This is a genomic window from Streptomyces boninensis (assembly GCF_048572725.1).
Lineage (GTDB): Bacteria > Actinomycetota > Actinomycetes > Streptomycetales > Streptomycetaceae > Streptomyces > Streptomyces boninensis.
Genome location: NZ_CP183837.1, coordinates 8,165,247 through 8,389,814, shown reverse-complemented (window position 1 = coordinate 8,389,814; position 224,568 = coordinate 8,165,247). Strand labels below are relative to the sequence as shown.

The 224,568-nt window shown below is 71.4% G+C and carries 204 protein-coding genes (2 of these 204 running past the window's edge); 96 read left to right on the top strand and 108 right to left on the bottom strand.

What is annotated here, in order from left to right; translation table 11 throughout:
• Both ACNNMR_RS37840 and ACNNMR_RS37835 read right to left on the bottom strand, forming a co-directional pair.
• On the bottom strand, window positions 1-1,398 hold the 5' portion of the coding sequence (locus ACNNMR_RS37840) for a thiamine pyrophosphate-binding protein (protein ID WP_419999242.1). It extends 252 nt beyond the left edge of the window; the window shows 1,398 of its 1,650 coding nt (coding positions 1-1,398); its start codon is at window positions 1,396-1,398; its stop codon lies off the left edge, out of view.
• Window positions 1,395-2,168: a cyclase family protein gene (locus ACNNMR_RS37835; protein WP_419999241.1), complete on the bottom strand. Its 774-nt coding sequence runs from the start codon at window positions 2,166-2,168 to the stop codon at window positions 1,395-1,397. Before ACNNMR_RS37835 ends, ACNNMR_RS37840 begins: the two co-directional genes overlap by 4 nt.
• 81 nt (window positions 2,169-2,249) lie before the next feature.
• Here ACNNMR_RS37835 and ACNNMR_RS37830 point away from each other — a divergent pair, with 81 nt between their 5' ends.
• Window positions 2,250-2,759: an AAA family ATPase gene (locus ACNNMR_RS37830; RefSeq protein ID WP_419999240.1), complete on the top strand. Its 510-nt coding sequence runs from the start codon at window positions 2,250-2,252 to the stop codon at window positions 2,757-2,759.
• 6 nt (window positions 2,760-2,765) lie between these two features.
• Here the strand turns inward: ACNNMR_RS37830 and ACNNMR_RS37825 are convergent, their stop codons facing one another.
• Entirely contained in the window at window positions 2,766-3,410 is a 645-nt protein-coding gene (locus ACNNMR_RS37825) for a nucleotidyltransferase domain-containing protein (protein WP_419999239.1), read from the bottom strand.
• 59 nt (window positions 3,411-3,469) lie between these two features.
• Between ACNNMR_RS37825 and ACNNMR_RS37820 the strand changes: the two genes are divergently transcribed.
• On the top strand, window positions 3,470-5,155 hold the full coding sequence (locus tag ACNNMR_RS37820) for a ribonuclease J (RefSeq protein ID WP_419999238.1): 1,686 nt from the start codon (window positions 3,470-3,472) through the stop codon (window positions 5,153-5,155).
• Here ACNNMR_RS37820 and ACNNMR_RS37815 read toward each other — a convergent pair.
• Both ACNNMR_RS37815 and ACNNMR_RS37810 read right to left on the bottom strand, forming a co-directional pair.
• Complete coding sequence (locus tag ACNNMR_RS37815) at window positions 5,142-5,663, bottom strand: 2'-5' RNA ligase family protein (protein ID WP_419999237.1); 522 nt, start codon at window positions 5,661-5,663, stop codon at window positions 5,142-5,144. The two genes, ACNNMR_RS37820 and ACNNMR_RS37815, sit on opposite strands and share 14 nt — an antisense overlap.
• Window positions 5,664-5,666: 3 nt before the next feature.
• Window positions 5,667-7,223: a hypothetical protein gene (locus ACNNMR_RS37810; protein ID WP_419999236.1), complete on the bottom strand. Its 1,557-nt coding sequence runs from the start codon at window positions 7,221-7,223 to the stop codon at window positions 5,667-5,669.
• 86 nt (window positions 7,224-7,309) lie between these two features.
• Here ACNNMR_RS37810 and ACNNMR_RS37805 point away from each other — a divergent pair, with 86 nt between their 5' ends.
• Both ACNNMR_RS37805 and ACNNMR_RS37800 read left to right on the top strand, forming a co-directional pair.
• Window positions 7,310-7,912 carry a TetR/AcrR family transcriptional regulator gene (locus tag ACNNMR_RS37805; protein WP_419999235.1) on the top strand — a complete coding sequence of 201 codons (603 nt, stop codon included), beginning with the start codon at window positions 7,310-7,312 and terminating at the stop codon, window positions 7,910-7,912.
• Window positions 7,909-8,763, top strand: a complete 855-nt coding sequence (locus tag ACNNMR_RS37800; RefSeq protein WP_419999234.1) for a thioesterase family protein — start codon at window positions 7,909-7,911, stop codon at window positions 8,761-8,763. The genes ACNNMR_RS37805 and ACNNMR_RS37800 overlap by 4 nt, the downstream gene beginning before the upstream one ends.
• Window positions 8,764-8,835: 72 nt before the next feature.
• Here ACNNMR_RS37800 and ACNNMR_RS37795 read toward each other — a convergent pair whose 3' ends face one another.
• The gene (locus ACNNMR_RS37795; RefSeq protein ID WP_419999233.1) at window positions 8,836-12,624 is read right to left on the bottom strand and encodes a glycoside hydrolase domain-containing protein; all 3,789 of its coding nucleotides are present in this window, start codon (window positions 12,622-12,624) and stop codon (window positions 8,836-8,838) included.
• Window positions 12,625-12,752: 128 nt separating this feature from the next.
• Here ACNNMR_RS37795 and ACNNMR_RS37790 point away from each other — a divergent pair, with 128 nt between their 5' ends.
• The 3 genes from ACNNMR_RS37790 to ACNNMR_RS37780 all read left to right on the top strand — a co-directional run bounded on the left by ACNNMR_RS37790 (window position 12,753) and on the right by ACNNMR_RS37780 (window position 14,862).
• Window positions 12,753-14,171 (top strand): lipase maturation factor family protein, encoded by a 1,419-nt coding sequence (locus ACNNMR_RS37790; protein ID WP_419999232.1) that lies wholly within the window; start codon window positions 12,753-12,755, stop codon window positions 14,169-14,171.
• A gap of 80 nt (window positions 14,172-14,251) precedes the next feature.
• Window positions 14,252-14,491 carry a hypothetical protein gene (locus ACNNMR_RS37785; RefSeq protein ID WP_419999231.1) on the top strand — a complete coding sequence of 80 codons (240 nt, stop codon included), beginning with the start codon at window positions 14,252-14,254 and terminating at the stop codon, window positions 14,489-14,491.
• A 2-nt stretch (window positions 14,492-14,493) separates the two neighbouring features.
• Entirely contained in the window at window positions 14,494-14,862 is a 369-nt protein-coding gene (locus ACNNMR_RS37780) for a fic family toxin-antitoxin system, toxin component (RefSeq protein WP_420000617.1), read from the top strand.
• Window positions 14,863-14,886: 24 nt separating this feature from the next.
• Here the strand turns inward: ACNNMR_RS37780 and ACNNMR_RS37775 are convergent, their stop codons facing one another.
• Window positions 14,887-15,747, bottom strand: coding sequence for a helix-turn-helix transcriptional regulator (locus ACNNMR_RS37775; protein WP_419999230.1), 861 nt, complete (start codon window positions 15,745-15,747; stop codon window positions 14,887-14,889).
• Between the two features lie 129 nt (window positions 15,748-15,876).
• Here ACNNMR_RS37775 and ACNNMR_RS37770 point away from each other — a divergent pair, with 129 nt between their 5' ends.
• Window positions 15,877-16,749 carry an NAD-dependent epimerase/dehydratase family protein gene (locus ACNNMR_RS37770; protein ID WP_419999229.1) on the top strand — a complete coding sequence of 291 codons (873 nt, stop codon included), beginning with the start codon at window positions 15,877-15,879 and terminating at the stop codon, window positions 16,747-16,749.
• Between the two features lie 53 nt (window positions 16,750-16,802).
• On the opposite strand, the gene ACNNMR_RS37765 is transcribed toward ACNNMR_RS37770, so the two are convergent.
• Window positions 16,803-18,182: an amino acid permease gene (locus ACNNMR_RS37765; protein WP_419999228.1), complete on the bottom strand. Its 1,380-nt coding sequence runs from the start codon at window positions 18,180-18,182 to the stop codon at window positions 16,803-16,805.
• Between the two features lie 121 nt (window positions 18,183-18,303).
• Window positions 18,304-19,341 (bottom strand): bile acid:sodium symporter family protein, encoded by a 1,038-nt coding sequence (locus tag ACNNMR_RS37760; RefSeq protein WP_419999227.1) that lies wholly within the window; start codon window positions 19,339-19,341, stop codon window positions 18,304-18,306.
• A gap of 248 nt (window positions 19,342-19,589) precedes the next feature.
• Between ACNNMR_RS37760 and ACNNMR_RS37755 the strand changes: the two genes are divergently transcribed.
• From ACNNMR_RS37755 to ACNNMR_RS37725, 7 genes are all read left to right on the top strand, one after another.
• Window positions 19,590-21,413, top strand: a complete 1,824-nt coding sequence (locus ACNNMR_RS37755) for an AMP-dependent synthetase/ligase (RefSeq protein WP_419999226.1) — start codon at window positions 19,590-19,592, stop codon at window positions 21,411-21,413.
• A gap of 81 nt (window positions 21,414-21,494) precedes the next feature.
• Window positions 21,495-22,748, top strand: a complete 1,254-nt coding sequence (locus tag ACNNMR_RS37750) for an ABC transporter substrate-binding protein (RefSeq protein ID WP_419999225.1) — start codon at window positions 21,495-21,497, stop codon at window positions 22,746-22,748.
• 18 nt (window positions 22,749-22,766) lie between these two features.
• Window positions 22,767-25,730, top strand: coding sequence for an ABC transporter permease subunit (locus ACNNMR_RS37745; protein WP_419999224.1), 2,964 nt, complete (start codon window positions 22,767-22,769; stop codon window positions 25,728-25,730).
• Complete coding sequence (locus tag ACNNMR_RS37740; RefSeq protein ID WP_419999223.1) at window positions 25,727-26,596, top strand: ABC transporter ATP-binding protein; 870 nt, start codon at window positions 25,727-25,729, stop codon at window positions 26,594-26,596. Before ACNNMR_RS37745 ends, ACNNMR_RS37740 begins: the two co-directional genes overlap by 4 nt.
• Before the next feature lie 48 nt (window positions 26,597-26,644).
• The gene (locus ACNNMR_RS37735; protein WP_419999222.1) at window positions 26,645-27,484 is read left to right on the top strand and encodes an aldo/keto reductase; all 840 of its coding nucleotides are present in this window, start codon (window positions 26,645-26,647) and stop codon (window positions 27,482-27,484) included.
• Window positions 27,485-27,595: 111 nt separating this feature from the next.
• Window positions 27,596-28,825, top strand: a complete 1,230-nt coding sequence (fdhA, locus tag ACNNMR_RS37730; RefSeq protein WP_419999221.1) for a formaldehyde dehydrogenase, glutathione-independent — start codon at window positions 27,596-27,598, stop codon at window positions 28,823-28,825.
• Between the two features lie 120 nt (window positions 28,826-28,945).
• The gene (locus tag ACNNMR_RS37725) at window positions 28,946-30,178 is read left to right on the top strand and encodes a serpin family protein (RefSeq protein ID WP_419999220.1); all 1,233 of its coding nucleotides are present in this window, start codon (window positions 28,946-28,948) and stop codon (window positions 30,176-30,178) included.
• A gap of 41 nt (window positions 30,179-30,219) precedes the next feature.
• Here ACNNMR_RS37725 and ACNNMR_RS37720 read toward each other — a convergent pair whose 3' ends face one another.
• The 9 genes from ACNNMR_RS37720 to ACNNMR_RS37680 all read right to left on the bottom strand — a co-directional run bounded on the left by ACNNMR_RS37720 (window position 30,220) and on the right by ACNNMR_RS37680 (window position 41,450).
• Window positions 30,220-31,242: a LacI family DNA-binding transcriptional regulator gene (locus tag ACNNMR_RS37720; RefSeq protein ID WP_419999219.1), complete on the bottom strand. Its 1,023-nt coding sequence runs from the start codon at window positions 31,240-31,242 to the stop codon at window positions 30,220-30,222.
• A 40-nt stretch (window positions 31,243-31,282) separates the two neighbouring features.
• Window positions 31,283-32,275, bottom strand: a complete 993-nt coding sequence (locus ACNNMR_RS37715) for an ROK family protein (protein ID WP_419999218.1) — start codon at window positions 32,273-32,275, stop codon at window positions 31,283-31,285.
• A complete protein-coding gene (locus tag ACNNMR_RS37710; protein ID WP_419999217.1) occupies window positions 32,272-33,942 on the bottom strand; it encodes a class I mannose-6-phosphate isomerase in 1,671 nt (556 codons plus the stop codon). The genes ACNNMR_RS37715 and ACNNMR_RS37710 overlap by 4 nt, the downstream gene beginning before the upstream one ends.
• Window positions 33,943-33,987: 45 nt before the next feature.
• Entirely contained in the window at window positions 33,988-37,146 is a 3,159-nt protein-coding gene (locus ACNNMR_RS37705) for an alpha-mannosidase (RefSeq protein WP_419999216.1), read from the bottom strand.
• 82 nt (window positions 37,147-37,228) lie between these two features.
• Window positions 37,229-38,041, bottom strand: a complete 813-nt coding sequence (locus ACNNMR_RS37700; protein ID WP_419999215.1) for a carbohydrate ABC transporter permease — start codon at window positions 38,039-38,041, stop codon at window positions 37,229-37,231.
• A gap of 8 nt (window positions 38,042-38,049) precedes the next feature.
• Window positions 38,050-39,036: a carbohydrate ABC transporter permease gene (locus tag ACNNMR_RS37695; protein ID WP_419999214.1), complete on the bottom strand. Its 987-nt coding sequence runs from the start codon at window positions 39,034-39,036 to the stop codon at window positions 38,050-38,052.
• Complete coding sequence (locus ACNNMR_RS37690; RefSeq protein WP_419999213.1) at window positions 39,033-40,340, bottom strand: ABC transporter substrate-binding protein; 1,308 nt, start codon at window positions 40,338-40,340, stop codon at window positions 39,033-39,035. The genes ACNNMR_RS37695 and ACNNMR_RS37690 overlap by 4 nt, the downstream gene beginning before the upstream one ends.
• 112 nt (window positions 40,341-40,452) lie before the next feature.
• Window positions 40,453-41,325 carry a DeoR/GlpR family DNA-binding transcription regulator gene (locus tag ACNNMR_RS37685; protein ID WP_419999212.1) on the bottom strand — a complete coding sequence of 291 codons (873 nt, stop codon included), beginning with the start codon at window positions 41,323-41,325 and terminating at the stop codon, window positions 40,453-40,455.
• A complete protein-coding gene (locus ACNNMR_RS37680; protein WP_419999211.1) occupies window positions 41,322-41,450 on the bottom strand; it encodes a hypothetical protein in 129 nt (42 codons plus the stop codon). The genes ACNNMR_RS37685 and ACNNMR_RS37680 overlap by 4 nt, the downstream gene beginning before the upstream one ends.
• A 114-nt stretch (window positions 41,451-41,564) precedes the next feature.
• Between ACNNMR_RS37680 and ACNNMR_RS37675 the strand changes: the two genes are divergently transcribed.
• Both ACNNMR_RS37675 and ACNNMR_RS37670 read left to right on the top strand, forming a co-directional pair.
• Window positions 41,565-42,554: an aldo/keto reductase gene (locus ACNNMR_RS37675; protein WP_419999210.1), complete on the top strand. Its 990-nt coding sequence runs from the start codon at window positions 41,565-41,567 to the stop codon at window positions 42,552-42,554.
• Between the two features lie 25 nt (window positions 42,555-42,579).
• Window positions 42,580-43,209, top strand: coding sequence for a hypothetical protein (locus ACNNMR_RS37670; RefSeq protein WP_419999209.1), 630 nt, complete (start codon window positions 42,580-42,582; stop codon window positions 43,207-43,209).
• A gap of 25 nt (window positions 43,210-43,234) precedes the next feature.
• Here ACNNMR_RS37670 and ACNNMR_RS37665 read toward each other — a convergent pair whose 3' ends face one another.
• Window positions 43,235-43,543: a 4a-hydroxytetrahydrobiopterin dehydratase gene (locus ACNNMR_RS37665; protein WP_419999208.1), complete on the bottom strand. Its 309-nt coding sequence runs from the start codon at window positions 43,541-43,543 to the stop codon at window positions 43,235-43,237.
• A gap of 41 nt (window positions 43,544-43,584) precedes the next feature.
• Between ACNNMR_RS37665 and ACNNMR_RS37660 the strand changes: the two genes are divergently transcribed.
• From ACNNMR_RS37660 to ACNNMR_RS37650, 3 genes are all read left to right on the top strand, one after another.
• Window positions 43,585-44,394, top strand: a complete 810-nt coding sequence (locus ACNNMR_RS37660) for a helix-turn-helix domain-containing protein (RefSeq protein WP_419999207.1) — start codon at window positions 43,585-43,587, stop codon at window positions 44,392-44,394.
• A gap of 33 nt (window positions 44,395-44,427) precedes the next feature.
• Window positions 44,428-45,012, top strand: coding sequence for a TetR/AcrR family transcriptional regulator (locus ACNNMR_RS37655; protein WP_419999206.1), 585 nt, complete (start codon window positions 44,428-44,430; stop codon window positions 45,010-45,012).
• An 84-nt stretch (window positions 45,013-45,096) separates the two neighbouring features.
• Window positions 45,097-45,858 (top strand): SDR family NAD(P)-dependent oxidoreductase, encoded by a 762-nt coding sequence (locus ACNNMR_RS37650; RefSeq protein ID WP_419999205.1) that lies wholly within the window; start codon window positions 45,097-45,099, stop codon window positions 45,856-45,858.
• Window positions 45,859-46,019: 161 nt separating this feature from the next.
• Here the strand turns inward: ACNNMR_RS37650 and ACNNMR_RS37645 are convergent, their stop codons facing one another.
• The 4 genes from ACNNMR_RS37645 to ACNNMR_RS37630 all read right to left on the bottom strand — a co-directional run bounded on the left by ACNNMR_RS37645 (window position 46,020) and on the right by ACNNMR_RS37630 (window position 50,348).
• Window positions 46,020-47,042, bottom strand: a complete 1,023-nt coding sequence (locus ACNNMR_RS37645; protein ID WP_419999204.1) for a hypothetical protein — start codon at window positions 47,040-47,042, stop codon at window positions 46,020-46,022.
• A 200-nt stretch (window positions 47,043-47,242) separates the two neighbouring features.
• The gene (locus tag ACNNMR_RS37640; RefSeq protein WP_419999203.1) at window positions 47,243-48,295 is read right to left on the bottom strand and encodes an alcohol dehydrogenase catalytic domain-containing protein; all 1,053 of its coding nucleotides are present in this window, start codon (window positions 48,293-48,295) and stop codon (window positions 47,243-47,245) included.
• Window positions 48,292-48,765, bottom strand: a complete 474-nt coding sequence (locus tag ACNNMR_RS37635; RefSeq protein WP_419999202.1) for a DUF4334 domain-containing protein — start codon at window positions 48,763-48,765, stop codon at window positions 48,292-48,294. The genes ACNNMR_RS37640 and ACNNMR_RS37635 overlap by 4 nt, the downstream gene beginning before the upstream one ends.
• The gene (locus tag ACNNMR_RS37630) at window positions 48,762-50,348 is read right to left on the bottom strand and encodes a succinic semialdehyde dehydrogenase (RefSeq protein ID WP_419999201.1); all 1,587 of its coding nucleotides are present in this window, start codon (window positions 50,346-50,348) and stop codon (window positions 48,762-48,764) included. The genes ACNNMR_RS37635 and ACNNMR_RS37630 overlap by 4 nt, the downstream gene beginning before the upstream one ends.
• Window positions 50,349-50,515: 167 nt before the next feature.
• Here ACNNMR_RS37630 and ACNNMR_RS37625 point away from each other — a divergent pair, with 167 nt between their 5' ends.
• Window positions 50,516-51,727: an oxygenase MpaB family protein gene (locus tag ACNNMR_RS37625; RefSeq protein WP_419999200.1), complete on the top strand. Its 1,212-nt coding sequence runs from the start codon at window positions 50,516-50,518 to the stop codon at window positions 51,725-51,727.
• Between the two features lie 11 nt (window positions 51,728-51,738).
• Here the strand turns inward: ACNNMR_RS37625 and ACNNMR_RS37620 are convergent, their stop codons facing one another.
• A complete protein-coding gene (locus ACNNMR_RS37620) occupies window positions 51,739-52,890 on the bottom strand; it encodes a TetR/AcrR family transcriptional regulator (RefSeq protein ID WP_419999199.1) in 1,152 nt (383 codons plus the stop codon).
• Window positions 52,891-52,972: 82 nt separating this feature from the next.
• Between ACNNMR_RS37620 and ACNNMR_RS37615 the strand changes: the two genes are divergently transcribed.
• Window positions 52,973-54,508 carry a long-chain-fatty-acid--CoA ligase gene (locus ACNNMR_RS37615; RefSeq protein WP_419999198.1) on the top strand — a complete coding sequence of 512 codons (1,536 nt, stop codon included), beginning with the start codon at window positions 52,973-52,975 and terminating at the stop codon, window positions 54,506-54,508.
• A 5-nt stretch (window positions 54,509-54,513) separates the two neighbouring features.
• On the opposite strand, the gene ACNNMR_RS37610 is transcribed toward ACNNMR_RS37615, so the two are convergent.
• Both ACNNMR_RS37610 and ACNNMR_RS37605 read right to left on the bottom strand, forming a co-directional pair.
• Window positions 54,514-57,357 carry a helix-turn-helix transcriptional regulator gene (locus tag ACNNMR_RS37610; protein ID WP_419999197.1) on the bottom strand — a complete coding sequence of 948 codons (2,844 nt, stop codon included), beginning with the start codon at window positions 57,355-57,357 and terminating at the stop codon, window positions 54,514-54,516.
• Between the two features lie 59 nt (window positions 57,358-57,416).
• Window positions 57,417-59,567 carry a phage holin family protein gene (locus ACNNMR_RS37605; RefSeq protein ID WP_419999196.1) on the bottom strand — a complete coding sequence of 717 codons (2,151 nt, stop codon included), beginning with the start codon at window positions 59,565-59,567 and terminating at the stop codon, window positions 57,417-57,419.
• Window positions 59,568-59,849: 282 nt separating this feature from the next.
• Here ACNNMR_RS37605 and ACNNMR_RS37600 point away from each other — a divergent pair, with 282 nt between their 5' ends.
• Both ACNNMR_RS37600 and ACNNMR_RS37595 read left to right on the top strand, forming a co-directional pair.
• Window positions 59,850-60,635: an MBL fold metallo-hydrolase gene (locus ACNNMR_RS37600; RefSeq protein ID WP_420000616.1), complete on the top strand. Its 786-nt coding sequence runs from the start codon at window positions 59,850-59,852 to the stop codon at window positions 60,633-60,635.
• Window positions 60,632-61,315, top strand: a complete 684-nt coding sequence (locus ACNNMR_RS37595) for a DedA family protein (protein ID WP_419999195.1) — start codon at window positions 60,632-60,634, stop codon at window positions 61,313-61,315. Before ACNNMR_RS37600 ends, ACNNMR_RS37595 begins: the two co-directional genes overlap by 4 nt.
• A gap of 4 nt (window positions 61,316-61,319) precedes the next feature.
• Here ACNNMR_RS37595 and ACNNMR_RS37590 read toward each other — a convergent pair whose 3' ends face one another.
• The 3 genes from ACNNMR_RS37590 to ACNNMR_RS37580 all read right to left on the bottom strand — a co-directional run bounded on the left by ACNNMR_RS37590 (window position 61,320) and on the right by ACNNMR_RS37580 (window position 63,937).
• The gene (locus tag ACNNMR_RS37590; protein WP_419999194.1) at window positions 61,320-62,384 is read right to left on the bottom strand and encodes an MBL fold metallo-hydrolase; all 1,065 of its coding nucleotides are present in this window, start codon (window positions 62,382-62,384) and stop codon (window positions 61,320-61,322) included.
• The gene (locus ACNNMR_RS37585) at window positions 62,381-63,583 is read right to left on the bottom strand and encodes an aminotransferase class I/II-fold pyridoxal phosphate-dependent enzyme (protein WP_419999193.1); all 1,203 of its coding nucleotides are present in this window, start codon (window positions 63,581-63,583) and stop codon (window positions 62,381-62,383) included. The genes ACNNMR_RS37590 and ACNNMR_RS37585 overlap by 4 nt, the downstream gene beginning before the upstream one ends.
• A gap of 129 nt (window positions 63,584-63,712) precedes the next feature.
• On the bottom strand, window positions 63,713-63,937 hold the full coding sequence (locus ACNNMR_RS37580; protein WP_419999192.1) for a DUF6158 family protein: 225 nt from the start codon (window positions 63,935-63,937) through the stop codon (window positions 63,713-63,715).
• Window positions 63,938-64,037: 100 nt separating this feature from the next.
• Here ACNNMR_RS37580 and ACNNMR_RS37575 point away from each other — a divergent pair, with 100 nt between their 5' ends.
• Genes ACNNMR_RS37575 through ACNNMR_RS37565 form a run of 3 tightly spaced genes read left to right on the top strand, consistent with a single transcriptional unit; the run spans window position 64,038 to window position 66,204 of the window.
• Window positions 64,038-64,838 (top strand): class I SAM-dependent methyltransferase, encoded by an 801-nt coding sequence (locus tag ACNNMR_RS37575; protein ID WP_419999191.1) that lies wholly within the window; start codon window positions 64,038-64,040, stop codon window positions 64,836-64,838.
• A 28-nt stretch (window positions 64,839-64,866) separates the two neighbouring features.
• Entirely contained in the window at window positions 64,867-65,841 is a 975-nt protein-coding gene (locus ACNNMR_RS37570) for a ketopantoate reductase family protein (protein WP_419999190.1), read from the top strand.
• A gap of 9 nt (window positions 65,842-65,850) precedes the next feature.
• Window positions 65,851-66,204, top strand: a complete 354-nt coding sequence (locus ACNNMR_RS37565; protein ID WP_419999189.1) for a VOC family protein — start codon at window positions 65,851-65,853, stop codon at window positions 66,202-66,204.
• Window positions 66,205-66,281: 77 nt separating this feature from the next.
• Here ACNNMR_RS37565 and ACNNMR_RS37560 read toward each other — a convergent pair whose 3' ends face one another.
• Genes ACNNMR_RS37560 through ACNNMR_RS37540 form a run of 5 tightly spaced genes read right to left on the bottom strand, consistent with a single transcriptional unit; the run spans window position 66,282 to window position 71,528 of the window.
• On the bottom strand, window positions 66,282-68,318 hold the full coding sequence (locus tag ACNNMR_RS37560) for a DUF5107 domain-containing protein (protein ID WP_419999188.1): 2,037 nt from the start codon (window positions 68,316-68,318) through the stop codon (window positions 66,282-66,284).
• A gap of 4 nt (window positions 68,319-68,322) precedes the next feature.
• Window positions 68,323-68,880 (bottom strand): GNAT family N-acetyltransferase, encoded by a 558-nt coding sequence (locus ACNNMR_RS37555; RefSeq protein WP_419999187.1) that lies wholly within the window; start codon window positions 68,878-68,880, stop codon window positions 68,323-68,325.
• Between the two features lie 31 nt (window positions 68,881-68,911).
• Window positions 68,912-69,277: a glyoxalase superfamily protein gene (locus ACNNMR_RS37550; protein ID WP_419999186.1), complete on the bottom strand. Its 366-nt coding sequence runs from the start codon at window positions 69,275-69,277 to the stop codon at window positions 68,912-68,914.
• 7 nt (window positions 69,278-69,284) lie between these two features.
• The gene (locus tag ACNNMR_RS37545; protein WP_419999185.1) at window positions 69,285-70,808 is read right to left on the bottom strand and encodes a CoA transferase; all 1,524 of its coding nucleotides are present in this window, start codon (window positions 70,806-70,808) and stop codon (window positions 69,285-69,287) included.
• Between the two features lie 33 nt (window positions 70,809-70,841).
• Window positions 70,842-71,528, bottom strand: coding sequence for a DedA family protein (locus ACNNMR_RS37540; RefSeq protein WP_419999184.1), 687 nt, complete (start codon window positions 71,526-71,528; stop codon window positions 70,842-70,844).
• A 111-nt stretch (window positions 71,529-71,639) separates the two neighbouring features.
• Between ACNNMR_RS37540 and ACNNMR_RS37535 the strand changes: the two genes are divergently transcribed.
• Complete coding sequence (locus ACNNMR_RS37535) at window positions 71,640-72,836, top strand: sensor histidine kinase (protein WP_419999183.1); 1,197 nt, start codon at window positions 71,640-71,642, stop codon at window positions 72,834-72,836.
• A complete protein-coding gene (locus ACNNMR_RS37530) occupies window positions 72,836-73,471 on the top strand; it encodes a response regulator transcription factor (protein ID WP_420000615.1) in 636 nt (211 codons plus the stop codon). The genes ACNNMR_RS37535 and ACNNMR_RS37530 overlap by 1 nt, the downstream gene beginning before the upstream one ends.
• Before the next feature lie 321 nt (window positions 73,472-73,792).
• Here the strand turns inward: ACNNMR_RS37530 and ACNNMR_RS37525 are convergent, their stop codons facing one another.
• Window positions 73,793-74,188 carry an SseB family protein gene (locus tag ACNNMR_RS37525; protein ID WP_419999182.1) on the bottom strand — a complete coding sequence of 132 codons (396 nt, stop codon included), beginning with the start codon at window positions 74,186-74,188 and terminating at the stop codon, window positions 73,793-73,795.
• Between the two features lie 113 nt (window positions 74,189-74,301).
• Window positions 74,302-75,084 (bottom strand): putative protein N(5)-glutamine methyltransferase, encoded by a 783-nt coding sequence (locus tag ACNNMR_RS37520; RefSeq protein ID WP_419999181.1) that lies wholly within the window; start codon window positions 75,082-75,084, stop codon window positions 74,302-74,304.
• Window positions 75,085-75,212: 128 nt separating this feature from the next.
• Between ACNNMR_RS37520 and ACNNMR_RS37515 the strand changes: the two genes are divergently transcribed.
• From ACNNMR_RS37515 to ACNNMR_RS37485, 7 genes are all read left to right on the top strand, one after another.
• Window positions 75,213-76,358, top strand: coding sequence for an ROK family protein (locus tag ACNNMR_RS37515; protein ID WP_419999180.1), 1,146 nt, complete (start codon window positions 75,213-75,215; stop codon window positions 76,356-76,358).
• 78 nt (window positions 76,359-76,436) lie between these two features.
• Window positions 76,437-77,705 carry an ABC transporter substrate-binding protein gene (locus ACNNMR_RS37510; RefSeq protein ID WP_419999179.1) on the top strand — a complete coding sequence of 423 codons (1,269 nt, stop codon included), beginning with the start codon at window positions 76,437-76,439 and terminating at the stop codon, window positions 77,703-77,705.
• 4 nt (window positions 77,706-77,709) lie between these two features.
• Window positions 77,710-78,639 carry a carbohydrate ABC transporter permease gene (locus ACNNMR_RS37505; protein ID WP_419999178.1) on the top strand — a complete coding sequence of 310 codons (930 nt, stop codon included), beginning with the start codon at window positions 77,710-77,712 and terminating at the stop codon, window positions 78,637-78,639.
• Window positions 78,632-79,546 (top strand): carbohydrate ABC transporter permease, encoded by a 915-nt coding sequence (locus tag ACNNMR_RS37500; protein WP_419999177.1) that lies wholly within the window; start codon window positions 78,632-78,634, stop codon window positions 79,544-79,546. The genes ACNNMR_RS37505 and ACNNMR_RS37500 overlap by 8 nt, the downstream gene beginning before the upstream one ends.
• Before the next feature lie 33 nt (window positions 79,547-79,579).
• A complete protein-coding gene (locus tag ACNNMR_RS37495; protein WP_419999176.1) occupies window positions 79,580-80,599 on the top strand; it encodes a Gfo/Idh/MocA family protein in 1,020 nt (339 codons plus the stop codon).
• Window positions 80,596-81,615 carry a Gfo/Idh/MocA family protein gene (locus ACNNMR_RS37490; protein WP_419999175.1) on the top strand — a complete coding sequence of 340 codons (1,020 nt, stop codon included), beginning with the start codon at window positions 80,596-80,598 and terminating at the stop codon, window positions 81,613-81,615. The genes ACNNMR_RS37495 and ACNNMR_RS37490 overlap by 4 nt, the downstream gene beginning before the upstream one ends.
• Window positions 81,616-81,759: 144 nt before the next feature.
• Complete coding sequence (locus tag ACNNMR_RS37485; protein WP_419999174.1) at window positions 81,760-82,944, top strand: PLP-dependent aminotransferase family protein; 1,185 nt, start codon at window positions 81,760-81,762, stop codon at window positions 82,942-82,944.
• 20 nt (window positions 82,945-82,964) lie between these two features.
• On the opposite strand, the gene ACNNMR_RS37480 is transcribed toward ACNNMR_RS37485, so the two are convergent.
• From ACNNMR_RS37480 to ACNNMR_RS37440, 9 genes are all read right to left on the bottom strand, one after another.
• A complete protein-coding gene (locus tag ACNNMR_RS37480; RefSeq protein ID WP_419999173.1) occupies window positions 82,965-83,474 on the bottom strand; it encodes a DinB family protein in 510 nt (169 codons plus the stop codon).
• 26 nt (window positions 83,475-83,500) lie between these two features.
• A complete protein-coding gene (locus ACNNMR_RS37475; protein WP_419999172.1) occupies window positions 83,501-84,430 on the bottom strand; it encodes a S66 peptidase family protein in 930 nt (309 codons plus the stop codon).
• Window positions 84,427-86,421, bottom strand: coding sequence for an LpqB family beta-propeller domain-containing protein (locus ACNNMR_RS37470; RefSeq protein ID WP_420000614.1), 1,995 nt, complete (start codon window positions 86,419-86,421; stop codon window positions 84,427-84,429). Before ACNNMR_RS37470 ends, ACNNMR_RS37475 begins: the two co-directional genes overlap by 4 nt.
• 24 nt (window positions 86,422-86,445) lie before the next feature.
• On the bottom strand, window positions 86,446-87,795 hold the full coding sequence (locus tag ACNNMR_RS37465) for a M20/M25/M40 family metallo-hydrolase (protein ID WP_419999171.1): 1,350 nt from the start codon (window positions 87,793-87,795) through the stop codon (window positions 86,446-86,448).
• On the bottom strand, window positions 87,788-88,621 hold the full coding sequence (locus ACNNMR_RS37460; RefSeq protein ID WP_419999170.1) for a M55 family metallopeptidase: 834 nt from the start codon (window positions 88,619-88,621) through the stop codon (window positions 87,788-87,790). Before ACNNMR_RS37460 ends, ACNNMR_RS37465 begins: the two co-directional genes overlap by 8 nt.
• Before the next feature lie 78 nt (window positions 88,622-88,699).
• Window positions 88,700-89,413, bottom strand: a complete 714-nt coding sequence (locus ACNNMR_RS37455) for a methyltransferase domain-containing protein (RefSeq protein WP_419999169.1) — start codon at window positions 89,411-89,413, stop codon at window positions 88,700-88,702.
• Between the two features lie 130 nt (window positions 89,414-89,543).
• On the bottom strand, window positions 89,544-92,009 hold the full coding sequence (locus ACNNMR_RS37450) for a SpoIIE family protein phosphatase (RefSeq protein WP_419999168.1): 2,466 nt from the start codon (window positions 92,007-92,009) through the stop codon (window positions 89,544-89,546).
• Window positions 92,010-92,085: 76 nt separating this feature from the next.
• Window positions 92,086-94,566 (bottom strand): MFS transporter, encoded by a 2,481-nt coding sequence (locus ACNNMR_RS37445; protein ID WP_419999167.1) that lies wholly within the window; start codon window positions 94,564-94,566, stop codon window positions 92,086-92,088.
• A 221-nt stretch (window positions 94,567-94,787) separates the two neighbouring features.
• Entirely contained in the window at window positions 94,788-95,231 is a 444-nt protein-coding gene (locus ACNNMR_RS37440; protein WP_419999166.1) for an SRPBCC family protein, read from the bottom strand.
• 216 nt (window positions 95,232-95,447) lie between these two features.
• Between ACNNMR_RS37440 and ACNNMR_RS37435 the strand changes: the two genes are divergently transcribed.
• A complete protein-coding gene (locus ACNNMR_RS37435; protein ID WP_419999165.1) occupies window positions 95,448-96,206 on the top strand; it encodes a thioredoxin domain-containing protein in 759 nt (252 codons plus the stop codon).
• 16 nt (window positions 96,207-96,222) lie between these two features.
• A complete protein-coding gene (locus ACNNMR_RS37430) occupies window positions 96,223-97,464 on the top strand; it encodes a pyridoxal phosphate-dependent aminotransferase (protein ID WP_419999164.1) in 1,242 nt (413 codons plus the stop codon).
• Here the strand turns inward: ACNNMR_RS37430 and ACNNMR_RS37425 are convergent.
• Window positions 97,454-98,986, bottom strand: a complete 1,533-nt coding sequence (locus tag ACNNMR_RS37425; RefSeq protein ID WP_419999163.1) for a protein kinase domain-containing protein — start codon at window positions 98,984-98,986, stop codon at window positions 97,454-97,456. The two genes, ACNNMR_RS37430 and ACNNMR_RS37425, sit on opposite strands and share 11 nt — an antisense overlap.
• Window positions 98,987-99,152: 166 nt before the next feature.
• Between ACNNMR_RS37425 and ACNNMR_RS37420 the strand changes: the two genes are divergently transcribed.
• Window positions 99,153-100,193 (top strand): Rv2578c family radical SAM protein, encoded by a 1,041-nt coding sequence (locus ACNNMR_RS37420; RefSeq protein WP_419999162.1) that lies wholly within the window; start codon window positions 99,153-99,155, stop codon window positions 100,191-100,193.
• On the opposite strand, the gene ACNNMR_RS37415 is transcribed toward ACNNMR_RS37420, so the two are convergent.
• Window positions 100,194-100,583, bottom strand: coding sequence for a VOC family protein (locus ACNNMR_RS37415; RefSeq protein ID WP_419999161.1), 390 nt, complete (start codon window positions 100,581-100,583; stop codon window positions 100,194-100,196).
• 55 nt (window positions 100,584-100,638) lie between these two features.
• Entirely contained in the window at window positions 100,639-101,268 is a 630-nt protein-coding gene (locus ACNNMR_RS37410; RefSeq protein ID WP_419999160.1) for a HEAT repeat domain-containing protein, read from the bottom strand.
• Between the two features lie 399 nt (window positions 101,269-101,667).
• On the opposite strand from ACNNMR_RS37410, the gene ACNNMR_RS37405 reads away from it, so the two are divergent.
• Together ACNNMR_RS37405 and ACNNMR_RS37400 are read left to right on the top strand one after the other, a co-directional pair.
• On the top strand, window positions 101,668-103,455 hold the full coding sequence (locus tag ACNNMR_RS37405; RefSeq protein WP_419999159.1) for a 3-hydroxyacyl-CoA dehydrogenase family protein: 1,788 nt from the start codon (window positions 101,668-101,670) through the stop codon (window positions 103,453-103,455).
• Window positions 103,456-103,608: 153 nt separating this feature from the next.
• The gene (locus ACNNMR_RS37400; protein WP_419999158.1) at window positions 103,609-104,436 is read left to right on the top strand and encodes a TetR family transcriptional regulator; all 828 of its coding nucleotides are present in this window, start codon (window positions 103,609-103,611) and stop codon (window positions 104,434-104,436) included.
• Here ACNNMR_RS37400 and ACNNMR_RS37395 read toward each other — a convergent pair.
• A complete protein-coding gene (locus ACNNMR_RS37395) occupies window positions 104,393-104,626 on the bottom strand; it encodes a hypothetical protein (RefSeq protein WP_419999157.1) in 234 nt (77 codons plus the stop codon). The genes ACNNMR_RS37400 and ACNNMR_RS37395 overlap by 44 nt on opposite strands.
• A 130-nt stretch (window positions 104,627-104,756) precedes the next feature.
• Between ACNNMR_RS37395 and ACNNMR_RS37390 the strand changes: the two genes are divergently transcribed.
• The 9 genes from ACNNMR_RS37390 (at window position 104,757) to pssA (ending at window position 114,907) form a co-directional block, all read left to right on the top strand.
• Complete coding sequence (locus ACNNMR_RS37390) at window positions 104,757-105,461, top strand: MerR family transcriptional regulator (protein ID WP_419999156.1); 705 nt, start codon at window positions 104,757-104,759, stop codon at window positions 105,459-105,461.
• A gap of 805 nt (window positions 105,462-106,266) precedes the next feature.
• Window positions 106,267-106,902, top strand: a complete 636-nt coding sequence (locus ACNNMR_RS37385) for a dihydrofolate reductase family protein (RefSeq protein WP_419999155.1) — start codon at window positions 106,267-106,269, stop codon at window positions 106,900-106,902.
• 319 nt (window positions 106,903-107,221) lie between these two features.
• Entirely contained in the window at window positions 107,222-108,535 is a 1,314-nt protein-coding gene (ccrA, locus tag ACNNMR_RS37380) for a crotonyl-CoA carboxylase/reductase (protein ID WP_420000613.1), read from the top strand.
• Entirely contained in the window at window positions 108,535-110,544 is a 2,010-nt protein-coding gene (locus ACNNMR_RS37375) for a protein meaA (RefSeq protein WP_419999154.1), read from the top strand. The genes ccrA and ACNNMR_RS37375 overlap by 1 nt, the downstream gene beginning before the upstream one ends.
• Complete coding sequence (locus ACNNMR_RS37370) at window positions 110,541-111,512, top strand: HpcH/HpaI aldolase/citrate lyase family protein (RefSeq protein ID WP_419999153.1); 972 nt, start codon at window positions 110,541-110,543, stop codon at window positions 111,510-111,512. Before ACNNMR_RS37375 ends, ACNNMR_RS37370 begins: the two co-directional genes overlap by 4 nt.
• A gap of 5 nt (window positions 111,513-111,517) precedes the next feature.
• A complete protein-coding gene (locus tag ACNNMR_RS37365; protein ID WP_419999152.1) occupies window positions 111,518-112,024 on the top strand; it encodes a MaoC family dehydratase in 507 nt (168 codons plus the stop codon).
• Window positions 112,025-112,029: 5 nt separating this feature from the next.
• Window positions 112,030-113,235 carry an acyl-CoA dehydrogenase family protein gene (locus ACNNMR_RS37360; protein WP_419999151.1) on the top strand — a complete coding sequence of 402 codons (1,206 nt, stop codon included), beginning with the start codon at window positions 112,030-112,032 and terminating at the stop codon, window positions 113,233-113,235.
• A gap of 168 nt (window positions 113,236-113,403) precedes the next feature.
• Window positions 113,404-114,063: a phosphatidylserine decarboxylase gene (locus tag ACNNMR_RS37355; protein WP_419999150.1), complete on the top strand. Its 660-nt coding sequence runs from the start codon at window positions 113,404-113,406 to the stop codon at window positions 114,061-114,063.
• The gene (gene pssA / locus ACNNMR_RS37350) at window positions 114,050-114,907 is read left to right on the top strand and encodes a CDP-diacylglycerol--serine O-phosphatidyltransferase (protein WP_419999149.1); all 858 of its coding nucleotides are present in this window, start codon (window positions 114,050-114,052) and stop codon (window positions 114,905-114,907) included. The genes ACNNMR_RS37355 and pssA overlap by 14 nt, the downstream gene beginning before the upstream one ends.
• Before the next feature lie 91 nt (window positions 114,908-114,998).
• Here the strand turns inward: pssA and ACNNMR_RS37345 are convergent, their stop codons facing one another.
• The gene (locus ACNNMR_RS37345) at window positions 114,999-116,030 is read right to left on the bottom strand and encodes a saccharopine dehydrogenase NADP-binding domain-containing protein (protein WP_419999148.1); all 1,032 of its coding nucleotides are present in this window, start codon (window positions 116,028-116,030) and stop codon (window positions 114,999-115,001) included.
• A gap of 54 nt (window positions 116,031-116,084) precedes the next feature.
• Between ACNNMR_RS37345 and ACNNMR_RS37340 the strand changes: the two genes are divergently transcribed.
• Complete coding sequence (locus ACNNMR_RS37340; RefSeq protein ID WP_419999147.1) at window positions 116,085-116,669, top strand: TetR/AcrR family transcriptional regulator; 585 nt, start codon at window positions 116,085-116,087, stop codon at window positions 116,667-116,669.
• Complete coding sequence (locus ACNNMR_RS37335; RefSeq protein ID WP_419999146.1) at window positions 116,662-117,345, top strand: ribonuclease H family protein; 684 nt, start codon at window positions 116,662-116,664, stop codon at window positions 117,343-117,345. Before ACNNMR_RS37340 ends, ACNNMR_RS37335 begins: the two co-directional genes overlap by 8 nt.
• A gap of 119 nt (window positions 117,346-117,464) precedes the next feature.
• Here the strand turns inward: ACNNMR_RS37335 and ACNNMR_RS37330 are convergent, their stop codons facing one another.
• From ACNNMR_RS37330 to ACNNMR_RS37310, 5 genes are read right to left on the bottom strand one after another with little or no spacing between them, the layout of a single operon-like run.
• Window positions 117,465-118,736 carry an ABC transporter substrate-binding protein gene (locus tag ACNNMR_RS37330; protein WP_419999145.1) on the bottom strand — a complete coding sequence of 424 codons (1,272 nt, stop codon included), beginning with the start codon at window positions 118,734-118,736 and terminating at the stop codon, window positions 117,465-117,467.
• Window positions 118,717-119,769: a branched-chain amino acid ABC transporter permease gene (locus ACNNMR_RS37325; RefSeq protein ID WP_419999144.1), complete on the bottom strand. Its 1,053-nt coding sequence runs from the start codon at window positions 119,767-119,769 to the stop codon at window positions 118,717-118,719. Before ACNNMR_RS37325 ends, ACNNMR_RS37330 begins: the two co-directional genes overlap by 20 nt.
• Window positions 119,762-120,652: a branched-chain amino acid ABC transporter permease gene (locus ACNNMR_RS37320; RefSeq protein WP_419999143.1), complete on the bottom strand. Its 891-nt coding sequence runs from the start codon at window positions 120,650-120,652 to the stop codon at window positions 119,762-119,764. The genes ACNNMR_RS37325 and ACNNMR_RS37320 overlap by 8 nt, the downstream gene beginning before the upstream one ends.
• Window positions 120,649-121,446: an ABC transporter ATP-binding protein gene (locus tag ACNNMR_RS37315; RefSeq protein ID WP_419999142.1), complete on the bottom strand. Its 798-nt coding sequence runs from the start codon at window positions 121,444-121,446 to the stop codon at window positions 120,649-120,651. Before ACNNMR_RS37315 ends, ACNNMR_RS37320 begins: the two co-directional genes overlap by 4 nt.
• Window positions 121,443-122,243 (bottom strand): ABC transporter ATP-binding protein, encoded by an 801-nt coding sequence (locus ACNNMR_RS37310; protein ID WP_419999141.1) that lies wholly within the window; start codon window positions 122,241-122,243, stop codon window positions 121,443-121,445. Before ACNNMR_RS37310 ends, ACNNMR_RS37315 begins: the two co-directional genes overlap by 4 nt.
• Before the next feature lie 179 nt (window positions 122,244-122,422).
• Between ACNNMR_RS37310 and ACNNMR_RS37305 the strand changes: the two genes are divergently transcribed.
• Both ACNNMR_RS37305 and ACNNMR_RS37300 read left to right on the top strand, forming a co-directional pair.
• Entirely contained in the window at window positions 122,423-123,607 is a 1,185-nt protein-coding gene (locus ACNNMR_RS37305) for a PucR family transcriptional regulator (RefSeq protein ID WP_419999140.1), read from the top strand.
• A gap of 109 nt (window positions 123,608-123,716) precedes the next feature.
• Complete coding sequence (locus ACNNMR_RS37300; protein ID WP_419999139.1) at window positions 123,717-124,448, top strand: hypothetical protein; 732 nt, start codon at window positions 123,717-123,719, stop codon at window positions 124,446-124,448.
• Between the two features lie 52 nt (window positions 124,449-124,500).
• On the opposite strand, the gene ACNNMR_RS37295 is transcribed toward ACNNMR_RS37300, so the two are convergent.
• The gene (locus ACNNMR_RS37295; protein WP_419999138.1) at window positions 124,501-125,646 is read right to left on the bottom strand and encodes a glycerate kinase; all 1,146 of its coding nucleotides are present in this window, start codon (window positions 125,644-125,646) and stop codon (window positions 124,501-124,503) included.
• A 113-nt stretch (window positions 125,647-125,759) separates the two neighbouring features.
• Between ACNNMR_RS37295 and ACNNMR_RS37290 the strand changes: the two genes are divergently transcribed.
• Both ACNNMR_RS37290 and ACNNMR_RS37285 read left to right on the top strand, forming a co-directional pair.
• The gene (locus ACNNMR_RS37290; RefSeq protein ID WP_419999137.1) at window positions 125,760-127,478 is read left to right on the top strand and encodes a BCCT family transporter; all 1,719 of its coding nucleotides are present in this window, start codon (window positions 125,760-125,762) and stop codon (window positions 127,476-127,478) included.
• A 33-nt stretch (window positions 127,479-127,511) separates the two neighbouring features.
• Entirely contained in the window at window positions 127,512-128,993 is a 1,482-nt protein-coding gene (locus ACNNMR_RS37285) for a PQQ-binding-like beta-propeller repeat protein (protein WP_419999136.1), read from the top strand.
• Window positions 128,994-129,014: 21 nt separating this feature from the next.
• On the opposite strand, the gene ACNNMR_RS37280 is transcribed toward ACNNMR_RS37285, so the two are convergent.
• The 3 genes from ACNNMR_RS37280 to ACNNMR_RS37270 are packed head-to-tail and all read right to left on the bottom strand — an operon-like array spanning window position 129,015 to window position 132,233.
• Window positions 129,015-129,509 (bottom strand): methylated-DNA--[protein]-cysteine S-methyltransferase, encoded by a 495-nt coding sequence (locus ACNNMR_RS37280; protein ID WP_419999135.1) that lies wholly within the window; start codon window positions 129,507-129,509, stop codon window positions 129,015-129,017.
• A gap of 10 nt (window positions 129,510-129,519) precedes the next feature.
• Window positions 129,520-130,998 (bottom strand): DNA-3-methyladenine glycosylase 2 family protein, encoded by a 1,479-nt coding sequence (locus ACNNMR_RS37275; RefSeq protein ID WP_419999134.1) that lies wholly within the window; start codon window positions 130,996-130,998, stop codon window positions 129,520-129,522.
• Window positions 130,999-131,030: 32 nt separating this feature from the next.
• Window positions 131,031-132,233, bottom strand: coding sequence for an MFS transporter (locus tag ACNNMR_RS37270; protein ID WP_419999133.1), 1,203 nt, complete (start codon window positions 132,231-132,233; stop codon window positions 131,031-131,033).
• 70 nt (window positions 132,234-132,303) lie between these two features.
• Here ACNNMR_RS37270 and ACNNMR_RS37265 point away from each other — a divergent pair, with 70 nt between their 5' ends.
• Together ACNNMR_RS37265 and ACNNMR_RS37260 are read left to right on the top strand one after the other, a co-directional pair.
• Window positions 132,304-133,296 carry an ArsR/SmtB family transcription factor gene (locus ACNNMR_RS37265; RefSeq protein WP_419999132.1) on the top strand — a complete coding sequence of 331 codons (993 nt, stop codon included), beginning with the start codon at window positions 132,304-132,306 and terminating at the stop codon, window positions 133,294-133,296.
• 50 nt (window positions 133,297-133,346) lie between these two features.
• Complete coding sequence (locus tag ACNNMR_RS37260) at window positions 133,347-133,958, top strand: helix-turn-helix domain-containing protein (RefSeq protein WP_419999131.1); 612 nt, start codon at window positions 133,347-133,349, stop codon at window positions 133,956-133,958.
• Here ACNNMR_RS37260 and ACNNMR_RS37255 read toward each other — a convergent pair.
• The 8 genes from ACNNMR_RS37255 to ACNNMR_RS37220 are packed head-to-tail and all read right to left on the bottom strand — an operon-like array spanning window position 133,955 to window position 141,986.
• The gene (locus tag ACNNMR_RS37255; RefSeq protein ID WP_419999130.1) at window positions 133,955-135,364 is read right to left on the bottom strand and encodes a phytoene desaturase family protein; all 1,410 of its coding nucleotides are present in this window, start codon (window positions 135,362-135,364) and stop codon (window positions 133,955-133,957) included. The genes ACNNMR_RS37260 and ACNNMR_RS37255 overlap by 4 nt on opposite strands.
• A gap of 50 nt (window positions 135,365-135,414) precedes the next feature.
• Complete coding sequence (locus tag ACNNMR_RS37250; RefSeq protein WP_419999129.1) at window positions 135,415-136,269, bottom strand: inositol monophosphatase family protein; 855 nt, start codon at window positions 136,267-136,269, stop codon at window positions 135,415-135,417.
• Between the two features lie 35 nt (window positions 136,270-136,304).
• Window positions 136,305-137,570, bottom strand: coding sequence for a cytochrome P450 family protein (locus tag ACNNMR_RS37245; protein ID WP_419999128.1), 1,266 nt, complete (start codon window positions 137,568-137,570; stop codon window positions 136,305-136,307).
• Window positions 137,567-138,856 carry a cytochrome P450 gene (locus ACNNMR_RS37240; RefSeq protein WP_419999127.1) on the bottom strand — a complete coding sequence of 430 codons (1,290 nt, stop codon included), beginning with the start codon at window positions 138,854-138,856 and terminating at the stop codon, window positions 137,567-137,569. The genes ACNNMR_RS37245 and ACNNMR_RS37240 overlap by 4 nt, the downstream gene beginning before the upstream one ends.
• Window positions 138,853-139,464 (bottom strand): GTP-binding protein, encoded by a 612-nt coding sequence (locus ACNNMR_RS37235; RefSeq protein WP_419999126.1) that lies wholly within the window; start codon window positions 139,462-139,464, stop codon window positions 138,853-138,855. Before ACNNMR_RS37235 ends, ACNNMR_RS37240 begins: the two co-directional genes overlap by 4 nt.
• Window positions 139,442-139,804 carry a DUF742 domain-containing protein gene (locus ACNNMR_RS37230; RefSeq protein ID WP_419999125.1) on the bottom strand — a complete coding sequence of 121 codons (363 nt, stop codon included), beginning with the start codon at window positions 139,802-139,804 and terminating at the stop codon, window positions 139,442-139,444. The genes ACNNMR_RS37235 and ACNNMR_RS37230 overlap by 23 nt, the downstream gene beginning before the upstream one ends.
• Entirely contained in the window at window positions 139,801-140,244 is a 444-nt protein-coding gene (locus ACNNMR_RS37225; protein WP_419999124.1) for a roadblock/LC7 domain-containing protein, read from the bottom strand. Before ACNNMR_RS37225 ends, ACNNMR_RS37230 begins: the two co-directional genes overlap by 4 nt.
• Window positions 140,241-141,986, bottom strand: coding sequence for a sensor histidine kinase (locus ACNNMR_RS37220; protein ID WP_419999123.1), 1,746 nt, complete (start codon window positions 141,984-141,986; stop codon window positions 140,241-140,243). The genes ACNNMR_RS37225 and ACNNMR_RS37220 overlap by 4 nt, the downstream gene beginning before the upstream one ends.
• Before the next feature lie 124 nt (window positions 141,987-142,110).
• Here ACNNMR_RS37220 and ACNNMR_RS37215 point away from each other — a divergent pair, with 124 nt between their 5' ends.
• From ACNNMR_RS37215 to ACNNMR_RS37205, 3 genes are all read left to right on the top strand, one after another.
• Entirely contained in the window at window positions 142,111-143,172 is a 1,062-nt protein-coding gene (locus ACNNMR_RS37215; protein ID WP_419999122.1) for an ADP-ribosylglycohydrolase family protein, read from the top strand.
• Between the two features lie 164 nt (window positions 143,173-143,336).
• A complete protein-coding gene (locus tag ACNNMR_RS37210) occupies window positions 143,337-144,494 on the top strand; it encodes an alpha/beta hydrolase (protein ID WP_419999121.1) in 1,158 nt (385 codons plus the stop codon).
• A 25-nt stretch (window positions 144,495-144,519) separates the two neighbouring features.
• On the top strand, window positions 144,520-144,930 hold the full coding sequence (locus tag ACNNMR_RS37205) for a hypothetical protein (protein WP_419999120.1): 411 nt from the start codon (window positions 144,520-144,522) through the stop codon (window positions 144,928-144,930).
• 19 nt (window positions 144,931-144,949) lie between these two features.
• Here the strand turns inward: ACNNMR_RS37205 and ACNNMR_RS37200 are convergent, their stop codons facing one another.
• Both ACNNMR_RS37200 and ACNNMR_RS37195 read right to left on the bottom strand, forming a co-directional pair.
• Window positions 144,950-145,906: a cyclase family protein gene (locus ACNNMR_RS37200; protein WP_419999119.1), complete on the bottom strand. Its 957-nt coding sequence runs from the start codon at window positions 145,904-145,906 to the stop codon at window positions 144,950-144,952.
• 68 nt (window positions 145,907-145,974) lie between these two features.
• Window positions 145,975-146,628: a fibronectin type III domain-containing protein gene (locus ACNNMR_RS37195; protein ID WP_419999118.1), complete on the bottom strand. Its 654-nt coding sequence runs from the start codon at window positions 146,626-146,628 to the stop codon at window positions 145,975-145,977.
• A 165-nt stretch (window positions 146,629-146,793) separates the two neighbouring features.
• On the opposite strand from ACNNMR_RS37195, the gene ACNNMR_RS37190 reads away from it, so the two are divergent.
• The 5 genes from ACNNMR_RS37190 to ACNNMR_RS37170 all read left to right on the top strand — a co-directional run bounded on the left by ACNNMR_RS37190 (window position 146,794) and on the right by ACNNMR_RS37170 (window position 153,537).
• A complete protein-coding gene (locus ACNNMR_RS37190; RefSeq protein WP_419999117.1) occupies window positions 146,794-147,354 on the top strand; it encodes a dihydrofolate reductase family protein in 561 nt (186 codons plus the stop codon).
• A 32-nt stretch (window positions 147,355-147,386) separates the two neighbouring features.
• Window positions 147,387-148,109 carry an SIR2 family NAD-dependent protein deacylase gene (locus tag ACNNMR_RS37185; RefSeq protein ID WP_419999116.1) on the top strand — a complete coding sequence of 241 codons (723 nt, stop codon included), beginning with the start codon at window positions 147,387-147,389 and terminating at the stop codon, window positions 148,107-148,109.
• Window positions 148,110-148,118: 9 nt separating this feature from the next.
• Entirely contained in the window at window positions 148,119-149,156 is a 1,038-nt protein-coding gene (locus ACNNMR_RS37180; protein WP_419999115.1) for a zinc-binding dehydrogenase, read from the top strand.
• A gap of 41 nt (window positions 149,157-149,197) precedes the next feature.
• A complete protein-coding gene (locus ACNNMR_RS37175; RefSeq protein WP_419999114.1) occupies window positions 149,198-151,885 on the top strand; it encodes an NACHT domain-containing protein in 2,688 nt (895 codons plus the stop codon).
• 86 nt (window positions 151,886-151,971) lie between these two features.
• Window positions 151,972-153,537, top strand: coding sequence for an NCS1 family nucleobase:cation symporter-1 (locus ACNNMR_RS37170; protein WP_419999113.1), 1,566 nt, complete (start codon window positions 151,972-151,974; stop codon window positions 153,535-153,537).
• Here ACNNMR_RS37170 and ACNNMR_RS37165 read toward each other — a convergent pair.
• The 8 genes from ACNNMR_RS37165 to ACNNMR_RS37130 form a co-directional block, all read right to left on the bottom strand.
• Window positions 153,488-154,714 (bottom strand): PQQ-dependent sugar dehydrogenase, encoded by a 1,227-nt coding sequence (locus tag ACNNMR_RS37165; protein WP_419999112.1) that lies wholly within the window; start codon window positions 154,712-154,714, stop codon window positions 153,488-153,490. The genes ACNNMR_RS37170 and ACNNMR_RS37165 overlap by 50 nt on opposite strands.
• Window positions 154,715-154,858: 144 nt before the next feature.
• The gene (locus ACNNMR_RS37160; protein ID WP_419999111.1) at window positions 154,859-155,752 is read right to left on the bottom strand and encodes an Ig-like domain-containing protein; all 894 of its coding nucleotides are present in this window, start codon (window positions 155,750-155,752) and stop codon (window positions 154,859-154,861) included.
• A gap of 194 nt (window positions 155,753-155,946) precedes the next feature.
• Entirely contained in the window at window positions 155,947-156,948 is a 1,002-nt protein-coding gene (locus tag ACNNMR_RS37155) for a TIGR03842 family LLM class F420-dependent oxidoreductase (RefSeq protein WP_419999110.1), read from the bottom strand.
• A gap of 124 nt (window positions 156,949-157,072) precedes the next feature.
• Complete coding sequence (locus tag ACNNMR_RS37150) at window positions 157,073-158,092, bottom strand: ornithine cyclodeaminase family protein (protein WP_419999109.1); 1,020 nt, start codon at window positions 158,090-158,092, stop codon at window positions 157,073-157,075.
• An 80-nt stretch (window positions 158,093-158,172) separates the two neighbouring features.
• Window positions 158,173-159,099, bottom strand: coding sequence for an ABC transporter permease (locus ACNNMR_RS37145; RefSeq protein ID WP_419999108.1), 927 nt, complete (start codon window positions 159,097-159,099; stop codon window positions 158,173-158,175).
• A complete protein-coding gene (locus tag ACNNMR_RS37140) occupies window positions 159,096-160,217 on the bottom strand; it encodes an ABC transporter permease (RefSeq protein WP_419999107.1) in 1,122 nt (373 codons plus the stop codon). Before ACNNMR_RS37140 ends, ACNNMR_RS37145 begins: the two co-directional genes overlap by 4 nt.
• 129 nt (window positions 160,218-160,346) lie before the next feature.
• Entirely contained in the window at window positions 160,347-162,005 is a 1,659-nt protein-coding gene (locus ACNNMR_RS37135; RefSeq protein WP_419999106.1) for an ABC transporter ATP-binding protein, read from the bottom strand.
• Complete coding sequence (locus ACNNMR_RS37130; protein ID WP_419999105.1) at window positions 162,002-163,009, bottom strand: BMP family ABC transporter substrate-binding protein; 1,008 nt, start codon at window positions 163,007-163,009, stop codon at window positions 162,002-162,004. Before ACNNMR_RS37130 ends, ACNNMR_RS37135 begins: the two co-directional genes overlap by 4 nt.
• A 170-nt stretch (window positions 163,010-163,179) precedes the next feature.
• Between ACNNMR_RS37130 and ACNNMR_RS37125 the strand changes: the two genes are divergently transcribed.
• From ACNNMR_RS37125 to ACNNMR_RS37110, 4 genes are all read left to right on the top strand, one after another.
• Window positions 163,180-163,899, top strand: a complete 720-nt coding sequence (locus ACNNMR_RS37125; protein WP_419999104.1) for a GntR family transcriptional regulator — start codon at window positions 163,180-163,182, stop codon at window positions 163,897-163,899.
• 30 nt (window positions 163,900-163,929) lie between these two features.
• Window positions 163,930-164,394, top strand: coding sequence for an NUDIX domain-containing protein (locus ACNNMR_RS37120; protein ID WP_419999103.1), 465 nt, complete (start codon window positions 163,930-163,932; stop codon window positions 164,392-164,394).
• Between the two features lie 68 nt (window positions 164,395-164,462).
• Window positions 164,463-165,890 (top strand): BNR repeat-containing protein, encoded by a 1,428-nt coding sequence (locus ACNNMR_RS37115; protein ID WP_419999102.1) that lies wholly within the window; start codon window positions 164,463-164,465, stop codon window positions 165,888-165,890.
• Window positions 165,891-165,929: 39 nt separating this feature from the next.
• Entirely contained in the window at window positions 165,930-166,541 is a 612-nt protein-coding gene (locus ACNNMR_RS37110; protein ID WP_419999101.1) for a TetR/AcrR family transcriptional regulator, read from the top strand.
• On the opposite strand, the gene ACNNMR_RS37105 is transcribed toward ACNNMR_RS37110, so the two are convergent.
• Window positions 166,509-168,146 carry a hypothetical protein gene (locus ACNNMR_RS37105; protein WP_419999100.1) on the bottom strand — a complete coding sequence of 546 codons (1,638 nt, stop codon included), beginning with the start codon at window positions 168,144-168,146 and terminating at the stop codon, window positions 166,509-166,511. The genes ACNNMR_RS37110 and ACNNMR_RS37105 overlap by 33 nt on opposite strands.
• A 142-nt stretch (window positions 168,147-168,288) precedes the next feature.
• On the opposite strand from ACNNMR_RS37105, the gene ACNNMR_RS37100 reads away from it, so the two are divergent.
• The 5 genes from ACNNMR_RS37100 (at window position 168,289) to ACNNMR_RS37080 (ending at window position 173,624) form a co-directional block, all read left to right on the top strand.
• Window positions 168,289-168,927 carry a TetR/AcrR family transcriptional regulator gene (locus ACNNMR_RS37100; RefSeq protein WP_419999099.1) on the top strand — a complete coding sequence of 213 codons (639 nt, stop codon included), beginning with the start codon at window positions 168,289-168,291 and terminating at the stop codon, window positions 168,925-168,927.
• Window positions 168,905-170,047 carry an acyl-CoA dehydrogenase family protein gene (locus ACNNMR_RS37095; protein ID WP_419999098.1) on the top strand — a complete coding sequence of 381 codons (1,143 nt, stop codon included), beginning with the start codon at window positions 168,905-168,907 and terminating at the stop codon, window positions 170,045-170,047. The genes ACNNMR_RS37100 and ACNNMR_RS37095 overlap by 23 nt, the downstream gene beginning before the upstream one ends.
• A gap of 28 nt (window positions 170,048-170,075) precedes the next feature.
• Entirely contained in the window at window positions 170,076-170,717 is a 642-nt protein-coding gene (locus ACNNMR_RS37090; protein WP_419999097.1) for a TetR/AcrR family transcriptional regulator, read from the top strand.
• 75 nt (window positions 170,718-170,792) lie between these two features.
• Window positions 170,793-171,818, top strand: coding sequence for an LLM class F420-dependent oxidoreductase (locus ACNNMR_RS37085; RefSeq protein WP_419999096.1), 1,026 nt, complete (start codon window positions 170,793-170,795; stop codon window positions 171,816-171,818).
• 9 nt (window positions 171,819-171,827) lie between these two features.
• Entirely contained in the window at window positions 171,828-173,624 is a 1,797-nt protein-coding gene (locus ACNNMR_RS37080; RefSeq protein WP_419999095.1) for an AMP-dependent synthetase/ligase, read from the top strand.
• On the opposite strand, the gene ACNNMR_RS37075 is transcribed toward ACNNMR_RS37080, so the two are convergent.
• Both ACNNMR_RS37075 and ACNNMR_RS37070 read right to left on the bottom strand, forming a co-directional pair.
• Complete coding sequence (locus ACNNMR_RS37075; RefSeq protein WP_419999094.1) at window positions 173,602-174,900, bottom strand: MFS transporter; 1,299 nt, start codon at window positions 174,898-174,900, stop codon at window positions 173,602-173,604. The genes ACNNMR_RS37080 and ACNNMR_RS37075 overlap by 23 nt on opposite strands.
• Window positions 174,867-175,292, bottom strand: coding sequence for a tautomerase family protein (locus ACNNMR_RS37070; protein ID WP_419999093.1), 426 nt, complete (start codon window positions 175,290-175,292; stop codon window positions 174,867-174,869). The genes ACNNMR_RS37075 and ACNNMR_RS37070 overlap by 34 nt, the downstream gene beginning before the upstream one ends.
• A 95-nt stretch (window positions 175,293-175,387) precedes the next feature.
• Here ACNNMR_RS37070 and ACNNMR_RS37065 point away from each other — a divergent pair, with 95 nt between their 5' ends.
• Window positions 175,388-175,921 (top strand): winged helix-turn-helix transcriptional regulator, encoded by a 534-nt coding sequence (locus ACNNMR_RS37065; RefSeq protein WP_419999092.1) that lies wholly within the window; start codon window positions 175,388-175,390, stop codon window positions 175,919-175,921.
• A 20-nt stretch (window positions 175,922-175,941) separates the two neighbouring features.
• Here ACNNMR_RS37065 and ACNNMR_RS37060 read toward each other — a convergent pair whose 3' ends face one another.
• From ACNNMR_RS37060 to ACNNMR_RS37025, 8 genes are all read right to left on the bottom strand, one after another.
• Window positions 175,942-177,363: a collagen-binding domain-containing protein gene (locus tag ACNNMR_RS37060; protein ID WP_419999091.1), complete on the bottom strand. Its 1,422-nt coding sequence runs from the start codon at window positions 177,361-177,363 to the stop codon at window positions 175,942-175,944.
• Between the two features lie 53 nt (window positions 177,364-177,416).
• Entirely contained in the window at window positions 177,417-177,809 is a 393-nt protein-coding gene (locus ACNNMR_RS37055) for a gamma-glutamylcyclotransferase family protein (RefSeq protein ID WP_419999090.1), read from the bottom strand.
• Window positions 177,806-178,456: an HAD family hydrolase gene (locus tag ACNNMR_RS37050; protein WP_419999089.1), complete on the bottom strand. Its 651-nt coding sequence runs from the start codon at window positions 178,454-178,456 to the stop codon at window positions 177,806-177,808. Before ACNNMR_RS37050 ends, ACNNMR_RS37055 begins: the two co-directional genes overlap by 4 nt.
• A 36-nt stretch (window positions 178,457-178,492) precedes the next feature.
• Window positions 178,493-179,746, bottom strand: coding sequence for an MFS transporter (locus ACNNMR_RS37045; RefSeq protein WP_419999088.1), 1,254 nt, complete (start codon window positions 179,744-179,746; stop codon window positions 178,493-178,495).
• A gap of 24 nt (window positions 179,747-179,770) precedes the next feature.
• Window positions 179,771-180,364 carry a helix-turn-helix domain-containing protein gene (locus tag ACNNMR_RS37040; protein WP_419999087.1) on the bottom strand — a complete coding sequence of 198 codons (594 nt, stop codon included), beginning with the start codon at window positions 180,362-180,364 and terminating at the stop codon, window positions 179,771-179,773.
• A gap of 69 nt (window positions 180,365-180,433) precedes the next feature.
• Entirely contained in the window at window positions 180,434-181,726 is a 1,293-nt protein-coding gene (locus ACNNMR_RS37035) for a hypothetical protein (RefSeq protein ID WP_419999086.1), read from the bottom strand.
• A gap of 197 nt (window positions 181,727-181,923) precedes the next feature.
• Window positions 181,924-183,222: an SLC13 family permease gene (locus tag ACNNMR_RS37030; RefSeq protein ID WP_419999085.1), complete on the bottom strand. Its 1,299-nt coding sequence runs from the start codon at window positions 183,220-183,222 to the stop codon at window positions 181,924-181,926.
• Entirely contained in the window at window positions 183,219-183,677 is a 459-nt protein-coding gene (locus ACNNMR_RS37025) for a CBS domain-containing protein (RefSeq protein ID WP_419999084.1), read from the bottom strand. The genes ACNNMR_RS37030 and ACNNMR_RS37025 overlap by 4 nt, the downstream gene beginning before the upstream one ends.
• 95 nt (window positions 183,678-183,772) lie before the next feature.
• On the opposite strand from ACNNMR_RS37025, the gene ACNNMR_RS37020 reads away from it, so the two are divergent.
• Window positions 183,773-184,816, top strand: coding sequence for an NAD-dependent epimerase/dehydratase family protein (locus ACNNMR_RS37020; RefSeq protein ID WP_419999083.1), 1,044 nt, complete (start codon window positions 183,773-183,775; stop codon window positions 184,814-184,816).
• On the opposite strand, the gene ACNNMR_RS37015 is transcribed toward ACNNMR_RS37020, so the two are convergent.
• Window positions 184,797-185,909 carry a sensor histidine kinase gene (locus ACNNMR_RS37015; RefSeq protein ID WP_419999082.1) on the bottom strand — a complete coding sequence of 371 codons (1,113 nt, stop codon included), beginning with the start codon at window positions 185,907-185,909 and terminating at the stop codon, window positions 184,797-184,799. The genes ACNNMR_RS37020 and ACNNMR_RS37015 overlap by 20 nt on opposite strands.
• Complete coding sequence (locus ACNNMR_RS37010; RefSeq protein WP_419999081.1) at window positions 185,902-186,681, bottom strand: response regulator transcription factor; 780 nt, start codon at window positions 186,679-186,681, stop codon at window positions 185,902-185,904. The genes ACNNMR_RS37015 and ACNNMR_RS37010 overlap by 8 nt, the downstream gene beginning before the upstream one ends.
• Window positions 186,682-186,804: 123 nt before the next feature.
• Here ACNNMR_RS37010 and ACNNMR_RS37005 point away from each other — a divergent pair, with 123 nt between their 5' ends.
• Genes ACNNMR_RS37005 through ACNNMR_RS36995 form a run of 3 tightly spaced genes read left to right on the top strand, consistent with a single transcriptional unit; the run spans window position 186,805 to window position 188,989 of the window.
• Window positions 186,805-187,503, top strand: a complete 699-nt coding sequence (locus tag ACNNMR_RS37005; protein WP_419999080.1) for a glycosyltransferase family 2 protein — start codon at window positions 186,805-186,807, stop codon at window positions 187,501-187,503.
• Between the two features lie 8 nt (window positions 187,504-187,511).
• On the top strand, window positions 187,512-188,309 hold the full coding sequence (locus ACNNMR_RS37000) for a TIGR04282 family arsenosugar biosynthesis glycosyltransferase (protein ID WP_420000612.1): 798 nt from the start codon (window positions 187,512-187,514) through the stop codon (window positions 188,307-188,309).
• Window positions 188,306-188,989, top strand: coding sequence for a class I SAM-dependent methyltransferase (locus ACNNMR_RS36995; protein WP_419999079.1), 684 nt, complete (start codon window positions 188,306-188,308; stop codon window positions 188,987-188,989). Before ACNNMR_RS37000 ends, ACNNMR_RS36995 begins: the two co-directional genes overlap by 4 nt.
• A 19-nt stretch (window positions 188,990-189,008) precedes the next feature.
• Here the strand turns inward: ACNNMR_RS36995 and ACNNMR_RS36990 are convergent, their stop codons facing one another.
• The 3 genes from ACNNMR_RS36990 to ACNNMR_RS36980 are packed head-to-tail and all read right to left on the bottom strand — an operon-like array spanning window position 189,009 to window position 191,156.
• A complete protein-coding gene (locus tag ACNNMR_RS36990) occupies window positions 189,009-189,488 on the bottom strand; it encodes a DUF4279 domain-containing protein (protein ID WP_419999078.1) in 480 nt (159 codons plus the stop codon).
• Complete coding sequence (locus tag ACNNMR_RS36985) at window positions 189,400-189,867, bottom strand: hypothetical protein (RefSeq protein ID WP_419999077.1); 468 nt, start codon at window positions 189,865-189,867, stop codon at window positions 189,400-189,402. The genes ACNNMR_RS36990 and ACNNMR_RS36985 overlap by 89 nt, the downstream gene beginning before the upstream one ends.
• 38 nt (window positions 189,868-189,905) lie before the next feature.
• Window positions 189,906-191,156, bottom strand: a complete 1,251-nt coding sequence (locus ACNNMR_RS36980; RefSeq protein ID WP_419999076.1) for a molybdopterin-dependent oxidoreductase — start codon at window positions 191,154-191,156, stop codon at window positions 189,906-189,908.
• Between the two features lie 113 nt (window positions 191,157-191,269).
• On the opposite strand from ACNNMR_RS36980, the gene ACNNMR_RS36975 reads away from it, so the two are divergent.
• Window positions 191,270-192,610, top strand: coding sequence for a hypothetical protein (locus tag ACNNMR_RS36975; RefSeq protein WP_419999075.1), 1,341 nt, complete (start codon window positions 191,270-191,272; stop codon window positions 192,608-192,610).
• On the opposite strand, the gene ACNNMR_RS36970 is transcribed toward ACNNMR_RS36975, so the two are convergent.
• Window positions 192,597-193,301: a FadR/GntR family transcriptional regulator gene (locus tag ACNNMR_RS36970; protein WP_419999074.1), complete on the bottom strand. Its 705-nt coding sequence runs from the start codon at window positions 193,299-193,301 to the stop codon at window positions 192,597-192,599. The genes ACNNMR_RS36975 and ACNNMR_RS36970 overlap by 14 nt on opposite strands.
• Before the next feature lie 165 nt (window positions 193,302-193,466).
• Between ACNNMR_RS36970 and ACNNMR_RS36965 the strand changes: the two genes are divergently transcribed.
• The 4 genes from ACNNMR_RS36965 to ACNNMR_RS36950 are packed head-to-tail and all read left to right on the top strand — an operon-like array spanning window position 193,467 to window position 197,837.
• On the top strand, window positions 193,467-194,702 hold the full coding sequence (locus ACNNMR_RS36965) for an aminotransferase class V-fold PLP-dependent enzyme (RefSeq protein ID WP_419999073.1): 1,236 nt from the start codon (window positions 193,467-193,469) through the stop codon (window positions 194,700-194,702).
• A 14-nt stretch (window positions 194,703-194,716) separates the two neighbouring features.
• Complete coding sequence (locus ACNNMR_RS36960) at window positions 194,717-196,030, top strand: ABC transporter substrate-binding protein (RefSeq protein ID WP_419999072.1); 1,314 nt, start codon at window positions 194,717-194,719, stop codon at window positions 196,028-196,030.
• Window positions 196,027-197,004: a carbohydrate ABC transporter permease gene (locus ACNNMR_RS36955; RefSeq protein ID WP_419999071.1), complete on the top strand. Its 978-nt coding sequence runs from the start codon at window positions 196,027-196,029 to the stop codon at window positions 197,002-197,004. Before ACNNMR_RS36960 ends, ACNNMR_RS36955 begins: the two co-directional genes overlap by 4 nt.
• Window positions 197,001-197,837, top strand: coding sequence for a carbohydrate ABC transporter permease (locus ACNNMR_RS36950; protein ID WP_419999070.1), 837 nt, complete (start codon window positions 197,001-197,003; stop codon window positions 197,835-197,837). Before ACNNMR_RS36955 ends, ACNNMR_RS36950 begins: the two co-directional genes overlap by 4 nt.
• Window positions 197,838-197,905: 68 nt before the next feature.
• On the opposite strand, the gene ACNNMR_RS36945 is transcribed toward ACNNMR_RS36950, so the two are convergent.
• Genes ACNNMR_RS36945 through ACNNMR_RS36935 form a run of 3 tightly spaced genes read right to left on the bottom strand, consistent with a single transcriptional unit; the run spans window position 197,906 to window position 199,538 of the window.
• Window positions 197,906-198,349, bottom strand: coding sequence for an SRPBCC domain-containing protein (locus ACNNMR_RS36945; protein WP_419999069.1), 444 nt, complete (start codon window positions 198,347-198,349; stop codon window positions 197,906-197,908).
• On the bottom strand, window positions 198,346-198,699 hold the full coding sequence (locus ACNNMR_RS36940) for an ArsR/SmtB family transcription factor (protein ID WP_419999068.1): 354 nt from the start codon (window positions 198,697-198,699) through the stop codon (window positions 198,346-198,348). The genes ACNNMR_RS36945 and ACNNMR_RS36940 overlap by 4 nt, the downstream gene beginning before the upstream one ends.
• A 59-nt stretch (window positions 198,700-198,758) precedes the next feature.
• Window positions 198,759-199,538, bottom strand: a complete 780-nt coding sequence (locus tag ACNNMR_RS36935; protein WP_419999067.1) for an NAD(P)H-dependent oxidoreductase — start codon at window positions 199,536-199,538, stop codon at window positions 198,759-198,761.
• A gap of 157 nt (window positions 199,539-199,695) precedes the next feature.
• Here ACNNMR_RS36935 and ACNNMR_RS36930 point away from each other — a divergent pair, with 157 nt between their 5' ends.
• A complete protein-coding gene (locus ACNNMR_RS36930; RefSeq protein WP_419999066.1) occupies window positions 199,696-200,553 on the top strand; it encodes a helix-turn-helix transcriptional regulator in 858 nt (285 codons plus the stop codon).
• A 12-nt stretch (window positions 200,554-200,565) separates the two neighbouring features.
• On the opposite strand, the gene ACNNMR_RS36925 is transcribed toward ACNNMR_RS36930, so the two are convergent.
• From ACNNMR_RS36925 to ACNNMR_RS36895, 7 genes are read right to left on the bottom strand one after another with little or no spacing between them, the layout of a single operon-like run.
• Window positions 200,566-201,183 carry a hypothetical protein gene (locus ACNNMR_RS36925; RefSeq protein WP_419999065.1) on the bottom strand — a complete coding sequence of 206 codons (618 nt, stop codon included), beginning with the start codon at window positions 201,181-201,183 and terminating at the stop codon, window positions 200,566-200,568.
• Window positions 201,180-203,222 (bottom strand): DUF4962 domain-containing protein, encoded by a 2,043-nt coding sequence (locus ACNNMR_RS36920; RefSeq protein ID WP_419999064.1) that lies wholly within the window; start codon window positions 203,220-203,222, stop codon window positions 201,180-201,182. Before ACNNMR_RS36920 ends, ACNNMR_RS36925 begins: the two co-directional genes overlap by 4 nt.
• The gene (locus ACNNMR_RS36915) at window positions 203,215-205,029 is read right to left on the bottom strand and encodes a heparinase II/III domain-containing protein (protein ID WP_419999063.1); all 1,815 of its coding nucleotides are present in this window, start codon (window positions 205,027-205,029) and stop codon (window positions 203,215-203,217) included. The genes ACNNMR_RS36920 and ACNNMR_RS36915 overlap by 8 nt, the downstream gene beginning before the upstream one ends.
• Window positions 205,017-205,796 carry an SDR family NAD(P)-dependent oxidoreductase gene (locus ACNNMR_RS36910; RefSeq protein ID WP_419999062.1) on the bottom strand — a complete coding sequence of 260 codons (780 nt, stop codon included), beginning with the start codon at window positions 205,794-205,796 and terminating at the stop codon, window positions 205,017-205,019. The genes ACNNMR_RS36915 and ACNNMR_RS36910 overlap by 13 nt, the downstream gene beginning before the upstream one ends.
• 29 nt (window positions 205,797-205,825) lie before the next feature.
• Window positions 205,826-206,713, bottom strand: coding sequence for a carbohydrate ABC transporter permease (locus ACNNMR_RS36905; RefSeq protein ID WP_419999061.1), 888 nt, complete (start codon window positions 206,711-206,713; stop codon window positions 205,826-205,828).
• Window positions 206,703-207,665: a carbohydrate ABC transporter permease gene (locus ACNNMR_RS36900; protein WP_419999060.1), complete on the bottom strand. Its 963-nt coding sequence runs from the start codon at window positions 207,663-207,665 to the stop codon at window positions 206,703-206,705. The genes ACNNMR_RS36905 and ACNNMR_RS36900 overlap by 11 nt, the downstream gene beginning before the upstream one ends.
• A 5-nt stretch (window positions 207,666-207,670) precedes the next feature.
• Window positions 207,671-208,972, bottom strand: a complete 1,302-nt coding sequence (locus ACNNMR_RS36895) for an ABC transporter substrate-binding protein (protein WP_419999059.1) — start codon at window positions 208,970-208,972, stop codon at window positions 207,671-207,673.
• A 187-nt stretch (window positions 208,973-209,159) separates the two neighbouring features.
• Between ACNNMR_RS36895 and ACNNMR_RS36890 the strand changes: the two genes are divergently transcribed.
• Both ACNNMR_RS36890 and ACNNMR_RS36885 read left to right on the top strand, forming a co-directional pair.
• Entirely contained in the window at window positions 209,160-210,221 is a 1,062-nt protein-coding gene (locus tag ACNNMR_RS36890; RefSeq protein WP_419999058.1) for a LacI family DNA-binding transcriptional regulator, read from the top strand.
• Entirely contained in the window at window positions 210,218-211,225 is a 1,008-nt protein-coding gene (locus ACNNMR_RS36885; protein ID WP_419999057.1) for a hydroxyacid dehydrogenase, read from the top strand. The genes ACNNMR_RS36890 and ACNNMR_RS36885 overlap by 4 nt, the downstream gene beginning before the upstream one ends.
• Window positions 211,226-211,231: 6 nt before the next feature.
• On the opposite strand, the gene ACNNMR_RS36880 is transcribed toward ACNNMR_RS36885, so the two are convergent.
• The 3 genes from ACNNMR_RS36880 to ACNNMR_RS36870 form a co-directional block, all read right to left on the bottom strand.
• Complete coding sequence (locus ACNNMR_RS36880) at window positions 211,232-212,413, bottom strand: abortive phage infection protein (RefSeq protein WP_419999056.1); 1,182 nt, start codon at window positions 212,411-212,413, stop codon at window positions 211,232-211,234.
• 102 nt (window positions 212,414-212,515) lie between these two features.
• The gene (locus tag ACNNMR_RS36875) at window positions 212,516-212,998 is read right to left on the bottom strand and encodes a pyridoxamine 5'-phosphate oxidase family protein (RefSeq protein WP_419999055.1); all 483 of its coding nucleotides are present in this window, start codon (window positions 212,996-212,998) and stop codon (window positions 212,516-212,518) included.
• A 29-nt stretch (window positions 212,999-213,027) separates the two neighbouring features.
• Window positions 213,028-213,675, bottom strand: a complete 648-nt coding sequence (locus tag ACNNMR_RS36870; RefSeq protein ID WP_419999054.1) for a DUF3887 domain-containing protein — start codon at window positions 213,673-213,675, stop codon at window positions 213,028-213,030.
• A gap of 380 nt (window positions 213,676-214,055) precedes the next feature.
• Here ACNNMR_RS36870 and ACNNMR_RS36865 point away from each other — a divergent pair, with 380 nt between their 5' ends.
• The 5 genes from ACNNMR_RS36865 to ACNNMR_RS36845 all read left to right on the top strand — a co-directional run bounded on the left by ACNNMR_RS36865 (window position 214,056) and on the right by ACNNMR_RS36845 (window position 220,321).
• The gene (locus tag ACNNMR_RS36865) at window positions 214,056-215,039 is read left to right on the top strand and encodes an ABC transporter permease (RefSeq protein ID WP_419999053.1); all 984 of its coding nucleotides are present in this window, start codon (window positions 214,056-214,058) and stop codon (window positions 215,037-215,039) included.
• Between the two features lies 1 nt (window position 215,040).
• Window positions 215,041-216,000 carry an ABC transporter permease gene (locus tag ACNNMR_RS36860; RefSeq protein WP_419999052.1) on the top strand — a complete coding sequence of 320 codons (960 nt, stop codon included), beginning with the start codon at window positions 215,041-215,043 and terminating at the stop codon, window positions 215,998-216,000.
• Window positions 215,997-218,108, top strand: coding sequence for a dipeptide ABC transporter ATP-binding protein (locus ACNNMR_RS36855; RefSeq protein ID WP_419999051.1), 2,112 nt, complete (start codon window positions 215,997-215,999; stop codon window positions 218,106-218,108). Before ACNNMR_RS36860 ends, ACNNMR_RS36855 begins: the two co-directional genes overlap by 4 nt.
• Before the next feature lie 21 nt (window positions 218,109-218,129).
• A complete protein-coding gene (locus ACNNMR_RS36850; protein WP_419999050.1) occupies window positions 218,130-219,824 on the top strand; it encodes an ABC transporter family substrate-binding protein in 1,695 nt (564 codons plus the stop codon).
• A 74-nt stretch (window positions 219,825-219,898) separates the two neighbouring features.
• Entirely contained in the window at window positions 219,899-220,321 is a 423-nt protein-coding gene (locus ACNNMR_RS36845) for a VOC family protein (protein WP_419999049.1), read from the top strand.
• Between the two features lie 6 nt (window positions 220,322-220,327).
• Here ACNNMR_RS36845 and ACNNMR_RS36840 read toward each other — a convergent pair whose 3' ends face one another.
• On the bottom strand, window positions 220,328-221,440 hold the full coding sequence (locus tag ACNNMR_RS36840; RefSeq protein WP_419999048.1) for a LacI family DNA-binding transcriptional regulator: 1,113 nt from the start codon (window positions 221,438-221,440) through the stop codon (window positions 220,328-220,330).
• A gap of 181 nt (window positions 221,441-221,621) precedes the next feature.
• Here ACNNMR_RS36840 and ACNNMR_RS36835 point away from each other — a divergent pair, with 181 nt between their 5' ends.
• The 3 genes in view from ACNNMR_RS36835 to ACNNMR_RS36825 are tightly spaced (at most 11 nt apart) and all read left to right on the top strand, a layout consistent with a single transcriptional unit that may run on beyond the window.
• Window positions 221,622-222,866, top strand: coding sequence for an ABC transporter substrate-binding protein (locus ACNNMR_RS36835; protein ID WP_419999047.1), 1,245 nt, complete (start codon window positions 221,622-221,624; stop codon window positions 222,864-222,866).
• An 11-nt stretch (window positions 222,867-222,877) separates the two neighbouring features.
• On the top strand, window positions 222,878-223,873 hold the full coding sequence (locus ACNNMR_RS36830; RefSeq protein ID WP_419999046.1) for a carbohydrate ABC transporter permease: 996 nt from the start codon (window positions 222,878-222,880) through the stop codon (window positions 223,871-223,873).
• 1 nt (window position 223,874) lies between these two features.
• A protein-coding gene (locus ACNNMR_RS36825) for a carbohydrate ABC transporter permease (protein ID WP_419999045.1) crosses the window boundary here: on the top strand, window positions 223,875-224,568 show its 5' portion. 140 nt of this gene lie beyond the right edge of the window; only the first 694 of its 834 coding nucleotides appear in the window; it begins with the start codon at window positions 223,875-223,877; its stop codon lies beyond the right edge, outside the window.

Sequence of the window (224,568 nt, the reverse complement as noted above, 5' to 3'; positions counted from 1 at the left end):
CTCGTCGTCGTAGACCACGATCAGCATGCCGAGGCCCAGCCGCGCGACCGTCTCCAGCTCCGCGATGCCCATCAGCGCGCCGCCGTCGCCGAGCGCCGCAACCGTCAGCCGGTCGGGGCGGGCGAGCGCCGCGCCGGTCGCGGTGGCCAGGCCGAGGCCGATGGACTGGAAGGCCTGGGTGAAGACGAGGGCGCCGGCGTCCGGCACGCTGAGATACATCGCCGGGTAGCCCATGAAGTTGCCGGAGTCCACGGCCACTTGGCGCTCGGCGGGCAGCAGATCGTCGAGGCGTACGGACAGCGTCCGCGGATCGATCTGCCCGTCGGTCGAGAGATCCTTGTACGGGACGTCACGCCAGCGGCCCTCGCGGGTAAGCCTTTGAGCGATCTCCGGGGTGCGATAGCCGGTCACCGTGTGGCCGCGGCGGTCGAGTTCGGCCGCGACGACGTCCGCGGTGACGGCGGCGTCGCCGGTGACGGCGATGTCGACGGAGCGGTGGGCGCCCAGCGCCGCGGGATCGTCGTCCACCTGGGCCAGGACGGCGTCCGGGCCGACGAGGGTGCCGTGCCGCAGGGTCCACATGTTGAGGCCGCAGCCCCAGCCGATGATCAGGTCGGCGCCGCCGATCAGTTCGGCCACGAGCGGGGTGGCGAAGCCGCCACTGACGTCCAGGTCGTACGGGTCGCCGCGGAAGAGCCCACGGGAAACGGCCGAGGTGGCGAGCAGGGCACCCGTACTCTCCGCCAGCCAGCGGAGCGCGGCGCCCGCACCGCACAACATGGCGCCGCGCCCGGCGATGAAGACCGGCCGCCGGGCCATCGCCAGCTCATCCGCCAGCACCTTCACCGCATCCGCCGCTGGCGCCGGGCTGGACGTCACCGCCGGGGCGGGCAGCCGCAGCGGCCCCGCCACCTCGGCGGCCTGCACGTCGAGCGGCAGGTTGAGTACGACCGTCCGCCGCTGCTCCGCGGCCGTGTGCCAGGCGCGCGCCAGGTCGGCCGCGGCGCTGTCCGCGCTATGGATGCGCTCGGGGATGGCGCCGACCGCGGTGGCCAGGGCCGGCTGATCGATGCGGAAGTTGGACCGTACGGCCGCGGCCGCGGTCTCCGCCGCCAGGACCAGCAGCGGCGTGCGGCTCTTGGCCGCCTCCGTGATCCCGGTCAGCGCGTTGGTGAGGCCGGGCCCCTGGTGTACGGACACCACGCCCACCTGACCGGAGACCCGTGCGTACGCGTCTGCCATCACCGCCGCCCCGGCCTCATGGCGGGTGGCGGTGAACTCGGCGCCGCCCGCGACGAGGGCGTTGACGAGGCGGAAGTTGCCGCTGCCGACGACGCCGAAGACGCGTCGTACGCCCAGCGCGGCGAGGGCGGCGCCGGCCGCCTCGGCGACGTTCACCGCTCGATCAGGGCCAGGACCCGGGCGGGGCTGCCCGAGCCGCCGACGATCGGGAGCGGCGCGACCACGATGACCGCGCCCTGCGCGGGGAGCAGCGCAAGGTTCTGCAGCTGGGTGAGCCCGTACTTCCCGGCTCCCATCAGATGCGAATGGCAGGGGAACGGCGGGTCGAAGCCGTGCGCGGCGCCCGCGTCCGTGCCGACGGTCTCGACGCCGACCCCGGCGAGGTCGGTCTCCTCGGCGAGCCACCGGGCGCAGTCTCCCGCGATGCCCGGGGTGTGGGGGCCGGTGTCGTCGGCGTTGAGGAAGTCGTCCTCGCTGGCGGACCGGGTGTCCCAGCCGGTGCGGTAGAGCAGCCACCCGCCGGGCGGGAGGGGGCCGTGGGTCTTGGTCCACGCCTGTATGTGGTCGACCTGGAGCAGGAAGTCGGGGTCGGCGGCGGCCTCGGCGGAGGCGTCGAGCACGGCGGCCGGGCCGACGAGCCGCCGGGGCGGGATGGCGGCGACGTCTTCGCCGTCGCGACCGGTCGCCCAGTGGATGGGCGCGTCGACGTGGGTGCCGGTGTGCTCGCCGGTGGTGATGTCGTTCCAGTACCAGGCGGGCCCGCGCTCGTCGTAACGGCTCAGCTCATGCAGCGCGAAGTGCCGCGTATTGGCGAAGGGCGGCGGAAGCTGCAGCACGGGCGTCGTCTCCGACAGCGGCGCGGTGAGGTCGACCACCTCGACCGAACCGTCGGCCAACGCCGCGGTGAGCGTAGCGAGCACGGACATGACTGCCTCCCGTGAGCGGGCGGGGTCGGGGTGCCGTGCAGAACGTAACACCTGGTGTGGGAGACACCTAGGCTGGAAGCCATGCGGATCATCGTGGTGAGCGGCCCCTCGGGCTCAGGGAAGACGACCGTCGCACGCATCCTGGCCGAGAGCCGCCTGTCCCCCGGCGTGCATCTGCATACGGACGACTTTTACGCGGCGATCAAGCAGGGGGCGGTGGCCCCGTACCTGCCGGAGGCGCAGGCGCAGAACGAGACCGTGACCGGGGTGATCGCGCGGGCGGCCGCGGGATATGCGGCGGGTGGCTATCACACGGTGGTGGACGGGGTGATCGGGCCGTGGTTCATCGAGCCGTATGAGGAGGCGGCGAAGGCGGCGGGGGTGGGCCTGACGTATGTGGTGCTCCGGCCGGACCGGGAGACGGCGCTGGTGCGGGGGACGTCGCGCGCCGAGCATCCGCTCACGGATCGGGAGATCCTGGGGCAGGTCTATGACGGCTTCGAGGACCTCGGCGCGTACGAGGAGAACGCCCTGGACTCGACCGCGCTGACGGCGGAGGAGACGGCGGACGCGGTCCTCAGCCGCTGCTGAAGCCGCTCAGGTCCCCAGCTCCGCCAGCCACGGATGCCCGGGATGTACGAGCGCCAGCCACCCCCGCAGCGCCTCCCGCCGCGCCCGCCCCAGCAGGGGCAGCACCCCGTCGAAATCCGCCTGGTCCTTGGCCCGCGGCTGCTTCGCCTTGAAGAGCAGCACCAGCTCCGGTACGAGATAGGGCACCCCGTCCGCCGTCCGCTCGATGACCGCGTCGTACGGCAGCCGCAGCCGCTCATCGCGCCGGCAGACCCACATCCCGCCACCACCCGCCTGCGGCTCGCGGAAGACATCGAAGAGGAACTGTCCGCTGGCCGGATCCCGCACCCAGGTCTGATGCGTGGCCGCCAGCACCTCGGCGCTCGCCTCCGGCCAGACGCGCCCCGACCCGACCGCGTCCCACGCGTACTCGGGGAATCGCTCCCGGATCTCGCCGAACCGAGCCGCGGGCACCGCAATCTCAAGATCACCATGCGGCCGCGACTGCTCCCCGCGGAAGAGATCCAGCGCCCACCCCGCCGCGACGCACCAGGGCGCGCCGACCCCCGCCAGCCGCTCCGCGACCTGCTCGGGCCGCCAGGCGCCGGCCCAGCGCGCGTCGATTTCGGCGGCGTCGAGCTCGGTGCCGCCGGGCGGCAGGGGTGCGGTCATCGGGACAACGTACCGGCGGGGTGAGCAAGCCGTGGCGATCTCTCGGGTAGCGTCGAGGTATGAGTCATCCGCACCCTGAGCTGAAAGCCGCCCCGCCGCTGCGTGAAGGCGGGCTGCGCATCGTCGCACTGGGCGGGCTCGGTGAGATCGGCCGCAATATGACGGTCTTCGAGTACGCCGGCAAGCTGCTGATCGTCGACTGCGGCGTGCTCTTCCCCGAGGAGACCCAGCCTGGTGTGGATGTGATCCTGCCGGACTTCACCTCGATCCGGGACCGGCTGGACGACGTCGTGGCGGTGGTGCTCACCCACGGCCACGAGGACCACATCGGCGGCGTGCCGTATCTGCTGCGCGAGCGCGCCGACATTCCGGTGGTCGGCTCGCGGCTGACCCTCGCCTTCCTGGAGGCGAAGCTCAAGGAGCACGGGATCAAGCCGCGTACGGTGCGGGTGAGCGAGGACGACCGGCGCGACTTCGGCCCCTTCGACCTGGAATTCGTAGCGGTCAACCACTCCATCCCGGACAGCCTCGCGGTGGCGATCCGCACGGGTGCCGGTCTGGTGCTGCACACCGGCGACTTCAAGATGGACCAGTTCCCGCTGGACGAGCGGATCACCGACCTGCGGGCCTTCGGCCGGCTCGGCGAGGAGGGCGTCGACCTCTTCCTGACCGACTCCACCAATGCCGAGGTGCCCGGCTTCACCACCTCGGAGCAGGAGCTGACCCCGGCGATCGACACGGTGATGCGCACCGCCCCGCGCCGCGTCATCGTCTCCAGCTTCGCCAGCCACGTACACCGCATCCAGCAGGTCCTGGACGCCGCGCACGCATACGGCAGGAAGGTCGCCTTCGTCGGCCGGTCGATGGTCCGCAACATGGGCATCGCCCGCGAGCTGGGCTATCTGAAGGTCCCGCAGGGCCTGGTGGTGCCGATGAAGGAACTGGAGAAGCTGCCGGCGTCGAAGGTCACGCTGGTCTGCACCGGCTCGCAGGGCGAGCCGATGGCCGCGCTGTCCCGGATGGCGAACCGCGACCACATGATCCGCATCGGCAAGGGCGACACGGTGCTGCTGGCCAGCTCCCTGATCCCCGGCAACGAGAACGCCATCTACCGCGTGATCAACGGCCTGACCCGCTGGGGCGCCAACGTCGTCCACAAGGGCAACGCCAAGGTCCACGTCTCCGGCCACGCATCGGCCGGCGAGCTCGTCTACTGCTACAACATCGTCCGCCCCTCGAACGTCATGCCCGTCCACGGCGAGTGGCGCCACCTCCAGGCCAACGCCGACTTGGCCGTACGCACGGGCGTGGAGCGCGACCGGGTAGTGATCGCGGAGGACGGCGTGGTGGTCGACCTGGTCGACGGCCGCGCATCGATCACCGGCAAGGTCCCGGCGGGCAATGTCTACGTGGACGGGATGACGGTGGGCGGCGCCACGGAGGCGTCCCTGAAGGACCGCCTCACCTTGGCCGAGGAGGGCGTCGTCACGGTGGTCGCCCTGGTCGACGCCGACACAGGCGCCCTGGCGGAGCCGCCGGACTTCTTGGCACGCGGCTTCGTACATGACGAGAAGACCTTCGAGCCAGTAATCCCGGTAATCGAAAAGACCCTGGCGAGGGCTGCGGAGGAGGGCGTAGGCGACGCCCACCAGCTGGAGCAGCTCATCGCCCGCGCGGTGGCCAACTGGGCCTTCCGCACGCACCGCCGCAAGCCGCTGATCATCCCGGTGATCATCGACGCCTGAGCGGGTAGCCCCGCCGGTCCACCCACCGCTCCCCGTCCCAGACGATCATGAGCACCTCGCGGACGTGGGCGGTGAGGGGCAGCATCGGCGCAAGCTCCGCTTCAAGGGCGTCGTAGGCGGCATCGGCGGTCTCCGGCCCTTCGCTGTTGGCGACGGTGAGGTGCGGATTCAGCCCCTCGGGCCCGAATATCCCGCGATACGGCACGCACTCCGGCCAGCGGTGGGTGACGTCCTTGGTCAGCGCCCGCACGGGATCGGCGGGCCACGGGTCGAGGTAGAGCACACCGGGATAGCGGCGGAACTCGGCGAAGGTGAGGGCGAAGGCGTCGTGCCCACCGATCAGCACCCCGAGCTCGCGCTCCGTCGCCTCGCCCAGGCGGTCAGCATGCAGGAACGGGAAGAGCACGGTCACATGCGCGGGGACATCGCCCCGTACGAGATGATCAGCCTCCGGTACATGGATCGTCAGCGCCGTATCCCCCGGCACCATCCCCCAGCCACCGCTCACGCATCACTCCCGGTCACGCACCGCCACCAGCCCGTTGAAGACGCCGACGTACGCCGTTCCGTCCGGGCCAATGGTCACAGGCGCCCAGTTGTTGTCGTACAGCAGGCCTGTGCCGGTGAGGCGGCGCCAGTGGGTTTTGCCCGTACGGAAGTCGATTGCCGTGAGGTACCAGGCGTCGATGCCCAGGCGGCTGGGGCGCTTTGTGTAGAGGTATACGAGGCCGTTGCCGGTGGAGAGTTTGGCGACCGTTGATGGGGAGCGTTCCTGGCTCTTCCACACCACATTGCAGCCGCTTCCGTCTCTGCGGATGTCGATGCGGGTGGCGCCGCCGACCACCGAGCGGCCGCTCGTCAGCGAGGTGACGTTCTCGTAGCCGTAGTTGTTTTCCGCTATCAGGCTGTGGTTCCAGCCGATGAGGGAGTTGTCGGTGGTGGAGGCGCCGGCGCCGAAGACCGGGATCTTGCAGATCAGGTCGCCGGACTTGCGGCGGTAGACCAGGACGTTCATTCGGGTGTCCGCGTTGTCGGTGATGGCGACGTAGTCGCCGAGGAGGGTTGGGGTAGTGCCTGAGCCCTGGTTTACCGAGCCCGGCTTTGAGCCGGTGCCTCGGTCGTACGCGCGGCGCCACAGCACCCGCGGGGTGCCGTCCGCCTTCGTGTCGAAGCGGTATAGGGCGTGGTCGGAGACGATCGACATGCCGTCGGGGCCGGCGGAGAAGGAGTTCTGGATCTCCTCGCCCTGGAGGCGGATCGATTTCACCGACCCCTTCGCCGGGTCCACCGTCCCGATCCGGCCCTCCCTCGTCACCCACCAGATCCGTCCCTCCCAGTCCGGCATCACCGACGTCACCGGATCGCAGTCCCCGTCCGGGGACAGGTTCCCCCAGCTCTTGCAGTCGTGCGGTACGTAACGGCCCAGGTCCCAGTCGTCCTCCACCGTGAAGCGCCACTCACTCCCCGCATCCCGCGAGTGCGCGATCCGCAGCAGATGCTGCCGCGAGTCGGCCAAGACCAAGCGGTCCCGATTGTCCAGGTAGGCATACGCACCCCCCGACGTGTCCTTGAAAATCTTGGAAAGGTCCATCGATGTGATCGCGTCCACGCTCGACGGCCGCTGCGGCAGCTGGTGTTCGGCCAGGGTCTTCAGGGTGCGCGGGTGCAGGAGCTTCACCAGGAAGCCGGAGAAGGTGCCGCACACCGCCACGATCCGGCCGCCCCTGTCGAAGGTGAGAGTCGCGCACTCGCCGCCTACCACCGCCATCGATTCGCTGGTCACCGTGGGGTTGCGGCCTAGCGGGCCCGCGTACGGGTGCGTGTCGCTGCTCGCCCCGTCGGCGTGCATGCCGCTGCGGCCGTTGGCGGCCAGGTACGGGTGCTGGGGCTGCGAAGCCCCGGTCAGCGGGCGCGACGGCGCCGGCGTGCCCACGTAACCGGGCACCGCGAAGCGCCCCAGATCCTGCGGGATCGGGTCGGCGCGGCCCGGGATATCCCGGACGACCAGCATCGCCGCGAGCAGGGCCAGCATCGAGAAGGTGCAGGCGTAGCGCCGGGTGGGCAGCATGCGCGGAAGGTACGGAGGTGGGCTGCAAGAGTCCATGCACAGCCCGGGGTAGACAGTGTCCACCTGCCTGGTAGACACTGTCCACCATGGCCACCGATACGCGCACCCGGCTCCTCCAAGCCGCCCTCGAACTCCTCGAGAGCGAGGGCGTCGACGCCCTCACCCTGCGCGCCATCGCCCGCCGCACCGGCGTCTCACACGGCGCCCCGCTGAAGCACTTCCCGCACCGCGCCGCGCTCCTCTCCGCCGTGGCGCTACGCGGCTTCACCGAGCTCTCGGCGTGGGCCGAGCAGGCGCTCGACGCGCTGCCGCCCGATGCCTCGACCGCACGAAGGCTGCGGGCCGGGACCCGGGCCTACGTCGAATATGCCGTCGCCAGGCCGCAGATGTTCGCGCTGATGTTCCGGCGCGACCTGCTCGACGACGAGGACGCCGAGCTCGGCAAGGTGAGCCTCGGCGGCTTTGAGCGGCTGATGACCCTGGTGCAGGACCACCAGGCGGCCGGCTGGCGCGCGGCCGCCGACACCCGGCTGCTCACCGGCGCCATGTGGTCCGCCATGCACGGCCTCGCCCAGCTCTGGTCGTGGGGCGCGCTGCCCCTGGCCACGAAGGCCCCGACCGTCGAGGACGCCCTCGACGGGCTCTGCCAGGCCTTCGATCTCACCGGCACGGAAGGACCCACACGTTGACCACGGAAAGCACCCACGACTTCGACCGCGAGACCGCCGTCACCCCGCGAGTCGGTGAGCCCGGGGCGTACGACACCGACCTGCCCGGCAGCTTCCAGATCGGCATGGGGATCAACGGCGGGCTGCTGCTGTCCGTGGTCGCCCGCGCGCTGCAGGCCGAGCTCGGGCAGGGGGAGGACGCGCACCGCGACCCGTTCTCGATCAGCGCGTACTACCAGACGACGTCCGTCGCGGGGCCCGGCACCGTACGGACCGAGACGCTGCGCCGCGGTCGTACGGTCTCCACCGGCCAGGCCACGCTCACCCAGCCCGGCGAGGACGGCAAACCGGTCGAGCGGCTCCGCGCGCTCGCCACCTTCGGCGATCTCAACGGGCACGACAACGGCGACGTCCGCACCAGCGCCAAGCCGCCGCAACTGCCGCCGCCCGACCAGTGCGTGACGTCCGACCAGGCGCCGAAGGAGTTCACCCACGCCGCGCCGCTCCTCAAGCGCATTGACGTACGCCTCGACCCCGACACGGTCGGCTGGGCGGTCGGCTCGCCGTCGCACCGCGGCGAGATCCGTGGCTGGTTCCGGCTCCCGGAGGGGCGCGAGCCGGACCCGCTGCTGCTCCTGCTCGTCGCCGACGCCCTGCCGCCGGTCACCTTCGACCTGGGCATCATCGGCTGGGCGCCCACGCTGGAGCTGACCGCGCACGTGCGGGCGCACCCGGCGCCGGGCTGGCTGCGGGTCGTGCACTCGACCCGTAACTTCGCCGACGGCTACCTGGAGGAGGACGCCGAGATCTGGGACTCGAAGGACCGCCTCGTCGCGCAGTCGCGGCAGCTGGCGCGGGTGCGGACCGCCTGAGCGGCGCGCCCCGGCCGGCGGCGGGAGACCGGGATCACCCGCCGCCGGCCAGGACAGGACGTCACTCCGGCGTCACTCCGGCCGCACCTCCTCGCTGTACGCGCTCTCCGGCCCGCGACCCGCCATGTTCTCGGCCATGACCGTGAAGGTGTACGGCACTCCGGTGTCGAGGCCCTTCACCTCCGCCTCGTTCGCGTCCTCGCCCACGGCGACCGGGTCGAGCTTCTTCCCGTCCCGGTACGGCGTGACCAGGTACCCGGTGACGGGGACGCCGCCGTTGAACCCGGGCGCCTTCCACCGCACCTTCGCCCCGCCCTCCGCGGGACTGGCCGCGACCTCCTTCGGCGCGTCCGGCGGCGCGGGTACGGAGTGCACCTTGAACTCCAGCAGCCCGTTGTTGTACCCCGTGCCGCCCTTGACCTGGAAGCGCACCCAGTCGAAGGTCTTCATGCCGAAGTCCACGGTCATCGGGCCCTTGGCGGGGATGTCGTCGACCTCGACCTCGCTGCCGTCCGAGAAGGTCAGCACGCCGCCGTTGACGTCGTCCCGGGTGATGCGGTCGGACAGCGTGATCCGGTCGGCCTTGATCTTCTCCCCCCAGTTCAGCTGCACCCAGGGGTTGAGGTCGCCCTTCGAGGCCCAGTCGGCGTCGGGCGCGTCGGCGCCCTTGCAGCTGTCGAAGACGTTCTCCGGCGGATACTGCTCGCTGTACACGGAGGACGCCGTCGCCTTTGTGTCCGGCCGGCAGGCCGCGTTGCCGCGCAGCTTGCTCTTGTCGAGACCGATGTCCACCAGCTTGGACGCGGTCGCGTCGCCGCTGTCGGCGGACTTCGCCGTGACCCGGACCCGGCCGTCGCGATGGTTCACGGTGAGGGTGCCGTGGCTGTCGATCTCCGCCTTGTCCGTGGGCGAGCCGTCCGGCTCGGTCACGGACCACACCACCTCCTTGAAGGTCGCGTCGTCCGGCTGGACCGTGGCCTTGAAGCGGCTTTCGCCGTACGGCTCGTCGAGCTTCTCCGGGCCGCTGACAGCGATGTCCTTCACGTACGTCGACTGCCGTCCCTCGGACGCCGACTCGGAGGGCGGGAGCTGCTTCGTCCCCCACTTCTTGTTCGGCTCCGGGCCCAGCCACAGCTCCAGCGTGCCGCCGTCGGCGAGCTGGTCGTGCCGGAACCAGGCATTGTCCTGCGGCTTGCCGTCCAGCTTGGCGCGCTGGATGTACTGGTTCTTCGCCGAGTTGCCGTGGGTGACGATGCGGAATTGCTTGCCCTTGTTGTAGCGCGGGTCGAGTTTGATGGTGACCTCGTCGAAGACCGGCGAGGTGATGTCGTACACCGGCTTCTCCAGGCCGCCGCCGGTGACCTCAAAAAGGCCCATGGCCATCAGGGCGCTGATGGCGCCCATCTGTCCCTGGTCCTCGTCGTGGTGGCCGTAGCCGTCGTCGGTGGCGGTCGAGCCGAAGGTCTTCTCCTTCACCTGCCGCACCCAGTACTGGCTCAGCCACGGCTTTCCGACGTAGTTGAAGAGGTGCGCGACCTCCAGACCCGGCTGATTCCCGTACGAGACGTACCCCTCCCCGTACTGGCCGATGAAATTCTCCTTCTCCGCTGCCGTAAAGGCGTAGTTGAGCTTGTCGGCGTACGCCGTCTCGCCGCCCATCTCGTTCGCCAGGCCCATCACGTCGTGGTTGGTGAACCAGGTCGCCTGCCAGGCATTGGCCTCCGCGAAGTCATCCGGAGCCAGCGGGTCGAAGGGGGTGCGCCAGCTGCCATCGGCATTGCGGGGGCGGATGAAGCCGGTGTCCTTGTCGTAGAGCTTGCGCCAGTTGCGGGAGCGGTCCTCCAGGTAGCGGTGGGTGTCGGTGTCGTCCCAGGCCTCGAATTCGTTCAGGCCGACGTTGTCGCCCGTACCTCCGGTGGCGGTGAACTTGACCGAGGTGACCTTGCGCGCCGGGAATTCGACGGTCTTCGTGCCGGAGCCGTCGTCCGGGATGTCCTTCACCGCGACCGTCGAGCCGTCGCTGAATTCCAGCTTTCCGGAATTCGCATTGCTGCCCTTCGCCGCCCGGTCACTCAGTACGACCTTGTGCAGGTTGCGCGGCTTGTCCCAAGTCAGCTCGATCCAGGGGCTCTTCTCCCCCTTCGACGCCCACTCGACATCCGTCGGCGCGCGCAGCGGGCGGCCGTCGATCGCGCGCCCGGCGCCGTGCTCCTTGTCCAGCTCCGACGACGCCTTGGCCTTGGCGTACTGGGTGGCGTTGATGCCGCGCTTGCCCAGCCGGCCGGCGAACTGCGCCAGCGACCAGTCCTGGTTCGCGTACTCCAGCGTCATGCCCGCGCCCTGGTACGTCACGCCGTTGGGGATGTAGCCGAGGTCGAGGTACTCGCGGTTGCCGCCGGTCCCCCAGCCCTTGTAGTCGAACCACTCCTTGTCGAAGAGGCCGCCCATCGACTGCGCGTCCATCATCGCCTCGTACGCCAGGTCGGTGTCGAAGTCGCGGATGCCCTTGTTGTACGCGCCGGTGATGAAGGAGGTGACGGGTGAGCCGCTCATCACCATGGAGTAGTTCCCGGCGACCGGGCCTCTGGGCAGCAGCCCGCCGTCCTCGTACATCTGCAGCTGCGACTTCACCAGGCTGCTGTAGATCTCCGGATAGGCCAGGCCGAGGACGCTGTTGAGGTTCCACTGCGTCAGCCACAGCGCGTCGTAGTTGTACATCGCGAACTTCGGCTTCCCGTCGCGGCCCGCCGGGATCTGTCCGATACGGCCCCGGCCCCAGGTGTTGTCGAGGTAGGCGCCGTCCGCGTCGCTGACCATGCTGCGGCCGCACAGGACATGGAAGAGGTCGGTGTAGAACTTCTCCTGCTGCTTGGGCGTGCCGCCGCTGACGTCGATGCGGCCGAGCATGCGGTTCCACTGGCCCTGGGCGTCGGCCTTGACGGCGTCGAAGTCCCAGCCGGGCAGCTCGGTCTGGAGGTTGCCGCGGGCACCCTTGGCGCCGGTCAGGGAGAGGCCGACCTTCATCTGGACCTGTTCGCCGGCCTTGAGGTGGTCGTAGCGGACGTACGCGCCCGGCTTCTTGCCGGCGACCTCGTCGACGGGCTTGCCGTCGTCGGTGAGCTTGCCGTCGGCCCAGCCGCGCATCGAGTCGAAGGGCTTGTCGAAGCGGATGTCGAAGTAGAGCTTCACCTTGTGGTCGGCGTCGTCCTCGCCGTAGCCCTCGCCGCGCTGCAGGACATAGCCCTCGATCTCGCGGTCGCTGGTCTTCGTCACGTGGGCGCTGTCCATGATGGCTTCGCCGAGAGGGCCGCCGAGGTTGACCAGGATCTCGCTCGGGCCCGCCTTGTCGTACGTATAGCGGTGCATGCCCACGCGGTCGGTGGAGGTGAGCTCGGCGTCGATGCCGTACCGGTCGAGGTGCAGCTTGTGGTAGCCGGGCTCGGCGACCTCGCCGTTGTCGTGGTCGACGTGCGACTGCCAGCCCTTGTCGCCCTCCAGCTTCGGCACGCTCTCGCCGGTGGTGGGCATCACCTGGACGCCGGACAGGCGCCAGTCGTGCAGGTGGCTGAAGCCCTTGACCTGGTTTTCGTTGCGGCGGTAGCCGGTGCCCCAGGAGGTGTGGGTGCTGGTGTCCGGGCGCAGCTTGACCATGCCGAAGGGGCGGGAGGCGGACTGGAAGAAGAAGTAGCGGCCGATGTCGGCCTCGACCCAGGGGTTAACCAGGTCGACGTAGTCGCGGGCGGGACGGGCGGATTCGGCGGACGGCGCCGCCGCCGCACTCGGGCCCGTGGTGGCGGCGGTCAGGACGAGCGCCAAGGCGCTCAACATCACGATCAGTTGGCGGATGAGACGAGATCTCATTGCGCTCCCAACTCGGGGATGTTAGCGTTAACATGAGCCAGTCCAGGACTCTGCTCTGTTTACAGGTGCATGTCAACCCACGGCGCGCCGGGTATTACGTCCGCGCCCGCGGTGGTACCCATGCCCCCGTGGAGTGGTTCACCGACGACGGCTACTACTGGTCCCGGCTGGTCTTCCAGCGCGGGCTCGCGGCGCTGTACTGCGTCGCGTTCCTGGCGGCCGCCAACCAATTCCGCGCGCTGATCGGCGAGCGCGGCCTCACGCCGGTGCCACGCTTCACCGCCCAGGTGCCGTTCAAGCGCTCCCCCAGCCTCTTCCACCTCCGCTACTCGGACCGGCTGTTCGCGGCCGTCGCGTGGACGGGCGCGGCGCTCTCGGCGGCCATGGTCTTCGGGGCCGCCGACGCCGTGCCGCTGTGGGCGGCGATGGCGATGTGGCTGGTGCTCTGGCTGCTGTACCTGTCGATCGTCAACGTCGGCCAGGTCTGGTACGGCTTCGGCTGGGAGTCGCTGCTGCTGGAGGCGGGCTTTCTGGCGGTCTTCCTGGGCAATGCCGAGACCGCGCCGCCCGTCCTGATCCTCTTCCTCCTCCGCTGGCTGCTGTTCCGGGTGGAGTTCGGGGCCGGGCTGATCAAGATGCGCGGGGACCGCTGCTGGCGCGATCTGACCTGCCTGTACTACCACCACGAGACGCAGCCGATGCCCGGCCCGCTGAGCTGGTTCTTCCACCATCTGCCCAAGCCGCTGCACAAGGTCGAGACGGCCGCGAACCACGTCGCCCAACTCGGCCTGCCGGTCCTGCTCTTCCTCCCGCAGCCGATCGCGACCGCCGCCGCCCTCGCCATCGCCGCGACCCAGCTGTGGCTGGTGATCTCCGGCAACTTCTCCTGGCTGAACTGGATCACCATCCTGCTGGCGCTCTCCGCCGTCCAGCTCCCGCTCCCGGACCGCGACCTCCCCGGTGCACCAGGCTGGTTCACGGTCCTGGTCTGCGCCACCACCGCCCTCATGCTCGCCCTGAGCTACTGGCCGGCCCGCAACCTCCTCTCCCGCCGCCAGAAGATGAACGCCTCCTTCAACTCCCTGCACCTGGCGAACACGTACGGCGCCTTCGGCTCCATCACCCGCGTCCGCCAGGAGATCGTCATCGAGGGCACGGACGAGGCCCTGGTCACCCCGCAGACCCGCTGGCAGGAGTACGAGTTCAAGGGCAAGCCCGGCGACCCGCACCGCCTGCCGCGCCAGTACGCCCCGTACCACCTGCGCCTCGACTGGCTGATGTGGTTCGCGGCGATGTCACCGTCATACGCGGTCCGCTGGTTCCCGGCACTGATCGCGGGCCTCCTCGCCAACGACCGCCACCTCACCAAGATGCTGCGCCGCAACCCCTTCGCGACCGGCCCCGGCCCGACGCACATCCGCGCCCGCCTCTACCACTACAGCTACAGCGACTGGCAGGAGCTCCGCGCCACCGGCAACTGGTGGCATCGCGAGCTGGTCGGCGAGTATCTGCCGCCGGTCAAGCAGAGCGATCTGGTACGGAGCTGAGCGCACTTGAGCGGCGCACAACCATCCGGGCTGATTCACGCCCCTGGTGTAGCGTCCGCTACTGGCGCTATCGTCGAGGTATGCCGAAGCAGGTCAATATCCGCTTGGACGAGGAGCTTTCCAAGGCCCTCGAACAGCGGGCGCAGAGCGCCAACATGTCGCCGACGGACTATGTCCGGGCGCTCATCGCCGACGACGCCGACGAGCAACGCAATCGCTTCCTCGCTGCAGCCGACTTCCACATGAAACGACTGACGGATGCCTTCCAGGAGGTCTTCGGTTCGTATCCGGCCGGCGACCGGAAGGGCAAAGCCGCGTGATCATGCACGTGGACCGTGCCTGGTTGCTGGACGTCGCCGCAAAATATGTCCCCGGCGACCCCGATGTGACCGATTACGGAACATTTGCCGCTGCTGCAGCGCGGCACGCAGACACCGTGCTGGATGTGCCGGTCTACACGACGTCCCAGCACCGCGCCGCTGCACTGTTTCACCAGCTGATCAATGTACCCGGCCTCGACTGGGCTAACGAGCAGTACGCCGCTGCGGTAGCCCTGGCGTACCTGCAGATCAGCGGAGAACAGGTATCAGTCGAGCCATATCGGGTCGCGCAGTTCGCCCAGCGGGCGCAGGTCGAGCGGCTGCCGGTCCGTGAAGTTGCAGTCGAGATAAAGAACTGGTGCGGTAGCTGACACCGGATGTGCTCAACGGACCCCTCAGCGGGACTGCTCCGGTGCGTACGCGCCCATGTCCTGCAGCCCTATCACCCGCAGCAGCTCCAGGCGCTCGGCCGCCTCGCTGCCCGGCCGGGCGGTCTGCAGGACCAGGCGCTGATCGTGTGCCGGGCTCAGCATGATTTCGCAGTCCAGCTCCAGCAGCCCGACCACGGGGTGCCGGAAGCGCTTCGCCGCTGACAGGCGGACCGCGACCTCGTGCAGCTCCCACAGCTCCGCGAACTCCGCGCTCGCCGCCAGCAACCGCCGTACCAGAGCCGCCAGCCTGGGGTCGTCCGGGCGCTTGGCGAAGGTGGCGCGCAGGTCGGCGGCGTGCGCGCGGGCGATCTCCTGCCGGTCCTCGGACGGCAGCATCCGGATGGTCTCGGGGTGGGTGAAGAAGCGCCAGTACAGATTGCGCTCGCCCTCGGGGGTGGAGGCGTAGTCGCCGACCAGCGCCTTCGACATCGCGTTCTGCACCAGTACGTCCCCGCGGTCGCTGATCACCATGGCCGGGTTGTCGGTGAGCCGGTCCAGGATCAGCAGCAGCCCGGGGCGTACGTGATCGGTGGGCTCGTGCTGCGCGGGCGGCTCCTCCCCCGCCAGCCGGAAGAGGTGGTCCCGCTCGTCGTCAGTCAGCCGCAGCGAGCGCGCCACCGCGCCCAGCATCTGCCGCGAAGGACGCGGACCGCGGGCCTGCTCAAGACGCGTGTAGTAGTCGACGGACATCCCGGCCAGCTGCGCCACCTCCTCGCGGCGCAGCCCCGGCGTGCGGCGGCGCGGGCCCTCGGGCAGCCCCACGGCCGCCGGGGCCAGGCGGGTGCGGCAGCGGCGGAGGAAGTCGGCGAGCTCGGTGCGGTCCACCCCTCCAGCATCGCGCGAATCGTCCGGCGCATCCAGGGACTGCCGATCCCCGGATAAGCGGGTCTCTCCCGCCCCGTCGAGGCTGGCCGCAGCCTGGATCAGGTAACCGCACAGTTGAGGAGCAAGACCATGAAGATGCTGGTCACGGGCGTCACGGGCAAGGTCGGCAGCCGGTTCGTGCCGCGTCTGCTGCAGTGGGCGAACGGCCCGGAGGACGAGGTGCGGGTGCTGGTGCGCACCGCCGAGAAGGGCGCCCCGGCGGCGGCACTCGGCGCGGTCCCGGTGGTGGGCGACCTGCGGGACGAGGAGGCCCGCCGCAAGGCGCTCGCGGGGGTCGACACGGTGATCCACATCGCGGCGTCGTTCCGCGGCGTGCCGGACGAGGAGGCGTACGCGGTCAACCACGAAGCCACGATCGGCTTCGCGCGGGACGCGGTCGCCGAGGGCGTGGGCCGCTTCGTCTTCACCAGCACCGGCCTGGTCTACGGGCCGGGCCGCGGCCGCCCCGCCGTCGAGGAGGACGAGCCGCAGGCAGGCGGGGCGCTGGACGGCGCGTACCCGCAGTCGAAGCGGGACGCCGAGCGGGAACTGCTGGAGCTGCACCGGGAGACCGGCCTCGACCTGCGGATCGCGCGGCTGCCGTTCGTGTACGGCGAGGGCGACGACCATCTCGCGCAGCTGCCCGGCTTCGCGGCCGACTGGCCGGCCCACCGGCGGATGAGCTTCGGGCACCACGCGGACGTGGCGCAGGCGCTGCGGCTGGTGCTGCGCGCGGACGCCGCGACGGCCGCGGGTCGTACGTACAACGTCGCCGACGACGCGCCGGTGTCCGCGGCGGAGATCCTGGAGGTGACGGGCACCCCCGTACCGGAGGGGATGGCGGAGCGCCCGCTGTCCGACCCGTGGTCCGGGATCGTCTCGAACCGGCGGCTCCGGGACGAGCTGGGCTTCAGCCCGCTGTACCCGTCGATCTGGGCGGCCCGGGCCGCGGGCGCGCTCTGAGCTACGGCGGGTGGGTGGGCGCCGCGCGCTCGCCCACCCGCCGGGGCCGACGCTCAGGCGGCCTGGTGCCGCCGCTTGTCCACGATCACCGAGGCGACCGCCACCGCGAGGGTGACGATGCCGGCGCACATCAGGTTGTTCCGGTTCGCCGAGTCGGTGAGCATCAGCGCGGTCAGCGCCACCATGCCCGCCATCGCGATCCAGGTCAGGTACGGGAAGCCCCACATCTTGACCGCGAGCCTGGCCGGGTCGTCGCGCTCCAGCATCCGCCGCAGCCGCAGCTGTGAGACGGCGACCATGAACCAGACGACCAGCAGCAGCGCGCCGACCGCGTTGGCGAGGAACTTGAAGATGGTGTCCGGCCAGTACACATTCAGCAGCACTGCGACGTAGCAGAAGGCCACCGACGCGAGGACGGCAGTGCGCGGGACGCCGTCGCCCGAGACCTTCAGCAGCGCCTTCGGGGCCTGGCCGCGGTCGGCGAGCGAGTAGATCATGCGGGAGGCGCCGTAGATGTTGGCGTTCAGCGCGGAGAGCAGGGCCACGACCGCGATGACCTCGATGAGGCGGCCCGTACCCGGGATGCCGATCATGTCGAGGACGGTGGCGTACGGGCTGGCCGCTGGGTCCACCTTGTCCCACGGCAGTACCGCAGCGATGACGATCATGGAGCCGACGTAGAAGAGCAGGATCCGCAGCACCGCGCTGCGCACCGCCTTGGCGATCGAGCGCTGCGGGTCCTCGGCCTCACCGGCGGCGATCGTGGCCGCCTCCAGACCGCCGAAGGAGAAGATCACCATCAGCAGCCCCGCGGAGATGCCGTCCCAGCCCTTCGGGGCGAAGCCGCCGTTCTTGGTGAGGTTCGACAGGCCGCCGTCGACGTCGGAGAAGGCGCCGCAGATGGCGAGGACGCCGAGGATCAGGAAGCCGACCACGGCCGCGACCTTGATGGCGGCGAACCAGAACTCGGACTCGCCGAAGAACCGCACCCCGCGCAGGTTGACCGCGGTGAAGACGACGACGAAGAGCAGCACCAGCGCCCACTGCGGGGCGTCCGGGAACCACCCGCGGACGAGGCTGGCGGCGCCGGTCGCCTCGATGGCCAGCACGACGACCAGCAGAATCCAGTACAGCCACCCGACGGTGAACCCGGCCCAGCGCCCGAGCGCCCGCTCGGCGTGGGTGGAGAAGGAGCCGCTGGAGGGGTACGCGGCCGACATCTCGCCCATCATCCGCATGACCAGCAGCACGAGTGCCCCGGCCAGCAGGTAGGAGAGGATGATCGCCGGCCCGGCGGCCTGCAGCGCGGCGCCGGAGCCGAGAAAGAGCCCGGAGCCGAGGGCGCCGCCCAGGGCGAGCATGGTCAGGTGACGCTGCTTGAGCCGGTGGGGAAGCGCCGGCGCTTTGCTGTCGGGGGGAGCGGTGGTCTGCATGGGGGACGTTCCAGGTGGCGCGGTGGGGCAGGGAAAGATCGCCAGAGTAGCGGCGAGGGGCACTAGTCGAACAGTCATGCCCGAATACCGGACAGGTGGTTATCGGCGCAAGCTGCCGAAATCAAGCCCGTCCGGCGCTTGAGGACGAGCGCGAAGCGCGATCCGCTCCAGCGGTAACAGCCTCGCTCTCCTCGGGCGCCGTCCGCGCCCATCGCTTAGCGATGACCGCACACACGATCAGCTGCAGCTGATGGAACAGCATCAGCGGCAGGATCGTAATGCTCGCGGCGGAGCCGAACAGGACCGCCGCCATCGGCAACCCGTTCGCCAGGCTCTTCTTCGACCCTGCGAACACGATCGCCACCCGGTCCTCCCGGCTGAACCCCATCCGCCGCGACACCGTCGAGGTGAAGAGCAGCACCACCGCGAGCAGCACCCCCAGCACCGCCGCCAGCGCCAGCAGCCGCAGCGGCGTGACCTTGCTCCAGATCCCCTGGTTCATGCCTTCACTGAAGGCCGTATAGACAACGAGCAGGATCGACGACCGATCGACATACCCGAGCACCCGCCGGTGCCGCTTGATGAACCCCCCGATCCACCGCCGCAGCAGTTGCCCGGCGATGAACGGCGCCAGCAGCTGCGTGCCGATGCCCAGCAGCCCGTCCGCCGAGAAATCCGCCTCGGACCCGATGAACCACGCCACCAGCAGCGGCGTGAGCACCATGCCCAGCAGCGCCGAGTACGTGCCCGCGCAGATGGCCGCCGGCACGTTGCCGCGCGCGATCGAGGTGAACGCGATCGACGACTGGATCGTCGACGGCACCAGACACAGGAACAGGAAGCCCGTGTACAGCTGCTCGGTGAGCAGCCACGGCACCAGGCCCCGCGCCGCGAGCCCGAGCAGCGGGAAGAGCACAAAGGTCGAGGCGACCACGAACAGGTGCAGCTTCCAGTTGCGCAGCCCGTCCAGCGCCTCGCGGGTGGACAGCCGCGCCCCGTAGAGGAAGAACAGCAGCCCGATGGCGACCTTGGACGCGTCGGAGACCACCGTTTCCGCGACGCCGCTCGCGGGAAGCAGTGCGGCGAGGCCCACGACTGCCAGCAGGGTGAGTACGAAGGGGTCCAGCGGCAGCCAGGACGGTAGTGCGATACGGCGCATGACTTCCTTTACACGTCTTTCTTCCAGCGCTGCCTTCCAGGAGGGCTGCCTCACATTCTGCCCCCAGGGGTCTGGTGGCTCGCGGCGACCCGTGTTGCACTCTCCTTTTGGGGGCCCTACGGGGAGGAACCGCATGTGACTCCAGCGCGGAGATTCGGTGCAAGGTCTTCACATTTGCGCACGTCAAGCGGTGTCTGCTGTACCGTCTGCGCGGGCGTCTGACCCCCCAACCCTCGAGGAGAGCGGAATTGCGCGAGTACACCGTCCCGTCCCTTGCGACGGCGCCCCAGGTCGGTGGACTTGCGGACGCGGTATTCGAGCAGGCGGCCGCGGAACCGGATCGTCCGGCATTCGGCCGTAAGGTCGACGGGCACTGGCGGAATGTGACCATCGGCACGTTCCGGGACGAGGTCGTGGCGGTCGCGAAAGGCCTTCTCGCCCAGGGCGTCCGATTCGGCGACCGGGTGGGGCTGATGTCCCGTACGCGCTACGAATGGTCGCTTTTCGACTTCGCGCTGTGGACCATCGGCGCCCAGCCGGTGCCGGTCTACCCGACGTCCTCGTCGGACCAGGTGCTGCACATGCTCGACGATTCCGCGGCGGTCGCCTGCATCGTCGAGCACGAGGACCACGCGATGACGGTCGGCTCCGTCATCGACCAGCTGCCCAAGCTGAACCGGCTCTGGCAGCTGGACTCCGGCGCCGCCGAGGACCTGATGGCGGCAGGCGCGCACCTGGAGGACGACGTCGTGGAGCGGCACCGCCTCGCGGTGACCCCGGACTCCGTCGCCACGGTCATCTACACCTCGGGCACCACCGGCCGGCCGCGCGGCTGCTCCATCACCCACGCCAACTTCATGGCGCAGGCGGACAACATCATCGAGCGCTATCCGCCGCTCTTCGAGAACCGCCCCGGCAACCGCCCGGCGACGCTCCTCTTCCTCCCGCTCTCGCACGTCTTCGGCCGGATGATCGAGGTCACGGCCCTCCGCGGCAGGATCAAGCTCGGCCACACCCCGGACGTCCGCCCCGACTCGCTCCTCCCCGACCTGGCCGCCTTCCGCCCGAGCTTCATCCTGGCCGTACCGCACATCTTCGAGAAGGTCTTCGCCGCCGCCCGCCGCAAGGCCGAGGGGCAGGGCAAGGCCGACGCCTTCGACAAGGCCGCCGACGTCGCCGTCCGTTACGCCCAGGCGCAGGAGGCGCGCGCCTTCGGCACCGGGCCAGGGCCTTCGGCCGCGCTGCGGATGCAGCACCAGGTCTTCGACAAGCTCGTCTACGCCAAGATCCGCAACTCGCTCGGCGGCCGCTGCCGCTTCGCGATGTCCGGCGGCTCGGCGATGCAGCGCCGGCTCGGCCTCTTCTTCGCCGGCGCGGGCCTGTCGGTCATCGAGGGTTACGGCCTGACGGAGTCCACCGCCGCGGCCGCCGCCAACCCGTGGGAGCGCCCCCGCTACGGCACCGTCGGCCGGCCGATCCCCGGCATGACCGTGCACATCGCCCAGGACGGCGAGATCTGGCTGCGCGGCGGCCAGATCTTCTCCGGCTATACGGGCGAGCCGCAGGCCACCTACGCGGTGCTGCGCGATGGCTGGCTGGCGACCGGCGACGTCGGCGAGCTGGACGAGGACGGCTATCTGACGATCACCGGCCGGAAGAAGGAAATGCTGGTCACCTCCAACGGCAAGACCGTCTCGCCGGTCGGCCTGGAGGAGAGCGTCCGCGCCCATCCGCTGGTCGCGCAGTGCCTGGTGGTCGGCAACGACCGCCCGTACATCGCCGCCCTGATCACCCTGGAGCCGGAGGGCGTCTCGCACTGGCTGAAGATGCGCGACAAGCCCGAGCTGACCGGCGCGGAGCTGGTCCGCGACGAGGAGCTGGAGGCGGAGATCCGGCGCGCGGTGGTGGCGGCGAACACGCATGTCTCGCAGTCGGAGTCGATCAGGACCTTCCGCATCATGGCCACCCAGTTCACCGAGGACCAGGGGCTGCTGACGCCGTCGCTGAAGCTGAAGCGGCGGGCGATCGAGAAGGCGTACGGGAACGAGGTCGAAGCCCTCTACGGAAACTGAGGCTCCGTCAGTTATTGACGACCCGTCAGATCCGCCCGCAGAATGCAGCAACTTCGCATCGGTGGGAAGGATCGTCCTCGTATGCCTCGCCTGCTCCGCACCGCCATGCTCGCCCTCGTCCCGCTCGCCCTCGTCGCGGGCTGCAACTCCGCCTCCACCGCCGGAAAGAGCGGCGGCGAAGCCGCCTCCGTACGCGGCGTCACCGACGACTCGATCAAGGTGGGCGGCATCGTCTCCAAGACCACCACCAGCGGCTACAGCAAGGCCGACACCGACCTCGGCGCCAAGGCCCGCTTCGACCGCGCCAACGCCGAAGGCGGCGTCAACGGCCGTAAGATCGACTATCTGGGCGCCGAGGACGACGGCCAGGACCCGGCCAAGAACCTCGCCGCCGCCCGCACCCTCGTCCAGCGCGAGAAGGTCTTCGCCATCTCCCCGATGAGCTCGGTCACCTTCTCCGCCGCCGGCTTCCTGAAGGACCAGAAGGTGCCGGTCTTCGGCTGGGGCACGATCCCGTCCTTCTGCGACCAGGAGTACGCCTACGGGTACAACGGCTGCCTCGTCCCGCGCCCGGGCCACAACATCGGGCTCAGCTGGCAGGACGGCCTCAAGCACGTCATGGGCGGCGCCAAGGGCAAGTCGGTGGCGCTGGTCGCCAACGACAGCGACGCCGGGAAGTTCGGCATCCGCACCTACAAGCAGGGCTTCGCGGCGGCCGGCTTCAAGGTCACGTACGCCAAGTCCACGGTGCCCGCGGCCGCCGCGCCGAGCGACTGGTCCGGCTACATCGGCGAGATCATGAAGAGCGACGGCGGCAAGGCGCCGGACGCGGTCGTCTCCGTCATGCAGACGCCGCACAACATCGGCCTGTTCACGGCGCTGAAGCGGGCCGGCTACAAGGGCGTCCTGACCGACCCGACGGACTACGACCCCGGGCTGCTGGCGAAGAAGACGACCCGCAAGGCCCTCGACGGCGTCTACGTCTTCATCCAGAGCGAGCCCTTCCAGTCGGCCAAGCCCGCGATGAAGCAGTTCAAGGCCGACATCAAGAAGGCGGCGGGCAAGGACGTACCGCTCAATATGCACATGATGACCGGCTATCTCTCCGCCGACCTCTTCCTCGCCATCGCCGAGAAGGCGGGCAAGGAGCTGACGACGGAGAGCTTCCAGGCGGCGGCGGACGGCTTCAAGGACACCGGCACGATGGCCGGGGACCGGGAGTTCCCCAAGGGGCACGAGGAGTCGTTCAACTGCGGCTCGCTGGTGCGGCTGAAGGGCGGCGCGTACGAGGTGGCGTCCAAGTTCCGCTGCTCCGACACCGTTCCGTTCAAGTAGCGGCGGGGCGGGGGTCACGTGCTTGATCTCATCCTGAGCGGCCTGGTCTCGGGCGCGCTGTACGCGCTGCTGGCGACCGGCCTGGTGCTCTCGTACTCGGCGTCCGGACTCTTCAACTTCGCGCACGGCGCGACCGCGTTCCTCACCGCGCTCACCTTCTACGAGCTGCACTCCGGGCTCGGCTGGCCGGCGGTGCCGACGGCGCTGCTGCTGGTGCTCGTCGTGGCCCCCGCGCTGGGGTGGGGCCTGGACGTGCTGATGTTCAGAAAGCTGGCGAAGGTCGGCCAGTCCGCGCAGATCGTCGCCACCATCGGGCTGCTGGTCGCGCTGCCCGCGCTCGGCCTGTGGGTGGTGGAGCTGCTCACGGACGCGGGCGCGCCGCTGAAGCCGGCCGAGAACCAGTTCGGGCTGCCGGGCGTCGGCCCGGACCCGGCGGTGACCTGGCAGCTGCTGCCGGGCGTCGGCATCGACTCGAACCAGCTGATCACATGGGTGACGACGGCGGTGGTGGCGGTGGCGCTATGGGCGCTGCTCCGCCACACCGCACTGGGCCTACGGCTCCGCGCCGCCGTCGACAACCGCGAACTGACCGAGCTCCGCGGGATCAGCGCCGACCGGCTGTCGTCGGTGGCCTGGGCGCTGTCGTCGATGCTCGCCGGCCTCGCCGGGGTGCTGGCGACGCCGCTGCTGGGGCTGTCGGCGCACGACTACACGCTGTTCCTGTTCGTGTCGGCGACGGCGGCGGTGCTGGGCCGCTTCGCGTCGATCCCGCTGGCCTTCGCGGGCGGCCTCGGTCTTGGCGTGCTGCAGAACCTGGCGGCGGAGTACGCGAGCTTCGCGGAGGACATCACGGGGTTTCGTACGGCCGTGCCCTTCGTGCTGCTCTTCGCGGGGCTGCTGCTGCTGACGAGGCGGCAGCGAACGGCGGGCACGGCGGCGGTGGACGCGCCACCGCCGGACTATCTGGCGGGGCGCTCGTGGGCGCGGCGGTGGGGGCCGTGGGCGGCGGGAGGTCTGCTGCTGGGGGTGGCCTTCTATACGGTGACGACGCCCTTCTGGAGCGGCCTGCTCGCCCAGGGTCTGGCGATCTCCCTCGTCTTCCTCTCCTTCACGATCGTCACCGGCATCGGAGCGATGGTCTCGCTGGCGCAGGCGGCCTTCGTGACGGCGGCGGCGCTGACGGCCGGGCTGCTGATGAGCCACGGCGTGCCCTTTGCGGCGGCGGCGCTGGCGGGGACGGCGGTGGCGGCGCTGCTGGGGACGCTGACGGCGCTCCCGGCGCTACGGATCGGCGGCCGCAGCCTGGCCCTGGCGACGCTGGCGCTCGCCTTCCTGGCGGACCAGGTCCTCTTCCAGATGGGCTGGCTGCGCAACGGCGACACGGGCTGGGAGATCCCGCGCCCGGTCTTCGGCCCGATCGACCTGACCGACGACCGGGCCTTCGGCCTGGCGATGCTGCTGCTGGCGGCGCTGTGCGTGGCGGGGCTGACGTGGCTGCGCGGCTCCTCGCTGGGCCGCGCGATGCTCGCGGTGCGCTCGGCGCCGTCGGCGGCCACGTCGGTGGGTGTCTCGGTGGCCCGTACGAAGCTGCTGCTCTTCGCGCTGTCGGCGGGCCTGGCGGGCTTCGGCGGGGTGATGTACGCGTCGTACAACACCCACATCACGGCGACGGACTTCACCGCGATGACGGGCCTGATCTGGCTCGCGGTGGTGGTGGCTGCCGGGCTGCGCAGGCCGCAGTTCGCGGTGGTGGCGGGGCTGGTCTTCGCGCTGGTCCCGCATGTGATGTCGGAGTACGCGACCGAGTCGACGCATCTGCCGGTGATCCTCTTCGGGCTGGCCGGGCTGGCGCTGGCGAATGACCCGGACGGCTATTGCGCGGCGGTGCCGATGCGCCTGCATCGGCGCAGGGTGGCGAGCGCGGGGGCGCCTGGCGGCGCGGCCGGTCCGGGAGCGGGAGGTGGCGCCGGGGCGATCGCGCACCTCGACGGCCCCCGGGCGACTGCTGCCGCGGCCGGCGAGCGAGGGCCCGCGGGCGTCCCCGAAGCGCGTATGGGTGCGGGCGCACTTCCGGACGGCGCCGGCGTAGCGGGGCCCGCCGCCTCCGCCACCGCCTCAGGCCTGGCCCCCGCGGCTCCCGTCCTAAGCCTCCGCGGCATCAGTGCCGGATACGACGGGGCTGCCGTCCTGCACGGGGTCAGTCTCGATCTCCGTCCCGGCGAAGTCCTAGCGCTCCTCGGGGCCAACGGGGCGGGGAAGTCCACGCTCTGCAAAGTCGCAGCCGGGCTATTGCGCCCTACCGAGGGCGAAATCCTCGTCCGCGAGCGCGACGCCACCCGCGACGGCCCCGTCAAGCGCGCTCGCGACAGAGTCGTGCTCGTGCCCGAAGGGCGCGGGATCTTCCCCGCCCTCTCCATCGACGAGAATCTCGCGCTGCATCTGCCGGACCCGGCAGCCCGCACCGCCGTGCTCGACCGCTTCCCCTCCCTCGCCGCCCGCCGCCGCGTCCTCGCCGGATCGCTCTCCGGCGGCGAGCAGCAGATGCTCGCGCTAGCGGCGCTGCTCGAGCGGCCGCCCGCCGTGCTCATCGCCGACGAGCCGTCGCTCGGCCTGGCGCCCAAGGCCGCCAATGAGGCCTTCGCGCTGCTCGCCGCCCTCCGCGACGCGGGGTCCGCGCTGCTGCTCGTGGAGGAGAAAGCCGTCGAGGTGCTCGGCCTCGCCGACACCGTCGCCTACCTCGCCGCCGGCCAGCTCGCCTGGCACGGCCCGCGCGCCGAGGTGGACGCGGACCAGCTGACGACCGCCTATCTGGGGATCGCCGCCGACGGGCAACCGCCGGACCAGACCGGGCCGGATCACGATGAGAGTGGCGACGCCCGGTCGGGCGGGAGCCGGGAAGCCGCCGCGCCGGACGGCGCTCCGCCGCGCCAGGTCCGGAGCGACGCAAGCCGTACGGACGAGGAGGAGGCGATGCGGCCATGACCGCCGACCAGGACGGGCCGCAGGCCGCCGCGCCCGCCGCACACGAGCCGCCGCCCGCCACGCCCGCCGCCCCCGCCGAACAGGCCCAGGCGCCGGCCGCCCCCGCCCCTGTCCTCACCGCCACCGACATAGAAGTCCGCTTCGGCGGCGTAACCGCCCTCAACCGCGTCTCCGTCTCCGCCGCCCCCGGCGAGATCGTCGGCCTCATCGGCCCCAACGGCGCCGGCAAGACCACCCTCTTCGACGCCCTCTCCGGCCTCCGCCGCCCCGACGCCGGGCGCGTCCTCCTCGGCGGCGACGACGTCACCCGCCGCGCCCCCGTCTGGCGCGCCCGGCGCGGACTGCGGCGGACCTTTCAGCGGCAGCAGCTCTTCGGGCAGCTCACGGTCGCCGACAATCTCCTCGTCGCCCAGGAGTGGCACGGCGGCCACCTGGCCGCCACCCGCGCCCGGCGCGCCGCGCGAGCCGACGAGGTCCTCGCCCGCACCGGCCTCGAGCCGCTCCGCGACCGCTACGCCGGCACCCTCCCCGTCGGCCAGGCCCGCATGGTCGAACTCGCCCGCGCCCTCGCCGACCCACCCAGCGTGCTGCTGCTGGACGAGCCGGCCTCCGGCATGACGAAGCCCGAGCGGGCACGGCTCGCCGGCGTCGTCCGCGAGACCGCCGCCGGAGGCGACTGCGCCGTAGTGGTCGTCGAGCACGACGTCGGCTTCGTCATGGAGCTCTGCTCCCGCGTCGTGGTCCTCGACCTCGGCCGCGTCCTCGCAGAAGGGACTCCTCAGGAGATACGCGAAAATCCCGCGGTAAGAGCGGCATACCTGGGCACCTCAGTGGCGGGGAATGCGTCCCCGGTGGATGGTGGTTAGCAGCACGTACCACTTTGCAGTCGACGAGACCCAGGGAAACCATCGCTCGTGAGCAACGTTCCTTCCATCACCCTCAACAACGGCGTCTCCATGCCCCAGCTCGGCTTCGGCGTCTGGCAGGTGCCGGACGACGAGGCGACCGCCGCCGTCGGCCACGCCTTGGAGGCGGGCTACCGCAGCATCGACACCGCGGCGGTGTACGAGAACGAGAAGGGCACCGGCAAGGCCCTCGCCGCCTCCGGGCTCCCCCGCGAGGACCTCTTCGTCACGACGAAGCTGTGGAACACCCAGAAGATCCAGTGGACCCGCGACGAGGTCTTCCGCGCCTTCGACGACTCCCTCGACCGTCTCGGCCTCGATTACGTGGACCTGTACCTGATCCACTGGCCGCGCCCCGTACGCGACGACTACCTCACGATCCTGCGCGCCTTCGGCGAGCTGCACACGAGCGGCCGCGCCAAGGCCGTCGGCGTCTCGAACTTCAAGCCCCCGCACCTGCGCCGCGTCATCGACGAGACCGGCGTCGTCCCGGCCGTGAACCAGATCGAGCTGCACCCGAACCTGCAGCAGACCGAGACCCGCGCCTTCGACGCCGAGCACCAGATCGCCACCGAGGCCTGGTCCCCGCTCGGCCAGGGCAAGGGCCTCCTCTCCGACCCGGTGCTCGCCTCGATCGCGGCGAAGCACGGCGTGACGCCCGCCCAGGCGACCCTGCGCTGGCACCTCCAGCTGGGCAACGTGGTCATCCCGAAGTCGGTGACCCCGTCCCGTATCAAGGAGAACATCGACGTCTTCGGCTTCGAACTGGACGCCGATGACATGGCGGCGATCGGCGGCCTCGACAACGGGACGCGGCTCGGGTCGGACCCCGACACGATGGACGGCTAGTAGCCAACAGCCCTGTGCCGTCCCCCTGGCCGATTCTCACCTCCGGTAGCAGACTCCGCGACACGGACTCATCCGGAGCCCGAGAAATCGATCCGGAGGGACGGCACAACTATGAGCAGCACCAACAGGGCAGTCGCCTACCTCAAGCCCGGCGCCGTGGAAGTCCAGTCCATTGACTTCCCCACGCTCGAGCTCCAGGACGGACCCGGGGTCGCGCCGGCGAATGTCGGCCGCAAGGTCCCGCACGGGGTCATCCTCAAGGTCCTAGCCAGCAACATCTGCGGCAGCGACCAGCACATGGTCCGCGGCCGCACCACCGCCCCCGAGAATCTGGTCCTCGGCCACGAGATCACCGGCGAGGTGGTCGAAAAGGGCCCCGACGTCGAATTCATCAAGGTCGGAGACATCGCCTCCGTCCCGTTCAACATCGCCTGCGGCCGCTGCCGCAACTGCAAGGAGCGCAAGACCGGAATCTGCCTGAACGTCAACCCCGCCCGCCCAGGCGCCGCGTACGGCTACGTCGACATGGGCGGCTGGGTCGGCGGCCAGGCGGAGTACGTGATGGTCCCGTACGCCGACTTCAACCTGCTCCGCTTCCCCGACGCCGCCCAGGCGAAGGAGAAGCTGCTCGACCTGACCATGCTGTCGGACATCTTCCCGACGGGCTTCCATGGCGTGGTGAGCTCGGGCGCGCAGGTCGGTTCCACCGTCTACATCGCGGGCGCCGGCCCCGTCGGCCTCGCCGCCGCGGCGGGTGCGCAGCTGCTCGGCTGCGCGGTCGTGATCGTCGGCGACCTGAACGCCGACCGCCTCAACCAGGCGCGCAGCTTCGGCTGCGAGACCATCGACCTGACCCGCGGCTCCCCCGCCGAGCAGATCGAGCAGCTGCTGGGCGAGCCGGAGGTGGACTGCGCCGTGGACGCAGTCGGCTTCGAGGCAAGGGCCCACGGCAAGGACTCGGAAGAGGCCCCGGCCACCGTCCTCAACTCCCTGATGGAGCTGGCCCGCGCCGGTGGCGGGCTCGGCATCCCCGGGCTGTACGTCACCGAGGACCCCGGCGGCATCGACAGCGACGCCAAGACCGGCGCCCTGAAGCTCCGCCTCGGCCTCGGCTGGGCAAAGAGCCACTCCTTCATTACGGGCCAGTGCCCGGTCATGAAGTACAACTTCCACCTGATGCGCGCGATCCTCCACGACAAGGTCCAGATCGCCCGCGCCGTCAACGCCACCCCGATCAGCCTGGAGGAGGCCCCCCGCGGCTACGCCGAGTTCGACCAGGGCGCCAGCCGCAAGTACGTGCTGAACCCGCACGGCGCCTTGGACAACGTCAGCCCGATCTAGTCTCACGTCGAGCGAGCGCGGCGGGCCGACCCGCCGCGCTCCCGGAGCACCGAGGGAACTGCCCGGCCGGTTCGCACGTCCGATGGCACGTACGAACCCGGCACGGAGGGGGGCGGGCGCATGGTGCCCCGCAGGACTGTTCTTGGCGCGGCGCTGGCGCTGCTGGCGGTGGGGTGTGGATCGGAGGATGCCGTGCCCGGGGATGCCGGGCGCATCGACGCTGAGCTGGTCGCGCGGCTGTCCGCGGCGGATCGGCAGGAAGTGGCCGGGGCGTTGGGGGCGTTCGGGTTCGATCTGCTCGGTGAGCTGGATGCGGGGCGGCGTAACACCGTCATCTCGCCGCTCTCGGTGGCGGCGCTGCTGGCGCTGCTGCTGGCCGGGGCACGAGAGCGGACGGCGGGCGCGATGGCGGATGTGCTGCACCTGGACAGCACCCGGGATGTCCGGGTCGGCGCCCTGCTGCGGCTGCTGGCGGACACCAAGGATGTCGATCTGTCGGTGGCCAACGCGCTCTGGGCCGATAAGGGCTTCCCGGTACGCGGCGGATACCTCGACTATGTGGAGGGGACCCTCGGCGCCACCGTACGCGAGGCCGAGCTCGGGTCGCGGAAGGCCGCTGACGATATCGATGCCTGGGCTTCTGAGCAGACCGAGGGGCGTATCGAGGAGATGGCCGAAGACCTCGGCCTGCCCTCCCCCAACGCGTCGCTCGTCCTCCTCAACGCCGTGTATTTCCTGGGCACCTGGACCAAGCGCTTCGACCGGGATGCCACCCGGAAGGAGCCGTTCACGCTGGCGAGCGGGGAGCGGGTGCGGCTGCCGATGATGCACATGAGCAGCGAGACGTACTCGTACGCACGCCGGGACGGATACGAGATGCTGCGGCTGCCGTACGGCGACGAGGAGCGCTACGGCATGGAGGTCATGCTCCCGGGCAAGTCCGGCATCGACGGCCTCCTCAAGCGCCTCGACCTCCGCGAATGGCGCGCGGCGACCGGCGCCCTGGCGAAGGAGGAGGTGCAGGAGCTCGCGCTGCCCCGCTTCGAACTGCGCTGGGGCCAGAAACTCAACACGCCGCTGTCCAGGCTCGGCATGGCCACCGCCTTCGAGGACGGCGACTTCACCCGGATCTCGAAGGCGGCTCCGGCGCTGGACGTGGTGGTGCACAAGACGTACATCCGGGTCGACGAGAACGGCACCGAGGCGGCGGCGGTGACCGGCGGCGCCATGCTGTCATCGGCGCCTGTGGACCCGCTGGTGTTCCGCGTCGACCGCCCCTTCGCCTTCACCATCTCCGACCGCAAGACCGGGTCCATCCTCTTCCTCGGCACCGTGCTCGACCCCCGCGAGTAGCGGCGGCGAGTACGAGGGACCCGCTACGCACACCCGCCGCTCTAGCGGCCGTACTCGACCAGGCTGGTCGGGATCACGGTCCGGCGGGCGGGGGCGGGCCTTGTGTCGCGCTCGTTTATGCGGTCCAGCAGGAGGCGGCCTGCCTGGCGGCCGAGGTCGTCCACGTCGTAGTCGACGAGGGTGAGGGGGAGGCCGAGGGCGTCGGCGAGTTCGAAGTCGTCGAAGCCGGCCAGGGCGGTGCGGGTGCCTGCGGCGCTGATGGCGCGGAAGGCGCCGATGGTGTTGCGGTTGTTGGAGCAGAAGAGGGCGGTGGGGGGCTCCGGGAGGCGGAGGAGGTCGGCGGCGGCGCGGGCGGCTTCCGCCGTTTGCTGCTGGCCTTGGCGGACGTACGCGTCGTCGAGGGCGACCTCGGCGTCGGACAGTGCGGCGTGGAAGCCGCGGAGGCGCTCGGTGCCGGTGTAGACGGCCGGTGGGGAGCCGAGAAAGCCGATGCGCTGGTGGCCGCGGTCGAGGAGCTTGCGGGTGGCGGCCTGGGCGCCGCCGTAGTCGTCGACCAGGACGCAGTCGGCGTCGAAGCCCTCGGGCGGGCGGCTGGCGAGGACGACGGGGACGCCCTCCGCCGCCGCGGCGGCCAGGTGGCGCTGGTCGCGTCCCGCCGGGACGGCGATGATGCCGTCGACGCGGCGGGCGACCAGGTCTTCTACGAGGCTGCGCTCGCTGTCCAGGTCCTGGCCGGTGTTGCCGATGACGGTCTTCAGGCCGGCGCCCTGGGTCTGGAGGATCGAGTCCACGCCGAGGGCTAGGCGGGAGTAGAAGGGGTTGGCGAGGTTGGTGACGATGAGGCCTACGAGGCCGGTGCCCTTGCCGAGGCGGAGGCTGCGGGCGACTTCGTTGGGGCGGTAGCCGAGGTCGGCGGCGGCTTCCCGTACGCGGTCCCGCGTCGCGGGGAGGACGCGGGGGTCGTCGCGGAGGGCGCGGGAGACGGTCATGGCGCTGACGCCGATGCGCTCGGCTACGTCGCGCAATGTCGGCTGCGCCGACTTGGTCTCCCGTGGGTCTGGCATGGGGTGTCCCTTCGTGCGCACACGTGCTGCTCGGTGCCGGTCACGCCGGCGGCTGCGGTGCCGTCCGGGCCCACCCGTCCCGCCGTGCGGGACGCCTGCCCCCGGACGGCACTCGGCGGGTCGCCGCCAGCGCTGCGCCGAGCAGCGGGGCTGCTGCGTCCAGGGTGCTCCGTTGCACCGAGACAGGAGTATGCCCCAGGCCCGCGCGGAGCGGGGATGCGACCAGGTCCCAGGAGCGGGACATGGAGCCGCCGATGACGAGAGCCGTGGCGCCGAAGGCGTTCGCATGCGGGGCCAGGGTGGCGCCGAGGGTGTGGAAGGTCGTGTGCAGGATGCGGGTGGCAGACTCCTCGCCCGCCCTCGCCCGCACCGCGATCTCGAGTACGTCCACGACCGCGCCCGTGTCGGTATCCCCCGCCGCGTACCCGGCGACGATCGCGCGTCGCGAGACTGTGTCCTCCAGGGGACGGCCATTGATCCGCAGCAGGTCGACCCGCCCCTCCGGCGGAACCCCGGGGCCTTCGGCACGCAGCTCGCCGTCCGCGAGGAACGCGGAGCCCACCCCGGTGCCGAGGGTGATGCCGATCGCCCGCCGGTGGCCGGCCGCGGCGCCCGCGTGGGCTTCGCCGAGGAGGAAGGCGTGCGCGTCGTTGAGGAAGACCACGTCGCGCGGGCGCCCCGGGAGCCCGTGGAGCAGCACCTTGCGAACATCGACGCCATGCAGCGCGTCGAATTTCCCCACCCCCTCGAAGAGGGCGATCCCGCGCGCGTAATCGAAGGGCCCGGGCACCGCCACACCCCACACCGCACCCGGCGGCACCGACAGCTCGGCCCCGCACCGCAACACCGCCCCGAGCACGGTGTCGGCATCTGCCGCCGCATCCAGCGCCCGCCGCGCCTGGCACCGGACGGCGGGCGCCGCACCGAACCGCGCCGCATCACCCGACCCCGGCCCCACCCCCGCCCCCACCCCCTCCAAGTCCACCATCGCCGCCACCACATGCGTGCCGCCGACCTCCAGGACCGGTATCAACGGACCAGGGCCTTAACGACCTTGACCGGCCCGCCCCCAACCGCCCGCACCGTATACGCCCCCACCGCCGCCGGCACCGTCAGCGTCTCCGCGTACGACAGCGCATGCCGGTCCCCCGCCTCCGTCTCGATGATCACGCCGCCCCCCTCCACCACATTCAGCACATGGAAGCGCCCGTCCGTATCGTCCGCGGCCACCGCCCCCGTGTCGAGCGCGAAGCGCCGCACCTCGTAGAACATCTCCTCCAGCGCCCCCAGCACCTCCTCCCGCCACCCATCCCCCTCGCGCAGCACCCGCGGCTCCTGCACCAGCTCCTCCGCCACCCGCTCCCCCCGCCGCCCGGTCTCCAGGTTCGCGAGGCCGTGTTCATACGGGAGTTGGCGTGGATTGCCGTCCGCGTCCGGGCGGAGCCAGTCGTAGAAGCGGAGGCTGTAGAGGTACGGGGTGGCGCTGATCTCCAGTACCAGGTTGCCGGTGCCGCTCGCGTGCGGGGTGCCGGCCGGGATCATGAAGAGCCGGCCCTGCTCGGCGGGGAAGGTCATGACGTGGTCCGCCGGGTCCATCGGCACCCCGTCCGTCGCCGCCTCCTCGACCTCCTTGCGGAAGAGGTCGACGTCGGCGTCCTCGCGCAGGCCGAGGAAGACGGTCGTGTCCGGGCTCCCGATGGTCATGTAGTACGTCTCATGCTGGGTGTACGACCAGCCGAAACGCTCCCGCATGTACTGCTCTTTGGGGTGGCAGTGGATGGACAGATTGTCGCCGCCGACCGTGTCGAGGTAGTCGAAGCGGATCGGAAAGGACGTCCCGAAGCGGGCGTGGACATCAGCCCCGAGGACCGCCTCCGGATGCAGCACGCACATCAGCTGGAACGGGATCTCCGCCTGCGCCGACGGCCCGTCGCCGACCAGGATGCCCGCCTCCGGCGCGATCAGCTCGTACCCGAGCGCCGTATTACGCGCGTCCCGATTGAAGCCGAGCTCCCGCTGCCCCCAGTGCCCGCCCCACGGCGTGGAGTTGAAGAACGGGCGGGCGCGGACCGGCCGACGGGACAGCTCCGCAAGAGTCGCGCGCATGCCGTCGCCGTCGAGCAGCGCCGGGCGGTCCGGGTCCTGCAGGTCCAGCCATGCGTCGATACGGGACGCCAGCGCGTCGCGGTGCCGGTCGAGCATCGGCCAGTCGACGTAGAAGAGGCGGCGGTGGTCGGCCTTCTCGCCGGGGAGGCCGAGGTTCACCGCCCGGCCTGCCGCCACCCCGGCCTCGGCGTACCGCTTCGGCACGTCCGCGTACCAGAGCACGTCGTGATCGATGAGCGCCGCGCCCGGGCCATAGACCACGAGGAGGCCGGAGCCGCGGTCCGGGCGCGGCAGCCCATCGAAGAGATCGTCCAGGGGGTTTTCCGCCAGCCGGCAGTAGTACGGGTCGTCGGCGTCCTCGGCGCGTACCGTGCGGCGGCGGACCTCGGCCGCGGGCGCGTAATACGCTCGGACGTCGAGGAGGTCGGCGCCCGCGGCCGACAGCCGGGCGGCCAGGGTCGCCCAGTCCGCCGCCGGGGAGCCGTCCACGGCGAGGACGGCCGGGGCGGCCGGGAGGCGGGCGGCTGCCGCCTCCCAGCCGGTGGTGAGGACGGACTGCGGGGCGGGGGTGTATCGGGGGTCGAGCCGGTACACGCGTTCTCCTTTGTGCGGTGAAGCGGTGGTTCGGAGGGGGGCGGGTCAGGGGCGTTCGAAGAGCACCGCTGTCGTGCCGAGGGCGGGGGTGGTGACGGTCACCTCCCCGTCGGTGTGGGCGAGTTCCTGCTGCGGGCCGCCCAGGAGGTCGGCTTGGTGCGCGGCCGCGACCGGGAAGCCCGCTCGTACGGGACAGTCCACCGGCTCCTCGGCGAAGGACTGCAGCCGCAGCAGCACGCCGCCGGAGGCGGTCGTCGTCGCGCCCACCAGCCGGACCCGCGGGTCGCCGAGCGAGCAGAAGCCGTGCGTGGCGGGTGCGTCCGCCGCGGCGGCGGCCCGGGCGCGTACGGCATGCAGCGGGCGGCTGAAGCCCGCGGACGTGCGCGCGCCGAGACCGGCGGCGTCGGCGGCCGGGCCGCAGGCGACGCTGTAGCGGAAGGTGAACTCGAAGGCCTGCTGGCTGGGGAAGTTGGTGTCCCAGAGGTTGTTGTGGATCCAGGAGAAGACGGTGGCCGGCTCGTCGTGGCCCATCGTCTTCGGGAACGGGGCGTACGGGAGCGCGATGTTCCCGAACTGCACCAGCGGCGCGTCCTGCGTCGACCAGGCGACGGCGAAGTCGCCGGAAGCGGCCGTCACCCAGCGTCGCACCGCCCGCATGTGCAGCGCCGAGCCGGGCACCACGGGCAGTCCGGTGCCGGTGACGCCGCCGGAGGCCTCCATGCGTACGGTCGGCTCTTCGAGGGCGAAGGGGAAGGCGAAGTAGGCGCTCTCCTTGCCGAGCGTCGCGTCCTTGTCGAGCCGGTTCTCGATGTCGAGGCGGCCGACGCCGTGCGGGAGGGTGAGGGTGGTGCGGAGGCGGTTGGCGCCCGCGGGGCGGGTTTCGTACGTGAGGATCTCCGCCGTCGCCGTCGACCGGCGGGCGATGAGCGCGGCGGGCGGGGCTACGGCGCGGTTGCCGAGGTGTTCCAGGCGGTCGGAGGCCGTGGTGCGGCTGGAGTTGTGGTTGAAGGCGCCTGCCGTGGTGTAGCTGTCGTGGATGTAGGCGTTGAAGCCCGCGATGGCGTCGGCGCGGACCAGCTCGCGGCCGGTCGCCTTGTCGGTGATGGAGGCGATGCAGGCGCGGGCGAGGTCGACGCGGACGGTGAGGTGGTCGTTCTCGAGGACGGTCGGGTTGGGGTGCGCGTACGCCTCCGCCGCCGTCTCCGCCGGGTCCTCGGTCTCGGTGCCGCCGGTGGGGTTCCAGCCGGTGGCGGCCTTGACGACGGTGGTGTCCGCGTCGCCGCCGTCCGCGGCCTCGGTGGGCGTGATGTCGAGGCGTACGGACCCGGCCGCGGGCACGTCGTCGACCCGTACCACCAGGAAGCGTCCGGCGTCCCGGTGCTCGTCGTTGACCTGCGCCTCCTCCTCGTGCGCGAGCCGCTCGCCGGTGCGGGCGTCGGTCACCGCGACCGGCTGGTCCAGGTCCACGCTGCTCTCCGGCAGGAAGATCCGTACGACGTCCGTCCGGGCCCACGAGCAGGTGTTGACCACGTGATACGAGGCCGCCGCCCCGGCCGCGCGGGAGAGGCGCTGGCCCAGCCGCGCCGACGCCCGGTTCAGCAGCGCATTCCCGTCGTCGTGGGCGCGCAGCGCCTGCCCGTACTTCCAGTGCCACTGCTGCTCGCCGGAGTGGCCGCCGTGGTCGCCGTGCGTCCACGGGTCGCCCGCGCCCCAGGTGTGCTCGTCGAACAGCGACACGGCCTCGTACACGCCGAAGGAATCCCGGCTGTCGTCGGCCGCGCCTTCGGCGCCCAGCACCCCCGCGAAGGTCCCGAGGGTCTGCGCGTCGGCGACGACGGACTGGGCGGTGCGGGCGAGGGAGAGCGGGTGCGCGCCGGAGCCGACGCCGTCGACCCACCAGTCGGTCCAGTCGCCCTCGAAGGTCTGGATCTGCTCGCCGAGGCGGGCCTCGGCGTCGGTGAAGAAGTCCTCGTTACGGGAGAGGCGCAGCTGCGGGTAGGCCCAGGTCTCGTTCCAGCGGCGGACGGTGTCGGCGATGATCCGCCGGGGCGGTGCGTTGTCGCCGAACTTGCCCTGGACGCGCAGGTGCAGCACATCCCAGGGGTAGGGCTCGCGCTTGACCTCCTCCTGGTCCATCGCCCAGCCGAAGATGCCGCCGCGGTACGGGTACGGGTTGCTGGCGAGGGAGGTCAGGTACGCGGGGAGGAGGTCGTCGACGTCGGCATAGTTGGTGTCGAAGCCGAGCAGCGGGCCCTCCATGTACGCGAGGCCGTGCGGGGTGTCGGTAACCCAGACGAGCAGGCTCTTGCCGCTGGGTGCGCGCCAGCGGAAGAGCCGCGGGAGCTTTTCGCCGCCGACGAGATGCGGGACGGAGCGGCCGGCCCAGTTGTGCGCCACGGACAGGTATTTGACGCCCGCGTCGCTGAGCGCGTCGATCAGGCCGACGACGGAGCCGGGGACATCGGTCTGCATGGCGGCGGTGAAGTCGACGCCGTGCTCGTCCTTCACCTGGCGGGCGAGGCGCAGCAGCTCGTGCAGCTCGTCGGTGGAGCAGGTCTCGGTGTGCAGGTTGAACGGCATCGCGGTGAGCTCGATCCGCCCCTCCTTCACCCGCCGTACGAACTCGGCGACCTGCTCGGCGGGGCGGGCGTCGGCCCACTGCTGGAAGGACCAGAGGGATTCGACGCACCAGCGGAACCTGGACTCCGGCTCCCAGTCGTCGGTGGCTTGGGTGAGCTCCAGGCAGGAGTCGAGGAAGGAGAGGTGCTCGGCGAGGACCCGCCCCTGCGGGTCGGTGTAGCCGATGTCGAGGTGGGAGTGGTGGACGAGGTGGATGGTCCATTCGCGCTGGGGGGTGAGGGTGACGTCGATGCCATTGACCTTGATCCGCTGGGCCGTATCCACGGCAGGCAGCAGCAGCCGCACCGATCCGCCCGGCCCGGCGATCCGCTCCGCGGGTATCGCCGACCCGGACTCCGTCCGTACCACCAACTCCCCTGGCAGGGACGACCCGTTCACCGCCTCCACGCGCAGCGACTGCAGCAGCCCGTCGCCGTCCGCGGCTCGGCGCAGCAGTGGTTCGACGGTCAGCCGCAGCGCGGCGCCATTCACACTGCCCTCTGCGCTGACGACGGAGGAGCGGAGGCTATCGCGGATACGGTCGTTGTCCCAGTCGGTGGTACGGACGAGGGCCCGAGTGGTCATGCGGATCTCTCCAGTCGGTGCGGTGCCAGGGGTCTGGGGACGAAGTCCCCAGGTCATTTCTTTTTCGGTTGTCAGGCGCGCGCTAGCGCGCCGTCGCGGTGAGGCCTCGCAGGAACAGGCCGCGGAACACCAGGAAGAGCAGCAGCGTCGGCAGCGAGACGATGAGCGCGCCCGCGAGGATCACGGGCGGCCCGGTGGAGGCGTACGCGTTGTTGAGCGCGGTCAGCGTCGCCATCACCGGCTGGATCTCCGGGCTGCGGCTGAGCGTGATGCCGAAGAGCAGCTCGTTCCAGACGGCGGTGAACTGGAAGATGAACGCCGCCCCGAGCGAAGGTGCCAGCAGCGGCACATGGATGCGCCAGAAGATCCGCCGGAAGGAGGCCCCGTCCAGCATCGCCGCCTCGGTCACCTCCGGCGGCATGGTCGTCATCTGGTTGCGGATCAGGAAGAAGGCGAACGGGATCGCCCAGGCCACGTAGACGAGCATCAGCCCGAGCCGGGTGTCGTACAGGTTCCCGTCCGCGTACATCCCGAAGAGCGGCGCGAGGAACATCTGCAGCGGGAACAGCGTCCCCGAGAAGATCAGCCAGAACCAGAAGGCGGGCTTGGGGATCGGCAGCACCACGACGGCGAAGGACGCCATCGCCGCGACCAGCACCGCCGCCGCCCCGCACACCACCGCGTACAGCAGCGAACTGCCGAAGCCCTCCCCGATCTTGGCCTCGCCCCAGGCGGTGGAGAGGTTGTCCCAGAGGGCGAAGCCCTGCGGGGACCAGGTCGGGCTGCCGGAGTACTCGGTCGCCGGGGTGAGCGCGTTGATCAGCAGCAGGTACAGCGGCACCAGCCACAGCACCACGCAGCCGCCGACGAAGAGATTGCGCATCGTACGTCCCATGGCAGCCGTCACCTCGATCCTTGGGCACGGGTGTCGGGCATCTGGCGGCGCAGATACCCCCACGAGGAAGCGACCACGATCACCGAAAGCACGAGCGCGATGGCGGATCCGTAGCCGACGTGGAAGAGCCGGAACGCCTCGCGGTACATGGTCAGCGCGAGCGTCTCGGAGGAGCGGGCCGGGCCGCCCTGGGTGAGGATCCAGATCATGTCGAAGGCCTTGAGGCTGTTGACGATCGCCATGCCGACGACCACCACCGTCATCGCCTTGAGCTGCGGCAGCGTGATGTAGCGGAACATCCGCCAGCCGGTGGCCCCGTCCAGCTGGGCCGCCTCGATCGTGTCGCGCGGGATGGCGCGCAGGCCGATGGCGAAGAGGACGACGTTGATGCCGGTGCCCTGCCAGGTGGATGCGACGATCATGGAGAGGGTGTTCTGCGGCCACTCCTGCAGCCAGCTCTGCTCCCAGCCGCCGAGGCCGATGGCGCCGAGCACGTTGTTCAGCGCGCCCTCGGTGGTCAGGATGAACTTCCACAGCACGGCGGTCGAGGCGCCGGAGATGACGTACGGCACCGCGATGATCAGCTGCGCGATGGTGCCGAAGCGCATCCGGTGGGTGGCCACGGCGATGAAGAGGCCGGCGAGCACCGGCAGCAGCAGGGTGCCGATGACCCACAGCACGGTGTTGATGAGCGACTTGCCGAAGATCGGGTCGTCGGCGAGCCGGGTGTAGTTGTCGAGGCCGGTGAAGGAGCTGGTGAAGCCGTTGTCCTCGAAGAAGCTGCCGTAGACGCTGCGGAAGAACGGATAGATCAGCAGCACCCCGACGAACAACAGCGCCGGCAGCGCCCACGGGACGCCGGCGAGCGGCCCGCCGAGGCGCCCGGCGGCGCCGGAGCGGCGGGCGGCCTGGTGCGGGGTGCGGGTGGGTATGCGGCGCCGGGCCCGTACCGGCTTGGCGGTGGTGGTATCCGCGGTGGCTGCCATGTCCGTCATGCCTTCTCCGCCTCCCGCCAGACCCGCCACGCCTCGTCGGCGCGCTCCTGCATGGTTTTCAGCACGCTTCGATACGAGGACGGGTTGAGCATGAATGCCGCCAGGTCATCCACGGTCGACTCGACCAGCTCGGGCGGCCCCAGCTCCCAGAAGCGATTGAGCATCCGCAGCTTCTTGTCGCGCACGGTGCCGGCAATGTGCTCCAGGGCCGGATTCGCGGCCGGGACCTTGGGGTTGGGGCTGCCGTCCTGCAGCGCGTGCGCGAAGCCCTTGGCGACCTTGGGGTGCAGCCAGTACTCGGCGGCTTTGTGCGCTTCCTTGCGATCGGGGCCCTTCACGGTCGAGGCGAAGGCGCTGGCCTCGAAGATCATGCTGGGCTTGGCCTTGGGATTCTGCATAGGCAGCAGGAAGGCATCGATATTCTTCCCGATCTTCCCGCCGGCGCCGACGATCGTCGCCCCCAGCCAGGTCCCGCACGGCACCATGCCGACCTTGCCGTGCACCATTTGCGCGGCGGCGATGTTGGTGTCCATGTCGAGTGAGGTGAACCAGCCGTTCTCGGCGAAGTCCCCGATGGTGCGCATGGCGCGTTCGGTACGGGGGTCGGTGTAGCGCTCGCGGCCGTTGAGCAGATCCTCGTAAAACTGCGGATCCTGGCGGCTGAGCACCTCCCCGAACCAGATGAAGGACGGCCAGCGGCCGATCGTCGCGGCGTGCATGGGGGTGATCCCGGCGCGCTTGAGGGTCTTGCAGGCGTGCAGGAAGTCGTCCCAGGTCTCGGGCTTGTTGAGCCCGTTCTCCTTGAAGACCTCGGTGTTGTAGTAGAAGACCCAGTACGCGAGGTTCATCGGCAGCCCGTAGACCTTGCCGCGGTAGGTGAACGCGCTGCGCAGCGCCGGGTCGACCCAGCCCTTGGCGGCGACGTTCTGCCATACGTCGGTGAGGTCCACCAGGCCGCCGGTGCGGGCGAGATCCTGCAGCCGGTAGCCGGACCAGTACTTGAGCAGGTCGGGCGTCTTACTGGTGCGCAGCGACGACTTGACGACCTGCTCGAACGACTCCAGCGACGGAATGACCTCGGGCACCAGGGCAAGCCCGGCCTCACTCTTCATCGCGGCGCCGGCGGCCGCGATCGGCTCGGCGAAGCTGGGGTTGTCCCCGTGCACCGCCACCTTCCCGGCAGGCTGCCCGGCGGCGGTGCCGCAGGCGGTGGCGCCGATAGTCGTGAGCGCGCCGGCGCCGGCGGCGAGGAGGAGGGTGCGGCGGTCGAGGTTGGTCACGCGGGGTGGGTGGCGACCTGACATGGGCGGCTCCTCATTCAGGTGCGTGTTATCGTTAACACTGATGTGGGGGAGCTTGGCTCTGCGTGCGGTCGTTGTCAATGGGTCGCGCAGAAGTCGCAGTTCACGGCGGGCTTCAGTGTCTCGGTACGGCCCTGGAGACCTCGGCCTCGACCTCGGCCCCGATCTCCACCCCGACCCCGCGGGATCGCAGCGCGTCGAGCTGCGCCGGATCGGCGGCCGCGTCGGTCAGTACGGTCCATCCGGGGCGCAGCGGCAGCCACGCGTGGAAGGGTGCGGCGCCGAGCTTGGCCGCGTGCGCGAGTACGTACACTCGCCGGGCTCGCGAAGCCACTTGCTCCTTCAGCCTGACCTGCTCGGCGTCGGCTTCGCAGAGCCCGTGCTCCGGTACGACGCCGTCGGCGCTGAGGAAGGCGGTGTCGAAGGTCATGCGCTCGACGGCGGCCTCTGCGAGGGGGCCGACGAAGGCATTGCTGAGGGGGCGGTAGGTGCCGCCGAGGCAGGTGAGTTGAATGTGGTGTGTGAGGCGGGTGTGGTCCGCGCCTGCGCCTGCGCCCGCGCTTGCGCCCGAGCCGCCGAGTTCGAGGACCGCGGTGAGGGATGCGGTCACCACCGTCGCGTCCTCGCGGGCGCCACGGAGGGCGCGAGCCAGCCCGGCGACGGTGGAACCCGCGTCGAGGAAGACGGTCTGGCCGGGGGCGACGAAAGTCGCCGCGAGGTCGGCGATGGCTCGCTTGGCGGCAGGGGCCTCGGCGGCGCGGTGGCGGAGCGACGGCTCGACGGGGGAGGCGAGCGCGATGGCACCACCGTAGGTGCGGGCGAGCAGGCCCTCGGCGGTGAGGCGGGCGAGGTCGCGCCGGACGGTGGAGGCGGTGACGCCGAACTGCTCGCTGAGCGCCGCGACGTCGGCGAGGCCGGCTTCCTGTGCGAGGGCGAGGATGCGGTCACGGCGTTGGGCTGCGCTGCTCGTCGGCGCCTGGCCGTTCATCGGCGCACCCCGGTGGCGAGTTGGGCTGCCTGGCGTAGCGCCTCGACCATGCTGCCGAGCACCCTCAGGTCGTCGGCGGGCACCATCAGCCCGCCCCCAGCCCACTCCTTGCCCAAGTCGCTCACCACCCCAGCCACCCCCTCCCACTCGCCAAAGCGGCCGACTCGGAGCATGGCACACGTGCGCGTTTCGCGCGAGATGCCTTGCGCGAACTGCGCATCGCTGCAAGCCTCGTTCGCATGCCCGCCGCCTTCGATCTCCCGGATGTCCCCGTCCCCCTCTCCCCCCTCGTCCTCGGCACCATGACCTTCGGCGACACCGTCGATCGCCGCGGCGCCGCCACCGTCCTCGACATGGCGCTCGACGCCGGCGTCACCGGCATCGACACCGCGAACGTCTACGCGGGCGGCGAGACCGAGCGCATCCTCGCCGAGCTGCTGCCGGGCCGCCGTGAGCGCATGGTGCTGGCCACCAAGGCCGGCATCCCGCACCCCGACCAGGGCGAGCACGCCCCGCTCTCACGCGCGGGGCTGCAGAAGGCACTCGACGGCAGCCTCGCCCGACTCGGCACCGATCACGTCGATCTCTTCTATCTGCACCAGCCGGACCCCGGCACGCCGATCGCCGAGACCCTTGAGACCGTCGCCGAGTTCGCGGCCAAAGGCCGCATCCGGGCGTTCGGCGTCTCCAACCACTCCGCCTGGCGGATCGCGGACCTCATGCGTACGGCCGATGAAGTCGGCGCCCCGCAGCCCGCCGTGGCGCAGCAGCTGCACAACCTGCTCGCCCGGCGCATCGAGGAGGAGTTCACGGACTTCGTCGCCGACCCGGCGGCGCGCGGGCTGCGGCTGATGGCGTACAACGCGCTCGCCGGCGGCCTGCTGACCGGTCGCTACCGCGCGGGAGAGGAGCCCGGCGACGGGCGGTACGCGACGTCCCAGCTGGCGGGCTTGTACCAGGAACGCTACTGGCGTCAGGACATGTTCGAAGCTGTCGCGCGGCTCCAGTCCATCGCCGCCGACGCCGGCATCCCCCTCGCCGACCTCGCCCTGCGCTGGCTCCTGCACCGCGCATCGACGGACGCGGTCCTGATCGGCTGCTCCTCCCCCGCCCAACTGCGCGCCAACCTGGCGGCGGCCACGGCCGGACCACTACCCTCCGATGTGGCCACGGCCTGCGACGAGGTGGGCGCCGACCTGCGCGGCCCGATGCCGACCTATCACCGCTGACGCCGAGCACGAGGGGACCAGGACCATGAGCGAAGCGCGCTGGGCCCGCCTGGCTGTGTTTCGCCGCAAGCCCCGGTCGCCTCAGCCATCGACCGACGTCACCGGGCCCGAAGACCCGAACTCCTGCCAGGTGTGCGATCGCGCGGTACCGCTGCTCACCGCCACGGATATCGACGAAGAACCCTGGCCCGGCGGCCAGGGCTGGCTGGTCAACACCGGCAGGGTCAACCACCGGTTCGCCACCCGGGTCTGCCGCGACTGCTGGGACAAGAGCCTCGCCATCGAGGCCGCCACGCGGCGCGAAGCGGAGGAAGAGGTGGCCGCCAAGACGCGGGAAGCCGCGGCGTGGCTGGCCGACGCTCCCGTGATGGAGGAGCTGTCGGACGACCTGCGGGCGAGGAAGGGCTGGGAGGTCTACGGGAGCGACGACGCCGCGCGCCACCTGGGCCAGTTCGCCGTGTACGGCAAAGGCGCGATGGGCTACAACGCCGAGGGCGATGACGAGCTCCCGGCCGACTACCGCGACGGCGTGGCCCGCCCCGGCTATGACAATGCGCAGGGCTGCTACCTCTACTTCCGCGGCAGCGTTTTCCGTACCACCGACGGCCGGATAGCGGTCAAGTGGCGAGAGCACCACCGCGAATATCTGGATTAGCGGAGCCGGGCGGCCGCCCTAGGCCCTAGCCCGCATCATGCGCCGCCGCGATCGCCTCCACCCGCCGCGCCAGGTCGAAGTCCAACTCTGTCACCTTGCCGCCGACGCTGTGGGTGTTCACCGACAGCGTCAGCTTGTTGTAGCCCAGGGTGAGGTCGGAGTGGTGGCCGAGCTCCTCCTGGAGCTGCGCGATGTGCGCGACCATCGCTGCCGCCGGGGGATGACCGGCGAAGGAGTACGTGCGGGTGAGGCGCTCGTCGTCGGTGACCGTCCAGCCGGGCAGGTCCGCGAGGCGCGCTTCGATGTCGTCTTGGGAGAGCGGTTCTACTGCCATGCTTCGACCGTACCGCCGGAGGCTTGGGTACGGTCCAGAGCATGACCACTGCGACCGCCGACGCCCCCGACGGCAACCCCATCGGCCCCCTGCTGCGCGGCTGGCGCGAGCGGCGTGGGTTCAGTCAGCTGGAGCTGGCGCTGCGGGCGGAGTCGTCCGCGCGGCACCTGAGCTTCATCGAGACCGGGCGCTCCCGCCCCAGCCGGGCCATGGTGCTGCACCTCGCCGAGCACCTGGATGTGCCCGTACGCGAACGCAATGCGCTGCTGGTGGCCGCCGGTTACGCCCCCGAATACCGCGAGACGCCCCTTGACGACCCGGCCATGGCGCTGGTGCGGGAGAACGTGGAGCGGCTGGTGGCCGCGCACGACCCGTATCCGGCGCTGGTGGTCGACGGCGCGTACAACGTCGTGGCGGCGAACAACGGCATGGTCATGCTGATGGATGACGTCCCGGAACACCTCCTCACCCCTCCCCTCAATGCCATGCGGCTCACCCTGCACCCCGAGGGCCTCGCCCCCCGCATCCGCAATCTGCGCGAGTGGCGCGCGCATCTCATCACGCAGATGGACCGGCAGCTCGCCCTCGCCCGGTCGCCCGCGCTCAAGGCCGTGTACGACGAGGTGGTGGCGTATCCCGTGCACGACCCCGGTGAGGACGTGGGCGGGCCCGCGGGCTATGCGCCGCTCGCGCTGCCGCTGCGGGTCGAGTACGGGGGGCAGGTGCTGACCTTCGTATCGACGATCGCCACCTTCAATACGCCCGTCGACATCACCGTCTCCGAGCTGGCGATGGAGACGCTGCTGCCCGCGGATGCGGCCACGCAGAAATTCTTGACCGATCGTTCTTGACCGATCGTTCTCGAAAGGGCTAGGGTCCTTTGCATGGCCAGGAGCAAGGAGTTCGACCCCGACGCGGCGCTGCAGGCGGCCCTGGAGCTGTTCTGGCGGCGGGGCTACGAGGCGACGTCCATGGCGGACCTCGTCGACCACCTCGGCATCGCCCGCGCCAGCATCTACGGCACCTTCGGCAGCAAGCGGGAGCTGTACGAGAAGGCGCTCGCCAGCTATGCCGGCGCCCGTAATCCGGCGCAGCTCGCCGCGCTGGAGCGGCCGGGTCCCGCGCTCGACGCGGTGCGGGCGTACGTCCGCGGCTATGTGGGCGAGTGCGTGCACGACGACGAGCAGCGCGGCTGCTTCGTCACCAACACGGCCGTGGAGCTGGCCCCGCACGACGCCGACGCGGCCCGCGTCGTCCTTGGCACCTGGGACGCGATGGAGTCCGCGCTGACCGCAGCCCTCGACCGGGCGGCCGCGGCGGGCGAGCTGCCCGCCGGGCGGGATCCGCGGGGGCTGGCCCGGATGCTCGTCGTGCTGCTGCAGGGCATGCGCGTCGTCGGCAAGACCGGCGGGGATCCGGCGCGGCTGCGGGATGCGTCGGATACGGCGCTGTCGCTGCTGGACGGCTGAGGCCCGGGCTCGGGCTCGGGCTCGGGCTCGGGCCGTAACGAGAAAACCGATCACCACCACTGGAACCACTCGAAAGGCACCCCCATGTCCACACGCTTTGCCGCCAAGTCCGTCCTCGTCACCGGCGCCGGCACCGGCATCGGCCGCGCCATCGCGCTCGCCTTCGCCCGGGAGGGCGCCAGGGTGACCGTCGCCGGGCGGCGGGCCGAGCCGCTCAAGGAGACGGTGGCGCTCATCGAGGAGGCGGGCGGCGAGGCGCAGGCCGTCACCGCGGACGTCACCAGCGCCGCCGATCTCGCCGCGCTCGTCGCCGCCGCCGTCGACCGCTTCGGCGGGCTCGATGTGGCGGTCAACAACGCCGGGATCGTCGCCGCGACCGGACCGGTCGGTGACGTCGACGAGGCGGAGTGGCAGCGTCTCGTGGACACCAACCTCACCGGCGTGCTGCTGGCGATGGGGCAGCAGATCGGCCACATGCGCGCCCACGGCGGCGGTGCGATCGTGAACGTCTCCTCCAACTTCGGCGCCCACCGCCGGGTCCGGGGCGTCGGCGCGTACGTCGCCGTGAAGGCCGCGGTCACCGCCCTGTCCCGTAACGCCGCCCTCGACCACATCGCCGACGGCGTCCGTATCAACGTCGTCAGCCCGGGACCGGTCGACACCCCGCTCTCCGGCCGCCCCGGCGAGACCCCGGAGGAGAAGGTGGAGCGCATGAAGGTCCAGGTGCCGCTCGGCCGGGTCCTCGCCACGGACGAGATCGCCGCCGCGGTCCTGTACCTGGCAAGCGACGAGGCCGGCGCCACCGTGGGCGCCGACCTCGTGGTGGACGGCGGAGCGGCGGCATAAGAGCAGCCGCCCCACCGCCGGGAGGAGTACGGTCCCGGGCCGGAGTGCGCCGGTCCGGGGCCGCTTGGTGCCAGCATGCCGGGGTCGCGGGGAGGCGTCGATTACCGCACGGGTAATGCCCCGTGTCATTCCGGGCGGCAATCCCCCGGCCGCTGCGGGGGTCAGGTGTGCAGCTGCCAGTCGTAGTCGACCTGGTACTTGCCGCCGTGGCCGGTGAACTCCAGCGTGCGCTTCGCCGATGCGGTGCCGGTGCTCCACCGGGAGGTGAGCGACGCGATCACCGTGCTGGTCTGCTTCGGTGCGAAGACATCGTCGCCCCACCAGGCCTTCAGGAAGTCGAAGACCCTCCCGACGACATAGCCGACGCAGGCGCCGATGGCCGCCGTGACCGGGCCGCCGGGCGCGCCGATGATGCCGCCGATGGCCGCGGCGATCGCTGCGGTGACCTTCGAATCGACCAGGTCGAGCAGCTTGTCGAGGTATTCGGCGAAGCCGCCGCTGTCCTTTTCGGCGGCGCCGAGGACGACGAAGTAGCCCTTGGGGAACTTCACCGGGCCCTCGGCGATGTTGAACCAGCTGAATTCACGCGGCGGCGTATACGTCTTCACGTCCCCGCTGTTGCAGCTCATCACCTTGAACTGGCTGACCTTGTGGGTATCCCCGCTCTCGTCGATCGTGGTGCCGCCGAGATAGAACTCGTCCTTGCCGAGCTCATTCGTCTCCTCGACACACTTCACCCGGTGGATACGGAACGACAGCTTGGTCAGCTGCGCCGCGGCCGCCTCCCCGACGGCACTCTCCGCCGGCGCCTTCCCCAGCTCGCTCGACGGGAACTTCAGCCGGTCCGGGAACTTCAGCTTCGCCGCCTGCGCCCCCACCGAAGCCGGCGAACGCAGGTCTACTGAGGCGAGGTCCCCGTACCTCTTGGCGCGCGTCGCCGCCGCCTTCAGATCGGCCGCCACCTTGTCGGCGGCCTGCTTGCGCAGCCCCTCGGGCAGCGCCCCGAAGCGAATGGCGAGCACCGCCTCCGCGGACTTCGGATCCTTCGGCATCGGGTACTTGACCCGGTCCGAGTGGTGCACCGCGACCTTGTCGGCGGCGAGCTGCAGCTCGGCGACCACGCGATCGGCGACGGCGCGCAGCTTGGGATTGGGTACGGACTGGACTACGGAGTCCGTATTCACGGGCGGCTTCTTCGGTGCAGCACTGGACGACGCCATCGGTTTCCCCCTGGTATGCCGGACCCCGCGGCCGGTGCCGCGGGCGACGTCATCGACCGTAGGGCGGCGGGGGTGGGGGGCGCCCCGGGGTGCGGCCAGGGGATGTCCCTAGGACCGCCCCAACACCCGGCCCGGCTCGCCTTCCGGCAGCGGCTGCCGCGTGCCTAGGGCAGCAGGACGGGCTTCAGGGTCAGGCCGGCGTGGTGGTCGGCGATTGCCTGGTCGAAGGCGGCGAGGGGGTACGTGGTTACCAGGTCGTCGAGTGGCAGGTGGCCCTGCTCGTAGCGGCTGATCAGTTGCGGGATGAGTAGTGAAGGCTCGGCGTCGCCCTCGACGCAGCCGCGTAGCTGCAGGCCGCGCAGCATCAGGTCGCGGATGCCGAGCTCGGCCGTGGCGGGGCCGAGGCCGACCACTGCCAGCACGCCGCGCGGGCGCAGCAGGGCGAGGGTGCGGGTGATTGGCTCGGGGTGGCCGGTGGTGTCGAGTGCGTGGGTGGGCGGTGGGATGGGGGCGTCCAGGGAGGCGACGGCGGTCGCTCCGTGGCGGACGGCCAGCTTGCGGCGGGCGGCGACGGGCTCCGCCACCACGACCTCCACGCCCTCGGACAGGGCGGTCAGCACGGCCGCGGTGCCGACCGCGCCCGCGCCGACCACCAGCAGCCGGTCGCCGGGGCCGGGGCGGAGGGTGTTGAGCACCGCGCCCGCGCCGGTCAGGAAGCCGCATCCCAGCGGCGCGGCGAGCTCCGGCCGCAGGTCGCCGACCGGCACGCACGACCGCGCGTCGGCGAGCGCGGCCGTGGCGAAGGACGACTGGCCGAAGTACGCGCCGTACACGGGCTCGCCGCCGACGCGGATCGTCGGCGATCCGTCGGGCCGCCGCCCCGAGCCGTTGAGCGCGGTCGCCCGCTCGCAGTACGCCGGATGCCCCGCCGCGCACTGGCCGCACCGGCCGCAGGACGCGAAGGAGATCACCACCCGGTCCCCCGCCGCGAGCGGGCCGGCCTCCGCGCCCGTACGCTCCACGACGCCGCAGCCCTCGTGGCCGAGCACCGCGGGCCGGTCACCGAGCGCCTTCCGGGTGACGAGGTCGGTGTGGCAGACGCCGACCGCCTCGATCCGGACGATCACCTCGTGTGGGCGGGGGGCGTCCAGCTCCGCCTCGGCTATCTCCCAAGAGCCGGACCCGCGCGACAGCAGCACAGAGGCCGGGTGGCTCACTCCCGCTCCAGGCCGAAGTAGAAGTGCCGGCCATCCGCCAGTACGACGCCGGGCTTGCCGTTCATCACGCCCATCAGCGTGTCGTCGTCCACGCGCTTGAAGTGGTCGAAGACAGCCATGCCGTCGTACACCATCGTGGCCGTCATCTCCCCACGGAACTCCACATTCCACAGGCTTGCTTCACCGCGCCCCGACTCCGTATCGGAATACAGGCTGCCGTCCTCGGCCCGGCAGATCAGCGGCTTGGCGTCATCCGGCGCGTCAAAGCGCTTGCCGTGCCAGCGGCTGGCCGCCAGCACCTTCTCGATGGGGTGGCCGGTCAGGAAGGCGAAGCCGCGCCAAGAGCCGAGGATCGCCGCCGCGTCGACGGCTTCAAGTCCCGCCCACACCGCATCGAGTTCACCCGGGTCGACCTGCCCCTCCGCCGCCCGCAGCGCCCGCCAGCGCTCACCCACGCTCGCCGCGCTCATCGCACCCCCAGCCGACGCAGCAGCCCCAGCTGCTGGTTGGTGCGGCGTACGAACGTCCGCACGCCGCTCTCCCCCGGCTTCGGCGGGCCGAGCGGCATGAGCCGCTGCCTGGCGACCGTCTGGCTCTCCGTGTACTTGCGGATCCCCTCGGCCCCGTGCCGCCTGCCGAGCCCGCTGTCGCCCATGCCGCCCATCCCGGCCTCGATGCTGCCGGCGGCCGCGGCGGCGCCGTCGTTGATGTTCACCGCCCCGGCGCGGATCCGTGCCGCCATCCGGTCGGCTTCGCGCGCGTCGCCGGACCAGATCGACGCCGACAGGCCGTAGGCCCCCTGGTTGGCCAGGCCCACCGCCTCGTCGTCCGTGCCGTACGGATACAGCGACAGCACCGGGCCGAAGGTCTCGTCCCGGCACACGTCCATTTCGTCGGTGACGCCTTCGAGGATCGTCGGCTCGTAGCAGAGCGGCCCGATGTCGGGGCGGGCCCGGCCGCCCGCGAGTACGGTCGCGCCCTTGGCCACTGCCCCGTCCACCTGGGCCGCGACGGCCGCGAGCTGCGCCGCCGAGGTGAGCGGGCCGAGGTCGGCCGCGTAGTCGTAGGTCTGGCCGATCCGCAGCGCCTCCGTCAGGCGGACGAGCTCGGTGCGGAAGGCGTCGTGGATCTTCGCGTCGACATAGACGCGCTCGATGTGGATGCACATCTGGCCGGAGTTGGCGAAGGCCGCCACCACCGTGCCGGCCGCGGCGGCGGTGACGTCGGCGTCCGCCCGTACGATCAGCGGGTTCTTGCCGCCGAGCTCGAGTGAGGCGCCGATCAGGCGGCGGGCGGCGCGCTCGGCGACGGTACGCCCTGTGGCGGTCGAGCCGGTGAAGCCGATGAAGTCGGCGGCGTCGATCAGGGCGGTGCCCACCACGGAGCCGGGGCCCGTCACGATCTGCCACAGCTCGGCCGGCAGCCCGGCCTCCGCGAGCAGGGCGCGGGTCCACAGCATGGTCAGCGCGGTCTGCGAGTCCGCCTTGGAGACGACGGCGTTGCCCGCCAGGAGGGCCGGCAGTACGTCACCCACGCCGAGGTAAAGGGGGTAGTTCCACGGGGAGATGATGCCGACGACGCCCTTCGGCACCGGCACCTCCTTCACCTTCGTCAGGCCCGGCACCATCCCGCGCACGTGCCGCGGGGCCAGGTAGTGCCGGGCCCGCCGCGCGTAATGCCGGGCGATCGTGGCGACCTGGGCGACCTCCTGCCAGGCGTGATAGCGCGCTTTGCCGGTCTCCCACTGGATCAGGTCGAGCACCTGGTCCTGCCGGGCCAGCAGCAGGTCGTGGAAGGCGAGGACGATCTCGCCGCGGCGGCGCAGCGGCGTCCGCGCCCAGTCGCGCTGCGCCGACCGGGCGCCGGCCACCGCCGCCGCCACGTCCTCCGGCGTGCAGCCGGGGACGGTCGCGGTCGGCGTCAGGTCGTACGGGGCGACCGCGGTCACCGGCTCGGCGCGGTCGGGCTCGGGGCGCTCCGCGTCCTGGCCCACCCACGCGCACCACTGGGCGATCAACTCATCCGTGACCCATGCGGGTCGAGAGCTCGTCATGCGGGTCTCCTCGGTCATGTCGATGCCCTTGTCGGCGGCAGCACACGTCGCTATGTTAATCGGAAATCACATCCTGGAACAAGATCTGAACCGTCTCTGGCGACGCCAAGACCGCGCTGAGCCAGGCACGTTGAGCCGCTCGACCGACCAGGAAAGCGAGTAAGTCAATGCCAGATCTCAGCCGCAGGAAAGTTCTCTCGCTCGGCGCCGCACTGGGCCTCGTGGGCGCGGCGGGTTCCACCGGCAGCGCATGGGCGTGGTCGGCGAAGGACTCGGTCGCCGGGGCGGGGGCGGGCGCCGACCCGGAGTACGTATGGGACGACGAGGTCGACAAGCTGCTGGTCTCGCTGCTCGGCGACGGCAAGATCCCGGCGGTCAACACCGCGATGGCGTCCTGGGTGAACAACAACGACCCGCTGCCCAGCGCCTTCCCCTCCGGCCTCACCGCCTGGCTGCAGAAGGTCAACAAGCTTCCCTCCTGGGCCGACCACAAGAAGCTGGAGCGCGCCGCCGACTTCAACCGGCGCAAGGACACGTACCTCTTCATGCTGTACGGCCTCGGCAGCGGCATCATGAGCACGGTGATCCCGCGCGAGGCCAAGAGCGTCTACTGGTCGGCGGGCGGCGCCGACATGAAGGACCGCGCGGCCAAGACCTTCACCTTCGGCTACGACCTGGCCCAGCTGAAGGGCTTCGAGCCGGAGGGCCAGTTCATCGTCACCGCCAACAAGACGCGCCTCGTGCACGCCGCGGTCCGGCACCTGCTGCCGCAGTCGCCGCACTGGACGGCGGTCTCGGACCAGAAGATCCCGATCAGCAACGCCGACATCCTGGTCACCTTCCACAGCCTCGGCACGTACGTCCGCAGGAAGCTGCTCGACTGGAAGGTCCCCTTCTCCGCCGAGGACCAGGACGCCTTCCTGCACAGCTGGCAGGTCGCGCTGCACCTGCTCGGGGTGCGCGAGGAGTACATCCCCAAGTCATGGGCCGCCGCGGAAGCGCAGTCGGCGCAGGTCCTCACGCCGATCCTGGCCCCGTCCACCGAGGGCATCAAGCTCGCCGAGGACCTGCTCGGCCTGCCCTCCCAGGTTGACCTGGGCGTCACCCGCGGCTTCCTGAATGAGTTCGTACGCTACGTCCTCAGCAATGAGATCGGCGACTGGCTGGGCCTGAAGCGCGACTACGCGGCGGCGGCGCTGGTACGGACCGCATGGCCGGCCTTCATCGCCTTCCGCGAGGGCCTGAACCCCGTGGCCCCCGGCGCCTTCTACATGCTCGACCAGTTCGTACGCGCCCTGGCCATGGCCTTCCTCAACAACGGCTCCTCGGGCACCACGACCCCCATCGTGATCCCGACAGGGAACAGGGCGGGCTCCTGAACCACCCCGCCTCACAGCCCCAGGGCACCCACAACCAGCCGCGTCACGGCGGCCCGGTGCCCGGGGCTGTCCCGCCAGCGCAGCCGCCGCCCGGCCTCGACCACGACGCCGAAGCCGGCGTGGATCAGGACCCGCGCCTGCCGCGGGTCGAGTTCCGGGCGGGCCAGCCGCAGCTGCTGCTCCCATACGGCGATGTGCTCGCGCTGCGCGAGGACCAGGGGCCGCTGCAGGTCGGCGGGCAGGCCGACGAACTCGGCTTCGGCGACGCTGGTGAGGGCGGTGTGCTCGAAGCTGTACGCCACGTAGGTCGCCGCCAGCGCGGCGAGGGCGGCGCGCGGCTCCGGCGCGTCCTTGAGGCTCTGCTCCACGGCCTGCGTCAGCAGCCCGGCGGCCTGGAGGCAGGCCGCCGCCAGGATGTCGACCTTGCCCGGGTAGTGGCGGTAGAGCGCGGACGGGGCGAGGCCGACCGCCTTGGCGATCTGGCCGTTGGTGACGTTGTTGAACCCGTCGCGGGCGAAGAGCGGGATGGCGGCGGCGAGGATCTCGGCCCGGCGCGAGCGGGGCACGGGGAGCACGGGCAGCTCGACGGCGTGCGAGCTTCCCTTCGCCGGTGCGGGGTCGGTGGCGACCACGCGGAGGGCGCAGGCCAGCAGCAGTTCCTCGACCCGGCGCTGAGCTATGGAGGTGCGGTGCATCGTGATCGACCCGATCGCCCCGAGCGCGGCGACCACGCGCAATTCCTCGTCGGAGAGCCGGCCTTCGCTCCGTACGGCCTCGGTGACCCGCCCGACGAGGCGCCCGAACTTCGCCTTGAGCAGCAGCCGGTCCTCGCGATTGAGGTACCTGGCCTCCCACCGGTACACCCCGCCCGACTCCCGGTTGTCCACCGTGACCCGGATCAGCGCGGCGAAGAGCTCCTCCGGCGCCGCCTCGGCCGGCATCCCGTCGAGGACTTCCACGAGCCCGTCGACCATGGCGTGCGCGCACTCGGCGAACAGGGCGTATTTGTTGGGGAAATGCCGGTACAGGGCCGTGGCGGTGATGCCCACGCCTGCGGCAATCTCCTCCATGGACGCGGCGTGGTAGCCGCGCTCGCTGAAGAGCCGGCCTGCCGCCTTGACGATGAGCTGTCTGCGGTTGCGGGGACGGGTGGCGGTGGCCATGCGATTCAGTCAACCACACGATGAGCGCGCTGTGATTTTCCATTAACAAAATGCGTCACACGACACCTGAGGAGCCGCACCCATGCCGACCGACACGGCGCCCGCCTGGACCTTCCGGCAGCACTGGATGTCCCAGGCCGCCACGCACGCGCTGATGCGCCCCGAGAAGCCCGCGCTGCGCTATCGCGGGGAGACCACGACATGGGCGCAGCTGTCGCGCCGCTCCCTGCGGCTGGCCGCCGCGCTCGCCGACCGGGGCGTCGCCGCGGGCGACCGCGTGGCCATGCTGACGCTGAACCATCCGTGGTTCGTGGAGAGCGTCTTCGCGGCGAACAGCCTCGACGCCATGGCCGTACCGCTCAGCTTCCGGCTGGCACCGCTGGAGCTCGGCTACATCCTGGACGACTGCACACCGGCGGCGATCGTCGTGGACGCGCAGCTGCTGCCGCTGCTGAAGGCGGTGCCGAGCGCCGAGCGGATCGGCACGGTGGTCGTCGTCGGCGACCCGTACGAGGAACTGCTCTCGGCGTACGAGCCTATGGAACTCCCCGACATCAGCGAGGACTCGACCGCGCTGATCATGTACACCTCGGGCACCACCGGGCGCCCGAAGGGCGTCATGCTCTCCCACCGCAACATGCAGGTGCAGGCGCTCACCTGCATCCGCGCGATGGAGATCTTCGACGACTCCGACGTCGGCTTCCTGACCGCGCCCTTCTTCCACATCGCGGGCCTCGGCTCGATCGTGGCGAACTTCGTCGTCGGCGGCACGACCGTCATCCATCCGCTGGGCGCCTTCGACCCGGCGGCGGTGCTCGATGCGTACGAACAGGAGGGCGCCACCGTCGTGTTCAACGTCCCGCAGCAGTGGGACCTGCTCTGCGCCCAGCCCGGCATCGACAAGCGCGATCTGAAGCTGCGGATCATCAGCTGGGGCGCCGCACCGGCGAGCGACGCGACGCTGCGCGCCATGGCGGAGAAGTTCCCCGCCGCCCTCAACGTGGCCGTCTTCGGCCAGACCGAGACCTCCCCGATCACCTGCGTCCTCCGCGGCGAGGACTCCCTGCGCAAGCTCGGCTCGGTCGGCCGTCCGATACCGAGCATCCAGCACCGCATCGTGGACGCGGAGATGAACGACGTCGCGGTGGGCGAGATCGGCGAGATCGTCTATCGCGGGCCGACGCTGATGCGGGGGTACTGGAACAAGCCGGAGGAGACCGCGGCGGCCTTCGAGGGCGGCTGGTTCCACTCCGGCGACCTGGTCAAGCGGGACGACGAGGGCTTCATCTGGGTGGTCGACCGCAAGAAGGACATGATCATCAGCGGCGGCGAGAACATCTACTGCGCGGAGGTGGAGAACGCGATCGCCGCGCACCCGGACGTAAGGGAGGTCGCGGTGATCGGCAGGCCGGACGAGCGCTGGGGCCAGATCCCGGTCGCGTACGTCACCGTGCCGCCGGACTCCGAACTCACCCTCCCCCAACTGACCGACTTCCTCTCCGGCAGGCTGGCCTCCTTCAAGCGCCCCAAAGACCTCGTCCTGGTCCCCGAACTCCCCCGCAACGCGGGCGGCAAGGTGGTCAAGCCGCAGCTGCGCACGCAGGACGCGGAGCGCTAGGCCGCTCAGGCCTCCGTCGACAGCCGGGTCGCCAGCTGCGTACGGGACTCGACGCCGAGCTTCGGATAGAGCCGGCCGAGGTGGTATTCCACCGTCTTTACGCTGATCACCAGCTCGCGCGCCACCTGCCGGTTGGTCAGCCCACCGGCGACCGCGCGGGCGACCGCCAGCTCCTGGGGCGTCAGGAGTTCAGCCGCGGGGGTGCGCGTGGCGCCGTTGGGCGGGGCGGTGGGCTGGCCGCAGGCGGCCAGCTCGCGCTCGCAGCGGGCCAGGTCGGGGCGGGCGCCGAGGCGGGACAGGAGGTCGCGGGCGCTACGGAGTTCCGCGGCCGCGCGGTTGCGTCTGCCCGTACGCCGCAGGAACTGGCCGTGCGCCAGGTGCAGCAGCGCGCGGTCGAGCGGCGCCTCGACCCGCGGGGCGTGGTCGTGCGCGGCGGTGAAGGCGGCCGCTGCCGCCGGCGCGTCGCCGCGGGCCGCGGCCAGCACCGCCCGGGCGCGTCCGGCGGCGAGCAGCGCCGCGGGGTGGCGGCGGTCGGCGGCGATGCGTTCGTACGGGACGAGGGCCTGCTCGGCTCCGGTGAAGTCACCGAGCTGGGCGCGGGCTTCGGCCAGCAGGTCGGGCCAGGAGACCTGGCCGGGTTCGTCGTAGCGGCCCTCGTCGCCCGGGGTGCAGAGCGGGGCGAGGGCGGCGGCGGTCTCCTCGGGGTCGCCGCGGGCGCGGCCCAGGTAGCCGCCGGCGAGGCCGGCCCAGCGGACGGGGGCGGCGTGGCCGAGGACGGTGTACTGCTCGATGGTGCGCAGGTGTTGCTCCGCCTCGGCGAAGTCGCCGCGGGCGGCGTGGGCGAGGCAGGCGAGCAGGTGGTCGTACAGGGCGATGTGCGGCTGGTCGGTGTCGGCGGCGAGGGAGCGGGCGAGGTCGCTGTGGGTGAGGGAGTCGTCCCAGCGGCCCGCCTGGTACTCGGCCGAGGCCAGCGCCGTCGCCGTGACCACCCGGAAGGACGCGGCGCGGCCGTGGCAGGCGGCGAGCACGCCGGTCAGGTCGCGTACGGCGCCCGCGAGGTCGCCGGTGACCTCGCGGAGCGTGCCGCGGCCGAGGAGCTGTTCCAGTTCGGTTGGGTTCGCGGTGGCCGGGTCCGGTAGGTCGCGCAGCGTGGCGAGCGCCTCGGTCGCCCGGCCGCACATCGCCCGGCCGCTGAGCCCCAGGTAGTGGATCATGTCGGTGGCGGTCGCCGCGGGCGCGATCTCCAGCGCCAGGTCGGCCCACTCGGCCATGTCCGCGCCCCGCAGCTCGACCCCGGCGAGCGCCGCGAACTGCCCGGCGACACGGGCCGCCAGCTCCGGCTCCGCACGCGCGTCGGCGCGGTGCCAGGCGTCCCGCAGGAGCGCCTCCGCCCGCTGCGGGTCGTACAGGAGCAGCCGCCCCAGCAGATAGCTGCGCCACGGGCTGTCCGCGAAGCCCTGCACCCGCCGGGCCGCCTCCCCCGCGTCCGGTACGTCGCCGGCCAGCAGCCCCGACTCCAGGGCCTCGATGGCAAGTTGCTCGTGCCGCGCGCGGTCCGCGGTCAGCCGGGCCGCGGTGCCCAGGTGGGTGGCGGCGTCCGACCAGTCGCCCGTGGCGGCGCGGCGGCGGCCCAGGGCGGCGAGGTCCGCGGCCAGTTCGGGGTCGGGGCCGGTGGCGGCGCGGGCGCGGTGGCGGAGGGCCTGCGGCTCGCCGGGGGCGAGGGCGGCGGCGCGGAGGTGGAGGTGGTGGCGGCGGGAGGGGGTGAGGCGCTGGTAGACGGCGGCGTGTACGAGCGGGTGCGGGAAGCGTACGACGGGGTCGCCCGCGCGCTCGGTGAGCAGCCCGGCGGCGGCCGCCTCGCCCAGGGCCGGGAGGGGGTCGGGCTGGTCGGCGAGGGCGGCGGCGACGTCGAGTTCGCAGTGGGTGCCCAGGACGGCGGCGGCGGAGACGAGGGCCTCGGCGGGTGGGGTGACGGACTGGAGGGCGCCGAGGACGAGGGCGGTGTGCGACTTGGGGGCGGGGAGGGCGGCGCCCGGATGCTCGAGGTCGTCGAGGAGGTCGGGGGCGGGTTGCTCCAGCAGCGCGCGTACGTGCAGCGGGTTGCCTGCGGTGTGGCGGTGCAGGCGGGTGGCGGCGCGGGCGGAGAGCGGGGTCTTCAGTGTGCCGAGGCGGTCGCTGAGGCCGCGCAGTTCGGCCGGGGCGAGGCCGGTGAGGCGCAGGCGGACGGTGTCGTCGGCGGTCCACAGGCGGCGGGTGCCGGCGGGGAGAGCGACGTCGTCCGCGTCCCGTACGACGAGAATCGCCAGCACCCGGTCGGCGCGCAGCCGCCGCACGGCGAAGGTGAGAGCCTGCAGGGAGGGGTGGTCGGCCCACTGCGCGTCGTCGAGGAGCACGGCAACGGGCCCGGGCTCGGCACCGGTCGCCGGACCCGGCTCGGGGGCGCCGCCGACCTGCCCCGGCACGCCGCCTCCGGCAGCCGCAGCCGCCGACCCGCCGACGCCACTCGCCCGGCCCGCCTCGCCCCCGCCGTTCTCCGCCCCCGCCTCCTGCGCTTCCCCGATCGCGTCGACCAGCGCCGCGCCCCCGGCAAGCGCGTCCGGCCATCGCTCCCGTACGCCCAGCAGCTGCTGCAGCACCCCGAAGGCAAGCCCCGCCTCCGCCTCCTCGCCGCCCGCCTCAAGCACCCGCCCGACGCCGCTGCCCGCAAGGAGGCACCGCACCAGAGCGGTCTTGCCGACTCCCGCCGGTCCTTCGACGAGCACCCGCTGCGGCACCCCAGCCCTGGCCGCCTCAAGCGCCTGCCCCAGCCGCTCGAGCTCTGCCTCCCGACCCACGAACACCCGTTCCACACCAGGCATGTTCACCGGCCCGCGGAACAGCGTCGATAGCCCAACCGGCCCCTGGGCGGCTACCTCGCCGCCGTCGACCGCGGGTAGTCGGCGCCCTCCGGCTCGCCCTCCACCGGCTCGCCCCCCAGACCCGGCCGCTCAAGACCCAGCCAGCCCTCCAGGATGGCGTGCACCTGCTCGGCCCCGACGATCTCCTCGCCCTCCGACGGCGGCGTCAGCTCCCGGGGCCAGCACAGGAACGGCCGGCTCTGATCCCCGCCGAGCCCGCCGTGCGAGCCGACCTGGTCCTCGAAGGCGTGGATCATGCCGGTCTTCTCGTCGTACGCCGAATTGACCATGATGTCCGGGGTGTTGGTGAAGCCGGCGGTGCGCCGGACCGCATCGACCGCGCCCGGACCGAACGGAGCGAGCGGGTCGTCGCCGATGACCTTGCCGCTCTCCAGGTGGTGCTCGGAGCAGTTCCGGCCGAGCACCACGGGCCCGTACTCCTCCGACCGTACGAGCAGGAAGCCGACACCGGCATGCTCGGCGAGGGTGCGCAGCAGCGCCGGGTGCCGCCGGTCCAGCTCCTCCCGGCTGACCTGCCCCGGCACGTCGGGAAAGGAGATCAGGCCGAGGTTCCCGGAGCCGAGGACGATCGGCCCGGCCGCCCGCCCGCGCTCCGCCGACCCCGGCTCCTCCGCCTCCTCGGGCCGCCGCAGCGCCGCCCGCGCGGCGGCCCGCGCCTCGGCGCCGCTCTTGCTCTTCCGGGCCTTGCGCGACACCGGCAGCCCGCACCCGGCGCGAACCAGGTCCTGCAGCGTCAGCCCGTAATGATCGGCGAACGTGGGCCCCGCGCTTTGGCCGTGGTCGGAGAGCAGCACGATCCGGTACTCGCGCGGCGCGTACTCGGCGACCTTGGCGATCATCCGGATCTGCGCGTCGATGCGCCGCAGCACCTGGTGGGTGTTGCGGTGGTACGGGCCCGCGTAGTGCGCCACCTCGTCGTACGCCACCAGGTCGGCGTATACGGCGCTGCGCCCGGCGAGCATGTCGCCGAGCACGGCGGCGACGACGACGTCGCGCTGCACGACGGTGGCGAAGGCCCGGATGAAGGGATACAGCCCGCCGCGGCCGACGCGCGGCTTCTCGCGCCGCACCCGGGTCATCAGCGACTGCCCGACCTCCCGGAAGACCTCGGCGACGAAGGACGCGAAGGTGCGGGAGAAGTTGGCGGGGTCGGAGAAGTACGCGAAGTACCCGGCCCGCGACCGGTTGTCGCGCCCGCGCCGCGCGGCGACGGACAGCACCAGCGCGACCTCGCGGGCGCCGCCGGTGAAGAGATTGCCGCGGCTGGCCCCGTCCCGGCCGAGCAGCCCGGTATGCCCTGCCCGGCGGGCCGCGCGGGCCTGCAGCTCGGCGGCGGAGGTGGGCCGGTTGCAGACCATCACCTGCCCGGACTCCTTCTCGTGCCAGCGGAAGGCCGGCACGTCCGCATTGCAGCCGTGCAGGATGCCGAGCTGGCTGGCGCCGGTCTGGCTGGACCAGTCGGTACGCCACTCGGCGAGCCGGTGCGTGTCGCCGTGCCAGCCGGCGACGGTCTCCATCAGCGGGGGCACGGTCCCCCGCTTCACTCCCGTGCCGCATTCGCGCGGCTGGAGGGCGGCGAGCAGCACATCGTGGCCGATGCCGTCGAGCTGCAGTATCACCGTGCCGGGACCGTCACAGGCCTTCGCGAGCTCCTCGCGATCCATGCGCCGGTACGCGAGCCGGGCCAGGCGGCGCCGGTACGCACCGTCGTCGCGCACGGCCAGCGCGGTGCTCGCCGCCGACGAGGCCGCGGACATGACGGCGGCCACGACCACCGCGGTCTCGGGCTCGACCTGCCCCCGCCCCGCGGGGATGAGGCTGAGCGCGACCCAGAGCAGGGTGCCGTTGATGAAGAAGGCGAGCAGGCCGAGGACGTAGGCGGGGACGAGCAGCAGCGCCCGTACGACCACGGGCCACACGACGGCGCTGAGCAGGCCGAAGACCCCGGCGCCCGCGGCCGCGGTGATCGCGATGGTGGTGGCGCTGTCGCCGTCCTCGGACTGCAGCCTGAAGTCGGGCAGCGCCCCGGCGAGAATCAGCATGGTGACGGTGCCGACGGCCCACACGGCAATGACCCGCAGGACGGCTCCGCCGACGGTGCGAAGGCGCCTGCGGCGGTCTTGGTGGTCGCGCTCGGGCATGCGATTACCTTCGCATACGGGGCTGTGCCCACCCGCCCACCCGTTGCTCCGTGCGACAGGCAGAAACGCGATCCTTCCCTACGGGAGGAGGGCCGAGTGGAACGACGCCGCCGAAAAAACCCAGCACCGAGAACAAGCCGACCACCACGTTTTTTCGGTGGTGTCGTGGAACTCGGACCGGCCCACCCACCAACCAAGCCCGTCCGGCGCTTGAGGACATCCGTGGCGAAGCCACAGGATTCATCTGCCGTAGGCTCGTAGCAGGTGAGAGGAGCGATCAAGGTGCCGGTTGAGGTCACGTGGTGGGGTCACGCCACCACCACCGTCGTGGACTCGGGCGTCCGCGTACTCACCGACCCGCTCTTCGCGCAGCGGCTGATGCACCTCCGCCGCCGCCGCGGCGACCTGCCCCCGCGCAGCGCCACCGTCGCCGACGTCGCCGTCATCTCGCACCTGCACTCCGATCACCTCCACCTCCCCTCCGTCGCCCTCCTTCACCCCGGCACCCGCCTCCTCGTCCCCCGCGGCGCCCTCACCGCCGTGCCGGGGCTCCGCCGCACCACCGCCCAGGCCGAGCTGGAGGTGCACGAGGTCGTCCCCGGCGACGAGACCGACGTCGGCGACGGCGTCGTCATCCGCGCCGTCCGTGCCGAGCACGACGGCCGCCGCTGGCCGTACGGGCCGCGCACCGTCCCCGCCCTCGGCTATGTCATCCGCGGGGAGGCCACCACCTACTTCGCCGGCGACACCGGCCTCTTCGACATGGCCGAGGAGGCCGGACCGGCCCCCGACGTCGCCCTCCTTCCCGTCGGCGGCTGGGGCCCCTTCCTGGGCCACGGGCACCTCAACGCCGACCGCGCCGCCCAGGCCCTCGCCACCCTCGCCCCGCGCGCCGCGATCCCGATCCACTACGGCACGTACTGGCCGATCGGCATGGACGCGATCCGCCCGCACGAGTTCCACGCCCCGGGCCAGGAATTCGAGCGCCTGGCGGGCGGCACCGCGCCCGGCGTCGCCGTGCACCGCCTCACCCACGGCGAGTCGATCCGCCTGGAGGCCGCGAGATGAGCCAGCTGCAGCACCTCGCGAACGCGGCCGCCACCACCGCCACCGACGCCGGCAACATCCTGGCGACCACCGCGAAGCGCGCCGTCCCGCCGGAATCGACCCAGCAGGCGATCGGCTACCCCTCCGTCTTCCTCCTCGTCCTCGTCGGCTCCCTCGTCCCCGTCATCCCGACCGGCGCGGTCGTCAGCGGCGCGGCCGTCGTCGCCTTCCACCAGTCGTCGCCGTTCTCGCTGCTGTACGTCTTCGCCGTCGGCGCCGCGGCCGCGTTCCTCGGCGACACGATCCTGTACTGGCTCGGCCGCCGCGGCGTCGGCTCGAAGAACGGCTCCCGCTGGCTGGAGCGGATCCGCGACCAGGCCGCCCCCGAGCGCCTCGCGCAGGCGCAGCGGCAGCTGGAGGAGAAGCAGATCCCGGTGCTGATCGTCTCCCGGCTGATCCCGGCGGGCCGGATCCCGGTGATGCTGGCGTGCCTGCTCGCGCGGATGCCGCTGCGGACCTTCATCCGCGGGAACTTCCCGGCGTGCCTCGCCTGGGCCGCCACCTATCAGCTGATCGGCATCCTCGGCGGCTCGCTCTTCCCGGAGCCGTGGCAGGGCGTCGCCGCGGCCGTGGGCCTCACGATCGTGATCAGCGTGGCACCGATGCTGTGGCGCAAGGCCCGCGCCCTGCGCCACGCATAGCGCCCTAGAGCCCCGGCAGCACCCGCGACCCACCCACCGGCAGGTCCCAAAGCTCCTCGCGCGCCCGCCCCGCCGCCGCCCACGCCGCCCGCACCCGGTGCAGCGGCTCCTTGGGGAACTCGGCGGAAAGCATGAAGGTCCCCCAATGCATCGGCGCCATATGCCGCGCGCCGAGGTCCCGCACCGCCTTGACCGCCTCCTCCGGATCGGTGTGGACAGGCCGCAGCATCCACCGCGGCTCGTACGCGCCGATCGGCATCAGCGCCAGGTCGATGCCCGGGTAGCGGGCCCCGATCTGCTCGAACCAGTGCCCATAGCCCGTATCCCCGGCGAAATACACCCGCTGCCCGACCGCGTCGGTCAGCACCCACCCGCCCCACAGCGAACGGCACGTGTCCGTCAGCGTCCGCTTGCTCCAGTGGTGCGCCGGTACGAAGTCGAAGCGGACCCGGCCCCCGCCGCCGGGCCCCGCAGGCAGCTCGGCGGCCTCCCACCAGTCGAGTTCGGTGACGACCGTGAACCCCCGCCGCCGGAACCAGCGCGCAAGCCCGGCGGGCACGAACACGGGCGTCTCGCGCGGCAGCCGCTTCAAGGTAGGCGCGTCAAGGTGGTCGTAGTGATTGTGCGAGATCACCACCGCATCGATGTGCGGCAGGTCCTCCCACCGCACCCCGACCGGAGTGATACGGGCCGGCGTACCGAGGATCTTCCGCGACCACACCGGATCGGTGAGCACGCTGAGCCCTCCGATCCGTACGAGCCAGGACGCATGCCCGGCCCACGTCACGGCGACGGTCGAGGCGTCCGCCTCCGGCAGCGTGCCGGGCTCGAAGGGCAGCTGCGGGATCTCCTTCGCCGCCTCCGCGGGCGCCCGCAGCGTCCCTTCGCGGGCCATCCGGGCGAACATGCCGACGCCGGGCAGCGGCGCGGTGAGCCGGTCGGTGAAGGAGCGCGGCCAGGTGCGGAGCTCGCCCAGGGGGCGCGGGTCGGACAAGGCGGGGGTGGCCGCCGGCCGGGTCGCGGCCGGCGGCGGGCGGTGGTCGAGGGAGCGCTCTGCCTGTTCGGTCATCGCGGGGCTCCTGTCAGCTCGGTGACTGCCGATCCGAGGAAGGTCAACGCCTGGGCTACGTGGGGCAATTCCAAGGGGTCCGCCGCGGCGAGGGCCCGCTCCCGCTCCTCGTCGACCGCGCCGGTGAGCTGCGCGGTGGCGAAGCGCACGCGCAGCGCGTGCAGCGCGTCGCCGAAGCGGTGGCCGCCGAGGACGGCGCCGTCGCCGACCCGGTCGGCGAAGTACCGCTCCAGGTCCACGGAGTCGCTGACCCCGGCGGCCTCAAGGGCGCCGCGCAGCGGCTCGAAGTCGGCGTAGACCTGGTGCCCGGCGTGCGGGCGGCGGCAGACGGCTCCGGTGGCGGTGAGGGTGGCGTGCAGGGCGGCGGCGAGGGCGCCGTGCAGCCTGGCGGCGGCGCGTATTCGCTCGGCGACCGGCGGGGATTCGTTGAGCGCCAAGGTGGCTGCCTCGGCGACAGGGGCGGGCAGCTCGGCGCGGACGGCCGCGAGGGAGGTCAGCATCGCGGCGCGCAGCGCGGCGCCGCGCCCGGCGACCGGGAAGCGGGCGACGGCGGCGGGCCAGGCGGCGGGCAGGAAGGCGGCGGCCAGGTCGGTGATGACGACGACGCCCGGGTCGCCGTTCGGCAGCATCTCGGCGGGGCTGACGACGACCGTGTCGTGCGGGTCGTGCAGCGTGTCCCGGAAGCTCTCGTCGCTGACCACCAGCAGCCCCTCCCCCGCCGCCGCCTCGCAGGCCTCGTGCAGCAGCTCGGGCGGTGGAACGGTGCCGGTGGGGTCGTCGGCGGCGGAGACGATCAGCACCCGCGGATCGCCGCCCTCGCCGCGCACCCGCCGGACTGTCTCCAGCAGCTGGTACGGATCCGGCGCCCCGCCGCTCTCCGCGGGCACCCCGACGCCGTACACGGGGCGGCCGAGGAGCCGGGCCTGCGGGGCGTACCAAGCGGCGCCGGGGCGCGGCACCAGCACATCGCCGCCCGCCGCCTTCAGCAGCGCGAGCAGCAGCGGCTGCGCGCCGGGTCCGGCGAGGGTGTCGCCGGGGGCGGTGTGCAGGCCGCGGCGGGTGTAGTAGCCGGCGGCGGCGGTGCGCAGCGGGAGGGCGCCGCCGGCGGGTTCCGGGTCGGTGCGGTGCGCGGCGTGCGCGAGGCAGGCGGCGAGCTCGCCGAGCACGGGCAGCCCGGGGTCAGGGACGGCCAGCCGCATCCGTCACCTCCCGGCATTGGGACCTTGTCCCCACCCTCCCAGACCGGCGAGGTCAGCGGTGGTGGGGATCCGCCGGCCGGGTGAGCGTGGCTCGGGTGAGCGTCGCCCGGGTGCCCGCTACTTGGCCCGCTACTTGAGCCGCTCGCGGGCGCCGTCGCGGGTGCGCCCGTACGCGACGGCCCGCTCGGGATGCCGGCGCAGGTACTCGCCCTCCAGGTCGGCCATGCGGCTGTTGTGCGCGGCGAGCGCGGCGGGTGAGCCGTGCAGCAGCGTGTCGTGGCGGGTGCGGTGGATCGTCTCCAGCTCCCTGAGCAGCTGATGATCGTCCAGTTCGTGCGCTTCGATGCCGGCCATGCCATCCAGCATCAGGCACGCGACTGCACACGGCCACCCGGCAGTCCGAATTGCGAGACAGATCTTCTCACTTTACGAGACGTGAACTACGGTCTCCGGCATGGCGACTTACACCCATGGACATCACGAGTCCGTGCTGCGCTCGCACACCTGGCGCACCGCGGAGAACTCCGCCGCGTATCTGCTGCCGCACCTGAAGCCGCACATGCGCGTCCTCGACGCGGGCTGCGGCCCCGGCACCATCACCGCCGACCTGGCGGCGCTGGTGCCGGACGGCCGCGTCACAGGGCTTGAGGCAGCGGGCGGCGTCCTCGATCAGGCCCGTACCACCGCGGCCGAACGCGGCCTGGCCAACGTGGACTTCACCACCGGGGACGTACACGCGCTGGACTACGCCGACGACACCTTCTGCGTCGTGCACGCGCACCAGGTCCTGCAGCACGTGGCCGACCCGGTGCAGGCGCTGCGGGAGTTCCACCGCGTCACCAAGCCCGGCGGCTATGTCGCGGTCCGCGACTCCGACTACGCGGCGATGACCTGGTTCCCGCTGCACCCGGCGCTGGACGAGTGGCTGGACCTGTACGAGCGCGTCGCCCGCGCCAACGGCGGCGAGCCGGACGCGGGCCGCCGCCTCAAGTCCTGGGCGCTGCGGGCGGGCTTCACGGACGTCACCGCCACCGGCTCGGTGTGGACCTTCGCCGCCGCCGAGGACCGGTCCTGGTGGAGCGGCCTGTGGGCGGACCGCACGGTGGCCTCGGACTACGCCCGCATGGCGGTGGACGGCGGCCATGCCACCACGGCGGACCTGGAGCGGATCGCGGCGGCGTGGCGGGAGTGGGGGGCGCATGAGGACGGGTGGTTCGCGGTGCTGCACGGCGAGATCCTGTGCCGGGTTCCGTAGCGGAAGCGCCTGCTGAAAGGATCAGTGCATGCGCTACATCATGATCGGAGCGGGAGCCGTCGGCGGCTCCATCGGCGGGCGGCTGCACGAGAGCGGCCACGACGTGGTCCTGGTCGCCCGCGGCGCGCACTATGACGCGCTGCGCGCGGGCGGCCTGCGCCTCGCGACCCCGGAGGGCACCCGCACGCTGGACATCCCGGTGGTCGCCGGGCCCGACGAGGTCGAGCCGCGCGACGGCGACGTGCTCGTGGTGGCCGTAAAGACGCAGCACGCCGTCGCCGCCCTCGACGCCTGGGCGCCCCGCCACGGCCGCACACCCGTGGTGTGCGCGCAGAACGGGGTGGCGGGCGAGCGGCTCGCGCTGCGCCGCTTCCCCGAGGTGTACGGAATGTGCGTGTGGCTGCCGGCCGCGCACCTGGAGCCGGGCCATGTGGCCGCGGTCTGCGGCCCGCTCACCGGCATCCTGCACCTGGGCCGCTACCCGTCCGGCAGCACGGACACCGCCCGTACGATCGCCGCCGACCTGGAGAAGTCGCACTTCGCGGCGCCGGTGGCGGACGACGTGATGCGCTGGAAGTACGCGAAGCTGCTCGCCAATCTCGGCAACTCCCTCGACGCCGTCCTCGGCCCGGAGGAGCACGCCTCCCCCGCCGGCACCGACCTCCGCCAGCGCGCGCAGGCCGAGGGCCGCGCGGCCCTGGCCGCCGCCGGCATCCCTCACGCGAGTGAAGCCGAGCAGAAAGAGGTCCGCGGAAACCGGGTCGACCGGCAGCCGGTCGAGGGCGTCGGCACGGTCGGCGGCTCCTCCTGGCAGAGCCTCACCCGCGGCACGGGCTCGATCGAGGCGGACTACCTCAACGGCGAAATCGTCCTGCTAGGACGCCAATTCGACGTCCCGACCCCGGTCAACGAACTCCTCCAGCGCACCGCCAACGCCTTCGCCCGCGAGGGCCGGGCGCCGGGTTCTGTGAGCGCGGCGGACCTGGCGGCCGAGGCCAACTAGGCTGCCTTTATGGAGATTCTTGGCTCATCATTGCGTGTGGTCGTCGACGAACTCGAGCCAGCGATCGGGGTGTACGAGCGCCTCACCGGCGAGCAGGCGCTGCGCTTCGACAGAAGCGGCGTCTCGGTGGCGGCGGTCGGCTGCTTCCTGCTGATGAGCGGCCCGCAGGCGACAGTCGAGGTGCTGCGCAAGATCCATGCGACGCTGGCGGTGAAGGACGTCGACGAAGCGCTGCTCGCGCTCCACGACGTCGGCGCGGAGATCATCGCGGGCCCGTCCCCGACCCCGATCGGCCGCAATCTGGTGGCGCGGCATCCGGACGGGAGCATCTTCGAGTACGTGGACCGGCGGCCGGACGCGTAGGCGCCTGGCGGCGGGCCGCGGCGCAGGTCAGACCGGCTCAGTCGGGCTCAGACCGGCGCAGTCTGGCTCAGACCGGCTCAGTCCGGCTGGGGGCGCATCCGGTACGCGTACCGGGCGGGCAACGGGTGCTCGGCGCGGGCCCGTTCCCGTACTGCCGCGGTGATCTCGGCATCCCCCGCCACCAGCCGCTCCGCGATGGCGAACCAGGTCTCACCCAGCACCCCGGCACCCTCGCGCAGATCGGCGACCGCGAAGCCGGCGTCGAAAATCGCGCGAGCGGCACGGGCGTCGCCGCGGGCTACGAGAGTCTGGGCGCGCAGCAGCTGGAAGCAGCCGCGGGCACGGTCCGACGGCCGCAGGCCCTGCAGCACTTCGTCCGCGTCGTCCGGCCGGCCCACGGCGAGCAGCGCCGGCACCGCCTCCCGGGCCAGGGCGACATGGAAGTGCTTCCAATAGCGACGGTCCCAGCACCTGTCGACGGATTCGCGGAAGGCCCCGAGGTACAGGTCGGCGGCGCGCTCCCAGGCACCGGACTCCGCCGCCGCGACGGCCAGGCCGCGCACCGTCCACGGGTCGTGGTCACCGCCGTACGACAGTGCCTGTTCCCACGTGCGCACCGCCTCCGCATGCTCGCCCGCATGCCATTGGGCCACGCCGAGGAAGTAGTCCCGGTCCGGCCCGGGCTCCGCCTCCTCCAGCAGCTTCCGCCAGGGCGCCGCGACCGGTGCGGGGCCGGGCACGTGCGCCTGCGGATCGGCGGCCAGCCGCCCGCCGCGGACCAGCTCCAGCCACGGCTCCTGCTCCGGCCCCAGAGTGGCTGCCGGGAACGGCGTCCCCGGCAGCTCGTATCCGCCCCTCTCCACCTCCAGCGCGCCCCACCCGGACCCCTTGGCCAGCCACTCCCCCGGCTCGGCATCCGCCGCGAGCGTGGACCACCGCCCGTACGCCTCCGCCACCCGCTCCCGCGGCAGCACCGCGGCCAGCGCCGCCCCCGCCGCGGACCGCGCCGCCGCCCAGTCCGCGCCGTGTACGAGCCCGGGGTCGGCGGCCAGCGGCCCGTACGCCTCCAGCCACGAGATCTCGCCGCCCCCGACGAGCGGCAGGTGCTCGAGCTGGGTCCGGGCGAGACCGGCCTGGATCTCCAGATAGCCCTCCCCCGCGCCGCCGCTCAGCCACCGCTGCCACTGCGTGCCGCCGCGACCGTGCCCCCAGTGGAAGAGCTTGCGGCCGCGCAGCGCGTCGGTGGAGGTCTGCACGAGGCCGCGGCCGTCGGCGTCCAGGGCGGCTATCCAGCGGCGCTCTTCGGCGGGGAGCTCGTAGAAGTAGTCCGCCGGGTATTCGCTGCGGCGCGGATACGAGCGGTCGACGCCGTCGCGCTCCGGCACCGGCACCCGGCGCAGCCGCCGCTCGTAGCCGAAGTACCAGGCCTCGTCGGCCGGCGCGAGCACCCGCACCCCCTCCCGCTCCGGCACCGCGGTGTTGGACCACCAGTACACCGGCCGGGTCTCGGTGTGCGGATTGCGCACCCGTACCCCCACGTACAGGAAGTCGGAGTCCTCGGGCAGCCATATATCCACCTGATACGGCAGGTCGCGCAGCCGCTCCCACTCCCACAGCCGCAGCATCGCGCCGCCGTCGGGCGCGGGGACGCGGGCGGCGTGGAGCGGGGCGCAGGTGAGGGTGGTGTGGCCGGTCGCGCCGGAATTCCACTCGACGCCACCGGAGAACCACGCGCCGGCGAGGCCGAAGGACGCGGGCTGGAAGACCGGGTTGACGTAGAGGAGTTCACGCTCGGACGGCTTGTGGAACAGCGACCGCAGGCGGCCGCCGAGGCCGGGCAGGACGGTCGCGCGCAGCCGGTCGTTCTCGATGACAAGCGCTGGGAGGTGCGCGGGCACCCGCCGGCGCCCGTAGCCGTCCAGCCGCCGCACCGGGAGCGTGTCGCGCAGCTGCCCGTAGCCGAGTTGGCGGGCCATGTCCGCGGGGAGCGAGTCGAGTTCGCCGGCGTCGACCGCGTGCAACTCGTCGAGGGTGCGCAGCGCCGGCAGCGGGTTCTCGGGGCCGAGGGGCGCAGCGGGCAGGGTGACGGTGGTGGCACCTATGGTCGTGGGCACGACCCTACTTTCCCTGTTCCGTGACCATCTCCGCGGTGATCGCCCACCGCTCGTGATCTCGCCATGCGCCCCCGATGAAGAGGTAGTCGGGCGAGAAGCCCTCCAGGCGGTAGCCGTTGCGCTTGGCGATGTTGATGGAGGCCTCGTTGCCCGGCTGGACGTTGATCTCCAGGCGGTGCAGGGCGAGGCCCTGCGGGGAGAGGGCGTAGCGGGTGACGAGGCCGACGCCCGCCGTGAGGTAGCCGCGGCCGGCGTGCGGCACGAAGGCGGCGTAGCCGAGGGCGGCGCTGCGGAAGGCGCGACGGACGATCGAGTTGACGTTGACGAAGCCGACGATGTCGTGGGTGCCGGGGTCGCAGATCAGGTACGACTCGGTGTCCGGCTCGGTCAGCCGGCCCATGAACTCCGCGTAGTCCCCGGGGGTATCCGGCAGATACATCCACGGATGGTGCAGCCCCGTGCTGGCCCGGACCGCCCGGATCCACGCCTGCTCGTCGGCAGGCCTCGTCGGCCTGATGGCGACGCGCGGCCCGCGGGCCACGTACTCGTGCTCGGTGGTCATCGCCCGAGTGTACGAAAGGGCCGTAACGGCCCTACGGCTGGACCATCCGCAGCTTGTTACCGAACGGGTCGATCAGCTCGAGGATCGACCCGATGGTCGCGTCCTCCTCGATGCCGGGCTTCAGGTACGGATAGTCCTTCGCCTGCAGCTCGGCGTGCAGCTCACCGACCCCGTCGACCTCGATGTACGCGGTCGCGCCCGGCGAGGCGTCACCGTAGTGCTCGGTGAGGTGGAGGGTGAGTCCGGCGCGGCTGACCTGCATGTACACCGGCATGCCGTCGGAGAAGCGGTGTTCCCAGTCCACGGTGAAGCCGAGGTAGTCCACGTAGAACTCTCTGGCCTTCTCGATGTCGAAGATCCGGAAGAGGGGGACGGTGCGGCGGAATGAGACGGTCATACCTCTACTATGCCGCGTCTTGCCGCCAGTGCGGCAGGTCGCTGCCGAGGGGGCCTGGTGGGGCGGGCCAGGTGGTGGGGCTGCCGTCGTAGGTGATTGGGGGGCGGGCGTGGCGGATCAGGCCTTGTGAGCTGGGGGTTTCTTTGAGGTGGGGGGTGGCGTCGTACGGGGTGGGGGCGTCGTCGTACGCGCCGACGGGTCCCGCCGCCTCCGACCGCTTCGCGGCCTGCGGCCGCTCGGCGGTGTCCGGCTGCGCGGCGGTGTCCGGCCGCTCGGCGGTCAGCAGCCAGTGGGCGGTCTGCGCCAGCGCGAAGGTCGCGGTGTACGTACCGCCGGTGTCCAGCCGCTCGGTGAGGGCGCGGAGCACGGCCGCCGCGATGAGATAGCCGGTGCCGTGATCGAGCGCCTGCGCGGGCAGCACACCCGGCGTCCCGTCGGCGGCCCGCTCCAGGGCGGCGATCCCGGTCGCGGCCTGCACGAGACTGTCAAACCCCCGCCGCCCGCCCCAGGGCCCGTACTCCCCCCAGGTACTGAGCCGCACGATCACCAGCCCGGGCCGCCGCTCGGCGAGCGCGGCGGCGTCGAGCCCGAAGCGATCGAGGGCGCCAGGCCGGTAGCCGGTGACGACGACATCGGCGGTGCCGAGGAGCTCGTCGAAGACGCGGCGGTCGGCAGCACGGTCCAGATCCAGGGACACGGACCGCTTCCCGAACCCGGTGTCATTGTGCGCGTCCTGGCTCTCGGGCAACTGCGGCGCATCGACGCGGAGCACGTCGGCGCCGAGGAGGGCGAGGGTGCGAGTGGCCACGGGCCCGGAGATCACCCGGGTCAGGTCGAGCACGCGCATGCCCGCGGCGGGCAGCCGGGCGACACCAAGCCCGCGCAGGCTCGGGACACCAGATCCGCGCGGGTCCTCGGCGCCGCCATCTCGCTCCAGGCTGAGCAGCGGCCGTCCGCCGACGAGGCGCCCCTGCTCACCAACCGCCCACTCCGCCGGCTCCCGTACGGCCACGGCCAACCCGCCTGCCGCGAAGACGGCTTCCTCGATCTCCTCCGGTCGCCGCTTGGCCAGCTCGCGCGCGACCCGCTCGACGACGCCGTCCGCGGCTCCTGCCCCGGTCCCGGCCGCTCCCCCGTCCGCGACCCCGAGCGCCGCCAGCAGCCGCGCCCGGTGGTGCGGGTAGTTGGCGTGCGTACGAACCCACCCCCCGTCCGCTGCCCAGAACCGCGACAGCGGCGCGAAGTTCACCGGCGCCCGCCCGTCGACCCGCAGGTGCCGCTCGCTCACGAAGGCGGTGGCCACCGCACCGTCATCGACGCGCACCCGGGGCACGCCCCCGCCCCACCGCCGCGCGGCAAACTCCGCCGCCGCCAACGAGCACACGGCGACCGACCCCCGCGCCAACGCCATCACCGGCAGCCGCCCCGCCAACAGCCCCGCAGGCCCCCCGTACTCAACCTGCTCCAACAGCCCGGCGTCCCCACCAAGCGCCGCCCACGCCGCCCCGCTGACATCCGCTCCGCCTCGCATACCGGCGAGTTTACGATCGCCCAGCGAAGCCGCTCAGCGCCGCCTGGCCCGCCGCTTCCCCGTCCCCGACTTCACCAGCCGCACCACGATCAACCCCACCACCGCCACCGCGACCCCCACCAGCACAACCTTCGAATACACCCCCACCACATCCGACACCTCATGCCACCGCGACCCCAACCCATACCCCGCCAGCACAAAGATCGAGTTCCACACCGCGCTCCCCAGCGCCGTCAGGCCAAGAAAGACCGGCAGCCGCATCCGCTCCACCCCAGCCGGGATCGAGATCAGACTCCGGAAGACCGGGATGAAGCGACCGAAGAACACCGCCTTCGTGCCATGCCGCAGGAACCACGCCTCCGTACGCTCCACATCCGACACCTTCACCAGCGGCAGCCGACCGGCAATCGCCACCACCCGGTCCCGCCCGAGCAGCGCCCCCACCCAGTACAGAGCCAGCGCGCCCACCACCGACCCGAGCGTCGTCCACACCAGCGCCGCCACCAGCGACATCCCGCCCTGGCTCGCCGTGAAGCCGGCCAGCGGCAGGATGATCTCGCTGGGCAGGGGCGGGAAGAGGTTCTCCAGGGCGATGGCCAGCCCCGCGCCGGGGGCGCCCAGAGACGCCATCAGGTCGGCCGCCCACCCGGCGATGCCCCCGACGGGGGCGCCGTCCGCGCCGCCGGCGCCGCTGCTCAGCACTGCTGTGTACTCGATCATGCCTATGACCGTACGTAAAGGAACGGCAAAATCGTAATGCGGGAGGCCACCCGGCATTACTGCGGAAAACCGCAGTCCCGACGCCGCCCCCGCTCCGCTACCGTGGCGATCATGCCCCACTCCCTCCGCCGCTGGCTCCGCCTCGCCGCGGGCCTGCTGGCCGGGGCCGTCACGGCGCTCGCCGAGCTGCTGCTCACCATCGCCGCCGGACCGTGGCTCATCGCCACCCCGGCCCGGCCGCGCACCGGCCGCCCACGCACCGACCACACGCGCGCCCGCCGCCCGCGCGCCCGCCGCCCGCTGTACGCCGCGAGCGCCCGCCTCACGCGCCTGGAGCAGCGCCGGATGCACGCCTTCTACGGGACGCCGCCCGCCGGCCCGGCCGCCGGCCCGGCCGCCGGCCCGCGCACGCTCCGGTACGTCGCCGCCCGGTGGGCGGTCGGACTGCTCGGCGGGCTGGTGCTGGGCACCGCCGCCGTCGGCGCGCTCTACACGTCGACGCTGCTGTGGGTGTGGTTCCTGCCGGACCTCAACTATCCGCTCACCGCCGCCGGCTCCGGCCTCGCCGGCATCTTCCTGCTCTTCCTCGCCGCGCAGGCCGTCTACGGCGTCGCCGCCCTCGACGCGAGCACGGCCCGCCGCTTCCTCGGCCCGAGCCACGAGTCGCTTCTCCACCACCGCATCGGCGAGCTCGCCGCCACCCGCGCGGGCGTGGTCGAGGCAGTCAACGACGAGCGCCGCCGCATCGAGCGCGACCTCCACGACGGCGTGCAGCAGCGCCTCGTCGTCCTCGGCATGCTCATCGGCCGCGCCCGCCGGGCAGGCGACCGGGATCCGGCGAAGGCGGCGGAGCTGCTCCGCCAGGCCCACGAGGAGTCGCGGCAGGCGCTCACGGAGCTGCGCGAGGTCGCGTGGCGGGTCTATCCCACCTCGCTGGACGAGGAAGGGCTGCGCGCCGCGCTCGAGACCGTCGCCGAGCGGTCGACGCTGCCCGTGGACGTCGCGTACGAGCTGACGCAGCCCCTCCCCGAGGCGCAGCGCACCGTGGCGTACTTCGTCGCCTCCGAGGCGGTCACCAACGCGATCAAGCACTCGGGCGCCGCCCGTATCACCATCCGGCTGACCACCCACGAAGCCGAAGACATCGCCCGCCTCACCGTCACCGACGACGGACACGGCGGTGCCGACCCCGCCGCCGGCGGCCTGACCGGGCTGGCGCGACGGGTCGCCGCACTGGACGGGCGGTTCGCCGTCGACAGCCCGCCCGGCGGGCCCACCACGATCACCGCGGAGCTGCCGTGCGCGTAATGCTGGCCGATGACTCGACGCTGCTGCGGGAGGGCCTCGTCAGGCTGCTCACCGACGAGGGGCACGAGGTCGCCGCGGCGGTCGGCGATGCCGAGGCGCTGCTGGCGGCGGTGGCCGCGGAGCCGCCGGACGCGGTCGTCGTGGACGTGCGGATGCCGCCGACGCACACCGACGAGGGGCTGCGGGCCGCGCTGCGGCTGCGCGCCGAGCATCCGCGGCTGGGGGTGCTCGTGCTCTCCCAGTACGTCGAGCGGCGGTACGCCACCGAGCTGCTGACGACGGCGCCCGAGGGCGTCGGCTATCTGCTCAAGGACCGGGTGGTGGAGGTGGACGAGTTCCTCGATGCCCTGGAGCGGGTCGGCTCGGGGCGGACCGCCTTCGACCCGGAGGTGGTACGGCAGCTGCTCGCCCGCAGCAGCCACGCCGATCCGCTGGAGCGGCTCACCCCGCGCGAGCAGGAGGTGCTCGCCGCGATGGCGGCCGGACACACCAACGCCGCGATCGCGCAGCGCCTTTACGTATCGCAGAGCGCGGTCGAGAAACACGTCAACGCGATCTTCGACAAGCTCGACCTGGGCGGCCGGGAAGGGTACAGCCGCCGGGTGCTGGCGGTGCTGCGCTATCTCGGTTCGTGATGCCCGCACGCTGCCGAGCGCACATGATGGGCCCATGACCTCACGCGTCCGATTCCCGCAGCTGCTCGCCGCCCATGATCGCCGTGCCTTGGCGCAGGCGGGCATAGCGCGGCTGCGGGATGTGCGGGGCGCTACGGGGCAGTGCGTTGCCGGCGGCTGAGGAGACGGGGCCGCCGGCCGCCGCGGCGGGCCGGGTCAGGCGGCAGATCCGGGTCCGGCCGAAGCCCCGGCCGAGGGAGCTGCCGCCGCTGGACCGCCGTACGCCCAGCGGTCGGCCGCTGCCCTACTGAGCTGCCCTGCCAAGGGCGCCGGTAGCGCTGCTCAGGCGTCGCGCGCCAGCAGCGTCCGTACGCCCTCGGCAGGCAGCGTGAGGGCCTCCGGGACGCCCGCGTCGATCGTGAGCATCACGTCGTCGCTCGGCCAGCGTGCGGCGAGGACGCCGAGCGGGATCTTCAGGTAGTTCTCCACGCCCGGCAGCGCCTGTGCCAGCCGTGGCTCCGAGGTGAACACCGGCACCTGGTGCTCCCCGTCCTGCTCGATCACCGGCAGCATCACCTGGTCGGGCTGCTCCGGGTCCTGCGCGCCCGCGGGCACCGGGACCAGGACGTCGCTGGCCGCGAGCGTGTCCAGCGCCGCGACGTCGTCCGAGGTGCCCGCCAGGGTGGTGAGCGCCTGCTGTGCCGGAGACGCGTTTCCGTCGGGGCTCTGCTGAGGCATGTCGGTCATGGTTGCTTTTCCCATCTCGTGATGTGACGGCGGGCCGCGCATACCCGAGTCCCCTCCCGTCATGCGCCCATGCACTCAATCGGGCGGAAGCGGCCGAAGCACCGTTACGTACGAACACCTTCGATCACCGTGGCGCCCAGCTCCTCGGACCACGCCGCGCGGGCGTCCAGCCCGCCCGCCGCGAAGGCCGCGAGGGCGGCGGCTCGCTGCGCCTCACTCGTCTCGCTCAGCACGGTCCCGCCGCTGACCAGCCATTCCCGCGCGCCCGCGGCCACCCGCCGCAGCACGCCGAGCCCGTCCGCGCCGCCGTCGAGCGCGACGAGCGGCTCGTGGTCGCGGGCCTCGCCGGGGAGGAGCGGGATGTCGCCGCTGGGGACGTACGGGACATTGGCGACGAGGACGTCGATCCGGCCGCGCAGGCCGGCGGGGAGGGCCGCGAAGAGATCGCCCTCGTACGCCCGGCCGCCCACGGCCGCGATGTTGCGCGCGGCGCACCGCACCGCGGCGGGCTCGACGTCGGCGGCGTGCAGCTCGGCACCGGGCAGCGCCGCGGCCACCGCGAGGCCCACCGCGCCCGTACCGCAGCACAGGTCGACCACCACGGCGGAACGCCCGCGAGGCGCCGCCGCGACCGCGCGCTCGACCAGGAACTCCGTCCGCCGCCGCGGCACGAACACCCCGGCATCCACGGATACGCGCCGGCCGCAGAACTCCGCCCACCCGAGCACATGTTCAAGGGGCAGCCCTTCGGCCCGCCGGGCCGCCATGTCGTCGGCCTCCGCGGGGGTACGGGCAGTGGCGATGATCAGGTCCGCCTCCTCCTCCGCGAAGACGCATCCGGCGGCACGCAGCCGGGCGACGAGGGCGGGCTCTTGCGAATCGTTCATCCCGGCCTTCCTACACCACCGGCCGCCCCCAGGTCTCCCGGGATTTCCGGGGATTCGGCAGGGCTACTGCAAATTACTCCGCACCAGCCTCTTCTCAACCTCCCGGCATTATGCAAGAGTCCTGCACCATGCAGGGACACGACCTAGGCGCGCTGCGCCGCCTCAACACCGTCGCCGTGCTGCGTGCCCTGCGCGCGGGCGAGCCGCTCACGCTGAGCGGGCTCAAGTCCGCCACGAATCTCTCCCGCCCCACCCTCGAGCTCGCGCTCGAAGACCTCACCGAGCGCGGCTGGGTCGCCGAGACCGCGAGCGGCGAGGGGCTTGAGGGGCGCAGCCCGGGCCGGCCCGCGCGGCGGTTCCGGTTCCGCGCCGAGGCGGGGCGGGTGGTGGGCGTGGACATCGGGCTGCACAAGATCGTGCTGACGCTCGCCGACCTCGCCGGAGAGGCGCTCGCGGCCGAACGCGAGGCCATCGACCCCGCGATGGACGGCGCCGACCGGCTCGACTTCCTGCAGCAGCGGCTGCGGCGGTTCCTCGACGACCATGGCGTGCGCGGCACGGAGCTGTGGGCGATCACCGTCGGGGTGCCGGGCATGGTGGACGAGGCCGGGCTGATCAAGTCGGTCGTCGTGCCCGAATGGACCGGGCTCGATCTCGGCCGCCGGCTGTCGGCGACGTTCGGCTGCCCGGTGGTCGCCGAGAACGACGTCAACCTCGCGGCCGTGGCCGAGCATTGGCGCGGCGCCGCCCGGCTCACCGACGACGTGGCCTGCGTGCTGGCCGGCCGCCGCGCCGCCTGCGGCCTGCTGCTGGGCGGCCGGCTGCACCGCGGCCGCCGCGGCGGCGCCGGCGAGCTCGGCTCGCTGCCGCACCTCGGACTCGCCTCCGCGCACGAGGCGCTGCAGTGGCAGCACGGCGACAAGGAGGGCGAGTCGGAGATCGACGCGCTGGTCCGCGCGCTGGAAGCCGATGACCCTGAGGCGCACGCGGTCCTCGACGCCTACGCCACCCGCCTCGCGCCCGGGGTCGCCGCCCTGGTCCTCGCCGTGGACCCCGACCTGGTGGTCATCTCCGGCGGCGTGACGCCGGCCGGGCCGTGGCTCACCCCGCTGCTCACCGCACAGCTACGCGACCTGACCCTGCACGTACCGCGCATCGCCGTCAGCACCCTGGGCGAGCCGGGCGTCAGCCTCGGTGCCATCCGCACCGCCCTCGACTCGGTCGACGCCATCCTCGACGACCCCGCAGGACCGCTGCCTTCAACCACCCGCTGAAGCCGACCACTCACCGCTGAAGCCCCCTACTACCCCTCCCCCAGCCATGCCCCACCCCTCCCCTTCCCGGAGTAGCGCATGCACAGAAGGACCTTCCTAGCCGGTGCCCTGGCCGCCGCCCCGGCCGCCCTCGGCGCCACGGCCTGCGGCAATGGCGCCGATTCCGCCGCCGGTTCCGGCGGCCGGACCCAGCTGTCGTACGGCATGTGGGACCCACTCCAGGTCCCCGGCATGCAGAAGATAATCAAGGCCTTCGAGGCCGAGAATCCGGGCATCACCGTGAAAATCCAGGTGATCCCCTTCGTCCAGTACTGGACGACGCTGAAGACCGCGATGCGCGGCGGCTCCGCCCCCGACGTCTTCTGGATGAACGCCCCCAACCTCCGCCTGTACGCCTCCAACGACACCCTCGAACCGCTCGGCAAATACATCCGCCGCGACGGCTTCGACATGGGCGTACACCCGGAGGAGCTGGTCGGCATCTACTCGCACGAGGGCGAGCACTACGGGATGCCGAAGGACTTCGACACGATCGGGCTCTGGTACAACAAGGAGCTCTTCGACAAGGCGCGCGTCCCCTACCCGGACGAGTCCTGGACCTGGGAGACGGTCTACGACGCCGCCCGCGAGCTCACCAACCCGAAGCAGAGCGTCTACGGCATCGCCGCCGAGATGCAGGGCCAGTACTGCTACTACAACTCGATCCCGCAGGCCGGCGGCTATGTCATCCGCGACGGCAAGTCCGGCTTCGCCGAGCCCGAGACCATCGAGGGCCTGCGCTTCTGGACCGGCCTCATCGACCGCGGCTGGTCGCCGACCGCCAGTGCGATGACGGACACCAGCGGCCGCCAGCTCTATATATCGGAGAAGGTCGCGATGAATTATGACCTGTCCGCGATGGCCTCGATGATGTACGCCGCCCCCGGCATCAAGGACCACGGCGGCGTCGCCGTCCTCCCCAAGGGCCGTAAGCGCGCCACCACCATCCACGGCCTCGCCAACGTCATATCGGCCAAGTCCCCGCACACCGAGGCCGCGTGGAAGCTGGTGAAGTTCATGGGGTCGAAGAAGGCGGCGGAGATCCAGGCCCGCGAGGGCGTCACGATCTCCTCGTACACCGGCACGCAGGACGCGTGGGTGAAGTCGATGCCGGAATTCGACCTGAAGGTCTTCATCGACATGCTCGACTACGCGGTCCCGTATCCGCACTCCACCTACACCAACGCCTGGGAGAACCTGCAGTACCAGCTGCTCGGCTCCTCCTGGACCGGGCACGGCGACGGCATCGCGAAGGCCTCCCGCACCCTCGCCCGGCAGATGGACCTGGTCCTGGAACGGGAGAACTGAACCGATGGCCGTCTTCCCCTCCACCGCGGCCGCGCAGGCCCGTAACAAGCCCAAGCCCCGCAGGCCGCGCACGCAGAAGGCCGCGTATCTCTTCATCGCGCCGATCGCGATCGGCTTCGCCGTCTTCTACATCTGGCCGCTGCTGCAGACCTTCTACTTCAGCTTCACCTCGTTCGGCGTCTTCGGCGGCAACACCTGGATCGGCGGCGAGAACTACGAGCGGGTGCTGCAGGACGTCACGGTCGGCCGGGCGCTGCTCAACACCCTGCTCTATACGGTGCTGGGCCTGCTCACGCTCCCCATCTCGATCATCATCGCCGAGCTGCTGAACCGCCCCGGGCTGCGCGGCGTCGCCGTCTACCGGGCGCTGTACTTCCTGCCCTTCGTCACCCTGCCCGCCGCCGTCGGCCTGCTCTGGAACTGGCTCTACAACGGCGACTACGGCCTGGTCAACGAGGTGCTGTCCTGGGTCGGCATCAACGGCAAGTACTGGGTCTCGGACCCGACCACGGCCGCGTACGCCATCGGGCTCGTGATGATCTGGTCGCATGTCGGCTACTACTTGATCATCTTCCTGGCCGGCATCAAGGCCATCCCGCGCGACTATTACGAGGCCGCGGAGCTCGACGGGGCGGGCCCGGTCCGGCGCTTCTTCCAGATCACGCTGCCGCTGCTCAGCCCCAGCATCTTCTTCACCTCGGTGATCAGCGTGATCACCTCGCTGCAGGCCTTCGACCTCATCTACATCATGATGAGCCAGCGCAACCCGGCCCTCGGCTCCACGCAGTCGATCGTGACGCTCTTCTACAAGTGGGCCTTCGAGGAGAACTCGCAGGGCCCGGCGGCCGCGCTCGCGTTCCTGCTGATGCTGCTCATCGCGGCCCTGACGTTCCTGCAGTTCCGGCTCCAGAAGAGGTGGGTGCACTATGCCTGAGTCGACCACCGCTGCCACGGCGGTCAAGCTGCCGCGGCAGGCGTCCACCGCCTCGGGCTCCTGGGGCGACGAGCCTGCCGCGAAGCGCCGCCGCTTCGACACCGGCGCGCTGATCACGCATCTGCTGCTCTCACTCGGCGCGTTCGCGATGCTCTTCCCGTTCCTCTGGCAGCTGCTCACGGCGCTGAAGACGATGCCGGAGTCGGTGCGCGTACCGCCGACCATCTTCCCGGAGGACTGGACCTGGGCGGCCTTCGAGAAGGTCTTCAGCTCCCTGCCCTTCGCGGAGATGCTCACCAACAGCGCCCTGAACACCCTGGGCCGCACCCTCGGCCAGCTGGTCTTCTGCTCGCTGGCGGCCTACGCCTTCGCGCGGATGACCTTCCGCGGCAAGAACGTGCTCTTCGCCGTCTTCCTGTCCGTGCTGATGGTCCCGTCGCAGCTGCTGATCCTGCCGCAGCACCAGATCATCCAGCAGCTCGGCCTGCTGAACAGCGTCCCGGCGCTGTTCCTGCCGGGCATGTTCAGCGCCTTCGGCACCTTCCTGCTGCGGCAGTTCTTCCTGTCGCTGCCGCGGGAGCTGGAGGAGGCGGCGCGGATCGACGGGGCGGGCAGCTTCCGCATCTTCTGGTCGATCATGCTGCCGCTGGTACGGCCCGCGCTGGCCGCGCTCGCGGTGATCACGTCGATGTGGTCGTGGAACGACCTGCTGTGGCCGCTGGTCGTGAACACCGACCCGGAGACGATGCCGATCAGCGCCGGCCTTTCGTCGCTGGAGGGCCAGTACCTGACCGACTACCCGATCCTGATGGCGGGTTCGCTCATCGCGGGCCTGCCGATGATCCTCCTCTACCTCTTCCTGCAGCGGCACTTCGTCCAGGGCATCGCGCTCAGCGGCTCGAAGTAGCCCCGAATACCCCGACAGAAAGGCAGCCCGCACATGCCCGAATACGACGTGGGCCTGATCGGCGCCGGCGGCATCGCCCGCGCGCATCTGCCCGCATGGACCGCGCTCGGCGCCAAGGTCACGGTCCTGTCCAACGACGGCCAGGCCCCGGGGCTGGCAGCGCAATACGCCGCGCACGGCGTCGAGGCCGTAGACACCCTCGACGAGCTGCTCGCCCGCTGCTCACTGGTCGACATCTGCACGCCCAGCTTTACGCACAAGGAGCTGGCGCTGGCCGCGATGGCGGCGGGCAAGCACGTCATCTGCGAGAAGCCGCTGGCGCTGTCGACGGCGGATTCGCAGGAGATGATCGACGCGGCCGCGGCGGCCGGAGTGCGGCTCTTCCCCGCGCATGTGGTGCGGTTCTTCCCGGAGTACGAGGCCCTCGCCAAGGCCGTCGCGGACGGCGCGGTCGGCGAACCGGCGGTGCTTCGCTTCACCCGCAGCGGGTCGTATCCGGTGTGGGCGCCGTGGTTCGCGGACGCCGGCCTGTCCGGCGGCATCCTGCTGGACCAGATGATCCACGACTTCGACTTCGCCAGGCTGCTGGCGGGCGAGGTCGTACGGGTGCACGCGCAGGCGCGCGGCAAGCTGACGGCGCCCGCCGAGGCCGGGGCGGTCGCGGCCGCGACGGCGGTGCTCACGCATGCGTCGGGCGCGGTGTCGCACGTGCACGGGGTGTGGGGGCTGCCGGACACCCAGTTCCGGACCACGTATCGGGTGGCCGGGCGGGACGGGGTGCTGCATCACGACTCGCTGCAGACGCGGGCGTTCCGGGTGATCGCGCAGGGCGAGCGGGCGGCGGGCCAGGGCATTCCGGCGACGGACCTGGCGCGGAATCCGTTCGAGGCGGAGCTGAGCGAGTTCGCGGCGGCGGCGCTGGCGGGCGGGCCCGAACCGCGGGTGTCGGCGGACGACGCGCTGGCGGCGGTGCGGATCGCGGCGGCGGCCGCGGAGTCGGCCCTGACCGGGGCCGCAGTCGAGATCGAGAGTGGGGAGCTGGTGTCCCGGTGAAGGTCGGAGTGCTGTCGTTCGCGCATGTGCATGCGACCGGCTATGTGAAGGTGCTGCAGGCGATGGACGGCGTCGAGGTGCTGGCCGCCGACCCGGAGCCGGACCCTGCCGCAGAGGGCGAGGTGCGCGGCCGGGAGCTGGCATCGCAGCTCGGCGTGGCGTACGCGGACTCGTACCAGGAGGTCTTCGACTGGGGCCCGGACGCGGTGATCGTAACGGCGGAGAACTCCCGGCACCGCGCCCTGGTCGAGGCCGCGGCGAAGCACGGCGTCGGCGCGGTGCTGTGCGAGAAGCCGCTCGCCACGACGGCCGCGGACGGCGAGGCGATGCTGGCCGCCTGCCGGGAGGCCGGGACGCGGCTCGGGGTGGCGTATCCGGTGCGCTTCCACCCGGCGTACGGGGCGTTGCGGCGCGCGGTGCGGGGCGGGTCGCTGGGCGGCGTGCTGGCGGTGGCAGGCGCGAACAACGGCTATCTGCCGACGGGGCTGCGGCGCTGGTTCACGGACCCGGAGCTGGCGGGCGGCGGGGCGCTGATGGACCACACGGTGCACATCGCGGACCTGCTCGACGACCTCTTCGGCGATGACGTACACGCCGAAGAGGTCTACGCCCAGTCCAACAACCTCATGTACGCCGACGAGGCCGACGCCGAGACGGCGGGCCTGGTCACGGTCCGCTACTCCAACGGCACGGTCGCCACCATCGACTGCAGCTGGAGCCAGCCGCGCAGCCACCCGCAGTGGGGCGGCCTTGAGCTCCAGGTCGTGGGCGAGCGGGCGACGGTCGAGATGGACGCCTTCGGCCAGTCGGTCGGCGGCTTCGATGAGCGGTCGGGGCGCGGTCTGCAGCTGCCGTGGGGCGTAAATCTGGACGAGCTGCTGCTGCGATCCTTCCTGTACAGGGAAGAGCGCGGCGGCGTCGGAGTCGCGGACGGCGCGGCGGGCCTCCGGTCGCTAAAGGTGGCGCTGGCGGCGCGCGAGTCGGCGCGGGTGAACCGGCCGGTCGCGGTGGTGTGAGGGCGGAGCGGCCGGCGGGTTGGGGGTCCTTGGGGTGCCCTGCCCGCCGGTGGCCTGCCTCTTCTTGACCACATTATGAACGGCCGGTAACAACGCCCCCGGACTAGGCATAGGCTGCGCAACGTTCCGCCTCTAGGAGTGATCATGCCGGATGCCACGCCCCCCGCCCCCATTGCCGAGCGCTACGCCCGTATCGACGGCTCCGCCCTGCGCGAGATCCTCGCGCTGACCGCGAGGCCCGGCATCATCTCCTTCGCGGGCGGGCTGCCGGCGCCCGAGCTCTTCGACGCGGAGGCACTTCGGGAGGCCTTTGCCGCCGCGCTGACCCGCCCCCACCAGGCGCTGCAGTACTCGACCAGCGACGGCGACCCCGCGCTGCGCGAGCTGCTCGCCGCCCGCTACGCCGCCCGCGGCCTCCCCGCGGACCCGGCCGAGCTCATCGTCACCAGCGGCTCCCAGCAGGCCCTCGCCCTCGCCGCGGGCGCGCTCCTCGACCCGGGCGACGTGGCGCTGGTCGAGGACCCGGGCTACCTCGCCGCGCTGGAGTGCTTCACCCTCGCGGGCGCCCGCACCGTGCCCGTCGCCACCGACGACGACGGCATCCTCCCGGACGCCCTGGAGGAAACGGTCCGCCGCGAGCGCCCGAAGCTCCTCTACCTGGTCCCCAACTTCCAGAACCCCACCGGCCGCACCCTCCCCGCCGCCCGCCGCCGCGCCGTCGCCGACCTCGCCGCCCGCTACGGCTTCTGGATCATCGAGGACGACCCGTACGGCGAACTCCGCTACGACGGCACCCCGCTCCCGCCCATCGCGGCGGAGCCCGCGGCGGCCGACCGCACCATCCTCCTCGGCAGCCTCTCCAAAATCATGGCCCCGGGCCTGCGCCTCGGCTGGCTGCGCGCCCCGGAAGCCGCGCGCGGGGCCTGCGCCATCGGCAAGCAGTCCGCCGACCTGCACACCTCCACGATCGCCCAGGCCGCGGCCGCCGCGTACCTGACCGCGCACGACCTGGACGCCCACGTGGCGCGGATGCGCGGCGTCTACGCCGAGCGACGGGACGCGATGCTCGCGGGTCTCCCCGCCGCCCTGCCGCCGGGCAGCACATGGAACCGCCCCGACGGCGGCATGTTCATCTGGGCCCGCCTCCCGTACGACCGCGACTCCACGGCCCTGCTGCGCCGCGCGGTCGACCAGGACGTGGCGTACGTCCCCGGCGCCCCGTTCTACGCGGGCGAGCCGGACCGGTCGACGCTGCGCCTGAGCTTCACCTCGTACCCGCCGGCGGAGATCGAGGAGGGCCTTGCCCGCCTGGGCAAGGCGCTGTCGTAGAGGGTCGTAGCAGGGAGGCGCTAATCCTCCACCGCCCCGTCCGCCAGCTCCCGCACGATGTCGAGGTGCCCGGCATGCCGGGCGTACTCCTGCACCAGGTGGAACAGGATCTGCCCGAGCGTCGGCGCCTCCGCCGCCGTGGCGAAGCGCCCGCCGACCGCCGCCCGCCGGTCCAGATCCGGCTCCGCCGCGACGATCGCGCGCGAGCGCTCGCACTGCGCCTCATACCGCTCCCGCACCGCCGCCACCGGCTCGTCCGCCGGCACCCGCCAGCGGTCGTCGGGCCCTCGGTCGCCCCACGGGTCCGGCACCTGCTCGCCGAGGAAGCCCCAGCACAGCCAGCGGCGTTCGACGTACCCGAGGTGGTTGAGCAGCTCCAGCGGCGTCCAGCCGGACGGGAGCCTGCTGGAGCGCAGCTCGTGCTCCGGCAGGCCGTCGAGCTTGGCGAGCGTGACCTCGCGGAAGAAGTCGAGGTAGCGGGCGAGGAGGGCATGCGGATCCGCGGCGCCCTGCTGCGCGTCGATGGGCATGGGCCTCTCCATCCTGTCTCCCGTCCTCAGGCCAGGGCGGGGGTGTCGAGCGTCAGCGTCCCCGCGTCCGCGTCCAGTACGGCCGGCACGCCGAGCGGGATCGTCAGCGCCGGCGCGCCATGCCCGAACCCGAGCCGCTCCAGCACCGGCACGCCCAGCGGCGCCAGCCGGTCCGTCAGCACGGCGCGCACATTCTCGTACGGGCCGCAGTCGTCCCACGAGCCGCAGGCGACGCCCGCGATGCCGTCGAGCCAGCCGGAGCGGAGGAGTTGGGTGAGGATGCGGTCCAGGCGGTAGTCCTCCTCCTCGACGTCCTCGATGAGCAGGATGCCGCCGGCCGCCCCCGGTCGGGACAGCGGTGAGCCCAGCCCGGCGGCGAGCATGCTGACGCAGCCGCCGATGGTGACGCCGCGGGCCCGGCCGGAGACGAGCGCCCCGGCGTCCGGGGCGGTCAGCGTCGTGACGGACCCGGGGTCGAAGAGCGTGCGGCGGAGGTGCTCCCGGGTGGGCTCGTCCTTCAGGAACACCGTCCACGCGGGCATCGGCCCATGCAGCGTGACGATGCCGAGCTCGACGGCGATGGCCTCGTGCAGCGGCGTGCTGTCGCTGAAGCCGACGTACACCTTCGGCCCCGCCGCCCGCAGCGCCTCCCAGTCGATGAGGTCGAGCATGCGCTGCGAGCCGTAGCCGCCGCGCCCGGCGAAGACGGCCCGTACCGTCGGGTCGCACCAGGCGCGCTCGAAGTCCCGGGCCCGGGCGGCGTCGTCGGCCGCCAGATAGCCGAGCCGAGGATGGCCCGCGTACACCTGCTCGCCGACCACCGGCTCCAGCCCCCAGCCGCGCAGGATGTCGAGCCCGGCATCGAGCCGCTCCGGCGGAAAGGGCCCGCTCGGCGCGACGATCGCGACCCGGTCCCCGGGGCGAAGGCGCGGCGGACGCGCCAGCGGTTTCGTCACGGCTTCAGCTCCAGCCGCGGCACCCCCGGCTCCGCGGCCTCGAAGCCGAAGGTCTGCGCATACAGCGACGTCTCCGCCTCGATCGACCTGATCATCGTGTCCGCGCGCCGGAAGCCGTGCCCCTCGCCCTCGAAGGTGAGATACGCGTGCGGCACCCCGCGCCCCGAGATCTGCTCCAGGAACCGCTCGCACTGCACCGGCGGGCAGATCACGTCATCAAGCCCCTGCAACAGCACGAACGGCGCCCGCACCCGATCGGCATGATGCTGCGGCGACCGCTCCCGATACCGCTCCGGGACCTCGGCGAGCGGCCCGACCAGCGACTCCAGATACTGCGACTCGAAGTCGTGGGTCTCCCCCGTCGCCCAGGAGGCCAGGTCGAGGATCGGATAGATGATCGTGGCGCAGGCGTACACCCCCTCCGCGAGCGGCGAGGTGAGCGACGCGGCCGACGTCCAGCCGCCCGCGCTGCCGCCGCGGATCGCGATCCGGTCCGGGTCCGCGGTGCCCTCCGCGGCCAGCTCTCTGGCGACGGCCGCGCAGTCCTCGACGTCGACCACGCCCCACTGCTCGCGCAGCCGATTGCGGTACGCGCGGCCGTACCCGGTCGACCCGCCGTAATTGACCTCCACGACGCCGATGCCGCGCGAGGTGAAGTACGCAAGCTCCAGGTCGAGCACCAGCGGCACATGGCCGGTCGGCCCGCCGTGCACCCAGATCACATACGGCGGCAGCTCCCCGTCCGGCCCGCCGAAGTCCGGGTTACGCGGCGGATAGACGTGGGCGTGCACCTCGCGGCCGTCGGGTCCGGTGAAGGTGCGGTGCCGCGGCTGCGGGTAGTACGCCGGGTCGACGGCATCCGCATGCGCGCTGCCGACCACCCGGGTCCGGCCGGTGGCCGTGTCCAGCTCGACGATCTCGTATCCGGTGTACGGGCCCGCGGCGACGCCGGTGACCCGGTCGCCGACGACGGCCAGCGCCGATGCCCACTCGGTCCATCCGCCGGGCACGTCGGCGAGCTCGCCGGTGGCCGGGTCGAGTATCCCGAGGGCGGTGTCCCCGGCGCCGTGCACGGTGGCGATCAGACCGTGCGGCAGCATGGCGAACCACCGCAGCCCGACCTTCCACAGCCCCGACGCGAACTCCTCCTCCCGCGGGCACAGATTGACCGCCGCCCCCGTCTCCGGGTCGATGCGGTGCAGATTCCACCAGCCCGTACGGTCCGTGGCGGCGACGAGCGATCCGTCCGGCGCCCACTCCACCTGCGCGATGGACTCCTCGGGCCCGCCCGCGACGGTCCTGGCGCCGGTCAGCGCGCTCGCCGCCGATACGTCCGCGACCCGCAGCTCCGTGCCGTCCCAGGGCATGCTCGGGTGGTCCCAGGCGATCCAGGCGGCCCGGCTGCCGTCCGGGGAGAGCCGCGGCCCGGTGACGAAGCGGTCCCGGTCGTCGGTGAGCTCGCGGACCGCGCCGCGGTCGTCCGCGGCGGAGCCGTCCAGCGGCACGGCGGCGAGCACCCGCCGCAGGTCGCTGGGCCCCTCCCCGGTGAACTCCTCCAGCACGCACCACACTTCGCCGCGCTCCGGCAGGATGACGGCGTCGCACCAGCGCCGCCCGCCACCCGTCTGCGATACGGGCGTCAGCGGGCGCGGCGCCCCGCCGCCGTCCGGCTCGTACGCGTACAGCCGCTGGTCGTCGAAGTGCGTGAAGACCAGCAGCGGCCCACCCTCCGGCCGCGCTACGCCCGCCCAGGGCCGGCCGCCGTACTCATGCACACGATTGCGGACATTCCACGGCGCCGGCAGCACCGACTCCTCCGCGCCGTCCGGGCGCAGCCGCACCAGCGCGCGGCGGCCGCCCTCAGCCGGGCGGGGGGCGGTCCACCAGATCTCCTGGCCGACCGCGTCGAGATATTCGGGGCGGCCGTCATGGGAGGCGGCGAGCTCGGCGGTGATGGGCGAGGCCCAGGAGCCGTACGGAGCGATCTGCAGCTGTGTCACGTGGTCTTTCACTTTCTATGCCGCACGGAGGAACCGGTCGAGAACCCGGACGCCGAAGTGGAGGGCGTCGACCGGCACCCGCTCATCCACCCCATGGAACAGCGCCTGATAGTCGAACCCTTCGGGCAGCTTCAGCGGCGAGAACCCATACCCGACAATCCCGAGCCGCGAGAACTGCTTGGCGTCCGTGCCTCCCGACATGCAATACGGCACCACATGCGCATCCGGGTCGAAGTGCTCCAGCGCGGCGCGCATCGCCGCGAAGGTCGGCGCGTCGACGGGCGCGGTCAGCGGCACCTCGCGGTGCTGGAACTCCCAGTCCACATCCGGCCCGGTGAGCTCGTCCAGCGTCCGCGTGAACTCCTCCTCGCCGCCCGGCACCATCCGCCCGTCCACCTGGGCCCTGGCCTCGCCGGGGATGACATTCACCTTGTAGCCGGCGTCGAGCATCGTCGGGTTCGAGCTGTTGCGGACCGTGGGCTCCACCAGCGCGGCGGCCTTGCCGAGCTTCGCCAGCAGCGCGTCCACGTCGAAGTCGGGGGCGTCGAAGTCGGGCTCCCCCGCCCCGTACAGCAGCGCGAGCTCGCGCAGCGCCGCCCGCACCGTGGGGGTGAGCCGGACCGGCCACTGGTGGTCGCCGATGCGGGCGACGGCGGCGGCGAGCCGGCTGACGGCATTGGCGCGATTGACCTTGGAGCCGTGGCCCGCCTTGCCGCGCGCCGTCAGCCGCAGCCAGGCCGTGCCCCGCTCCCCCGCCGCCACCGGGTACAGCCGCATGCCGGGCTCGGCGTGATACGTGAACGCCCCGGACTCGCTGATGCCTTCGGTGCAGCCCTCGAAGAGCCCCGGGTGATGGTCGGCGAGGAAGCCGGAGCCGTACTCCGCGCTGGCCTCCTCGTCGGCGGTGAAGGCGAGCACAATGTCGCGCCGCGGCCGGATGCCGGCCCGGGCCCAGGCCCGTACGGTCGCGAGGATCATCGCGTCCATGTTCTTCATATCGATGGCGCCGCGCCCCCACACCACGCCATCGCGGATCTCGCCGGAGAACGGGTGCACGCTCCAGTCCTCGGCCGCGGCCGGCACCACGTCCAAGTGGCCGTGCACCAGCAGCGCGTCCGCGCCCCGCTCGGTGCCCTCGATGCGGGCCACCACGTTCGTACGGTCCGGGGCCTTCTCCAGCAGCGTCGGCTCGATGCCGGCGTCGGCGAGCTGCGCGGCCACATACTCGGCGGCCTGCCGCTCGACGCCGTCGCCGCCGCCGTGGTTGGTCGTGTCGATACGGATCAGGTCCGAGGTGAAGCGCACCACCTCGTCCAGCGCTTGGGCGTCCACCGTCACGGCCTCGCCCGCGGTCACCTCAGCCATACGTCTCCTCCACCGCGGCCGCGACGAGGGTGGTGACCGCCTTGAAGCAGCGGATCCCCTCGTACATGGTCTCCGTCGTGTACGCCACCTTGCGCTCGCCGGACGGCTTCACACCGGGCACTACGGTGGCCGCGCCGCACAGATGCTCGGCGTCGAACTCCACCTCCACCGTGAACGGCCCGCCGCGCACCGGCTCCCGCCGGACCGCGAGCACCGCGGCTTCCATGGCGGCCACGCGGATGTCCTTGGCCGTGCGCTGCGGGGTGCGGCAGACGGCCGCATAGCGCGACACATAGTCCTTCACGGCGACGCCCTTGGCCTCCGGGGCATAGCCGCGCGCGTCCTCGATGGTCTTGTCATCACCGGTGACCAGCACCACCGGCACCCCGAACTCGGCCACCACATGGGCATTGAGCAGCCCCTCGCTGGCCCGCTGCCCGTTCAGCCATACGCCGGTGATCTGATTCGCCAGATACGTATGCGCGAGCACCCCCTCGGTGCCCGCCCCCGTGTGATAGCCGACGAAGGCGATGCCGTCGACATCGCCCCGCTGCACCCCCTCGACCATCGACAGCGCCTTGTGCTTCCCCGTCAGCATCTGGGCGCGATCGTCGAGCTGCTCCAGCAGCAGATTGCGCATCGTCCAATGCGCCTCATTCACCAGCACCTCATCGGCACCGCCGTCCTTGAACCCGGCGATGGCCGCATTGACATCGGACGTGAACACCGGCCGGAACCGCTCCCACTGCGGCCCGCCGGGCAACACGTCCGCGGGGTAGGTGACGCCCGTGGCGCCCTCCATGTCCGCGCTGATGAGGATCTTCATGCCGAGCAATCTACGCGGTCCGCAGACCCGGCAAAACCCCTGTGGATAACTGCACAGGTCTAGACCTCTAACGGGTGGTCATGCCACGCCCATTCGGCCCGCGACCAGCCACTTCGACGGCAGCTCAAGCCGCAAGCCGTCCGGCTGGAACTCGGTCGTGGCGAGCGGCATGTCGCCCTCCGCCAGCACCGCGAGGCCCGCGTCGGCGAACAGCCGCGGCAGCGCCGCGTCCGTCAGCCGCCCCGGCGCGATTCCGTGTTCGATCACCGGCCGCAGCTTCTCCGGCATGGCCCCGCCGCCTGCCGCCGCGAAGGACTGCATCTTCGCCAGCGCCGTCTCCGCCAGCTCCACCGCGAAGACCCGGCCGCGCCCGCCCAGCAGCTCCGCGATCCCGCCGACCAGCTCCGGCTGCTCGCTCTCGTCACACTGGTGCAGCACCCCGCGCATGTACACGTTCGCGTCGCCCAGCTCGTCGTGCAGCCGCCCCATCGCCGCCCGGTCCGCCGCGTCCCCCTGCTCGTACACCCCGCCCGGGTCCGCGCGCCGCGCGCGCTCCACGGCCGCCGCGGAGAGGTCGATGCCGCGGACCTGGCCGTAGCGGGCGGCGAGGAAGCGGGTCTGGGTGCCGTTGCCGCAGCCGAGGTCGACCAGCGGCAGGCCGGCGTCGAAGTGGTCGTCGAACAGCGGCAGATGGAGCGCGGCGACCGTCTCGGGAGCGGCGTCCCAGAAGACCTCACTCGGCCCCTCGGGGGCGTCCTCCCAATACCCTTCCCATGCCTTGAGGCTGGACATATTCATGGGGCACCTCCCGATGGCCTGACCAAGCCATTGCTATCGCCAAGGCAGGGTCTCGGCAAGGGCGCGACGCAAACCTGCGTACGCCCCTCACCAAACGCTCACCGAGACCGAGCCGCGCACACGCTCACCGCCGCCGCGGCACCGCCTGCTCGAACCACACCGACTTCCCGGCCGCCAGCCGGCTCGCGCCCCACTCCCGCGCCAGCCTGCTCACGATCCGCATGCCGCGCCCGAACTCGTCCTCCACCCCGGCATCCAGCAGCACCGGCATCGCCGGCTCGTCGTCCGTCACCTCGCACAGCAGCGCGTCATCGGCCCGCACCAGCCGCAGCCCGAGCTGCGAGCTGGCGCCCGCATGCCGTACGGCATTGGTGACGACCTCGCTGACCAGCAGCTCGGCCGTGTCGGACATCCGGTCGAGGCCCCAGTCGGTGAGCTTGCCGCGCACCAGCCGCCGGGCCAGCAGCACCTCTTCGGCCCGCGGCCCGATCACCCAGTCGGCGACGTCGTCTTCCGGTACGCCGTTCAGCCGCGCCATCAGCAGCGCGACATCGTCCTTGCGCCCGCCGGTGGTGTTGAGGGCGCGAATGATGTCGTCGCAGGCCGCGTCCATCGAGGCCGCCGGGTGCGCCGCCGACTCGCACAGCGCCGCCAGACCGACCCCGATGTCCTCGCCGCGCACCTCCACCAGGCCGTCCGTGCACAGCACGAGCCGGTCGCCGGGGCTGACGTCCACGGTCACCGTCTCGAAGGGCACCCCGCCGACCCCTATCGGCGCCCCGGTCGGCACCTCCAGCAGCTCGCTGCGGCCGTCCTCGGCCCGCACCAGCACCGGCGGAATGTGCCCGGCATTGGCGATCAGCAGCTGCGAGGCGACCGGGTCGTAGACCGCGTACAGGCAGGTGGCGAGGTAGTTCTCGCCGAGCCGCTGCGCCAGGTCGTCGAGGTTGCGCATCAGCTGCGCGGGCGGCAGGTCGAGCGCCGCCATCGTCTGTACGGCCGTACGCAGCTGGCCCATCATCGCCGCGGAGTTGAGGCCGTGGCCCATCACATCGCCGACCACCAGGGCCGTACGCGACCCGGGCAGCTTGATCGTGTCGAACCAGTCGCCGCCGACCCGGCCGAGCCGGGTGCCGGGCAGATAGCGGGTCGCCGTGTCGCAGCCGATCATGCGCGGCTCGACCTGCGGCAGCATGCTGTCCTGGAGCGTCTCGGCGACATTCTCCTGGTGGGTGTACATCCTGGCGTTGTCGAGCACGAGCCCGGCGCGCGCCGCCAGCTCCGCGCCGGTGACGCGGTCCATGTCGTCGTACGCGGGCCGCTCGCCATGCCGCAGCAGGATCATGAAGCCGAGCACCACCTGGCGCGCCTTCAGCGGCACCACCAGCATCGAACGCCCGTTGATCAGCGGGCTGATGTCCCGCTTCTCGAACTGCGCCGCGATCGCATTGCCCATCTGCTCGGTGATCCGGGGCACCAGCACCGGCTCCCCGCTGGTCATGCACTGGAAGAACGGCGTGTGCACCGGGAACGGCATCGACTCGCCGACCGGCACCACGTCGTCCCACCGCCCCGGCTCGTCGTCATGCACGACGGCCACGCGATGCCACATGGTGGTGGCGTCCGGCGCGCCGTCGGGGAAGCCCTCACCCGCGACGACCTGTTCCCGCAGATACGTGCCCGCGACATCGGTGAAGCGCGGCACGACTGCCTCGCTGACCTCCTGGATCGTCTTCGCCAGGTCGAGCGAGGTGCCGATGCGGCCACTGACCTCGTTCAGGAACTCGAGACGCTCGCGCACCGCCACATACTCGAGGTCGGGCTCGTCCGCCGGCGCGGCCGCCACCTCGTGCTCCGGCGCGCCCGCCGGCGGCCGGACGACGACCTGGCGCCGCCGCTCCTTGCGCTCCTCGCGCAGCGACACGCCCCAGTCGGGCGTCACCGGCACCCGCTCCTGCTGGCTGACCTCCAGCACGGGATAGCCGAGCTCCAGGACCTGTGCGGCTATCCGGCCGCTCTCCGCGGGGCTCATCGACGGCAGGATCTCCGGCAGCCGCTTGGCCAGCTCGGCCGAGTCCTCGAACTCCGTATGCAGCGCGAAGCCGGGCCCGATCCGCTCATAGCCGTCATCGCCGTCGACACTGCCCGCGGTCACGGACGCCGCGTCCGCCGCCAGCACGAGCAGCCGCCCGCTGCCGGGACCCACCAGCGGATACGCCCACCAGATCACGTCCCGCGAGCCGCTGCCCGGCTGTGCCGTACGGGCCCGGCCCGCGGTCGGATACGCGGTGGCGGTGGCGGGCGTGAGCCCTAACTCGGGGCCGTACGCGTCATATTCGCTATAGGCGGCCTGCGCGCTATAGGGCGCCTCATGACCGGAGTCGAGCTGCCGGGCCTCCAGCGCGCCGGTGACCGGCATCAGGTCGACCGCAGGGGCGCCGACCGCTTCCTCCCGGTCGTGCCCGAAGAGTCTGCGCGCACCGCTCGACCAATGGGTGACCAGGCCGCGGGCATCCACGACCACCACTCCCAGGGGGATCCTGCCGGGCACTGAGGCCCGGCCGTCCCCGCTCCCGCCTCCATGGACCATGGGGAAGGCTCCCTGCGTCTGCGGCTGTCGTCGTCAACCACGGTACGCCCACGTACGCTCACCCGCTGCTCAACGGCTAATCCTCATGGCCGAGTTGGAGGTCCCGTTCGGTCCGCCCGCCCCCCGTCACATTGAGCACCGTGGCCACGGGCGGATATCCGGCGGCGATCACCGTGTACTCGCCCGCCGAGAGATCGATGAACCGGAACCGGCCGTCGGGCCCGGTGGTGCCGGTGTCGACGACGTTCCCGGCCGCGTCGAGCAGCGTCACCCGGGCGTCCTCCACCGGCCGCCCGCCGTAGGCCCGTACGGTCCCGCGCAGCACCGCGCCGCCCGCCAGCTCGACGTCCTGCCGGGTCTCCCGCGCGGCCTGCACCGACACCGGCATCGCGGCCGGCCGGAAGGCGGGCGCGCTGGCGGCGAGGGTGTACTCCCCGGCGACCAGCTCCCCGATCGCGTACTCGCCGTCCCGCTCGCTGCGGGTGGTGGCGACCACCTCGCCGCGCACGTCGGTGAGGGTGACCGCGGCATCCCGCAGCGGCGTGCCGTCCGCCGTGGTGACCCGCCCCGCGAGCCGCCCGGCGCCGCCGAGCACCACGTCGAGCTCGACCGGCCGGTCCCCCACGGTGACGCTGACCGCCTGCGGCTGGTGCCCGCCGGCGGCGGCGATCAGGACGTACGACCCGGAGCCCGGGGTGGACAGGGCGTACCGCCCGTCGCCCCGGCTGGCGTCCCTGCCGACCTGCCGCCCGGCGCTGTCGATGAGGGTGAGCGCGGCCCGCGGCACGGTGCTGCCGTCGCCGTGCTGCACGGTGCCGCAGACGGGCACGCCGCGGACCGCGGGCACGGGCGCGACCGCCGCCTCGGCGCGGGGCGCGTCCTGGTCGTACGGCAGATCGTCGGCGCGTGCGCCGGGGATGGCGCCGTTGGGGTGGCCCCCTGGGTAGGCGGTGTCGGGCTCGGCGAGGGCGTCGGGGCCGGGAACGTTCTGGGACACCAGGGGTTTCTCCTTCAGCAGGAAGGCGAGCAGGAGCCCGAGGACGAGCACCGGCACGAGGTAGAGGAAGATCCGCGGCATGGCCTCGGCATACGCGCGGATGTAGCCGTCGCGCAGCGGTGCGTCGAGCGCATAGACCGTCTGCGGGGTGATCGAGTCGGGTTCCGGGAGCTTGTCCGTGGGGACGCCCGCGGGGATTTCGCCGACGAGCTTGTCGGCGAGCCGGTCGAAGAAGAGGGTGCCGAAGACGGCGGCGCCGACGGAGCCGCCGATCTGCCGGAAGTAGTTGTGGGCGCTGGTGGCGGCGCCCAGGTCGTGCGGCGGCACCGCGTTCTGCACGGCGAGGATGAGCACCGGCAGCACCAGACCGATGCCGATGCCGAGGATGGCCATCCAGACGCTGTACGTGAACCGGGCGGTGTCGATCTCCAGCCGCGACAGCAGCCACATGCCGACCGCCGACAGCGCGCAGCCGGCGATGGGATAGACCCGGTACCGCCCGGTGCGGGTGATCAACTGCCCCGAGACGATGGACGCGACGACCACGCCGCCCATCATCGGCAGCATCAGCAGCCCCGACTCCATGGCGGTGGCGCCGTCGACCATCTGCAGGAAGGTCGGCAGATAGCTGGCGGCCCCGAAGAGCGCGACGCCGATCACCGCGCCGACGAGGCTGGTGACATTGAAGATCGAGTCCTTGAAGAGCCGCAGCGGGATGATCGCTTCCGGCGCGAACTTTTCCACCACCAGGAAGAGCACGGACGCGAGCAACGCCCCGGCGCCGAGCCCGATGATGACGTCGTCGCCCCACGCGTACTCCACCCCGCCCCACGTGGTGAGCAGCACCAGGCAGGTGGAGGCGCCGGCGAGCAGCAGTGCGCCAAGGATGTCGAGGCGCGGCTTGACGTCGGGCTTCGGCAGCTTCAGTACGGCCTGGACGACCAGGAAGGTGAGGATGCCGAAGGGGACGTTGAAATAGAAGCACCATCGCCACGACGTGTGGTCGGTGAAGAAGCCGCCGAGCAGCGGCCCGGCGACCGACGCGACGCCGAAGGCGGCGCCGATCAGGCCCATGTAGCGGCCGCGTTCGCGCGGCGGGACGATGTCCGCCATGATCGCCTGCACGCCGATCATGAGCCCGCCGCCGCCGATGCCCTGCAGCGCCCGGAAGATGATCAGCTGGTCCATCGTCCGCGACCAGCCGGCCAGCGCGGAGCCGACGACAAAGACGATGATGGCGACCTGGAAGACGACCTTGCGGCCGAAGAGATCGCCGAGCTTTCCGTAGAGCGGCAGCCCGATGGTGGCGGCCAGCAGATACGAGGTGATCGCCCAGGACATCCGGTCCAGGCCGTGCAGCTCGCCGACGATCTTCGGCAGCGCGGTCGCCGTGATCATCTGTTCCAGCGCGGCGAGCACCAGGGCGAGCATCAGGCCGACGAAGACGAGGCGGACCTGGCGCGGGTTGAGCGTTTCGCCTGCGGCGGCGGGCGGGGCGGTCTCGCTGGGGGCGGTGACGGCGTCCGACTCGTCCTTCGCCACTAAGGTCGTCCCGCCCACATCAGCTCCCCATCGTCCGCCTGCGCCTGCACGTTTCTCTCATTCGGGGAGAAGGGCGAGCAAGCTCGGCGAATCGGCGGCTAAAGGGGACGGGAGCGGACCTCAGCAGCCCGCTCCCCGCGCTCATCTGCGCCTTTCATGTCGCGCGCAGCTATACACCGTCTAACGGTGCAACCAGGAAAACCACCCGATTCGGTGAGCGCGCGACAAGGCTGTACGGACTACTTCTCGACCTCCGCAGCGAGCTTCGCGAGCACCGCGCCGTAGATCCGGCCGAGCCCCTTGGGCGCGAAGGTCTTCTCGAAGAAGCCGCCGATGCCGCCCGCGCCCTTCCAGGTGGTGTCCGCGACGACCCGGGACTTGCCCTCCCCGGCCGGGGTGACGGTCCAGGTGGTCACCATCGTGGAGTTGCGGTCGGTCTCGACCAGTTGCCCGGCCGTCGGCTCGGTGACGTCGAGCAGGCAGTCGCGGACCCGCTTGCTGGTGGCCTGCAGCTTCCAGTGCACGACCGTGCCCGCGCCGCTGCCGCCCTCGCGCACCTCGTATTCGCTGAAGTGCTCGGGCAGCAGCTTCTGCCGCGTGGCGCTGTAGTCGGCGAGCGCGGCGAACACCGCCTCGGGCGCGGCGCCGATGACCCGCTCGGTGGTCGCCTCTACCTGTGCCATGTCTCCTGCTTCCTGCCTGTGTCGATTACGCGACGGTCTCCGCGCCCCAGCCAACCACCATCGTGGCGGCGCCCCAAATCCGGGCGGTACGGGCCGGAGGCAGGGCCGCGCCAGGGACTTTGGCCCCGGACCGGCGGGACCAATGGCGGCAGGGTCCGCCCGCAACCGTCACTAAGGTGACGAGCAGGGCTTTTGCGAAGAATCGGAGTCGTCGTCATGAGCAAGTCGAAGTCGGTACGGACGCGCGGGCGGACCAACCTGTGGCGGACCTTCCTCATCGCCACCGTCCTCGTCGCCGTCATCGCGGGCGCGGCCGGCGTCGGCGCCTTCTCCGCCACCCGCTCGGAGGCCGACGACCGCCCCGCCACCAGGACGTACGCGCAGCCGCAGCACGTCGACGGCACCACGGTCACGTACGGAAAGCCCACCGCCAAGCACACCCTGTCCGTCTATCTCGACCCGCGCTGCCCGTACTGCGCCGACGTCGAGAACGCCCTCGGCAAGACGATGACGCGGCAGGCCGACGCGGGCCGCTACAAGATCGAGTACCACTTCGCCACCTTCCTCGACGGCGCCCTCGGCGGGAAGGGCTCCAAGCGCGCGGTGAACGCCCTCGGGGCGGCGGCGAACGAGAGCCCGGCGAAGTTCGCGGCGTACCTCGGCGTGCTGTACGCGAACCACCCGGCCGAGGAGTCCGACGACAAGTTCGGCTCCACCGCCACCCTGCTGGAGCTCGCCGACGAGGTAGCCGGGCTGCGTACCCCCGCCTTCAACAAGGCGGTCAAGGAGCTCACCTACCTGCCGTGGGTCGAGAAGGTCTCGGCCGCCTTCTACGGCAGCGGCGAGACCGGCACGCCGGTGGTGAAGCTCGATGGAAAGCCGGTCGACGTACTCTCCGGAACGGGCGACGCTATGTCGCCGGACGCGTTCACCAAGCTGGTGGGGAGCCGCCTCAAGGACACTCCCCGCCCGTAAGCGAGAGGGGGTCGCCGTGACCGCTACGGCGCACTCGGCCACGCTGGCCATCGACGAGGAGCTGCGCGCCCGCCGGGCCGCGGGCGAGAAGGTGCTCCACCTGGGCTTCGGCGAGGCCGGGCTGCCGGTGCCGGAGAAGGTGGCGGCGGTGCTTGCGGGGGCGGCCGACCGTAATGGCTACGGCCCGGTGGCCGGGTCCGCCGAGGCGCGGGCGGCAGCGGCGGGCTTCTTCACGCGCCGGGGGCTTGCCACCGAGCCGGAGCAGATCCTCTTCGCGCCCGGGAGCAAGGCGCTGCTGTATGCGCTGATCCTGGCGCTGCCCGGGGATGTGGTGCTGCCGCGGCCGTCGTGGGTGAGCTATGCGGCGCAGGCGGCGCTGGCCGGGAAGCGCACGATCGGCGTCCCGGTGCCGGCGGAGGCGGGCGGCGTGCCGGATCCTGAGCTGCTGGAGCGGGCGCTCCAAGCCGCGCCCGACGCGGGGGTGCTGGTGCTGACGGTGCCGGACAATCCGACCGGGACGGTGGCGGGCGCGGAGCAGGTGCGGGCGGCGTGCGAGGTGGCCGAGCGGCACGGGCTCGCGGTCATCGCGGACGAGATCTACGCGGAGCTGGTGCACTCCGGCGCCGCGGCGCCGAGCCCGGCGGCGTACCTCCCCTCCCGAACGGTGGTGACCACCGGCCTGAGCAAGTCCATGGCCCTGGGCGGCTGGCGGATCGGCTGCGCGCGGATCCCCGAGGGCGCGTGGGGCGAGCGGCTGCGTACGCAACTGACCGGCGTCGCCAGCGAGATCTGGTCGAGCCTGGCGGCTCCGATGCAGGCGGTGGCGGCCCATGTGATGGCGGAGCCGGCGGAGGTACGGGAGCACATTGCCGCCGCCCGGCGGCTGCACGGTGCGGTGGTACGGGCGGCGCACGCGGAGTTCGTGGGGGCGGGCGTGGAGTGCCGTGCGCCGGCGGCCGGGTTCTATCTGTATCCGGACTTCGAGCCGCTGCGGCCCGCGCTCGCCGCTCAGGGCGTCGACTCGGGTGCGGCGCTGGCGGCGCGGCTGCTGGAGCGGCACGGGGTCGGGGTGCTGCCGGGCGCGGCGTTCGGCGACGCGCCGGAGGCGCTGCGGGTGCGGGTGGCGACCAGCCTGCTGTACGGAGACACGGACGAGCAGCGCTGGGAGGCGCTGCGCGCCGACGACCCCGCCGGACTGCCCTGGATCGCGGCGTCCTTGAGCCACCTGCGGTCGGCGCTGGCGGCGCTCAGAGGTTGAAGACGCGGACGTGCGGGGCGAATTCCCGTATCGCCGTACGCACGATGAGCTCGCAGGCGCCGTCGTTGGTGCCCAGGTCGGCGGCGGTGCGATAGACCGGCGCGTCGGTCAGGGCCTTGAGCTCAGCGGGGCGGGGCGGCCAGGGCACGAGGATGTTCGCCGTGCCGCCGTCCTTCGTCGCCACCGCCAGCTGGACCGGGACCTTCCCCTTGTCCCCGGCCGGCCTGCGGACGGACTTGACGTCGCGCCAAGGGTAGAACGCCGCGTTGCTCGTCTTCATGCCGCTCAGCGTCGAGCGCCGCCGCTCGACGCTGATGCCCCGGTCGTCGAAGGTGGCGGCGGGCCGGCCGCCGAGATCGGGCGCCAGCACGAAGCCGTACAACAACGCGCCCAGGAACAGCACCATGAAGCCCCCGGCCAGCTGGCCCTCCGACATATAGCCCGCCGACACACTCAGGGCCAGCACGAGCACGAGCAGCCGCGCGAAGCGCCAGCCGCCGCTGCCGGGGCGCGGCGCGAAGACCACCGGCGGCGCCGCCACCCGCGTCGCCGGCTCGGTGTCCCGGGCCGGGTCCACGCCCTCGGCTTCGGCCTCGGTCGGCAGCCGCACCGGCGTGACGTCCTCTTCCGCCGCCGGCGGCATCCGGACGAGCCGGGAGTCGGCGATAGGCCCCTCCGGTACGGTCGGCACGGCCCTGGGCGGCAGGTCGCGGACGGTCGGTGTCCTGCCGGTCAGCTCCGACAGGATCGCTCCCGGCGTCGGCCGGTCCTCCGGCTTCTTCGCCAGGCACGCCGACACGAGCGGCCGCAGCCCCGCCGGCGCGGCGCTCACGTCCGCCTCCTCGTGCACCGCCCGGTACATCAGCGCCATGGCGTCGCCATCGCCGAATGGCACGCCGCCCGCCGCGTGTACGAGCACCGCGCCGAGCGCGAAGACGTCGCTCGCCGGGCCGATCCCGCCGCGGTCGGTGATCTGCTCAGGGGCGAGGAAGCCGGGCGTGCCCACCACCACGGTCGTCGTGGTCATCCGGGTCTCGTCCAGGGCGCGGGCGATGCCGAAGTCGACGACGCGGGGGCCGTCGTCGGCCATGATGATGTTCGCCGGCTTCAGGTCGCGGTGGACCAGGCCGCAGGCGTGGATGGCGCGGAGCGCCTCGGCCAGGGCAGCGCCGAGGCCGCGCAGGCCGGCCTCGGCGAAGCTGCCGTCGCGGTGCAGCAGTTGCCCCAGTGAAGGACCCGGGATGAACGCCGTGACCATCCACGGCAGTTCCGCGTCCGGATCCGCGTCCACCACCGGCGCCGTATGAAAGCCGCCGACCTTCCGCGCGGCCGCGATCTCGCTGCGGAAGCGGTCCCGGAAGCGCGGGTCGGCGCCGAGCTCGCGCTTGGCGACCTTGACCGCCACCTGGCGGCCGCCGGGCGAGCGCCCTTTGTAGACCTTGCCCATGCCGCCCTCGCCGAGGACGCCGCTGAGCTCGTACTCGCCGATCCAGCGCGGGTCATCAGGCCCAAGTGCGCGCATCCACCGTCCCCCTGCTCACCGGCTGCTCACCAGCCGCCACCCGGTCGGCGATCAGGGTAGCGCGGGGGGTCGGCGCGGGTTCACTCGTTCGTGGACTCGACGCGAAGGGAACGCTTGTTCTATTCTCGGGCGCAGCAAGAACCAGACCCACCGGAGGTGCATGCGGATGCGCTGGCAGAACCTGAGCCAGGACGAAGCCGATGGCGGCACGGCGGCCGCGCCCGCCCTCTTTGGTACGGACGTGGTGACCCGCACCTTCGACACCCCTGAGTTCAAAGGCATCACCTTCCACGAGGTCCGCGCCCGCTCGATCGTCAATCGCGTGCCGGGCGCCTCCCAGATGCCCTTCGACTGGACGGTGAACCCGTATCGCGGCTGCTCACACGCCTGCGTGTACTGCTTCGCCCGCAAGACCCACAGCTATCTCGACCTCGATACGGGCCAGGGCTTCGACTCGCAGATCGTCGTGAAGGTCAACGCCCCGGACCTCCTCCGCCGCGAGCTCCGCTCGCCGCGCTGGCACGGCGATCACATCGCGATGGGCACGAATGTCGACTGCTACCAGCGGGCGGAGGGCCGTTACGCACTGATGCCCGGCATCCTGGCCGCCCTCCGCGACTACGCGAACCCGTACTCGATCCTCACCAAGGGCACCCTCATCCTCCGCGACCTCCCCCTCCTCCGGCAGTCCGCGGAGGTCACGGAGGTCGGCGTCGCCGTCTCCGTCGGCTTCCTCGACCAGGGGCTGTGGCGCACGGTCGAGCCGGGGACGCCCGCCCCGCAGCGGCGGCTTGATGTCGTCAGGACGCTCACCGACGCGGGGATCCAGTGCGGGGTGCTGATGGCCCCCGTCATCCCCTTCCTGAGCGACAGCCCCGAGCAGCTCGAAGCCACCGTGCAGGCGATCGCCGCGGCGGGGGCCACGTCCGTAACGCCGCTGGTGCTGCATCTGCGGCCGGGGGCGCGGGAGTGGTTCATGAGCTGGCTCGGCGCGCATCATCCGCATCTGGTGCGGCGGTACGAGCGGATGTACGCGTACGGGTCCTACGCGCCCAAGTGGTATCAGCGCCGGATCACCCGGCAGGTGCACGAGTTCGCGGAGGCGGCCGGCATAGGACCCTCCGGGCGGGGCGTCGCGCGGCGCATCCCGGAGCCGGAGCGGCCCGCGGAGGATGCGCCGGGCGCGACCCAACTCACCCTGCTGTGATCAGCTGCCGCTGCCGTAAGGCCGGGTGATGATCTCCAGGTTGTGGCCGCAGGGGTCGGGGAAATAGACGCCGCGACCGCCGTCGTTGTGGTTGATCTCGCCGGACCGCGTGTGGCCCGGGTCCGCCCAGTACTCGATCTTCGCCTCCTGGATGCGCCCGAAGATCTCGTCGAACTCGGCCTCCGTGACGATGAAGCAGTAGTGCTGCTCATTGATGGGGTGATACGGGTCGGCGTCCATGAAGTCCAGCGTCACGCCATTGGCGGTCGCGACCGGCAGGAAGGGCCCGAACTGCGGCCCGACCTCGAGTCCCAGGATCCCGGCGAGAAACTCCGCCGACTCCTTCTTGTCCCGCGCGGCGATGATGGTGTGATTCAAATCAACGGCCATGACCGGACATTAGCCGCGCCGCCCGCACCCGTCACCACCCTGGCCGCCCCCGCCGTTACGCGCTGGAGCTCGACGGGGGCGCCTGGCGCCAGATTCTGGCGAGGGCGTCCGCGGCCGTATCGCGGAGCTCGGGGAAGACGCGCGCCGAGGTGAGCACCGGGATCGCGCGCTCGTCCGCCGCGAGGCCGAGGCCGGCGATGCAGGCATTGGCCACCGGCCAGTGGTGGTCGGGCCCGCGCACCAGCCGCTCCAGCGTGCTGATCAGCGCCGGCACCGACTCCGGCGCCCGCAGCCGGCCGAGCAGCAGGACGGCGTGCCGCGCGTAGGAGGTGCGCAGCGGGTTGGTGGCCAGGGCGGCGGCGGCGCGCGCGGTGCGCGGGTCGCCGAGCTTGGCGAGCGCCTCGGCGGCGGTCGCGCCGCGGGCCGGATCGCGGTAGTTGAGGAGCAGCACGAGCGTCTCGAAGGCGCGCCGGTCGCCGGCCGCGCCCAGCGCGTACGCCGCCACCTCGCGCGCCCACAGCGGCTGCGCGGGCGCGTCCAGATAGCCGGCGAGGGTGTCGCGCGCGGAGGAGTTGACGGCCGCGGCCCGCGCCAGGGAGACGACACGTTCGAAGGCGGCCCATGCGGCATGTCCGTGCAATTCCGCCTGCACCCGACGTGTCAGCGCCGTGAACTCGTCGTCCATACCGCCCCCTTTTAGGTATTACGCACCTCAGGGTAGGGAAAATCAGGGCAGCTGAGAGCCCATGACCGGCCATTTCTTCACCCCAAAGGGTGCCCGGCAGCGTGCCCCGCCTCACACGCGCTCATCTGGGCGGCCCCCTAGCGCATTTGGCTACTGCTGAGTTAACGTCGAAAGCACGGGCGCACCTCACGCCCGTGCGGCTGGTGACGCAGCCGCCAAGCTTGCAGTCGGTTCGGCGACTTTCAATACGGCACGGCCCCGGGACAGGGCCGGTCGCAGCTCTCCACCCCTTCACCCGGCCCCGCCATGGGCGTGTGCGTTGCCATGGCCCGGGTCGGCACCCTCATCAGTCGCCGCGCCCCCGCCGCTGGGGCGAGACTTGCAGCTTGGAGTCCCGCGATGGACCGTAATGTCCCCTTTCCTGTGATCGCCGTGGTCGGCCTCGGCACCATGGGCACAGGTATCGCCGAGGTACTGGCCCGCGCGGGCCGCGAGGTCATCGGCATCGACGTGAGCGAGGCCGCCGCCGCGCAGGCGGTCGGCGCACTGGAGCGCTCGACGGCCCGCGCCGTCGAACGCGAGCGGCTCACCGACGCCGAACGCCGCGACGTGCTCACCCGCTTCCGTACCTACTCCGACATCCAGGCGGCCGCCGACGCCGACCTGGTGATCGAGGTGGTCCCGGAGAGCGAGGAGCTCAAGCGGGAGGTCTTCGCGGCGCTCGACCGGGTGCTGCGCCCGGAGGCGATCGTCGCCACCGGCACCAACGCCCTGTCGGTCACCCGCCTCGCCGCCGACTCCGCCCACCCCGAACGCGTCCTGGGCCTGCACTTCTTCAACCCCGCCCCGGCGATGAAGCTGGTGGAGGTGGTCTCATCGGTCCTGACCGACCCACAGGCGGTGCAGTCGGTGACGGCCCTCGCCCGCGAGCTCGGCAAGGAGCCGGTCGCGGTCGGCGACCGCCCCGGCTTCGTCGCCGACGGCCTGCTCTTCGGCTATCTCAACCAGGCCGCGGCGATGTACGAGTCGAAGTACGCGACCCGCGAGGACATCGACGCGGCGATGCGGCTGGGCTGCGGCCTGCCGATGGGCCCGCTGGCCTTGCTCGACCTGATCGGCGTCGACACGGCCCGCACGGTCCTGGAGGCGATGTACAAGGCCTCCCGCGACCGGCTGCACGCGCCGGCGCCCATCCTGGGCCACCTGAGCGCGGCAGGGCTGACCGGCCGGAAGGCGGGCCGCGGCTTCTACACGTACGAGGCGCCGGGCAGCCCGACGGTCGTCGACGACGCGGAGACGCCGGCGCAGCACTCCGGCGGCGCGCAGGCGCGCGAGGTGCGCAGCGTCGGGATCGCCGGTTCCGGGACGATGGCGAGCGGGATCGCGGAGGTGTTCGCGAAGGGCGGCTACGACGTGGTCCTCGCGGCCCGTTCGCTGGAGAAGGCCGAGTCGGCAAAGGCACGTATCGCCAAGTCACTTCAGCGCTCTGTCGACAAGGGCCGGATGTCCGCCGCGGCCCGCGAGACGGCCCTGGAGCGCATCTCCCCGGTCGGCTCCCTCGACGGCCTCGCGGAGGCCGACCTGGCGGTGGAGGCCGTCGCCGAGGACCTCGCGGTGAAGCAGCAGCTCTTCGCCACCCTCGACAAGATCTGCAAGCCGGGCGCGGTGCTCGCGACCACGACGTCCTCGCTGCCGGTGATCGCCTGCGCCCGGGCGACGAGCCGCCCGCAGGACGTCATCGGCATGCACTTCTTCAACCCGGCCCCGGCGATGAAGCTGGTGGAGATCGTCCGTACGGTCCTCACCGCCGACGACGTCCACGCCACGGTCCGCGAGGTCACGGGCAAGCTGCGCAAACACCCGGTGGACTGCGGCGACCGGGCCGGATTCATCGTGAACGCGCTGCTGTTCCCGTACCTCAACAACGCCGTGAAGATGGTCCAGGAGCACTACGCGACCCCCGACGCGATCGACGCGGCCATGAAGCTGGGCGGCGGCTATCCGATGGGCCCCTTCGAGCTCCTCGACGTCGTCGGCCTGGATGTCTCGCTGGCCATCGAGCGGGTGCTGCACCGCGAATTCCGCGACCCGGGCCTGGCGCCGGCGCCGCTGCTGGAGCACTTGGTGGCGGCCGGGTGCCTGGGCCGTAAGACGGGGCGGGGCTTCCGGGAGTACGCGAAGCGCTGAGGGCGGCTGCGCGCGGCGGGCTGGGGCTGCGTACGGGCAAGGGGCGAGCCGGGGACGGGCCGGGAATGAGCCGGGGACGGGCCGGGGATGAGCCGCGGATGAACCCCGGGCCGGCCCCGCCACCAGGCAATGGAGTACGTTTCCCACCGACCAATGGAGTACGTTCCAGTCATGTCCCAGCCCCAGCCTGCCGCAGACCGGAAGTCACCCGCCACCCGCACCACCGCCGCGGGCCAACGACTGAAGATGCGCCGCGAGCTCGCGGCGGCAGCGATGGAGCTGTTCGCGACAAAGGGGTACGAGGCCACCACGGTCGACGAGATCGCGGCGGCCGCGGGGGTCGCGCGGCGCACCTTCTTCCGCCACTTCCGCTCCAAGGAAGAGGCGATCTTCCCCGACCACGACGACACCCTCGACCGCGTGATCGCGGTCCTCGACGCGGCGCCCCCGCACGAGAACCCCCTCGACACGATCTGCCGCGGCATCAAGGAAGTCATGCGCATGTACGCGGCATCTCCGGCAGTCTCGGTGGAGCGCTACCAGCTGACCCGCGAGGTACCGACTCTGCGGGAGCGCGAGATCGCCTCCGTCTCCCGCTACGAGCGGGTATTCACCCGCTACCTCCTCGGCCACTTCGACGAGGGCGCCCACCGCGACGGCGACGACGACCCGCTGCTCGCGGAGGTCGCGGCGTCGGCAGTCGTCACGGCACACAACCACGTCCTGCGACGCTGGCTGCGAGCGGGTGGGCAGGGCGATGTGGAGGGCCAGCTCGACCATGCCTTCGGGGTGGTGCGAGAGACCTTCGGCGCGGGGATCGGCCGGCGCGGCCGGGTGCCGGGGGCGGGGCCGGACGGGGGGCGGGCGTCGGCGTCCGTACACGCCTCTGACGAGGTCCTTGTGACGGTGGCCCGTACGGATGCCCCGCTGAGCGAGGTCATGCGGACGATCGAGAAGGCGCTGGAGCGCCCTTCGGACTGATCCGCCAGGTGCCGGCCAGGTTGTACGCCGAGTCGTAGATGGTCTCGGTGGTGCCGGGGGCGAGGTCGTAGTGGCGGAGGTTGCCGGCCCAGTAGCGGAGGATCCGGCCGAGCTCTGCTGCGGCGTCGGCTTGGAAGGTGTCGGCGGAGAGGTCTACCTCGAGGATGAATGTCGCGTTGCCCTTTTCCATGCCTTCAAGGATCTCATTGAAGTGCTTTGTGAAGGTTGCGGCAGCGGCGGGCGCCTATCCTGTGCGCGTGCCGGGGCAGATGGAGTGGGTAAGCGGGCTCAACCTTCAAACGAGAGGTGAGGCGACCACCATGCGAGCCATCGATGTCGCCCGTACGGCAGGCATCTCGGCGCAGGCGGTGCGCCATTACGAGGATCTGGGGCTGCTGCCTGCCGTCGAGCGGACGCCGAGCGGATATCGCGCCTTTACTGAGGAGCACGTGCGCGCCGTCGCGGCGGTCCGCGCTCTGGCGGCCGGGCACGGGTGGGCGGTCGCCCGTACGGTGATGCGGGCGGTCCGAGGCGGGGACGTCCCGGCCGCGCTCGCGGCGGTGGACGCCGCGCATGCGGAGCTGCACCAGGAGCGCGAGGCGCTCGCGACGGTGCTTGACGCCTTCACGGCGACCCTGCGCGAGGCGCCACGGACCTCGGTCGCGGACGCCCCTGCCGCGGCGCGGCCGCTGCGGATCGGGGCGGTGGCGGAGGCGGTGGGCGTACGGACGCCGGTGCTGCGGCTCTGGGAGTCGCGGGGGTTGCTACGGCCGGAGCGCGAGCGTGACACCGGCTACCGGGTGTACCCGCCGACGGAGACCCGCATCGCGCATGCGATCGCGCTGCTGCGGCGGGGCGCGTATCCCCTGCCGACGATCGACGCGGTCATCGCCGAGCTCCGCGCTTCCGGCAACCCGGACCGCTTGCGCGAGGCACTGGCCCACAGAGAGCGCGAGTTGACCAGCCGCAGCCGCGAGGCGCTGCGCGCGGCGACGGCGCTGAATGCACACTTGGACGACACCTGACTCGCCCATCCACCATCCACCCGCCCGCATTCCCGAGCCTGGAGGGGGACGATGGACAGGTCGTAAGGGGGCGGGGGCGGGGGCGGGGGGTTTGGCATCGGATGGTGACGGTCGCGTCGCCGTGGTGCGTCGGGGTTCGGTGCAAGAAACGGATGGCTGGCTGCGGAGGAGCGGGGAGGCGGGGGCGCCTTGGCCTGCCGGGCGGCGGCTGAGGGCAGGGGCGCATGCAAGGGGGCTTGGCCTGCGCGGCGGCGTATGGGCTGACACCGGACGGAGTGAGGAGGCAGGACGCTCCTCGGCCTGCCGCGCGGCAGATGGCCTGACTCTGGCGAGTAAGGGGGGCGCACACCCCCTGGATGGGGCGCATGCAGGGTGGGCGCGCGCCCTTTTCCATAGGTACGTGTCGGGGGGAGGCACTCCAGCCAGGAGCACCGAACCGAACCGACCCGACCGCTGCCCACCGACTACCGCGAACCGACCACCACCCAGCAACCCGCCCCACACCCACCAGCCACCGATTCGCCCCCCCAGCTCCCAGTCACCGGCCGACCGCCGACCGCCCACCAACTCACCACACCCCTGCCCCTGCTTCTGCCTGTGCCCGTGCCTGTCCCGCGTCCCCGCCTGTCCCGCGCCCCCGCCCTCCCCGACACACCCCTACGAAAAAGGGCGCACGCAAATCCACCCCACGCCCCCAGCTCAAGGCATGCGCCCCCACTCCCGGTGAGCGAGGCCCTCAGCGATGAGGTTGGCGCCGCAGTCCGGTCATACCGAACGACGAACCTGGGGTGAAGGGAACTGCGAGATGAAACTGACGACCGTCACGAACATCTCTCTCGACGGAGTAACGCAGGGACACCGGCGAATCACCGTCGGGGACTGGAGCGAAGACGGCATGCCGGATGAAGACGGCAACGTTGGCTTCGGACGATTCGGATGGGGCCCGCCGCTGCTCGACGACAAGGCCTCGACGTTCATCAGCCAGGCCTTCCAGCGCGCCGACGCGTTCCTGCTCGGCCGCCGGACCTACGAGATCTTCGCCGGCTCCTGGGGAGCTGATACGGATCCGGGAAACCCCGTCGGCGAGGCGCTGAACCAGCGACCCAAGTACGTCGCCTCGACCACGCTCACATCCCCGCAGTGGCCGAATACGACCGTCCTGTCCGGTGACATCGCGGGCGCCATCGGCAAGCTGAGAGCCGAGCCCGGCGGTGAGCTGCAGGTGTGGGGCAGCGGCACCCTGATCCGGTGGCTGCTCAGCCATCGGATGGTCGACCAAATCGTGCTGCTCACCTATCCCGTGGTCGTCGGCCAGGGCACCAGGCTCTTTCCCGCCGCCGGCCCGGACCTGGGCCTCAAGCTGATCGATGTGCAGTCCACCCCGAAAGGGCTGACGATCCAGACCTACCGCACCACCGGCCGCCCGCAGTACGAGCTCTGAACCAGCACGGGAAATCGTGGCACCGAGTGTCTTGTCAGCTGGCACCGGGTGCCATACGGTGAAGACATCCGGGCGGCCGGCTCGCGGAGCGAGATTGCGAGTCGGCTGTCCCAGCCAGCACACCCGCCGGCTCGCCCGGATTCTCGGTCCCGTCACAGACCGAAGCGAGCGCCATCGCGCTCGAGCGCAAGCAAGGCAACACCACCGAACCGACGGCAGCTGCACCCGACGTCCCTCAAAGCGCCCCGCACGGCTCCACGCCCCGCAGGGCTCCGCTTTCCGCCGGAGGCACACCGTGAACGAGATCCGCGACGCCATCATGGCTCCCGACAGCACCCCCGCCGACTTCGCGGCACTGACCATCCCGGACCACTACCGGGCGGTGACGGTCCACAAGGACGAGGCCGACATGTTCGAGGGGCTGTCCACCAAGGACAAGGACCCCCGCAAGTCGCTCCACGTCGAGGACGTCGCCACCCCGGAACTCGGCCCGGGCGAAGCCCTCGTGGCCGTGATGGCCAGCTCGGTCAACTACAACTCCGTGTGGACGAGCATCTTCGAGCCGCTCTCCACCTTCGGCTTCCTGGAGCGTTACGGCCGGCTCAGCGAGCTCACCAAGCGCCATGACCTCCCGTACCACGTCATCGGCTCCGACCTGGCGGGCGTGGTCCTCCAGACCGGCCCCGGCGTCAACGCCTGGAAGCCCGGCGACGAGGTCGTCGCCCACTGCCTCTCCGTCGAGCTCGAGTCCGCCGACGGCCACAACGACACGATGCTCGACCCCGAGCAGCGCATCTGGGGCTTCGAGACCAACTTCGGCGGCCTCGCCGAGATCGCCCTGGTCAAGTCCAATCAGCTGATGCCCAAGCCGGGCCACCTCAGCTGGGAGGAGGCCGCAGCCCCGGGCCTCGTCAACTCCACCGCGTACCGCCAGCTCGTCTCCCGTAACGGCGCCGGCATGAAGCAGGGCGACAACGTCCTCATCTGGGGCGCGAGCGGTGGACTCGGCTCGTACGCGACCCAGTTCGCACTGGCGGGCGGCGCCACCCCCATCTGCGTCGTCTCCAGCCGGCAGAAGGCCGACATCTGCCGCTCCATGGGCGCCGAGGCGATCATCGACCGCAATGCCGAGGGGTACAAGTTCTGGAAGGACGAGCACAACCAGGACCCCAGGGAGTGGAAGCGCTTCGGCAAGCGCATCCGTGAGTTCACTGGCGGCGAGGACGTCGACATCGTCTTCGAGCACCCGGGCCGCGAGACCTTCGGCGCCTCCGTGTACGTGACCCGCAAGGGCGGCACGATCGTCACCTGCGCCTCCACCTCCGGCTACAAGCACGAGTACGACAACCGCTACCTGTGGATGTCCCTCAAGTCCATCATCGGCTCCCACTTCGCCAACTACCGCGAGGCCTGGGAGGCCAACCGCCTCATCGCCAAGGGCAAGATCCACCCAACCCTCTCGCGCACGTACGCCATGGAGGACACCGGCCAGGCCGCGTACGACGTCCACAAGAACCTCCACCAGGGCAAGGTCGGCGTCCTCTGCCTCGCCCCCGAGGAAGGCCTGGGCGTCCGCGACGAGGAGAAGCGCGCCACGCACATCGACGCCATCAACCGCTTCCGGAACGTGTGATGACAGCCCCCAAAGACCGCCCCTGGCTCATGCGCACCTATGCCGGTCACTCCACCGCAGAGGCCTCCAACGCCCTCTACCGGCGCAACCTCGCCAAGGGCCAGACCGGCCTCTCCATCGCCTTCGACCTCCCCACCCAGACCGGTTACGACCCCGACCACATCCTCGCCCGCGGCGAGGTCGGCCGGGTCGGCGTCCCGGTCTCGCACCTGGGCGATATGCGCAAGCTGCTCGACGGCATCCCGCTGGAGCAGATGAACACCTCGATGACCATCAACGCCACCGCCATGTGGCTGCTGGCGCTCTACCAGGTGGTCGCGGAGGAGCAGGGCGCCGACATCACCAAGCTGTCCGGCACCACCCAGAACGACATCGTGAAGGAGTACCTCTCCCGGGGCACCTACGTCTTCCCCCCGGGCCCCTCCCTCCGCCTCACCACCGACATGATCGCGTACACGGTCGCCCACATCCCCAAGTGGAATCCGATCAACATCTGCAGCTACCACCTGCAGGAGGCGGGAGCGACCCCCGTCCAGGAGATCGCGTACGCCATGTCCACCGCCATCGCCGTCCTCGACGCCGTCCGCGACAGCGGCCAGGTCCCCCAGGACAAGATGGGCGATGTCGTCGCCCGCATCTCCTTCTTCGTGAACGCGGGCGTCCGCTTCGTCGAGGAGATGTGCAAGATGCGGGCCTTCACCCGCATCTGGGACAAGATCACGCGGGAGCGGTACGGGATCGAGAACCCCAAGCACCGCCGCTTCCGTTACGGCGTCCAGGTCAACTCGCTCGGCCTCACCGAGGCCCAGCCGGAGAACAACGTCCAGCGCATCGTCCTCGAAATGCTGGCCGTCACCCTCTCCAAGGACGCCCGCGCGCGTGCCGTGCAGCTCCCCGCCTGGAACGAGGCGCTCGGCCTCCCCCGCCCCTGGGACCAGCAGTGGTCGCTGCGCATCCAGCAGGTCCTCGCCCAGGAGAGCGACCTCCTCGAATACGAGGACCTCTTCGCCGGCTCGCACGTCGTAGAAGCCAAGACCGCCGAGCTCACTGAGGCCGCGCTCGCCGAGATCGAGCACATCCAGGACCTCGGCGGAGCGCTCGCCGCCGTCGAGTCCGGATACCTCAAATCCCAGCTGGTCTCCTCGCACGCCGCCCGCCGCGCCCGAATAGAAGCGGGCGAGGAGAAGATCATCGGCGTCAACAGCTACACCGAGACCGAGCCGAGCCCGCTCACGGCCGACCTGGACACGGCCATCATGACGGTCGATCCCGAGAACGAGGCCCGGGTCGTGGGCGCCATGCACGACTGGCGCCTGCACCGCGACGACGAGCGCGCCCACAAGGCCATCTCCGCGCTCAAGGCCGCCGCGGCCGGCGACGAGAACCTCATGGAGCGCACCCTCGAATGCGCCCGCGCCGGCGTCACCACCGGCGAGTGGGCGTGGGCGCTGCGGGACGTCTTCGGCGAGTTCCGGGCGCCTACCGGCGTCAGCTCGGCGCCCCTCGCCGTAACCGGCGCGGACGGCTCACCGCTCTCCCAGGTCCGCGCCAAAGTATCCCGTACCGCCGCCGACCTGGGCGTCGGAAAGCTCCGCCTCCTGGTCGGCAAGCCCGGCCTCGACGGCCACAGCAACGGCGCCGAGCAGATCGCCGTCCGCGCCCGCGACTGCGGCTTCGAGGTGGTCTACCAGGGCATCCGGCTCACGCCCGAGCAGATCGTGAACGCCGCCATCGCCGAGGACGTGCACTGCGTCGGCCTGTCCATCCTCTCCGGCTCGCACGCCGCGCTGGTGCCTGACGTACTGGAGCGGCTCACGGCGGCCGGCGTGGACGATGTCCCCGTCATCGCCGGCGGCATCATCCCGAGCGCGGACGCCGACGCCCTCAGGGCCGCCGGAGTGGCCGCCGTCTTCACACCCAAGGACTTCGACCTTACGGAGATCATCGGCCGTATCGTCGATGAGATTCGCACCGCTGGAAAGCTCGACCCCCTGGAGGTCCCCGCATGACCGCCCCGTCCCCCGTCAACCGTCTGCGCCCGCGGCGCTCCTGCCTCGCCGTCCCCGGCTCCAACCCGCGCTTTCTGGAGAAGGCGCAGGGGCTGGACGCCGACCAGGTCTTCCTCGACCTGGAGGACGCCTGCGCGCCGCTCGCGAAGCCGGAGGCCCGGCACACCATCGTGAAGTACCTCAACGAGGGTGACTGGACCGGCAAGACCCGGGTGGTGCGGGTCAACGACTGGACCACCGAGTGGACCTACCGCGACGTGGTGACGGTCGTGGAGGGCGCGGGCCCGAATCTCGACTGCATCATGCTGCCGAAGGTGCAGGACGCCCAGCAGGTGGTCGCGCTGGACCTCCTCCTCACCCAGATCGAGAAGACGATGGGCTTCGAGGTCGGCCGCATCGGCATCGAGGCGCAGATCGAGAACGCCCGCGGCCTGAACAACGTCAACGCCATCGCGGAGGCCTCCCCGCGCACCGAGACGATCATCTTCGGCCCGGCCGACTTCATGGCCTCCATCAACATGAAATCCCTGGTCGTCGGCGAGCAGCCGCCCGGCTACGACGCCGACGCGTACCACTACATCCTCATGAAGATCCTGATGGCCGCCCGCGCCAATGACCTGCAGGCGATCGACGGCCCGTACCTGCAGATCAAGAACGTCGACGGCTTCCGCACCGTGGCCGGCCGCGCCGCCGCCCTCGGCTTCGACGGCAAGTGGGTGCTGCACCCGGGGCAGGTCGAGGCGGCCAATGAGGTCTTCTCGCCGTCCCAGGAGGACTACGACCACGCCGAGCTGATCCTGGACGCGTACGAGTACTTCACGTCGGAGGCGGGCGGGAAGAAGGGCTCGGCGATGCTCGGGGACGAGATGATCGACGAGGCCAGCCGCAAGATGGCGCTGGTCGTCTCCGGCAAGGGGCGTGCCGCCGGCATGCATCGGACCACCACCTTCACCCCGCCGGAGGCCTGAGCGCGATGCAGTTCGGACGCACCTATGAGGAGTTCGAGGTCGGGGCGGTCTACAAGCACTGGCCCGGCAAGACGGTCACCGAGTACGACGACCACCTCTTCTGTCTCCTCACCATGAACCACCACCCGCTGCACATGGACGCGAACTACGCGGAGTCGACGACCGACTTCGGCAAGAACGTCGTCGTGGGCAACTACATCTACTCGCTGCTGCTGGGCATGTCGGTGCCGGATGTGTCGGGTAAGGCGATCGCCAACCTGGAGATCGAGAGCCTGAAACACGTGGCGCCGACCTTCCACGGCGACACGCTTTACGGCGAGACGACGGTCCTGGACAAGTGGCCGTCCAAGTCGAAGGACGACCGCGGGATCGTCCATGTCGAGACCAAGGGCTATAAGCAGGACGGGACGCTGGTCTGCGTCTTCAAGCGCAAGGTCATGGTCCCGACGGCCACGTACATCAAGGAGCGCGGCGGCGAACAGCCCGGCCGCCCAGAACTTCAGGAGCGGTGAGTCAGATGGGACGTCTCGCACAGACCGAAGGTCTGACCGACATCCAGCAGGAAATCCTGTCCACCGTCCGGGACTTTGTCGACAAAGAGATCCTCCCGGTGGCTACGGAACTTGAGCACAAGGACGAGTACCCGCAGCAGATAGTCGACGGCCTCAAGGAGCTCGGCCTCTTCGGCCTGATGATCCCGGAGGAGTACGGCGGGCTCGGTGAGTCGCTTCTCACGTACGCGCTCTGCGTCGAGGAGATCGCCCGCGGCTGGATGAGCGTGTCGGGGATCATCAACACGCACTTCATCGTGGCGTACATGATCAAGCAGCACGGCACCCAGGAGCAGAAGGACCACTTCCTGCCCCGGATGGCGACCGGCGAGGTGCGCGGCGCCTTCTCGATGTCCGAGCCGGGGCTCGGCTCGGATGTGTCGGCGATCACCTCCAAGGGCGTCCGTGACGGAGATCACTACGTCCTCAACGGCCAGAAGATGTGGCTCACCAACGGCGGCTCGTCAACCCTCGTCGCCGTGCTCTGCCGCTCGGACGAGGGACAGCCGGCGGACGCCCCCGCACACAAGTCGATGACCACCTTCCTGGTGGAGAAGGAGCCCGGCTTCGGTGAGGTCTTCCCGGGGCTCACCATCCCCGGGAAGATCGACAAGATGGGCTACAAGGGCGTCGACACCACCGAGTTGATCATGGACGGGCTCCGCATTCCGGCCGATCGCGTCTTGGGTGGTGAGACGGGCCGAGGTTTTTACCAAATGATGGACGGCGTCGAGGTCGGCCGGGTGAATGTCGCTGCGCGTGGCTGCGGCGTCGCGCAGCGTGCGTTCGAGCTGGGCATCGACTACGCCCAGCAGCGACACACCTTCGGCAAGCAGATCGCCCAGCACCAGGCCATTCAGTTCCGGCTGGCGGAGATGGCTACCAAGGTGGAGGCCGCCCATGCGATGATGGTGAGAGCAGCACGCAAAAAGGACACCGGGGAACGGAACGACCTCGAAGCAGGCATGGCGAAGTACCTCGCCTCGGAATACTGCAAGGAAGTCGTGGAGGACGCCTTCCGTATCCATGGCGGATACGGGTTCTCCAAGGAGTACGAGATCGAGCGCCTCTACCGGGAGGCGCCCATGCTGCTGATCGGTGAAGGTACCGCCGAGATCCAGAAAATGATCATTGGACGCCGACTACTCGAGGAGTACAAGAGCCAAGGGTGAATGTCTCGTTTGGGGCATCCCGTCCGGGAACCAGGTGACCCCCAGTCACCGTTTTACGGGTGTGGACTACCCACGCGCGCTTGCCGAGTTGCCGGTGTCAACCGATAACATCCCGGGAAGCCGCCGTCCCCCTTGTCTACGCGGCATCCTCCGCTACGAAGGTCATCCATGCCCCACAGCAACCCCTCAGCACCGACGCACCAGCCTCGCCGCAAGGTGAGCCTGGCGCGCGGCGCTACGCCGTGGCTCCTGCCGACCTTGGCCACCGCAGCCGTCAGCCTCGCCCGCGCCCGCCGCTCGGGTAAGTGGGCCGCCGCAGCCGTGCCCTCGACCGCTCTCGCGGCGGGCATGCTGTGGTTCTTCCGCGACCCGGAGAGAGAGATCTCCGAGGGCCGTGTGATCTCCCCCGCTGACGGCGTGGTGCAGAGCATCATGCCGTGGAAGGACGGGCGCACCCGCGTCGCGATCTTCATGAGCCCCCTCAATGTCCATGTCAACCGAGCCCCGCTTTCGGGCACGGTGGCGTCCGTAGAGCACATCCCCGGCGGTTACGTCCCGGCCTTCAACAAGGAGTCCGAGAACAACGAGCGCGTCGTGTGGCACTTCGACACGGAGATCGGCGATGTGGAGATCATCCAGATCGCCGGCGCCGTGGCGCGCCGCATCGTGCCGTACGTGGACGCGGGGACGAAGGTCGAGCAGGGCGAGCGGATCGGACTCATCCGGTTCGGCTCGCGTGTCGACGTCTACCTCCCGGAGGGCGTCGAGCCGGCCGTCGAGGTCGGCCAGGCCACTACAGCGGGGGTGACACGCCTTGACCGTGACTGATCCCAGTACCTCAGCGGATGCCCAGTGGGTTCCCGAGGCCGCGGAGGACGACGATGACGACATGCCGCTGTCGACGCGGCTGTCCATCGCCGACACGCTGACCCTCGCGAACGCCACCTGCGGCTTCCTCGCGGTCTACTTCACGACCACCGGCGTCCTCATGCCCCACATCACGGGCGAGGGCGACGGCGGCATGGCCCGGCACAGCGCCGCTACCGCTGTGATGCTCATGCTGCTGGCGTCGGTGTTCGACCTCTTCGACGGCCTGGTCGCGCGCAAGCTGCGCTCCTCGGCCATGGGCGCGGAGCTGGACAACCTCTCCGACCTGATCAGCTTCGGCCTCGCGCCGGCGTATTTCGTGCTGGTCTACGGCATGGTCACCGAGGGCGCCCACGAGCGGATCTCCGCGGTCGCCGCGGTGGTGGTGCTGCTGGCGGTGGTGCTGCGGCTTGCGCGGTTCTCCTGCGTGGAGGTCCCCGGCGGGGGCTTCCAGGGGCTGCCGTCGCCCTTCGGGGCGCTGACGGTCATCTCGGTCGTGCTGCTGGAGCTGCCGTTCATCCCGACGCTGCTGGCGATCGTCGGCGTGGCCTGGCTGATGGTCAGCCGCGTCGAGTACCCGAAGCCGCGCGGCCGCCTGGCGCTGGCCACGCTCGTCTGGGCGATGATCAGCATGGGCTGCCTGGCCTCCTGGGCCTTCGACGCGCCCGGCGCGCAGCTGCTCCTGCAGACCGGCTGCTCGCTGCAGATCGTGATGGCGGCGATCATCCCGGTCTTCGCCACGGCCCGGCGGGTGAACACCTTCCGCGACAACCGGCGCGAGGCGCGGGCTGCCGCCCAGGGCTGACACCCGCAGCTGAAGCTCTACGGCCCCGGGCCCGCGTCTTGGACGTGGGCCCGGGGCCGTAATGCGTGCTCGCTCAAGGACGCATGCGTGCTCACTCGAGGACGAAGGTGCCCCCGGCGGCGATGGCGACCTCGGGGCCGAGCGCGGCGGCCGGCGTGTACGCGCCGGGCTCACCCTCGCCCCGGGCCAGGCGGGCTGCGGTCTCGGCGCCGACGGCCACGGTGAAGTCCATGGCCTCGCCGGCGCGCAGCCAGCCTTCGCGGCGGGTGCCGTCGGACCAGTGCACGACCGCGTGCCCCCAGGAGTGCTGCCGGGGCCGGGGCGCGGGCTTCACCGAGATCCTGGCCATTCCGCGGACGGCGACGCGCCGCAGCGTTGGTACGGTCAGCAGCTTGCCGACGAGCGACATGGCCACTCCTGCGGCGGGGGCGGTCGGGACGAGGGCCGAGGTGGCGGTGACGTTCGGTGCGCCGCTGACCCGCTGGGCGGCCACCAGCTCGCCCGACGGGCCGCCGGCGCTGCGCGCCGTCTCTCCGTCGGGGAGGGCGAGCCGCTGCGGTTCGACGCCGAACCGCGCCTTGGCCAGGCGGCCGTTCACGTACCGGCGCCCGCCGGTGGCCAGCACGTCGACGATGGAGGCGGCGAGGGCGGCGCCCATGACGCCGCCCTCCGTGGCGACCGAGGGCAGGGCGTCGATACGCACCCGGTCCGGAGCGGGGCGGCCCTCGCGGAGCTTCGCCACCACGGCCTCGGTGCCAAGGACGCCGAAGCCGGCGTCGGTGACCAGGGTGCTGCCCGCCGCGGCCGCCTCCTGGTGGAGGCCGAGCAGGCGGGGGGTCGCGGTCAGGTCGTTGGCGAAATCGAGGTAGTGGCCGCCGGGCATGCAGGCGCGGGCGATCCGCACCGCCGTGTCGGCGTAGTCACCGATCGTATTGACCACCACGGCCGGTCGCTGCCGGGTGATCTCGGCGGCGATGCGGTCCGCCCCAGCGGCGGCGACGACCTTTGCGTCGGCGGCGAGGCCAAGGTCCGCGGCGGTCTTGCGCAGGCGCTTCTCGTCGCGTCCCACCAGCACGGGCGCCAGGCCCCGGGCGGCCAGGTCCGCGGCGACGCCGCGGCTCATCACTTAGCTTAGCAGTCATGACACACCGAGACATCACTTGCTACTGTCGAGTCCATGGCGCGATGGGATCCCGGCACGGCGGAGCGGCTGAGAAAGGCCGCACTGGAGCTCTTCGGCGAGCGCGGCTACGAGCAGGTGACCGTGACCCAGATCGCCGAGCGCGCGGGGATCACCAGGCGGTCGTTCTTCCGCTACTACCCCGACAAGCGTGAGGTCCTCTTCGCCGGCTCGGAGCAGTTGCCGCCCGCCGTGGCCGCGGCCGTCCTGGCCGCCGACCCGGACGCCGCTCCGCTGGCCGCGGTGCTCGACGCGCTCGCCCCGATCGGCTCCCGGCTCGTCGCGGACGTCGACCACATCGCCGAGCGCCGGGCGGTGATCAACGCCAGCCCGGAGCTCCAGGAGCGGGAGCGCACCAAGACCGCCGCGGTCGGCGCCGCGATCCGCGATGCGCTGGGGCAGCGCGGGGTGGCGGACGACAGCGCGAAACTGGTGGCGCAGCTCGCCACGCTCATCTTTCAGAACGCCTTCGAGCGCTGGATCAAGACCGGCGGGGAACAGGACTTCGCCGACTCCCTCGACGAGATCGCCGCCTCGGTCCGGGAATCGGTGGCCGGGATGGGAGAATCGCCCGGTGACTGACTTGATCATCGCGGCGTGCGACGGCGCGTCGAAAGGGAATCCCGGGCGGGCCGCCTGGGGCTGGGCCATCGCCGGGGCCGACGGAAGCGTCGAGCGGTGGGAGGCCGGGCCGCTGGGCACGTCGACGAACAACATCGCGGAGCTGACGGCGCTGCTGCGGGTGCTGGAGGCGACGGATGCGGCGGTGCCGCTCGAGGTCCGGATGGACTCCACGTATGCGATGAAGGCGGTGCGGGAGTGGCTGCCGGGGTGGCGCAAGCGTGGGTGGAAGACGGCGGCGGGGAAGCCCGTGGCCAACCAGGAGCTGATCGTCGCGATTGACGCGGCGCTGGCGGGGCGCGAGGTGGGACTCGTGTACGTGGCCGCGCATCAGGTGGATGGCGACCCGTACAACGCGGCCGCGGACGCTGCCGCGAGCTATAGCGCGCGGACTCAGGAGGCGATTGGCAGCGCGTACGGCAGTGAGCTGCCGGAGGGGGACGCGCCGACGAAGCCGGCGAAGCCGGCGGGTGTGCCTGCGGCGCGGAAGCGGGCCTCCGGCGGTGGCACGGTGAAGGCTAAGTTTGCGGGGCGGTGTCGGTGTGGGCGGTCTTATGAGGTCGGCGCGACGATCGCCAAGAATTCTGATGGGTGGGGGCATGTCGACTGTGCGAAAGTCGGCGCCGCCGAGCGGTAACTGCTGCGTGCGGGGTTGATCGCGCCTGGCGGCGCTCGTCCTCAAGCGCCGGACGGGCTTTAAAGCCCGTCCGGCGCTTGAGGACGAGGCGCGCAGGCGCCGACAAGGGGGTCTAGGGCTCACCCTTCCGGCGTGTAGCCCTCCGCCGCCGGCGCGGTGAAGGTCTTCTCCGCCACCACCATGCCGCCCTTGGCCTTGGCGTCCGGCCGGAGGACGTAGCTCTCCTTCGTCGACGGCGCAGCCGCATCCGAGAAGTCGTGGCTGATGCCGAAGCCCTGGTCGTAGTCGGTCATGGAGAGCAGGGCCTTGCGGACGCCGTCGCGGGTCAGGTCCTTGGACTTGCAGGCCTGCTTCAGGGCCTCGGCGAAGACATCCGCGGCGGCCCAGCCGGCGATGATGCCGTTGTCCAGCAGGGCGCCCTTGTACGCGGCTGAGTACGTCTTTGCCAGCTCCGCCGGGCCCGACCCCTTGTCGCCGATCGGGAGCGTCGAGGCCATGAAGTAGAAGTTCTTCAGGAGGGCGGGGGCCGCCTGGGTCTTCAGGAGCTGCGGGGCGAAGGTGGGGTTGTTGCCCACCACCGGGACCGGGAGTTTCGCCGCTGCCGCTACGCCCGTCAGGGACGCGGACTGGGCCGGGCCCGCGCTGATCAAGATGGCCTTGACCTTGGCCTTCTTCAGCGCCGTCACCTGAGCCGTCATGTCCTGGTCGGTCGGCTTGATCTTCTGCTCCACCACCGAGACGCCGGCCTCCTCGGCCGCGTACTTCGAGCCCGCCAGGGCGTTCTCGCCGAAGTCGCCCTCGAAGTAGACGTGGCCGATCTTGTCTCCGGACTTCACGAACTTCTTCTTCACGAGGAAGTCGACCGCATTGATCATCTCGTAGTCGTACGTGGCGCCGATCTGGCGGATCGATTCGCTGCCGAGCAGATTCGCCGACCAGGCCTGCGGGATGACCAGGCCCTTGTCCTGTTCGTCGATGCGCTTCTTCTGGGCCGCTACGAACGGGGAGCCGATGAATTGCGGGAAGCCCAGCACCTTGGGCTCCAGTTCCGTGTACGCCGCGACCGCCTTGCGCGGGTCGTAGCCGTGGTCGCGGATCGTCAGCTCCACCTTGCGGCCGCAGATGCCGCCCTTCGCGTTGAGCTGCTTCATGTACAGCTGCTGGGCCTGTGTGACGCTCTTGCCGAGGGTGGCGTAGACGCCGGTCATGTCGGTGAGGACGCCGAGCGGGATGGTGGTGGCGGTGACGCCGTCGCCGGTTTTGAGCGCGTTGGCGCCCTTGCCGCCGCCTTCGCCGTCGTCGTCCTTGGCCTTGCTGCTGCAGCCTGCGGCGGTGAGGGCGAGGATCGCGGCCACCGCCACCAGTGCTGATCTACGCGGGTGCGCTTTCATCGGACGGCTCCTTCTTGAGGGTGAGGGCGGCTCCGGAGCCCAGCCGGACCAGGCCGCCGGGCAGGAACAGCACCACCGCGACGACGGCGGCGCCGTAGAGGTATGAGGACGCCTCGCCCGGGGCGATGCCGCCGGTGCCGGAGGCGGAGACGAGGGGCAGGGACTCGCTGTAGCGGTCGAAGAGCTGCGGGAGGAGGGAGACGAAGACCGCGCCGAGGACCGCGCCCGCGACCGAGCCGAGGCCGCCGATGACGATCATGGCGAGGTATTCGAGGGAGAGCGCGAAGCCGAAGTACTCGGGGGTCGTCCGCTGGAGGATCAGGGCGAGGAGGACGCCGGCCAGGCCCGCGTACATCGACGACAGCACGAAGACCCACGCGCGCAGCCGCGCCACCGGCACCCCCATCACGCCCGCCGCCACCCGGTGGTCCCGGATCGCGTTCATCGCCCGGCCGGGACGGCCGCGCAGCACGCCGCGGGCGAAGAGGGCGCCGGCCGCGAGGAGCAGCAGGCCCGCGTACCAGAGCTTCTCCATCGACTGGAACGGGACCGCGAGGATGTCGGTCTCGGTGTCGTCGAAGCGGAGGCCGAAGAGGTTGAGCGCGGGCACGTCGCGGCCGTTGTAACCGCCGGTGAGGTCGGTGGCGTTGAAGAGCACGTGCTGGCCGATGAAGATCAGGGCGAGGGTGGCGATGCCCAGGTACGCGCCGCGCAGGCGGCCCGCGATCGGGCTGAGCAGGCCGCCCGCGGCGCCCGCGACCAGCACCGCGCCGAGCGCGGCCAGCGCGGTCGGGAGGACGTCGCCCAGGGCGCAGTAGCCGTACGCCCCGACCGCGAGGAAGAAGGCGTGGCCGAGGGAGAGCTGGCCGGTGGCGCCGGTGAGGAGGTTGAGGCCGATCGCGCCGATGGATGCCGCCATGGCGAAGAGGCCCGCCTGCAGCCAGAAGCGGTCGACGTAGAAGGGGAGCGCGAGGAGGACGAGGACGCCCGCGGCGACCAGGGCGATCCGGATGCGGCCACGCGTGTCAGACACGGGTCAGCTCCCTCGTGCCGAGCAGTCCGGCCGGGCGGGCCAGGAGGATCAGCAGCATGACGAGGTACGGGGCCATCTCGCCCAAGCCGCGGCCCAGGAAGGACAGTTCGTCCTGGTAGCCGGTGACCATGGCCTCCGTCACCCCGACGATGAGGCCGCCCGCCAGGGCGCCGGTGGTGGAGTCGAGGCCGCCGATGATGGCGGCCGGGAAGGCCTTCAAGGCAACGAGTGACGTGTTGCGTTCCAGGCCGGGGGTCGGGAAGACCGTCAGGAAGAGCGCGGCCACCGCGGCCAGCGCGCCCGCCACCGCCCACGCCGACAGCGACACCCGCCCGAGCCGTACGCCCATCAGCGCCGCCGCCTCCCGGTCCTCGGCCGCGGCGCGCATCGCGACGCCCCAGGAGGTGTAGCGGAAGGCGAGCAGGAAGACGGTGATCACGGCGGCCGCGGTGAGCAGCGCCGCGATCCGCGTCTGCGGTACGGACAGCGGGCCGATGTCCGCGATCTTGTCGCCCCACGGGTCGCCGAGCGGCAGCACGTCGGTGCCGATGCGCCGGGTCAGCTCGGTGAGCAGCATGATGTCGACGCCGATGGTGACGATGGCCAGGACGCTGTGGTCGCGGCCCCGGTAGCGCCGTATGACGAGGAACTCCACCAGCGCCCCGACCACCGCCGCACCCGCGATCCCCACGAGCAGCGCCGCCCAGAAGCCGATGTCGTCGGTCAGCAGCGCCGTCACGTACCCACCGGCGAGGAGCAGGGACGCGTGCGCGAAGTTGACGACCTCGGTGGCGCGGAAGATGACGACGAAGCCGAGGGCGATGAGCGCGTAGACGGCGCCCAGCGAGATGCCGCTGATCAGCAGCTCGGAGAAGGTGGTCATGAGGTCACCTCCTCCTCGGAGTTGTTCGTGTCGCCCAGGTAGGCCCGTACGACCTCCGGGTCGCGCTGCACCTCGGCGGGCGGGCCGCTGGCGATGCGGCGGCCGAAGTCGAGCACGGTCACCTCGTCGGCGAGGCGCATGACCACCCCCATGTCGTGTTCCACCAGGACGACGGAGATTCCGAGGCCCTCCCGTACGCCCGCGATGACGGCCGCCGTGCGGCGCCGCTCGTCCGAGGTCATGCCGGCGACCGGCTCGTCCAGCAGCAGGAGGCGGGGCTCCATGCACAGCGCGCGGCCCAGCTCGACCAGCTTCTGCAGGCCGTACGGGAGCGCGGCCGCCGGGTGGTCGAGATGCCGTTCGAGGCCGGTGAACTCGGCTATCTCCCGGACCCGTTCGCGGTGCCGCGCCTCTTCGCGGGCGGCGGCGGGCAGCCGCAGGCCGGCGGCGAGGAAGCCCGCCTTGGTGAGGCGGTGGCGGCCGAGCATGAGGGCGTCGGCGACGGTGGCGTACGGGGGGAGGGCGATGTTCTGGAAGGTGCGGGCGATGCCGAGGGCCGCGATGCGGTGTGGGGGCAGGCCGGTGAGGTCGTCGGGGCCGAAGCGGACGCGGCCTGACGTGGCGCGGTAGACGCCGGAGAGGACGTTGAAGCACGTCGACTTGCCTGCCCCGTTGGGGCCGATGATGGCGTGCAGGCTGCCGGGGGCGACGGTGAAGGAGACGTCGTCGAGCGCGGTGAGGCCCGCGAAGCGGACGGTGAGGTTGCGTACCTCCAGGGCCGTGGATTCCGTCATCCCTCCCACCTCCGCAGCACCGGGACCTCCCGCGCGGCCCCGGCCGCGTCCTCCGCCGCCGCCTCGTCCACCACGCCCAGGTAGCGGCGGCGGACCTCGTCGGAGGCCGCGAGTTCGGCCGCCGGGCCGCTCAGCGCCACCCGGCCGGTCTCCAGGACGTACGCGTCGGAGGCCACCCGCAGCGCTATGGCCGCGTTCTGCTCGACCAGGAGCACCGAGGTGCCCTGGTGGTTGATCTCGCGGATCTGGTCGGCGATGCGTTCCGCAGCCAGCGGGGCCAGGCCGAGGGTGGGCTCGTCCAGGAGGAGCAGTTTCGGGCGGGCCATCAGGCCGCGGGCGAGGGCGAGCATCTGCTGTTCGCCGCCGGAGAGCAGGCCCGCGGGCTGGGCGGCGCGTTCCCGTAAGACGGGGAAGAGATCGTGCACCCGCTCCAGCGACGCGGCGCGGGAGCTGCGCGGCGCGCCGAGGGCGCCTGCCCGCAGGTTGTCGGCGACGGTCATGCGGGCGAAGACCCGGCGTCCCTCCGGGACTTGGACGACGCCCGCCGCGACCACCTCGGGGGCCGCGAGCCGGTCCAGGCGTACGCCGCCGAAGCTGACCTCGCCGTCCGCGACCGCGCCGCCGTGGAAGCCGAGGGTGCGCGAGATCGCGCGTAACAGCGTCGTCTTGCCGGCGCCGTTGCCGCCGAGCACCGCCACCACCGCGCCGTCGCCGACGGTCAGCGACACCTCCCGCAGCGCCCGCACGGGTCCGTATCCAGCGGTCAGCGCGCCCACTTCCAAGGCGGCGTGCGGCATCGGCGCTCCTCTTCCCGGGGATGGCTCTCCGGGGTGCCTTTGGGTCTTCTCACCGTGAGTGCGGATACCACAGCACCCGGCGGCGCCGCCCGTCCACGGCGAGCGCCGGAATCGCTGCCCGTGAACACCTGTCAAACGGGACGATTGTGCAGGCGCACAATGCCTGCCATCTTGACGGCGTGGCCGTTGTGAGAGCACGCACGGAACGGGAGTGGGAAGTCCTGCTCGGCGCCAAGGGCGAGCTCGCCGAGCGGGTGCCGGAGCTCACCGACAAGCTCCTCGCCGAGCTGGAGGCGCACTCGCCGCAGTACGACCTCGCGGTGCCGCGCGACGAGCACTGGCGGCAGATCGACGCGGCGCTGCGGTACGGGATCGAGGCGATCGTCACCTCGCGCACCGGCGCCAGGCCCGACCTGGACTACGCGGCGGAGCTGGGGCGTTGCCGCGCCGAGCAGGGGCTGCCGCTTGAGCTGCTGCTGTACGCGTACCGGCATGCGGGCTATCTGGTCTGGGAGACGCTCCTCGACATCGTCACGGCGAAGAACCCGGAGGCGCTGCCGCTGCTCGGGCACACCGCGACGGTGATCTGGGCCGGCACCGACCGGCAGACGGCGACGGTCACCGACGCCTACCGGGCGACCGAGCGGGAGCTGCGCCGCCGCACCGACGAGCGGGTGCAGGCGCTGCTCGACGCGCTGCTCGCGGGCGGCGCCGAGCCGGAGCTGGCCCAGCGCGCGGCGGCGGCGCTGGACCTGCCGGTGCGGGGGCGGTACGCGGTGGTGGTGCTGCGGGGGGCGGAGCACCGGGTGTTCGGGGAGCCGGGCGGGCTGCGGTTCCTGTGGCGGATCCGGCCGGACTGGGAGGTGGGCCTGGTCGCGCTCGGCGAGGAGGCGGGCACCGCCGAGGTGGCGGCGGCGGTGGCGGCGCGGTCCGCGGGGCCCGGCGGGATCAGCCCGGTGGTGGGCGGGCTGACCGAGCTGGGGCGGGCCCGGCGGTGGGCGGAGCTGGCATTACGTACCGTGCCCGCGGGCTCCACCGAACTGGTGCGTCTGGACCGGCGGTTGCCGGCCGCGCTGGTGGTGAGCGAGCCGGAGCTGGCGCGGCTGCTGGTGGCCGACGTCTTCGGCGAGCTGCTGGCGCTGGAGGCGACGGACCGGGCGGTGCTGCTGGAGACCCTGGACGCGTGGCTGGAGTGCAGCGGGTCGGCGGGGCGGGCGGCGACGCGGCTGTACTGCCATCGCAACACGGTCTTCAACCGGCTGCGGCGGGTGGAGCAGCTGACGTCGCGGTCGCTGTCGCGGCCGCGCGATCTTACCGAGATCACCCTCGCCCTGGACGCGTACCGGCTCACCCAGGACGGTTGAACGGGCGGCGCGCTCCACACGTGTAGGTAGTTGAAGATGCAATCGATGTCCCCGTTCGGCGGCGGAGGCACCGCATGCACACGGGCGGGGCGCGGCGAAGGAGGATGGCATGCGATTACGTAGCCGGATCATGGCCATCGCGGTCGCGGCGGGAGCGCTGATCGCGATCAGCGCGGCCAGTCCCGCCAGCGCCGGCGGCGGCTCCGGCCAGACGCTCGGCGCGGGCGACTCGCGGTGCACCGACCAGGTCCAGTCGGACAACGGGGCGCACCTGACCGGATTCCTCACGTACGGCACCGGCGAATGGACCATCCGCCGGGCCGCGGCCGCGGGCGGCGCGGAAACCGTGGTCTTCCGCACCCCGGCCGGCTCGCTCAACGGACAGCAGGTCCCCGTCGACAAGGTGCTCCCCGACCCCGGAGCCGGCGACTTCCGCTACCGGGCGTGCCTGCGCGTGGACCGGATCGTCAAGCACGGCTTCTTCAGCATCGCCAACTACCGGATGTCGCTGGCCTCGACCAGCCCGACCGCGGTGGACGACATCGGCCCGGACACGGCGACGCTGTCCACGTCGGCGCAGGCGTGCGGCGACCAGACCTTCGTCGAGCCGGGGGCCAGGGTCCGGCTCGCGGGCACCTCCACCGGTCCGGCCCAGTGGTTCATCGCGGTCACCGGCCACACGAACAACTACGAGGGGAACTGGGAGGCGCTCCTCGTGAATGCCGCCGACATCGACCGGACGGTGACGCTCGACCCGGAGATCACGGCGGTGACGGCCTGCGTCGGCGGCTGGCAGTCGACCGGAAAGATCTCGGTGGGCTTCGAGCTGTCCGTCGTCTGACCCTTCGAGTGGAAACCCGGGTCGGTCGCGTCCACGACCGACCCGGCGCCCATCAGCTCAGGTAGTCCCGCCCCAGCTGCTCCGCCGCCTGCTCCAGCAGCGGGCCCGCGCCCGCCATCGACTTCGCCGGGTCCGGCTCCAGCGCGGCGAGGGCGTAGGCGCGCTCGATGCCCGCGCCCTGCAGGGCGGACTCGTCGATGGCGAGGCGGCCGCAGACCGCGACCACCGGCTTGCCTGCCGTACGGGCCGCCGCGGCGACGCCCGCCGGGGCCTTGCCGTGCAGGGTCTGGAAGTCGAGCGAGCCCTCGCCGGTGATCACCAGGTCGGCCCGCTCCAGGGCCGGGGCGAAGCCGAGGACGTCGAGCATGACCTCGATGCCGGGGCGGAAGCGGGCGCCGAGGCCGACCAGCGCGCCGTAGCCGATGCCGCCCGCGGCGCCGGCGCCGGGCTGGAGCGCGAGCTCCGTGGCCTTCGGGCCGATCGCGGTCGCCAGCACCTCGGCGAAGTGGGCGAGCGCGGCGTCCAGCGTCGCCACGTCCTCCTCGGAGGCGCCCTTCTGCGGGCCGTACACGGCGGGCGCGCCCTTCGGCCCGGTCAGCGGGTTGTCGACGTCGCTCGCCAGGACGAAGTCCACGTCCGCGAAGCGCGGGTCGAGGCCCGACAGGTCCGCCGTCGCCAGGTCGCGCAGCGGGCCGCCGCCGGGGGCGACCGGCTCGCCGTCCGCGTCGAGGAGGCGGGCGCCGAGCGCCTGCAGCATCCCGGCGCCGCCGTCGGTGGTCGCGCTGCCGCCGACGCCGAAGACGATCGTGCGCGCGCCGTCGTCGAGCGCCGCGCGGAGCAGCTCGCCGCTGCCGTACGTGGTGGCGGTCAGCGGGGCGAAGACGCCGCCGGGGAGGTGGGCCAGGCCCGAGGCCTCGGCCATCTCCACCACGGCCGTGTCGCCGCGCAGCGCGTACGCCGCCGTGACCGGTGCGCCCACCGGGCCCGTCACCTGCAGCTCGCGGCGCTCGAAGCCGCCGGCCACCGCCGCGGCCACCGTGCCGTCGCCGCCGTCCGCCACCGGCAGCGCCTCCACGGACACATCCGGCGCCGCCTTGCGCAGCCCGGCCGTGACCCGCTCCGCGACCTGTACGGCCGTGAGGGATCCCTTGAACTTGTCCGCGGCGATCAGCACGCGGTTCACTGCTCCGTCCGCCACCTTGCTTTTCCTTACTGTCGAACGTGCAGTCGCGCCGGAGCCGACACTATCCGCCACCACGTTCGGCGCGCCAGAGGCGACATCAGGGACATAGCGCACCATAGTGGGGCGACATGAGCACCGTCGAGACCGCTCCGCCCCCGACGGAGGAGCCGCCAGAGCCGCCTCGACCGCAGTCGCAGCCGCCGGACTGGCCCGTTTTCGTCATCGGCGCCGTGGTCGTGCTGGCCGTCGTGGCCTGGGGCACCTTCGGCAAGGACTCGCTCGACAGCTCGTCGTCCTCCGCCCTCGCCTGGGTGCTGAAGAACTTCGGGTGGCTGTTCGTCGTCGCGGCCGACCTGTTCCTGGTGCTGTGCGTGGTGATCGCGCTGAGCCGGTTCGGGCGGCTGCGTCTCGGCAAGGACGACGAGGAGCCGGAGTTCAACAACCTCGCGTGGATCGCGATGATGTTCAGCGCGGGCATGGGGATCGGCCTGATGTTCTTCGGGGTGGGCGAGCCGCTGCAGCATTACGTCGATCCGCCGCCGTCATCCGGCGCGGAGCCGCAGACCGACGCCGCCGCGCGGTCCGCGATGGAGTACTCGTTCTTCCACTGGACCCTGCACCCGTGGGCGATCTACGGCATCACGGCCCTGGCCCTCGCCTACGCCGCGTACCGCAAGGGCCGCGGCAACCGCATCAGCGCCGTCCTGGTCCCGCTGATCGGCGAGGAGCGCGCCAACGGCTGGCCGGGCCGCTGCGTCGACCTCCTCGCCGTCTTCGCCACCGTCTTCGGCACGGCGACCAGCCTCGGCCTCGGCGCCCTCCAGATCGCCGAGGGCCTGGACCTGACCGCAGGGATCAAGGCTTCGACGACCCTGAATCTGATCATCATCGTGTCGCTCTCCGCGGCCTTCGTCGTCTCCGCGATGAGCGGCCTCAACAAGGGCGTGAAGTGGCTGAGCACCATCAACATCATGCTCGCCGCGGTGCTGATGCTGTTCGTCTTCATCTTCGGGCCGACCGTGTACGTCCTCGACAGCATCCCGGCGTCCGTCGGCGGCTACATGGACCACCTGCTGCAGATGTCCACCCGTACCGGCGCCTTCACCGACGCCGGCTGGCTCGGCACCTGGACGATCTTCTACTGGGCGTGGTGGCTGTCCTGGGCGCCCTTCGTCGGTACGTTCCTGGCGCGGATCTCGCGCGGCCGGACGATCCGGGAGTTTCTGCTCGGGGTGCTGCTGGTGCCGTCGAGCGCGACGATCGTGTGGTTCTGCACCATGGGCGGCAGCGCAATCCGGCTGGACCAGAAGGGCACGGCGGACATGACGTCGGCCGCGGCGGATGGCGCGGAGGCCTCGCTGTTCGCCCTGCTCAAGGCGCTGCCGCTCGGGGTCGTCACCTCCTGGATCGCGATCATCCTGGTGATGACGTACTTCGTCACCAGCGCGGACTCGGCGTCGCTGGTCATGGGCTCGCTGACCTCGGGGGGCGCGCTGCACCCGAAGACCTGGCTGAGCGTGACCTGGGGCGTGCTGATGGCGGCGGTGGCGGCGGTGCTGCTGGTCGCCGGCGGCCTCGACTCGCTGCAGACGGCGACGATCCTGGTGGCGCTGCCCTTTGTGGTGGTGATGCTGGTGGTGTGCTGGGCGCTGCTCAAGGAGCTGCGGGACGATCCCGGTGTGGGGCCGCCGCGCCACCATGCGATGCACGGGCTGAAGGACGCGGTGCGGGTGATGGTCGGCGAGGCGATCGACGAGCAGCAGGGCGGGGGCGGTCGCGGACCGCAGCGGCACTATCGCCTGCGGCGGGCTGCGGCGGCGATCCGGGGGCGGGACGAGGAAGGGTAGGCTGCCGCCTCATCGAGCGAGGGGGGCGTGCTGGTGGGGTGGGGCAGGGCGATAAAGAGACCTGGTCGGGGAGAGAGCGGTCCGGATCCGGAGGGGCCGGAGGAGGCAACGGCTGAGGGGGCGCAGCCCGAGGACGTACGGCCTGAGCAAGCGCAGCCCGAGGACGTACGGACCGAGGACGCGCGGCCCGCGCCCAGCGGCGCCGGCCCTGCCGACACGGTCCCGGACGCGATACACCGCCGTCGCCGCCGGCTGCGCATCCTCGCGGGTGCGGCCTTCGCCCTCGCGGCCACCGTCGCCGCGGCCCTCCTGCTCTACGGACCCGCCGAACCCTCCGCGGAACCGACGGCGAAGCCGGACCCGGTACGGCACGGCGACGGCTGGTCGATCAGCCTGCCGGTCCGCGGCGACGCCCGCTGCATAGTCCCCGACGGAAGCTCCGTCTACTGCAACGGAGCCGGATACGACGCCATCCGCATCTGGGCGCCCAACGGCCGCGTCCTGTGGAAGATCCGCTCCGCCGCCTCCGGCAGTGCACCCGCACCTGACGCCGCCCCGCTCGGCGTCCGGCCGATGGGCATGGCGGGGATGGTCTACGTGCTCCGCTCCCCCGCCCCCGGCGCGCCCTCCGCGGCCGCGGTGGTGGCGGGCATAGACCGGCGCAACGGAAGGCAGGTCTGGAAGCAGGAGCTCGCCGATGTACCGCTGGACGAGCATGCCGCCGCGGTCGGCGCGGACCTGGTGTACGCCCGTACCGAGAAAGACGGCGCCGGCCTGGCCGGATTCGATCCGGAGACCGGCCGGCTGGGCTGGAGTGGACCCCTTCCCGACGAGCCCGGCTGCACCTGGGGGCCGACCGTCGGCTGGGCGGTGCTTGTCTGTCCGCCGGAACCAGGTGACCCGGCCGGCCGGGTCCGCATCATCGACGCCGGCGGGGGTGACCTGCCGGCCGATGCCGCCACCGTGCCGCGCAACACGCACTTCATCGGCGTCCGCGGTGCCTCGCTCTACTTCGCCGAATACCGCCCCGAGGACGCCGGGAAGCCGGCCGTGCGCTACACCCGGCTGCACAAGGTTTCCGGCTCCCGCGTCCAGGTCTCCCGGCTCCGGGCCCCCGCCACCCCGGCCCGGCGGCCCACCATCACCAAGGACGGCGTGATCGTCCTCCAGCACACCGACGGCACGGTCTCGGTGCCGGTGCCCGGGCGCACCGTGCCGCTGACCCTGAACCTCCGCAAGATCACCGGCGCCGACGACCGCACCGTGGCGTCCTGGGGGCGGCGGCTGCCCGCGGTCGCGCCGACGCCGTACGGGATCTACGTGCTGACCCCGGGCGGTGTGCTCAGCATCGTCGACCCGGGAAGCGGGCAGGTGACCCTGCGCAAGAAGATCGCACTGCCGATTACGTCCGTCGGCGCCCAGCCGCAGCTGTTCACCGACGGCCTCCACCCGGTCGGGCTGATCGGGCGGCAGCTCTTCGCCGTGCCGGAGCCGGAGCAGCAGCCCGGGGCCTGACCCGGAGCCCGCCCCGGGGCGTCACGTCCCGGGCAGCACCTCCTGCTCCAGCGCCAGCAGCCGCTGCTTGCGCTGGATGCCGCCGCCGTACCCGGTCATGCTGCCGTTGGCGCCGACGACGCGGTGGCAGGGCACGATGATGCCGATCGGGTTCTTGCCGTTGGCCAGGCCCACCGCGCGGGAGGCGGCAGGATTGCCGATGCGTTCCGCCAGCTCGCCGTAGCTGATCGTCTCGCCGTACGGGATCTGCTGCAGCTCCTTCCAGACGCGCTGCTGGAAGGGGGTGCCGGTGAGCTTCAGCGGCAGGTCGAAGTCGGTGCGCTCGCCCGCGAAGTACGCGTCGAGCTGGACGATCGCCGCCGCGAACGGGGCATCGCCGGCATCGGCCCGCTCCCCGAAGGTCTCCTCCCCCGGGCGGTGGCGCTGCTCTGTCATGTAGAGGCCGGTCAGCTCGCCGTCCTCGGCCACCAAGGTGAGCGGGCCGTACGGGCTGTCGGCGACGGTGTGGGTGCGCATGAGTTGGTGATCACTCCGTAGGCATGAGGTTGATCGGGTGGTCGTCGGTGGCCCAGAGGTACTGGACCGCGTAGGCCCGCCACGGCTGCCACACCTCGGCGTGCCGGGTGAGGGCGCCCGGGGACGAGGGCAGGCCCAGGCCCTCGGCCGCCTTCCGTACGCCCAGGTCGGTCGCCGTGAAGGCGTCCGGGTCGCCGAGGCCGCGCATGGCGATGACCTCGATGGTCCAGGGGCCGATGCCGGGCAGCGCCGCGAGCTGTTCGCGGGCCTGCGTCCAGTCGCTGCCGCCGCCGAGGTCCAGGGAGCCGTCGGCGAGGGCGGCGATGAGGGTGGTGAGGGTCGTACGGCGGGACTTCGGCATCGCCAGGGACTCGGGGTCGAGGGCGGCGAGGGCGTGGACGGACGGGAAGAGGTGGGTGAGGCCGCCGCCGAAGGGGTCCTCGACGGCGGTGCCGTACGCCTTGACCAGGCGCGCGGCGTGGGTGCGGGCGGCGGCCGTGGAGACCTGCTGCCCGAGCACGGCCCGTACCGCGAACTCCTCCCCGTCCACCGTCCGCGGCACCCGCCGCCCCGGCGCCTTCGCGACCAGCTCCGCCATCTGCGGATCGGTGCTGAGCTGCTCGTCGATGGCCTCCGGGTCGGCGTCGAGGTCGAGCATCCGGCGGCAGCGCGTGATGGCGATGGAGAGGTCGCGCTGGTCGGTCAGGGCCAGGCGGCATTCGATGTGGTCGGGGTGCGGGGTGAGGGCGACGGTGCCGTGCCCGTACGGGAGGGCGAGGGTGCGGCGGTACGAGCCGTCCCGCCACTCCTCGACGCCGGGGACGGCGGTGGCGACCAGGTGGCCGAAGAGGTTGTCGGGGGTGAGCGGCTTGCGGAACGGGAGGCGGAGGGAGATCACGCCGGGGGCGGCGGCCGGCTGCTTACGGGCCGCGGCCCGGCGGCGCAGCTCGGAGGGGGCGAGGGCGAAGACCTCCTGCACGGTGTCGTTGAAGGTGCGGATCGAGGAGAAGCCGGCCGCGAAGGCGACGTCCGACATCGGCAGGTCGCTGGTCTCGATGAGGATGCGGGCGGTCTGTGCGCGCTGGGCGCGGGCGAGGGCGAGGGGCCCCGCGCCGAGTTCGGCGTTGAGCTGCCGCTCGATCTGGCGGGTGCTGTAGCCGAGCTGCGTGGCCAGGCCCGGCACGCCGTCGCGGTCCACGACGCCGTCGGCGATCAGGCGCATGGCGCGGGCGGTGAGGTCGGCGCGGACGTTCCACTCCGGGGAGCCGGGGCTGGTGTCGGGGCGGCAGCGCTTGCAGGCGCGGAAGCCGGCCAGCTGGGCGGCGGCCGCGCTCGGGTAGAACCGCATGTTCTCGGGCTTCGGCGGCACCACCGGGCAGCTGGGGCGGCAGTAGATGCCGGTCGTCAGGACGGCGGTGAAGAACCAGCCGTCGAACCTGGCGTCCTTGGACTGGACGGCGCGGACGCAGCGCTCGGTGTCGGTGTGCATGCGTCCAGCGTCGCCGAGTCAGGGGCCCGAAGCTAGCGAGAATCCGACATGACGGTGCCAGGAGCTATTCGCGGCGACGAGCTGAGGCTCAGCCCGCGGGCCAGCGAAGCCGTCACGGCCAGCGAGGCCGCCGCCATGACCGCCATGGCCGTGCCGGGCGACGTCCGCTCGGCGATCACACCCGCCAGCCCCGCGCCCACCGCCTGCATCGTCAGCATGCCCGAGGCGTGCAGGCCGAAGGCGTGGCCGCTCAGCTCCTCGGGGGTGAGGTTCATCAGCCGCTCCTGCTGCATCAGGCTCGCGCAGAAGCCGACCGAGGAGACCCCGGCGATCGCCGCGGCCAGATAGAGCGGCGGCTGCAGGGCGAAGATCAGGTACGGCGCGGCGAGCAGGATCAGCATCGGGACGCCGAGCCGCGTCCGGCGCCCCTTCGGCACGAAGCGCCCGCCGATGATGTCGCCGGTCAGCATGCCCGCAGCCGCGGCCGCGAAGAGCACGCCCGCGTGCCGGGGCTCGTACGAGACGAAGAGTGACTCGCAGCCGACGACGAGGCCGTTGGGCACCCAGAGCGCCAGGTAGACGTAGCGGCGGGGGCGGGAGGACCACAGCAGGCGGTTGGTGCGCCAGGTCGCGGCCACGGACGGACGGCCGGAGGCGCGGGGCGGGCGGCGGGTGAGGCCGAAGCGGGAGGCGGCGGCCGCGAGCAGGTACAGGCCCGCACCGGCGAGCAGCGTGCCGCGCTCGCCGAGCGCCAGGACGAGCACGCCGCCCGCCCCGTAACCGCAGATCTGCATCGTGCCGGCCGACATGTTGAGCACCGAACGCCCCAGCAGGTAGCCCTCCTTGGGCAGCACCTCGGTCAGCAGCCCATAGCGCACGCCACCCCCGACCGAGCCCACGACGCCGAGGACGACGATGACGGCGAACATGCCGCCCAGCGGCATCCCGGGGATGGCGAGCGCGGCGGTGCCGGCCGCGTACACGAGCTCGATGCCGGTCGTGGTGGCGCGGGGCGGCAGCCGGTCGGCGGCGGAGAGCAGCATGGTGGCGCCGAGCATCTGGGCGAGGGACGGGCCGAACATGCTCAGCGCGGACAGCAACGGCGAGCGCGTCCGGTCGTAGACGAGCGTGCCGAGGGCGAGGCCGCTCACCGTCATGCCGGCTACGTGGGCGGCGGCGTTGCCGAAGAGGGGGCGGAATTCGGGGACGTGGGCGAGCTCGCGGTACGTGCGCATGCCCGGAGTCTCGGGGTGTGGTGGTGACGGGGGTTAATGTTTCGCCGGGGCGCGAAAGGTGGGGGTGGCTATGGGGTGGTGGCAGTTCAGCGCGGACACGCTTGCGGGCAGCCGCTTTGTGATCTCGCAGATGGCGGAGGTCAACGCGAGCCTCTTCGCCCTGCACCATGGCGCGGCGGCGCATCCCGGCGAGCGGGCGTGGCTGGATGCGCACGGTCCCGCCTACCGGGCGCGGCTGGCCGCCGATCCCGTATTGGCAGAGCTGGTGCCGGCGGCGCTGGGTGAACGGCACCACTGGATCGCCGACTTCGTGACGCCGACGCCGGGGCGGGCGGACGGCGATCCCGTCGGGGATGTCGCGGCGGGGCTCGCGGAGATCCGGGCGACCTCGCGCGAGCGGGCCCGCGCGAATCTGATGATCTCGCTACGGGCGCCGCTGCCGGCGGCGCTGGACGACGCCGATCCGGCCGCGCTGATGGCAGACCTCCTGGAGTGGGTCTGGGACGAGACGGTACGCCCGTACTGGCCGCGCCGCCGCCGCGTCCTGGAGGCCGATGTGGTCGCGCGCACCCGGCAGTTGAGCGCGGGCGGCTGGGCGTCGGCGCTCGACACGCTGCGGCCCGGCATGCGCTGGCTCGGCGAGAGCCGGCTGCAGATCAACGCGCACGACTACCCGCCGCGCGACCTGTCCGGGGCCCGGCTGTTCTTCGTGCCGGTGACCCCGGATTCGGGCTGGGTGTCGTGGCGCGCGGAGGAGGGCGAGTACGCGATCATCTACCCCTGCGCGGGCGCCCTGGCGGCACCCCCGGAGCCGGTGCCGGAGGGCCTCGGCCGGCTGCTGGGCGAGGCGCGGGCCCGGGTGCTCGTACGCCTCGATACGCCGCTGAGCACGACGCAGCTGGTGGCGCTGACGGGGCAGGGGCTGGGGTCGGTGGGGCGGCACCTGAGGGTGCTGCTGGACGCGGGGCTGGTCGGGCGGCGGCGGGCCGGGCGGTCGGTGCTGTACTACCGCACGGCGGCGGGTGACGCGGTGGTGGAGGCGGCGGGACCCGCGGGAGTCTGAGGCGGGCTATCGAATGGCAAAACCCGTTGCCGTTCCGGCAAGCTGTCTCTATGGACGAAGAACTCGATCAGGCCCTTGCCGGCGTCGGCCCCCGGCTGCGTGCCCTGCGCGGCGAGCGGCAGAGCACGCTCACCGAGCTGTCGGAGCGCACCGGCATCTCGGTCAGCACCCTGTCGCGGCTGGAGTCCGGCTCCCGCAGGCCGACCCTGGAGCTGCTGCTCCCGCTGGCCAAGGCGCACGGCGTCTCGCTCGACGAGCTCGTGGACGCCCCGCCGACCGGCGACCCGCGCCTGCACCTGCGCCCGGTGACCCACCACGGCATGACGCTGCTGCCGCTGACCCGGCGCGCGGGCGGCATCCAGGCGTACAAGATCGTGCTGGACCCGACCGACCGGCCGAATCCGCCGGACCCGCAGACGCACGAGGGCTATGACTGGCTGTACGTGCTCAACGGGCGGCTGCGGCTGGTGCTCGGCGAGCACGACATGGTGCTGGCGCCGGGCGAGGCGGCGGAGTTCGACACGCGGGTGCCGCACTGGTTCGGGCCGGCGGACGACCATCCGGTCGAGTTCCTGAGCCTGTTCGGCAGCCAGGGCGAGCGCACGCACCTGCGCGCGCGCAGCAAGGCGCAGGGGGCGGCTGAGACGCCCGCAGGCGACTAGCGCGTCAGCGCCCGCCACACCGCCTTCGCCGCATTCTGCCCGCACATCCCATGCACGCCAGGGCCCGGATACGTCGCCTGCGAGCACAGGAACACCCGCGGATGCACCGTCGACCACGGCGACCTCGCCGGCTTCGGCCGCAGCAGCGTCTGCAGCCCGGAGAAGGCGCCGCAGGCGAAGTCGCCGCCGACATAGTTGGCGTTACGGGCCGCCATCTCCGGCGGGCCCGCCACCGCATTGGCCAGCACCAGGTCGCGGAAGCCGGGCGCGAAGCGCTCTATCTGCCGCTCGATCAGCTCGGTCGCGTCGCCCTTCCAGCCGTTGGGGACATGCCCGTACGCCCAGAAGGTGTGCTTGCCCGCGGGCGCCCGGCTCGGGTCGACCACAGTCGGCTGGACGGTGATGAGGAAGGGCACCTTCGGATCGTCGCCGCGCACCGCCCGCCGCACCGAGTCGTCGATCTCCCCCGCCGTCGGCCCGACGTGCACCGTGCCCGCCCGGCGGGCGTCGGCCGCCGTCCACGGCACCGGCCCGTCCAGCGCGTAATCGATCTTGAAGCAGGACGGGCCGTAGCGATAGTTCGCATACGCATTGCCGAGCCCCGCGATCCGCGCCAGCGCGGTCGGCGAGGTGTCGAAGACGTACGCCCGCGCCGGCGGCAGCTCATCGATCCGCTTCACCTCGACGCCGGTGTGGATCACCCCACCCAGCTCGCGCAGATACGAGGCGAGGGCGTCCGAGATCGACTGCGAGCCGCCCTTCGCGACCGGCCAGCCCACCGCATGGGCCGCGATGGCGAAGGTGAGGCCCAGCGCACCCGTGACGATGCCGCTCATCGGTGAGACCGCGTGCGAGGCGAGGCCCGCCATCATGGCCTTGGCCTTGTCGTCGCGGAAGCGGCGGTTGATCACGGACATCGGCAGGCCGAATTTGCCGAGCCGGAAGAGCGTGACCGGGTCGCGGGGCAGGGAGTTCAGCGACAGGCCGAGGAAGTCCTGCGACAGGGTGTCCCACTTGCCGAGGAAGGGCTCGAGCAGCCGCCGGTACGAGCCCGCGTCCCGCGGGCCGAGCGACATCGCCGTCTCCCCCACCGAGCGGGACAGCACGGCCGCGGTGCCGTCGTCGAAGGGGTGCGCCATCGGCAGCTCGGCGTGCAGCCACTCCAGGCCGTGCCGGGCGAGCGGCATATTGCGGAAGGCGGGGGAGCCGACGCCGAAGGGATGGCCGGCCGAGCAGGGGTCGTGCCGGTAGCCGGGGAGGGTCAGCTCCTCCGTGGAGGCGCCGCCGCCGATCTTGTCGCGGGCCTCGAAGACCTCGACGGCGAAGCCGCGCCGGGCGAGTTCGACGGCCGCCGTGAGCCCGTTGGGCCCGGCGCCGACGACCACCACGTCCACCATCGAGGTCATAAGTTTTCGCCTCTCCCCTCGCCATTGAGGTCCGCGTCCGGCGCCCGAGGCTATCGCGCCTCGGGGCCGAGCAGGCCCAGGATATGTCTGAGCGTTTCTTCGTCCCGCGCGGCCACGAACGGCAGCGCATTGCCCCCGGTGATGCGGAACGGCTCGCCGCCGACGGTGCCGTTCGCCCCGCCCGCCTCGGCCACCAGCAGCAGCCCGGCGGCGTGATCCCAGGGGCTCTCCCACGAAAAGGCGACGGCGTCCAACTCGCCGGACGCCACCCGCAGATACTCCAGCCCAGCCGACTTGCACGGCCGCGCGGCCACGCCCGGGGCGTCGAGGCCGTCCAGGACCCGCTTCTCCCCCGTCGTCGTGTAGTTCGGATGCGAGGTGGCGACCGTCAGGACGCCGTCCCGGTCCGGGTGTCCCGACGCCAGCGGCGGTCCGCCGTTCGCCCGGGCCCCCGCGCCCCGGCGGGCGACCGCCATCAGGTCCTGCGCGGGCGCGTACGTCCACGAGGCGAGCACCTCGCCGCCGTACGCCAGCGCGACGAGCATGCCGAAGTCGGGCTCGCCCCGTACGAACGCGGCGGTGCCGTCCACCGGGTCGACGATCCACACCGGATCCGCGCCGCGGACCGCCGCCAGCCGCGCCGGGTCGGCATCAACCCCCTCCTCGCCGACCAGCACCGAGCCCGGCAGCAGCGCGGTCAACGACCGCTCCAGCAGCTGCTCGGCCTCCCGGTCGGCCACGGTGACCAGGTCATGCGGCCCGGCCTTCTCGGCGATCTCGTCCGCGGCCAGCGCCCGGAACCGCGGCACGACGGCCTCGGCCGCGGCGTCCCGCAGCGCGGCCTCGACCCGGTCCAGCCAGGCAGCGTCATTCCAAGCGACGTCACCGAGGTACTCGTCGATCATGCCCCCATCGAACCACGTGCCTCCGACAACGGCTCTCACCGCACCTTCAGCGGCAGCGCCTCCAGCTCGTTCTGCGTGATCACCGGCAGGTTCCGGATCTCCTCGTCCGGCACCGCCAGGGACATCCCGGGGAAGCGCGCGAAGAGCGCGGGCAGCGCCACCGCCGCCTCCAGGCGCGACAGGGCGGCGCCGGGGCAGATGTGCGGCCCGTGCCCGAAGGACATATGCCGGATCGGCGTCGGCCGGGTGATGTCGAAGGCATCGGCGTCGGGCCCGTACGACTCGGGGTCGCGGCCGATCGCGCGATACGACATGACGACGCCCTCGCCCTTCTCGATCACCTGCCCGCCGACCTCGATGTCCTCGGTCGCGAAGCGCATCAGCAGGTGGCTGTTGGGCGGGTCGTAGCGCAGCGCCTCCTCGATGGCGGTGGCCCAGGTGACCTCGCCGTCCAGGACGAGCCGCAGCTGGCCGGGGTGGCCGAGCAGGTGCCGCACGGTGGCGAGGATCAGCTGGATCGTGGTCTCGTGCCCGGCCCCGACCATCGACTGGAGGTTGCCGACGACCTCCTCCTCGGTGAGCGGCTCGCCGCCCTCCTCCGCGAGGATCAGGGCGCTGGTGAGGTCGTCCTGGGGGTTGGCGGTCTTCTCCCGCACCATCTCGGTGAAGATCCCGTTGAGCTCCCCGATCGCCGCCATCCGCTCCTCATGCGGCGTCAGCATGGAGAAGAAGGCCTCCCACAGCCGGGTCTGCCGCGGTATCTCCTCCTCGTCCACGCCCATCAGCAGGCACACCACCCGCATCGGCAGCGGCCGCGCGAAGACATGCTTGAGGTCGACGACGCCGTCGTCCGCCTTCTCGGCGGCAGCGGCCACATCGTCGAGCAGCTCCGCCACGATCCGCTCCACCGTCGGGCGCAGCGCCTCCAGCCGGCGCGGGGTGATGGCCTGCGCGGTCTTCATGCGCAGCCGCCGGTGCTCGGCGCCGTCGACGGTGAACATCGACCGACCCGGATTGACCATGGCGATCAGCGGCCACTCCGCGGTGATCTCGCCGCTCTGCCACAGCCGCCACGCCTCGATGTCCTTGACCAGCCGGTCGTCGGTGAGGAGCTTGCGCGCCTCGGCCTGCCGGGTGACGGTCCATGCGGTCGCGCCGAGCAGGTCGAGACGGGCCAGCGGCGGCCCGCCGGCCAGCGCCGCGGTCTCGCCCGCGAGGTCCCGTACCAGCGGATCGACGGCCAGCGGTTCGGGGAGCCCTTCGGCGGTGTGCCCGGCAGCGGCGGCATGGGGGCAGTTCACGGGTGTCCTCCTGATGCTCGTACGGGCGTGAAGCTGACGGGCAGGGCGGTCATGCCGCGCAGGAACGCGGACGGCCGCCGGACAAGCGTCTGTGCCGGTACGGACAGGTCGAGGTCGGGGAGCCGGTCGAGCAGCACCTCGATGCCCGTACGAGCGATGATCTCCGCTATCTCCTGCGCGGGGAAGGGGCAGCGGAAGTCGCCGTAGGAGAAGGCGAAGTGGGCGCTGTTGCCGCTGGCGGCCTCGCCGCCGTCGGGGCCGGCGAGGGCCTGCTGGATGACCGGGTCGCCGTTGGCGGCGGCGAGGCCGAGCAACAGCATGTCGCCGGCCCTGATGGGGCGGCCGCCGAGCTGGGTGTCGCGGGCGGCCCAGCGGCCGACGAGGATCTGGGTGGGGGTGTCCTCCCACAGCACCTCGTTCATGGCGGTGGCGACGCTGTGCCGGCCGCCGCCGAGCGCGGCGGCGAAGCGGTCTTCGGTGAGCATCAGCCGGACGGAGTTGCCGATCCAGTCGGCGGTGGGCAGGAAGCCGGCGGCGGTGGTGTCCTTCAGGTTGAGCATCACCTCGTCCGCGGACAGGCGGGCGGAGTCGGCGAGGAGGCGGGAGGCGATGTCGGTGCCGGGCTGCTGCCGCTTGTGCGCGACCAGTTCGCGCATGCGCTCCACGTAGGTCTGGTACGCCTTGACCGCCCCGGGGCCGCCGTCGGCCAGTTCGGTCATCACGCCCGCCAGCTCGCGGCCGCCGTCGTCCGGCATGCCGATGAGGCGGGCGAGGACGAGGACCGGCAGCGGCACCGCGTAGTCGGCCACCAGTTCGGCGCTGCCGCGGGCGCAGAAGGCGTCGATGAGCCGGTCGGCCAGCTCCTCGCACTGGCGGCGCAGGTCGAAGGGGTCGACGCCCTCCAGTGCCGTGCCGACGGCGCCGGCGTGCCTGCGGTGCTCGTCGATGGTGGGCGAGTAATGGATGGAGGGCGCCACGCCGCCGACCATCGGCATCAGCGGCCAGTCCTCGGGGACCTTCGGCCACTGGTTCCACACCCCGCGGTCGCGGCAGAACAGCTCCGGGTCGGAGGTGACCTGGTGCAGCTCGCGGTAGCCGATGACGAGCCAGGCGGGGATCTCGCCGGGCAGCTCGACGGGGGCCACCGGGCCGTGCTCGCGGCGGATCTCGCGGTAGAGCTGCAGCGGGTCGGTGTGGAAGCGGGGGCCGCTCAGCGGGACGGCGTCGTGGGCGACGGGGCAGCCGGTGGCAGTGTCGTTTCCAGGAGTGGGCTGGGGGGAGGTCATGGTGCGGCGGTCTCCTGCTGTGCGGCGGCGAGGGACTGCAGATGCTCGGCCAGGGAGATGAGGACCTGCTTGCTGGAGGCGCGCGACCTGGCGTCGCAGGTGAGCAGCGGCACCTGCTCGTCGAGGTCGAGGGCCTTGCGCACCTCGGCGGCGTTGTACGGGGGGCCGCCGAAGTCGTTGCGGGCCACGACGAACGGCGTGCCGTGGTGTTCCAGCCGGTCTATGGCGTACCAGGAGTCGGCGAGCCTGCGGTCGTCGACCAGCACGATCGCGCCGAGCGTGCCCGCGAACAGCCGGTCCCAGAGGAACCAGAAGCGTTCCTGCCCGGGCGCGCCAAAGAGGTAGAGGACCGTGCGCTCATCCAGGCTGATCCGCCCGAAGTCGAAGGCGACGGTGGTGGCCGTCTTGCCGGGGACGGCCGACCGGTCGTCGGTGCCCTCGCCGGCCTGGGTCATGGTCTCTTCGGTGTTCAGCGGCCGGATGTCGCTGACCGACCGCACCATGGTGGTCTTGCCCGCGCCGAAGCCGCCGACGATGACGATTTTGAGCCCGTTGTCGGCGGTGGCGGCCAGCTGCGTGCCCGGCTCAGAGCCGGTGGCGGAGTCCAACGAGCACCTTCTCCAGGGTGGTCGGGTCGGGCAGCCGTCTCGCGGAGGCGGCCGTCCGCGGGTGGCGGGCGGTGACCTTGCCCGACTCCAGCAGGTCGGAGAGCAGGATCTTGGTGATGCTGACCGGCAGCTTCAGCTGCGCGGACACCTCCACCACGGCGGTCGGGCGGCGGCACATGCGCAGGATCGCGACATGCTCGGACTGCATGCCCGGGACCGGGTCGCTCTCGGCGACCACGAGCGTCACGAGATCGAACTCGTCCGTCCCCGGGCTGCTGCGCCCCTGCGTGAGCGTGTAGAGCCGGTCAGGGTCGTCGTCCCGGCCGGGGCGCGGCGTCATTCCGCGCTGCCAAGACGCAGCTTGTACGCGAGGTCGTCCTCGCGCGGCGCGGCGCTCAGGTGCTCGCCGATCTGCTCGACGAGCGCCAGGAGGTTGTGCCCTACGAGCCCGGGGTCGGACTCTTCCCCTGCTACGACGGCCACATGACTCCCCTCCCCCGCCTCGACGATGAACAGCACCCCGCCGTAGAACTCGGTCATCGACTGCCGCACACCCCCGCTCCCGTCCCCGAACTCCACGGACGCGCCATGGGCGAGACTCTGGATGCCGGCGGATATGGCGGCGAGCTGATCGGCGCGATCGGCGGAGAGCTCGCGGGTGTGGCAGAGCTTGAGGCCGTCCCGGGACAGCACGAGCGCGTGCCGGGTGCCGGGCGTACGCTCCAGCAGGCCCTCCAGCAGCCAGGCGAGTCTTCCGGCCTCGGCGGCGGAGTTGGTCATGTTTCGTCCTCCGAGGGGGGTACGGGGGCGCGGTTGTGCGCGCCGGGGGGACCGGGGGTGTTCGAGGGGTCGAGCGAGTCGGCGGGGTCGGGGGCGGTGGCGGGGTCGGCGGCGGGTGCCGCGCGGTGGTTGGCGTCCGGCTGTGGGGCGCGATCGGTCGGTGGGGGGTCCGCCAGGGTCTCCTCGCCGGTCACGGCGCGGTGGAAGGCGCCGAAGCGGGCGGCGGAGCCCGCGCGTTGGAGGTTGCCGCCGCTGCCGCCGGCCCGCGGCTCGCGTTCGGCGCGCTCGCGGCGCCGCTCGCCGGGGAGGCCCTCGGGGTGGGCGGCCTCCAGGGCGCGGCCGCGGCGGCGCTGGGGCAGGCCGGGGAGGGCGAAGTCGGCGGGCTCGGGCTCGACGGCGGTCTCCTCGGCTGCGTGGCGCGCACCTTCGTCCCCGGCGCCCGGTCGCGCGCGGACGTGTTCCTCGCCGTCTCGACCGGCGTACCGCTCAGCGCCGCCACCGGCGTGCTGCTCCTCCGGGTCGCCGCCCGGCAGTTCGCGTACGGCCCCGGGCGCGGCGCCGCCGGGCAGTTCCCGTACCGCCGCCGCGGACGCGGACCCGGACGCCGACGCCGACGCGCCGACCGGCGCCGCCACGCGGCTGATCAGCTCCTGCGGGATCATCACCACAACCCCCGTGCCGCCGATCGCCGACGGCCGGAAGTTCACGGTAAGACCGTGCTTGTACGCCAGGTGCCCCACCACCGCGAGCCCCAGCCGCGTCCCGGTCAACGTGGACAGGTCACCAGGCGGCCCCGCGACGGCGCGCTCCGCCCGCCGCAGCGCCGTCTCGCTCATCACGAGCCCGGCGTCCTCGACGGTGACCGCCGCACCCGCCGGGACCTCGGACACGTAGACATGCACCTCGGTAGTCGGCGGCGAGAAGTTACAGGCGTTGTCGAGGAGTTCGGCGAGTACGTGCATGACGCCCTCCGCCGCATGCCCGGCGACCGCGATGTCGGCGACCGACCGCAGCCGCACCCGCTGATAGCCAGCGATCCGCCCCATAGCGCCGCGCAGGATCGACTCCATCGCGATCGGCTTCGCCCACCGCCGCCCGGAGCGCGCCCCGCTGAGCACCGCGATCGAGTCCGCGACCCGCCCCGCCTGGGCGGTGCGGTGGTCGAGGTGCAGCAGGTCGCCGAGGATCGCGGCGTCGGCGTGCCGGTTCTCCATGTCGCGGAGGTCGGCGAGCATGCCGGTGGCCATGGCCTGCATCCGGCCGGCGGCGTTGGCGCAGGCGGCCATGGCGGCGGCGCGGCGGTTCTCGCTGCGCGCGGCCTCCTCGGCGATGGCGCGCAGCGCGCGCACGTACGCCTCATTGTCGGGCAGCCGCACGCCGGAGACGGCGGTGTCCGCCGAAGAGCCCTTGCCGAGCTGCGCCAGCACGGCGGGCACCGTCTCGTCGGCGAAGCGGGCCGCGTCCGCGGCGGAGGCGGCGGAGGCATTGGCCGCGGCACCCGCCTCCGCGGCGAGCTGCAGCCGCCCGGCCCGGAACCGCTCGCGGTAGCGCACGGCCAGCGTGACGGCGAGCGCGAGCGCCAGGCCCGCGCCGCCGGCGCCGTAGGCGGCCTCGTTACGGAACGATTCGGGGGCCGCGGCCACCGCCCACAGCACCAGGCCCGCGCCCGCGAGCGCGGTCACGAGAAAAGCCCAGAGGGTACGGGCCGCATGCGGGCGAGCAGCGGCTTGTTGCGCGGTCATCGTGCGGACTCCTCGGGGCGCGAGCGGGGACGCCTTTGGTCAACTCAACGACCCTATAAGGAAGTTCTCCTGCACACCACTGACACATTGTGACCACATGTGACACACGGCGACCATCGGTAAAATGGACGGCATGGAAGCCATCGGCGACAAGGTGCTGGGCGGCTGGCTCGGCCGCATCGCCGGCAACATGCTCGGCAAGCCGGTCGAGGACGGCGACTACTGGTCCCGCGACCGCATCGACCACTACCTCCGCCTCACCGGCGCCCTCCCCCTGAGCGGCTACATCCCGCCCCCGGGCCCGCACGAACACGACTTCAAGCTGCGCCCGGAGTGGCCGGACTGCACCCGCGGCAACATCCACGGCTCCTGCCGCGACGACGACGTCGACTACGCCATCCTCGGCCTCGAACTGCTGGAGCGGCACGGCTTCGCGTTCACCACGGAGCAGGTGGGCGAGCTGTGGCTGGAGCACCTCCCGTACCGGCAGGTCTTCACGGCGGAACGAGTCGCCTATCGCAACCTGGTCGACGGCCTCGCCCCGCCCGAGACCGCGACCACCGACAACCCGTACCAGGACTGGATCGGCGCCCTGATCCGCGCCGACATCTTCGGCTGGACCTGCCCCGGCGACCCGGAGCGGGCCGCGGGCCTGGCCCGTAAGGACGCGCGGCTTTCGCATACGGGCGACGGGGTGTACGGCGCGATGTGGGCGGCGGCGATGGTGGCCGCGGCCTTCACGGCCAGCGGGCCCGGCGAGGTGGTGGCGGCCGGGCTCGAGGTGATCCCGGGCGACTGCGAGCTGGCGCGTACGATCCGGCGGACCGTCGAGCTGCACGCCAAGGGGGCCGCGTGGGGCGAGACGCTCGCGGAGACGGCGCCGGAGGGCGAGCGGCACTGGATCCACGTAGAGCCGAACGCCGCGGTCATCACGGCGGGCCTGCTCTACGGCGAGGGCGCCTTCACGCCCACGATCGCACTGACGGTGCGCGGCGGGCTCGACACCGACTCCAATGGGGCGACGGCGGGGTCGGTGGCGGGGGTGCTGTGCGGGGCTGCGGCGCTGCCGCCGCAGTGGACGGTGCCGTTGGAGGACACGGTGCGGAGCGCGGTATTCGGGTGCGACCGGGCGAGCATCGGGGAGATGGCGGAGCGGACGGTGCGGGTCGCGGAATTGTCATCCTGAGGAGTATGCGGGGCGGCGGAACGCGGCGGAATTTGTGCGTCGGCTTGTCAACTCCGGCGGTAGAACCGTCGTCGTACGCGGTTGTCAGTGGGGGCTGTTATACCTGAATTCCGTCACTCTTCGATCGCGGATTCTTTGGGGGGATCTCGTTGAGACATGTATCAATGCGCGCCTGGTTAGCCGCGCTCGTTACGGCCATCGGGCTGCTGCTGGGCGCCCTGCCGGCCACGCAGGCGGCTGCGGCGCCCGCGCCTTGCGGCGACTTGGCCGCCGGGACCTCGAACGGCCTCACCCTGCAGAACTGGTCCGTCGTACCGAACTATGACGGCCGACTTTGCGAGGCGGAGCTCACGACCGGCGCGCTGTTCACGCCGCGCGGCCCGGGCGCGCCGCAGATCGACCCGGTGCAGAAGCCGGTCCGCGTCCGCGTATACCTCCCGTCCGGCTACACGCCGTCGGCCGACTACCCGGTGCTCTTCCTGCTGCACGGCGGCGCCACGGACTATCTGCAGTGGTCCACGTCGGGGGACATCAAGAAGACGGTGGCGGACGCCGGCTTCAAGGGCATAGTCGTGATGCCGGAGGGCGGCAAGTCCGGCTTCTACAACGACTGGAGAGGCCACACGTACGGCAATTTCGCCCCGCTCTGGGAGACGTTCCACATCAAGCAGCTGGTGCCGTGGGTCGACGCCAACTTCGGCACCAGCGGCACCAAGTCCGGCCGGGCGATCGCGGGCGTGTCGATGGGCGGCTACGGCGCGCTCAAGTACGCCGCGCAGTACGGCACCCTGTTCTCGGCCGTCGGCGACCTCTCGGGCGGCACGGACATCCGCCGCGCGGACCACCAGCAGATCATCAACGACGGCACGACGAGTTACGGCGCCCGCTTCTACAAGCTGGGCACGGAGGGCGACGCGGGCAACTACTGGAAGTACCTGCTCCCCGACAACCCTGGCCCGGCGGAACGCACTGCGGCGATATTCGGCCCGCCCGGCCCGGCGTCGGCGAACTGGGAATCGTTCAACCCGGTGCAGGTAGCCGAAAAGCACCCTGCAAAATACGCCGCCTACAGCGGAAAGGTGGCGCTGTACGGCGGTGGCGCCAACCCCGACGGCACGCAAGGCAGCTCCGGCGAAACCGACGTCTACCAGTGGACCAAGAACCTCCACACAGCCATGCAGAAAACCAACATCCCGCACCGCTACTGCACGGGCCCAGGCGCCCACGACTTCAACACCTTCACCCCGGAACTGAAGAACTTCCTCTCCTTCGCCTACAACCTGCCCGGCCCGACGTGCCCACCCGGCTGGATAACCCCGTAACCCCGATCCCGTAGCCTCTGGGCCCATGGATCAAACAGCCATGGGCCCATCGGCCGGCCGGTCGTTCCTGCGGACCGTCCTGGTGGCACTGACCGGCTGGGCGATCACCGCAGGCATCGCCCTCCTCGCCGCCGCCCTGCCGGAGTTCGCGGCTTTCATGATCGGCGCGGCGGCCTGCATGCTCTTCCCCGTCGCGGTGAGCGTCCTGCACAACTACGCCTGGTGGCTGGCGGTGCTTTCGCTGGTGCCGGGCGCGGCGGTTCTCTTCGGCGGGGTGTACTGGGAGCAGGAGGGCATGGGCTGGGCGATCGGGGGTGCGGTGGGCTGGACGCTGATCGTCGGCTACGCGGGCCGGCGCGGCCACCGGCGCCGCAGGCGCGGCAAGACCGGCAGCCCGCTCGGTGCCGTAATTGACATGCAGCAAGGCTCTTGGTGATGCGTGGACAGGCCCGCGGTCAGAAGGTGGCGATCGGGTTGGCCGGGCTGCCGGAGGTGCCGGCCAAGCGGATCGGGGCGACTGCGAGCTGGAAGTCCCACTGGCCCAGCTCGGCGGCCATCGTGGCGCAGGCTTCCAGGTCGCAGTTGTCGAGCATCCAAAGACCCATTGCTACGAGGCTTACGGCGTGGACCGGCATCAGTACGTCGTCGTAGCCCGACGGCTGGACGTCCTGGGGAGTGTCGGCGCCGATCAGTGCGACCTCGCGGTCGCGCAGCCACGGCAGGCAGGAGGCGTGCCAGCCGGCCTGGGTGATGCCGCCGGCCGCGCCGCCCTCGTGGCGGACGCGGCCACCGCCGGTCCGGATGAGTACCGCATCGCCGGGCCGCACCCGTACGCCCTGGCGGCGCTCGGCCTCCTCGAGGTCCTCGGGGAACACCCCGTCGCCCGGCTCCAGCCACGGCACATCGCGGACCTTCGCGATGTCGAGCAGGACGCCACGCGTGGTGATCCCGTTTGCCGCCGCCGTGACCGCCGCCCACGCCGACCCCGTGTCGGCGTCGACCAGTTCGTGCGACCGCCCGTTGTACATCTTGCCGTCCCAGAAGATGTGGCACGGCGAGTCGAGGTGAGTGACGGTGTTGTTGTGGAACATGATGCCGAGCTGCTCATTCGAAAAGCCCCAGCGCCGGTCATTGCGGAAGCCGGCCACCGGCATGTTCTCGGCACCCGGCATGTCCGCGGCACACGGGCACGACGTCGTCGCCCGCTCCATCTCCCCCGGTACGGCGATCTCCCACGCGCACGACAGGCTCCGGCCATGGCGTACGGCCCGCGCCGCCCCCAGCCGCACCTCGTCGGTGATGAGATTCAGCGTCCCGAGCTCGTCGTCCTCGCCCCACCGCCCCCAGTTCGACAGCGTGTCGAAGTACCCGAGCACATCGTCCTGCGTGGGCATCGCCCGCCCTGCCGTCATCCCACCACCAACTCCTCCGAGCACGCGATTTCGAGGCACCAGAGCCCGGAGGTACGGTACCGGCCAGCTCAGCAGAAGTTCGCCGACCGCGGCGCGGACACGTTGCCCGAGCTGTCGATGGCCCGGACCGTAATGGTGCAGCCGGTCAGCAGCGGATCGCCGATGTTCGGGTGGTCGGCGTAGAAGCTCCGGCTGACCACATGATCGGTCCCGCCATCGGTGGTGATCCGGTAGCGAAGCCCCCGCTCGAAGTTGACGTTGTCAGTCGCGCCGCCCCACCACACGTAGTGGGCGCCGTCGGCCACATCCTCGGGCTGGATCCGCGTCACCGGCGTCGGCGGCTCGGTGTCCGGCTCGACGCCGGTAGTGATGGTGCTCGCCGGGCTCGGCGCCGAGACATTGCCGGCGGCGTCCCGCGCCCGCACCGTAAAGGAGTAGCTGGTCGCCGGCTCCAGCCCGGTGAACACGGTGCCCCAGGCGACGCCCTCCGGCACCACCTTGGTCGTCTCCCCATTGCTGACCAGGAAGTCCTCGACACCGACGTTGTCCGGCGGGGTGGTGACATCCCAGAACGCCCACTCCATGGTGACGCTCCTGCCGGTCCGGTCCACGAAGGTCGGCGCGGTGGGCGTCTGCGGCGGCTCCCGGTCCTCCGCCGCCACCGCGGGCGCCGTCATCCCGGCGGCGAGTGAGACAGCGAGAAAGGCGACGGTCAGAGTCATTCTGCTGTGCACAAGTTCCTCCAGCCTCTTGCCGATGGGCACGCGAGCTCAGCACGCGCTTTCTACGGCATACGGGACCGGGGATCCGAGCGTTCACGGTGGCGGCCGATGAGTTTCGGGACGTACGAGCGTCACATGTGCAGGACCGCGGACGAAGGAGCCCCCATGGCCAAGCTCATCTACTCAATGATCACCTCGCTCGACGGCTACGCCGAGGCGGCGGAGGGCGACCTCGGCACCGGAGCCGCCGAGGACCCGGAGGTGCACACCTTCATCAACGATCTCTTCCGCCCGGTCGGCACGTACCTCTACGGCCGCCGCATGTACGAGACGATGATCTTCTGGGAGACCGCCCTCACCGACCCCGACCTGCCGCCGCACATCCAGCAGTACGCCCGCGACTGGCAGGCCGCGGAAAAGGTCGTGTACTCCACGACACTCGAGTCCGTATCCAGCGCCAAGACCAGGATCGAGCGCACCTTCGACCCGGACACGATCCGCAAACTCAAGGCCGAATCCGACCACGACCTGACAGTCGACGGCCCGAACCTGGCCGCCCAAGCAATCAAGGCCGGCCTCGTGGACGAATACCACCTCTTCATCACCACCACCGTCGTAGGCGGCGGCAAGCGCTTCTTCCCCGACGACATCCGCCTCGACCTCACCCTGCTCGACCAGCACACCTTCGCCAGCGGCCTCATCCACGCCCACTACCGGACCCGCTGAGAGCCGTCACCCCCACCCCGTACGCTGGCGACATGTCCGCCACACCCCTCGTCGCCATCCTCAGCGGCGCCGGCATCTCGACCGACTCCGGCATCCCGGACTACCGGGGCCCCAACGGCCTGTGGCGCCGGGATCCGGAGGCGGAGAAGCTGGTCACGTACGGGCACTACATGTCGGATCCGGACATCCGCCGCCGGTCCTGGCAGATGCGCGCCGCCAGCCCCGCCTGGAAGGCCGAGCCGAATGCCGCGCATCATGCCGTCGCCGCGCTGGAGCGGACCGGCACGCCCCTGCGCGTCGTCACGCAGAACACCGACGGCCTGCATCAGCGCGCCGGGCTGCCGGAGCGGAAGGTGCTGGAGCTGCACGGCAGTTCCCGTTCCGTCGTATGCACGGAGTGCGGGGAGCGCGGCACGATGGCGGCCGCGCTGGAGCGGGTCGCGGGCGGGGAGGAAGACCCCGGCTGTCGCACCTGCGGCGGGATCCTCAAGTCGGCCACGGTGATGTTCGGCGAGTCTCTCGACCCGGCCGTACTCACCGAAGCCGTCGCGGTGGCCAAGGCCGCCGACGTCTTCATCGCCGTAGGCACCACCCTCCAGGTCCAGCCCGCCGCCTCCCTCGCCGGCATGGCGGCGGAGCACGGCGCCCGGCTGATCATCGTCAACGCCGAGGCGACGCCGTACGATCCGCTCGCCGAGCGCGTCATCCGCGAGCCCATCGGCACTTCCCTGCCCGCTCTGCTCAAGGACCTGTGAGGTAGCACCGTGCGCGCCGTCGTCTTCGAGGAGTTCGCCAAGCCCGCCGCCGTACGGGAGGTCGCCGACCCCGCTCCGCCGCCCGGCGGTGTCGTGCTGCGGGTCGAGGCGACCGGGCTGTGCCGGAGCGACTGGCACGGGTGGATGGGGCACGACGAGACGGTCAGCCTGCCGCATGTGCCCGGGCACGAGTTCGCGGGCGTGATCACCGCGGTCGGGGATGGGGTCGCGGGCGGCTGGCGGGAGGGTGATCGGGTCACCGTGCCGTTCATCTGCGCCTGCGGGCGCTGCGCGGCCTGCGCACAAGGGCAGCAGCAGGTCTGCGAGCGGCAGGAGCAGCCGGGCTTCACGCACTGGGGGTCCTTCGCCGAGTACGTGCCCGTGCACCACGCCGACGCCAATCTGATCGCGCTGCCCGAGGATCTTTCGTACGCCACCGCCGCCTCCCTCGGCTGCCGCTTCGCCACCGCGTACCGGGCCGTGCTGCAGCAGGGGCGGCTGCGGGCCGGTGAGTGGGTGGCGGTGCACGGGTGCGGTGGGGTCGGTCTTTCGGCGGTGATGATCGCGGCGGCCGCCGGGGCGCGCGTGGTCGCCGTCGACATCGCGCCAGAAGCGCTGCGGCTGGCGGGCGAGTTCGGCGCCGCGGTGACGGTCGACGGAACCGATAGCGACGCCTCCGCAGCCATCCACGACGCCACCCAAGGCGGCGCCCACCTCTCCCTCGACACCCTCGGCTCCGACGCCACCTGCGCCGCCTCGATCCGCAGCCTCCGCCGCCAGGGCCGGCACGTCCAGGTCGGCTGGCTCCCGCAGGGCACCTCCCCCGTACCCATGGGCCTGGTCATGGGCCAGGAGCTGGAGCTGATCGGCAGCCACGGCATGGCCGCCCACGCCTACCCGGAGCTGCTCCGCCAGGTCGCCGCGGGCCTGCTGCGGCCCGACCGGCTGATCACCGACACGATCGGCCTCGATGCCGCCTCGGCCGCGTTGGCCGAATTGGGTCAGGCCTTCCGGACCGGCGTCGCCATCATTGACCCAGCTTCGTAACTGGCCTTTCTTAGCACCCCCGTTGCGGGGAGCATGGACGGATGGATCTCTCGCTCGTCATCGCCCGTCTCACCCAGAAGGCCGTCGAATCGGCGATCGCGAAGATTTTTGTGGAGCGGCCCGGCGCCGGATACGTGGACGCCCCGATCCGGATCCGCCGCTGGCTGCCGCAGAAGGCCACGCTCACCGAGCGGGATCTCAACAAGATCGCGGCGGAGCTGGTGCGCCGCGCGGTCGACGCGGGCGGCGGCGAGCGCGCCGAGCGCCCCGTATCCGCCGATGAGGACCAGGCCGTCACCGACGCCCTCGCCCGCACGCTGCACGCGATGGGCGAGGTGGAGATGGATGACGTACAGGCGCTGGGGCTGCGCCCGGAGGCCTTCGCCGCCGAGCTCAAATCCCGCGCCCCCGACGTAGAGCGGGAGCTGACCGAGGAAGGGACGCTGCTGTACCGGCTGCTGCTGGAGCTGGCGGCGCGGCACATTCTGGAGTTCTTCAGCAAGCAGAAGCAGTTCGAGACGGCGACGCTGGTGGCGTACGGGCAGTACGTGGCCGAGCTGGAGGAGCGGTATACGCGGCTGGCCGAGCGGATCCCGTCGCGCAGCGCGGCGGACGCCGACTTCGAGCGCCGCTACAAGCGCGACATCGCCGTACTCCACAACCAGCTCACCATCTACGGCATCGACCTCGCCCACTCCCCCCGCTCCTGGCCGCTGGACACCGCCTATCTCGACCTGCGCTGCGAGCCGTCCGACCCGGCCTCCTCCGAGCCGGGGCTGCCGGTGTCGCTGGAGCTGAAGGACCGGACCCGGGTGCTGGTGCGCGGGGAGGCGGGGTCGGGGAAGACGACGCTGCTGCAGTGGCTTGCGGTGTGTACGGCGCGCAGCGAGCTGCCGGCGGAGCCTGCCGAGCTGCATTTCCGGGTGCCGTTTCTGCTGCCGGTACGGCGCTTCGCGGGCGAGGGGTTTCCGGCGCCTGAACAGTTTCTGGAGGCGGCCGGCTATCCGCGGGCGGGCTCGCAGCCGCCCGGCTGGGCGGACCGGGTGCTCACCGCGGGCCGCGGCCTGCTGCTGATCGACGGCGTCGACGAGGCGCCGGAGGCGGAGCGCGAGCAGCTGAAGCGGCTGCTGGGCGACTGGAACCGGGTCTACCCCGGCAACGTATGGCTGGTCACCACCCGCCCCTCCGCCGTGCCCCAGGACTGGCTGCGTGAGGAGGACTTCGGCGAGCTGCAGCTGGCGCCGATGGGCCGTGAGGAGGTGGCGTCCTTCATCCGCCGCTGGCACCGCTCGGCCCGCGAGGCGGCCAGGCGCGCCCTGCCATCGCCGGAGCGGGCGCCCGGCACGCGAGGCGGGGCGCCGGAGCCCGCCGACGCGACCCCCTCCGACGCGATCCTGCTCGAGCACGACCTCGGCGTCCTCGACCATCACGAGCAGTCGCTCCTCAAAGCCGTCCGCATCACCCGCGACCTCGGCCGCCTCGCCACCAACCCGCTGATGTGCGGCCTGCTCTGCGCTCTGCACCTGGACCGCAACGGCTATCTGCCGCGCGGCCGCAAGGACCTGTACGAGGCCGCGATGAGCATGCTCCTGGAGCGCCGCGACCCGGAGCGCGCCATGGCCCCGGTCGACGGCATCGACCTGCAGCACCAGCCCAAGGTGCGGCTGCTGCACAAGCTGGCCCACTGGATGCTCGTCAACGGCCGCTCGGAGATGAAGCGCTCCACCGCGATCCGCACGCTCGCCGAGCATCTGCCCGCCGTCCCGGATGCGGCAGGCCACGACGCCGAGACGATCTACCGCCACCTCCTCGACCGTACGGGCCTGCTCCGCGAACCCACCCCCGACACGGTCGACTTCATCCACCGCACCTTCCAGGACTATCTCGCCGCCGAAGCGTGCGTGCAGCGCGAGGACTTCGACCTCCTCCTCAACAACTCCCACCGCACCGACTGGGAGGACGTCATCCGCATGGCCTTCGCACTCGCCCGCCCCGCCGAGTGCGCCGACCTCCTGGACCGCATGATCGGCCCGACCTCCCGCGAACTGCACGGCGACGCCGGCCCGCATCGCAAGCTGCTCGCCGCCGCCTGCCTGGAGCACATCAGCGAGATCGACCCGGCCGTACGGGCCCGCGTCGAGCGCTACGCCCGCAGCATCGTCCGCCCCAGCGACCCGGTCGGCGCCCGCCGCCTCGGCTGGATGGGCCCGATCGTCCTGGAAATCCTCGACGCCCTGCAGGACACCACCACGGCCCCCGACGACGACGCGCTGCTGCTCGCCATCACCGCCACGTCCGTACGCGACGAAATGGCCATCGACTACCTGACAGGCCTGCGCGACCGCACCCGCCACGACATCCGCGCCGAGCTGGCCGGCGCCTGGCACCGCTACGACACCGCCCGCTACGCGAAGGAGATCATCGCCCATCTGGCCGCCGACGACCTGTACTTCCCGGTGTCGGACGCCGACGAGGCAAAGGCGCTGGCCGACCTGGGCGGCCGCCCGCTGGTGAAGGTCACCGGCCCGCTGGCGCCGGAGGAGCTGACCGGGCCGCTGGCCGGCACCCGCCTGACCGGCCTGTGGCTCCACTACGACCTGCGGGCCTCGATGGAGTGGCTGTCGGCCTTCAAGTCCCTGGAGACCCTGCACGTCAGCGAGGGACTGCCGGCGCCGAGCGGCGTGCCCGCGGGCATCCGCGTAACCGGCCCGCCCGCCTCACCGCGCTAGCCGGGGAACGCGGGTCACGCCCCCTCCCGCCCGGCACTTCCAGGCAGTACAGTCCTGCGGATTCGACCCAGGGGGAGGCACCACCGTTGACTTCGCTCGGCTCCACCACCCCGGACCAGCCGGCCACGCAGATCACCCATCCCGACGGCCGCGTCTCCCTCGCCGACGGCGTCAGCCCCGACAACCCGCGGTTCGCCAACGCCGACCTGCTGCCCGTACGGATGCAGGACCGCACCTGGGGCGTCTACAACTACACCGCCCTGTGGATCGGGATGGCACACAACATCCCCTCCTGGACGCTGGCTTCCGGCCTGGTGGCCCTCGGCATGGACTGGAAGCAGGCGGTGTTCGTCATCGCGCTGGCGAACGTCGTCGTGCTGCTCCCGATGCTGCTGACCGGGCACGCCGGGCCGAAGTACGGCATTCCCTTCCCGGTCCTGGTGCGCTCCTCCTTCGGACTGCGCGGCGCGAACCTGCCCGCGCTGATCCGGGCGGCCGTCGCCTGCTGCTGGTTCGGGATCCAGACGTGGATCGGCGGGCAGGGCATCTTTCTGCTGCTGGGGAAGGTCTTCGGCGGCTGGACGGAGGCGGGCGAGGTCGGCGGCTATCCGTGGACGCTGTGGCTGTGCTTCGTGATCTTCTGGGCGCTGGAACTGGCCATCATCTACCGGGGCATGAACGCCCTGCGCCGCTTCGAGAACTGGGCGGCGCCGTTCGTGCTGGTGGGCGCCGTGGTCCTGCTGGTGTGGATCGCGGTGAAGGCGGGCGGCTTCGGCCCGCTGCTCGACCAGCCGTCGAAGCTGGGCTGGGGCGCGGACTTCTGGCCGGTCTTCTTCCCGGCCCTGATGGGAATGATCGGCTTCTGGTCGACGCTGTCCTTGAACATCCCGGACTTCACCCGCTTCGGAAAGGGCCAGCGCGCCCAGGTGTGGGGCCAGTCGCTCGGCCTGCCGACCACGATGACGGCCTTCGCCCTGATGTCGGTCCTGGTGACGGCGGGCTCGCAGGCGGTCTACGGCGCCACGATCTGGGACCCGGTCCAGCTCGCCGCCAAGACGGACAATGTCTTCGGCCTGCTCTTCGCCCTGATCACGGTCATGATCGCGACGATCTCCGTGAACATCGCCGCGAATGTGGTCTCACCGGCGTACGACCTGTCCAACCTGCTCCCGAAGCTCATCAACTTCCGCGTTGGCGCCCTGATCACAGGCGTGGTCGGCGTCATCGTCATGCCGTGGAAGCTGACGTCGACGCCCGAGCTGTATATCTTCACGTGGCTCGGCACGGTCGGGGGCCTGCTGGGTGCGGTCGCGGGCGTCATGATCGCCGACTACTGGATCATCCGCCGCACGCATCTCGACCTCGCGGACCTGTACCGCCGGGAGGGCCGGTATTGGTATCAGGGCGGCTGGAACCTGCGCGCCGTCGTCGCCTTCGCGGTGGGCGGCATTCTCGCGATCGGTGGCTCGTACTCGGCGGTCAATGCGGACGGCAAGAAGCAGGGGCCTTTCCCGGCCGACGGGCTCATCCCCTTCCTCAAGCCCCTGGCCGACTACGGCTGGGCGGTGGGGCTGGGGAGCGCGCTGGTGCTGTATACGGTCCTCAGCGTCGGGCGGTGGCAGCAGCAGCCGGTACGGGACGCAGCAAGGTGATGCGCGTGGCGCCCAGTTCGGTGACGTAGAGATTGCCTGTCGCCGGGTCCTCCGTGACGTCCAGGGGCTGCTGGAAGCCGGTCAGGCCGGTGGTGCCGGTCGTCGGTGGCGACAGCCGCCCCTGGGCATCGACGCCGAAGATCACGATGTCCTGCCCGCTGGAGTAGCGCACGACCAGCAGCTTGCCGCGGAGCGCGCCGCTGAAGGCCCCCGAGCGGTATTCCACCACGCCGTTGGCCGACGCGTGCAGGCCTGCGTCGTACATGCCGGCCAGGTCGAGGTTGCGGTCCGGCTGGGTGCCGGTCGGGTAGGCGGCGGCCTGGAAGGGGTCGGTGCCGGTGGTGGGGTTGCCGCCGGCGAGGATCCATTCGCAGCGGGTGGGGTTGGGGTGGCCGTAGTAGCGGTTCTTCTTTACGTCGAAGACGTAGTCGGTCTCGGCGTTGGGGTTGGAGGTCAGGGCCGGCGCGGCGGGGCCTGCGTACGGGCCTGCGGTGGCCGCGTCGATGCGGCGGCCCGTACAGGATGACGGGAGGGGGGACGGGGTGGCCGGGGTGTTGCCGCCGGCGGCGGAGCCGTTGGTGGGGGCGTAGAGGTGGCCGTTGGTGTGCCAGAGCAGGTCGTAGGCGTTGCGGACGCCGGTCGCGTACAGGGTGAGGGGCGCGTTGGCCGCGAAGGGGTCGTAGCTGCCGCCGTTCTCCGTCTGGACGTTGAGCGGGAGGGTGGCCGGGAGCTTGGCGGGGTCGAGGCGCAGGACGGCGGCGCTCAGGAGGCGCTCCGGGCGGTTGCCCCAGACCGGGTCGGCGGCGCCCATCGCGTTGTTGGCGCCCTGGCTGATGTAGAGCGCGCCGTCCGGGCCGAAGGCGAGGGAGTTGGTCTCGTGGTCCTTCACGGAGCGCGGCAGCTTCGAGAGGACTTCGGTGTACGTGCCGAGGGCCGGGCCGGTCAGCCGCGCGATGCTGCTGGAGAAGTCCGGTTCGGACGGGGTGCCGCCGGGATACATGGTGTTGGAGCTGATCCAGAGGATCGGTGCGGTTGGGGTCGAGGCCGGGTCGAAGGCCAGGCCGATGATGGTGCGGTTCGGGGCGCCTGGGAGGCCGCGGGCAGTGGCGTTGGCTCGTACGGTGGTGATCGTCTGTGCGTTGGTGAGGGTGCCGTCGGAGGCGATGGTCCAGCGCATGAGGTAGCCGTCGAGGGTGGCGGCGTAGAGCTTGCCGTCCGGGCCTTTCGTGACGGAGGTGAAGCTGCGGCCGGTGGCGGCGGTGGCTTTGGTGAAGGCGATGGCGGAGCCACCGTCTCCTGATCCGGTGGTGAAGACGGAGCGTCATGGGGTGAAGGTGCGGCCAGCCAAGTCCTTGGCTCCACTGGTCACTTCGAGCAGGTAGCGGGTGTTCGGCTTCAGGCCGGTGGTCGGCGATACGTTGATGACGTCGCCCCCACCCGAGGTGATGACCCGGGTGGCCACCGCCGCACCGCTGACCGCCTCGGTGAGCCGGACCGTGGACGAGGTCAGCGAGGCGGCGTCCACGCCCGCGCCGACCAGGCGGAGGTCGGCGACGATGCTGCTGGTCGGCGGGACGCCGGTGGCGGTGTTCGCGGGGGTGGTGGCGCGCACCTCGGGGTGCTGGGCGGCGTCTGCGACTGGGGCTATCTCGAGGTGGGTGATCTTTGTGTTGGTGCCGGTGGCAGGGCTGATCGTGAGTCGGCCGTCCGTGACGCGCGGGGTGACGGTGCGGGTCTGGTAGCGGGTGGAAGTGGTCGGGGTGAAGCGGTCGATGGCGTTCTGGTCCTCGATCTGCAGGGCGTGCGCGCTGTCGACGGAGGTCGCGTCGCCGGTGGTCACCGTGACGCGGTAGGTGTCGTTGGGTACGGCGATCTCCCACCGGCCCGGGGCCTTCACGCCCGCGGAGGAGGCGGGCAGTTGCATGTGCATCAGGGTGGCGAGGAGTCGGTTCGGCTCGGCGGTGCCGCGGTCGCGGCCGTTGCCGACGAGGCTCAGCGGGGCTGAGCCGGTCATCCCCACCCAGCCGTAGGTCAGTCCGGAGCCCTGGCCAGACCCGGTGCGCGCGCCGTAGCCCTGCCCGTAATCAAGCACAAAGCCGCTGACGGGCACGGTGGTCGCGGCGCCGAAGTCCACCTTGACGGAGAACGCCGCCTGGGCTCGCGCGGCGGCCGGCGGCCCGGCCACCAGCGCCACGAGAAACGCGAGAACCGCCAAGCCCCTAACCGCCGCACCCGCACCCGCACGCAATCCAGCCATCGCGGCCCCCCTCCCCCACCCCACGCCCCCCGACGTGAGGGGCAACAGCGTGGATGGGAGCGGGCGTTAGGTGCCAGGGGCCGGATGGCCCCGGCCCGGGTCAAGGCTTCCAGTCGATCCCTAGCGGGACGTGACCTGAGGCGGCGGATTCCTCAAGAGGACAGTGCGGGGATGACGTGCGTGCCGTACGCGTCGATGGTGGCTTGCTTTGCGTCATGCATGGCGTAGATCGCGAATTGGTCGACGCCCAGGTCGCGGAGCGCCTGCAGCTTTTCGATGTGGGCCTCGGGTGGGCCCAGGAGGCAGAAGCGGTCGACGATTTCGTCGGTGACGAAGTCTGTGGAGGGGTTGCCGGCTCGGCCGTGGTGCGAGTAGTCGTAGCCCTCGCGTTGTTTGATGTAGGCCGTTAGGGCTTCGGGGACCAGGTCCGAGTGTTCGCCGTAGCGGGTTACCAGGTCGGCTACGTGGTTGCCTACCATGCCGCCGAACCAGCGGCATTGGTCGCGGGCGTGGGGGATGTCGTCGCCGATGTAAGCCGGGGCTGCTACGCAGATGGTTACGTCGTCCGGGTTGCGGCCGGCTTCGGTGGCTGCGGTGCGCACCGCCTTGACCATCCACTCGGTTAGGTACGGGTCCGCTAGCTGGAGGATGAAGCCGTCGGCCTCGCGGCCGGCTAGGGCCAGGGCCTTGGGGCCGTATGCGGCCATCCAGACCGGGAGCTTGCCGTCCTTGACCCAGGGGAGCTTGAGCGGCGTGCCGTCGACGTCGGTCTCGCGTCCTTCGGCGAGATCGCGGATTACGCGCATTGCGTCGCTCAGGGTTGCGAGGGTGTTCGGCTTGCGCCCTGCGACGCGCATCGCAGAGTCGCCGCGGCCGATGCCGCAGACGGTGCGGTTGCCGTACATCTCGTTGAGGGTGGCGAAGGCGGAGGCGGTTACCTCCCAGGCGCGGGTGCCCGGGTTGGTCACCATCGTGCCTACCTTGAGCTTCGTGGTGTGCTCCAGGATGCGGCTGTAGACGACGAATGGCTCCTGCCACAGCACGGTCGAGTCGAAGGTCCAGCCGTAACGGAAGCCGTTGCGCTCGGCGCGGCGCATCAGGCCGACGACGGCGGAGGCGGGCGGGTCGGTCTGCAGGACGAGTCCGAAGTCCACGGGTTGGTCCCCCTTGTCGCGTCCGTGTCGCGACCTTTTCGCGTCCTTGTCGCGTCTGTCGCGGCCTTGAAAGCCTTCATCGTGGACGGGTTGTGAGGGCTTGGCAAGACGTGGTCGACGCGCGTCACCCTGCCAGGTCAATGTCGTGTCCGACTCCGTGGTGCGTGGCGAGGTCGATCAGGAGGCGGGTGATTGCCAGGTCCTGGAGGCCTATGCCGACCGAGTTGAAGAGGGTTAGGTCGGTGTCGTTGTGCGTACGGCCTCGGGTGCGGTGGGTGAGTACGTCGCCCAGCTCGTGGTGGAAGTCGTCCTTGGTGAGGGCACCTTCGGCGAGCGGGATGAGGATCTCGCCTGATTTGGTGCGGGCCGTGTCGTAGGCGTCGATGACTATGCGGCTTCGGACCATCGCTTCGGTGTCGAGTTCGCGGTGGTCGGGGCGGGGTGGCGCGCCTACGGCGTTGATGTGCTGGCCTGGGGAGAGCCAGGCGCCCTTGATGATCGGGTCGCGGGATGGGGTCAGGGTGCATAGGACGTCGGCGGCCTCGGTGACCGTGCGCGGGTGGTCTACGGCCTTGGCCGGGATGCCGAATTCTGTGGTGATCCAGGTGGCGAGAGTCTGGGCTTTGGTGGGGGTGCGGCCCCAGAGGACGACGTTCTCGTACGGGCGGGTGGGGAGCAGTGCTCGGGCGTGGGCGTAGGCGAGGGGGCCGGTGCCGATGAGGCCGAGGGTTGTTACGTCTGTGCGGGCGAGGGCTCGGGTGGCGACTGCTGTGGCGGCGGCGGTACGGATGCGGGTGAGTTCGGCGCCGTCGAGGAGGGCTAGGCAGGCGCCTGTGGTGGTGTCGACGGCGAGAACTGCTGAGCGCTGTACGGGGAGTCCGGCGGCGTGGTTCGCCGGGAGGTCGGCGAGGAGTTTGACGGTGGCGAGGCGGGCGGGGGTGGAGGCGGCGGGCATTGCCAGGAAGGTGGCGGAGTCGGTGTCAGGGGTGGCGGTGGTCGCCGGGAGGGACATGGCTGGTGGGGTGGGGAGGGTGGCTTTGGAGTCGGAAAGGTCGCGGTGGGCTTGGGCAATGGCGGCTTCGACGGCGTCGAGGGTGTCGGCGAGGAGGGTACGGATCGTGGAGCGGGTGAGGATCAGCGTCATGGAGCGGGGTCTCCTGGGTGCGGGCGCTTGGGTGGGTGGGCGGGGTTTTGGGCTGCCGGGTGGCGGTGGGCTGTGGGCTGCTAGCCGGCGCGAGCAAAGGGTGTCGTCAGGCCCGACGGGGCCCGGCTGCGGCCCACCAAGCCGCTGACTGCCAGCAGGGCGAAGGCGTACGGGAGTGTCGTCAGCAGCGGAGCTGAGATGTGCAGGCCGATGGCCGGGGCCGCGTATTGCAGGGACTGGGCCAGGCCGAAGACCAGGCAGGCCAGCAGCGTTGGCCAGCCGCGCCAGCGGCCTGCGATGACGGCGACGACCGCCAGGTAGCCGATGCCGCCGGTGATGTTGTCGCTGAAGGCATGGACCTCGGACAGTGCGAGGTGGGCGCCCGCGAGGGCTGCGGTGGCGCCGGTCAGGAGGACGGTCGCGTACCGGATCAGGCGCACCGGCAGGCCGCAGCGGTCGGCGGTCACCGCGTCCTCGCCCACCGCGTCGATGGCCAGGCCCCAGGTCGTACGCCTGCTCAGCGTGAGGGCCAGGGCCGCGGCTATGGCGAAGGCGGCGTAGCCGAGCAGGGTCTGCTCGAAGAGTGCCGGGCCGAGGATGGGGATGTCGTGCAGGGCCGGGATGGCGAGCGGGTCGAAGCCGGGGAGGGTGTCGGCCTTGCCTTCGCCGCCGAAGAGGAGGCGGGCGCCGTACGTGGTGGCGCCGAGGGCCAGGGCGTTGGCGGTGATGCCCGTGACGATCTGGTCGGCGCGGAGGGTGACGCTGAGCAGTGCCTGCAGGGCGGCGAAGAGCAGGCCGGCGGCCAGGGCCGTGAGGACGCCTACGGTGGCGCTGCCCGAGGCGTGCGCGCCCGCTGCGCCCGCGAAGGCGCCGGTGAGCATCATGCCTTCTACGGAGAGGTTGAGGACGCCTGCGCGTTCGCTGAGGAGTTCGCCTGAGGAGGCGAGCAGGAGGGGCAGCGCCATGCGGACGCCGCCGGTTGCCAGTTCGTCTATTACGGCGCTCATTGCGCGAACCTCCTCGTGGTCGTGAAGATCATGGCCGCGGCGATGAACAGCACCAGCAGGCTCTGCACGATCTGCACCGTCGATGCCGGGACCTGGGCGGCGAGCTGGAGGTTGATGCCGCCGCTGGTGAGGAAGCCGAAGACGAGGCTTACGGCGGCGACGGCGGTGAGCGAGCCGCGGGCCAGGAGGCCGACGACCAGGCCGGAGAAGCCGTAGCCGGAGGAGAAGTGCTCGGCGAGTACGTAGGGCGCGGTGGCGACGAGGGCCGCCCCTGCCACACCCGCGAGGCCGCCGGCGAAGGCCAGGCCTGTGGTCTGCAGCCGGCCGACGGGCAGGCCGAGGCGGGCTGCGGCTGCGGGGGTGCGGCCGACGGCTTTGAGGCGTACGCCCGCTGCGGTGTGGCGGAGGGCGATGCCGGTGGCGAGAGCTGCGATGGCGGCTATGAGGACTACGGCGGTGGCCGGTGACTCCTGGCCGCCGATCAGGGGGAGTTGGGCGCCCGTGGGGAGAGGTGCTGACTGCGGGAGGGTTTCGGAGGACGTTACGGGCTGGCGCAGCAGGGCCTCCTCGTGTACGGCGACTGCCACCAGGCCGGTGCCTACGAAGTTCAGGAGGAGGGTGGTGATCACTTCGCTGGTGCCGCGCTTGACCTTCAGCCACGCGGCGATGCCGGCCCAGGCGGAGCCGGCCAGGAAACCGGCGGCCAGGACGAGCGGCACGCCTAGCGCGGCGGGGACGGTGGCGGGGAGTGCCAGGCCGGTAGCTGCCGCGGCCACGCCGCCCGCGCAGAGTTGGCCTTCGCCGCCGACGTTCACCAGGCCGGCTCGGTGCGCGACGGTGAAGCCGGTGGCTATGAGGGCGAGTACGGCGGCGGAGTTGAGCGAGCTGCCGATGGCGTACGGAGAGCCGAACATGCCCTCGTCGAGGGCCCGCCAGGCGGTGGCCGGGTCGGCGCCGGCGGCGATGACGAGGAGGAGGCCGGCTGCGGCGGCAAGGAGGGTGGAGAGGGCGGCGATGGTTAGGGGGTGGCGGGGGAGGGTGCGGAGTCGGGTGGGGGTGGCCTGAGTGGTGGGTGGTGATGGGGGTGGAGCGGGCTTGGTGGTGAGGGTCGCTGTCATGGGAATCCTTGTCGGGGCGAGGCGAGGCGAGGCGAGACGAGACGGGGCGAGGCAGATCGGGGCAGGTCGGGGCGGATGCCCGGGCTTGGCATCGGGGATGGTGGCGAATGGGCCGGTTGCCTGCGCCGTTCACCCGCCCGCGTGGGCGGAGGCCTCAGCCCCAGGGCGCGAGTCGGGGCTCGAGTCGGGGCGCGAGTCGGGGCTCGAGTCGGGGCTCGGGTCCGTAGCCGACCCCGTCCCGAGCATCAGCTCGCCCACCCGCTCCCGCGCATCGGCGCGCTTCGGATCCACCGGTCCCAGCAGCCGCCCGCGATACGCGACGACCACCCGGTCGCAGAGCGCGAGCAGTTCATCCAGCTCGGCCGAGACCAGCAGCACCCCGGCGCCGCGCGCCGCCGCTTCCCGGATGCGGGTGTGGACGGCGTCCACGGCGCCGATGTCCAGGCCGCGCGTCGGCTGCGCCGCGGCCAGGCAGACGAGTGGGTCGAGGGCCAGCTCGCGGGCGAGGACGACCTTCTGCTGATTGCCGCCGGAGAGGGAAGTCATGGGCGCGGCCGGCCCGGACGCGCGGATGTCGTGGTCGGCGAGCACCGTGGTCGTGGTCCGCGCCAGCGCCCCGCGGTCGAGGAAGACGCCCAGCCGGCGGAAGTCCGCGAGTCGACCGAGGTGCAGATTCTCGGCTACGGACAGCTCCGGCACGCAGCCTTCGCGATGCCGGTCCTCGGGTACGACGCCGAGCCCGGCCCGGGTGCGCTCGCGTGGGCGGGCACGGGTGACGTCCTGGCCGCCGAGCTCGAGCCGGCCGCGCTGCGGCGTCAGCGAGCCGCCCACGACGGCCATCAACTCGCTCTGCCCATTGCCCTCGACACCGGCCACGCCGACGATCTCGCCGGGGCGGACATCGAGCGAGACGCGGTCGAGCGCGTACGTGCCGTCGCCCCGCCTGACGGTGATGTCCTGCAGCCGCAGCGCAGCCGCATCGCTGTCCAGCACGGCTTGGTCGGTAGCGCCATCACCCGCCCGCGCGGAGCTGGTGGCAGGCTCCGTATCGAGCCCCACCGCCCCCACCAACCCCGCACCCAACGTCCCCGCCGACCGCCCGATCATCAGCGACACCAGCCGCTCGGCCGACAGCTCCCCCATCGCCCCACCACCCGCGACCCGCCCACCCCGCAGCACCGTCGCCGCATCCCCGGCGCGCGTGGCCTCGCCCAGCTTGTGCGTGACGAGAACGACCGCCTGCCCCGCATCAGCAATCCGCCGGCACGTAGCCAGCAGCGCGTCCACCTCCGACGGCCCCAGCACCCCAGTCGGTTCGTCCAGCACCAGCATCCGCGGCGCCCGCAGCAGCGCCTTCACGATCTCCACCCGCTGCCGCACCCCCACCGGCAGCTCCCCCACCACCGCGTCGAGCTCCACCTCCAGCCCGTACTCCTCCCGCACCCGCGCGACCCGACCCGCCAAGTCCCGCAGCCGCAACAGCCGCAGGTTCTCCCCCACCGTCAGCGTCGGGACCAGGCTGAAGTGCTGGTGCACCATCGCCACCCCGGCAGCGAGGGCATCGGCAGGGCGGCGCGGGTTGTACGCCGTTCCGTACAGGCGCAGGGAACCAGCGTCCGGCGTCAGCGAGCCGCCCACCAGATGGCACAGCGTCGACTTCCCCGCGCCGTTCTCCCCCAGCACGCAGTGCACGCTCCCCGCCTCCACCACGAGGTCGACCGCGTCGAGCGCGCGCATCGTGCCGTACGACTTGGTGAGCCCGCTCAGCTCCAAGGCGGCCGCCGTCATCGGGTCTTGATCTTCCCGGACGCGATCTTCGACTTCAGCTCGTCGAGCTTCTTCTCCACCTTCGGGTCGGCCTCGCCGCACAGCTTGATGTCGTTCTGCGGCTCGGCGAAGGTGAGGCCGAAGTGCACCGCCTCGGGCTTCCAGGTGTCCTTCACCAGGTGGTCGGTGGCGTACTCGATCTCGGCGCCGATGTCCGTCTCCACATATCCGGCGTACGCCTTGTCGCCGCACTCCCGCGGCACCGGACCGCCGATCAGCGCGCCCCCGCGCGCCGCCGCGGCCCGGGCGACGCCCTTGTGGCCCAGGTTCAGGACCTGGCCCAGGACGTCCGCGCCCGCGCCGTAGTCGGCCAGCGCGGACTGCTTCGCCTTCGCGGCGTCGTTGAAGTCGCCTACGTACTGCGGATTCAGGACCTTCACGCCCGAGTCCGCGGCCTTCGCCCCCCGCTCGAACTCCTTCGCCGCATTCACGATCGCCGGCAGCTCCGCGCCGCCGATGAAGCCGACCACCGCCTTCTTCGACAGCAGCGCCGCCGCCGCGCCCGACAGATAGGCCGCCTCCGCCTGCTGCGGGTCGTACAGGGCCAGATTCGCCGTCGGCTTGCCGTCCGCCGGGCCGCCGATTTCGGCGAACTTCACCTTCGGGAAGCGTTGCGCCACCTTGCGTACGTCCGCGTCCGTCTGGCCGCCCAGCGATATCACCAGGTCGGAGGTGGTGGCGAAGCGGACCAGCGCCTGTTCGTAGTCGGCGGCCTGGACCTGCTCGACCTTGGTGAAGGTGACCTTGCCCGTGTGCTGCTTCGCCGCCCGCTGGTAGCCGCGGTGCGCGGACTCCATGAAGCCGTCGTCCGAGAGCGAGCCGGGGAACAGGACGCCCACCTTGAGCTTGTCCCCGTCGCCCCCGGAGCCGGACGCCGATGAGGCGCCCCCGCCGCACGCCGTCAGCAGCGCGAGACAGGACAGCGCGGCGAGCGCGGCGGCGCGTGGTGCATGCGTGAGTGCCACTTCTGGTGCCTCCAGGGGAAGGGCCCGCGGGCCCGCTAGTGGTATACCGTTACGCGCCCTCAGTCTGGGAGGCATGTGTTGCGCGGGTGTTAGCGGGCGGTTAGCACTGTGCTCCCCTCTGCGTGGCCCGCTTAGGGTGGGGGCGGCGATGACTACGGAGGATGGCCTTGGTGACAGCGGCTCAGCAGCCGGACACGGGGCGCGGTTCGCTGCGCGACCGTGTGTACGAGATCCTGCGCCGGCGCATCCTGGAGGTCGAACTCCAGCCCGGCGACCGGCTCGTGGAGCGGGTGCTCGCCGAGGAGCTCAAGGTCTCGCGGATCCCGCTGCGCGAGGCGATCCGCCGGCTCGAAGCGGACGGGCTCGTGCTCGTGGTGCCGCGACGCGGCGCCCTGGTGGCGCCCTTCACGCCCGCCGACGTGCGCGATCTCTTCGACGTACGCGAATCGCTGGAGTCGCTCGCCGCCCGGCTGTCGGCGGAGCGCGCCGACGACGCGGCGCTGGCCCGCCTCGCCGCCCGCCTGGACGCCGCCCGTACCGCCACCCGCCGCGACGACCGGGCCGCGATCGCCGCGGCCAACGCGGGCTTTCACGCCGACATCGTCGATACGGCCGCCAACCCGCTGCTCACCAGCATGATGCGGCCGCTGGAGGCCCGTACGCACTGGCTCTTCCGGCTCACCGCGCAGCGCGACCCTGCGCGGCAATGCGCGGAGCACGAGGAGCTCTACGAGGCCATCGCCGCCCACGACGCCGATGGCGCGGCGGCCCTGGCGCATGCCCATGTGGCGGACGGGCGCGCCGAGTCCCTGGCCATCGCGGCCCGCTGGTCGCGTCCGGAGATCGATCCGGAGGCGGTGGCGGCGCGGCGGAGGCGTCGGGGATCATGATCAGTACTGCCCGGGAATGAGGAGGCCACGGTGTACCGGATCGCCGCCCGCGTCTGGCGTCTGCTGAACGGCAGGCTGCAGTGGCGTGTCATGTGGCTGCTGCACGCGAAGTACACGGTCGGGGTGACCGCGGTCGTACGGGACGACCGGGGGCAGGTGCTGCTGCTGCGGCATCGCATGTGGCCGCCGGACCGGGCGTGGGGGCTGCCGACCGGGTACGCGGCGCGGGGTGAGGAGTTCACCGAGACCGCGGTGCGGGAGGTCAAGGAGGAGACCGGGCTGGATGTTGAGCCGGGGCGGCTGGTGCGGCTGCGGAGCGGTTATCGGCTGCGGGTGGAGGTGGCGTACGAGGCGCTGCTGGTCGGGGGCACGCTCAAGGCGGATCCCTTCGAGATTCTTGAAGCGCGCTGGTTCTCTCCTGACGACCTGCCTGCGGGGCTGATGCCGGCGCACCGCGGGCTGATCCATGCGCCAAGGGTTCCCTCCGGGCGGTGAGTCGTGTAGGTGAGAGGGGGTTGAAATTTTTAACGTTTCAACCCCAACTCGCCCGGAGGGAAGCCCCCATGCCCACCCGCCGCACCATCCTGCTCGGCGCCCTCGCCACCGCCGCCACGACCGCCACCGCACCCCAGGCCGCCTCCGCGGCCCCCCGCACCGCCCCCTCGGTCCGCCGCATCGCCGACACCCAACTCGACCCCGAGGCCATCTACTTCGTCTCCTTCGACGGCCTGGTCAACAACAACTCCTTCCAAAAGAGCGGCATCCTCACCCACCGCGGCCACCAGTACGCCGCCTGGTACACCGCCGACCGCACCGCCGTCCTCGCCCGCCGCCGCCTCCCGCGCGGCCCATGGCGCACCCTCCGCCTCCCGCACAAGCTGCGCTACGACGACTCCCACAACGTCATCAGCCTCGGCATCTCCCCCACCGACGGCCGCATCCACGCGATGCTCGACTCGCACTCCGACGAGTTCTTCTACGTGAAGTCGGCGGCAGGCCTCGCCAGCAACCCAGAACGTTTCAACTGGGAAACCGCCCGCTTCGGTCCCATCCAGACCACCCTCGACGGCCTCCCCCTCACCGACCGCTTCACCTACCCGCAGTTCCTCCCCACCCCGGAGGGCCGGCTCCAGCTCCACTACCGCACCGGCGTCTCCGGCAACGGCCAGACCGCCCTCGCCGAATACGACGGCACCACCTGGCGCGCCCTCGGCGAATGGTCCAGCGCCTCGGGTACGTACACGAGCGAGCACGGCAGCAGCACCGCCCGCAATATGTACGTCAACGGCGTCGACTACGGCCCGGACGGCACCCTGCACGTCTTCTTCACCTGGCGCGAGCAGAACGCCGCCGTCATGTGCAGCCCGGGCGGGCTGACCAACCACGAGATGGCGTACGTCTCCAGCCCCGACCGCGGCCGCACCTGGCACGACGCCCGCGGCAAAGCCATAGCCACCACCGGCACCAGCGACCTGGTCGCCGTCACCGACACCGGCACCGTCGCCGAGCCGATCAACCCCGACCACTCCCTCATGAACCAGGAGAGCCAGGCCATCGACTCCGCAGGCCGCCCGCACGCCCTCTGGTCGTACGTCCCCGGCCGCTTCGGCCAGTGCACCACCGACTACGCCGCCGACCGGACCAAGAACGCCCGCACCTTCCACATGCACCGCGACGCCTCCGGAAGCTGGCGCAAGACCGAGATCCCGGTGTCGCCCGGATCGACGCAGCGCAGCCGCCTCGCCTTCGACCGGTACGACAACGCGTACGCGATCATGCCCCGCGGGCGGATCGTCGCCGCGTCGGCGGCGAGCGGCTGGACCGACTGGAAACAGCTCTACGACGGCAAGGAGCTGGACGCGTACGGCGAGGTCCTCATCGACGAGCCGCGCCTCAAGCAGGACGGCGTGCTCTCCGTCTTCTACCAGCGGACATCCACCGGAACGACTCCCTCCCCCATCCGCGTCGCGGACTTCGCCCTCCCTGGGTAGGCTGACGCGCGCCGATCCACCGGCCGGGGGGAGGTTGACATGGGACGCATGCCGCATGCCGAACGCCGTCGGCAGCTGGTCGAGGCGGCCATCCGCGTCATGACCAGGGACGGGGTGGCCAGGACCACCACCCGCGCCATCGTGGCCGAGGCGGGCGTCTCGCTCAGCGTCTTCCACTACTGCTTCAGCGCCAAGCAGGAGCTGCTCGAAGCCGTCATGGAGGCGATATCCGACCACTCCGAGTCCCGGGTGCTGGCCACCGTCAGCCACCGCGCCGCGCAGGAGGACACCCTGCGCGGCACGGTGCGGGCGGGTCTGCAGGCGTACTGGGACCATGTCCTCGCCAGCCGCGGCGAGCACCTGCTGACGTACGAACTGACGCAGTACGCGCTGCGCGAGCCGGGCTACGAGCATCTGGCCCGGCGCCAGTACGAGCGCTATGTCGACGCGCACGCCAAGGTGATCCAGCGCATCGGCGTCGAGCTGACCGTCCCCGAGGGGACGGCCGCCCGCTATCTCGCCGCGCTGACCGACGGCCTCACCCTCAACTTCCTCGTCCTCGGCGACGAGGAGAACGCGGGTGAGGTCCTCGACACGGTCGCGGATCAGATCATGAATCTAGTGGCGCTCGGTGGCTCCCCAGGTGCGTAGGTAGGACTCCGCGCCGCCCAGCAGATCGCGCACCGTGTCCGCGCCCCCGCTGAGCCGCATCTGCTCGATCCAGTCCGGGACCATGCCGACGTGCGCGGCCCCGTCCTTGTTGAAGTCCCAGGTCCGCTCGCCCGTCTTCTGCCGGTCGAGCTCGGTGCCGCCGTCGGCGCTGCGGTACGGGTACTTCACCTCCTGGCCGCCCGGTGCCGGCCAGCCGCCGACGCCGTTCATGTCGGTGCCGTAACCGAGGCCGATGCCGTACTTGTCGCGCAGCGCCTTGGTGCCCTTGGCCTCCTCGACGAAGTGTGCCGCGGCGTTCATGTACGGGGCCGCGAAGCCGCCGAGCTTGTAGAGCCGCTCCATCCAGCTGTTGTCCATCCAGCTGTGGCTGGAGATGACGCCCGGGTACTTCGCCGCCTCCAGCATGTCCAGCGCGCGGCCCGCGGCCTTGACGCTCATGTGGTCGACCTCGAGCATCATGCCGCGCTTCATCATCCCGTTGACCGCGTGCTCGCCGAGCCCGGTGAGGCCGCGGGCGTTGCACCTGGCATCGGTCGGGTAGACGGGCAGGCCGGTGCCGGGCGGCAGCAGATTGGCGATCTCGTCGGGCAGCGGGGCGTTGCTGATCGGGTTGTCCTGCTGCGCGCCCTTGCACTTCTCCGTACGCCAGAAGGTGCCGGTGGACAGGAACTGTCCCACGTTCACGGCCGTGCCGATGCCGCCGGAGTCGAAGCGCACGCCGCACAGCGCGTTGTCGAACTTGTGGCACAGGAACATGCTGCGTACGCCGATGTCGTACAGCTCGTCCAGGCCGCGGTCGATGTCGGCCTTCGAGCACCCGGGAATGCCCAGGGTCTGCTTGCAGCCGAAGGGCTCGGAGGTCTCCACGCCCAGCACCACGGCGAGCTTGCCGTCCTCGATGACCTGACGGGCCTGGGCGGAGTCCTTGACGATGCGGAAGAAGCCCTTGCCGGGGCCGCCGTAGATCTTGTCGATGTAGTCCTGCATCTCGAAGGTCTTCTTGGCCTCCAGCCGGATCGCGTCCATCTCGTTGCAGCCGCGGTCCTTGGCCGGATAGATCGAGCAGAGCAGGCCGTTGGTGACGAGGTCGTTGACCAGGACCCGCTGGCCGCCGCGCCAGGCGCGCTCCAGCCAGGCGTAGTAGTTCTGCTGGTGGCTGAGGGAGTCGTGGGCGGGCCAGTGCTTGAAGGTCGGCCAGCCGACCGGGTCGTGCTTGCCGTCGGCGCCGCCGGTGATGTTCTCGAAGAGGGCGCCGGAGCCGTCCGGGTAGTGCTCGGGGCAGTCCTTGAGCGCCTCGGCGACGCCGGTCTGGTCGAAGGGCTTGCCGCAGATGATCCGGCCGCCGAAGCCCTCGTTGGACATGACGTGGTTGTGCGCGTCTACGTAACCGCGGACCTTGCCCTGGCTGTCCGTACCGCGGAAGGGCTCGCCGGTCGCGTTGATCTGCGAGTCGGCGGCGGGGCGCGCGCTGGGCTCCCACCAGTTGCCGCCGTCGGCGCCGGTCGCGGGCGAGCCGGCCAGTCCGCAGGTCAGCAGGAAGGTGGTGAGGAGTGCCAGCAGCGCGCGTCTGCGCAGGAGGGTCATCGCGAACCTGCCTTCCGTAGAACTTACTGACGCGTAGGTACGGATGAGAATGGCGCGCACCTGACAGTCAGTCAAGTGTCCGGGACGCTTGACCTGTTCACTGCTTATTGACACTTCGCCAATAGCGTCGCACCGTTGCTCCATGCACCGGACGCAGCGACGCAGGCTGGATCCCGACGCCCGCCGGGCGGAGATTCTCGCCGTGGCCAGGCGGCTGTTCGGCACCCACGGCTACAGCGCCGTGGCCACCGCCGACATCGCCGCCGAGGCCGGCGCCGCCCGCGGGCTGATCAACCACTACTTCGGCGACAAGCGGCAGCTCTACCTCGAGGTCGTACGGCAGATGATGGTCGTGCCGCCGTCCGTCTCCGAGCGGCTGCCGGCCACCGGCCCCGAGGAGCGGCTCGCCGTCTGCGTCGACCGCTGGCTCGACGTCGTGGAACGCAACCGCGAGATGTGGCTGTCGGCGATCGGTCCCGCCGCGCTCGGCAACGACCCGGACATCGACCAGATCATGCTGGAAGCCGACGAGATCGCCACCGACCACATCCTCCAGGCCGCGCTGCTGGCCGACGTCGAGGACGGCCGCGACCGGCTCCGGGCGATGATCCGCGCGCACAGCGCCATGCTGAAGGCCGCCTCCCGCGAGTGGCTGGTGCGCGGCACGCTCACCCGCGACGACCTGCACGTGATGCTGACCCGCACCGTGATCCATCTGCTGCACACGGTGCACCCCGCCATGATGAAAGGAATCACCCATGCCCCGAGTCCTGACCGATGAGCGCCGCGACCTGGTCAAGGCGATCACCGACTTCTGCCGCCGCGAGTGCGGCACGAAGGAGCAGCGGGACCTGCTCACCGACCATGGCCGGGAGCATCACAGCCAGCAGCTCTACGAGAAGATGGCCGGCCTCGGCTGGCTCGGCATAGCCGTGCCCGAGGCGTACGGCGGCGCGGGCATGGGGATGGGCGAGCTGTGCCTCTTCCTGGAGGAGACCGGTTATGGCCGCGCCCCGATCAGCGGCTTCTCGACCACGATCATCGCGGCGGCCGCGTACGAGAAATTCGGCTCCGAGGAGCAGAAGCGGACCGTGCTGGAGGGTGTCGTACGCGGCCGTATCGAGGCGATCTCCATGTCGGAGCCGGGCGCCGGCTCCGACGTCGGCGCGCTGACCTGCCGCGCGGAGCGCAAGAACGGCGGCTATGTCATCAACGGGCAGAAGACCTGGTGCTCCAATGCCCACCTCGCCGACCACATCCTCCTCATCGCCCGTACGTCCCAGGAGGAGTCCAAGCACGCGGGCCTGACGCAGTTCATGGTGCCGACGGACACCGCGGGCCTGGAGATCCGCGGCATCGACACGATGGGCGGCCGCGAGGTCAATGACCTCTACTTCACCGACTGCTACCTCCCCGAGTCGGCGGTCGTCGGCGCCGAGGGCCAGGCCTGGCCGCAGCTGATGACCGGGCTGAACCTGGAGCGGATGATCCTCGCCGCCGTGATGCTCGGCGTCGCCCGCCGCGCCTTCGACGACACCCTCGACTACGTGCGCCAGCGCGAGCAGTTCGGCCGCCCGATCGGCTCCTTCCAGGCGCTGAAGCACCGCATCGCCGACAACGCCACCGAGCTCGAGTGCGCCCGCCTGCTCCTCGACGACGTCGCCGCGCAGATCGACGCCGCCCCGGACAAGGTCTTCGCCCGCGAGGCGTCGATGGCCAAGCTCAAGTGCACCGAACTCGCCAAGCACATGGCGCTGGAGGGCATGCAGATGATGGGCGGTTACGGCTACGCCACCGAGTACGGCATGGAGGCGCTGCTGCGCTCGTCCGTCGTATCGACGGTGTACGGCGGGACGAGCGAGATCCAGCGGGACATCATCGGCAGGACATACGGACTGTGAAACAGATGCACTGAGTTAGTCTCTCTGTATGGCACCACCGATAAGCGACACCGAGGCCGAGGCCGTCGTGCTCGCCCGCGCGGCGGCGACGGCGCCGGCCGGGGACGCGCTGCGGGAGAAGATCCTGGACGCGGCGTGCCAGCAGTTCATGACCTTCGGGCTGCGCCGCTCCACGATCGACGACGTGGCGCGGCGCGCCAAGGTCTCCCGCGTCACCGTCTACCGCCGGATCGGCAGCAAGGACCAGCTCGTCCAGGAGTGCCTGCTGCGCGAGTACCGCCGCTTCGTGGCCGAGGTGGACGAGGCGGTCGCCGACGTGCCGACGATGCAGCAGCGCCTGGAGGAGGGCTTCGTCATCCTGCTCCGGCACATCAGGGATCACCCGCTCATCGGCGGCCTGCTGCGCCTGGAGCCGGAGGTGATGCTGCCGTATCTGACGGTGGAGTCGGGCCCGCAGTTCGTGATGATGCGCGACTACCTGACGACCCGGCTGCGGCACGCCCAGCGCGAGGAGGGCCGCCCGGCCGGCGACCCGACGCCGGTGGCCGAGCTGATGGTGCGGATCACGGTGTCCTTCCTACTCAACCCGGTCAGCTGCTTCCAGCTGGACGATACGGAGCAGGCGCGGAAGTTCGTCCGCCGCTATCTGACGCCGCTGCTGGGGAGTTGAGAGCCCGAGCCGGTCGGGCGACGGTGATACACGGGGCATTGACTTGTTTCACTGCGCACGTCAACACTGTCCCCCATGGAACTCGCCACCACCCTCCAGTACGCGACCGACCCCCGCGCCGCCGCCGATGAGGTGGCCGGCTGGGAGCGGGCGGGCCTCGACGCCATCTGGGTGGCCGAGGCGTACGGCTTCGACTCCCCCACGATCATGGGCTATTTGGCGGCCCGCACCGAGCGCGCCCGCATCGGCTCCGCGATCCTGAATGTCTACTCGCGCACCCCCGCCCTCATCGCCCAGACCGCCGCGGGCCTGGACGCCGTCTCCGGCGGCCGGGCGATCCTCGGCCTCGGCGCCTCGGGCCCGCAGGTCGTCGAGGGCTGGCACGGCCGCCCGTACGACCGCCCGCTGGGCCGCACCCGCGAGACCGTCGAGCTCTGCCGCCGCATCCTGCGCCGCGAGGTGATCGACCACCACGGCATCAGCGACATGCCGCTGCCCGCGGACAAGGGCGGCGGCCGCGGCAAGCCGCTGAAGATCCTCACCAAGCCGGTGCGCCCGTCCGTCCCCGTCTACATCGCCGCCCTCGGCCCGGCCAACACCGAGGCCACCGCGCAGATCGCGGACGGCTGGCTGCCGACCTTCGTCATCCCGGAGAAGGTCCAGGACGTCTGGGGCGCCTCGCTGGCGAAGGGCCTCGCCAGTCGCTCCGCCGAGCTCGGCCCGCTGCAGATCGTCGCGGGCGGGCTGCTCGCCATCGGCGACGACGCGGCGGCGCTGCGCGATCTGGCGCGTCCGCAGATCGCGTTGTACGTCGGCGGCATGGGCTCGCGGCGCAAGAACTTCTACAACGACCTGGCGCGGGCGTACGGCTACAAGAAGGAGGCCGAGCGCATCCAGGACCTCTATCTCGCGGGCAAGAAGGCGGAGGCGGCGGCGGCCGTGCCGGATGAGCTGTGCGAGCTCACGACGCTGTGCGGGCCGGAGGGTTACGTACGCGAGCGGGTGGCGGCATTCCGCGAGGCCGGGGTCACGATGCTCAATGTCCATCCCGTCGGCCAGGAGCCGGCCCGGCAGCTCGAGATGTTGAAAAACTGGCTCTAGGAGGCCGCTGTGACCACGATCCTGCGCCTGCCCGACCCGCTCACCATCCCGGCGCTGCTCGCCCGGAACGCCGAGGACCACCCCGGCCTCCCGGCCCTGTCCTGGCGCGCGCCGGACGACACCTGGACCACCCTCACCTGGTCCGAGGCCCGCACCCGCATCGACCACCTCGCGGCGGGCTTCGCCGTGCACGGCATCGGCCGCGGCGACCACGTCCTGCTGATGATGGGCAACATCCCCGAGCACTGGCTCTGTGACCTCGCCCTCGTCCAGCTGGGCGCCGTCCCGGTCAGCGTCTACGGCACGTCGGCGCCCGAGCAGGTCGCCTACATCGCCCGCCACAGCCGCGCCCGCCTCGCCGTGGTCGAGGGGGCGGCGCAGGCGTCCCGCTTCGAGCCGGCGTTCGCGGACACGGGCTCGGGCCTGGAGAAGCTGCTCAATGTCGAGCAGGGCGGCTATGCGGCGCTGCTGGAGATCGGCCGGCGCACGTACGCCGACACCGCCGACGCCATCGACAAGGCCTGGCGGCAGACCACCCCCGCCGACCCGCTCACCGTCGTCTACACCTCCGGCACGACCGGCGACCCCAAGGGCGTGGTGGTCAGCCACCACAACGTGCTCCGCAACGCCGTCTCCCTGGACGGCGTCACCGACCTCCCCGACCACGTCGAGCACGTCTGCTACCTCCCCTTCGCGCACATCGCCGAGCGCATGCTCGGCATCTACCTCCCGGTCTTCCGCGCCGCCCACGTCCGCCTGTGCACCGACCCGACGGCAGTCGCGGCGACGGTCCGCGAGCTGCACCCGGCAGAGTTCTTCGGCGTGCCCCGGGTGTGGGAGAAGCTCGCCGCTTCGATACGGGCCGGGCTCGCGCTGCTGCCGGAGCCGCAGCGGGAGGCGCTGGCGGCGGCGGGCGGGACGGCGCGCTCGTACGTCACGTGCAAGGAGCGCGGCGAGGAGCCGCCGGGCGAGCTGGCGGCGGCGTACGCGAAGGCGCGGGCGGAGGTCATCGAGCCGCTGCTCGCGCTGGCGGGCTTTGAGCAACTGGTCTGGACGGCAAGCGCGTCGGCGCCGATGCCGCGGGATGTGGTCGATTTCTTCGCGGGCTTCGGCATCGTCATCAACGACGCCTGGGGCCTGACCGAGACGGTCGGCGTCGCCACCACCAACAGCCCGTCCGGCTTCCGGCTCGGGTCGGTGGGTCGCGCGATCGAGGGGGTGGAGATACGGATTGCCGCGGACGGCGAGATCGAGGTCCGCGGGGAGACGGTGTTCGCGGGATATCTGCAGGCCGATGGCTCGGTGGCGGCGGCGGTGGACGCTGACGGCTGGTTCGCGACGGGGGACATCGGGCGGCTGGACGACGACGGCTTCCTGTGGCTCACGGACCGTAAGAAGGAAATGATCGTTACGTCGACGGGCAAGAACGTCTCCCCGGCGCTCGTCGAGAACACCCTCAAGGAACACCCCTTGATAGGCCAGGCCTTCGTCCACGGCGACGGCCGCTCGTACCTGGTGGCGCTGATCGTCCCCGACCCGGAGGCGACGGCGGCATGGGCGGCAGCGGAAGGCATCGAGGGCGACTTCGCCGCGGTGACGGCACATCCGCGGCTGCGGGAGGAGGTGGCGCGGGCGGTAGCGGCGGCCAACACCCACCTCAACAGCACCGAGCAGGTCAAGCGCCACGCCCTCCTCGACCGCGAGTGGAGCCCGGACACGGGCGAGCTGACCCCGTCGCTGAAGCTGCGCAGGCGGGTGGTGCGGGAGCTGCATGGGGAGCGGATCAAGGCGCTATATCGGGACTGACAGCGGGTTTCGCCTCATCTGGTGCGGGCGCCGGGCGCGCTCCGGTCCTGATGCCGGTGAGCAGGCCGGTGAGCGCGATGGCCAGCACGGCGCCGCCGATGACAAGGCAGATGGCGGTGACCCCGAAGCCGCCCGCGGCCGCGGTGGCGACGCCTGCGCCGACCGGGCCCAGCGCGTTGTGAATGGTCCAGAACGAGGACGTGACGCGCCCCAGCAGATGCCGGGGCGTCACCTCCTGCCGCAGCGACATCGAGCAGATCCCGGCGATGCCGGTGCACATCATGGTGACGGTCATCAGCCCGGCGATCACCGGCACGCTCCCGGCCAGCCCGATCCCGGCGACGGCACACCCGGCGACCACGAAGGCGCCCACCCACGCCACGCCGAACCCGAGCCGCTTCCGCACCCGCGACACGGCAGCGGACGCGATGAACGAGCCGACGGTCCCGGCCGTCAGCACCCAGCCGACGGTGGTGTCCGGGCGGTCGAGCTCGTGCTTGACGAGATAGATGACCAGGTCAGTCAGCCCGTAGATGAGGAAGGTGAGCAGCGAGAGCAGCAGCGTCAGCGGGCGCAGCACGGGATGGGCGAAGAGGAACTTCGCGCCGGCGAGGAACTCCTGCCGGATGCCGCCACCGCGTTCGTGCCCGTCGGCCACGGCTCTGGGCCTGGCGTCGAATCGTACGAAGAGGATGCCGAGCGCCGACACCGCGAAGGTCGCCGCGTCGATCCCGATCGCCGCGGCGGGCCCGGCGACCGACGCCACGAAGCCGGCGAGGGCCGGGCCTGCGACGCCGGCGATCGCGTACGTCGCGTACATGTGGCCATTGGCCTTGGTGATCTGATCCGGCCGGACGATGGCGGGCACCACGGTCACGTACGTGACTTGAAAGAGCATCGAGAAGCAGCCCGCGACCGGGACGACGGCATAGATCAGCCAGACCGGCGTCGCAAAGGCCCAGGCGGCCGGTATCAGCAGATAGAGCAGGCAGCGCGCCCCATCGGCGAGCATGAGCAGCCGCCGCCGATCGAAGCGATCGACGACAACGCCCGCGAACAGCCCGGTCAGGATGGACGCGGCCCCGGTGAGCGCCGTGACGAGCCCCATCTGCAGCAGCGACCCGGTGCTGTGCAGCACGAGCAGCGGCAGCGCGACGTACGAGAAGGAGTCACCGAGCGCGGAGAGCGTCTGGATCCCGAGGAAGGTGCGATACGCGGAGTTCCCCCACAGCCCCGCCGCCATCAGTACGGAACCGCGGCGTTCCGCTCCGCCCACGCGCGCTCCGCGTCGGAACCCTCCGGCGGCGGCACGATGCCGTTGATCATCCACAGGTCCCTGCTGGTCTCGTCCACATGGAACTCCCAGTGCAGCCCCGGGTGCCGTTCGAGCTGCGGCAGCAGCATGCCCTTGATCCACTGGGCGGTGCGGCGGCGGGTCGCCTGGTCGGGGTTGCGGCGGGCGATGTGGTCGATGGCGATACGGACCGCGGGCGCCGCGGGTTCGCCGCCGACGTAGAAGTCCTCGGGCCGGGACTCGTGGAACAGGGTGACCACGTAGAAACGGGGCAGTCCGACGGCCTCGTAGTGGTCGGCGATGCGGGTGGCGAGGGAGTGCTTGTCCTCGGCGGTGAAGAGTCCCGGGGTGTGGTGAACGGTCCACATGGGCATGGCAGTTGAGCACTCCCTCATCTGACTAACGACGGCATTAGCCAGACGGAATCACGGCCGCCCTGCCTAACGCAAGCGTTAGTTACCATGCCGGTATGGCGATGGAGTTCGAGGAGCGGCTGCGCGACCGGGATGCGTGGGCGGTCGGGGACGGGTGCTCGGCTGAGCGGGTGCTGGGCGTGATCAGCACGAAGACGGCGTTTCTGGTGATCCGCGAGTGCTTCTACGGGACCAGCAGGTTCGAGGAGTTCGTATCGCGGATCGGCGCCTCCGCGCCCGCCGTGTCGCGGGCGCTCAAGCAGCTGGAGGCCGCCGGGATCCTGGTGCGCGTGCCGTATCAGGAGCAGGGCAGTCGGCCGCGCGACGAATACCACCTCACCCTCGCCGGCGAGGATCTGCTCCCGGTCTTTCTCTCCCTGATGCGGTGGGGCGATGAGCATCTGCAGGACGGGCGGCCACCGCTGGCCTTCGTCGAGTCGGGCACCGGCCGGCCCGTCACCGTCCGGGTGACGGCCGAGCCGGTGGCCGAGGCCGAGTCCGAGGACATCGAGGTCCGGGTCAGTTCAGCCGGCCGTCATGGATCCGCGCCGTCTGGTAGACCGCCGTCAGCAGGGTCGTGTCATGCGTGACCAAGCTCGTGGCCGTGGACTCACTTGTCCTTGCCGCCGTCGCTGCGGGTGTTGTCCAGGACGACGTCGACGCCGGCATCGGCATTGCCCGCGGTGACGGCGTACGGCCCCGTCACCGGGTCGGCGGGCAGGTCGTATTCCTCGGGTGCGGCGGTCTCGCGCAGGTAGTAGTCGCCCGGCAGAAGGAAGCGGAATTCGCAGCTCCCGCGGTCGGTGGTGGTGCAGGGGGCTCTGACGAGCAGGTCGGCGTCATCCCCTGAAGTCTGCAGTCCGGGCTGTCCGTTGTTCTCCCGCCACAGCTCGAATACCGCGCCCGCCAGCAGCTTGCTGTTGGCGGTGTCCGTCTTGCGTAGGTGGATCGCCCCGAGGACCGCCCCGCTGGGCGCCGGCCCCTGGCAGTCCAGCTCCGCGTCAAAGGGGAAATAGTGGATCTCGCCGGCGTTCACCGGTGGGTCGGTGGGGCTGCTCATTGGCCCGGCGACCAGCTCGTCCACGGCGATGTCGCCCTCGATGTTGGCGGGGTCGATGTCGGTGAGCTTGGCGCTGGGCGCGTAGATCGTGCCCTCGATGCTGTCACCGCTGGCGATCGTGATGTCCGTGGCGTCGGGGAAGTCCCAGAGGATGTACGGCGCGTCCTCCCCGCTGACCCCTGCCATGTTGGGGACGTCCCACGAGTAGGTGCCGCCCGTGGCCGTCGTGTCGACGACGATGGCCAGCGGGCCCGACTTGGTGGGCTTGTTGAGGAAGGTGAGCTCGCTGAGGTCGTTCAGCTGGTCGCCGGTGATGTGCAGGATGTTGGTGCGGTCGGGGGCGAGGGTGATGCGGCCGCCGTTGAGGTCGACGTTGTTCGGGCAGGCGGCGATGGCGCGGGCCCGCTCCTTGTAGGTGTCGAAGATCGAGTCGAAGTCCATCAGATCCGGCTGCGGGCCGACCGAGTCGACGGGCTGCCGCGTCGTCATTTCGATGCGGGGCGTGCTGTCGTAGCCCGCGCCGTCCGCGACGACCCGGGTGTTGACGGATGCGCCGTTGCTGTCCTCGTCGGCGATGCTTACGCCGGTGGTGTCGCCGACTTTGGTGTAGCCGCTGATCACGCGCAGCACGCCGCTGGTCGCCGAATCGGCCAGGTCGACCTGGCCGTTGACGAGCAGCGCCGTGGGCTCGCTGTCGCCGGGCGCGGTCCAGGAGCCCGGGGTGTGCAGCGCCACGTTGTAGCCGGGGCCGAAGCGCAGGTTCCCGCCGATGGCCGTGGGGCCTTCCATCTCCGTGCTGCCCAGCAGGGCGTCTCCGCGGACGATCGTGGAGAAGCCGTTGTTGCCGGCCATCGGGTTGCCGATCGGGGCCCGGGAGGTGACGTCGGCGGCGGCCGCCGCCGGGAGGAGGAGCGCGAGTAGTGCTCCGCCTGCTGCCAGGAGGCCGGGGCGGCGCAAGGCGTGGAGGATCATCTGGCATTTATAGGGATAAGAACTTATTTGCGAAAGCAGCGACACTTACGAATTCATGGGCGCATTTGTTCGGCATACGCACGCAAGTGGCGCACCCTGAACTCCTCCGCGTCCCAGTCCGCGTCCAGCACCTCGCCGCCTTCCCACACATAGGTGAGACAGCGGCGGCCGGAGGCGAGGGTGATCTCGCGCAGCTCGTACTGATCGTCCTCGTAGGCGTCGAGGATCGCCCACTCCCTGGCGCTGAGGCCGGTGAGCAGCGCACCGGGGGCGGCGGCGCCGGGACCCGCCACGAGGCCCGGGTACAGGCGCCGCTCCAGGGCCGCCGCCCGCCAGTCCGGAGCGCGGTCCGGGGCATGCCGCGGCACGCGTCCGAGCAGCGCCTGGAGGACCTCGTCGAACTGCAGGGTCCCGTACGCGAACAGGTCGGGCCGGGGCTCGGTCATGCCGGGCTCCCCGTGGCGTACGCGATCGCGGCGGCCGCATCCGCGGCGACCTGGGTAGGGCGGCAGGAGTCCAGGTCCCACGGCCGCCCGTTCGACACCCACACGCTGCGCAGGCCGAGGGCGTGCGCGCCGGCGATGTCGGCGTGCGGGGAGTCGCCGATGACCCAGGCGTCGGTGAGGGGTGCGGCGACGGCGTTCGCGGCGGCGTGGAAGATCTGCGGGTCGGGTTTCTTGCTGCCTACCGCCTCGGAGATCGCCCATCCCTGGACCAGCCGGTCGAGGCCGCAGTGGCGGATCTTTGCTTCCTGCTGGGCCGTGCGCCCGTTGCTGATGATCACCGAGGTCCAGCCACCGGCCCGGGCCTCGTCCAGGGCCTCGCGGGTGGCGTCCGGCAGCGTGACGCGGTCGGCGGCGCCCTGGTCGAGCAGGGCGTGGATGGCGGGGGCGGGGGCCGGGTCCCGGTAGCGGTCGGTCATCGCCGCGGCGACTTCGGCGCGGGGGGTGTAGCCGCCGCCGTCGATCGTCATCAGCCACGCGAGATCGGCGGCGGGCAGTCCGTACTCGGCGAGAAACGCGGCGACCGCGGCGCGAAAGGCGGCGTCGCGGTCGACCAGAGTGTTGTCGAGGTCGAGCAGCAGAAGCGGCATGACGGACAGTTGACCACGGCGGTGCGGCCCGCGCGATCAGCGGCCCCGCGGCAGCTCCGCCCCGCGCACCGCCCGCGAGCCCAGCGCGATCGCCACGCCGAGGGCGGCGAAGGCGGCGCAGCCGGTGAATGTCGGCGCGACCCCCCAGGCGCCGATCGCGGCGCCCATCGCCGGGTAGCCCAGCGGCGCGAGGCCGACCACGGCGAGCATGACGACGGAGGTCACCCGGCCCAGGTAGGCGGGGGCGGTCGCGGCCTGGATGAGGGCGTTGTCGAGGCTGCCGAAGATGCCCGCGGACAGGCCCATGCCGACGGCGGTCAGCACGGCGTACGGGAGCGACGGCACCAGCGCGATGACGACGGCGCCCGCGCAACCGGTGCCCAGCGAGCAGGCGAGCAGCAGCCCGGCCCGGGGCAGCCGGCCCGCGATGGCCAGCAGCGCGGCGCTGGCGGCGGCTCCGGCGCCGAAGGCGCTGACGATCCAGCCGTAGCCGGAAGGGCCCCAGCCGCGCTCGTCGTTGAGCAGCACCATGCCGACGCCGATCGTGCCGCCGAGGCCGAGCTCGAAGGTGGCGCAGGCGAGGACGAGCGGGCGGACGAGGGGGTGGCGCCTGATGTAGCGGAGGCCGTCGAGCAGGTCCTGCCGGGCGGTCCCTGGCACCGGCCGCGACTCCTCGTGCGGGGGCAACGGCCGCAGCCGCATGGCCAGCAGCAGCGGCAGCGACACCGCGAAGAGCAGTCCCGCGGCGGCGAACGCGGCCGCCGGGCCCCCCAAGCCCATCGCCAGCCCGCCGGCCGGCGGCCCCGCGATCTGCCCCATCCGCATCGACAGCGACCGCATGCCGGTCACCCGCGCCAGCTGATCGGCGCCGGTGATCCGCGGCGGCAACGCCCCCACCGCCGGCACAAAGACCGCATCCGCGACCCCGAACACCACCGCCGCGACGATCAGCATCCACATCGCGGGCCCGGCGACCGCGACGCAGCCCGCGACCGCGAGGACACACAGGCACCGCAGCGCATCGCTGCCCAGGACCACCCGCCGCGGCCCGAACCGGTCGGCGACCACGCCCCCGACGAGCATCAGCAGCGCCCGGGGCAGCGCCCCAATGGCCACGACGAGGCCGACCTCCGCGGGCCCCGCGATGGACCGCGCGCTCCAGCCGAGCGCGACGAAGTAGACGCCGTCGCCGATCAGCGCGGCGGTGTACGCGCCGAGCCAGCGCAGCACGTTGCCGTCGCGGTGGGCCGGGCGGGGGGCGGCGAGGGCGTCCGACTGGGCGAGGGCCATCCGTACCTCCACGGAGATGAGAGGTCAGGGCCGGAACGGGAAGCCGTACAGGTGCACCGACACATGCTCCCGCCCGTCCGTATCGCCCTCCGCCCGCGCCGCCTTCCCGCGCTCCCGCCACCGCCGCGCCACTGCCTCCAGCTCATCGCTCATCTCGGCGAGCTCCGCGGGCCCCAGATCAAGCACCCACTCCGAGCTGAAGGCGGCGTCGGTCCAGTCCTTCTCCCAGGTGGCCAGCTGGTCGAGATAGACCCCGTACGCAACCGCCCGCGTCTCGAAGATGCCCCGGGTGACCGCCCCAACGGCGGCCGCTCCCTCCGGCGTCCCGGTGAAGTCGGAGTCCTTGAAGCCCCAGCCCTCCTCCGACGCCACCCGCCACCACCGCTCCCGGCCGTCCTCGCCCGCCCCCTCGGCCGCCTCGACGAAGCGGTGGTCGGCGAGCTTGCGCAGGTGATAGCTCACCAACGACGGCGTCTCGCCGACCTGTTCGGCCAGCTGAGACGCCGTCGCCTGACCGGCCGCGTAGAGCAGCCGGTAGAGCCGCAGCCGCAGCGGGTTCGTCAGCGCCTTGAGCCGCGCCAGGTCGGTGATCCGCTCGGGCTCGTGTTTGGGCCGCATACCCACACCGTAGATATGAAGCAACAACTTCGCAATAAACGCTTCGGATTATTCAGGGCGATGAGGGCCTCACCGCCAGCGCAGCCGGTTCCCCGTCGAGTTACGGGCCAGGAACAGCGTGAGATACGCCTGACCCGCCATCGCCCCGATCCGATGCTCGCGGCCGTAGTACGTGTTCTCCCCGTTCTCGCCGTACGTGCGGCCGTCCGTGAAGCGGGACATGAGCCGCAGCTGGTCCTCGTTGTGCAGCCGCTCCCACTTCGCCGCTGCCGGGTCGATGCCGGCGTCCTGGCCCGTGAGGCTGACCAGGAGGTCGAAGTTGCCGAAGTAGAAGGGGAAGTGGGTGCCCCAGTCGTTGCCCTCGGGGTAGTAGATCTCCGCCGAGTTCGCGCGGTAGATCGGGCTGGTGCCGCCTTCGGGCAGCGGGAACGGCAGGTCGACCAGCGCGCCGTACGTCCGGTTGATGTTGTGCAGCGCGGCCCGCGGCGCGGCCCGGCCCGCCAGGCCGAAGACGAAGCCCTGGTAGAGGCTCTGGTCGAACGCGACCATGTACAGCGGGTGCAGCCGGGCGTGGTTCTCCAGGGTGCCGTCGTCGGCGATGTTCGTGCCCTGCAGCCAGGTCGGCAGGTGGATGCCGTTGATGGTCAGGTCGCCGGTGAGGTCCGCCGGGCAGGCCGCGGCGGCGAGCAGAAGCTCGATGTTGCGGCGCCTCCAGCGGGCGGCGTTCGGGTGCCCCGGCAGCATCACCGCGGCCAGCGACAGCGCGGCCGCGCTCCAGTTGTCCTCCTCGGCCTTGCTGTCGCCGGGGGTGACGACGGTGCCGTCACGGCGGGTCATGTACAGCTGCTCGCCGCTGGTGCCGATGAGGTGGACATCGTTGCCAGTGGTCAGCCGGTCGGCCTCCCACACCAGCATCGCGGCCAGATGCTCGCGGTCGGCGGCGTCGAGCTCGTCCCAGAGCAGCCAGCCGGCGAGCGCGGCGTAGTACGCCCACAGGGCGCTCTGCCAGGTGTTTCCCCAGCGTGTGGCGCTGTCGGGGTTGTTGACCCGGTGGCGGGCGGCGAGCGTGCGGATGAGGTTGCGGGTCCTGATGGTGGCGTTGGCGGCGGAGAGCGTCCGCGGGTCGTACGTGCCCGTGGCCAGCGCGGTCGCCGCGGCGACGGCGGCCATGGCGGGCAGCCGGATGGCGCGCTCGTCGGTGCCCTTGAGATCTATGTAGCCGTCGGGCAGGTACCGCGTGTACATCCCGGCATACCAGGGCCCGATGAGGTAGCGGGAGCTCCCGGCGAGCACCGCGGTCACCCGCTTCCCGGCGGCGTCGGAGCCCTGATACGAGCCCAACTTCCCCCACCGGATGGGCACGACACCAGCGGACGCATCCGCGGCGAACGCGGCACCAGGCACCCCAACTGCGGCACCGGCCCCGAGCACCCCTGCGGCACCCAGGAACCATCGGCGGGACAACGGAGATTGAGCAGCCATGCGGACCTCCAGTCGCGAGCCTGATCGTCAACCGAAGGTCTACACCACTCACGCCGGATCCGGGACCCCTGCTGCGGTCACCCCAGCGCGAAGTACCGCAGCCAGAGATACAGCGCGGAGACGGCGACGGTGACCGCGGTGACGACCAGCCCGTACCGGGTGAACTGCCAGAACGAGATCGGCTGGCGATTGCGTTCCGCGATGCCCAGGACCACGACATTGGCGCTGGCGCCGATCGCCGTGGCATTGCCGCCGAGGTCGGCGCCCAGCGCCAGCGCCCACCACATGACGTGGTCGCTGCCGCCGCCCACGTTCGCCACCAGATCGGCCGTGATGGGCGCCATCGTGGCCACGTACGGGATGTTGTCGACGACCCCCGACAGCACCGCGGACCCGCCCAGCAGCAGCATCGTGCCGCCGAGCTCGTTGTCCCCGACGGCATCGGCCAGCGCACCGGACACCTCGCCGATGACGCCGGTCTCGATCAGCCCGCCGATCATGATGAAGAGACCGGCGAAGAAGGCGAGCGTCGGCCACTCGACCTCCTTCAGCACATCGCCCGTCTCCGCGGCCGAGATGGCCACGAGGACGCCCGCACCCAGCAGCGCGACGACGGACGGCTCGTAATGCAGCACCGGGTGCAGCACGAAGCCCGCCACCACCAGGGCGAGCACGACAAGCCCCTGGGTGAGGAGCCGCGGGTCGCGGATGGCCTCGCGCTCCTCCAGCGCCATGACCTCGTCGGCCCGGTCCGCGTCGTAGGCGAAGGTCTTACGGAACATCACCCGGCACAGCGCGATCAGCACCGCCACCAGGACCACGCACAGCGGGGCGAGGTGGACGAGGAAGGCGTTGAAGGAGAGGCCGGCGCGGCTGGCGATGATGATGTTCGGCGGGTCGCCGACCAGGGTGGCGGCGCCGCCGATGTTCGACGCCAGCACCTCGGCGATCAGGAACGGGGCGGCGGGCAGCCCGAGGCGCTCGCACACCAGCAGCGTCACCGGGGCGATGAGCAGCACGGTGGTGACGTTGTCCAGCAGCGCCGACGCCGACGCGGTGATGACGATCAGCATCACCATCACCCGGAAGGGCCGCGCCCGCGCCCGCTTGACGGCCCAGATCGCCAGGTACTCGAACATGCCGGTCTGCCGCAGCACCCCGACGATCATCATCATGCCCATGAGCAGGAAGATGACGTTCCAGTCGATGCCGGAACGCTCGTCGTAGAAGGCCGACTTGTCGTCCGTGGCCCCGATCGCCAGCATCAGCCCGGCGCCGCCGAGGGCGGCCGCCACCCGGTGGATCTTCTCGCTGATGATCAGCGTGTACGTGCCGGCGAAGACGGCGAGCGCGGCCCACGCGTGCCAGTCGTTCACTGCGCCCCGAGGAGTCGGTCGAGCAGGTGGACCGCGGTGATGACCCCGAGCAGCCGCGGCTCCTCGCCGTCCCGGTCGACCACCGCCACCAGCGGACTGCGCACCGACGCCATCAGCGCGGCCACCTCCACGGCCGTGTCGTCGGGCGCGGCCACCGGCGGCGGCCCCGCATCGGGCCGCAGGCAGTCGCCGACCGAGCGCCCGGCGAGCGCCGCACACACCCGGTCGGCGTGCGCCTCATCGATCACCGCGGCGAGCGTCGGATCCTCCAGTACGTATCCGGGCACCAGCACCCGGATGAGCTGCGAGGCGGGCAGGATCGCCGCGGGTTCGCCGCCGCTGTCGACCACGAGCAGCCCCGGCAGCTTCTGCTCGGCCATCAGCCGCGCCGCGGCGAGCGCCTCGTCGTCGACGCGGACGCTCGGATACATCTGGGCCAGCTCCCGTGCGCGCACGGCCGGCTCCCTTCTGATCGGATACCCCTTACCGAATCATGACGGCGGGGCGCCGGCACGGACCCGGGGGCCGCACCGCTCGTACGCTCACCGGCATGCGCGTACTTGTCACCGGAGGATCCGGATTCATCGGCTCGCACATCGTCGCCGCGCTGGGGGCGGCCGGGCATGAGGCGGTGGTGCTCGACACCAGGGCCGAGGGTGGCGTGGGACGGCGCGGGGATGTCCGCGACCGGGCGGCCGTCGACGCGGCGCTGCGGGGCGTCGACGCCGTATGCCATCAGGCCGCCATGGTCGGGCTCGGCAAGGACTTCGCGGATACACCCGAGTACGTGGGCCGGAATGACCTTGGGACGGCCGTGCTGCTCGCGGCCATGGCGGCGGCGGGGGTGCGGCGGCTGGTGCTCGCCGGGTCCATGGTCGTGTACGGGGAGGGACGGTACGAGTGTCCCCGGCACTCGGTGGTGCGGCCGGGGCCGCGGCGGCCCGGCGACCTGACCGCGGGACGTTTCGATCCGGTGTGCCCCGTCGCCGGGTGCGGAACGCCCCTCGCGCCGGGCCTGGTGGGCGAGGACGCGCCGGTGGACCCGCGGAGCGTGTACGCGGTGACGAAGCTGGCGCAGGAGCAGCTGGCGGCGGTGTGGGCGCGGGAGTGCGACGGGGCGGCGGTGTCGCTGCGCTATCACAATGTGTACGGGCCCGGCATGCCGCGGGACACCCCGTACGCCGGAGTGGCGTCGTACTTCCGGTCGGCGCTGGCGCGCGGGGAGGCGCCGCGGGTGTTCGAGGACGGGACGCAGCGGCGCGACTTCGTGCATGTCCGGGACATCGCGGCGGCCAATGTGCGGGCGCTGGAGGCGGCGGCGCCGGGCTTCGTGGCGTACAACGCCGGGAGCGGCGAGGTGCGGACGGTGGGCGAGCTGGCGGCGGAGCTCGCGGCGGCGTGCGGCGGGCCGGAGCCGGTGGTCACCGGGGAGTGGCGGCTGGGGGACGTACGCCATGTGACGGCGGATTCGCGGCGGTTGCGGGAGGAGATGGGGTGGGTGCCGCGGGTGCCGTTCCCGGCGGGGGTCGCGGAGTTCGCGGGCGAGGCGGGGCTGGTGGCCGCCCACGAAGGGTTTACGGCACCGGCAGGATGACCTCGAAGCGGCAGCCGTCCGCGACGTTACGGACCAGCGTCCGCCCCTCGTGCGCCTCCACGATGCCGCGGACGATCGCCAGCCCGAGTCCGGCCCCCGCCGGCGGGGTGCGGGCGTCGGTGCCGCGCCAGCCCGTATCGAAGACGCGGGGCAGGTCCTCCTCCGGAATACCCCCGCACTGATCGGTCACCGACAGCACCACCTCCCCACGCTCCCCCCGCACTTCGGTGGCCAGCGCCACCGTGCCATCGGCGGGCGTCCGACGAATGGCGTTGACCAGCAGATTTCCCAGCACCCGGGTCATCTCCTTCCCGTCCACCTCCACCGGCACCGCCGCGACCTCCTCCCCCACCAGCCGCACGCCGCACTCCCGCGCCAGCGGGTGCGCGCCCGCGAGGGCGTCGCCGACGAGGTCGTACAGCGACATCCGGGCCGGGGAGAGCGAGAGCGCGCCCGCGTGGATACGGGAGAGCTCGAAGAGGTCGCCGACCATGGCGTCGAGGCGCTCGGTCTCGGTGCGGATCTGCCGGTAGTAGCGGGGCGGGTCGGGGGCCATGCCGTCCTCGAGGGACTCGGCCATGGCGCGCAGGCCGGCGAGCGGGGTGCGGAGGTCGTGCGAGATCCAGGCGACGAGCTCGCGGCGGGAGGTCTCCAGGGCGCGCTCGCGTTCGCGGGAGTCGGCGAGCCGGGCGGAGGTGGCGGCGAGCTCGCGGCTGAGCGCGGCGAGCTCGGCGGTGGCCTCGCCGGCGGGTGGCACGAAGTCGCCGCCGTCGCCGAAGTCGCGGGCGGCGAGGGCCAGTTCGCGGCTGCGGGCGGCCACCCAGCGGCCGAGGAGCAGCGCGGTGGCGAGGGAGACGGCCGCGGCCGTGATGCAGACCAGCAGGACCACTTGCAGGTCGTGCGAGTTGATGAGCATCGCGTACGCGACGGGCAGGGTACCCAGCAGCATCGCCGCCACCGGGACCACGGCGACGACGGAGACCGACACGGAGAGCGAGCGGTGCCGCAGCAGCCGCAGGCCGAGGGCGCCGAACAGCCCCGCGACGGCGGCGCCGGCGACGGCGAAGACGGCGATGAGGAGGAGGTCACGCATGGGAGGGGCCTTCCGCGCCGGTGGCGTCCGCGGGGCCGTCCGCGCCCGGGGCGTCGAAGCGATAACCGACGCCCCACACCGTCGTGATCAGCTTCGGCGCACCGGCGTCGTCCTCGACCTTGCCTCGCAGCCGCCTGACGTGGACGGTGACGGTCGACAGGTCACCGAAATCCCAGTCCCACACCTCGCGCATCAGCTCCTCGCGGCTGAACACCCGCCCCGGGTGCCGCAGGAAGTGCGCGAGCAGATCGAACTCGCGGAGGGTGAGCGCCAGCTCCGTACCGCCCTTGGAGGCGCGCCGCCCGGCGGGATCGAGGCTGAGCCCGGCGGCGTGCAGCAGCCCGCCGGAGCCGGCCGTACCGCCACCGCCGCCACCACCACCGCCCGTGCGGCGCAGCACGGACTCGACGCGCAGCACCAGCTCCCGCGGGCTGAACGGCTTGGTGACGTAGTCGTCCGCGCCCAGCTCCAGCCCGACGATGCGATCCTCCTCGTCGCCGCGCGCGGTGAGCATGATGACCGGGACGGGACCGCGTTCGCGCAGCGCGCGGCAGACCTGGAGGCCGTCCATGCCGGGCAGCATCAGGTCGAGTACGACGAGGTCCGGCCACGCCTCGGCGGCGCGGGCGAGCGCGGCGGGGCCGTCGGCGGCGCGGGTGACGGCGTGGCCGGCGCGGTCGAGGTAGCCGGCGACGACCTCGGCGACGGTGGGGTCGTCGTCGACGACGAGCACGCGGCTGCGGGCGCCGGTGGTGGGCTGGTCAGGCTGCATGAGCCCAGGTTTGCACGCGGCTGCGCGGATGGGGCGGCCGCGGCGGGCGGATGCCTCGACGTCCCCGTTTCGTAAGGACCTTGGATCCCAAATGCCCGTTTTGCGCTCGTAGGGTGGGTTGGCATGACCGATGTCGATGTCGTACTCCCCTGTCTCGACGAAGCCGAGGCCCTGCCCTGGGTGCTGGAACGGATCCCGCCCGGCTGGCGCCCGATCGTGGTCGACAACGGCTCCACGGACGGCTCGGCGGAGCTCGCCGCGGCGCTCGGGGCCACCGTCGTCACCGAGCCGCGCCGCGGCTTCGGCGCCGCCTGTGCGGCGGGCCTGGCGGCGGCTGAGGCGGAGGTGGTGTGCTTCTGCGACTGCGACGCGTCGCTGGATCCCCGGGACCTGCCGCTGGTGGCGGACCCGGTCACGACCGGCGCCTCCGACCTGGTCCTGGGCCGCCGTCGCCCCCAGGCCCGCGGCGCCTGGCCGCTGCACGCCCGCGCCGGCAACGCGGCCTTGGCCCGCATGCTGCGGCGGCGCACCGGCGTACGCCTGCACGACCTCGGCCCGATGCGCGCGGCCCGCCGGGCGGAGCTGAGCGCGCTCGCGGTGGCGGACCGCCGCAGCGGCTATCCGCTGGAGACGGTCGTACGGGCGGCGGCGGCCGGCTGGCGGATCGCGGAGGTGGATGTGCCGTACCTGCCACGGACCGGCAAGTCCAAGGTGACGGGCACGTGGCGGGGGACGTGGCAGGCGGTGCGGGATATGAGCGGGGTGCTGCGGGCCGAGCCGGGGGCGCGGCCGGCGACGGCGGTTACGGAGGGGCGGCGGTGAGCGGGGGCGTGGAGGGCGCGGGCGGCGCGACGGGAGGCCTGACGCTGCTGGTCGTGGCGAAGGAGCCGGTCGCGGGGCGGGTCAAGACGCGGCTGCAGAGCGCGTACTCGCCGGAGCAGGCCGCGCGGCTTGCCGCCGCCGCGCTGGCGGACACCCTGCGTACGGTGCGGGCGCTGCCCGCCGCGCGGCGGGTGCTGGTGCTGGACGGCCGCCCCGGCCCGTGGCTGCCGCGCGGCTTCGAGGTCTGGCCGCAGTGCGCCGGCGGCCTCGACGAGCGGCTGGCCGCGGCCTTCGACACGTGTACGGGCGACGGCCCCGCGCTGCTCGTCGGCATGGACACTCCGCAGCTGACGCGGGCGTCGCTGGCCCCGGCGCTGCGCGCGGACGCCTGGCGGCACACCGACGCGTACTACGGCCCGGCGGCCGACGGCGGCTTCTGGGCCCTGGGCATGGCGCGGCCGGACGGCGACCTGGTGCGCGGAGTGCCGATGTCCACGGCACACACCGGCGCGGCGCAGCGAGCCCGGCTGACAGCGGCCGGTTTGCGAGTGGCGGACCTGCCGCCGCTACGAGACGTGGACACCCCCGCGGATGTCGCCGAAGTGGCACCGCTGTGCGCACCGGACGCATCGTTCCGCCGCGAGGCGACACGACTGCGCCCGCCGGGCGAGGCGGTCCCTGCCGCAGCCCCCAGCCCTCCCGACCACCCGACCCCCCAGCCGGCTGAAGCGCCGCAGCCCCAGCCGGCGGCAGCCGGTCCCGCGGGGCGACCCCCGGCCCCCGTCCGCGCAGGGCGGCCTTCGTGACCCCGGCCGCCGCGGCAGCGGACCTCGCCTGGACCAGCCCCGGCCCTTACGGCAGGGCGCTGCGCGCCGGGCGCGGCCCGCTCTTCCTGCGCCGGGCGGACGGCTGGCTGCTGCCGCTCGACGTCGAGCGGTGGTGTGCCGGGCCCGACGCCGCCGACCGTACGGTGCTGGAGCGCTGCACAGGGCCGGTCCTCGACATCGGCTGCGGCCCCGGCCGCCTGGTCGCGGCGCTGGCCGCCGATGGCCACCCCGCGCTGGGCATCGACCTCAGCACCGAGGCGGTACGGCACGCCGGCGCCCGCGGCGCCTCCGCGCTGCGCCGCTCGGTCTTCGACCCGCTGCCCGGCGCGGGCCGCTGGGGCACCGCCCTGCTGATGGACGGCAACATCGGCATCGGCGGCGACCCGCACGCCCTACTCACCCGCATCGCCCAACTCCTCCGCCCCACCGCACTCCTACTCATCGAAGTCGCCGCGGAGGACGTGGACGAGCGCGTACACGTACACGTCGACGACGGCCGAGGGACGGCTGCCTCGGCACCGTCCTTCCCGTGGGCGCGAGTCGGGTCAGCGGCCCTGCGCCGGCGGGCCGCCGGGGCCGGCTGGAGAGTGAGCGAGGAGTGGCAGGCGGCGGGCCGCAGCTTCGTGGCGGCACGCCGCTCAACCGCCGAGGGCGCGTAGCCGCGCCGGCCCCTCCCCGCTATGGCCGGCTCTGGCCGCCGGCTTCCGCGTCCGTACTCAGATCGTATTCATCGACGTCGAGGACCGCGCCGGTGGCGGTGAGAAAGGCCAGGGCCTTTCGGTCGAGGTCCCAGCCGAAGAGGTTCGGTGCTTCGGCGGCGAGGTTGTCCGGGCCTTCGACTGGGCTGAAGTAACGAACGACTTGCAGCACCGCGGCATGCCCGGCCTCGGGCTCACCGGTCAGCTGTTGTACGAGCTCGGTGACGCGGGCTATGTGTGGATCGAGGCGCTCGATGACCTGGGTGATCTGTTCATCGACCCGCAGCACGGGCTGCCGGCAGACGATCTTCCAGCAATGGCAGACCGGGAGCGCCGGTTGGGCGATGCGGCTGCCGCGTACGGTCGTCTCGTCAGGTTCCATTCCCAGGAAAGCGGTCATCTCGCGGGCGCTGGTGCGCTCGCTTCGGAGCGCGAAGTAGGCGTACTGCTCGACTGGCATCCCCGGACCATAGCCGCACCCCCAGCCACCCAGCGGATGCCGCGAACAGCGCAAGGCTGATCAGCAGCCACCGCACGGCAAAACCCTCCGGCGGAGCCCCCGTGGCGAGCTCATACCGCTCCGCCGACGACCCCAGGATCAGCGGCGCGTACACCACCAGCAGCAACCCCGACAGCACTGCGGGCACCCGCACGTAATTCACCAGCCACCGCCGCCGAGCGCCGAGCGCCCGCAGCACCGCCCGGTCGGCGAGCACGTACCCGGGAAGCAGCACCGCGTCATGCAGCACCGCCGCACCCAGCAGCCACAGCGTCACCCCGAGCGGATCGTCCGCGAGCAGCCGCACGCCCGCGTAAAGCGTGACGGCGAAGGAGACCAAGGAGGCACTGAGCAATACGGGCCTCAGACGACGCCGGCTCACGACTGCCTCCCCTCGCGCTCGAAGGACAACCGCGTCACCCACTTGGTGTTGTGCACCCCGGGCGCCGCCGGAATCACCACCCGCGCCGGATACCCATGATCCGGCGACAGGTCCGCGCCCCCCACCCGCAGCGCCAGCAGCGAGCGCCCGTCCCGCACCTGATTCCCGCGCAGCGACACCGCCCGGAAGGCCCCCCGCAGTTGCGCCGACTCCACAAAAACGCCCCGCCCGGGATCCGCATCGACAAGCGCCGCCAAGTCGGCCAGGCGTACGCCACTCCAGTGCAAGTCGCCCGTGGACCAGCCCTCCACACACGCGATCGGCAGCCGCGCGCTGTGCTGCGCCAGCGCCAGCAGATCGGCCCGGGACAGGACCATCGAACGCTCCGGCCCCCGCACCGTCAGCCGCCAGCCATCCCCCAACTCAGCAGCACCGATCCCCGCGCTCGCCACCGTCCGATTCACCGGAAAGCCGTTCGGCCCGTCGTCCGGATACGGGCCCCCGCGCGGAGCCAGCAGCGCCGTGCGGCGCAGCGGGCCGCCGAAGGACTGCCCCACCGTCACCGCCGTCAGCAGCGCGGAACCGGCACCCACCAGGCCGATCGCCCCGCGCCTCGACAGGGTCGGCGGGTCCGGGTCCGGCGCCCGCAGCTCCTCCCCGCCCTCGTCGCACAGGCCCCGCCGCAGCTTGCCGAGCCGGGTGCCGATGTGCACGATCAGAGCCGCGAAGAAGACCCAGGCGCCGTAGAAGTGCAGGGTGTAGAAGGAGCCGGGGAAGAGGTAGTCGAGCTGCGTGTTGAGCAGTCCCGTCACGCATTCGAAGAGCACGCTGCCGACCAGCAACAGCAGCGAGATCCGCTCCACCGCCTTCGTCACCGAACGGGCCGGCGGCCACGCGAAGAGCAGCGGGAAGACCGACCAGAGCTTGGCCAGCAGCACCGGCACCAGGGCGATGCCGAGGGTGACGTGTACGCCCTGGTTGAGGCGGTAGAGCCAGTGCGGGTCGGTCGGCCACGCGAAGAGATAGAAGCCGAGCCAACCGCGTTCCGGCGTGCGGTCATTGCCGCCGAGATCGGGGTTGTACGCCGCGTACGACAGCAGGCCGGTCAGCAGGACCAGCGGCAGGCCGATGAGCAGCGCGGTGCTGAGGATCGCGGTCAGCCGGGGGCCGCGCAGGGGGCTGCGCCAGAATCCTGGGCGAAAGGGTGAAGCCGCCGCTTCCAGGCCGCGGTTGAGGGCTCGTGACATGACTTCGACGTTAGGCGCGGAGAGCGCCGCCAGGGCGCGGCAAACCCTGACAAAAGTCTTACGGTGCGGCGCCATCGCCCCGCCGCCATCCCCCGCCCGCCTAGCGTGACGGCGTGATCGACAACCGGCGCGGCCGCACCCTCGACGTGCTCACCGCCACCCTCGCCGCCGCCCTCTTCGCCGTCGCCGCGGGCATCGGCCACTGGCTGGCCCGGGCGTACGACACCCCGAAGGTCGACTGGCCGCCGCTCTACGCCGACTGGCTGCCGCACACCGGCCCCGGCAGCCTCGCCGCGGCAGCGATCGCGGTGGCGGTCGTGTCGTACGGGCCGACCGTCACCCGCGCCCTGCCCTGGCGGGCGCTGCTCGCCGCGACCTGGCTGGCGTCGACGGCCTGGCTGTGGTCGCTCGCACTCATCGACGGCTGGCACCGCGGCGTCGCGGACCGGCTGACGACCAAGCACGAGTACGTCCAGCCGGACGTCATCGCCCGGCTCGCCGACCTGAGCCACGCGCTGCGCACGTACACGGACCACATCCTCCTCGACTCCCCCGACAACTGGCCCGCCCACCTCGCCGGCCATCCCCCGGCCGCCGGCATGACCTTCATGGCGCTGCACCGTCTCGGCCTGGGCGGCGGCGCCTGGGGCGCGGCGTTCGTCATCACCGTCGCGGGCTCGGCGGCGGTCGCGGTGCTCGTCACGCTCCGCGCGCTGACCGGGGAGGACACGGCCCGTACCGCCGCGCCCTTTCTGGTCCTGGCGCCGTGGGCGATCTGGGCGGGCGTCTCGGCAGACGGCTACTTCGCGGCGGTGGCGGCGTGGGGCATCGCGCTTGTCGCGGTGGCGGCAACCAGCGCCGGACGCACGCCCCTGACCGCCCTCGCCGCCGGCCTCCTCCTCGGCTGGTCCCTCTACCTCTCCTACGGCCTGACCCTCATGGCCATCCCCGCCCTCACCGTCCTCTGCCTCACCCGCACCCTCCGCCCACTCCCCTGGGTCCTCCTCGGCATCGCCGCCGTCGCGATCGCCTTCACCGCCTCCGGCTTCGACTGGTACGAGGGCTACCGCACCCTCCACGAGCGCTACTACCAGGGAGTCGCCCGCATCCGCCCGTACTCCTACTGGGTCTGGGCCAACCTCGCCTGCGCCGCGGCCGTCGCGGGCCCCGCCGCAGCCGCCGGCCTCCGCCGCGCCTTCGCCGCCACGACGCGGCGCGCGACTCCTGACCACTGCCGCGCCCTCGCCTGGCTGGCGCTCGCCGGGCTCGCCGCGCTCCTGGCCGCCACGCTCTCAGGCCTCAGCAAAGCCGAGACCGAGCGCATCTGGCTCCCCTTCACCCTCTGGCTGCTCCCCGCCGCAGCCCTGCTCCCCCGCCAGGACCACCGCCGCTGGCTGGCCGTCCAAGCGGGCATCGCCCTGGCGCTCAATCACCTCCTGCTCACGGGTTGGTGACGCCGTCCTCCTCCACCGGCGGCATGAACGCCCGCAGCCACCGCTCCGTCTGCGCGACATGCGCCTCCGCGGCACCCGCCGCCGCCCCCGGATCACGCTCAGCGATCGACGTGGCCATCAGCCGGTGGTCCGCATCGCTCTTACGACGCATCTCCGGCCCCTCCGGCAGCGTAAAGACCTGATACTTCCGCGACCGCGCCCGGAAGACCGACAGCAGCGACGCCAGCGTGGGATTGCCGCCGATACGGGCGATCTCCGCATGAAAGCGATGATCGAGATCCGACGACTCGGTGGGGTCGGCGGTGGCCTCCATCGCCTCGATGAGCGCGAAGAGACCAGCCACTTCCTCCTCGCTCCGCCGCGCCGCCGCCATCGCCGCCACATGCGCCTCCAGCACCCGCCGGATCTCGTAGATCTCCAGCAGCCCGGGCAGCGGCAGCAGTTCGAAGGTCAGCAGCAGGCTGCGGATCACGTCCTCGGGCCGCAGCTGGCAGACATACGTGCCGGAGCCATGCCGCGGCTCGACCACCCCCAGCGCCGCGAGCATCCGCACGGCCTCGCGCAACGGCCCGCGGGAGACGCCCAGTTCCTCGCAAAGGTCGCTCTCCGGCGGGATCCGCTCCCCCGGGCCGAGGCGCCCCGTGGCGATCATGTGCCGTAGGCCGTGGAACGCCTTGTCTACTGCGGACATCGGTCTCCTCCCATAGATGACTCACGATCTCACCTCAGAGTCATCTGATGACTTTTACATTTCTACCCTTGCCGAGCCGGAAACCGCCATGCCAGGATGCCGAGTCATCCAGAGTCATCATACGAATCAGGGCCCGAACCCCGCACGAAGCACATCTGGAGTCCAGTGAGCGACACCGAGGTCACCACGGCACCGCCGCGTCCCCTGCGGCTCGCCGACGACCGCCCGGCGACCGACGCGTGGTCCCTCGACCCCGCGATCCGGCACCTGAATCACGGCTCCTTCGGCGCCGTCCCGCGAGCCGCCCAAGAGCGCCAGAGCCTCCTGCGCGCCGAGATGGAGCGCTCCCCGGTGGTGTGGTTCCCGGCGCTCCCGCGCCGGATCGCCGCCGCCAGAACCGAGATCGCCGCCTTCCTGCGGACCGCCCCCGACGACCTCGCCCTCGTCCCGAACGCCAGCGCCGGCGTCAGCGCCGTATACACCTCGCTCCCCCACCACCCGGGCGGCGAGATCATCGTCACCGACCACGGCTACGGCGCCGTGACCATGGGCGCCGAGCGCCTCGCCCGCCGCTGGGGCGGCCGGGTCCGTACGGCCCGCGTGCCGCTCGCCGCGGACGCGGACGCGGCGTACGAGGCGGTGGCCGCCGAGCTCACCGACGCCACCGCGCTCATCGTCGCCGACCACATCACCTCCGCCACCGCCCGCCGCCTCCCCGTCGGCCGGATCGCCGCCGAGGCCCGCCGCCGCGGCATCCCGCTCCTGGTCGACGGCGCCCACGCGCCCGGCCTCATCGACGCCCCCCTCGAAGGCGTGGACTGCGACTTCTGGGTCGGCAACCTGCACAAATGGGGCTGCGCCCCCCGCGGCACCGCGGCCCTCATCGCCCGCGGCCCGCTCCGCGACCAGCTCCACCCCCTCATCGACTCGTGGAGCGCCGCGGAGCCGTACCCCATCCGCTTCGACCAGCAGGGCACGCTCGACGCCACCAACTACCTCGCCGCCCCGGTCGCCCTCGACTTCATCGAGCAGACCTGGGGCTGGCCCGCCGCCCGCCGCTACATGGACGAGCTCGCCGACTACGGCGCGGCGGTCATCGGCGCCGCGGTCTCCCGCCTGACCGGCGAGGACGCGACGGCCGTCGACGTCGGCATGCCGGTGCCCGGGATGCGTCTCGTACGGCTCCCGGACGGCCTCGCGAACGGCCGCATCGCCGCCGACGAGCTGCGCGACCGGGCCGCGAGCGAGCTGGGCGTCGAGGCCGCGTTCACCAGCTTCGGCGGGGAGGGCTTCCTGCGCCTGTCCGCCCACGTCTACAACACCCCGGCCGACTACGAGTACTTCGCCGAGGCCTGCGTCCCCGTCCTCGGCGACTGGGCCCAGGCCGCCCGCAACGACTAGGAAGAGGTCAGCCCATGACAAAGCTCGTGCGCAATGGCACCACGGCCGTGGCCCTCGGCACCGCCGCCACGCTGGTCCTGTCCGGCTGCTCCGCGATGAGCGGCGAATCCGGCGGGACGGTCACGCTCAACATGGTCGAGAGCCTGACCAACCCGACCCGTACGGACCTCCTCAAGGACCTCATAGCGGACTTCGAGAAGCAGCATCCGAAGATCAAGGTCAACCTGATCTCGCCGCCCACCGAGCAGGCCGACCAGAAGATGCAGCAGATGCTGCAGTCCGGCAGCGGCGTGGACGTCCTCGAGGTCCGCGACCTCACCGTCGGCCCGTGGTCGACCAATGGCTGGCTCTACGACATGAAGAAGGACCTGAAGGGCTGGAAGGGCTGGAAGGCGATGACGGACAACGCCGTCAACGCCGGCGAGTTCATCAAGGGCCACTCGTACTTCGTCCCGTACGGCTTCTACGGGCTGAGCCTCTTCTACCGCACCGACCTCATCAAGGAGGCGGGCTTCAGTAAGCCGCCGGCCAGCTGGTCCGACCTGCAGAAGCAGGCCACGAAGATCCACGACCCGGCGAAGCGCCGCTACGGCTACGCCTTCCGCGGCGGCGCCAACGGCAACAGCAATGTCACCGCCGCCATCTCGGCGTACGTCGCCGACAAGATCGACCCCGAGAACGGCTACCAGCTCAAGGACGGCAAGACCATCTTCTCGGCCCCCGAGGCCCAGGACGCCGTCGACATGTACTTCGACCTCTTCAAGAAGGCCTCCCCCAAGTCCTCCGTCTCCTGGGGCTACCCGGAGGTCGTCGAGGGCTTCTCCAACGGCTCCACCGCGTTCCTCCTCCAGGACCCGGAGGTGATCGCGACCGTACGGGAGTCGAAGGCGGTCACCGAGAAGCAGTGGAACACCGCCCCGCTGCTGACCGGGCCGAGCGGCAAGACCGTCCAGCCGCTGGCCACCGCCGGATGGGGCATCGCGAAGGGCAGCAAGCACAAGAAGGAGTCCGTCGAGCTGGTGAAGTTCCTGTCCGAGGGCAAGGCCTCGACGACCTTCTCCAAGAAGAACAGCCTGGTCCCGATCCAGAAGGCCGCGGCCTCCGACCCCTTCTACAAGTCCGGCCCCTGGTCCAGCTACGTGACGATGACCAAGAACCCGGAGAAGTACCAGAACGTCGTCCAGCCGCGCAGCGTCGCCTGGTGGACGGAGTGGGAGCAGAAGGCCGACGCCGACGTGCAGAAGGTGCTGCTCGGCAAGATGAAGCCGAAGCAGCTGCTGGCCGAGTGGGACGCCTTCTGGACCAAGAAGTGGAAGCAGGACAAGTGAAGGTCGCGTCGCCCGCACGAGGAGTGAAGGCCGCGCCGCCCGGCGGCCGGTCCGCTACGGGCCGCGCCCCCGGCCGCTGCAAGCGCGAGTTCACCACCCGCCGCGGCCTCGTCATCGCCGCCTATATGGCCCCGGCCGCGATCTTCGTGGCGATCTTCACGTACTACCCGATGGTCGCGGGCAGCCAGATGGCCTTCCGTAACTGGAAGCTGGCGGACCTGACCGACACGTCCTGGGTGGGCCTGAAGAACTTCCACGACGTCTTCGCCGACCCGGCGTGGGGCACGGTGCTGTCCAACACCGCGATATGGGTGGTCGCGTCGATCGTCCCGCAGCTGGTGATCGGCTTCGCGCTCGCGCTGTGGCTGCGCCGCCGCTTCCGCTTCCGCGGGGTGTATCAGGCGCTGATCTTCTTCCCGTGGGCGATCTCCGGGTTTCTGATCGGGATCCTCTTCCGGTGGCTGTTCAACGGCGAGTTCGGGGTGGTCAACGACCTGCTGCAGAAGGCGGGTCTGATCGATGAGCCGGTCGCGTGGCTGTCGGATCCGAAGACCGCGATGTTCGCGGTGATCGTCGCCAACACCTGGTACGGCGTCACCTTCTTCGCGATCATGATCCTGGCCGCGCTGCAGTCCATCCCGGACGAGCTGTACGAGGCCTCGGCGCTCGACGGCGCGGGCAAGGCCAGGACGCTGTTCCAGATCACCATCCCGTACATCAGGACCACCCTCGCGCTGACCGTGCTGCTCCGGGTGATCTGGATCTTCAACTTCCCCGACCTGATCTTCGGCATGACCGGGGGCGGGCCGAACAACGAGACCCACATCGTGTCCACCTGGATGATCAAGATCACCCAGCAGGGCGACTACGGCCGGGCCTCCGCCATCGGCCTCCTCATCGTCGCCGGCCTGCTGCTCTTCGCGATCTTCTTCCTGCTGGCCACGCGGGAGCGCAAGGAGGCGAAGCCGCGATGATCGGCAAGGAGACCAGGCCGGGCCGCGCCGTAAAGATCGCCTTCCTCAGCCTGTGGCTGCTCTTCACGATCTTCCCGCTGTACTGGATCGCCATCACCTCGCTGAAGGCGCCGGGCGACATCTTCACGTACCCGATCTCGTACTGGCCGGAGACCTTCTCGCTGGAGAACTACCGCGGCCTGTTCGGCAAGGCGAACTTCGGCACGTACCTGACGAACAGCATCATCGTCGCGACGGTGGCCGCCACGGTGGCGACGGCGGTCTCGATGCTGTCGGGATACGTACTGGCCCGCTTCGAATTCCGCACGAAATCAGCGCTGCTGATGGCGGCGCTGGTCACCCAGATGATCCCGGCCTTCATCGCACTCGGCCCGCTCTACCTGCTCATGACCGACCTGCAGATGGTCGACAACCGCTTCGGCCTGATCCTGGTCTACGTGGCCGTCTGCATCCCCTTCTGTACGGTCATGCTCCGCGGCTTCTTCGAGAACATCCCCGACGCGCTTGAAGAGGCCGCCATGATCGACGGCCTCTCCCGCTTCGCGACACTCTTCCGGGTGCTGCTGCCGGTGATGCGCCCCGGGATCATCGCCGCCTTCATCTTCAACTTCGTCAACTGCTGGAACGAGCTGTTCCTGTCGGTGACGCTGATGAACAGCGACGACACGAAGACCATCCCGACGGCCCTGAACGGCTTCATCTCCAGCTTCAACATCGACTGGGGCTCGATGTCGGCGGCGGCAGTGCTGACGATCGCCCCGACGATGGTGCTCTTCGCCTTCGCGAGCCGGCACATTGTGCAGGGGCTGACGACGGGGGCGGTGAAGGGCTAGGAGGCGAGCGGGCCGCCCTCGGTCACACCGGCGACGGCGTCGACGACCGGGCGGTCGATGGAGGGACGTCAGCTGGGGGTCACCTGGCGGCCGAGGGCGTCCAGCCAGTCGCCGGTGCCCTGTTCGCGCCATTCGGGCTGTTCCTGGTCGTCCAGGAAGGTGCCCTGTTCGGTGAGCACCAGGCGGGTGCCGTCGCCGTCGGGGGCGAAGCGCACGGTGGTCAGCGATACGGTCGACAGGATGTCGTCGGCGAACAGGGCCGTGGTGTACACGATGCGCTCGTCGGGGACGATGTCGCGGTACTCGCTCCGCGCGACGAGGTCGACCCCGTCGCCGCCGTGCACGGCCTCGGTGCCGCCGACGCGGAAGTCCAGCGCGTAGCGCGCGTCCTGGGCGGCGAACCACTTCGCCTTCGTTTCGCGGTCGGACCAGGCCGCGAAGACCGCGGCGGGCGCGGCGGCGTAGGTCCGCTCCAGGGTGAACGTACTGTGTTTTACCGAGTGGTTGGTCATGATCCTGACTCCTTCGGCTGATCGTCGCTCTCGTCGAGGACCGCGCCGAGGCGGTCCAGGCGGTGCTCCCACGCCGTGCGCTGGCGCTGCAGCCATGCCTCGGCGTGGCGCAGGCCGGCCGGATCGATCTGGCAGGTACGGACCCGCCCGGCCTTCTCCGACCGCACCAGCTCGCTGTCCTGCAGCACCCGCAGATGCTGGACTGTCGCGGCGACGGTCACCCCGAGCAGGGCCGCCAGCTCGCTCACGGTGGCCGGGCCCCGGGTGAGGCGCTCGACCACCGCCCGCCGGTTCGCGTCCGCGAGCGCGTGGAACACGCGGTCGGCTGCTTCCGCATCACGCTTAAGCATGTACTTAACTTTACCGGGCAGCCTGGGAAAGTCAAGTGGGCACTTAAGTATTGGCGTCCCTAGCCGCGGACGTGGAGCCCGAATCCCTTCCGGCCCACCGGCTCCAGACCCTCCTTGAGCTGCAGCGACGGGATCTCGTAGTCGCCGAAGTTCTGCCGCCGGAAGGCGATCGGCTCGGTCGTCTCCAGGGTGCGCAGGCGGTGGTCCCAGGCCTTGGCGGCGTCCCGGTACTCCTCCGCGGACATCCGGTCGGTGCCGTGCAGCACGAAGGGCGGCAGCACCTCTATGCCCGGGTAGTAGAGGACGCCGTGCTGGATCGGGAAGAGGAGATCGTCGATCGGCCCGTTGATCCCGCGCTCGGCATAGTGCGACTCCGGGCCGCCGACGGTCACCGACAGCAGCGCCCGCCGGCCCGTGAGCGTGCCTTCGCCGAAGCGCTCGCCGTACTTGGTGGCGCTGTGCTCGCCGACTCCGTACGCGAAGTGGTAGGTGAAGACGCGGTCCACCCAGCCCTTGAGGATGGCGGGCATCGAGTACCACCACAGCGGGAACTGGAAGATGATCGTGTCCGCCCACAGCAGCTTCTCCTGCTCGGCGCGGACGTCGGGGGTGAGGGTCCCGGCGTCGAAGGCGCGGCCCGAGTCGCGGGCGACCTTGAGCGGGCTGGAGGCGGCGGGCCCGTAGTCGTCGGCGTCGGCCACCGCCTTCCAGTTCATGGCGTACAGGTCGCTGACCTGGACCTCGTGTCCGGCGGACGCAAGGGTGGAGACGGCGAGGTCTTTCAGGGAGCCGTTGAGGGACTGCGGCTCGGGATGGGCGTGGACGATGAGCGTCTTCATGCTGAAGTCCTTCGGATTCACAAGGCATTCGGATCGGATGCCTTCGATCGTGGCGGAAGCGGCGCCCGCTGTTCAGGGGCGCCGCTTCCGTCGGACCGGACTTCCTGGTATTCGCAGGGCCACCCTCGCGGCCGCGGGGCGCGCGCATACTGGAGGAATGGACGATCTTGCGGGCTTCCTGCGGACCCGGCGCTCCCGGGTCGACCCGGCCACCGTCGGCATCCCCACCGACACCCGGCGCCGGGTCGAGGGCCTGCGCCGCGAAGAGGTGGCGCACCTGTCCGGCGTCAGCGTCGACTACTACGTACGCCTGGAGCAGGGCCGCGCCACCCAGCCCTCGGCCTCGGTGCTGGACGCCCTCGCCCGCGTCCTCGGCCTGGACGAGACCGAGCGCGAGCACCTCGACCGCCTCGCCCGCCAGCCCCGCCGCCGCGCGAAGACGCCGGGCGGCCGGGTCCGCCCCGAGCTGCTGCGCACCCTCGACCTGGTCCCCGACGCACCGGCGCTCATCGTCGACCACCGCCTGGACGTGCTCGCCGGGAACCGCCTGGCCGGCCTCCTCTACGGCCGCCCGCTCCCCGGCCTGAACACCGCCCGCCACATCTTCCTGGAGGAGACCGAGCGCGGCCTGTACGCGGACTGGGAGACCTGCACTCTGGACGTGGTCGGCCACCTGCGCCTGGCGGCAGGCAAATACCAGGACGACCCGCGCCTGGCCTCCCTGATCGGCGAACTGTCGATAAGCAGCGACCGCTTCCGCCGCCTATGGGCCCGCGCGGACGTCCGCGCCCGCACCCACGGCCGCAAGGCCTACCACCACCCCCTGGTCGGCCTCCTGGAACTCCACCAGGAGAACTTCGCCCTCCCGGACGCCTCCGGGATGGAGCTACTGGTCCTCTCCGCGCCCCCGGGCAGCCCGACAGAGGACAGCCTCCGCCTCCTGGCGAGCCTGACCGCGACCAGCGATGCGACACATCCCGCACCCAGCACAGAAGCCGCCCGGACCCGCGAGTGACGGCCCCACCCGCTACGCCGTCGACACCTCTCGCGTCAGTGGCCGCTTCCCGGCCCCGGCGGCAGGTGCGTGCAGGGAGAGGCCGAGCATCAGAGGCAGGGTGGGGCCGAGGAGCAGTGGGCCCAGTGGGATGGGCAGGGCGGCCAGTGGGGCGATGACCAGGACCGCGAGCAACAGCAGGCCGCGGCGTGGGGTGCCGTACGCGAAGACCAGGGCCGCGCGTCGGCGGCGGGCCGGTGGCTCGGTGGTGGTGACGACCGCGAGGGCGAGGCAGTACAGAGCCAGGGCGGCGATCAGCATCAGCTGGACCGGCAGCAGCAGATAGCCGACGGAGGCGGGACGGCCCCACAGGAAGGCGGTGTTGGCCGCCAGCAGCGCCAGTGCGGCGGTGGCCATGACGCTCTCCCGCCACAGCTCGCGCCACAGGCGCGGGAATGCGGCGAAGACCCCGGTGAAGCAGCGCCCCACGCCGTCGGTGCGCCAGCTCTGGAGCACGTACGCCGCCGCGGCAAGCGCCGGGAGCCATGTGACGACGCCGAGCGCGAGCACGCAGAACGCCGCGCCCGCGAGCGCCGGATACGCCACGAACTCCATCAGCCGCAGCGCCTTGCGCTCCCAGCCGCCGGTCATTGCAGCACTCCTGTGAACGGCTCGTCTGATATGTGCACGTCGAGCCCTTCCCGTTCGACCCGGGTCGCCGCCACCGCGGCGGTGCGCCCGCCCGAGAGGATCAGCGCCGCGGCGTCTGCCCGTATCCCCGGTGCCTGGATGTGCCGGGCGGCCGGCGACAGCAGCACCGTCTCCGCGTCCGCGCCGTCGCCTCCGCCGAGGCGGACCGCGTGCCCCGCAGTGGCCTCGATTCGTACGGGAGCGGCCGGCACCGCGTCCAGCGACGAGCCGCACTCGTACACCGTCAGGAAGCTGGCCTGCGTGCGCGGCTCCGTCGTGAAGTGCAGGGTCTGCAGGGTCTTTTCGATCTTCAGGCTGGGGGTGGAGGAGGTCGGGTTGGCCTCGATCGGGGTGGGGTGCTGCGAGGTGGCGACCGCGTGCGGGGCGAGGCGGGTGAGGCGGGCGTGGGCCGGGCCGGAGGCGAGGAGCCAGCTGTGGTGGTCGAGTTGTTCCTGCTGCCAGTCGGCGTGCACGGCGTACGTCCACGCTCGCGGCTCGTCCGCCGCCAGGATGTCCAGGATGACCGTGCGGCCCAGCGGGGTGACCACGAGAGTGCGGTCCAGGCAGGTGACGCCCAGCTCCGCCGGGAACATGCACGCCGTCTCCGAGGTGGCGTGCGCGAAGCCGTCCGCCGCCAGGACGTCGCGCAGGCGCGGCCGTCGGTCGTACGGGATGCCCTTGTAGACGTGGTAGCGGTCCTCGTCGGCCCAGCCGTGGCCGTCGACCAGGACGAGGTTGTGGTGGGCGGCGCGCTTGCGGTTGCTGTAGCCCTCGTCGACCGCGAGGAAGGCGCCGTGCGAGGCGATGACGAAGGCACCCGAGTCGGGGTGGTGGTGCCCGGCGCTGGCGGCGTCCCAGCCGGTCTCGCGGCGCAGTTGCTCGCCCTGCTCCCAGGCGCCGTGGCCGCCGCCCGGGGCGGACTTGAAGGAGACGACGGTGGCGTCGGGGTCCCAGCCGGTACGGGCGGTGAGCTGGCCGAGGTCCGGGAAGTACGCCGTACGCGGCTCGGCGGAAGGGGCGCGGGCCGGCACCGACGGGTCGTACCAGAGCAGCTCCAGGAAGCACTCCGGCATTACGCCGGGGCGCACCCCCGAGGCGTATGCCTCGCGCCAGAAGTGCTTCTCGGCGACGAGGTCTCCGAGCCACTGGGCGGTCGCGTCGCCGTAGGCGGCGGCGAGGCGGTAGTAGAGCGCGACGCTGTGGCCGCTGCGGCGGTCGTGGCAGTCGCCGTGGTCGATGTTCTCCTCGAAGCCGCCGCTCGCGAACTGGTGCAGCCGCCAGCGGGTCGTATTGCGCAGAAAGTCGCAGTCCTTGAAGAGGTCCGCGCCCTCCTGGTCGAGGACCAGGTCGGCGTGGATGGCGAGCCACGGGACGCCGTAGCGCCAGTAGACGACGCCCTCGGAGTCGGAGCCGTCTTCCGGGAGCCGGCGCAGCACCTCTTCGAGATTGGCGCGCGCCGCGTCGGACCAGTCGCGGCGGCCGAGGGCGTAGCCGGCGGTGGCAAGCCCGGTCCAGCAGATCCAGTTGTGGTTCTGCCAGTAGGCGTCGGTCCACCAGGTGTTCTTGTGCTGCGATACGTACTCCCAGAGGCGCTCGCCCTGGAGCTCGAGCTTCGCGCGCAGCTGCTTGCGGCGGGTGGGGGGCAGGTCGTCGCCGAGCCAGTCGTACGCGAGGGAGAGGCCGTGCAGCAGCCAGCCCGCGTCGAGGTCGTGGTCGGGCATGTGGGCCTTGCCCCAGTGGGGGTACGACGTGCAAGTGTCGATCCAGCGCCAGGCCTCTTCGAGGTAGCCGCGGCGGCCGGTGAGGCGGTACGCGAGGGCGAGATTGGCGGCGGCCGGGCCGAAGTACGTGATGGAGGCCCGCGGGTGCTCGGCGGGCGGCGCCTGGCCGCGGTACCAGTCGCACTGCTCGTACAGCCGCCGCCACTGCGCGGCGCGGGTGTCGCGCAGCTCGCGGCGGAGGGCGTCGAGGCGGCCGTCGAGGAGGAGCACGTCAGTCACCTATCCGGTGGTCGTGGGTGGAGCCGTCGGTGAGGACGACCGTCGCCGTGTCGTCGCTCAGGCGCAGGTCGCGGAGGTGGGAGCGGCCTCGGTGGTACGCGGAGACGAAGACGGCGCGGCGGCCGTGGACCGACCAGTCGGCGCCTTGGCAGGGGCGGGAGGGGTCGTCGGCGGGGCCGGGGTGGGGGTGGAGGGTGAACTCGGCGGAGGTGGCGGAGGAGCGGTGCAGGCCGCTGAGGACCGGGCCCTCGCCCTCACCCCAGACCGTGCTGACGGTCCCGTCGGGCCCCGTGACCGCTTCGAAGCGTACGGCCGGGCGGAGGTGAGCGGTCAGCGTGCGCTCGTCGGCGGACTCGATGGTGAGGACGTCGAGGAGGTAGCTGTCGGCAGGGATGAGGGTGCGAGTGGCGTGCACGCCGTCGTACGCGCCCTGGCAGCTGCCACCACCCTGGCCGGCCGGCAGCGCGTCGACCTTCAGCTGGTCATCGCCGTCCACGGTGAACGTCGGGTGCGCGGCCGCCGACGCGTAGTACTCCCGGAAGTGCCGGTGTCCGTACGGGACCTGGCCCGGGTCGGGCTGCCAGGCGGCGCCGTCGCCGTAGAGGTACAGGGCGAGCTTGTCCTGGTGGCCGTGGCTGCCGCCGTGCGGCCCGGCGTCGAGGACGGCGTGGATCCCGGCGGCGCGGATGACGGTGTAGCCGGCGTCGGGGAAGGTGCGGCGGATGGTTTCGTACGGCCAGGAGAGCGGCTCGCCTCGGAACCAGTCGCGCAGGTCGGCGGGCGGCTCTGGGGTACGGGCCGCCGCCCAGGCCAGCACTTTCGCGAGCGGCTCGCCCTCGTACAACTGGTGCGCCAGCAGGCACACTTCCCGCAGTTCAGCGAGAGCGGCTTGGCGGCGGTACGGGCCGTCGTGCAGCTCGGGCAGCTCGCCGGAGGGCGTCGCGATGCCCTGCAGGACGGCAATCATCGCGGCGAGGCGATCGGCGTCGTCCGGGGACAGGGCCGCCGGGTCCGTACCACGAAGGCTGAGGAGATACGCGCGAAGCACGAAGAGGTGGTAGTACGTGCTGCCCTCCCACTCCCAGCCGTCGGGGTGGGTGGCGATCGCGGGATGGCCGCGTAGTGGGCCGGGGCCGGAGTTCCGCGACACCACCGAAAAAACGTGGTGGTCGGCTGGGGCTCGGTGCTGGGTTTTTTCGGCGGCGTCGCTCCACTCCGGCCCCTCCTTGCGTCGGCGGGCTGCGGTTATGCAGGTGGTTGCGGCGGCGTTCAGCCAGGCCGTGTAGTTCGAGCTCTCCTTGCCGTCGGCGATCAACTTGTCGCGGGCCTGCTCGGCCGCCGCCGCGAGGCCGGCGAGCATCGGCTCGGCCGCGGGTGGTGCTTCGGCGCCGAGGCTGCGGGCCGCGTGCGCGATGTTCACCGCCCAGATGGCCTCGGTGAGGGCCTGGTGGAAGATGCGGCCGCGGAGCATCCAGCCCTGCGCCCCGGCGTGCAGCTCGCCCTCGGCGGTCAGCTCGGCGTACAGCTTCGCGTACGCCTCCAGCCCCGCCGCGGCCGCGGCGCGGTCCTCGTCCGCGCTCGACGCCGCCAGCTCGCGCAGGCGCAGCGCGCACGCCTGGTGCGCCAGCACCGTCCAGGCGCCGCGGATCTCGGGCGTGTCCAGGCGGCAGCCGTGCGCGCAGGCGGCGCCGCCCTCCGGGAAGGTCCCGGAGAGCAGGCCGTCGTGGGCGAGTTCGGTGCCGTGCACCGGGCAGACGTACTGGTGCCACCAGCCGCCGCGGTCGCGCGGGAGGGTCAGCGGGGCCATGCGCCGCCGCCGATGTCGAGGGTGGTGCCGGTGAGGTAGCCGGCCTCGGCGGAGGCGAGGTAGACGGCTGCGCCGGCGACGTCTGAAGGGACGCCGCCGCGGCCTACCGGCAGGCTGCCGGTGATCTTGTTCTGCACCTCGGGCGCGGTGAACGTGCCGTGGAAGGCCGTGTCACCGATGAAGCCGGGGGCGAGGGCGTTGGCGGTGATGCCGTCCTTGCCGAGCTCCTTGGCCAGGCCCTTGGTCAGGCCGATGACGCCGGCCTTCGCGGCCGCGTACGCCACCGCGCCGGGGCCGCCGCCGTCGTGGGCGGCCTGCGACGCCATGGTGATGACGCGGCCGCGGCCCGAGGCCTTGAGGTGCGGCAGCGCCGCCTTCACCGTGCGGTACGTGGAGCCGAGGTTGACGTCGAGGACCTTGCCCCAGTGCGCCTCGTCCATGTCCGCGACCGGGACCCTGGCGATGAGGTGGCCGGCGTTGGTGACGAGGATGTCGAGGCCGCCGAGGAAGCCCGTGGCCTCGTCGATCAGGCGGTCCACCTGGGCCGGGTCCGTCACGTCCGCCTGCAGCGCCTTGGCCTTGACGCCGAGCCCGGCGATGTCGCTCGCCACCTGCTCCGCGCCGGCCGCGCTGTGCCCATAGTGGACGACGACGTCGGCGCCTGCGGCGGCGAGGCCGCGGGCTATCGCGGCGCCGATGCCGTGGCCGGCTCCGGTGACGAGGGCGCGGCGGCCGGTGAGCTCGAAGGGCATTGCTGGTGTCTCCATATCGATAAGGCGATTAATTGGCACCGGAGTTACTTGATCCCGGCATTCACGAAGCCCTGCACGAAGTAGCGCTGGGTGAAGAGGAAGAGCAGGACCATGGGGATGGTGGCCAGCGTCGTGCCCGCCATCAGGAAGCCCCAGGCGGTCTGGTCGGCCTGCTGGAAGGATGCGAGCCCGACCTGGATGACGCGCAGGTTGGAGTCCTGGGTGACGATCAGCGGCCAGAGGAAGTTGTTCCAGCTGTCCTCGAAGGTGATCAGGGCGACGGTCGCGATGGCCGGTTTGACCAGCGGCGTCATGACGCGGAGGAAGATGCCGAATTCGCTGAGGCCGTCCATCCTCGCCGCCTCCTCCAGCTCGCGCGGCAGGGAAAGGTAGAACTGCCGGAAGAGGAAGATCGCGAAGGGGGTGAGGGCGCCGGGCACGATCAGCGCCCACCAGGAGTCCAGCCAGCCGTTGCCGCCGCGGCCGAGGAAGTCGTTGCCGCCGAAGAACGGCATGCCCTTGGCGATCAGATACTGCGGGATCAGCTTGGCGTAGGTCGGGATCATCATGGTGGTGAGCACGCCCATGAAGATCACGGTGCGGCCGCGGAACGGCACCCGGGCCAGGGCGTATCCCGCCATCGACGCCAGCGCCAGATTGATGACGGTGTGGCCGATGGAGATGATCAGGCTGTTCTTGAAGTACGTGCCGAAGGGCGCGTAGTCGAGCATGTCCGGGTAGTTGGACCAGTGCCAGTCGTGCGGCAGCAGCGTCGGCGGGTACTGGGCCAGCTCGCTCTCGCCCTTGAGCGACGAGACGATCATCCAGAAGAACGGGATGGCCATCGAGAGCGAGATGAGGATGAGCGCCGTATGCAGGAGGATGCGGCGGGCCTTCTGCGGCGCGGACTTGAGTGCCGTGTCAGCGGACATCTTCCTCCTTCCCCGTGAACCGCCGGCTGATCAGCGTGAGCACCAGCAGGAAGGCGAAGAGCACCACGCTCTGCGCCGCCGCCGGACCCATGCGGAACTGCTGGAAGGCCGTCTTGTAGATCTCGTAGGTCATGACGGTTGTTGAGTTGTTGGGGCCGCCCTGCGGGGTGAGGATGTACACCTGGTCGAAGACCTGCAGGGCTCCGATCATCGAGATCACCAGGACGAAGAAGGTGGCCGGCTGGAGGAGGGGCAGCGTGATCGAGAAGAACTGCCGGGTCTTGGACGCGCCGTCCAGCTCGGCCGCCTCGTAGACATCCTGCGGCAGGCCCTGGAGGGCGGCTAGGTAGATCAGCATCTTGATGCCGATCCCCTTCCAGATGGTCACGATGATCACGGCCCAGATCGCGTAGTCCGGGTCGTTCGCCCAGGCGGGGCCGTCGATGCCGACCCAGCCGAGCATGGTGTTCACGAGGCCGATGCGCGGTTCGAGCATCCACAGCCAGACCATCGAGATGGCGACGGTCGCGGTGACGTGCGGCATGAATACGGCGGTGCGGTACCAGGCGCGGCCGCGCAGCTTGTTGTTGAGCAGTACGGCGATGACCACCGCGATCGCCATGGCCACCGGCACGGTGAAGAAGGTGATGACGACGGTGTGCCAGATCGAGGAGGTCCAGTTGGGGTCCTCGAAGATCTGCCGGAAGTTGTCGATGCCGACGAAGCGGCCGGTGCCGGCGAGGATGTCGTAGTTGGTGAAGGCGAGCGCGATCGTCGCGACCACGGGTATACCGATCCACCAGACGAGGTGGATGACGGCGGGGGCGAGCATGAAGTAGGCGGTGCGGCGGCGCTCGTGACCGAATTTTCTGCGGGTGGGCCGTGGCGCCGGGGTGCTCGCCCGCGAGGCGGGGCGGCGGCCCGTATCGGCGGCCGGGGTCAGCTGGGTCATCGTCGTCACCAGCTCCTGTTGATGTAGGTGTGGGCCTTGTCGGCGAGCTGCTGGAGGGCCTTCTGCGGGCTGGCCTTGCCGAGCAGGGCGCTCTCGACCGCGGGCTTGAACTCGTCGCGGATCTCCAGCCAGGCCGGGATGCCGCCCTCGGAGAAGGCCGCGTCCAGGTGGTCCATGGCGAAGGAGACGAGCTTGTTGTCCGTGACGTACGCGGAATCCTTGGCGCTGTTCGCCGCCGGGATGTTGCCGCGGGCGGCGGCGGCCTTCAGGCAGACCTCCGCGCCGGTGAGGAAGTCGATCAGCTTCTTGGCGGCGGCCTGGGACTTGCTGCGCGAGGACATCGTGGCGAGCGTGCCGCCCTGGAACATCGCCGGGCGCTCCTGCTTCAGCAGGAAGGCGCCGATCAGGTCTTCCTTGATCAGCCGCGGATTCTTCTCCTTGTACATCTTCCACTGGTCGTTGTGGCCGATCATCATGGCCGCGCGGTCCTGGGTGATCGGGGAGACCAGGGCGCCCTTCTGGGTAAAGCCGATTTCCTCGGTTTTGTCCGTACGGATGATGTCGGTCATCCACTGGAGGGCGTCGATCGCCTCCGGTGAGTCGAAGACCGGTTTGCCGTTTTTGAACAGGTCGGCGCCGTAGGCCCACATGATGGGCAGGAAGGTCTGCCGGGGGTCGTTGCTGAGGATGTCGATGCCGGCCCGCTTGAGCTTGCCGCCCTCGCGGACGGTGAGCTCCTTGCCCATCTCGCGCATCTCGGCGAGGTCCTTGGGCGGCTGGTCGATGCCGGCATCGGCGAAGATGTCCTTGCGGTAGATGCCGATACGGGTGTCGAGGACGATCGGGCGTGCGTACACCTTGCCCTCGTAGACGCCGGGATCGACGACCCGCGGGTTGTAGATCTTCGCGAGCCCGGCGCGGGTGTCGCCCAGTTCGGCCAGCACCTTGCGCTTGGCGAAGGGTGGGATCCATCCGGCGCCCATGAGCATCACGTCGTACGGCTGGCCGCCGGCGAAGGCGGTGGTGAGCTTCTCGTTGAGCTTGTCGTAGAGCGTGTGGTCGATCTGGACGTCGATGCCCGGGTGCTTGTCGGTGAACTCGGCGACCATGGACTCGAGGAGCTTCTGCCCCTTGGCATCGTCGAAGAGCGGGCTGAGCATGCGCAGGGAGCCGGTACCGTCTCCTTTCGCCCCGGCCGCACCGGGCGCGGGGCCGCCACACGCGGACAGCGCCGCGCCCGCGGCCGCCGCGGCACCGACCCCGAGCAGACGCCTCCTGGACAGGGACGATGCGGATATGGAACGCATGGCTGAACTCCCATCGGCGGGATGCGGCACGGCAGTTGCCGCGGTATTTCCCGGGATCAGTTGGTCTTGCGTCTGCGGTGGTGCATCGGTTTACTGGTACATCGATGCACGAAGACTAGGAATGCCTTGAGGGGCTGTCAATGGTTCGGAAACATCTCGGTAATGTGCGCTGCAGGAGGCTGGGTACGTGAGTGGTGTAACGATCTACCAGGTGGCCAAGGCTGCGGGGGTCTCACCCAGCACCGTTTCCAACCTGCTCAACGGCCGGCACGGCAAGATGCAGCCGGAGACCCGGGAGCGCGTGGAGTCGGCGATAGCCCGTCTCGGCTACCGCCCGAACCGGGCCGCGCGACAGCTGCGCACGGGCCGTATCCAGATGCTCGGTCTGGTCGTGCCGTCGGTGGCCAACCCCTTCTGGGGCACGTTCGCGCGGCGGCTGGAGGCGGCCGCGCTGGCGGAGGGTTTCTACGTGCTGCTGTGCAACAGTGAGCGCGACCCGGCGCGGGAGCGCGGCTACGTGGAGGAGTTGTGGGGCGACGGCATCGGCGGCGTGGTGCTGTGCTCGTCGCTGCCCTCGCTCGACCACGTACGACCGGTGGTGGAGCAGGGCATGGGCCTGGTGGCCTTCGACCGCACCGCGCAGCCGGGAGACCCAGAGTCGGTGGTGAACATCGGCACCGACAACGTCCTCGGCGCCCAGCTCTCCACCCGCCACCTGCTGGAACTCGGCCACGAGCGCTTCGCCTTCGTCTCCGGCTCGATCGGCTCGATCAACCGCTCCGAGCGCTATCACGGCTTCCGCAGCGCGCTCGAAGCGGCGGGCGTGGCGGACGCGGACGTGACCGTGTGGTCGGGGGCCACGGGGAAGAACTTCGACGACCGGGACGCCGCCGAGATGGGCCGGGCGGCGGCCAGGGAGCTGCTGGAGGCGCCTCATCCGCCGACCGCGATTGTCGCGATCAACGACATCTGCGCGCTGGGGGTGTGCGCGGGGGTGCGCGATGCGGGGCTTGAGGTCGGGCGGGATGTGTCGGTGGTCGGCTTCGACGACATCATGCTCGCGCAGATGGCGATGCCGGGGCTGACGACGGTGCGGCAGCCGGTGGCGGAGATGGCGGCGGCGGCGTTCACGACGCTGCGGGAGCGGCTGGAGGAGGACGAGCCGGGGGCGGGTCACTCGATGCTGCATCGGCCGGAGCTGGTCGTCCGCGATTCGACGCGGCGGCCGGGTGCGGGTGGGGAGGTGTGACCGGCGTCGGGTCCGCCACGATCGCCGTCGTCATGGAGGAGCGGCTGCGGAGCCTCTTCTTCACCCCTGAGCTGTGGCGCGAACTGGAGCACCTCGGCCGCCTCCAGGTCTGCGGGACCTCACCCGCCGAGGCGGCGGCCCATCTCCGTAACGCCGAAGTCGTGATCACCGGCTGGCGCAGCCCCCGCCTCGACGCCGGCCTACTGGCCGCGGCACCCCGCCTGCGCCTGGTCGCGCACAGCGGCGCGGCGGTCCGCTTCCTCGTCTCCGACGAGCTCTTCGCCCGCGGGATACGGGTGAGCCAGACCGGCGAGGCGATGGCGCCCGCCGTCGCCGAGGTGGCCCTGACCTTCACGCTCACCCTGCTGCACCGCATCCACCGCTTCGACCACGCGCTGCATACGGACGCCGACTTCGACGCACTCCGCTATCCCGACCAGCCGGCCCGCGAGCTGCGCGGCACCCAGATCGGCGTCATCGGCGCCTCCCGCACGGGCCGTGCGTACCTGGAGATGATCCGCGCGCTGGGCGCCCGCCCGCTGCTCACCGACCCGCACATCAGCGCCGAGCGCGCGGCCGCACTCGGCGCCCGGCTCGTACCGCTCGATGAGCTGATGGCCGGCTGCCGGGTCGTCGCCGTACACGCGCCGAGCATCCCGGCGACCCGCCACATGATCGGCAAGCGCGAGCTCGCCCTCATGCCGGACGGCGCGGGCCTGGTCAACACGGCCCGCTCGGCGCTGATCGACACGGCGGCGCTCCTCGACGAGCTGCGTACGGGCCGCATCGACGCCGCCCTCGACGTTTACGACGAGGAGCCCCTGCCCGCGGACCACCCCCTGCGCACCCTCCCGAACGCGCTGCTCACCCCGCACCAGGCGGCGGCGGCCGTACAGGTGCGGCAGCGCCAGGGCCGCATCGTCGTGGACGAGATCGCACGTTGGCTGGCCGGCGCGGCCCTCCGGCACGAGATCACCGAGGAGATGCTGGCCACCACCGCGTGAAACGGCTCAGGGACAACGCCGGTAGCGCTCGGCAAGCGCGCGGTACGCCTCCTTGGGCTCCCAGTGCCAGGGGGAGTTGGGGTCGGCGGGGGTGTCGCGGACGGTCTTGACCAGGGCGTACGTGGCCATATCCAGGTCGCGGCGGGGGTCGCCCGGCCAGTGGGGCGCGTCGGCGCTGATGAACTCGAAGGCGTGGGCCGCGTAGAGGTCCATGCTGTCGAAGACGTCGAAGAGCTCTGTTACGTACCGCGCCTGCGTCCGCTCGCTCCGTACCAGCGGCTTGGAGAGCTCCGGCGGCTGCTTGGTGTAGTCGATGACGTCCCAGGCCATGCCGCCGTCGGCCGGGGCGCCGCGGTAGGCGCAGGTGCCGAATTCGGCGATCGCCAGGGGCTTGCCGAAGCGTTGGTAGCGGCGCAGCTCGCGCACGTAGTCGGAGCGCTTCTGGTGGTACGAGTAGTAGTCGATGCCGACGATGTCGAAGAGGTTCCAGTCGACCTCGTCGTCCTGAGCGGCGGCGTAGCTCAGCGGGCCGCGGAAGACGGAGCGGCCGACGGCCGCCGCCTTGGCGGTGAAGCGATTCAGGCGCCGCTGCACCTTCTCGAAGTCGAGGTTGCCGCTGGTGAGGTTCTCGATCCGTTCGACGGCATTGGCGCCGGGGATGATGCCGGGGACGAAGAGCTGGAACTCGCAGCCGACGCTCAGCTCGACGCCGGCGCCATGGCGGCGCAGCCCCTCGGCGTGCCGGCCGACCTCGGCGAGGTGCTCGAGGATCTCCCGCTGCGGCCGGTCCCCCAGCGTCGGCTCGGCACGCACCTGCAGGCCGTGCTCGGCGGCTTCCTGCGCGGTGGCGGTCAGCCGCTTCACGCCGTCCCCGGTGACCTTGATGGAGTTGGCGTGCAGGTCGTGCTTGATCGCTCGGACGTCGGCCCGCATGCGGGCGGCGCTGAAGGCGGTGGCCGGGCTCTCGCCCGAACCGATGGTGTAACAGACCCCGCGATACCGGACGCCGCGCCCGGCGCCGGAATTGGCGTGTGGTGCGGTTCCGGACGCGGGCGTTGCCTGGCTTCGGCCGGCGCCGGCCAGGATCGTGGCGGCGCCCAGCGCCGTGGCGGTAGCGAGGAGCCGTCGCCGGCTGGTGGCGCTCTGCGGGGCGCTGCGCCCCTGGTCTCGGGCAGTGTGCTCATCCATGCCCTCGAAGCTATGGCGGCAGAACCGGCCCGCACCTCAGCCACCCGGCCACAACCGCCCGGCCATTCGGCCACTCGGCGCCTGCCGGGAAGCGCCGCCCGGCTAGAGGACCACAGGGACGCGGTGATCGGATGTGCGGCCGTGCGCCGGGCACGGCTCGCTGGAGGCATCCGGGCAGAGCATGGAATGCTCGGTCACCGTCGCCCGGTACGCGCGATACACGCCGGGCGGCCGGAAAGCCTCCGGCCCCTTGCCGAACGGCGCCGCCCCGAGATAGATCTCCAGCCCCCGGTCCAGGTCGGCTCCGCTCAACTCGCAGGCCGTGGCGGCCATGTACACCGCCTCACCGGAGCCCGGCACCTGCTGCGAGTTGAAGACCACGATGCCGATCCGGGGCCGCGCCGCGATATTGCGGACCTGGGTCGCCTCGGGCGAGGAGATCCAGTAGAAGGTCGAGTACCCGTCGGCCACATAAAACACCGGCGACACCCACGGCTCACCATCCGCGCTCGCGGTCCCCAACGTCATGAACCGGTTGCCGTCAATAATCGCCCGCCCCTGAACCGCAAGCTCCTCGGTGTCCATGCCGCAGACCGTACAGCGGGGCGCTGCCCCTAGGGGGTCTCGGGCGGGAGGATGAAGAGGCCGGCGACCTTCTCGTCGGGGTCGAAGGCGATGCGGGCCTTCATGTCGCCCGCCTCGTAGTGCAGTGGGATGTCGACGACGGTGTGGTCGCCGATGCGCCGGACGAAGGGGGCGTCCTCGCCGAAGCCTTCGAAGGCGCCGACCAGGCCGGCGACCGCCGCCAGGGTGTCGCCTCGTACCTCGTCGGTGAATGCCTCCAGAACCTCGGCGTTGAAGGACTGCCTCGCCTCGTCCATGCGGCCTTCGAGGATGTCCGTGGCGATCCCGAGCGCGCGATGCCCGGCGTCGGCCATGTGCACTGTCTTGTCCATGAGTTCTCCCGTACGGGGGTCGATGGGCTTGCCGAACCGCTGGAACGCGGCCTGGCGGGTGACGCCGAGCAGGTCCCCGATCTCCTGCCAGGTGTGGCCGGCGTCCCGGCACTGCTGCACGGACAGCTTGAGCACCTGTTCCGCGAGGCCGTCGACGCGCTGAGCGTGCCGGACCAGGTCGAGGTAGGCGGGGGACGCCAACGGGCTGCGTACCGCGTCGGCCAGGACCGAGGCGCGCTCGGACAGCAGGGCGCTCAGGGCGGTGAGGGACTGCGGGGCGTCAGCCATGTCAGCCATGTCAGCCATACGTAAAGGGTGCCTTTACACATCCAGCGCGTCAAGGGATCCTTTACAACCGCGTGCGCAGTCGTCACACATGCCACTCCCTTACCGGAACTTGACCCGGCCGGTATTGACGCGCCGTACAGCGGATTGCGATCGTCAGGATCGGCGCTGGCCAGATCGGCGCCGGCCAGGCATGCAGCTGCCACCCAGCTGACGCTCCGGCCCGAGTGACGCCCCTACCCGAGGTCAACCCCCCATGTTCGGCGCATTACTTGCCCCCACCCCCCGCCAAGCCGCTCGCGACCCGGCCCACGCACTACGCCTGCCATAGACCTGGGCGCCATCCCGCCACCAGGGCGTAGCCCCACACCCCCCACCACCCTTGAAAGGCCGGGTAGCCAGTGCTGCGATACGTCGCGCGGAAATCCGCCGGCTGGATCGTGATGATTGTCGTGGCGACGAACATCACCTACTTCCTTGCCAACGCATTTCTCAAACCCGCTTCAAATTACCTTGCGTTGCGGCCGCCACGAACCACGGCTCAGATCAATCACTCGCTTTCGCTGTACAACCTCAACCCGGACAAGCCCATCATGTCGCGCTGGTGGGACTGGTTTTCCGGGATTCTCTTCCATTGGGACTGGGGTGCCTCGCCGACCGGCGGCAGCGTCAATGAGCAGATCGTCTTCCGCGCCCTGACGAGTGGGCAGTTGGTGCTGGGGGCGACGATCCTGTCGATCGTCATCGGCGTCGCGCTCGGCGTCTTCACCGCGGCGCGCCAGTACAAGGCCTCCGATCGGGCGTGGCAGGGCCTGTCGGTGCTGTCGTTCAACACGCCGTCCGCCGTGGCGTCCCTGGCCGTCGTGTTCGCGACCATCTCGCTCAACGAGTCGCTCGGCAGCACGCTGCTCCCGGTGGCGGGCGCCCAGAGCCCCGACGCGTCAGGCTTCTGGGCGGTGTTCGGGTCGCGCATGACCCACGCGATACTGCCGACGATTTCCCTCACCTTCATTTCGTACGCCGGATATCACCTGCTCCAGCGGTCGCTGCTGCTGGACAACATCAATTCGGATTACGTACGGACCGCCCGCGCCAAAGGCCTGACCCGCCAACAGGCCATCCGACGGCACGGATTGCGTACCTCCATCATTCCCGTAGCCACCCAGGTCGCCTTCGCGATGCCGACGCTCTTCACCGGCGCGGTCATCACCGAGACGGTCTTCGCCTGGCACGGAATGGGCGAGTACTTCACCAAGACGATCAGCACCAATGACGTGCACGGGGCCGTCGCCGTCGCGGCATTCGGCGCCCTGATGACGGCTATCGGCGCCATCCTCGCCGACCTCGCCGTCGTCGCCCTCGACCCGAGAGTGCGGGTGAACTGACATGGCCATCAACATGCCCGGCGTCGGGTCCGACATCGACGAGGCGGCCCGCCCTGACGAGGTCGACGCGCAGGACGCCAATGGCGGCGGCAAGCGCGCCACGCGGCTCTCCCCCAGCCGGCTCTACCTCCGCCGCTTCCTCCGCAACAAGCCCGCCGTCGCGGGGCTCTTCCTCTTCATCTTGCTGGTTCTACTCGCGTCGACCGGGCGTTTCTTCACCGACTGGAATTACGAGGAGGCCGACTTCGCGGCCCTCAGCGTCTCCCCCGGCACCGGCGGCCACCTGCTCGGCACCAACGGCGCCGGTAACGACGTCTACGCCCAACTGGTGCACGGCCTCGGCCGGTCGCTGATCATCGCGGTCAGCGTCTCGCTGCTGACCACCGCGATCGCCGCGCTCTTCGGCACCACCGCCGCCTACCTGGGCGGCCGGGCGGAGCGGCTGATGCTCGGCTTCGTGCACTTCCTGATGATCCTGCCGTCGTTCCTCATCATCGCCCTGGTCGGCACGCACTACCGGGGCGACTGGCAGGTGCTGGTCGTGGTCCTCACCGTCTTCGGCTGGATGCTCACCGCCCGGGTCATCTGGTCGCTGGCGACGTCGCTGCGGGAGCGCGAGTACGTGATGGCGGCCCGGTTCATGGGGGTGAGCGCGCTGCGCACGATCGTGCGCCACATGGTGCCCAACATCGGCTCCCTGCTCATCGTCACCTTCACCCTCGGTGTGGCCTCGACCGTGCAGGCCGAGACCGCGCTGTCCTTCATCGGCTTCGGGGTCAAGCAGCCGGACGTCTCGCTCGGCACCATGCTCGCCGACGGGCAGAACACCCTCTCCACCGCGCCGTGGCTCTTCTACTGCCCGGCAGTCCTGGTGGTGCTGCTGACCGTCGCGATGGCGCTCATCGGCGACGGCCTGCGCGACGCCCTCGACCCCACCTCGCACTCCGGAGGCCGCGCATGATCAAGCAGGGCACCGTCACCACCGAGACCGCGACCACGCAGCCGCTGCTCTCGGTCCGCGACCTGCGCGTCGCCTTCCCCTCCGAGGCCGGCCGGGTGGACGCGGTCCGCGGCGTCTCCTTCGACCTGCACCGCGGCCGCACCCTCGGCATCGTGGGCGAGTCTGGATCCGGCAAGTCGGTCACCTCCATGGCCGTCATGGGCCTGCTGCCCGATTACGCCGCCGTGACCGGAGAGATCACCCTGGGCGGCGACAACCTGCTCGGCCTGGACGACCGCGAGATGTCGAAGTCCCGCGGCAGCCGGATCGGCATGATCTTCCAGGACCCGCTCTCCTCCCTCACCCCGATCTTCAGCATCGGCACGCAGCTGGTCGAGGCGCTCCAGATCCACCAGGACCTCTCCTCCGCCGCCGCCTGGAAGCGCGCCGTGGAGCTCCTCGACCTGGTCGGCATCCCCAACCCCGACAAGCGCGCCAAGGGCTTCCCGCACGAGTTCTCCGGCGGCATGCGGCAGCGCGCCGTCATCGCCATGGCGATCGCCAACGACCCGGATCTGATCATCGCGGACGAGCCGACGACCGCGCTGGATGTGACCGTCCAGGCACAGATCCTCGACGTACTCAAGACGGCGGGGCGGGAGACGGGCGCGGCCGTCATCATGATCACCCACGATCTGGGGGTGGTGGCGGGGTCGGCCGATGACGTGCTGGTGATGTATGCCGGGCGGGCGGTCGAACGGGCCCCGGTGGACGAGCTGTTCGCGCGGCCGCGGATGCCGTACACGATCGGGCTGATGGGCGCGATCCCGCGTCTTGACGACCGGGCGAAGGACGCGCTGGTGCCGGTGAAGGGCACGCCGCCGCTGCTGGTGGAGCTGCCGGACGCGTGCCCGTTCGCGGCGCGGTGTCCGGTGGTGCAGGACGAGTGCCGCGCGGAGGAGCCGGCGCTGGCCGAGGTGGCCACGGGTCACCTCGCCGCCTGCCGCCGCGCCGACGAAGTCAGCGACGGCGCCATCGACGGCGCCCCGGTCTTCCCCGTACCCACCCGCAAGGAAGCCGACCTCACGAAGCTCCCCCGCGAGGAGCGGGCCACCGTCCTGGAGCTCTCCGGCGTCACCAAGACCTTCCCCCTTACGCAGGGCGCCCTGCTCAAGCGCCGGGTCGGCTCCGTCCATGCCGTCAACGGCATCGACCTGGACATCCGCGAGGGCGAGACGCTCGGCCTCGTCGGCGAGTCCGGCTGCGGCAAGACCACGACGCTGCTGGAGATCATGGGCCTGAAGCCGCCCGAGCAGGGCCGCATCACGGTCGCCGGTACGGACGTGGCGAGCCTGAAGCGCAAGCAGCAGATCAGCGCCGTACGCCGGGACATCCAGATGGTCTTCCAGGACCCGATGGGCTCCCTGGACCCGCGCATGACCGTCTTCGACATCCTCGCCGAGCCGATCCGCGCCATCGGCGAACGCGACAAGGCCACCCTCGCCCGCCGCGTCGGCGAGCTGATGGAGCTGGTTGGCCTCGACCCCGAGCACCGCGACCGCTTCCCGGCCGCCTTCTCCGGCGGCCAGCGGCAGCGCGTCGGCATCGCCCGGGCCCTGGCCACCAAGCCGAAGCTGCTCGTACTGGACGAGCCGGTCTCCGCGCTGGACGTCTCCATCCAGGCGGGCGTCATCAACCTCCTCAACGACCTCAAGGCCGAACTGGGTCTGTCCTACCTGTTCGTCGCTCATGACCTGTCGGTGGTACGGCACATCTCCGACCGGGTCGCGGTGATGTATCTGGGCCGGATCGTCGAGGTCGGCGCGGTGGACGAGGTCTTCGAGAACCCCCGCCACCCCTACACCCAGGCGCTGCTCTCGGCGATCCCGCTGCCCGACCCGGCGGCGGAGCGCACCCGGGAGCGCGTCCTGCTCAAGGGCGACCTGCCCAGCCCGACCGACGACCGGCCCGGATGCCGGTTCGTGAGCAGGTGCCCGCTCCATCAGACGCTGGCCGATCCCCAGAAGGAGCGGTGTCGCGGGGAGACACCGCAGCTCGCGGGAAGGGAGGACGGGGACCACCGCGACGCCTGCCACTTCGCGGACCTGCCCGTGCCGGCAGAACGCTGACCACCGACCAGAAAGAGCTCCATGAAGAAATACGCGCTGAGCGGCGTCGCATTCGCGGCTGTCGCTTCACTGGTCCTCTCCGCCTGCGGTGGAGGGGATGACTCGGACGAGAAGAACACCAGGGGAGCCAAGTCCGAGAAGGACGTGCTGACCTCGTACAACCCCCAGCCCGCGAGCAATCTCAAGCAGGGCGGGAAGATGACCCTGCCGATCGTGGAGATCCCGGATCAGCTCAACCCGATGCAGGGCAACGGGTCGCTGTACACATCCAAGATTGCCTGGTTCTACCAGCCGCAACTGTCGTACAACGACCCCAAGGGCAAGGTCACCTTCAACAAGGACTACCTGACCAGCGTCAAGCAGAAGACGGTCGACGGCAACACCCAGGTGACCTACGACTTCAACCCCAAGGCCAAGTGGAACGACGGCCAGGCCATCGACTGGACCGCCATCCGCGACACGTGGAAGGCCAACAGCGGCAAGGACAAGAAGTACGTCGTCAGCTCGACCGACGGTTACCAGAACATCAAGTCGGTCACCAAGGGCGAGAACGCCAAGCAGGCGATCGTGACCTACGACGGGCCGTACGTGTGGTGGGACTACATCTTCAACACCGTGATCAACCCGCACATCGCCAAGCCCGACGCCTTCAACAAGGCGTACGTGAGCAAGCCGCACGCCGAGTGGGGCGCGGGCCCGTACACGATCGACAAGTTCGACGCCAAGGGCGGCACGGTCTCCTACAAGCCCAACCCCAAGTGGTGGGGCGCGAAGCCGCATCTGGACAAGTTCACCTTCGTGCAGATGGAGGAGAGCGCAGAGATCAACGCGTTCAAGAACGGGCAGACTGACGGCGCCGAGGTGCAGCGGGCGGAGAAGCTCGCCCAGGTGAAGTCGATGAAGGGCATCGACATCCGGCGCGGCACCTCCGCGGAGACCAACCTGCTCGTCTTCAACAGCACCTCGCCACAGCTGAAGGACGTGGCAGTGCGCAAGGCGCTGATGGAGGGCATCGACCGCGCACAGCTGGCAAAGGTCACGTTCCAAGGCCTCAACTACACCGAGACGCTGCCTGGTTCCACCAACCTGTACCCGTTCCAGAAGGGGTACCAGGACAATTTCGGCAAGCTGGTGAAATTCAACGCCGCCAAGGCGAAGAAGGAACTGGACGCAGCGGGCTGGAAGCCGGGCTCCGACGGTATCCGCGCCAAGGGCGGCAAGAAGCTGTCGCTGAACTTCCCGACGATCGGCGACAGTGCCGAGGTCAAGGCCCGCGCCGGGGCGCTGGCGCAGATGATGAAGAACATCGGCGTGAAGCTGAACATTCAGGCGCGCCCCTCGTCCGACTTCAACAAGGTCTTTACGACCCGGGCCTTCGACATCTTCGGCATGGGCTTCATCTCCAGCAGCGCCAACGGCATGGGCTTCATCTGCCAGATGTACTGCTCCAACAGCTCGCTGAACGTCTCGCGCTCGACCCCGAAGAGCTTCGACACCGAGGTGAAGGCGGTCACCAAGCTGCCGACGGAGCAGGAGCAGATCGACGCCGGCAACAAGGTCGAGGCCAAGGCCATGAAGACGTACGGCATCATGCCGCTGCACAACGGCCCGAGCATCTGGGCCGTCAAGAAGGGCGTCGCCAACTACGGCCCCGCCCAGTTCTACGGCAACTACGGCCTGATCGGCCCGCCCGAGCTGATCGGCTGGCAGAAGTAGCCCAGCAGTAGCTCCCTCACCTCCTGGGCGCCCAGCGCGCCCAGGAGGTGCCGCTTTCAGCACACGGAGGCCCCGTGCACCGCCCTATCAGCGGCACCCTGCACCACGTCGAACTCTGGGTACCCGACCTGGCCACCGCCACCGCCTCACTCGGCTGGCTGCTGGAGACGCTCGGCTACCGCCCGTTCCAGAACTGGAGCGACGGGCGCAGCTGGCAGCTCCAGGGCACCTACATCGTCGTCGAGCAGTCCCCCGCCCTCACCGCCGACCGCCACGACCGCTGCCGCCCGGGCCTGAACCACCTGGCTTTCCACGTGCAGGACCGCACCACCGTCGACAAGCTCACCGCCGAGGCCCCCGAGCACGGCTGGCGGCTGCTCTTCGAGGACCAGCACCCGTACGCCGGCGGTCCCGAGCACTACGCCGCCTACCTGGAGAACGGGGACGGCTTCGAGGTCGAGTTGATCGCGATGGTGCCGTCCGCCGAACGGGAGTAGGCGCCCTCACTCCGCCGCAGGCGGCGCCGTGCTGCCGCGCACCACGAACGCCACCGGCGGCAGCTCGGTCTCCGTCACCTCCCGCCCCTCCGCGAGCGCCACCAGCGCCTCCGCGGCGGCGCGCCCCCACGCCGGTACGTCCTGGCGCACCGTCGTCAGCGGCGGCGCGATGCAGTCGGCCAGCGGAATGTCGTCGAAGCCGACCACCGACAAGTCGCTGGGGACCCGCAGCCCGCGGCTGGTGGCGGCGGCGATTCCGGCGATGGCCATGAGGTCGTTGGCGTACACGATGGCGGTCGGGGGCCGGTCCAGGTCGAGCAGCTCGTGGGTGGCGCGGGCGCCGGCGGCGCCGGTGAAGTCCGCTTCGGCGGGCGGGATCTCGGGCAGGCCCGCGTCCGCCAGGGCGGCGCGCCAGGCGGCGCGGCGGGCCTCGGTGTGGACGTAGCCCTCGGCGCCGGTGACGTGGCCGATCCAGCGGTGGCCGAGTGAGCGCAGGTGGCCGACCGCGCGGCGGACGCCGCTGCCGTCGTCGGCGGCGAGGGCCGGCACCGGGCTGCCGGACTGGGGCGGGCCGACGATCAGGGCGCCGAGGCCCAGGTCCGTGACGAGCGCGGGCCGGGGGTCGTCGGCGCGCATGTCGGTCAGGAAGACGCCGTCGACCCGGCCGTCGCGGGCCAGCCGCTCGTACGCCTGCCGCTCGGCCTCCTCGTCCGGTACGACCTGCAGCACCAGCGCGTAGCCGAGCGGGGCGAGGCCGGTCTCGACGCCGGCGACGAACTGCAGGAAGAACGGGTCGGTGCTGAGCAGTTCCGGCGGGCGGCGGATCACCAGGCCGAGGGTCTGGGCACGCTTGTTGGAGAGCGCCCGGGCGCCGGCGTTGGGCTGCCAGCCCAGTTGGTCGATGGCTTCCATGACACGTACGCGGGCCTGCGGGCTGACGCCGGAGCGGCCGTTGATGACGAAGGAGACGGTCGCCTTGGAGACCTGGGCGAGCGCGGCGACATCGCCGATCGTCGGCCGGCTGCCACGCCCCCGGCGCTGCGCCGGCGCCTTCGCCGTACCCGAACCGCGCGCCGAGCCGCCGGCCGGTCCGCCCGCCTGATCGTGCCCCTGTGCCATGCCGCCTCGCCTTCATCCCGGATGACGGAAATGTTAAGCCTCAACCCTTGACGCTCCGATCCTAAACCGGTTTGACTGACGCTCGTCACCCCGCGGCGATCATTTTCGAAGGGACTTGGGTGCAATGATGCGTCACCCGCGCACGACAGTACTGGCGGCCGCCGCGGCGGTGGTCCTACCCTTGTCCGCCTGCGGTTCGGACGACGCCGGCGGCGGCAAGCCGACCGCGGGCCCGATCGACATCTGGTACTCGACGAACGAGCAGGAACAGGCCTGGGCCAAAGCCACGGTGGCCGCCTGGAACGCCGAGCACCCCAAGGAGAAGGTCACCGCCAAGGCGGTGCCGTCGGGCAAGTCCACCGAGGACGTCATCGGGGCCGCGATCACCGCGGGCAACACCCCGTGCCTCGTCTACAACACCGCCCCAGCGGCCGTCTCCGCATTCCAGAAGCAGGGCGGCCTGGTGAACCTCTCGGAGACCTTCGCCGACGCCGAGTCCTTCATCAAGAAGCGCTCCGGCAAGGCCGTGGACGGCTTCCGCTCCCCCGACGGCAAGCTGTATCAGGTGCCGTGGAAGACCAACCCGTTCATGCTCTATTACAACAAGGACGTCTTCAAGAAGGCCGGCCTGGACGCCAAGAACCCGAAGCTGAGCACGTACGACGACGTGCTGGCCGCGGCAAAGGCCATCAAGAGCAGCAAGGCGGCGAAATTCGCCCTGTACCCGCCGGCGACCAGCGACTACACGAATTCGCTCTTCGACTTCTACCCGCTGTATCTCGCCAACTCCGGCGGCACGCAGCTGGTGAAGGACAAGAAGGCCACCTTTACGTCCCAGGCGGGGCAGCAGACCCTCGGCTTCTGGCAGGAGATGTACGCCAAGGGCTATTCGTCCCCCGAGGCGTACAGCGGCGATATGTGGGCGGGCCCGTTCTCCGACGGAGTCGCCGCCATGGGCATCGCCGGGCCCTGGGGCAAGGGGCAGTTCGACGGCAAGGTGAAGTACGGCGTGGTGCCGCTGCCCACGGCCGCCGGGCAGCCGGCCGACGAGACTTCGACCTTCGCGGACTCCAAGAACGTCGGCCTGTTCACCTCCTGCAAGAACAAGCAGACCGCCTGGAAATTCACCAAGTTCTCGATGAACGCGAAGAATGACGGCCAACTGCTGCAGAAGACCGGCCAGTTCCCCACCCGCGGTGACGTGGCCGCCGTCGCCGGAAGCTACCTGAAGGAGAACCCCTTCTACCAGCCCTTCGCCGACGCCGTCCCGCGGTCGGTCGACGTGCCGAACACCGCCGGCTCGACCGAGGTGTGGAAGACCTTCCGTACGGCCTGGGAGGACGCGGTGCTGCCCGGCAAGGGCGACGTCAAGGGCACCTTCGACAAGGCCGCGCAAGAGATCGACGACCAGGCCGGCAACGGCTGACGAGGCACCCGATGACTGCACTCCCTGAAAGCGACAGGGCGGCTAAGCCGCGCGGTCGGGCGTCCGGCCCGGCCGCGCGGCGGACGCCGGCCGCCGATGCGCCAAACAAAGCCCTCGGCCCCCGCACCTCGCGCACCGAGCGCTGGCTCGGCAACAGCCCTCTCGGCATCGCGCTCACCGCGCCGTACACCGCGTACGTCCTGGTCGTGTTCATCATCCCGTTCGCCGTCGGCATCTGGATGGCGTTCCACGACTACTTCTTCACCGCGCCCGGCGTCAGCGTGCCGCACCCGTTCGTCGGCTTCGAGAACTTCACCAAGGTCCTCGGCGAGGAGAACACCCAGCGCGCGTTCAGCAACCTCGGTCTCTTCATGCTGATCAACATCCCGCTGACCGTGGTGCTCGCCCTCGCCCTGGCTTCGGCGCTCAACGCCGCCACCCACTGGCGCGGCTTCTTCCGCGTCGCGTATTACGTCCCGTACGTGACGGCCTCGGTCGCCACCCTCGCCGTCTGGCTGTTCCTCTTCAACGGCTCCGGCGCCGTCAACAACGTCCTCGGCTCCTGGGCCCCCGACCCGTCCTGGCTGGCGAACAAGTCGCTTGTCATGCCGGTCATCGCGGTCTACGTCACTTGGAAGCAGCTGGGCTTCTACATCCTGCTCTACCTGGCCGCGCTGCAGAACGTACCCAAGGAGCTGCACGAGGCCGCGCTCACCGACGGCGCCGGCCGCTGGCAGGCCTTTCGCGCGGTCACGCTCCCGGCCGTCCGCCCGGTCACCTCGCTGGTCATCCTGCTCTCGATCATCACCGCGGGACAGATCTTCACCGAGCCGTTCCTGCTCACCGGCGGCGGCCCCAGCGGCGCCTCGGTCACCCCGGCGCTGCTCGTCTACCAACGCGGCATCGAGCAGGGCGAGCCGGACGCCGCGGCCGCCATCGGGCTGATCCTCGTCACCGGCGTGCTCATCATCGCGACCCTCGCCCGGCGCGTCATGGAGAGGGACTGACATGGCCGGCACCGCACGCATCCTGCGCTACGCCGCGCTCGGACTCGGCGCCGTAGCCGCGCTGCTGCCCTTCTACTACATGCTGATCGGCGCGCTCCAGAAGAAGCGTGACACCAGCCTCGGCGGCCTGCTGCCCAAGCCGGGCAACCTCACCCTGGACAACCTCGCCGGCATCGACGACTCGTTCAGCCTGCTCACCGCCCTGGCCAACTCGCTCATCATGACCGTCGGGGTGGTGGTGTGCACGCTGGTCTTCGGCCTGCTCGCCGGATACGCCCTGGCGATCCTGCGCTTCCGCGGCCGCAGCCTGGTCTTCGCGCTGGTGCTGCTGGTGCAGGCGATCCCGTTCCAGCTGCTGATGATCCCGCTGTACGTAATGGTGGTGCGCTACTTCGGCCTCGCCGACTCGTACGCGGGCATGATCCTGCCGTTCGCGATCAACTCCGTGGCGGTGCTGATCTTCCGCCAGTACTTCCTGCAGATCCCGAGCGAGATCTTCGACGCGGCCCGCATGGACGGCGCCGGCGAGCTGCGTATCCTGCGCTCGGTCGCGGTGCCGCTGGTGCGCCCGGCGATCCTCACCGCGATGCTGGTGACCTTCATCGGCCCTTGGAACGAATTCCTGTGGCCCTTCCTGGTCACCAAGGACCAGAGCATGCAGCCCCTCGCGGTGAGTTTGGCGAACTTCTCCCAGG

Excerpts from the sequence above, each read along its gene's own strand:
- ACNNMR_RS37835 (WP_419999241.1), bottom strand. The coding sequence starts at position 2,168 with ATGTCCGTGCTCGCTACGCTCACCGCGGCGTTGGCCGACGGTTCGGTC.
- ACNNMR_RS37830 (WP_419999240.1), top strand. The coding sequence starts at position 2,250 with ATGCGGATCATCGTGGTGAGCGGCCCCTCGGGCTCAGGGAAGACGACC.
- ACNNMR_RS37825 (WP_419999239.1), bottom strand. The coding sequence starts at position 3,410 with ATGACCGCACCCCTGCCGCCCGGCGGCACCGAGCTCGACGCCGCCGAA.
- ACNNMR_RS37820 (WP_419999238.1), top strand. The coding sequence starts at position 3,470 with ATGAGTCATCCGCACCCTGAGCTGAAAGCCGCCCCGCCGCTGCGTGAA.
- ACNNMR_RS37810 (WP_419999236.1), bottom strand. The coding sequence starts at position 7,223 with ATGCTGCCCACCCGGCGCTACGCCTGCACCTTCTCGATGCTGGCCCTG.
- ACNNMR_RS37805 (WP_419999235.1), top strand. The coding sequence starts at position 7,310 with ATGGCCACCGATACGCGCACCCGGCTCCTCCAAGCCGCCCTCGAACTC.
- ACNNMR_RS37795 (WP_419999233.1), bottom strand. The coding sequence starts at position 12,624 with ATGAGATCTCGTCTCATCCGCCAACTGATCGTGATGTTGAGCGCCTTG.
- ACNNMR_RS37785 (WP_419999231.1), top strand. The coding sequence starts at position 14,252 with ATGCCGAAGCAGGTCAATATCCGCTTGGACGAGGAGCTTTCCAAGGCC.
- ACNNMR_RS37780 (WP_420000617.1), top strand. The coding sequence starts at position 14,494 with ATGCACGTGGACCGTGCCTGGTTGCTGGACGTCGCCGCAAAATATGTC.
- ACNNMR_RS37770 (WP_419999229.1), top strand. The coding sequence starts at position 15,877 with ATGAAGATGCTGGTCACGGGCGTCACGGGCAAGGTCGGCAGCCGGTTC.
- ACNNMR_RS37765 (WP_419999228.1), bottom strand. The coding sequence starts at position 18,182 with ATGCAGACCACCGCTCCCCCCGACAGCAAAGCGCCGGCGCTTCCCCAC.
- ACNNMR_RS37760 (WP_419999227.1), bottom strand. The coding sequence starts at position 19,341 with ATGCGCCGTATCGCACTACCGTCCTGGCTGCCGCTGGACCCCTTCGTA.
- ACNNMR_RS37750 (WP_419999225.1), top strand. The coding sequence starts at position 21,495 with ATGCCTCGCCTGCTCCGCACCGCCATGCTCGCCCTCGTCCCGCTCGCC.
- ACNNMR_RS37740 (WP_419999223.1), top strand. The coding sequence starts at position 25,727 with ATGACCGCCGACCAGGACGGGCCGCAGGCCGCCGCGCCCGCCGCACAC.
- fdhA (WP_419999221.1), top strand. The coding sequence starts at position 27,596 with ATGAGCAGCACCAACAGGGCAGTCGCCTACCTCAAGCCCGGCGCCGTG.
- ACNNMR_RS37725 (WP_419999220.1), top strand. The coding sequence starts at position 28,946 with ATGGTGCCCCGCAGGACTGTTCTTGGCGCGGCGCTGGCGCTGCTGGCG.
- ACNNMR_RS37720 (WP_419999219.1), bottom strand. The coding sequence starts at position 31,242 with ATGCCAGACCCACGGGAGACCAAGTCGGCGCAGCCGACATTGCGCGAC.
- ACNNMR_RS37705 (WP_419999216.1), bottom strand. The coding sequence starts at position 37,146 with ATGACCACTCGGGCCCTCGTCCGTACCACCGACTGGGACAACGACCGT.
- ACNNMR_RS37700 (WP_419999215.1), bottom strand. The coding sequence starts at position 38,041 with ATGGGACGTACGATGCGCAATCTCTTCGTCGGCGGCTGCGTGGTGCTG.
- ACNNMR_RS37695 (WP_419999214.1), bottom strand. The coding sequence starts at position 39,036 with ATGACGGACATGGCAGCCACCGCGGATACCACCACCGCCAAGCCGGTA.
- ACNNMR_RS37690 (WP_419999213.1), bottom strand. The coding sequence starts at position 40,340 with ATGTCAGGTCGCCACCCACCCCGCGTGACCAACCTCGACCGCCGCACC.
- ACNNMR_RS37685 (WP_419999212.1), bottom strand. The coding sequence starts at position 41,325 with ATGAACGGCCAGGCGCCGACGAGCAGCGCAGCCCAACGCCGTGACCGC.
- ACNNMR_RS37675 (WP_419999210.1), top strand. The coding sequence starts at position 41,565 with ATGCCCGCCGCCTTCGATCTCCCGGATGTCCCCGTCCCCCTCTCCCCC.
- ACNNMR_RS37670 (WP_419999209.1), top strand. The coding sequence starts at position 42,580 with ATGAGCGAAGCGCGCTGGGCCCGCCTGGCTGTGTTTCGCCGCAAGCCC.
- ACNNMR_RS37665 (WP_419999208.1), bottom strand. The coding sequence starts at position 43,543 with ATGGCAGTAGAACCGCTCTCCCAAGACGACATCGAAGCGCGCCTCGCG.
- ACNNMR_RS37660 (WP_419999207.1), top strand. The coding sequence starts at position 43,585 with ATGACCACTGCGACCGCCGACGCCCCCGACGGCAACCCCATCGGCCCC.
- ACNNMR_RS37655 (WP_419999206.1), top strand. The coding sequence starts at position 44,428 with ATGGCCAGGAGCAAGGAGTTCGACCCCGACGCGGCGCTGCAGGCGGCC.
- ACNNMR_RS37650 (WP_419999205.1), top strand. The coding sequence starts at position 45,097 with ATGTCCACACGCTTTGCCGCCAAGTCCGTCCTCGTCACCGGCGCCGGC.
- ACNNMR_RS37635 (WP_419999202.1), bottom strand. The coding sequence starts at position 48,765 with ATGAGCGCGGCGAGCGTGGGTGAGCGCTGGCGGGCGCTGCGGGCGGCG.
- ACNNMR_RS37630 (WP_419999201.1), bottom strand. The coding sequence starts at position 50,348 with ATGACGAGCTCTCGACCCGCATGGGTCACGGATGAGTTGATCGCCCAG.
- ACNNMR_RS37625 (WP_419999200.1), top strand. The coding sequence starts at position 50,516 with ATGCCAGATCTCAGCCGCAGGAAAGTTCTCTCGCTCGGCGCCGCACTG.
- ACNNMR_RS37620 (WP_419999199.1), bottom strand. The coding sequence starts at position 52,890 with ATGGCCACCGCCACCCGTCCCCGCAACCGCAGACAGCTCATCGTCAAG.
- ACNNMR_RS37615 (WP_419999198.1), top strand. The coding sequence starts at position 52,973 with ATGCCGACCGACACGGCGCCCGCCTGGACCTTCCGGCAGCACTGGATG.
- ACNNMR_RS37605 (WP_419999196.1), bottom strand. The coding sequence starts at position 59,567 with ATGCCCGAGCGCGACCACCAAGACCGCCGCAGGCGCCTTCGCACCGTC.
- ACNNMR_RS37595 (WP_419999195.1), top strand. The coding sequence starts at position 60,632 with ATGAGCCAGCTGCAGCACCTCGCGAACGCGGCCGCCACCACCGCCACC.
- ACNNMR_RS37590 (WP_419999194.1), bottom strand. The coding sequence starts at position 62,384 with ATGACCGAACAGGCAGAGCGCTCCCTCGACCACCGCCCGCCGCCGGCC.
- ACNNMR_RS37585 (WP_419999193.1), bottom strand. The coding sequence starts at position 63,583 with ATGCGGCTGGCCGTCCCTGACCCCGGGCTGCCCGTGCTCGGCGAGCTC.
- ACNNMR_RS37580 (WP_419999192.1), bottom strand. The coding sequence starts at position 63,937 with ATGGCCGGCATCGAAGCGCACGAACTGGACGATCATCAGCTGCTCAGG.
- ACNNMR_RS37575 (WP_419999191.1), top strand. The coding sequence starts at position 64,038 with ATGGCGACTTACACCCATGGACATCACGAGTCCGTGCTGCGCTCGCAC.
- ACNNMR_RS37570 (WP_419999190.1), top strand. The coding sequence starts at position 64,867 with ATGCGCTACATCATGATCGGAGCGGGAGCCGTCGGCGGCTCCATCGGC.
- ACNNMR_RS37565 (WP_419999189.1), top strand. The coding sequence starts at position 65,851 with ATGGAGATTCTTGGCTCATCATTGCGTGTGGTCGTCGACGAACTCGAG.
- ACNNMR_RS37555 (WP_419999187.1), bottom strand. The coding sequence starts at position 68,880 with ATGACCACCGAGCACGAGTACGTGGCCCGCGGGCCGCGCGTCGCCATC.
- ACNNMR_RS37550 (WP_419999186.1), bottom strand. The coding sequence starts at position 69,277 with ATGACCGTCTCATTCCGCCGCACCGTCCCCCTCTTCCGGATCTTCGAC.
- ACNNMR_RS37545 (WP_419999185.1), bottom strand. The coding sequence starts at position 70,808 with ATGCGAGGCGGAGCGGATGTCAGCGGGGCGGCGTGGGCGGCGCTTGGT.
- ACNNMR_RS37540 (WP_419999184.1), bottom strand. The coding sequence starts at position 71,528 with ATGATCGAGTACACAGCAGTGCTGAGCAGCGGCGCCGGCGGCGCGGAC.
- ACNNMR_RS37535 (WP_419999183.1), top strand. The coding sequence starts at position 71,640 with ATGCCCCACTCCCTCCGCCGCTGGCTCCGCCTCGCCGCGGGCCTGCTG.
- ACNNMR_RS37530 (WP_420000615.1), top strand. The coding sequence starts at position 72,836 with ATGCTGGCCGATGACTCGACGCTGCTGCGGGAGGGCCTCGTCAGGCTG.
- ACNNMR_RS37525 (WP_419999182.1), bottom strand. The coding sequence starts at position 74,188 with ATGCCTCAGCAGAGCCCCGACGGAAACGCGTCTCCGGCACAGCAGGCG.
- ACNNMR_RS37520 (WP_419999181.1), bottom strand. The coding sequence starts at position 75,084 with ATGAACGATTCGCAAGAGCCCGCCCTCGTCGCCCGGCTGCGTGCCGCC.
- ACNNMR_RS37515 (WP_419999180.1), top strand. The coding sequence starts at position 75,213 with ATGCAGGGACACGACCTAGGCGCGCTGCGCCGCCTCAACACCGTCGCC.
- ACNNMR_RS37510 (WP_419999179.1), top strand. The coding sequence starts at position 76,437 with ATGCACAGAAGGACCTTCCTAGCCGGTGCCCTGGCCGCCGCCCCGGCC.
- ACNNMR_RS37505 (WP_419999178.1), top strand. The coding sequence starts at position 77,710 with ATGGCCGTCTTCCCCTCCACCGCGGCCGCGCAGGCCCGTAACAAGCCC.
- ACNNMR_RS37500 (WP_419999177.1), top strand. The coding sequence starts at position 78,632 with ATGCCTGAGTCGACCACCGCTGCCACGGCGGTCAAGCTGCCGCGGCAG.
- ACNNMR_RS37495 (WP_419999176.1), top strand. The coding sequence starts at position 79,580 with ATGCCCGAATACGACGTGGGCCTGATCGGCGCCGGCGGCATCGCCCGC.
- ACNNMR_RS37485 (WP_419999174.1), top strand. The coding sequence starts at position 81,760 with ATGCCGGATGCCACGCCCCCCGCCCCCATTGCCGAGCGCTACGCCCGT.
- ACNNMR_RS37480 (WP_419999173.1), bottom strand. The coding sequence starts at position 83,474 with ATGCCCATCGACGCGCAGCAGGGCGCCGCGGATCCGCATGCCCTCCTC.
- ACNNMR_RS37465 (WP_419999171.1), bottom strand. The coding sequence starts at position 87,795 with ATGGCTGAGGTGACCGCGGGCGAGGCCGTGACGGTGGACGCCCAAGCG.
- ACNNMR_RS37460 (WP_419999170.1), bottom strand. The coding sequence starts at position 88,621 with ATGAAGATCCTCATCAGCGCGGACATGGAGGGCGCCACGGGCGTCACC.
- ACNNMR_RS37455 (WP_419999169.1), bottom strand. The coding sequence starts at position 89,413 with ATGTCCAGCCTCAAGGCATGGGAAGGGTATTGGGAGGACGCCCCCGAG.
- ACNNMR_RS37450 (WP_419999168.1), bottom strand. The coding sequence starts at position 92,009 with ATGGTCCATGGAGGCGGGAGCGGGGACGGCCGGGCCTCAGTGCCCGGC.
- ACNNMR_RS37440 (WP_419999166.1), bottom strand. The coding sequence starts at position 95,231 with ATGGCACAGGTAGAGGCGACCACCGAGCGGGTCATCGGCGCCGCGCCC.
- ACNNMR_RS37435 (WP_419999165.1), top strand. The coding sequence starts at position 95,448 with ATGAGCAAGTCGAAGTCGGTACGGACGCGCGGGCGGACCAACCTGTGG.
- ACNNMR_RS37425 (WP_419999163.1), bottom strand. The coding sequence starts at position 98,986 with ATGCGCGCACTTGGGCCTGATGACCCGCGCTGGATCGGCGAGTACGAG.
- ACNNMR_RS37420 (WP_419999162.1), top strand. The coding sequence starts at position 99,153 with ATGCGCTGGCAGAACCTGAGCCAGGACGAAGCCGATGGCGGCACGGCG.
- ACNNMR_RS37415 (WP_419999161.1), bottom strand. The coding sequence starts at position 100,583 with ATGGCCGTTGATTTGAATCACACCATCATCGCCGCGCGGGACAAGAAG.
- ACNNMR_RS37410 (WP_419999160.1), bottom strand. The coding sequence starts at position 101,268 with ATGGACGACGAGTTCACGGCGCTGACACGTCGGGTGCAGGCGGAATTG.
- ACNNMR_RS37405 (WP_419999159.1), top strand. The coding sequence starts at position 101,668 with ATGGACCGTAATGTCCCCTTTCCTGTGATCGCCGTGGTCGGCCTCGGC.
- ACNNMR_RS37400 (WP_419999158.1), top strand. The coding sequence starts at position 103,609 with ATGGAGTACGTTCCAGTCATGTCCCAGCCCCAGCCTGCCGCAGACCGG.
- ACNNMR_RS37395 (WP_419999157.1), bottom strand. The coding sequence starts at position 104,626 with ATGGAAAAGGGCAACGCGACATTCATCCTCGAGGTAGACCTCTCCGCC.
- ACNNMR_RS37390 (WP_419999156.1), top strand. The coding sequence starts at position 104,757 with ATGCGAGCCATCGATGTCGCCCGTACGGCAGGCATCTCGGCGCAGGCG.
- ACNNMR_RS37385 (WP_419999155.1), top strand. The coding sequence starts at position 106,267 with ATGAAACTGACGACCGTCACGAACATCTCTCTCGACGGAGTAACGCAG.
- ccrA (WP_420000613.1), top strand. The coding sequence starts at position 107,222 with ATGGCTCCCGACAGCACCCCCGCCGACTTCGCGGCACTGACCATCCCG.
- ACNNMR_RS37375 (WP_419999154.1), top strand. The coding sequence starts at position 108,535 with ATGACAGCCCCCAAAGACCGCCCCTGGCTCATGCGCACCTATGCCGGT.
- ACNNMR_RS37370 (WP_419999153.1), top strand. The coding sequence starts at position 110,541 with ATGACCGCCCCGTCCCCCGTCAACCGTCTGCGCCCGCGGCGCTCCTGC.
- ACNNMR_RS37365 (WP_419999152.1), top strand. The coding sequence starts at position 111,518 with ATGCAGTTCGGACGCACCTATGAGGAGTTCGAGGTCGGGGCGGTCTAC.
- ACNNMR_RS37360 (WP_419999151.1), top strand. The coding sequence starts at position 112,030 with ATGGGACGTCTCGCACAGACCGAAGGTCTGACCGACATCCAGCAGGAA.
- ACNNMR_RS37355 (WP_419999150.1), top strand. The coding sequence starts at position 113,404 with ATGCCCCACAGCAACCCCTCAGCACCGACGCACCAGCCTCGCCGCAAG.
- ACNNMR_RS37345 (WP_419999148.1), bottom strand. The coding sequence starts at position 116,030 with ATGAGCCGCGGCGTCGCCGCGGACCTGGCCGCCCGGGGCCTGGCGCCC.
- ACNNMR_RS37340 (WP_419999147.1), top strand. The coding sequence starts at position 116,085 with ATGGCGCGATGGGATCCCGGCACGGCGGAGCGGCTGAGAAAGGCCGCA.
- ACNNMR_RS37330 (WP_419999145.1), bottom strand. The coding sequence starts at position 118,736 with ATGAAAGCGCACCCGCGTAGATCAGCACTGGTGGCGGTGGCCGCGATC.
- ACNNMR_RS37320 (WP_419999143.1), bottom strand. The coding sequence starts at position 120,652 with ATGACCACCTTCTCCGAGCTGCTGATCAGCGGCATCTCGCTGGGCGCC.
- ACNNMR_RS37315 (WP_419999142.1), bottom strand. The coding sequence starts at position 121,446 with ATGACGGAATCCACGGCCCTGGAGGTACGCAACCTCACCGTCCGCTTC.
- ACNNMR_RS37310 (WP_419999141.1), bottom strand. The coding sequence starts at position 122,243 with ATGCCGCACGCCGCCTTGGAAGTGGGCGCGCTGACCGCTGGATACGGA.
- ACNNMR_RS37300 (WP_419999139.1), top strand. The coding sequence starts at position 123,717 with ATGCGATTACGTAGCCGGATCATGGCCATCGCGGTCGCGGCGGGAGCG.
- ACNNMR_RS37290 (WP_419999137.1), top strand. The coding sequence starts at position 125,760 with ATGAGCACCGTCGAGACCGCTCCGCCCCCGACGGAGGAGCCGCCAGAG.
- ACNNMR_RS37280 (WP_419999135.1), bottom strand. The coding sequence starts at position 129,509 with ATGCGCACCCACACCGTCGCCGACAGCCCGTACGGCCCGCTCACCTTG.
- ACNNMR_RS37275 (WP_419999134.1), bottom strand. The coding sequence starts at position 130,998 with ATGCACACCGACACCGAGCGCTGCGTCCGCGCCGTCCAGTCCAAGGAC.
- ACNNMR_RS37270 (WP_419999133.1), bottom strand. The coding sequence starts at position 132,233 with ATGCGCACGTACCGCGAGCTCGCCCACGTCCCCGAATTCCGCCCCCTC.
- ACNNMR_RS37265 (WP_419999132.1), top strand. The coding sequence starts at position 132,304 with ATGGGGTGGTGGCAGTTCAGCGCGGACACGCTTGCGGGCAGCCGCTTT.
- ACNNMR_RS37260 (WP_419999131.1), top strand. The coding sequence starts at position 133,347 with ATGGACGAAGAACTCGATCAGGCCCTTGCCGGCGTCGGCCCCCGGCTG.
- ACNNMR_RS37255 (WP_419999130.1), bottom strand. The coding sequence starts at position 135,364 with ATGACCTCGATGGTGGACGTGGTGGTCGTCGGCGCCGGGCCCAACGGG.
- ACNNMR_RS37250 (WP_419999129.1), bottom strand. The coding sequence starts at position 136,269 with ATGATCGACGAGTACCTCGGTGACGTCGCTTGGAATGACGCTGCCTGG.
- ACNNMR_RS37240 (WP_419999127.1), bottom strand. The coding sequence starts at position 138,856 with ATGACCTCCCCCCAGCCCACTCCTGGAAACGACACTGCCACCGGCTGC.
- ACNNMR_RS37230 (WP_419999125.1), bottom strand. The coding sequence starts at position 139,804 with ATGACGCCGCGCCCCGGCCGGGACGACGACCCTGACCGGCTCTACACG.
- ACNNMR_RS37225 (WP_419999124.1), bottom strand. The coding sequence starts at position 140,244 with ATGACCAACTCCGCCGCCGAGGCCGGAAGACTCGCCTGGCTGCTGGAG.
- ACNNMR_RS37220 (WP_419999123.1), bottom strand. The coding sequence starts at position 141,986 with ATGACCGCGCAACAAGCCGCTGCTCGCCCGCATGCGGCCCGTACCCTC.
- ACNNMR_RS37215 (WP_419999122.1), top strand. The coding sequence starts at position 142,111 with ATGGACGGCATGGAAGCCATCGGCGACAAGGTGCTGGGCGGCTGGCTC.
- ACNNMR_RS37210 (WP_419999121.1), top strand. The coding sequence starts at position 143,337 with ATGCGCGCCTGGTTAGCCGCGCTCGTTACGGCCATCGGGCTGCTGCTG.
- ACNNMR_RS37205 (WP_419999120.1), top strand. The coding sequence starts at position 144,520 with ATGGATCAAACAGCCATGGGCCCATCGGCCGGCCGGTCGTTCCTGCGG.
- ACNNMR_RS37200 (WP_419999119.1), bottom strand. The coding sequence starts at position 145,906 with ATGACGGCAGGGCGGGCGATGCCCACGCAGGACGATGTGCTCGGGTAC.
- ACNNMR_RS37195 (WP_419999118.1), bottom strand. The coding sequence starts at position 146,628 with ATGACTCTGACCGTCGCCTTTCTCGCTGTCTCACTCGCCGCCGGGATG.
- ACNNMR_RS37190 (WP_419999117.1), top strand. The coding sequence starts at position 146,794 with ATGGCCAAGCTCATCTACTCAATGATCACCTCGCTCGACGGCTACGCC.
- ACNNMR_RS37185 (WP_419999116.1), top strand. The coding sequence starts at position 147,387 with ATGTCCGCCACACCCCTCGTCGCCATCCTCAGCGGCGCCGGCATCTCG.
- ACNNMR_RS37175 (WP_419999114.1), top strand. The coding sequence starts at position 149,198 with ATGGATCTCTCGCTCGTCATCGCCCGTCTCACCCAGAAGGCCGTCGAA.
- ACNNMR_RS37165 (WP_419999112.1), bottom strand. The coding sequence starts at position 154,714 with ATGCGCTGGACCATCGCCTCCGACGGCACCCTCACCAACGCACAGACG.
- ACNNMR_RS37150 (WP_419999109.1), bottom strand. The coding sequence starts at position 158,092 with ATGACGCTGATCCTCACCCGCTCCACGATCCGTACCCTCCTCGCCGAC.
- ACNNMR_RS37145 (WP_419999108.1), bottom strand. The coding sequence starts at position 159,099 with ATGAGCGCCGTAATAGACGAACTGGCAACCGGCGGCGTCCGCATGGCG.
- ACNNMR_RS37140 (WP_419999107.1), bottom strand. The coding sequence starts at position 160,217 with ATGACAGCGACCCTCACCACCAAGCCCGCTCCACCCCCATCACCACCC.
- ACNNMR_RS37135 (WP_419999106.1), bottom strand. The coding sequence starts at position 162,005 with ATGACGGCGGCCGCCTTGGAGCTGAGCGGGCTCACCAAGTCGTACGGC.
- ACNNMR_RS37115 (WP_419999102.1), top strand. The coding sequence starts at position 164,463 with ATGCCCACCCGCCGCACCATCCTGCTCGGCGCCCTCGCCACCGCCGCC.
- ACNNMR_RS37110 (WP_419999101.1), top strand. The coding sequence starts at position 165,930 with ATGGGACGCATGCCGCATGCCGAACGCCGTCGGCAGCTGGTCGAGGCG.
- ACNNMR_RS37105 (WP_419999100.1), bottom strand. The coding sequence starts at position 168,146 with ATGACCCTCCTGCGCAGACGCGCGCTGCTGGCACTCCTCACCACCTTC.
- ACNNMR_RS37100 (WP_419999099.1), top strand. The coding sequence starts at position 168,289 with ATGCACCGGACGCAGCGACGCAGGCTGGATCCCGACGCCCGCCGGGCG.
- ACNNMR_RS37095 (WP_419999098.1), top strand. The coding sequence starts at position 168,905 with ATGCCCCGAGTCCTGACCGATGAGCGCCGCGACCTGGTCAAGGCGATC.
- ACNNMR_RS37090 (WP_419999097.1), top strand. The coding sequence starts at position 170,076 with ATGGCACCACCGATAAGCGACACCGAGGCCGAGGCCGTCGTGCTCGCC.
- ACNNMR_RS37085 (WP_419999096.1), top strand. The coding sequence starts at position 170,793 with ATGGAACTCGCCACCACCCTCCAGTACGCGACCGACCCCCGCGCCGCC.
- ACNNMR_RS37070 (WP_419999093.1), bottom strand. The coding sequence starts at position 175,292 with ATGCCCATGTGGACCGTTCACCACACCCCGGGACTCTTCACCGCCGAG.
- ACNNMR_RS37065 (WP_419999092.1), top strand. The coding sequence starts at position 175,388 with ATGGCGATGGAGTTCGAGGAGCGGCTGCGCGACCGGGATGCGTGGGCG.
- ACNNMR_RS37060 (WP_419999091.1), bottom strand. The coding sequence starts at position 177,363 with ATGATCCTCCACGCCTTGCGCCGCCCCGGCCTCCTGGCAGCAGGCGGA.
- ACNNMR_RS37055 (WP_419999090.1), bottom strand. The coding sequence starts at position 177,809 with ATGACCGAGCCCCGGCCCGACCTGTTCGCGTACGGGACCCTGCAGTTC.
- ACNNMR_RS37050 (WP_419999089.1), bottom strand. The coding sequence starts at position 178,456 with ATGCCGCTTCTGCTGCTCGACCTCGACAACACTCTGGTCGACCGCGAC.
- ACNNMR_RS37045 (WP_419999088.1), bottom strand. The coding sequence starts at position 179,746 with ATGGCCCTCGCCCAGTCGGACGCCCTCGCCGCCCCCCGCCCGGCCCAC.
- ACNNMR_RS37040 (WP_419999087.1), bottom strand. The coding sequence starts at position 180,364 with ATGCGGCCCAAACACGAGCCCGAGCGGATCACCGACCTGGCGCGGCTC.
- ACNNMR_RS37020 (WP_419999083.1), top strand. The coding sequence starts at position 183,773 with ATGCGCGTACTTGTCACCGGAGGATCCGGATTCATCGGCTCGCACATC.
- ACNNMR_RS37015 (WP_419999082.1), bottom strand. The coding sequence starts at position 185,909 with ATGCGTGACCTCCTCCTCATCGCCGTCTTCGCCGTCGCCGGCGCCGCC.
- ACNNMR_RS37010 (WP_419999081.1), bottom strand. The coding sequence starts at position 186,681 with ATGCAGCCTGACCAGCCCACCACCGGCGCCCGCAGCCGCGTGCTCGTC.
- ACNNMR_RS37005 (WP_419999080.1), top strand. The coding sequence starts at position 186,805 with ATGACCGATGTCGATGTCGTACTCCCCTGTCTCGACGAAGCCGAGGCC.
- ACNNMR_RS36990 (WP_419999078.1), bottom strand. The coding sequence starts at position 189,488 with ATGCCAGTCGAGCAGTACGCCTACTTCGCGCTCCGAAGCGAGCGCACC.
- ACNNMR_RS36980 (WP_419999076.1), bottom strand. The coding sequence starts at position 191,156 with ATGTCACGAGCCCTCAACCGCGGCCTGGAAGCGGCGGCTTCACCCTTT.
- ACNNMR_RS36970 (WP_419999074.1), bottom strand. The coding sequence starts at position 193,301 with ATGTCCGCAGTAGACAAGGCGTTCCACGGCCTACGGCACATGATCGCC.
- ACNNMR_RS36960 (WP_419999072.1), top strand. The coding sequence starts at position 194,717 with ATGACAAAGCTCGTGCGCAATGGCACCACGGCCGTGGCCCTCGGCACC.
- ACNNMR_RS36950 (WP_419999070.1), top strand. The coding sequence starts at position 197,001 with ATGATCGGCAAGGAGACCAGGCCGGGCCGCGCCGTAAAGATCGCCTTC.
- ACNNMR_RS36945 (WP_419999069.1), bottom strand. The coding sequence starts at position 198,349 with ATGACCAACCACTCGGTAAAACACAGTACGTTCACCCTGGAGCGGACC.
- ACNNMR_RS36940 (WP_419999068.1), bottom strand. The coding sequence starts at position 198,699 with ATGCTTAAGCGTGATGCGGAAGCAGCCGACCGCGTGTTCCACGCGCTC.
- ACNNMR_RS36935 (WP_419999067.1), bottom strand. The coding sequence starts at position 199,538 with ATGAAGACGCTCATCGTCCACGCCCATCCCGAGCCGCAGTCCCTCAAC.
- ACNNMR_RS36930 (WP_419999066.1), top strand. The coding sequence starts at position 199,696 with ATGGACGATCTTGCGGGCTTCCTGCGGACCCGGCGCTCCCGGGTCGAC.
- ACNNMR_RS36925 (WP_419999065.1), bottom strand. The coding sequence starts at position 201,183 with ATGACCGGCGGCTGGGAGCGCAAGGCGCTGCGGCTGATGGAGTTCGTG.
- ACNNMR_RS36915 (WP_419999063.1), bottom strand. The coding sequence starts at position 205,029 with ATGGCCCCGCTGACCCTCCCGCGCGACCGCGGCGGCTGGTGGCACCAG.
- ACNNMR_RS36910 (WP_419999062.1), bottom strand. The coding sequence starts at position 205,796 with ATGGAGACACCAGCAATGCCCTTCGAGCTCACCGGCCGCCGCGCCCTC.
- ACNNMR_RS36905 (WP_419999061.1), bottom strand. The coding sequence starts at position 206,713 with ATGTCCGCTGACACGGCACTCAAGTCCGCGCCGCAGAAGGCCCGCCGC.
- ACNNMR_RS36900 (WP_419999060.1), bottom strand. The coding sequence starts at position 207,665 with ATGACCCAGCTGACCCCGGCCGCCGATACGGGCCGCCGCCCCGCCTCG.
- ACNNMR_RS36895 (WP_419999059.1), bottom strand. The coding sequence starts at position 208,972 with ATGCGTTCCATATCCGCATCGTCCCTGTCCAGGAGGCGTCTGCTCGGG.
- ACNNMR_RS36880 (WP_419999056.1), bottom strand. The coding sequence starts at position 212,413 with ATGGATGAGCACACTGCCCGAGACCAGGGGCGCAGCGCCCCGCAGAGC.
- ACNNMR_RS36875 (WP_419999055.1), bottom strand. The coding sequence starts at position 212,998 with ATGGACACCGAGGAGCTTGCGGTTCAGGGGCGGGCGATTATTGACGGC.
- ACNNMR_RS36870 (WP_419999054.1), bottom strand. The coding sequence starts at position 213,675 with ATGGCTGACATGGCTGACATGGCTGACGCCCCGCAGTCCCTCACCGCC.
- ACNNMR_RS36860 (WP_419999052.1), top strand. The coding sequence starts at position 215,041 with ATGGCCATCAACATGCCCGGCGTCGGGTCCGACATCGACGAGGCGGCC.
- ACNNMR_RS36855 (WP_419999051.1), top strand. The coding sequence starts at position 215,997 with ATGATCAAGCAGGGCACCGTCACCACCGAGACCGCGACCACGCAGCCG.
- ACNNMR_RS36850 (WP_419999050.1), top strand. The coding sequence starts at position 218,130 with ATGAAGAAATACGCGCTGAGCGGCGTCGCATTCGCGGCTGTCGCTTCA.
- ACNNMR_RS36840 (WP_419999048.1), bottom strand. The coding sequence starts at position 221,440 with ATGGCACAGGGGCACGATCAGGCGGGCGGACCGGCCGGCGGCTCGGCG.
- ACNNMR_RS36830 (WP_419999046.1), top strand. The coding sequence starts at position 222,878 with ATGACTGCACTCCCTGAAAGCGACAGGGCGGCTAAGCCGCGCGGTCGG.